A 225054-nucleotide genomic window follows, 5' to 3' on the forward strand; every position below is an offset into this window, starting at 1 on the left:
TTGCTGCAGCAAACCCGGGACGGCGCCACCACCACCTACACCCTGATGGCGGACGGCACCCTGGCCAGCAGCGCGCAGAGCAGCAGCGGCACCACCACCACCAGCTACTACGGCTACGAATGGTGGGACGAGGCCAAGCAGAGCACCATCACCGCCCAGCCGTACAACAAGGACGCGCCGGGCTGGGAAAAGGGCTACTCCCATCTCAGTTACAACGTCAACGGCCACCTGGCCGAAGCACGCGATGAAGTGGGCCAGCGCAGCCTCCGCTACGTCAACAACGCCCAGGGCCTGGTGCTCAAGCGCGAGGAAATCGCCAAGGGCAGCACCTACAAACGGCAGGACTACTACTTCCTGGACGGCAAACAGATTGGCTCGGTGGGCAACGACGGCGCCAGTCGGGTCGACTACGCGCAAGCCTTGGCGCAAAGCCAGATCGGCAACCGCAAAGACCAGTACCGCGAAGGCCAGCCGGTGAACAGCGCCGACTTCGACCAGAACTACGAACCGATCGGCCCGAGTTACCCGGGGCAAACGCCGGGTTTCGTCACGGTGAAGGCGGGGGACACCTTGCAAAGCCTGGCGGCGGCGCTGTGGGGCGACCAGGCGATGTGGTATTTGCTGGCGGACGCCAACAGCCTGAGCGGCAGCGAGCCCTTGACGGCGGGCCAAGTGCTGAAAGTGCCGAACAAAGTTGCGAATGTGCACAACAACAGCAGCACCTACCGGGTATACAACCCGGGCGAGGCGATAGGGGATGTGACGCCGACGCTGCCGGATCCGCCGCCGCCGCCCATGCCCAGCTTTGATGATGGAGGCGGAGGTTGCGGCGGCTTCGGTACCATTTTTGTAGCCATTATCGCCGTGGTGGCGGTGATGACGCTGGGCCCGATCTTCAGCCAGGCGCTGATCCCGCTGCTGGGCGCGGCGCCAGCGGCAGCGGGAGTAGCCGCGACAGCGAGCGCCGCAGCCACCTTCGCCGGTTATGCGGCGGCGGGTGCGGTGGCCTCTATGGCCAGCCAGGGCGTGGCGATGGCGATGGGGATGCAGGATCAGTTCTCGTGGAGTCAGGTGGGTTTGAGTGCCATCGGTGCGGGGGTGAGCGCCGGCATGGGTGCCGGGATGCTGGGCGATCCGCTGAAAAACGCGCCAATCGCGCTGCGGGCGGCGGCGGGCAACGCCGTTACCCAGGGCGTGGCGGTGGCCACCGGCTTGCAGAAGCGATTCAGCTGGACCACGGTGGCGGCCAGCGGCGCGGCGGCCGGGATCAGCGGCTGGCTGAGCGACAGTCTGGGCTGGAAGAGTTCGGAGCCAGTGGCAAGCGTTGGCTACGGCGCGTTGCGCGGCCTGGTGTCGGGCGGCATCCAGTCGCAACTGACCGGCCAACGTCCTAACTGGAGCGCGATCGCGGCGGAATCGTTTGGCAATGCGCTGGGCGATCAGGTGGTGAACGGCATCCAAAGCCGGGATAAGGAGCCGCCCAAGCCCAAGTCAGAAGCAGAGCGCATGGCTCAAGCAATGGAGGAGATGCTGACCGAGGCCAAGCAGACCCGCTACGACAGGCGCGGGGTGATGATGGCGGATGGGGGCAAGACCCGGTTGGTGTGGCAGGAGGTGATAAGCGATGCCGGGCCGGGCTACTCGGTGGATGGCACCGCCTTGCGGCCGGTGAGTCAGCCATTGCAGCCGCTGGAGGTGGAAGATGTAGATATTATGGGGCAGCCCCTGGATGGCCGTTCCAACTACACTATCGGCCAAGGTTGGAGCAAGGTCATGTCGGGAGATGCCTCTCTGTGGGACTTCCTGACCTACCAAACCCCGGATGCGGCGCAGCGCCGGGCGGAACTCAATGCCCAGTGGGCACCGAGTAAGTTGGAGCAGCAACTGGATATGCTGAGCAGCAGTCCAGTAGCCACAGCAACCTATTTGAGCGCAATCTGGAGCGGGGCAGGCCAAGCCGGACAAGATACCGCCTTGACATTGGGCTACGCTGGCGGCAACGTGCTGGGAGCTTTGAGTGGCACCCGTGTAGATGCAACGCGGCTGGGGTTTGTAGGGGCGTCGAATCCGGCGGGCAGCTATGGTCTGGAGGGTATTGGCGCGACGGTGACGTCGATTTGGGGGAGGCCGGCTACGCTTGGGCGGGGGGCATTGTCGCGGTATGGTGAGATAGTTCCAAACAGAATAAATCCTGATCTGGCTACTCGTCTTGATGCATATAAAGCATGGAAAGCTGAAAATGAAATTGTAGGTCTACCATCACTTAAAGAGTTTCGGTTGTTTGACGATGCAAGCCGGGTAAGCACACCTGGGTTCAAGGCATACTCAAACAGTGAATGGCCTCCTAACTATGGTGCATTGGGCGAGAGTTCACTATTTACCCTACTCCCTGGTACGAAGATTGACCGTTTTGGATCTGATTTTGGTAGCTTCTTGTCACCAACAGGTACGTCATATGGGGAAAGAGCACTGAGGCCGGGAACATTGCGAGCACCATATTCAGTATTTGAAGTTACATCGCCGCTTGAAGTTGAAGTCGGTACTATCGCACCATGGTTTGGTGAGGTGGGGATGGGAATGCAGTACAAGCTCCTTGGTGACTCTCGGGTAAAGGACTTGCTGTTTAGCGAACAACTTACGGAAGTTTATAGGGGGCCTTTTAATGGATATAAGCACTAGAATAAAACTTGTTCGTGCCTTGCAAGCGGCGGGAGTTCGACCCAGTTCCTATAGTGTATCTGGCCCTGAAGATATGGCGCTCTGCTTAGAAGTATCCGGAAAAGATTGGGAGGTTTTCTACTTTGAACGCGGAGGAAGAACCTTTGTTAAAAAATTTCAGACTGAAACTGATGCGTGTACTTACATGTACCACGAGCTAATGGGTGATAAAACAGCTTTTATGTAGGTGATAGGTAAGAATTGGCCAGCTTTTCAAGCTGGCCAATTTACTTGTTCCAAACAGTGGGGGCAATACAGGAGTAGCGGGCGTAGCCGCGACAGCGAGCGCCGCAGCCACCTTCGCCGGTTATGCGGCGGCGGGCGCGGGTAGCCTCTATGGCCGGCCAGGGCGTGGCGATGGGGATACAGAATCAGTTCTCGTGGAGCCAGGTGGGTTTGAGCGCCCTTGGCGCGGGGGTGAGCGCCGGCATGGGGGCCGGGATGTTGGGTGACTCGCTGAAAAACGCGCCAATCGCGCTGCGGGCGGCGGCGGGCAATGCCTTGACCCAGAGCGTGGCGGTGGCCACCGGCTTGCAGAAGCGATTCAGTTGGACCGCGGTGGCGGCCAGCGGCGCGGCGGCCGGGATCAGTGCCTGGATGGGCGACAGCCTGGGCTGGAGCAGTAAAGATCCGGTTGCCAGTGTGGGCTACGGCACGCTGCGCGGCCTGGTGTCGGGCGGCATCCAGTCGCAAGTGAACGGCCAACGTCCAAACTGGAGCGCGATCGCGGCGGAATCGTTTGGCAATGCGCTGGGCGACCAAGTGGTGAGCGGGATTCAGAATAGGGATCTGGGGCGACAACAGCAGCAAGCGCGTCTGGCTGAAGCAATGGCGGAACAACTGACGTCTGCGCAACAGACGGGCTATGGCGGCCGTGGTGTACTGGTGGCGGATGCGGGCAAGTGGCCGCGTGGGCAAGAGGTGATGAGCGATGCTGGACTGGGTTTCTTTGTGGATGAGGGGGGGCAACGGGCGACGGCAGCCAAGGCCGGCGCGAAAGAAGGGTTTAATTGGGAAAACACCATAGAGCTTGAGCCTGTCACGGTGACTGCCTCTCGTCCAGGCGTTTGGCAGCGATTGCTGAATACAGTGAGCCGTAGCCTGGAGTGGGCAAAATCTGGCGTGGAGTGGATGCTGGGGGCGCAAGAAGTTGGTTTGACCATGGCCACTGGTCTGGTAGCCGCCCCCGCTTCAGGATATGGGATGATGCTTACAGGAGGGGATGTTGAAGCAGGGAGAGACATTGCTGCGACTCTGACATATCAACCCCGGCTGGGAACCTCTCAAGCGATGCTGGAAGGTTTGAATAATACGGTAGGAGCGGGCTTCCGGTGGTTGGAGCAAAAAGCCGGAGATGGGGGATACTGGCTGGGTGGTTTGACTGGTTACTCTCAATTGGCGGTGTGGGGTGGTACGGCGGGTGTAACTCTGCCGACTGCAGCTTCGATCCTATTAGGACCGGGCTCTTCTTCGGTGCGCGGTGCGTTTGGTAGTGTGGGACGGTTGGGGTGGAGTGGTGGTGAGCGTGGAGTGGCGGCTGGGGTTGTTCCAAGCAGGGCGGTTGATCTGTCTCAAGCTACTATTCGGGCGCAGGTTGAGTCTAATTTGGCCGAGAGTGCTGCTGCACGATCTTCCTCAAGCTTCAAAACTCCCAAGGTTGGTTTGCCTGATAAAGAGTGGCCACCATTCCCTGGGTCAGTCAATCAAGTAGAGCATGATTTCGTGCTGCTTCCTGGAGCAGTAATTGATAGATTTGGCCCTCCACAGGGCTCATTCTTGTCACCGGTTAGAACATCTTACTCAGCCCGAGCGTTAAAGCCAGGCACTATGGCTGATGACTATTATGTGTATGAGGTTCTTCGACCCTTGCCTGTTAAGGCTGGAGAGGTTCGGCCCTGGTTTAGTGAGTCTGGCGGTGGTATGCAGTACCGACTTGATGCTATTGATGGTGCTCGTAGATCTCCGTTTACGTTAACTAAAGGTAATAACCCCTATTTGAAGGAAATCTTCAAAGGAAAGTACTGGAATTATGAGTGATCCACGATTGCTAGCTTTAGCTAGTGAGTTAAAAGCATTGGGTATTCCTGCTTCTTGTTATTCACTTGGCCATCAGCGTGATGAGAGAACTTGTCTTGTGTTTTTTGAAGGAAAGTGGCTTGTCTATTATTCAGAACGTGGTGCTTTTTCAGAGTTGAGTACGTTTGATAGTTTTGAAGACGCTAAAGCTAATTTCATTGGACGGTTGCAGTAGTTTTTAACTGAAAAATTCGATGATAATAGCAAGTAGGGTGGGCAAGCCAAGAGGCTTGCCCACGCGCTACCTTGGCAACATTATCTTGGGACGCGCCGTAACTTATAAGCTCAAGCCTCACCCAACACCCCTCGCGGGGCTTTGGTCGTTTATAAGGCTCAAACCAGTTCCTGCATCTGTATCGTAGTCTGTTGCAAACGATGGGCGAAGGGCTCCAGCAAGTAGGGTGGGCAAGCCACAAGGCTTGCCCACGCGGCACCTTGGCAACACTGCCTTTGGACACGCTGTAGCTTAAAGCCCAAGCCCCCAAAACCCCTCGCAGGGCTTTGGTTGTTCAAAGGCTTACGCCAATTCCTGCATCTGTATCGTGGTCTGTTGCAGCCGGCGGGCGAAGGGTTCCAGTAAGCAATACACCTGCTCGCACTCCAGCGTGTCGAGATTGGATTGGTCCAGCATCGCCGCCAGCGCGCTCAGGGCGCTGCTGACCTGGCCGAGTTCCAGGCTAAGCAGGTGGGCGGTGTGATGGAAGTGCTCGCAGTATGCGTCTAGTTGCTGCAATAGCGGTTCGATCGGTTGTAGCGAGACATTTTGCTGGCGCAAGCTTTTCAGCTGGAACAGCAAGGTGGAGAGCGACGGGGTGTGGTGGGGGCGAGGAGAGTTAGGCATTGGAGCCTCCTGAGTGCAGTGTGTTTGCCGCAGCCAACGTTCTATAGGCCGCGTGTCCGCCATAGTGCTACCCAGGTTCCTACGCCCGGTGCTGATTGACAGCACGGCCGGATTATCACGTGCTTGCAGCGGGGAGGCAAGCAGCTTGCACCGCGTAGCGGCCAAGCTTGGCCGCGCGTCAGCCGACCCCGCTGCCGCATTTGAACTCGATGGCCGTGGGGTTTCGGTGGGGCCATCGGAAAATTCTTGGATTGGCGCCGTGAGAACCCGGCATCCCTTCCCATCCAAGACTGCTGAAAACGCTGAATGGATTCGCTGGCTGCCGGCGGACCGCTTGTTCCCGAATTTTCTTATCTCTCGTCGGTTCAAACCTGCCTCACGATCCGGTCTCCTTCAGGCGTTGCGACGGACGCCGTGAGGCGAACCTCCCCTTCCCCTTTCCCATCCCTCTGCACTACCGGCAGTGAGGCGGAGCAATGGTTGTCAAGTGCGTGCTAGCCGCCGAGAGCGGCTGGTTTGCTTCATGCATTGGGCGGCATTTTTAAGCCGCGACGTGTGTTTGAGCGAAGGCTGAAGTTCCGCAGATTTGATGTTGGTGGCGGGCTTGAACGGCGGAATGGCTTGATTGCGACGACTGATGGAGAGACGGATACAGGATTTTCATCCTCTAAAAACCGCTGATTTTTTGAGGTTCCATTTAAAAATCATGTAGTTAAATTGGATTTTTTTAGTTTGTAAATATGGTCATGGTATGTTGTAAAAAAGTATGAATCTCATTAATATCCTTAACATTTGTGCGGCTTGCTTGTTTTCATGGTGATTGAGCATCGAAAACCGGGCCGCTGCATGAGGGCGGGTGGAATGACGGGCGATCAATCACTGCAGTTGATGTCGCAAATGATGTGGATGGCCTTGGCCATTGCCGGGCCCGTGCTGTTGTTCAGCCTGGTGGTGGGCATCTTGGTCAGCGTGATCCAGGTAGTGACCCAGATCCAGGATGCCTCTTTGGCCTTCGTGCCCAAGTTGCTGGCGGTATTTGCGGCCCTGTTGTTGTTTGGCCCGTGGATGTTGAAGTCGCTGGTGAACTATGCCGCGGGTGTGATTGGCAGCATCCCGTCCTTGTTCTGAAACGCTTCTCAATGTCTTTTCCCCTGGATTTGACCTGGCTATACGCCTCTTTTTTGCTGTCGCTGCGTTTGGCTCCGGTCTTGTTGCTGACGCCGGTGATAGGCGCGGCCAATGTGCCCGGGGTGGTGCGCGGCTTGTTGGGGCTGAGCCTGGCGGCGCTGATGACGTATGGCCTGGAGTTGCGGCTGGTTTTGCCCGCCAATGGCTGGGTGCTGGCCGGGCAGGCTTTGACCGAGCTGTTCATCGGCGCCTTGCTTGGTTTCGGCGTGCAGTGCGCGTTTGGCGCGCTGGCGTTTGCGGGGCGTTTGCTGGATACCCAGATCGGCTTTGGTTTGTCCGGCGTGATCAATCCGCTGACGCGGCGCTCCGGCGCGGCCATGGGCCTGGCGTTCGAGTTGCTGGCGGTGGCTTACGTTTATGCGGTGAATGGCCATCACATGCTGTTGCAGGCGGTGGTCTTTTTGCTGGAGACCCTGCCGGTGGGCGAGCCGGTCAGCCTAGTGCTGGCGGAGCGGGCGGTGGGGCAGTTTGGCGTGTTGTTTGCGCTGGCGCTTTCGTTGGCGGCGCCCTTGCTGATCGCCTTGTTCGCCATTGATGTGGGCGTGGCGCTGATTTCTCGCTCCATGCCGCAGTTCAATGCTTTTGTGATGGCCATGCCGGTGAAGGTGGGCGTGGGCCTGGCGGTGCTGGCGGTGATTTTGCCGCGTTTGGGCGGTTTTTTTGAACGCTGGTTTGCCTCGATCCTGGATTATCTGGCGAGCTTTCAGGGGGGCTAGGTGGCGGAGCAAGAGCAGGATAGGTCGGAAGAGGCGACGCCGCACAAGCGCGAGGAGGCCCGCAAGAAAGGCTCGGTGGCGCGCAGCCAGGATGTGCTGGGCGTAGTGTCGGCCCTGACCCTGTTGCTGGCGCTGATGGCGCTGGGGCCCGGCATGGCGCGGCACTGTCTTGGTCTGTTCGCCATGCTGTTGTCGCATGCGGGGGAGTGGTCGTTTGCGCAGCAGGCCTTGTCGGTGTGGATGCGAGAGCTGGGGCTGGAGTTGTTTCAAACCCTGCTTCCCTTGTGGCTGTTGTTGGCGCTGACGGCGGGGGTGGCCGGAGCCGCTCAGGTGGGCCTGGTGTTCTCCACGGAACCGTTGAAGCCGGATTGGCAGAAGCTCAATCCGATGGAGGGCCTCAAACGCTTGTTCACGTTGAGGTCGGTGTTTGAGGCGGCGAAGTCCAGCATCAAGTTTCTGGCTTTTTCGCTGGTTCTGTACTGGATCATCCGGGAAATGCTGCCGGATTGGTTGTTGCTGACCGGCGCCGGGCCGGGCCGGGTGGCCGCCGCCACCGGCAACGCCCTGTTGCAAGTGCTGCGCTATATGGCGCTGGTCATGTTGTTGGCGGCGGTGGTGGATTGGCTGTTTGTGAGGCGCACGCTCAGCAAGAAGTTGCGGATGTCCAAGCGCGAGGTGAAGGAAGAGTACAAGCGGCGCGAAGGCGACCCTCGGATCAAGTCCAAATTGAAGGAAATCCGCCAGCAGTTGCTGCAAAAGACGCGCGCCGCGTCGCGGGTGCCGGAAGCGGATGTGCTGGTGGTGAATCCGCGCCATCTGGCGCTGGCGATCCAGTACCAGCGCGGAAAGATGGCGGCGCCGCTGTTGTTGGCCAAGGGGGCCGGCGAGATGGCTTTGAAGATGAAAGAGACAGCCAGGCGGCATGGCGTGCCGATTCTGGAGAACCGGCCGCTGGCGCGCGGCTTGTTTCGCGATGTGGATGTGGATGAATGGATTCCCGATGCTTATTTCGGCGATGTGGCCAAGGCGCTGGTTTGGGCATTTCGGGTCAAGAAGGGCTGAACTGCCGGAGACAGGCGGTGTTGCGATGGCGTTTTAGATGAGTAGCTTGCTCAAGTTGTTCAAAGAAGGGGCGAATGTGTCGATCATCCTGCTGATGGTCGGCATTTTGTTCGTCTTGTTCACTCCGGTTTCGGCCCGCGTGCTGGATGCGCTGTTGCTGGGCAATTTCAGTTTGGCGCTGTTCGTGCTGTTGCTGACCTTCTACGTGCGCAAGCCGGTGGATTTTTCCACCTTTCCGTCGGTGCTGCTGATCGCCACCTTGCTGCGCCTGGCGCTGAACGTGTCCGCCACCCGGCTGATCTTGTCCGACGGCGACGCCGGCCGGGTGATCGGGGCCATCGGTTCCTACGTGGTGGGCGGCAACTATGTGATCGGGGTGATCGTGTTCCTGATCCTGGTGGTGGTGCAGTACGTGGTGGTGACCAGCGGCGCGCAGCGGGTGGCGGAGGTGGCGGCGCGGTTTACGCTGGACAGCATGCCCGGACAGCAGATGAGCATAGACGCCGATCTGAACATGGGCTTCATCGATCAGGCCGAGGCCCAGCGCCGACGCAAGGAGCTGGAGAAAGAGGCGGGCTTTTACGGCGCGATGGACGGCGCCAGCAAGTTCGTCAAGGGCGACGCCATCGCCGGCATCATCATCATGCTGATCAATATCGTGGGCGGTTTCGCGGTGGGGGTGGCTCAGCACGGGATGCCGTGGCAGGAGGCCCTGCAGACGTATACCTTGCTGACCATTGGCGACGGCATTGTGACCCAGGTGCCGGCGCTGGTGATTTCGGTGGGCACCGGCATCATCATCACGCGCTCGGCGTCGGACGACAGGCTGAGCAGCGAGGTGCTGGGGCAGTTCACCGCCTATCCCAATATTTTGCTGATGGTGGCCGGCGCCTTGGCGCTGGCCGCCTTGCTGCCCGGCTTGCCGGCCTTGCCGGCTTTGATGCTGGCCGCGCTGTTCGCCGGCGGCGGCCTGGCGCTGCGCCGTTTGCGGGGCGGCGCCGAAGACGGTTCGACGGACGATTCCGCCGCGGAGACGGAGGCGGCCGACGCGTCGCTGTACGAGGAGTTGCGGGTGGACTTGCTGTCCATCGAGCTGGCGCCGGACCTGATGCCGCTGATGGGGCAGGACGGCAGCCTGCTGTTGGAACGCATAGGCCTGTTCCGCAAGCAATACATGCTGGATTCCGGCCTGGTGCTGCCCAAGGTGAAGGTGAGGGAAAGCAAGAGCCTGCGCGACGGCGCTTACCAAATCCGCCTGCAAGGCGACAAGGCGGGCGAGGGAAGCCTGGAGCCCGGCGCCTGGCTGGCGATTCACCCCGGCGGCGAGCGCGCCAAGCTGGAGGGCACGCCCACCACCGATCCCGCCTACAACCTTCCCGCCATCTGGATTCAGGACGCCCAGCGGCCGCGCGCGCGCGAGCTGGGCTACACCGTGGTGGACGCGGCCACGGTGTTCATGACGCATTTTTCCGAAGTTGTGAAGCGGCATTCCGCCGATTTGCTGACCCGCGAGGAAGTGGAGCGTCTGGCGCAGCATTTGCGGCAGACCCAGGCCAGCCTGCTGGACGAGCTGTTGCCCAATGTGATGACGCTCAGCGAAATCCAGAAGGTGTTGCAGGCCTTGCTGCTGGAGAAGGTGTCGATCCGGCGCATGGACACGATTCTGGAGGTGCTGGTGGACGCGGCGCGGGCCAGCAAGGATGTGGACGAGTTGACCACGCGCGTGCGTCAGCGTCTGGGCAGCGTGATTTGCGCGCCGTTGCTGGACGGCGACGGCGCTTTGCATGTGATTACCTTGGATGGCGGCATCGAGCAAACCTTGTACGACGGCTTGCGCCGCAGCGAGGGCGGCGCCGCGTCTCTGGCGCTGGACCCGCGCTTTGCCGAGCAATTGTTGAAAAAGATGCTGGCCGAATCCGAGCGGATGGCCGGAGCCAATCACATGCCGGTGCTGCTGTGCGCGCCGGAGGTGCGCGCCAATTTGCGCAAGTTGACCGCGCGGATGATGCCGCACCTGCATGTGCTGGCCTTGAACGAAGTGCCGCCGGGCGTGGGTTTGAAGGCCTTCGCCGCAGTGACGTTTTGACGGAGGAATCGGATGAGCGAGCTATTGAACGTGATGGCGGCTTCGATGCAGGCCGATATGAACCGGGTCAATACCGTGGCCCACAACATCGCCAACAGCAATACGGCGGGTTACAAGCGCTTGTTCACCTTGGGCGGCGAGGTCCTGGCCGGCGCGTTGGCGGATGCGCGGCAAGGCGCAATGCACCGGACCGGCTCCGATTTGGACCTGGCGATCGAGGGCCCCGGTTATTTCTCCGCGCTGGATAACGGCGGCGCCTACGTCAGCCGCGGCGGCGGGTTGCGGCTGGATAGCCGCGGCAGGCTGGTGCTGGCCCAGTCCGGCATGCCGCTTGAGGGGGAGCAGGGGGAAATCTTTCTGCAACCGGGCGCTTTTCGCGTGGCGGACGATGGCCAGGTGTTCCAGAAGGAGTTGGCGGTGGCCCGCATCAAGCTGGTTTACCCGGCCAAGGACGCGCGGCTGGAGGCCGCCGGCAATGGTTTGTATCGGGTCAGCGGCGCGATGGCCGAGCCCAGGGACTTGGGCGGCCCCGGCCGATTGCGGCAGGGCTTTCTGGAAATGTCCAATGTGAACTCCACGCGGGAAATGGTGGAGTTGATGGAGGCGACTCGCCATTTCGAGTCGGTGCAGAAGGCGGTGCAGGGCATGGACGCGGTATGGGACAAGGCCCTGCGCAGCTTGGGCGAGTTCTGAGGACAATGAGGCGAGGACGAAATCGTGATTGATGCATTGTATGTGGGCGCCACCGGGATGGCGGCGCAGCAAGGCGGCTTGGAGGCGGTGGCCAACAATCTGGCCAATATGAACACGCCGGCTTACAAGCGTTCGCAAGCGGTGTTCGAAGATCTGGTCTACCGCGAATCCGCGCGGCAGACGCCGGCCCAGGGCGAAACCGCCGGAGCGGCTTATGTGGGCCTGGGCACGCGGCTGAGCGCGGTGGAGAAGGTGTTCAGCCAAGGGGATTTGAGACCGTCGGAGTCGGAGTTCGACGTCGCGCTCAATGGCGAGGGTTTTGTCGCCGTCAGCAATCCGGACGGCAGCCAACTGTATAGCCGATTGGGCTCGTTGCGAGTGGGCGAGGATGGTTTGTTGCAGTTGCGCAGCGGCCAGCCCTTGGAGCCGGCCATTACCTTGCCGCGAGACGCCCGCGGCCTGCGGGTGGCTGAGGACGGCCAGGTTTCCGTATTGACGGAGGACGGCAAGACGCTGGATGTCGGCCGGATCGAATTGGCCATGTTCAATAATCCGGCCGGGCTCAAACCGGTGGGAGAGGGCCTGTATCAGGCGACTGAGCAGTCAGGGACCGCGCAGATCGGGCCGGCAGGGGAAGAGGGGCGCGGCAAGTTGGCGCACAAATACCTGGAAGGCTCCAATGTGAAGATGGCGGACGAACTGGTCAGCATGATGCTGGCCCAGCGCGCGTTTGAAGCCAACTCGCGCATTATCCAGGCCGCGGACGAGATGCAGTCCATCGTCAACAACTTGCGGCGCGGCTGATGAAGCGAGCCGCGCTGTTGGCGGTTTGGGCGGCGTCTATCCCGGCTCAGCCGCTGGCGGCGCGGAGCGTGGTGGAAGTGGAGAGCCGCAGCGTCAGCTGGTCGCAGGTGCTGGAAGGGAGCTTTCCCGCTGTATTGCGACGCTCCCTGGAGGCGAGGCCATTGGCCACTGGTTTGAAGGCAGGGGAAGCCCGCTCGCTGGGGCGCCTGCAACTGCTTAGCGCGTGGCGGGCGGCGCTGGGCGTGGAGGCGGAGCATTGGCCGGTCCGGCTGCCCGATCAGATTACGGTCACTCGGGCGGGCGGGGCGCCGGCGGCGCCTGCGCTGCTCAAGGAAGGGGAGCAGGCCTTGCGCGCCCGCTTGAGCGGCGAGTGCGAGCGTCTGGAGCTTCAGCCCGAGCGGAACGAGATGACGGCGCTGCTGCCGCCGCAAGGCGTCAGTTTGGCGGCGCGCTTGCCCGCCGCGCCCGCTCTGGCGAGACGGATGGCGGTGTGGCTGGATGTTTTTGAAGGATCTGAGTTGTACGGCAGTTGGCCGGCCTGGTTTCAGGTGAGCTGTTTGCGGCCGGTGTATCGCGTCAGCCGGGCGGTGGCGAAAGGCGAAGCCTTGTCCGCGGCCAATGCCGAGCAAACGCTGGCGGATTTGACGGACGCGAAGCCGCTGTCCTCGCTGCAGGGCATGAGCGCCGCCAGGGATCTGGCCGCGGGAACGGTGCTGCGGCTGGCGGACGTCAAGCCGGCGGCGCTGGTGCGCAAGGGGGAGCGGGTGCTGGTCCGCTTGAACAGCGGGGCGATTCGTTTGGAAGTGGGGGCGGAAGCCTTGGGAGACGGCGCCATGGGGCAGCTGGTTTACGTCAGGCGAGAACGGGACCAAGCCGTGTTCAAGGCCATCGTCGTGGCCAACGGCGTGGTGGATGTGTTGTGACAACAGGCGGCCCGACAGGGGCCGAGCGGAAATGAACAAGAAAACATGGTGCTTGCGGATTTTGCAAGGCGGAGCGTTGCTGGCGCTGACCGTTGCGCTGGCCCAGGCCGGCGAACGCATCAAGGACCTGGGCCGTTTCAACGGCTGGCGCGACAACCAGCTGATCGGCTATGGCCTGGTAACGGGCCTGGCGGGGAGCGGAGACAGCGCGCGCAGCCAGATGACCCAGCAATCAATGGCCAACCTGCTCAAGCAGTTCGAGGTCAATCTGGGGCCGGACCAAGTCAACAGCCGCAACGCGGCGGCGGTGATGGTCACCGCCAATATGCCGCCCTTGCTGGAGCCCGGCGCGCGGGTGGACGTCACCGTGACGTCGGTTGGCGATGCCCGCAGCTTGCTGGGCGGCAGCTTGCTGCAGACGCCGCTGAAGGGCGGCGACGGTCAGGTCTACGTGCTGGCGCAAGGCGCGCTGTCGGTTGGCGGCTACCGTTACGACAGCAATGGCAACCGGGTGCAGAAAAACCATCCCACCGTCGGGCTGATTCCAGCGGGCGGCATTGTGGAGCAGGCGGTGGCCACCAGTTTCATCCGCAACGGCAGGGTGGAGTTTCTGCTGACGGCGCCGGATTTCACCACGGCCGAGCGCATTGCGCGGGCAATTAATCAGAAGCTGGGCCGCAGTCTCGCCAGCCCGCTGGGCGCGGGCAAGGTGGGCATTAAGGTGGACTCGGCTTCAGCGGCGGACGCCACCCATCTTTTGAGCCGGATCGAGGCGATAGAAGTGACGCCGGACGATCGCGCGCGGGTGGTGGTGAATGAACGCACCGGCACTGTGGTGGCGGGCGGCAATGTGATGCTTTCCGCCGTCACCGTGGTACACGGCGACTTGAAAATATCGGTGGAAACCGATTATCTGGTGTCGCAACCGCCTTCGCTGTTTGGCTCCGCGCGCGATGTGCGGACAACCGTGGTGCCGCAGACCCGAGTCGCGGTTCAGGAGAAGCCTTTGCCGGGCATCAGTCTGAAAGGCAATTCCACCATCGCCGATCTGGTCGCGGCGCTCAATCGCATCCAGGCCAGCCCGCGCGATGTGATCGCGGTGTTGCAGGCGGTCAGGACCGCCGGCGCGCTGCGCGCGGAACTGGTCATTCAATAAGAGAGGAACGGGCTATGCAAATCGCGTCGCTTGGCGAAACCGTCTCGCGTTCGCTCGACGGCCTGGTGCTGCGGCAGCAGGTCATCGCGCAGAACATCGCGAATCTCAACACCCCCGGCTACACGCCGTTGCGAGTGGACTTCGAGTCCGTCTTGCAAGGCGCGGAGGGCGCGGGGCCGCGCATTCTGCCGGATCGGCGTCCCGCGCTGGTTCCGGGCGCGGCGGGTTCCGCCGCGGAATTGAGCCATCAGGTGTCGCAACTGGCGGATACGACCTTGCGTTACCAGACCCTGATCAAGGGCATCAATAAACAACTGGCCATCATGCAATTGGCGATTTCGGACGGGAGACGCTAAGTGGCCGGACTTTGGGAATCGCTGGCGATCAGTCAGAGCGGCATGGATGTGGAACAGCTGCGGGCGGAAGTGGCCGCGCGCAATATCGCCAACGCCAATGTGGCGGCGGCGCCGGGCGCGCTGTTGGCCAAACCCTTGCGGGTGATGGCGCAGCCGGTGAGCGCCGGGTTTGGCCAGGCACTGGCGCGGGCGGAGGCGGGCTTGCCGCCGCCGGGGGGCATCCGCGCCGTGGTGGTGGAGTCCGACGCGCCGGCCCGCAAGGTGCTGGAGCCGTCCAGCCCCTTGGCCGACGCTCAGGGCTATGTGCAATACGCCGGCGTGAACACGCTGGAAGAGATGTTTGCGCTAACCATGGCGGTTCGGTCTTATGAAGCGAATGTGACCGCGTTCAACGCGGGGCGCTCGATGATGCAGAAGGCGCTGGAAATTGGAGGCAAACAATGATTGAGGCGATTGCCGGCAGCGCGCTGGCGGACTCCCTGTCCGGCGCGGCGGCCAAGCCCCTGGCGCCGACCGGGTTTGAGGCAGTGTTGACGCAACTGGAGAAATCCGAAAACAGCCTGGGCGGGCTGCTCAACGGGGTGGCGACCGGCCAGGCGGGCAGCTTGCACCAGGTGATGTTGCGGATGGAGGAAACCCGCATGCAGTTCGAGCTGTTCATGCAGGCGCGCAACAAGGTGTTGGAGGCTTATCAGGAAGTGATGCGGATGCAGGTGTGACGGGCGGCTTAGGACCGATACGATCTGCTGCGCGTCGTCGCAAGGTCGCGCGGTGAGTATGCCTTCGGAGTGTTTGTTGACGGGATGTTAATTCCGCTTCCTCCGCTGTTTTCGCCTGGTCTCGCTCTGGCTTGCGAGATCGTAAACAGCGACTTGGATATTTGATTGGATAGGCGAGAGATGGTCGATTTTTTCAAGGCGCTGTGGCAGCGCTCTTCGGGCGCGGGGCGCGCCTTCCTGGTGGCGGGCGCGCTGGCGGCAGTGGTGCTGCCGGCCGGCGCGTTCTGGTGGTCCGGCCGCGCCGATTACCAGGTGTTGTTTGCCGATCTGGACGCGCGCGACGCCGCCAGCGTGGTGGCGGCGCTGGAAAAGCAGAAAACGCCCTACCAACTGACGGATGAAGGCAAGACCGTCCAGGTGGAAAAAGACTTGTTGTACAAGACCCGGATGAAGCTGCTGGGCGGCGGTCTGGATCTGAAGAGTTCGGTGGGCTTCGAACTGTTCAACAACGCGGAGTTCGGCGTGACCGAATTCGCGCAGAAGATCAACTATCTGCGCGCGCTGCAGGGCGAGTTGGCCCGCACCATCATGGGCTTCGACGAGGTGCAGAACGCGCGCGTTCACCTGGTGTTGCCGGAGGGGGGCATGTTGCGCAAACGCGGAGCCAAGGCCAAGTCTTCGGTCTGGGTGACGCTGAAGGGCGGCAAGAGCTTGCAGCAGGAGCAGGTAAGCGGCATCCAGCGGCTGGTGGCCGCTTCGGTGCCGGAGATGGACGTCACCGCGGTCACGGTGCTGGACCAGCGCGGCGTGGCCTTGTCGGCGCGCGCGCACGACGAAGAAGGCGTGGCGGGCATGGACGCCGGTTTGCAGTTGAAAAAGGAAACCGAAGCGTATCTGGCCGACAAAGTGAGCCGCATACTCGATACGGCGCTTGGGCCGAGCCAGGCCGCGGTCAGCGTGGATGTGGCCTTGGACCTGTCCTCGCACAAGCTGACGCGGGAGTCGGTGATCGGCGATGGTTCGGACAAGGGCATTCTGGTGCGCCGGAAAGAGCAATGGCAAGGGGACGGCGACGCCACGCGCTTGTCGCCGTCGTCGACGGGCGGCTCCGGCAACAAGTCTTTGGACGCCGAATACCAGGTTGGACGCGAACTGCGGCAGACCAGCAGCGGCGGCGGCGCGGTCAAACACATCAGCGTCGGCATCGTGACCAATACCAGCTTGTCCGATGCCACGGTGGAGCGGCTGCGCGAGGTGATTTCCATGGCGGTGGGCCTGGATAGCGGACGCGGCGACGGCATCGCTTTTTCAGTGCTGGACAATATCTCCCCGGTGGCGGCGCAGCCGACGGCGGAGGCCTTGCCGGCGACGCCCGCCCGTCAAAAAGAAAGCAATGTCGGCGAATGGGTCTTGTGGGGAGGCGCGGCTGTCGTGTTGGCGCTGGGCGTTGTCGTCGTCGGCGTGCAGCGCCGCAGGGCGTCGACGCGCTCGTTGACGGAGTCCGAGCGCGAACGCTTGCTGCGGCAAGTGCAACGCTGGTTGGCGGCGGAGCAAGCCGGAGGCGGCAAGTGATGGCGCAGGAGAGCTTGCGTGCAGCCTTGGCGGTGTCCGCGCTGAAACCCGAAGAGCGGGCTTGGCTCGAGTCTCGTTTGAGCGAAGAGGAGCGCGTCTTGCTCGGGCAGGCGCTGGAACGCTTGGATGACAGGCCGCTGACCGAACAGGCGGATGAATTGGAGCCGCCCGCGGCTTCTCCGGCCGGCGTCGATCTGTTGAGCCGCGGCGTGGAGCCTTTGCTGGAGGCCTTGCAAGCGGAACCGGTGTGGATGCAGGCGGCTTTGGGGCACGCGCTGGGCGCTGAGTTGCGCGGCGAGGTTCTGAGCGCGACCCAGGATGCGGAAGCCTGGCGCGGGCGAGTAGACAGCTTGCGCCGCGACTGGTCCGGGGGAGTGTCGCAGACGGCCCCGGCTTTGCGCGCGGCCATGCTGAGCCGTTTGCAAGCGGTGACGGCGGCGGTGCCGGAACGGCCGTCGGTACGCCCGTCCGGCACGGAGCGGGCTCCATCCAGCCTGGGTGTGAGGCTGCGGACCTGGTGGGGAAGCCTGCGTCATGAGTGACATCATCCGCAATCCAAGCATTCGCGAAGGCGTGGTTGCACGCGCAGCCGCAGCGCGGCCGCTAGCGGACTCTCCGCCTTCCCCGCCCGCGCGGCAGCCGGAGCTGGAAGAGATCCAGGCCATGCGCGCGCGCGCGCTGGCGGAGATAGAGGCCGCTCGCGCCACGTGCCGGACCGAGTGCGAAGGACTGCGCGCCGCGGCGCGCCAGAACGGCTACCGGGAGGGGATGGCGCAGGCCGAGGCCGAGTCGTTGCGCTTGCGCGAGGCGCTGAGCGCTCAGGGCAAGGCCTTGCTGGCCGCCTTGGGCGGCGTCCGCGAGGCGGTGCACGATGAAGTGGAGCGCATGTTGACGCCCTTATTGCTGGAGGCGTTGGCGCGGATGATAGGCGAGATGCCGCCGTCCGCCGAGCTGGCCCGTTCCTGCGTGCGCAGCGCCTTGCGCGAAGCGGCGGGACGCGAGCCGGTGAGGGTACGGCTTCATCCGGCCGATGCGGCCTTGCTGGCGGGCGACGACGCGGTATTGAGCGAAGCGGGCCGCGAAGTGAGCGTGGTGGCGGATGCCGGCCTGGACGGCGGCGGTTGCATCGTCGAAACCATGCATGGCGATATTGACGCGCGCATGACCACGCAGATGGAGCGTTTGCGCCGGAGTCTGCAAGAGGCGCGCGCGCGATGATGTCGGGACTGGCGCAATTGCGCGAGGCGATCCACGCGTCCGATCTGGTGGAGCGCGTAGGCTACGTCAGCCGCAAGGTGGGTCTGTTGGTGGAGTCTTGCGGACCAGCCGGCATTGGTTTGGGCGATCTGTGCCACATCGAGCTGGCCGGCGATAGGCCGGCGGTGTTGGCCGAGGTGGCCGGCTTGGATCGGGATCGCCTGCAATTGCTGCCCTATGGTCCGGTGGACGGTCTGCTGCTGGGCGCTCGGGTGGTTTCGGCCGGGCACGCGTTTTCGGTGCCGGTGGGCGACGCTTTGCTGGGAAGGGTGGTGGATGCGTTTTGCCGGCCGCTGGACGACAAGGGCGAGATCGGGTTTTCCGGTCGGCGGCCGGTGCGCAGCGCGCCGATTCCGGCGTTGAGCCGCAGCCGGATCGACCGCGTGATGGAAACCGGCGTCCGGGCGATAGACAGCATGCTGACCATAGGCTACGGGCAGAGGCTTTCCATCATGGCGGGCAGCGGAGTGGGCAAAAGCACGCTATTGGGCATGCTGGTGCGCAACTGCGCGGCCGACGTGGTGGTGGTGGGCTTGATTGGCGAGCGCGGCCGCGAAGTGCTGGAGTTTATCGAAGAGAGCCTGGGGGAAGCCGGGCTGGCGCGCGCGGTGCTGGTGGTTGCCACCGCCGATGAGCCTGCGCTGGTGCGCGAGGCGGCGGCCTTGAGCGCGGTGACGGTGGCCGAGCATTTTCGCGATCAGGGCCGCTCCGTGCTGTTGATCGTGGATTCGCTTACCCGTTACGCGATGGCCCGTCGGGAAGTGGGGTTGGCCATAGGCGAACCGGCGACCTCGCGCGGCTACACCCCGTCGGTGTTCTCCGAGCTGGCCGGCATGCTGGAACGCTGCGGCACGCGCAAGGAGGGCGGCTCGATCACCGGCTTGTTCACCGTTCTGGTGGAAGGCGACGACATCCACGACCCGGTGGCCGACAGCGTCCGCGGCATTGTGGACGGTCACATCGTGCTGTCGCGCGAGTTGGCCAACGCCGGGCATTTCCCCGCGATAGATGTGCTGGGCAGCGTCAGCCGCTTGTCGTCGGCGCTGGCCTCTGAGAACGAGCGTGGCCTCATGAAGGCCTGCCGCAAAACCCTGAGCGTGTTGGCGGCGAGCAAGGACTTGCTGGAGTTGGGCGCTTATCGCCCCGGCGGCAATCCGGAACTGGATCGGGCCTTGGAGCGCAAAAGCGGTCTGGAGGCCTTTTTGCAACAAGATACTCGGCAGCGCGACGAAAGAGCCGCGGCGTTGGCGAGTTTGGCCGCTTTGCTGCAAGGGGGCTAAATGGCGGGCTTTACTTACCGGCTGGAGCCCTTGCTGGGGTTTCGCCAGTCCTCTTTGCAACTGACGCGGCAGGCCTTGTCGGCGGCGGAGGAGCGCCTGGAATCCGCTCGTCAGGCCCTGCTCCAGGCGGAGGAGGAAGTGTCCATTTGCGAACAGGCCTTGAGCGTGCTGGCGGGCAACCCCCCCATGTATTTGTCCGCTCTGAGTTTCTTGAGGGAGCAAAGGCTGCGCTGCCAGGCGCTGTCGCAGGCGGTGACCGCGGCGGAACAGGACTGGGCGCAGGCGCGGGCCGTTCTGCAGAACGCGCGCGCCGAGTTGAAGCAGGTGGAAAAACATAAAGAGCGTCATCGATTGGCCGCCCGCGAACGAGAGCAGCGCAAAGTGTTTCGCGAGCAGGATGAGGCTTGGCTGCAGCGCCGCAGGCAAGGAGGCGCATGAGCGTCATTACATGGGATGGGGAGCCTAGCGGCGCTCCGGCGCGTTCGAGGCGCGAGGCGCCGGAACCGCAGGCGGGCCGGCAATGGCAACGACAGTTGGAGGCCGAGCTGGCCAAGCGCAGCGTGTGCAAGGCGATTCGTCTGGGCGATGCGGCGGAGACGGAGGCTGGATTGGCCGCCGCGGGCCGGCATGACTCGCCGCCGGGCGAGGGCGAGGTTTCGCCTAGGAACTCGTTGCGCAGCGTCGAGCCGGTTGCGCAGGCGCCGCGCGCGCTGGGCGAGGGGGCGACGACAGCGACGGCGGGCTTGGTTTGGAACACGGCGTTCAAGGCGAACGCCGAGGGCTGGCAGGCGGCGCCGCTGACGCCGCTTGCGGAGGGCGCGGACGCGCCGGCCGTCAGCAGCAGAGAAGCGGCCTTGGAGGCCGAGACGGCGGCGACCCTGAGGGCTTGGCTGAAGCCCTGCAAGATTACGGTGTTCGCCGATCAGGGCGCGTTGCGGGTTTGGGTGAGGGATGCCCGGCTCGACGCCGGAGAGGCGGAAGCCCTAGGGCAGCGGCTGGCCCGTCAGCTTAGGGACAAGGGAGGGCGGCTGGCGATGCTGGCCGTCAATGGCGCAGTGGTCTTTCAGGAAAACGCCGCGGGCGGCTTGCCTATTTTGAAACGGGAGTGAACATGGCGACTACAGGTTTGGGCATTTCTAGCGGCGGCAGCGTTGCGCAGACGAGAGGGATCACCCAGCAGGATTTTCTGCGGATTCTTTCCACGCAGCTGACTTTTCAGGATCCGTTGAAGCCTATCGACAATCAGCAGTTCATGGCGCAGATGGCGCAGTTCTCATCGTTGGAGCAGACGAGGATGTCCAATGAAAAGCTGGATACCTTGTTGGCCCAGCAGGCGGCCAATCAATCTCTGGGCTTGATTGGAAAGACGGTGGAGGTGGCGACGGCCAGCGGCAATGTGCCGGGTCAGGTCACCACCATTTCATTTTCCGGCGGCCAGCCGATGCTGACGGTGAAGTCAGCCAACGGCGAACTGATGACGGATGTGTCGCTGGCCCAGGTGGTGCTGGTGAGGGGGAGCGCGACATGATCGATACCATGTTCGTAGGTTTGAGCGGCCTGCGCACCTTTCAGAAAGGCCTGTCCAATATCGGCAACAACGTTGCCAATCTGAACACGCCTGGCTTCAAGCGCACCTCCCTGCAGTTCACCGACATGATGTACCAGTACGACATGCAAGGCGGCAATGGCGGTCAGCACGGCGTGGGCGTGAAGATAGGTTCCACGGTGACGGATTTTTCCTCCGGGGAATTGCAATCGTCGGCCAATCCTTTGGACGTGTCGGTGGACGGCGCCGGTTTCCTGGTGTCCAAGAACGGGAATCAGATCCATTACAGCCGGGTGGGGCAGTTCGAGCTGGACCTGGACGGCGCGCTGATCTCTCGGCAAGACAAGTCTCGGATCCAGATGTTGGGGCCCAACAAGACGTTGCAGGATTTCTCCCTTGGCGCGCTGCGTAGCCAGGCCGCCAAGACCACGACCACGATCAAGTTCGCCGACAACCTGTCCACGGGCGCGACCAACAGCAGCGTTGAAACCACCGTGTTCGACAAGGACGGCGTGGCGAGGCAGTTGAAGATCAGCTTCACCAGCACCGGCTCCGCCACGCCTCGCAGCTGGAAGGTGGAGGTTCAGGACAAAGTGTCCTTGAGCACGCTGGGCAGCGGAGAGATTCGCTTTGATCCGGACGGCTCGCCGTCCTTTGGCTACAACCAGATGTCGATCCGCCTGAGCACGCCCAGCAGCGGGGGCAGCGTTGTGAAGCTGTTCTTCGGCGAGCCGGGCTCCATCTCGGACACCACCAGCCTGTCCGGCGGCACGTCCTCCACCATACGCGTGGCCAGCCAGGACGGCTATGCGTCGGGCGCGCTGACGAGATTGACGTTTGATCAGGACGGCAAGGCGCAGATCAGTTACTCCAACGGACAGACCACGACCGCCGGCAGGCTGGCGCTGGCCTGGTTCGCCCAGCCGGATCAGCAGCTGGAACGCATCGGTTCCGGCTACTACCGCGCGCATCCCGGTCAGGCGGCTGAGTACGGCGCGGCGGGCAGCGGCGTTTTCGGCAAGGTAGCGGCTGGCAAGGTGGAGCTTTCCAATGTGGAGCTGTCCTCCGAATTCAGCGACATGATGATTACTCAGCGCGGCTATCAGGCGGCGTCGCAATTGATTTCCGCCGCCAATGAGATGATGCAGCAGGCCTTGCAGATGAAGGGGGGGCGATGAGCGTTGCTCTGCCGTATCGCTTGTACGCCGGCGCGGAGTTGGCGCAAATCGAGTCGCGGATGCGCGAACGGTGCGCGCATTGGCTGCGGGACTGGTCGATCGCGGAAGGCGAGGTCGAGGTGGAACTACGTCCCGCGGCTTTGTCGGATCTGGCCGGGTTGGAGTGGCTGGACGGCGGCGAAGCGCTGCCGGCGATGGCGAACGACGCGGACGCGGATGGTTTTTTCTCGGCGTTATGTCTCGGCGTGAAAAAAAGCCGCGCGGCGCTGGAAGCCTCGGACGTAGCCGGCCCGGTGCTGGACGCCGCCCGTCTGGCCCTGGGGCGTCAGTTGCTCGCCGTCGGCGGCGATTGCCGCTACCAAGCCAAGCCGGCGCGCGGGGCGGATCTGTCGCCCTTGTATTCCGTGGTTGGCGCGTTGTGTCTGCAATGTCGAGTGGCGGGCCAGACGCTGTCGGTGCTGTTGTCGCCGCAGCAGGCCGCGAGCGTGTTGCCGGCCAAGGCCGCGCCGGAGGCGTTGGAACCGCTGAAGCTAAGGGACCTGCCGTTGGAGCAGCAGGTGGAGTTGGAAGTGCGCGCCGCGCCGGCTCGCCTTTCCCTGGCGGATCTGGATTCGTTGCGGCCGGGGGACGTGCTCCGGCTGGATCAGAAAGCGGACGGGGTGTTTGAGTTGTGCCTGCCTGACGGCATGGCCTTGGGACGGGCGAAATACGGGCTGGGTCAGGGGCGTTTGGCGGTGAAGGTTGCCCGGATGGCGCGACCAATCAATTAAAGAGTGAGACATGAGCAAGGAAGTTGAAATTTTCAATCCCGCCCCTTTGGACGCCAAGGTGGATGCGGCGGCGGCGGGTTTGCTGGGCGGTCGTCTTGAGTTGCTGAAAGACGTGGAGGTCAGGTTGGACACCCGGATTGGGCGCTGTCGGCTGAGCATCGCCGCATTGGACGCCTTGAAAGAGGGGGAGGTGCTGGCCTTGGACAAAGCGCCGGGAGATCCGGTGGAGATACTGTTGGGCGGTCAGGTAGTCGCGCGCGGCGCCTTGGTGGTGGCGGGCGACCATCTGGGCGTCCGCATCGAGCAGGTGGCGAGCTTTTCCGCGTGAACGCCATGACGGGAATGAAATACGCGTTTGCGCTGATGTTGTGCATCCACAGCATCAGCGTTGCGGCCAGCGATTGCGTCGCCGGGGCCTCGGCTCCGGGCTGCGCGATTTCGGCATCCGAGCCGGCTCGGGCGCGGTTGCAGTTCCGCCGCGACCCTCCCGCGACGAGCGCCGGCCTGCTTGGCCCTTATGAAATGTTGGGCGGCTTGGCCCTGATCGGCGCTGCGGCGTGCTGGTGGCGATTGCGTCATCCGCGTTTTGGCCAGGCCGGGCTCGGGACGGGCGATCTGCGCCTTGTGAGCAAATGCCGTTTGTCCGCCAAGTCAACGGTGTACGTGGTTCAGCACCGCGATCGTGAAATCATGTTGGCGGAAAGCGAGCATGGCATCACCGTGGTCAGGGATGAGTCCAAAGCATGAGAAAAATGCAGCAGTTGGTTTGGGCGCTCGCCTGGCTGCCTCTGATGGCCGACGCGAAAACGCAAATGGCGGATGTGGCGCTGAGCGGCGCAGGCGTCAGTCAGGCGGTCAACATCGTGCTGGCGCTGACCCTGGTGGCCTTGCTGCCCGGCATGATGGTGGCGATGACTTCGTTTACCCGCATTGTGATCGTGCTGTCCATGTTGCGGCACGCGATGGGCATGCAGGAAACCCCGCCCAATGTGGTGCTGATCATGTTGGCGGCCTTCCTGACCTTGCTGTCCATGGGGCCCACTGTCGAGAAGCTGGATCAGCAGGTGGTGACGCCCTTGTACCAGCAACGTTTGCCGGCTTCGGCCGCGCTCCGGCAAGGTGGCGTCATCATGAAGGAATACATGATAGGCCGGACGCGCGAGCAGGACATGAGCTTTGTGTTGAGCAGCGCCGGCAAGGACATGCCGGACAATGCCGAGTCCATCAGCCTGGTGCATGTGGCGCCGGCTTTTCTGCTGAGCGAACTCAGGCTGGCGTTTCAGATTGGCTTCGTGATTTTTCTGCCTTTCCTCCTAGTGGACATCATTGTTTCCAGCGTCTTGATGGCGATGGGGATGATGATGGTGCCTCCGGTTTCCATCGCTTTGCCGATCAAGGTGCTGATGTTTGTGCTGATCGATGGTTGGACGCTGGTGGCCAGGGCGGTGTTGTCCGGCGGGACGTGATCCGCAATGCCTGCCCTGGGTTCCCCGCTGGATGCTGAGGCGCGTGACTTGCCTGAAGCCGCCGATGCCGCCTCATCCGAAGCGCGAGCCGCTTTGGTGGAGGCCCATCAGCCTTTGGTGCGCATTCTTTCCGCTCGGATCTACGCGCGGAGAGTGGGCGACAGTTTCGAATTTCACGACGTCTACCATTGGGGAATGATAGGGCTGCTGGAGGCGATTGACCGCTATCGCCCCGAATGCGGCGTGGCGTTCAAGACCTATGCCGAATACCGGATTCGGGGAGCGATCTTGGATCAGCTGGCGCGGACCTCGGAGGTGGCGAGCCAGGCGTCCGCCCGACGCAGAGCCTTGCAGGAGCGAGTGGAGGCGATAGAGCCGGATGCGGCGGAGCCGTTCGACATCCTGCGGGAATTGTCGGTGGGGCTGGCCATTGGCTTCATGCTGGAGGACAGCGGGATGTTCTTGGCCGAGCCGGAGCCGGCGTCCGAGGATGTCGCCTACCGTTCGCTGGAACTGAAGGAAACGAAGCGGGACTTGTTGGCCGGCCTGGCCGGGGTGCCTGACAAAGCGCAAAAAGTGCTGCGGCTGCACTATCTGAACGGGGTGCCGTTTTCCGAAGTCGCCCAGTTGCTGGGGTTGAGCAAGGGGCGGGTTTCGCAATTGCACAAGGAGGGCTTGGCCTTCTTGCGCGCTGGTTTGTCCTCATCGAAAGAGAGGGAGGGCTGAGCAAAGATGCGCTACGCGCCTAAACTTTTTCATCGCGGCCAAGATAAGACTGTTACAGGCGGGCGATATCGAACCGTTCGTGACGGGTTGATGATTTCGCTTGCTGCGGATGGGCTTGCCGTCCAATTGAAAGACCGATTATGCCTTGTTGTGCAAGAATAGCGCTGTTGTTTGCGGCCTTGTCCGCGCTGGGGGGCTGCGTATCTCCCAAACCGTTGATTTCCGGGCCGACCAGCGCGGACCCCGCGCCTGTTCCCATGATTCAGACCACCCCCGGCAGTCTGTATCAGCCCGGTCGTTACCGTTCCTATTTTCGCGACGATGTGCCGTCCCGCGTTGGCGACAGCCTGACCGTGGTGATTCAGGAGCGTGCCAGTTCCAGCCTGTCGGAAGAGGCCAGAGGCAGCAGGGATACCAGAATCGGCAACGAGGCGGGGGTGGAAATGGACGCGCCTGTCATCAACCGGATGTTTGGCTGGTCTCCAGGGAAGAAATCCTTGTCCGGCCAACTGAGCGCTTCCGGAAACGAGAAGATGGATGGCCGAGGCAGCCGCAACAACAGCAGCAGCTTTACCAGTTCCATTTCCGTGACCGTGGTGGGGGTCTTGGCGAATGGCTATTTGCGGGTGAGCGGAGAAAAACAGGTCCAGATCAATGAGGACAGTGAACAGATCCGTCTGTCCGGGACGGTGAATCCCCGCGATATCCAGCCTGGCAATTTGGTGTCTTCCACCAAGGTCACGGATGTTCGATTGGAGCAGCAGACCGCCGGCAATCAGAGCTTGTTTGCCAAGCCCGGCTGGCTGACTCGTTTTTTCATGAGCGTGCTGCCGTTCTGATGCGGCGATTTGTTGAAATGGAGTGGTAATGGATTACGCGGTATTGGATCAGGAAGAACTTTTCCAGTTGGCTTTGCAGGCGATGGAAAGTCAGCAGCATGCGGAAGCGGTGGCGCTGTTGAAGCAAGGCGTGCGCAACGATGGCGAAGATGCCCGCCTGCGTTACTTGCTGGGCGCGGAATACGCTCAGATCGGCTTGTTTGACCGCGCAGCGGCTGAAATGGAGCAAGCCGTGGTCCTGCAGCCTGGCTTGGTGATGGCGGTGTTCCAACTGGGCCTGTTGCATCTGACCCAGGGGCTGCCGGAGCGGGCAGAACAGGCGTGGCAGGGACTGGACGCGTTGGCGGCGGATCATCCGCTGCAGCTGTTCCGTCAGGGCTTGTCGCACCTGATTCGGGATGAGTTTGCCGACTGCCGGGAGCGCTTGATGCTCGGCATCGCCGCCAACCAGGCCGCGCCGATGCTGAATGAGGACATGAAGCGGATTCTGGAGCAGATCGACGCTCAGCAGAGCGCCGTTCCGGAGACGGAGCCGGCCGCGGGGGGCTCCGCGGGTACGCTGCTGCTTCGAGGCTATGCCTCCAGCGGAGACGACAAGCTGCATTGACGCGAAGGTTTTGCTGGAATTAAACGGATGGAGCCGATAGACAAAGCCGGTATTTTGCAGCGCTTGTTGGCCAGAAACCGATTGGTAGAAGGCAGCAGGCCGGCTGCTCAGAAGTCCGCGCCGACAGCCAAGGCCGCCGGCAACGCCGATGTGCGTCGACAGATTGCCAAACAGTTGCGCGCCATCGATCCGACCTGGCCCGATGCGGAGTCGCGCGTGCTGGAGGTGCATGTGCGCGCTTTGCTGGCGGAAGAGTTTGGCGCGGGCGCGGCAACGGATCCGGCCTTTGGCGGATTGGTGGCGGATGTGGCTGCGGCGATTCGCCAGCATCCTCAATACGAAAAGCTGGCCGCGTATTTGCGGCAGCAATTGCAACAATCCCATAAGCAAGCATGATGACCGAACTCAATCAGCGATTAAGCCAACTACAGGCTTATCTAGCGGCCGATCCGGCCAACCCTCATTTGCTGCTCGAACTGGCCGACCTCCATATGCAGGCCGGCAGCCAGCATGAGCATGAAGCTGCTTTGCAGCGCTTGTTCGCCGTGGCGCCTGGCCATATGGGCGGCCGCATCTTGCAGGGCGTCGGCTTGATGCGTCAGGGGCGCCTGGACGAGGCGGTGGCCGTGTTTCAAGCTTTGCGCGGCGATGGCGGGGACGATCCCGCCTTATGCTACAACCTGGCCTACGCGCTGATGCTGCAAGGACGTTACGAAGAGGCGGAGCCCCAAGCCGCGATGGCCGCCAAAAGCTTGGCGCTGCTGCCGCAGGCCGGACCGTTGCATGTCCGCGCCCTCCACTTTTTAGGACGGCTGGAAGATGCGGTTTTAGTGGCGGAATCGGCTTTGCAACGGCATCCGGAGCATCTGAGCCTGTATGGCTTGTTGGCGACGCTGTATCTGGATCAAGAGAATCTGGCTGCGGCGGAAAGGGTGGCTCGCCAAGTGTTGGAGCTTGCGCCTGCCGATCCGGATGCGGCGACAGTGTTGGGCATGCTGGCCCTGAGCAAGCAGGACCTGACCGTCGCGGGGCCCCTGCTGCGGCAGGCCTGCGCCAGTAAACCGAATTCAGGTCGGGCCCAGATGGGACTGGGGCTGGTGTCCATGCTGGAGGGCCAACTGGATGAGGCAGAGTCCAAGGTGGTTCAAGCGCTGCGCGCAATGCCGGGACATGTGGGCAGCTGGCATGTGCTGGCTTGGTGCCGAATCTTGAGCAATCGTCCCTTGGAGGCCAAGGAGGCGTTGCAAGAGGCGCTGCGGCTGGATCGTAATTTTGCCGATACTCATGGCGGCCTCGCCATCGTCGAGATCATGGAAGGGCGCCTGCAAGAAGCGCAGCAGTCCGTCAGGCGGGCGCTGGGACTCAATGCCGGCAGTTTTCCCGCCCAATACGCCCAGAGTTTGTTGCTGCAGTCCGCGGGCCAGGCGGAACAGGCCAGGGCCATTCATGAGCGTTTGTTGAATAGCGAGGTGTTGCCGGATGGCACCAAATTGAATGAGGCGGTGGCCAAGGCCATGGCCTTGTCTTCGTTTTGAGCGCAATGTCGGCTCATTGAACCGACGTCTTCGTCTTTGGCTTGCCCTATTGGCTGACGAGTAAACACGGAGTCGTGATATGGAATGGCCTCTGGTCCCCTGGTGGATCGGGGGCTTTTTTTATTTCATGCAGTTTTTTTGTACCGGATTGAAGTGGCGCTTGTTTTTTCTGCCGCTCCGGACTGTGCCGGGCTTGATTGCGATGTGGATAGGGTCGGTGAGGTGCGAAGGGTAGTATGCAGGCATAACACTGCTAATGATCTCAACCGCGATGCTCTTGACAAGGCGAGAGCTTGAAGTCGCTGAGACGCAGAATTCAATCGTCGCGGAGAAGCGGGTGTGGCGCTTGTACTTGATGGAGGCTGGCCGAATGAGGAGGGGGGCGGAACACCCGGGCTGACTGCGGAGGCGCTGGGTGTTGAGCTGGGATGCTTGGAGGATATGGTTATTTTGTGGTAAGTCCGCTATGTAATTTTTCTTGATATCCGTCACATGATGAATATGTTAATTTTTTTTATCCTATGATTTTTCGACTAGGAATTTTGTTTGCATCTTTTTGTGTTTTCTTGGTTTTTTAGGAGGAATCCTATTCTTGCGGCTGAAGGCGATTAAGTAACATCGGCCTGTCTTTTTTCTGCTCGAAAGAAATTTATCTCAGCAGACCGGAAAGATATTTTTAATGTCAATGGAGAGTGGTTTCATGAAGAAAATCGTCGTTTTGGCCAGTTTATGCCTGCCGGCTTTAGCTTTGGCGGATAACACCATTAATTTCCAGGGCGAAGTGACTTCGCAAACCTGCACGGTGGATATCAATGGCAACGCCACCAGCCCGCTGGTGCTGTTGCCGACGGTGCCGACGACCAGTCTCGCCAAGACCGGTGACGTGGCCGGGGAAACCGACTTCACCATCCGCCTGACCGGCTGCGAAGCGGCGCCCGCTGGCGGCACCAAGATCAATACCGTGTTCGTCGCCAACAGCCTGACCACGGGCGGCAATATCGGCAACGTCGGCTCCGCCGGCAAGGTGGCGCTGCAGTTGCTGGACCCGGCCGCGCCGGCTACCCCGTTCAACCTGACCGGCGGTTACAAGGCGCCGGGCCTGGAGTTGAAGGCAGGCGAGACCACTGCCGAGCATAAGTTCGCCGTCCGCTACTATGCCGAAGACACCGTTACCGCCGGTTCGGTGTTGGGCAGCGTGCAGTATGCGGTTTCCTACTTGTAAACGCAGCAGCCTGCCGGAGCGCGGCGCGTCTAACGCCGCCGCGCTCCGGCGCGCGCTGCTGCCGGCGCTGATCCTGCTGGCCGCGTGGCCGGCGGCCTGGGCCAGCGTGGTGCTGAACAATACCCGCATCGTCTACCCAGGGCAGGCCCGCGAGAGCAGCATCCAGCTGCGCAACGAGGACGAGATACCCAATGTGGTGCAAGTGTGGCTGGACGCCGGCGACGTGGATTCCACGCCGGAACGCGCCACGGCGCCGTTCGCGGCGATGCCGTCGGTGTTCCGCATGGAGCCCAAGGCCGGCCAGACCGTGAGGCTGGTGTTCGACGGCAGCGAGCTGCCGCAGGACCGGGAGTCGGTCTACTACTTCAATATGCTGCAAATTCCATCGGTCAACCGCGAGTTCTCCGAGCAAAACCAGATGCTGGTGATGCTGCGCAGCCGGCTCAAGCTGTTTTACCGTCCAGCAGGCATCCAGGGACGAGTTGAGCAGGCGTCCAGCCAGTTGAGCTTCTCCTTGCAACGCCAGGGGCGCGGCTGGCAACTGCATGCCGACAACCGCAGCGGCTATTACCTGTCGCTGATAGGCGGCGAGGTAATGAGCGGCGGCAAGGCGCATGCCTTCAGAGCCGACATGCTGGCGCCGTTTGCTCGCGCCAGCTGGCCGGTGCCGGGGCTGACGCAGGCCGGCGCGCGGCTCTCCGTGCGTTTCAAGCATGTCAATGATTACGGTGGCGTGAACGAGGTAGAGTCTGCCGCCGTGGCAGTGGAATGATTTCCCGGATATGACTCCAAATAGCTATCGCAGTCAGTGGTTTCCTGGCCTTCCCCCGGTGTTGGCCGCCAGCGTGGCCTGCTTGACGCCTGGCCTGGCCTGGGCCGAGCCGGGCAGTGCCGCCGAGAAGACCGCGCCGGCGCTGCTGGCGTATCGCTTCGACAGCCGTTTGTTGCTGGGCTCCTCGCTGGCGAACGGTCTTGAGCGTTTCAACACGCCCAATCAAATGGACCCCGGCGACTATCTGGTGGACGTCTTCGTCAACGGCGCTTTTCTTTCCCGCCAGACGGTGAGCTTCCGGCGTGAAGGCGAACACCCCACTTCCGCCTGTCTGGACCAGGCCTTCCTGCTCAAGGCTGGGGTGCTGGCGGAAAGCCTGCCGCCGGACGAGGACGCGGCGGCGGCATGCTGGCCGCTGGCCCTGCGCATTCCCGGCGCCGGCAGCGTGTTCGACCTGCCGCGCTTGCGTTTGGAGCTGTCGGTGCCGCAGGCGGCGATGAAAAGACGGGCGCGCGGTTATGTGGCGGAAGAGGATCTGGACGCCGGCGCGGCGATAGGCTTCGTCAACTACGACGCCAACAGCTATCGCTCCAGCAGCGGCGACGTCAGCAACACCTATCATTACGTCTCCGCCGACGCCGGGGTGAACCTGGGGCTGTGGCGCTTGCGCCAGCAATCCAACTACAGTGGCGGCATGGCCGGCGGCGGGGGCTGGAATCATATCCGCAGCTATGCGCAGCGCGCCTTGCCCGTCTGGCAGAGCGAGCTGACGCTGGGGGAGAGCTCCACTGGCGGCAGTCTGCTGAGCGGGCTCAGTTTCCGCGGCGTGCAACTGAGCAGCGACGACCGGATGCTGCCGGAGTCCTTGCGCGGTTACGCGCCAGTGGTGCGCGGCGTGGCGGACAGCAATGCCCGGGTGGTGGTGCGCCAGGGCAAGCAGGAGATTTATCAGACCGTGGTGGCGCCGGGTCCCTTTGTGATCGACGACCTGTTCCCCACCAGCTACCAGGGCGACCTGGACGTGGAGATCACCGAGGCGGACGGGCAGGTGAAGCGGTTTACCGTGCCCTTCGCCGCGGTGCCGGGATCGATGCGGCCGGGCCAGACCCGTTACAGCCTGACGCTGGGTCAACTGCGCAACGCCTTGGACGACAAGCCAGTGTTCGCCGATTTCACCTATCAGCGCGGCGTCAACAATGCGTTGACCGCCAATATGGGCGCGCGGGCGGCTTCCCATTACACCGCCTTGCTGGGCGGCATGGTGTGGGGGTCCAGCTATGGCGCACTGGGCGCGGACGCCACCTATTCACGCTCCCGCGACGGCGACGGCAGCCTGAACCATGGCTGGCGCGCGGCCCTGTCGTATAGCCACACCATCCAGCCCACCGCCACCTCCATCACCTTGGCCGGCTATCGCTACTCCACTCGCGGCTACCGCGATCTGGTCGACGCCCTGGGCGCGCGGCAGGCTTTTCAACGCGGCGAGACCTGGAATTCCAGCACCTTCCAGCAGCGCAACCAGTTCACCGTCAGCGTCAACCAGCGGCTGGGCGGTTACGGCAGCCTGGGGCTGTCCGCCGCGATCAGCGATTACTACAACGGCAAGGAGCGGGATACCCAGTTGCAGCTCAGCTACCAGAACCAGTTCCGTTCCATCAGCTACGGGGTGTCGGTATCGCGTCAGCGCATGGGGCAGTGGCAAACCGGCGGTTCGGCGTTTCAGCCGCTGGACAGCGGGCGAGTTCGCAATACGGTGATGTTCAATCTGTCGATGCCGCTTGGCAAGGTCCGGCGCGCGCCGATGCTGGCGGCGTCAATGAGCCGCAGCGAGGGCGAGCGCAATCTGCAATTGTCGCTCAGCGGCACCGCGGACGAGGCGCAGACGGTCAGCTACGGCGTCAACGCTTCGCACAACTCGCAGAGCAGTGCAGGCGCGTTCGGCGCCAATGTGCAAAAGCGTTTCCCGCTGGCCACGGTGGGCGGCAGCTATTCACGCGGCCGCAATTTCACCCAAACCGGCGCCAGCGCGCGCGGCGCGCTGGCGGTGCACCGCGGCGGCGTGACTTTCGGTCCTTATCTGAGCGAAACCTTCGGCCTGGTGGAAGCGCCCGGCGCCAGCGGCGCGGCGGTGCGCAACGGCATGGGCGCCACCGTGGACCGCGCCGGCTACGCGCTGATCCCGTCGCTGACGCCGTATCGCTACAACGACGTGGCGCTGGACAGCAAGGGCCTGGCCGATGGGGTGGAACTGCAGGGCGACCAGTTGCGCACCGCGCCGTACGCCGGCGCGGCTGTCAGGCTGAAGTTCGCCACCCGCCGCGGCCAGGCGCTGCTGATCAAGGGCCGGCTGGCCGACGGCTCGGTCTTGCCGATGGGCGCGATGGTGTACGCGGAAGACGGCGCCAATATCGGCATGGTGGGCCAGGGCGGGCAGGCCTATGCGCGAGTGGCCGCGCGCAAGGCCACGCTGCGGGTGAAATGGGGCGAAACGGCGGACAGCCAATGCGCGTTGCCGTACGCGCTGCAAGACGATGCCGCCAGCCGGCCCATCATCCGCCTGGAGGCGGAGTGCGCGCCGCTGGCCAAACAATGAGGGCAGAGATGACAGTTCAATCCGATGCAATGGTGCGTCGCCGCGTCGCCGCCGTGTTGCTGGCTTTGCTGGGAGGCGTGTTGTGGTGCGCGCAGGCGGAGGCCGCCTGTTATCGCGTGTCGCGCTCTACGCCGACGACTGACACCGGTGCTGTCGACTATGTCGAGCCCGGCAAGGGCTTGGTACGGGTTTGGGAAGGCGCGCACGATACCTCGGGAAAGGGCGCGATGGCGATGACCATCAATATCAATAACGAGGTGTTTCAGCCAGACGGCACCTTGCTGGCCAGCAAGGTACTGAGCATTTTCGACTTGGGGTCCGGCCATGTCGGCGGCTATGCGCCGGAGCAAGTGCTGTTTCGCTGTCGGCCGACAGAAAATCCGAGTACTTTTTACGAATATTACTCGACCAATGGCGACAACAGTTGGGCCGGCAAGGACGAGGAGGGCAGCGCCATCGGCTTGCCGGAGTCCTATCGCACCGTACAGCGCGGGCTGATGGCGCGGGTGACCAATCTGAACACCGGCGAGTACGCGTCGCGTTATTGGAAACGGCGGCCGCTGGAGCTCGATATGGCGCGCGACAAGGATTCGAAAGGCTGGTATCTGATCAAGGCCAGGCACTTCAGCAATTACAAGGTGGAGTTCTTCAAATACAGCCAGTCCAAGGGCTCGGGAGACAGCGGCTGGCAAGATGGCCAGGATGGTCAGAATTGGAATTATTCGCAGCCCATCGCCTATAGCGCGTTTCAAGGCGGCGGCATGTCGCCGGATTTGAAGCCGGGGGCAGACCACGCATCGCAGTACTCAGGCTTCTATAGCGCCTGGCCAGGGGCCATCAATCCATATCAAACCGTCAAGGTGCGCCGTAGCGCCAGCTGCCGCGTAGTAACGGCGACGCCGGTGGTGGCTTTCCCGCCCATCAGCGCGGCGGAACTGGAGAAGGGTGGGCAGCGCATGCTGCCTATCGAGATCAAGCTGCAATGCCAGACCGGCGCGCCGGCAAATACCGGCCTGACTGGTTTCCAAAGCGGCACCGGAGCTAGACAGACGGCGATGGGGGTGCTGGTGCAAGCGGCCAATTACCTGGCGGCGCAGAGCGAGGGCCTGGGCGTTCCCGGCGGCAGCGGGGTTACCCACCTGCTATCCGACGGCTATGGCGACAATCCGGCGGTGGCCACCGGCGTGGGCGTGGCGTTGAGTCGGCCGAGCGGTCAAAAGCTGAACTGGTTGAGCAGCGAGTGGATCACCGGCGGCGGCGGCGCCGCCGGCTGGTATCCGGTGTTGCAGGATGCCGACGCATCGGGTAGCCAGGATGGACTGACCAGCTATCACGCGCGGATGCGTGCGACGCTGATCCGTTTGCCGGGCAAGAAGGTCAAGGCCGGCTCTTTGAACGCGACTGCGCAGGTGGTGATCCGTGTCCAGTAGGGCGTGGCCGTGCTGGAAAGTGGGCGGTCTGCTATGTCTATTGTGCGGCAGCAGCTGGGCCGGCCTGATGGCGGAGTCCACGCGGGTGGTGTTCGCTGCCGGCAGCGCCGAGCAATCGTTGCAACTGGTCAATACCAACCCTTATCCGGTGGTGGTGCAGGCCTGGGTGGACGACGGCGGGCTGGAGTCCGGCCCGGACGCGGCCAGCGCGGCGGTGATGCCGATTCCCCCCATTTTCCGCCTGAACCCGCAGGCGCAGATCAGCCTGCGCCTGATCGCCACCGGGGTGCCCTTGCCCGCGGACCGAGAGTCCTTGTTCTGGCTGAATCTGTATGAGATTCCGCCGCGGCCCGGCGATCTACCGGCAGATGCGCAAACCCTGACCGTCACCTTGCGCACCCAGATGAAGCTGTTTATGCGGCCGGCCAAGCTGCCCTCCTCGGCGGAGCAGCTGCCGGAGCAGCTGCGCTTCGCTCTGGAGCAGGATGCCGACGGGCCGCGATTGCGCATAGCCAACCCCAGCCCCTATTACGCCACTTTCCGCTCCTTGGAGGTGGTTTGTGCCGGCGGGGCGGCGCAGCCGCTGACGGTGGACATGTTGGCGCCCCTGGCGCGGGAAACGTTGGCAATGGCCTCGCCCTTGCCTTGCGCCGCCGAAGCAGCCGAGGCCCGCTTTCTTCTGGTGGACGACGATGGCAATCCGGTGGCGGGGAGGGCGGCGCTGGGAACCGATGTCGAATGAAGTGAGTAGGGTGAGTAGCGTCGCTTGGGCATTGACAGGCGGGGCCGGCAGACGGGCAAGCCTGGCGGCTCGAGTTCGAACAGGCCGTATCCTCGTGCTGTCTCACGCCCACACAATATCCGGCGTATCCGTTTGCCTCGCTCTGTCGTTCAAAACCTTGGTGAATCCGTTTAAAAAAGAGACGCGGGAGCCCCGCGTCTCTTGGCGTTGCTTAGGACTGCATCGTGATGCCGGGCTTATTTTTCAAGCCAGGCATCCTTCCATGCCAGCCCCGTGCCGGGTGCGTAATGTTGCGGCGATTGGCTGCACCAGCCGCTGAAAGGCGGCAGCTTGCATTCAAAGGTGCGGCCGGCATTCGTCACTTTATCGCCGGCCCGATAACTGCCGCCTGGAACATAGGCGGGAATGCCGCCGTTTCCTTTCTTGACCTGGAGGCTGTGAGCGACGCTGGCGGTTTGGCCGGCTCTATCCTTCACCGTTAGCAGCACTTGATGCAAGCCCTCCTTGACTCGGTCGGACGCGGAAACCGCAAGCTGATCGCCATTGGGCTGCAGCGTGAGTTGCGTGCTATTCGTCCATTGATAAGTCAAGCTTTCCCCGCTGGAGCCTTTGGCGCTCAGGGTGATGCCCGGCTGGTTTTGCGTGAGGGCGTTCGGACCGCTGATCAGGGCCTTGGGCGGCGGTGGCAGAGGATCCGGTTTCGCGGTGACCGTGATCGAATGCGAGGTTTTGTCGGTCTTGCCGAAGCGATCCTTCACTTCCAAGTCAATCTGGTACTTTCCAGGCAGAACGCCCGGCGCCATATTGACGATGGCTTTGTCGCGATTGGGCAGCAAGAGCAGCTTGCTTTGCGTCGACCAGGCGTATTCCAGCGTATCGCCGGCGGATTGTTCGGCGGACAGGATGATGCCTGTGAGGTGATCTACCGGAAGCTCGCCGGGCCCGCTGATATGGGCCTTGGGCGGCGGGCCGCCTGCATCGTCGCCGCGTTTGACCTGCATCTCATGCACGGCGCTATCGGTGCGGCCTTTGGCATCGGAGACTTCCAGCGTTACCTTGTGCTTTCCCTCCGCCGCCGTAATGGGGGCAGTCACTAGCGCCAAGCCTTCATTCACTCTTAATATGAGCCCGCTATTGTTATGCCAGTTATAGGTGAGCCTGCTGCCGGTTGAAGATGTGCCATCCAGCCGCACACCAATGGCGTCTCCCTGCACCAACTCGGTTTCCCCGGTGATATGGGCATTAGGGGGCAGGTCGCCATCGGGCTTGCCCAGCAACAGCTTGCCGCCAAAAGACATGCTGCCTTGCTGGTCGCGAGCCGTGACCGTCAGCGGCGCATAGGTATTGGCGGCGATATTGGCCGGCGCGCGCAAGGTGATCTCCTGACTGTCCTTGCCGGACACCACGCTAAAGCCTGGCGGCAGTTGCCATTGGAACTTGAGCTTGGACGCGTCGCGGTTTTTCAGCGCCAGCTTAGCGGTAAAGGTCTGGTTGGCATCCACGCTTTGCGGCGCCAACATCTGGCCGGCAATGGCTTGCTGTGCCAAGGGATAGCTGTAGCGTTTGTCTTTGTCCGTATTTTCCCAGATGGGCTTGTCCAGTGTTTTGAGAGACAGTTTATCCAGGGTTTTCTTGGTTTCAACCGTGGGCGGCAATCCCCATTTGGTGAAATACGGGCTGAGATCGTAGCCTGTCACCCGGCTGCCTTCCACAATAAAGGCCTGTTGTTGAGCCGCGGTGGTCTTGGGCAGCTCCGCGCTGGGCATGCTGCGGTAGCGCTGATTCAGACGCGCGTAAAAGTCCTTGCCAAAGGCCAAATCCAGTTGCCAATAAAGAGCTACCCGGACAAAAAGGTCTTTCTCATCGTGATAAGCCTTGCCGGAAGCCAGGTGCCTTGCAATTTTGTTCGCGAATGCATCCAGGCGAGAAGGCTGGCCTAACTCGCGCTGCACATAAAGCGAGGTCAGATTGACGCTGACTTCACCCTGGCCATCCCAGGTCAGCGGCTCCAACTGATAATGATGTCCCAGTTCATGCCAAGGGCCCCAGCTTGTTCCCAGCTTCTTGCTGTTGGCGACATCCGCGGCGCCGGAAACATTGGTACCCAGCCAGAAATCGCTGGCCGACATATAGCCTGCCGTCGCGTCCGCCTTGGTGACAAACTGGTACTGGAGCGGCGTGGCGATATGCGGCGCCGGCTGGCCGCCTCCCAGACCGTGCTGCTCTTCCGCCCAAGTGACGATCTGGTCCCAGCGCGTCATCAGCGCCGTTGGGCTGTCCACATGGCTTTTCAACACCGCCAGAGGCATGGTGATGATCATGCGCTTGCCCACCAAGTCGGCAAAGGGGGCGTCGGGATAACGCGCCAGCATTTTCTGCCAGTCCGCGTCCTGATGCTGGCCCAGCATGAAGCGCGGGACCACGTGTCCGCCGTCCTGCAGTTTGATGGTAATCGGTCCGGTCTTGATTTGATTTCGCGCCGTGAAATAAATCATGCCGTCATAGGTGGCGGTGATCTTGTTGGTGCCGGGCTTGAGGCTGACCACTTGCCGAGAGGCGTGATTCAAGTGGCTGTCCGCTTTGTTGGCGATGGGAACCACCCATAACTCGGGTGCTTTGTCCGGCGCGTCTTGCGTATATTGGTAATCGATAGTCAGCACCTCGCCTTTTTTGACGCTATAGCCAGTCGATTGAATCGGCGAGGTTCTTCTTTTACGAAGCTGAAGCTGACGGATTTCTGCCGGCTCCCCTCGTTGCTCCAGAATCAGCGTCCGGGACGGGATCAACTGATCCGCCGCGGGTTGGGCGAATTGGGACGGTGCGGCAAGCGTGGCGGCATGGCTGTTTGCGATGCCGCTGCTTGTCGCGCCGTCGGAGGCCATCGAGAATAAGGCGCTGGCAATATGCGACAGCACGAAAACGGAAGCCGCTGATGCGTATAACTTCATGTATTCATTAACTCCAAGCTTAAGTTTGGAAAACAAGGCGCTCGATTGAGCACGCGCATTGTTCCAAGCCCGGAGTCTGTTGCTAAGAATTATGAACAAATCTTAAGAGAGTGTTTACGATTCGCTGTTCCAGCCAAAGATTTAGACGACAAGAGCCATCCCCGAGCGCTTACGCGGCAGTTGTAAGGCAGCTTCTGCCATCGCAGGGGCTGACTGTGCGGGTTCTACGGGCCGAATGCCTGGAGGACGGTAGGGAAAAGAATGAAACACCAACGGCGTGTCCGGCAGGATGCGCCGTTGGTGTTGGATGACGGTCTTACTCGGCGGCGCTGGCCGGTGCGGTATGAGGAGCCTGCCTGCGCGCCAGGCAGAAATACAGAGCGCCGGACGCGGCCAGGCCGATCAGCCAGGAAATGTCCACCTGGTTCAGATAGGGCAGCAGCGGCCCGCTGTAAAAGCCCGTGGCGATGAAGGGCAGTTGGGCCAGCAGGCCGAACGCGTAGCAGCCGACGCCGATCTTGTTCCAGCGGCCGTAAGCGCCGTCGGGGTCGCTGAGCGCGGGCAAATCGTATCGCTCCTTGCTGATCCAGTAGTAATCCACCAGATTGATGGCGCTCCACGGAGTAAAGAAGGTCAGCAGAAACAGGATGAAGGATTTGAAGTGCCGCAGAAAGTCGGCCTGCGCCGCCAGCGCTATCCAGGTGGACAAGCCGACGATGGCCAGCACGAAGATCAGGCGCTGAGCCTGGCCCATCCTTGCCTCGCGCTTGAAGCCGCTGACGATGGTGGCCAGACACATGAAGCTGCCGTAGGCGTTCAGCGTGGACACGGTGATCTTGCCGAAGGCGATGCTGAAGAACAGCCAGCCCGCCATCGCGCCGCCGCCGCTCAGGCCCACGATGTAAGCCACTTCCCGGCCGGCGAACGGCTTGCCGACCAGCGCGGCGGCGAGCACGCCCAAGCTCATGGCGATCTGCGCGCCGAGCACCGAGCCGCCGCCCACGCAGAGAAAGGTGCGCAGCGGGGAGGTGGCGCTGGGCAGGTAGCGCGAATAATCGGCGACATAGGGGCCGAAGGCGATCTGCCAGGACGCGGACAGCGATACCGCCAGCAGGAAGCTGTCCCAGGCAAAGCGATGATTGCGCAGCAGCGGCGCGATGTCGTTGACGCTGAGCAGGCGCGCGAACAGATAGGCGAAGGCGACCAGGCCGAACACGCTGGCCACCCGCCCCAGCAGATGGATCATCCGGTAGCCGCAGACCGCGAAAACGGCGATGACGGCGGAGAAGATCAGGATGCCGCTCTCGCGGCTAAGCCCGGCCAACTGGGCGATGGCCTGTCCGGACAGAATGGTGCCGGTGGCGTTGAAGCCGACGTAGAGCACGCAGACCAGCGCCAAAGGAATGGTGGCGCCCTGCACGCCGAACTGCACGCGGCTGGAAATCATTTGCGGCAACCCCAGCCGCGGACCTTGCGCCGTGCAAGGCCATCACCGCGCCGCCCAGCAGCTGGCCGATCAACAGGCCGATCAAGGACCAGAACACATCGCCGCCCAACACCACCGCCAGCGCGCCGGTGATGACGGCGGTGATTTGCAGATTGGCGCTGAACCACAAGGTGAACTGGCTGAGCAAGCGGCCGTGGCGTTCGTTTTCCGGAATGAAATCGATCGCCCTTGTCTCTATCAGGCGGGTTGGCGGTTTTGCCAGCATGACGCTTCTCCTCAGGAAACATGGGGCCGGGGCAAGGCGCGCCGGCGGGGTGGGCGGATTGCCGTTCCGTTCATGACGTTTGACTCTAAGTGCGGGCGCAGGACAAGGTCAATCGAAAACTGAATGTGTTAACTTGAACGGCTTTTGGCCGCCCGCGGCGAGCCGGCTTGCCGCGGATCAACTGGCGGCGGGGGCGCTCCGGGCATACTGGAAACGATTGATGGCCGCCGCTGGGCGGCTTTTTGGTTTTGGAAGCTGTTCACGATTCGCGACGCATTGGCGACACGGCGTTGAAATGCGCATGAACCGCGAGTTCATCGCGTTTTTCCGCCGCAAGGCCTGGCTGCGGCTTGGCTTGGGCGACGTCGAACAGGCGCTATGGAGGGAGCGGTAAATGATTGCGGTGATCGGCGCGGGAATGTCCGGCCTGGCCTGCGCCTGGCAGTTGCGCCGGCGCGGCCTGGACGCGGTGGTGTACGAGGCGTCCGGCAGGGTGGGCGGCAAGGTGCTGAGCCTGGACCTGGCGCCGGGCTTGATGGAGGCGGGGCCCAATACCTTGCTGGTGGACGAGGGCTTGCGGCAATGGCTGCTGGAGCTTGGGCTGACGCCCTTGTCGCCGGCGCCGGGGCCGCAGCGGCGTTTCGTGCTGCGGCACGGCCGTTATTGCGCCTTGCCCGACGGGCCGGCCGCGCTGCTGGCCGCTTCCTACTTCAGCTGGGACGCCAAATGGCGTCTATTGAGCGAGCCCTGGCGTCGCTCCGCGCCGGCGCAGGCGGAAACGGTGGCGGCCTTCTTCCGGCGCAGGCTGGGCGACGAAGTGCTGGCCACCGTGGTGGACCCCTTCATCGGCGGCGTGTTCGCCGGCGATCCGGAAGAATTGCTGATGAGGGAGTGCCTGCCCGCGCTGGCCGCCGCGGAGCGGGAGGCCGGCTCGCTGGTCTTGGGCATGTGGCGGCGTTGGCGGCGCGGCGAGTTGCGGCGCAAGCGGATGTGCACGCTGGCGGGCGGCTTGTCCAGCCTGGCCGAGCGGCTGGCGCGCGATCTGGACGTGAGGCTGGGCTGTCCGGCGCTGGGGCTGGAGCGAGCGGGCGAGAGCTGGCGGGTGCTGACGGCGGAGGGGGCGCAGCCGGCCAGCGCGGTGGTGCTGGCCTTGCCGGCGCCGCAGGCGGCGCAACTGCTGCGGGCCTGCGAACCGGAATGGGCGCGCGCCTGCGCGGCGTTGCCCTACGCGCCGCTGACCGTGGTGGCCACCGTCGTGGCGGAACAGGCGCTGCGCCGGCCGTTGCAGGGCTTCGGCGGACTGCATCCCGTCAGCGAACAGGCCTTGGCCTTGGGACATTTGATGTCCAGCCGGATTTACCCGCACACGGCGGCGCCGGGCTCGCGGCTGGTGACCAGCTTCATCGGCGGCAGCCGCCAGGCGGCCTTGGCCGCTTTGCCGGATCAGGCGCTGCTGCAGCGTTTGAACCTGGAACTGGCGCGTCTGTTCGGCCTGGAAGGCGAGCCCTTGAGCCAGCGCATCGTGCGTTGGCCGCAGGCGCTGCCGCAGGGTACGGCGGCGATGGCGGCCTTGCGGCCGCTGGCGGCGGCGGCGAGCGGGCGCGGCCTGCACGCCTGCTCCAACTGGCTGGACGGGGTGTCGCTGCCGGACTGCCTGGCCAAGGGCCGAGCGCTGGCCGACCGGCTGGCGGAGCAGGCTTTGCATTGCCGCCGATCCGACATATAACAAATCGTCGCGGACTGCCGGGCGAAAGGAGCGGGCGATGCGGACGAGTCTATGGGCGGCGGCTGTCGGAGCCTGTCTGCTGACGGCGGGCGCGGCGGCGCAGGCGCCGGTCAAACTGTGCGGGGTGGAGTGGCAGCCGTTCACCTATGTGAAGAACGGCAAGGTGGATTCCGGCATCAGCCACGACGTGTTGCAAGAGGCTTTCCGCCGGATGAACGTGCCGGTGACGATGGAGGCCGCGCCGTGGGAGCGTTGCCTGCGCGGGATCAAGACCGGCGATTACGACGCGGTGATAGACAACGAGGTGGCGGCGCAGACGCCGCGCTTCAAGAACGTTTATTCCAGCTATCCGGTGGCGCTCTGCGTCAAGCGCGGCTCGCCGGTCAAGTCCTTCGACTGGAAGCTGGTGCAAGGCCAGGCGGTGGGCATGGTGCGCGGCTACACCTATACGCCGAAAATCCTCAGCTACCCCAACTGGAAGCTGGAGCCCAGCAACGACGAGGATCAGCTCTATGCGATGCTGACCGGCGGCCATCGTCAGTTCGTGTTGTGCGATGTGTGGGGCGCGTCCCTGCGGCCGAATGTGGAGATTTTGCAGCCGGTGATAGACCGCACCGATTTGTCGCCCAATTTCAGCGCCCGGCAGGCGGCGCTGGCGGCGCGGCTGGACGCGACGATAGGCGATTTGATCCGCGACGGCAGCGTGGAGCGCATCTACGCCAAATACACCAAGCGCAAGTTCCGGGACATGGTGCCGGCGGCGGGCAAATGACGGCGGCGCGGCGCGGGGCGGGCCGGCGGGAGGGCATTTCGCCGGCCTTTTTGATTTGCCGCCAACGGCTTGGCTTTGCGCGGGGGGCGCTAGGCGGTAGAATTGGCCTTTGACTTTTCACTTTGCTCACCACGTCTATGCTTACCTTCCAGGAAATCATCCTCACGCTCCAGCACTATTGGAACCGCCAGGGCTGCGCCTTGCTGCAGCCCTACGACACCGAAGTGGGCGCGGGGACTTCCCACACCGCCACCTTTCTGCGGGCGCTGGGGCCGGAGCCGTGGAACGCGGCCTATGTGCAGCCGTCGCGTCGCCCCAAGGACGGCCGTTACGGCGAAAACCCCAACCGCCTGTTCCAGCATCATCAATTCCAGGTGGTGTTGAAGCCGTCGCCGTCCAATATCCAGGAACTGTACCTGGGCTCTCTGAAGGAGCTGGGCCTGGACCCGACGGTGCAGGATATCCGCTTCGTCGAGGACGACTGGGAAAACCCGACGCTGGGCGCCTGGGGCCTGGGTTGGGAAGTGTGGCTGAACGGCATGGAAGTGACCCAGTTCACCTACTTCCAGCAAGTGGGCGGCCTGGACTGCAAGCCGGTGCTGGGCGAAATCACTTACGGCCTGGAACGCCTGGCCATGTATCTGCAGGGCGTGGAAAACGTCTACGACCTGATCTGGACCCATCTGCCTGACGGCCAGCCGGTCACTTACGGCAATGTGTTCTTCCAGAACGAAGTGGAGCAATCCAAGTACGCGTTCGAGCACAGCAATGTCGAGCTGCTGTTCCGCCAGTTCAACGACTACGAGGCCGAGGCCAAGTCGCTGCTGGAGGCCAGCCTGCCCTTGCCCGCCTACGAGATGATTCTCAAGGCCGGTCACACCTTCAACCTGCTGGACGCGCGCGGCGCGATCTCGGTGACCGAACGCGCCACCTATATCGGCCGCATCCGCACCCTGTCCCGCGGCGTGGCGCAGGCCTATTACGACGCCCGCGAAGCGCTGGGCTTCCCGATGTGCCGGCAGGCCTGAGCTTGGCTTGCCGCCCCGGCCGTTTCTTGACAGAGGGAATGCGCATGAAGGCCTTTTTCGCATGCATGTGCGCCGCGCTGGCGCTGCCGGCGCTGGCCGAGCCCGCCGCCGACTGGGTGGCGTATCAGGACGGCAAGGCGCTGCAACTGGCGATTGACGGCAACTCGCTGTGGCTGGGGCAGGACGGACTGCTGCACTTCGTCAACCAGGAACGGTTCGACAAGGTCCAGTACGAGAAAAGCTACAAGCTGAAATTCAATATCCGCCGCAGCGTCGGTTACGCCGACTGCGGCAAGTACCAGTACGTGTTTGTCAGTTCCGATTATTTCGATCGCAACAACAGGCACCTGTTCTCAACCATGTTTCCAGTGCCGCGTCACGCCTGGAAATGGCAGCCCGTGTATCAGGGATCGGTCGCCGACGCCATGATGAAGGTGATCTGCGAAGCCGCCGGGTCCGCCAAGCGTTAAGTTTTAGAGTGAATATGAACCAGACATTGCTGATTGAGCTGCTCACCGAGGAGCTGCCGCCCAAAGCGCTGGAAAAGCTGGCCGCCAGCTTTGCCCAGACCATTGGCGACGAATTGAAGAAAATGCAGTTCGCGCCGGCCGACGCCGAGGCGACGGTCTACGCCTCGCCGCGCCGCCTGGCGGTGCAGCTGGCCGATGTGGCCGCCTTGCAGCCGGACCAGAAAATCACCCGCAAGGGCCCGGCCGTGGCCGCCGGCCTGAAGGACGGCCAGCCCACGCCGGCGCTGGCCGGTTTCGCCCGCTCCTGCGGCGTGGAAGTGTCCGCGCTGTCCACGATGAGCGACGGCAAGCAGGACGTGTACGCCTACGAGAGCGTCAAGCAGGGCCAGCCGCTGGCCGCGGTGCTGGCCGAGGTGGTGGCGCTGGCGCTGAAAAAGCTGCCGGCGCCCAAGCTGATGCGCTGGGGCAGCCTGGACGTGCAGTTCGTCCGCCCGGTGCACGGCCTGATCATGCTGCACGGCGACGCGGTGGTGCCGGGCGAGGTGCTGGGCCTGCAAAGCGGCCGGCATACCCGCGGCCATCGCTTCCTGTCCGAGGGGGAGGTGACGGTGGCCAAGGCCGACGCTTACGCCCGCACCCTGCATGAGTCCGGCAAGGTGGTGGCCAGCTTCGACGCGCGCCGCGAACTGATCCGCCACAAGCTGGCCGAGGCCGCCGCCCGCCTGAACGCCACCATCGCCGCGCCGGAGGCCTTGTTCGACGAGGTGACCGGCCTGGTGGAATGGCCGGTGGTGCTGGAAGCCGGCTTCGAAGCCGAATTCCTGCGCGTGCCGCAGGAATGCCTGATCCTGACCATGCAGCAGAACCAGAAGTATTTCCCGCTGCTGGACGCGTCCGGCAAGCTGATGAACCGCTTCCTGCTGGTGTCCAACCTGGAAACCGCCGATCCGTCCTTCATCGTCGGCGGCAACGAGCGCGTGCTGCGCGCGCGTCTGTCCGACGCCAAGTTCTTCTTCGAGCAGGACCAGAAGGCGCGGCTGGACAGCCGTTTGCCGCGGCTGGCCAATGTGGTCTACCACAACAAGATAGGCTCGCAGCTGGAGCGCGTGGAGCGCCTGCAGAGCATCGCCGGCGCCATCGCCCATGAGCTGGGCGCCGACGCCGCGCTGGCTGCCCGCGCCGCCTATCTGGCCAAGGCCGATCTGGTGTCCGACATGGTGGGCGAATTCCCCGAGCTGCAGGGCGTGATGGGCATGTACTACGCCCAGCACGACGGCGAGCACGCCGAAGTGGCCGCCGCCATCGAAGGCCATTACCACCCGCGCTTCGCCGGCGACACGCTGCCGGAAGGCAAGATCGCCACCGCGGTGGCGCTGGCGGACAAGCTGGAGACCATAGTCGGCATCTGGGGCATAGGCCTGATCCCCACCGGCGACAAGGACCCGTTCGCCTTGCGCCGCGCCGCGCTGGGCGTGGTGCGCATGGCGCTGGAAGCGGACCTGGACCTGAGGGCGTTGTTGAACATCGTCGCCGCCGCCTTCCCGGCCGGCAAGCTGTCCGCCGCCGTGGCCGACGAGGTGTTCGGCTTCATGATGGACCGCCTGAAGAACTTCCTCGCCGCCGATTACAAGGGCGACGAGATCGACGCGGTGCTGGCGCAGGCGCCGAGCCGGCTGGCGGAAGTGCGCGCGGTGCTGTCCGCCGTGGCCGCCTTCAAGGCGCTGCCGGAAGCGGCCGCGCTGGCCGCCGCCAACAAGCGGGTGAAGAACATCCTGAAGAAGGCCGAAGGCGAAGTGGGCGCGGTGAATCCGGCGCTGCTGAGCGAGGCGGCCGAGCAGGCGCTGTTCGCCGCCGTCGAGCAATTGGCGCCGCAGGTGGACGGCAAGTTCGCCGCCCGCGACTTCGCCGCCGCGCTGACCCAATTGGCCTCGCTGCGCGCGCCGGTGGACGCCTTCTTCGACGGCGTGATGGTGATGGCGGACGACGCCGCGGTGCGCAACAACCGCATCGCCTTGCTGGCGCGTCTGGCCGGCTTGTTCAACCGCGTGGCGGATATCTCGCTGCTGGCGGAGTGATCCGATGGGGCGGCCGCGGCCGCCCCGGCGCTCTAGACGGGGAAAACCGTGAAACTAGTCATTCTCGACCGCGACGGCGTGATCAACGAGGACCGCGACGATTTCGTCAAATCGCCGGCGGAGTGGGTGCCGATCGAACACAGCCTGGAGGCGATCGCCAATCTGACCCAGTCCGGCTGGCGCGTGGTGGTGGCCACCAATCAGTCCGGCATCGGCCGCGGCCTGTTCGACATGCAGGCGCTCAACGCCATGCATGAGAAAATGCACCGGCTGGTGGGCCAGGCCGGCGGCCGCATCGACGCGGTGCTGTTCTGTCCGCACGGCCCCAGCGCCGGCTGCGATTGCCGCAAGCCGCTGCCGGGCATGGTGCTGGAGATAGCCGAGCGCTTCAATGTGAAGCTGGACGGCTTGCCGCTGATCGGCGACAGCCGGCGCGACCTGGAGTCGGTGGCGGCGGTGGGCGGCCTGCCCATTCTGGTCAAGACCGGCAAGGGCGCCAAGACGCTGGCCGACGGCGAATTGCCGGCCGGCACCCTGGTGTTCGACGATTTGTACGACGCCGCGGAATATCTGATTGATTCCCGCGAACGTTGAGTTCAGAAAAGGATAGTGTTCCAAGCATGCTGAGTTTATGGCTTCGTAACCTGCTGTACTGGCTGGTGCTGATCGTCATCACGCCGCTGTTCTTCTTCCTGCTGCTGCTGTCCGCGCCGCTGCCGCGCCGCGCGCGCCACGTGTTCGGCGTCAGCTGGGCCCTGAGCCTGCTGTGGATGCTGGAGCACGTGATCGGCCTGAAATACAAGGTGCTGGGCGCGGAGAACCTGCCCGCGCAGCCGTCGGTGATCTGTTCCAAGCACCAGTCCGGCTGGGAAACGCTGGCCTTGCAGAAGATCTTCCCGTGGCAGGTGTACGTGGCCAAGCGCGAGCTGACCTGGATTCCGGTCTTCGGCTGGGGCCTGGTGCTGATGAACCCCATCATCATCAACCGCTCCGACCGTGCCAACGCCAACCAGCGTCTGCTGGAACAGGGCCTGGAGCGCAAGCGCCACCGCTTCTGGATTACGGTGTTCCCGGAAGGCACTCGCACCAAGCCGGGCGCGGTGGGCAAATACAAGCTGGGCGCGGCGCGCATGGCCAAGCAGTTCGACATGCCGCTGGTGCCGGTGGCTCACAACGCCGGCGAGTTCTGGCCGCGCAACGCCTTCCTGAAGTATCCCGGCGAAATCACCGTGGTGGTGGGCAAGCCCATCGTGCCGGGCGAAGAGCTGGGGCCGGAGGCGATGATGAAGGAAGCCGAGCAGTGGATCGAGGCGCGTCAGCGCGAGATCGGCGGCGTCGGCCCGTTCGCGGACGCGGATGAAAAGCGCAAGCGTCTGGCTGCGTCTGCCGCTGCCTGACGGCGAGGTGGACGTGGTGCTGACCCGGCGGCCGCGTAAGAGCGTGGGCATCCGGGTCAGCGCGGGCAGGGTGGAGCTGGTGGCCCATCCGGCGGTCAGCGCCGCCCGCCTGCGCGAAGTGTTGCTGGAGCGTCGCGACTGGATCGCCGGCCATGTGGCGCGGCAAAGACAGGCGCGGCGGCAAGCCGACGATCTGAGCCAGCTGCGCTGGCGGGGAGAGGCCCTGCCCATCGTGCTGGCGGCCGGCGCGCGGCGCACGGCCAGGCTGAGCGCGGACGGTTTGATTGTTACCGGCATCGGCGACGGCGACGCGGCCGCCTTGAAGCAGGCGGTGCGCCGTTTCTTCAAGCGAGAGGCGGCCTTGCGTTTTCCGGCGCGGATGGCGGAACTGGCGCGCGGCTGCCGGCGCCAGCCCAGCGGCCTGCAGTTGTCGTCGGCGCGCACGCGCTGGGGCAGTTGCACCGCGGCCGGGATGATCCGCTTGAACTGGCGCTTGCTGCAAGCGCCGCCGGCGGTGCTGGACTATGTGATCGCCCATGAGCTGGCCCATCTGGAACACATGAACCACTCGCCCGCCTTCTGGGCGGAGACCGCGCGCCTGTACCCGGACTGGCAGGCGGCGCGGCGCTGGCTGAAGCTGCACGGCGCCGGGCTGTTCCATTTTGATTAATGAATAAAGAACCGGTTCATGATCTTGCGAGCTAGAGCGAGACAAGGCGTTGTGGCTGAAAAAGCGGAGTGTACATACGGTACATGAGCATTTTGAAGCCGGTTTCAACGCCGTATCGCCGACGCGCAGCAGATCGTGAACAGGTTCTAAGGAGAAGAATGATGCGTTTACTACACACCATGCTGCGCGTGGGCAATCTTGAGCGCTCGCTGGCGTTTTACCAGGAAGTGCTCGATATGAAGTTGCTGCGCCGGCAAGACTACCCGGACGGCCGCTTCACCCTGGCCTTCGTCGGCTACGGCGCGGAAGAAGAGCAGACGGTGCTGGAGCTGACCCACAACTGGGACACCGAGTCCTACGAACTGGGCAGCGGCTACGGCCACATCGCCGTCGAAGTGCCGGACGCCTACGCCGCCTGTGACATGGTGCGGGCCAAGGGCGGCAAGGTGAGCCGCGAAGCCGGCCCGATGAAGCACGGCACCACGGTGATCGCCTTCGTCGAGGACCCGGACGGCTACAAGATCGAGTTCATTCAGCGCTGAGCGGCGTTGTCCGCGGGACTTTGAACCGGTTCTAACCCAGGGCCGGCGGCACGGAGCCGCCGGCCTTGTTTCATCAAATGCTTAATTAGCGTGGCAATCGCGCAAAACGCTTGGTTCCGATGCCGGTTTTCCTTGTCCGGACTGCCAGAGTTATGGGACGATGTAACGCTTTGTAACCATTTTGGCCCCAAGCGGACGCGCCGCTCCCGCGGAGACGAGATTCGCTGAGGTCTGATATTAGAAAGCGTCAGCGCAACGGCATCCGGCTGCCGCGTCGCTTCAACAATATCGCCGGAATCCACACTTTGCATAGCCTGCCCAAGCCAGACTTGACGCAGGCGATGGCGCTTTTATCAATGGGCGTCATGCCCCTCGGGAAGATAGATGACCAAAACACTCTTTAGCGCCGCCGCGCTGGCCCTGCTGCCGGCGCTGGCGCAAGCCGCCGAACTGGACGGCGCCACGCTGAGCCTGGCCTGGGGACTGCCGTTTGCCGGCATTTTGCTGTCCATCGCGCTGTTCCCCATATTCGCGCCGGGCATCTGGCACCATCACTTCGGCAAGATCACCGCGGTCTGGACCGTGTTGTTCCTGGCGCCCTTCGCCGTGGCCTACGGCCTGGGCACCTCGATGGCGCTGATCGTCCACGCGCTGTTCGCCGAATACATTCCCTTCATCGTGCTGCTGTTCTCGCTATACACCGTGTCCGGCGGCATTCTGGTCTGGGGCTCGCTGCACGGCTCGCCCAAGCTCAACACCGCCATACTGGCGATAGGCACCGCGCTGGCATCCATCATGGGCACCACCGGCGCGGCGATGCTGCTGATCCGCCCCTTGCTGCGCGCCAATGAAAAGCGCAAGCACAATGTGCACGTGGTGGTGTTCTTCATCTTCCTGGTGGCCAATATCGGCGGCGGCCTGACCCCGCTGGGCGACCCGCCGCTGTTCCTCGGCTTCCTCAAGGGCGTCAGCTTCGGCTGGACGGTGCAGCACATGGCGCTGCCGGTGCTGGTGTTGTCGCTGGCGCTGCTGGCCATTTTCTACGCGCTGGACAGCTATCTCTTCAAGAAGGAAGCGCAGGCGGGCACGCTGCCGGAAATCGACCGCTCCAAGGACAAGCCGATCAAGCTGCACGGCAAGCGCAATCTGTTCCTGCTGGCCGGCATCGTCGCCGCGGTATTGATGTCCGGCATCTGGAAGCCGGGCGTGAGCTTCGACATCATGGGCACGCAGGTGGAGCTGCAGAACATCATCCGAGATCTGGCTCTGATCGGCCTGGCCTTCGCCTCGCTGTGGATCACCCCCAAGCAAGTGCGCGCCGGCAACGAATTCAACTGGGATCCCATCCTGGAAGTGGGCAAGTTGTTCGCCGGCATCTTCATCACCATCGGCCCGGTGATCGCCATCCTGCGCGCCGGCGCCGACGGCCATCTGGCCGGCCTGGTGCACATGGTGTCCGACGCCAACGGCCAGCCGGTCAACACGATGTATTTCTGGATGACCGGCATCCTGTCCAGCTTCCTGGACAACGCGCCCACCTACCTGGTGTTCTTCAATCTGGCCCACGGCGACGCTCAGGTACTGATGGGCCCGATGGCGGACACCTTGCTGGCGATCTCCATGGGCGCGGTGTTCATGGGCGCCAACACCTATATCGGCAACGCGCCCAACTTCATGGTCAAGGCCATCGCCGAACACCGCCATGTGAAGATGCCGAGCTTCTTCGGCTATCTGGGCTGGTCCTGCGCCATCCTGCTGCCGCTGTTCGTGCTGATGACGCTGATTTTCTTCTGAGTCAGCCGCCTCTCGTGAAAAAGCCCGCTGTCGCGGGCTTTTTTCATGACGGGCCGCTCAATGATGGCCAAAGGCGGTGCCGCCCTTGCCGTCCGGCAGCGCGATGCGGATGTTCTGCATCATGCCCTGGTCCTCGTGGTCCAGGATGTGGCAATGCAGCACGAAGTCGCCGATATAGCGCTGATAGCGGGTGCGGATGGTGATGGTGTAACGGCCGGCCGCGGCGACCTTCGGGTCATTGCTGGCCTTGAGGTTTTTCACCCATAAAGTGTCTTTCCAGACGTTTTTCAGACCGCTGTACTGGGTATCGCCCGGGTCCATCGAATCCGGCGCGCCTTCCGCGCTGACGTCGTTGCCCTTGGGATCTACTATCTTGACGATCTGGAACGGGTTGACGTGGATATGGTAGGGGTGACTGACGAAGTCGGAGCGCAGCGTCCACTCGTCCACGCCGCCCAGTTTCAGGGTGCGGTCTATGCGCTCGCCGGCATAGGGTTTGCCGTCCACCTGGAAGAAGGCGGCGCCGGGTTGGGATACGTCGATGTTGAACGTCAGCGTCTGGGCGCCGGTCACTTCCTTGGGGTCTATGTCGGGATGCGGCACAAAGCTGCTCAGCCTCATCCCATTGCGCAGTTCCGCGCTGACCTTGTTGGCGACGGCGGGCGGGAAGTGGGCGCGGGCGGCGCCGGTCAGTACCTCCTGCAAAGGTCGCGAGGGCTGGCCGGGAGCAACGTCCACCACGCCCAGCAAGCGGGCCGACGGCGCCGAGCGGTCTATGGTGCTGCTGACCTTGACGTCGTTGATCAGGCAGTACTTGCCGGCGCTGGGGAAGGAAACCAACGCGTCCCAGCGGTAGCCGGGCTGGAACACCACGCTGTTGCGGGTTTGCGCCTTGCCCATGGTCAGGCCGTCGGCGGCGATCAAGGGCAGGTTCAGTTCCGCGCCGCTGCAATAGTCGTTGACGTAACCGTCCATCTGTTTGGCTAACAGGCCGGCCAGCGGCGGCGCGCCGGCGCTGAGCCGGCGCAGTTTCAAATTGATGGTGTCGCGCACGCCGGCGTGAACCATTCTCCAGCGCTCCACGTCGCCGGCCCGCGCCTGCATCATCTGGCCCAATACCACGCCGTTGATGCTGGTGTAGCGGCCGGATTCTTGCCAGGTCTTGGGGCCGAATTGATCGTAGCCCTCGATGCCGCCGGTATCGCCGTCGTCGCAGCGGTAGCGTTGGTCCTCCTCGTTGGGCGGCGTGGAAGTGTTGCCGTAGGTCTTGATCATGCCCTTGTTTTGTCCGGCCTTGAAGCGGCAGGCGTACTGGATTTGCTGGAACACCAGCACCCGCTCGCGGAAACTTGCTCCGGCATAGGGCTGCAACAGGGTGTCGATGTCGCCGTTCTGTTGCGGAGTGGGCTGCCGAGTGCCGCGCACGATCAGCGCGCCGGCCATGCCGCTGGACACCTGCAGCGCGGTGGAACCATGGCGATGGGTGTGATACCAGAAGGTGCCGGCCGGGTGGTCGGGCGGAATGTTGTACTCGTACTGGAAGCTGACGCCGGGATTGATGGAGATCAGCACATTGTCGCTATTGCCGGCCGGATTGATCCAGAGCCCGTGGGTATGCAGATTGGTGCCGTTGAAACAGTGCGGCTGATTGGCGCTGCCGCCCTGATCGGTGCAGCTGGGATCGCGGATGGGCTTGCCGTCGGCGTCGTGGTCCAGCTTGTTGTTCAGGCTGATGCGCACGGTCTGTCCGGGGTAGACCTCGATCAGCGGCGCGATGAAGGGCGTGGCGCTGGGCTGGGAGGATGTCGGCGTCGGGGCTGGGCTGAGCGCGCCGGGCAGGTAGCTGCGCAGCGCCACCTTGTCGTAATGGATCTGCCCGGGGCGTTCCAGCGAAGGGTTGCGAATCCAGCCGTAGCGATAGCGGATGTCCAGATCGTAAGCGACTTCACGCGGGGCGGCCTGCGGCTGGTCAAGCTCCAGCGGCGCGCGAAGCAGGGCGGCGGGGATGGCCAGCAGCCGCGGCGGGTTGTCTATCTGCGGGAGGTCTTCGCCGTGGCCGGTCGCCGCGAGCAGCAGCGCGGCGAGGCCTAGCGGAACGGGAGCGAGGCGAGCGGTGAGCATATTCATCTTGGTCTCCGAGTTGGCGTGTTTGCCCACGGACAATTGCGGGGCAGCCAATTCAGCCTAGTTCCAGATCGACGCCGTTTAAGCCTAATGTCATGTTTTGTCGGAGTGGGCTGATCCGAAGGACAGGCGCGGCCGGCCGCGCCGCGGCTTGCGAGCCTGGATGTCGGCGGCGGCCGCTTTCCGGTATGCTTGCCGTTTTGCCGTTTTCAATACGCTGAACCGAACTATGCACATCCATATCCTGGGCATCTGCGGCACCTTCATGGGGGGCATCGCCGCTATCGCCAAACAGGCCGGCCACAAGGTGACCGGCTGCGACGCCAATGTCTATCCGCCGATGAGCACCCAGCTGGAGGCCATGGGCGTCGAACTGATTCAGGGCTTCGGCGCGGAACAGGCCGACATCGGCGCGGACATCTTCGTGGTGGGCAATGTGGTGACGCGCGGCAAGCCGTTGATGGAAGAGATCCTCAACCGCGGCCTGCCTTATATTTCCGGTCCGCAGTGGCTGGCGGAAAACGTGCTCAAGGATTTGTGGGTGCTGGCGGTGGCCGGCACTCACGGCAAGACCACCACCAGCTCGATGCTGGCCTGGATACTGGAGGACGCCGGCCTGGCGCCGGGCTTCCTGATCGGCGGCATTCCGCAGAACTTCGGCGTGTCGGCGCGCCTGCCCGGCGCGCCGCGCCAGGACGCGGCCAGCGTCAGTCCCTTCTTTGTGATTGAGGCCGACGAGTACGACACCGCCTTCTTCGACAAGCGCTCCAAATTCGTTCACTACCGGCCGCGCACCGCGGTGTTGAACAATCTGGAGTTCGACCACGCCGACATTTTCGCCGATCTGGCGGCGATAGAAACCCAGTTTCACCACCTGGTGCGCACGGTGCCGGGCCAGGGCCTGATCGTCAGCAACGGCCGCGAGGCCAGCCTGGACCGGGTGCTGGAGCGCGGTTGCTGGACGCCGGTGGAGCGCTTCGGCGCGGACGCCGGCTGGCAAGCGGGCGAGGCGGAGGCCAACGGCCATTTCGACGTGCTGTTCAACGGCCAGATCCAGGGCCGGGTGCGCTGGGAGCTGATGGGCGAGCACAACCGTCTGAACGCGCTGGCGGCGATCGCCGCCGCCCGCCATGTCGGCGTGGCGGTGAGCGTCGCCATCGACGCGTTGTCGCGTTTCCAGAACGTCAAGCGGCGGATGGAAGTGCGCGGCGTGGCGGCCGGGGTCACGGTGTACGACGACTTCGCCCACCACCCCACCGCCATCGCCACCACCGTGGCCGGCCTGCGTCACAAGGTGGGCGGCGCGCGCATCCTGGCGGTGCTGGAGCCGCGCTCCAACACCATGAAGCTGGGCACGATGAAGGCGGCGCTGCCGGCGTCGCTGGCCGACGCCGACCTAGTGTTCTGCTCCGCCGCCAATCTGGGCTGGAACCCCGGCGAGGCGCTGGCCGAACTGGGCGAGCGGGCGCAGACCTTCGACGACTTCGACGCGCTGCTGCAGGCGGTGGTTGACGCGGCGCGCCCGGGCGATCAGGTGCTGGTGATGAGCAACGGCGGCTTCGGCGGCATTCACCAGAAGCTGCTGGACCGGCTGGCCGCGCGCGGCTGAGCGACGAGCATCGATGCAAGAAAGGGGGCCGTTGGCCCCCTTTGTCTTTTTACGGCGCGCAGCAGGTCGTAAACCGGTGCTTAGCCGCGCAGCTTGGCGGCAATGCCGGCCACGCGCTGGCCGTAGGCCTTGGCGGTGTCCAGGTCGCCTTGCGGGATTTCGTCGACGCTGGCGTCTGACGGCGACTGCACTAGCAGGCCCACCGAGCCGCCCAGATTGTTGATGTCCTCGCGGCTGGCGTTCTTGGCGTTGCTGGGCAGCAGGCCCAGGCTGACCCACAGGCCGCCGTGCTGGGAGGCCAGGGTTTGCAGATAGATCAGCGATACCTGCTTGTCGCCGTTCAGGCTGGCGCTATTGGTGAAGCCGCCGAACACCTTGTCCTGCCAGCCGCGGGTAAACCAGACTTTGGAACTGGCGTCGGCGAATTTCTTGAACTGCCAGCTTGGGCTGCCCATATAAGTGGGCGAGCCGAAGATGATGGCGTCGGCGCTGTTCAGCAGGTCCCAGGCGCCGGCGGGCAGATTGCCCTCGGCGTCGATGGCCAGCAGCTGCGCGCCGGCGCCGGCGGCGACATGCTGGGCCACTTGCTGGGTGTGACCGTAACCGGAGTGGTAAACAACGACGACTTTTGCCATGGCGGGCCTTTCATATTGCCGTGAATTGAGAAAGGCCTGCCGCGCGGCAGGCCTTTGCCAAGTATTGGCGATGAGGATGAATTGAAAAAGCGTCGCCGGATGAATTAATTATTTAGCTGAATTAAACAATCCCGGCGGTTCGCCGCGCTCCCGGAGTCGCGAGTCGCACATTCGAATGGCGGGGTTTTTGCCGCGTCTGCCAAATAAAAACGCCCACGGCTTCGTGGGCGTTTTCTCGGCTTGAGCCGCGGCTTAGTGGAACTGCTCTTCCTCGGTGGAGCCGGTCAGCGCGGTGACGCTGGACTGGCCGCCCTGGATCACGGTGGTGACGTCGTCGAAGTAGCCGGTGCCCACTTCCTGCTGGTGGGACACGAAGGTGTAGCCGCGCTCGCGAGCGGCGAACTCTGGCTCCTGCACTTTCTCGACATAGGCGGACATGCCGCGGGCAACATAATCCTGCGCCAGATCGTACATGTTGTACCACATGTTGTGGATGCCGGCCAAAGTGATGAACTGGTACTTATAGCCCATCGCGCCCAGCTCGCGTTGGAATTTGGCGATGGTGGCGTCGTCCAGGTTCTTCTTCCAGTTGAAGGACGGCGAGCAGTTGTAGGCCAGCAGCTTGCCCGGATGCTTGGCGTGCACCGCTTCTGCGAACTTGCGCGCAAACTCCAGGTCCGGGGTACCGGTTTCGCACCAGACCAGGTCGGCGTAGTCGGCGTAGGCGATGGCGCGGCTGATCGCCTGCTCCAGGCCCTTCTTGGTCTTGTAGAAGCCTTCCGCGGTGCGTTCGCCGGTCAGGAAGGGACGGTCGCGCTCGTCGCAGTCGCTGGTCAACAGATCGGCGGCTTCGGCGTCGGTACGGGCGATCACCAGGGTGGGCACGCCGTAGACGTCGGCGGCCAGGCGCGCGGCGATCAGCTTCTGCACCGCTTCCTGGGTCGGCACCAGCACCTTGCCGCCCATGTGGCCGCATTTCTTCACCGAGGCCAGTTGGTCCTCGAAGTGCACGCCGCCGGCGCCGGCGCGTATCATCGCCTTCATCAGTTCATAGGCGTTCAGCACGCCGCCGAAGCCGGCTTCGGCGTCGGCCACGATGGGGGCGAAGTAGTCGATGAAGCCGGCGTCGCCTTGAGCCACGCCCTTGGAATGCTGGATTTCATCGGCGCGGGTGAAGGCGTTGTTGATGCGCTCCACCACCTTGGGCACCGAGTCCACCGGGTACAGCGACTGGTCCGGATACATCGCCGAGTATTCGTTGTTGTCGGCGGCAACTTGCCAGCCGGACAGATAGATGGCCTTGACGCCGGCCTTGACCTGCTGCATGGCCTGACCGCCGGTCAGCGCGCCCAGACAGTTGATGTACGGCTCGCTGTGGAGCAGGCCCCACAGCTTGTCCGCGCCGTTGCGCGCCAACGAGTACTCAATCTGCAGCGAGCCGCGCAGCCGTTCCACATCGGCGGCGCTGTAGCCGCGCTTGATGCCTTTCCAGCGGGGGTTCTCGTTCCAGTCTTTCTGGATGGCTGCAATGCGTTGTTCGCGAGTCGTCATGCTAAAACCCTTCTCGATACGTTTCTGTGCGCGCCGACAGACGCCGGCGTCCTCATTAAGCGATCAGTTCCATCCGGTTTTTCCGGATTTTCTTGCGGTCGGCCCTCATGGCGCCGGCTCGGCATGCCCGCCGCGCCAAGCCCGTGGATAGGGGCCGCCCGGCGGTGCACTTGCGGGTGTGGCTCAATTATTAGCACAAAAAAAATGGCTTGTGTGCAGTGCAGCACAAAGAAAATTGTTGATTTTCAAAAGCTAACAGCAACTTTCCTAAAACGAATATTGCAGCTCGCTCAAGCGTTTGCTTTTTGAAAATAAAAGTCCGCAAACGCACATCGGCGCGCTGGAGCCCAAATACGGCGGTCTGACGCCGTTCAGTCGTTCTCGGGACTTGAATTCCGCGACGAAGCCCCTACCTTGAGTCGGGACTATTCGTACCGCTGAATCCAAATCCGAGGAATCGCCATGCAGGACAAGCAAAACATCGCGGCAGACGCCGTGGACAATGACAATATCGACGCGACGGTGGCGGAGCAGGCCGTAGAGCAAGAGCTGAGCGCGGAGCAGCAGATCGCCGCTCTGGACGCGGAAGTGGCCGAACTGAAGGACGCGCTGCTGCGCGCCCGCGCCGATCTGGAAAACCAGCGCCGCCGCGCGCAGGAAGACGTGGCCGCCGCGCACAAGTACGCGATCAGCAAGTTCGCCGGCGAGCTGGTGTCGGTGAAGGACTATCTGGAAATGGCCTTGCTGGACCAGAGCGGCCAGATCGACACGCTGAAGATGGGCGTGGACATGACGCTGAAGCAATTGGTCTCCGCCTTCGACAAGGCGCAGATCAAGGACATCGCTCCCCAGGCCGGCGACAAGCTGGATCCGCATCAGCACCAGGCGATGAGCGCGGAAGAGGCCGACGCCGAACCCAACACCATCGTGCGCGTGATGCAAAAAGGCTACCAGATCTCCGACCGCGTGCTGCGTCCGGCGATGGTGGTGGTGGCCAAGGCAAAAGCATAAAAAAGGGCGGCGTGCTCCTCTTGAAATAATGGGCATAGCCAATACCTATTGAGACAACAGGCGGTCGCTATCGAGCAAATGGCCGCTGAAACGAATTGAGATAAAGGAACTTCGACATGGGTAAAATCATTGGCATCGACTTGGGCACCACCAACTCCTGCGTATCGGTAGTGGAAGGCGGCAACCCGAAAGTGATCGAGAACGCCGAAGGCGCTCGCACCACGCCGTCCATCATCGCTTACATGGACGACGGCGAAATCCTGGTCGGCGCGCCGGCCAAACGCCAGGCGGTGACCAATCCGCGCAACACCATCTACGCCGCCAAGCGCCTGATCGGCCGCCGCTTCGAAGACAAGGAAGTGCAGAAGGACATCGATCTGATGCCTTTCGAAATCCTGAAGGCCAAGAACGGCGACGCCTGGGTCAAAGTGCGCGACCAGGAACTGGCTCCGCCGCAAATCTCCGCCGAAGTGCTGCGCAAGATGAAGAAGGCCGCGGAAGACTATCTGGGCGAGGAAGTGACCGAGGCGGTGATCACCGTGCCGGCCTACTTCAACGACAGCCAGCGTCAGGCCACCAAGGACGCCGGCCGCATCGCCGGCCTGGAAGTGAAGCGCATCATCAACGAACCGACCGCCGCGGCGCTGGCCTTCGGCCTGTCCAAGCAGGAAGGCGACCGCAAGATCGCGGTGTACGACCTGGGCGGCGGCACCTTCGACGTGTCCATCATTGAAATCGCCGACGTGGACGGCGAACACCAGTTTGAAGTGCTGGCCACCAACGGCGACACCTTCCTGGGCGGCGAAGACTTCGACCAGCGCGTGATCGACTACATCGTGACCGAATTCAAGCGCGAACAGGGCGTGGACCTGAAGAACGACGTGATGGCGCTGCAGCGTCTGAAGGAAGCCGCTGAAAAAGCCAAGATCGAACTGTCCAGCGCGACTCAGACCGAGGTCAACCTGCCCTACATCACCATGGACGCCACCGGTCCGAAGCACTTGGCGATGAAAATTACCCGCGCCAAGTTCGAAAGCCTGGTGGAAGAGCTGGTCGAGCGTTCGATCGAACCGTGCCGCGTGGCGCTGAAGGACGCCGGCCTGTCGGTCAACGACATCTCCGACGTGATCCTGGTCGGCGGTCAGACCCGCATGCCCAAGGTGCAAGAAAAGGTTAAGGAGTTCTTCGGCAAGGAGCCGCGCAAGGACGTGAACCCGGACGAAGCCGTGGCCGTGGGCGCCGCGATTCAGGGTTCGGTGCTGTCCGGCGACCGCAAGGACGTGCTGCTCTTGGACGTGACCCCGCTGTCGCTGGGCATTGAAACCCTGGGCGGCGTGATGACCAAGCTGATCCAGAAGAACACCACCATCCCGACCAAGGCGTCGCAGGTGTTCTCCACCGCCGACGACAACCAGACCGCGGTGACCATCCACGTGTTGCAGGGCGAACGCGAGAAGGCCTCCGCCAACAAGAGCCTGGGTCAGTTCAATCTGGGCGACATTCCGCCGGCGCCGCGCGGCATTCCGCAGATCGAAGTGGAATTCAACATCGACGCCAACGGCATTCTGCACGTGTCGGCCAAGGACAAGGCTTCCGGCAAGCAGGCCAACATCACCATCCAGGCTTCCTCCGGCTTGTCCGAAGCCGAGATCCAGCAAATGGTGAAGGACGCCGAGGCCAATGCCGAGGAAGACAAGAAGCTGCACGAGCTGGTGACCGCGCGCAACCAGGCCGAAGGCCTGATCCACAGCGTGAAGAAATCGCTGGCCGAGCACGGCGACAAGATCGACGCCGCCGAAAAGGCCAAGATCGAAGACGCGGTGAAGGCGGCCGAGGAAGTGGCCAAGAGCGAAGACAAGGCCGAGATCGAAGCCAAGACCGAAGAACTGGCCAAAGCCAGCCAGAAGCTGGGCGAGATCATGTACGCCCAGGCTCAGCAGGCTGAAGCTGGTGCCCAGCAGGGCGGCGCGGAAGCGCAGGCGGGCAAGCAGGAAGACGGCAACGTCGTCGACGCCGAGTTCGAAGAAGTGAAGAAAGACAAGGCTTAATCGCCAGCCGATGTCTTGACGCCTGATGACCGGGCCGGGCCCGCCGGAGAGTTCCGCGGCTCGGACCGGTCATTGGCGTATGGTGGCCGGCCGCGTTCGGTAGCTTGCTCCCGAGCGGGCTGAATTTTGAGAGAGACAGGAACATGTCCAAGAAAGATTACTACGATGTGTTGGGCGTCAACCGCGACGCCTCCGACGACGACATCAAAAAGGCTTACCGCAAGCTGGCGATGAAGTATCACCCGGACCGCAATCCGGACAGCAAGGAAGCGGAAGAGAAGTTCAAAGAGGTCAAGGAAGCCTACGAGATTCTGTCCGACAGCCAGAAGCGCGGCGCTTACGACCAGTTCGGCCACGCCGGCGTGGATCCGCAGGCGGGCGCCGGCGGCGGCGCGGGCTTCGGCGGTTTCGGCGATTTCGCCGACATCTTCAGCGATATCTTCGGCGGCGGCCGTTCCGGCGGCGGCGGCGGCGGGCGTTCCAACGTTTATCGCGGCGCGGACCTGCGCTACAACATGGAAATCTCGCTGGAAGAGGCCGCCCGCGGCTGCGAGAAGCAGATCCGCATCCCTTCACACGAAGAGTGCGAAGTCTGCCACGGCAGCGGCGCCAAGCCGGGCACCCAGCCCAAGACCTGCTCCACCTGCGGCGGCCACGGCCAGGTGCGGATGAGCCAGGGCTTCTTCTCCATCCAGCAAACCTGCCCGACCTGCCACGGCACCGGCAAGCAGATTACCGATCCTTGCACCAGCTGCCACGGCGCGGGCCAGAAAAAGACCAACAAGACGCTGAACGTGAAGATCCCGCCCGGCGTGGACGAGGGCGACCGCATCCGCCTGTCCGGCGAAGGCGAGCCCGGTCAGAACGGCGGCCCGTCCGGCGATCTCTACGTGGTCACCCACATCAAGCCGCACGCGGTGTTCCAGCGCGACGGCATGGATCTGCATTGCGAGATGCCGATCTCCTTCTCCACCGCGGCCTTGGGCGGCGAAGTGGAAATACCCACGCTGGACGGCATGGCCAAGGTCAAGATCTCGTCGGAGACCCAGAGCGGCCGCGTCTATCGTTTGCGCGGCAAGGGCGTGAAGGCGGTGCGCGGCACCGATTACGGCGATCTGCACTGCCACGTGGTGGTGGAAACTCCGGTCAAGCTGACCGAGCGTCAGAAAGAGCTGCTGCGCGAATTCGACGCCATCAGCCAGGGCGATGTGGCGACTCACAACCCGCGCTCCAAGTCCTTTATGGACAAGCTGAAGGACTTCTTCGGCTAAGAACGTGTTTACGATCTCGCGAGCAAGAGCGAGACAAGGCGAAAACGGCTGAGAAAGCGGAATGTACGAGTGGTACATGAGCATTTCGAAGCGGTACTCACCGTGTAACGCTCCACGCAGCGCAGCAGATCGTAAACAGGTTCTAAGCGGGTCCCGGCGGCCATCGCGGTCGTCATGGCAACAACGGCAAGCGCGAGCTTGCCGTTTTTTTATGCGCGCACGATTGTTTTTTCGGGTCAAATGTTTTTGGGTAACTTGTTGTAATGAGCGTTTTTTTAAAATGAATTATCTGGAGGGTTCCGGTTTTCGGCCTTATCTTGGAGAGGCCCCGGAACCCCGCTCCGGGGCGAAAACATAAAAATATCCGGACGTCCGCCGTCAGGCGCGGCGCATCCGGCTTCGCTCAAAGGAGAGTTTCATGGATGAACTGGTCAACGCCGTCAACGGCGTCATCTGGAGCCCGGCGCTGATTTACCTGTGTCTGGGCGTGGGTCTTTACCTGTCCGTGCGCACGCGCTTCCTGCAGTTGCGCCACTTCAAGGAAATGCTGCGCTTGATGTTCAACACCGAGAGCACCGCCAGCGGCGTGTCCTCGTTTCAGGCGCTGGCGATGACGCTGGCCGGCCGCGTCGGTACCGGCAATATCGCCGGCGTCGCCACCGCGATCACGTTCGGCGGGCCGGGCGCCGTCTTCTGGATGTGGATGGTGGCCTTCCTCGGCGCCAGCTCGGCCTTCGTCGAATCGACGCTGGGCCAGGTCTACAAGGAGAAGATAGACGGCCAGTACCGCGGCGGCCCGGCCTTCTATATCGAGAAGGGGCTGGGCATGAAATGGTATGCCTGGCTGTTCGCCATCACCACCATCGTCGCCACCGGCGTGCTGTTGCCGGGCGTGCAGGCCAACTCCATCGCCGCCTCGCTGAACACCGCTTTCGGCATCGCGCCCACCGTCACCGCGGCGGTGCTGGCCATCATCCTGGGCTTCATCATCTTCGGCGGGGTCAAGCGCATCGCCTTGTTCGCCGGCGCGGTGGTGCCCTTCATGGCCTTGGGCTACATCATCGTCGCCTGCGTGATCATCGCGCTGAACATCGAGCAATTGCCCGGCGTGATGGCGCTGGTATTGAAGAGCGCGTTTGGCCTGGAGGCCGGTTTCGGCGCCATCCTCGGCCTAGCCATCCAGTGGGGGGTGAAGCGCGGCGTGTATTCCAACGAAGCCGGCCAGGGCACCGGCCCGCACGCCTCCAGCGCAGCCGCGGTGTCGCACCCGGCCAAGCAGGGACTGGTGCAAGCGTTCTCGGTGTACATCGACACCCTGTTCGTCTGCTCCGCCACCGCCTTCATGCTGCTGATCACCGGCCAATACAATGTGCAGGGTCCGGAAGGGCAGGCCATGTTCACCGGCATCGCCGGCGTGGCGGCGGGTCCGGGTTATGTGCAGATCGCGATGGAAAGCATGATGCCTGGCTTCGGTTCCATCTTCGTCGCGCTGGCGCTGTTCTTCTTCGCCTTCACCACCATCGTCGCCTACTACTACATCGCCGAAACCAATATCGCCTTTATCAACCGCAAGATTCAGCTGCCCTGGCTGAGCTTTTTGCTGAAGATCGCGCTGATGGCGGCGACGGTGTACGGCACGGTCAAGACCGCGGATCTGGCCTGGGGCTTGGGCGACATCGGCGTGGGTCTGATGGCCTGGCTTAACATCATCGCCATCATCCTGCTGCAAAAGCCGGCGCTGGCCTGCCTGCGCGACTACGAGGCGCAGAAGGCGAAGGGGCTGGACCCGGTGTTCCATCCGGAAAAGCTGGGCATCGTCAATGCCGCTTACTGGGAAGGACGGCGCGCGGAGGACAATCTGGCTGCGGAGTTGGCGGCGCAGGCCGGCAAGCCCGCGGATGAAGACAAGCTGGCGCCGCGCAAGGGCTGAGCGGATGCGGACGGCGCCGGCATCCGGCGTCGTCGGCAAGCCGGGCGTGCAAAATTCAGAACACTCTGTTTTGCCGGCCGGCATCCGCTGCGGGGCGGCGGCAACAGGCGTACAATGGCCGGGCTGATCCTTCTAATGGAATTGTCATGATTTTCGCCAATCGCTATTTTCCCGCCACTCGCATGCGCCGCATGCGCAAAGATGAATTCTCCCGCCGCCTGATGCGTGAAAACGTGCTGACCGCCAACGACCTGATCTATCCGGTATTCGTGATGGAAGGGCAGAACCGGGTGGTGGAAGTGCCGTCGATGCCGGGCGCGCCGCGCCAGACGCTGGACAAGCTGTTGCACACCGCCGAACAGGCGCTGGAACTGGGCATCCCGATGCTGTCGCTGTTTCCGGTGATCGAGTCGGGCAAGGACAATAGCGCGCAAGAGGCTTACAACCCGGAAGGCCTGGTGCCGACCGTGGTGCGCGAGTTGAAGAAGCGCTTTCCCGAGCTGGGGGTGATGACCGACGGCGCGTTGGACCCGTACACCATCCACGGCCAGGACGGGGTGATGGACGACAGCGGCTACGTGCTCAACGACGAAACCACCGAGATCCTGATCAAGCAAGGCCTCTGTCACGCCGAGGCCGGCGTGGACATGTTCGGCCCGTCCGACATGATGGACGGCCGCATCGGCGCGATCCGCGAGGCCTTCGAGGAGGAAGGCTTCATCCACACCAAGATCCTGGCGTATTCGGCCAAGTACGCGTCCGGCTTCTACGGCCCCTTCCGTGACGCCTTGGGCTCGTCCGGCAATCTGGGCAAGGCTGACAAGAACAACTATCAGATGGACCCGGCCAATCTGGACGAAGCGATCCAGGAAGTGGCGCAGGATCTGGAGGAGGGCGCCGACGCGGTGATGATCAAGCCGGGCATGCCCTATCTGGACGTGATCCGTCGGGTGAAAGACACGTTCCGGGTGCCGACCTTCGCCTATCAGGTGTCCGGCGAATACGCGATGCTGAAGGCCGCGTTCCAGAACGGTTGGCTGAACGAGGAAAAGTGCATGCTGGAAAGCCTGATCGCGTTCAAGCGCGCCGGCGCGGACGGCATTCTGACCTATTTCGCGCTGGACGCGGCGCGCTTGCTGCGTCAACGCTGAGCGTCGCCAAGCAATCCATTGCGCCCCGGCTCAGGCCGGGGCGTTTTGCATGGGAACGGATATGGACTTGATGCATTCCACGCTGTTCTGGATCGTCATCGCCGCCGCGCCGGCGGTGACGGCGCTGGGCATCCTGATCCGGCTGGCCAGGCGCGAGCCGCCGCCGGATCTGCCGGCCGGGGTCAAGCCCTTGGGCTGGGACGACGAGGAGCGGGACGAGGACGCCGAGCCGCCGACAAAGGGCGACTAGTCGAAGCGCCAGCAGGCCATGGACAGATTGCCCATGCGCCAGTCGTCGTGCAGCTTGACGGCCGTCGCGTCGCGGCCGCCGGCGCCCAGCGCAATCCACAAAGGCGCGATGTGCTCGTCGCTGGGGTGGTTGCGGCGCGCGTCGGGCGCAAGCCGCAGCCAGTCAGCCAGGGCTTCATGCGCGCCGGTCTCCAACTGCCGGTCCAGCCAGTCGCGGAAGGCCAGCGCCCACGGCGCCGGCTCCGAACCTTCCGGCGCCAGCGCGCGCAAATTGTGGGTGTAGCTGCCGGAGGCGACGATCAGCACGCCCTCGTCGCGCAGCGGGCGCAGCGCTTCGCCTATGCGCATCAACTCGGCGGCGGAGGCCTGGTGCGGCAACGACAGATTGACGATGGGAATGTCCGCCTGCGGATACATCAGCATCAGCGGCGTCCAGGCGCCGTGATCCAGGCCGCGCTGCTCGGTGCTCTGCGCCGGAAGTCCGGCGGCGGCGAACAATTCATGCAGGCGCGCGCACAGCGGCGCATCGGTGTGCGCCGGGTAGTTTAGGCGGTACAAGGCCTCGGGAAAGCCGTAGAAGTCGTGAATGGTTTCCGGGGTCGGGTTGTGGTTGACTACCAGGCCGCGGGTTTCCCAGTGCGCGGAAACGATGACGATGGCGCGCGGGCGCGGCAACTCCGTTCCCAGCCGGGCGATGAAGTGGCGGCTTGGGCTGTCTTCCAGCACCAGGGTGGGGGCGCCGTGCGAGATGAACAGCGCGGGTAGGCGAGCGGTCATGGCTGAAGCTTTCATTCAAGAGATGGCTTCAGCTTAAGCCACGGCGATTCACTGATAAACCGCAGTTTATTGGCTTTATTGTTTACTGGTTGGAAATAATTTGGCGAGAAGACGGCCAGCCTGCGAGGGGACGGCTGGTTCAGGGGGCTTAGCTTAATCCGCCAAGCAGGATGGCACAGCCGGCGATGAAGATGAGGAAGCCCGCGACGCGACGCCAATTGCGCTTGCCTTGCCTGCTGGCCAATGGCTGCCGTTTCAACCTTCTCAGCTGTTGTCGGTACATGGTCATTTGACGCTCCTATGTTTGAATGATAATCATTTCTATTTGAATGTCAAAATAAACGCTCTCGCTTGGAGCGTTGGAGGGAAGGACGGTTGCGCGCCGTCGGCGTCGCGCATTGCGGGACGGACTGCGGCAGTTGGGCGGATTCGCCAAGGCGTCGCGGTTTATTGCAGCCAAGCGAAATTGGCGCACAACTCCAGCCAGAACGCTGGCCAGTCTGCGGCTTTCATCGGGGTCTCCGTTGTGGGGATGTTCCGAGTATCGCCTGGCGATCTATATTTGTGAAATTGATTGTTTTTTGTTTTTAATTAGCTGCTTGCTATGGGGTGGGTTTGTCGCCCGAGAAAGGGATGAGAGAGGGCGGAGAAGGGAGGGTGCCGCCCCGCAAGCGCTCCGCTCGCGGGGCGGGACGGCGTTAATCCCAGGGCACTTCCGCGGCGTTTTCATCGACGACGGCGGGACGGCTGTCCGTCGCCGGAGCGGCGGCGGCCGGGCTGGGCGCATCTTCCAAGCCACCCAACGCGGCAACCAGCGCGTCCACCAGTTCGCCCAGTTCTTCGCTCATCAAGGTGAAGGTGGCTTCGAACAGGCTTTCTCTATCGTCGCCGGCCTGGCTGGCTTCGTCCTGCAGCAGGTCCAGGAACTGCAGCCGTTTCAACTGCAGCATATCGGTCAGCTGGAAGCGGATCTTTTCCTGCCAGATCAGGCCCACCCGGGTCACTTGCTTGCCGGTGGCGATGTGCTGGCGGATTTCGTCCGCGGTCAGGTCGATGCGCGCGCAGCGCACCACCGCGCCGTTCTCGCCGCTGTCCTTCAGCTCGCAATCGGAATCCAGCTCGAAGCCGGCCGGCGCTTCGCCGGCCGCCAGCCAGTCCGTCATCGCGGTGTGCGGGGCGATCTTGGTGCGCGGCAGCGCGGCGGGGAAGGGAGGCAGCGCCTCGCGCAGCTTGGAGACCAGCGCCTCCGCCTTGCTGGCGGCCGCCGAATCCACCATCAACCAGCCGCGGCGGGTATCCAGATAGGCGCTCATCCGGCTGCTGCGCACGAAGGCGCGCGGCAACAAGTCGTCGGTGATCTGTTCTTTCAGCGCCAGCTTTTCCTTGCGGCCCACCTTACGCAACTCCTTGTCTTCGATCTCGGCGACTTTCAATTCGACGAAATCGCGGATCACCGACGAGGGCAGTACTTTGTCCTCGCGGCGCAGCGACACCATCTGGCAGCCGCGCACGGCGTAAACCGGCGCATCCAGATGGCCGGAGGCGGGCACCCAGCCCTCGCTGAACCAGTCCAGCCCCATGCAGTGCTGGAATGGACGCTTTTCCAGAGCGGCGGAAAGCTGTTCGTTGTCGGGGGCGTCGTCTTGATTCAAACGGTAAAAAGATAGTTGCCTAAACCACATATTTGTTCCATAATGCGCGTCCTCTGATGCCACAGATTGTACCGCAGCCAGCACGGCAGCGGGGCGGTTTTCAGACAAGCTTGAGATGGTCGTCGGAGTGTAGCTTAGCCTGGTAGAGCGCTACGTTCGGGACGTAGAGGCCGGAGGTTCGAATCCTCTCACTCCGACCAGTCAGATAGAAAAAGCTTGTCAGAAAGCATCAGATGTAGTAAATTTCTGCTCCTCGGCGCTGAGCGCCGAAAGCAGTAAAACGGAGTGTAGCTTAGCCTGGTAGAGCGCTACGTTCGGGACGTAGAGGCCGGAGGTTCGAATCCTCTCACTCCGACCAGATTCAAAACCCTGAATTCAAATCATTGAATTCAGGGTTTTTGCATTGGCGCGCGGATAAATTAAACCGGCGATTTAGAAATGGTCGCCGCCCCTTTTCAAATCGACGGAAACTGTTTATTATTACGCGCTCTGCTTCAGGGCGGAGTGATGTGCCGGTATAGCTCAGTTGGTAGAGCAGCGCATTCGTAATGCGAAGGTCGGGGGTTCGACTCCTCTTACCGGCACCACAATCCCGCTTTGAACTGCAATCAGCCCGCTATCGCGGGCTTTTTGCATTTCCGGCCGCCGTGCGCGCTGGCTTCTCTATCTCCCGCCTGTTTCATTTCCGTTGGTTCGCTTTGAAAATCCGGCGACGGACGCCGTCGCGACGACTGGTGATTGACTGTCGATTATGATATAAGCATTTTATCGGCGGGCGTGCTTAAATGGCGGCCTGTTGCGCCGCGAGCGGCTTGAGAATGCGCTTGGGCTGAAATATATTGTGAACGTCTGTTATGACGAATGGACATGACGGTCTAGGCTGTCATCTAATGGAAAGCTACAGCCATTGTAGAGAGCGAACATGCTATCCAATTCCGTTGCTACTTTCAGCCTGTATTCGGATTTATACGCCCGGTTTCGCCCGGCGTATCCGGAGGCCTTGTATCAGTGGCTATTGCCGCAGTGTTCCGAATATGAGCGAGCCTGGGATTGCGCAACCGGCAACGGCCAGACCGCGGTAAGGCTGGGAGACAGCTTCGCGCGGGTGGACGCCACCGACATCAGCTCCGCGCAGCTGGGCCAGGCCGAGGCGCATAATCAGGTGTATTACCGCGAGTGCCCGGCCGAGGTCACGCCCTTCGACGACGCCAGTTTCGATCTGATCACGGTGTCGCAGGCGCTGCATTGGTTTCATTTCCCGTCGTTCTGGCCGGAAGTGGGGAGGGTGCTCAAACCGGGCGGGGTGTTCGCCGCCTGGGGTTATCATTTATGCCGGGTCTCCCCTGAAGTGGACCGCGCCGCGGCGATTTTGACTTCCATCATCGAGCCGTTCTGGTCCAGCCGCTGCCAGATCCTGTGGGACGGCTACAGCACGGCGGGCTGCCCGCTGCCGGCGCTGGAAACGCCGGAACTGGCGATCGAGTGCGATTGGACGCTGGAGCAGTATCTGGGCTTTCTCAACACTTTGTCCGCCAGCAAGCTGTGCAAACAGACTCTGGGCGAGCATGTGCTGGACGACGCCTCCGGCCGCATCGCCCGCGCCTGGGGCGATGGCGGGCAGGCGCGCCGTGTCGGCATGCCCTTGAGCCTGCTGGTGGCGCGGCGCCCGCTGTCTTAGAACCTGTTTACGATCTGCTGCGCTGCGGCGATACGGCGTTAAAAACCGCTTCGAAATGCTCATGTACCGCTCGTACATTCCGCTTTCTCAGCCGTTTTTGCCTTGTCTCGCTCTTGCTCGCGAGATCGTAAACAGGCTCTTAGAACCTGTTCAAAGTCTGCTGCGCTTGGTGAAGCGTTGCACGGTGAGTGCCCGCTCGAAATGCTCATGTACCCCTCGTACATTCCGCTTTTTCGCTGGTTTTCGGTTTGTCTCGCCTTTGCTCGCGAGACTTTGAATAGGCTCTTGGCCCCTCAATGTCCGCCGCGCCTGACGACGCGCGGTGGATCGTTGACGGCTTCTCAGCGCCGCTTGTCGTATTCCGCCTGCAGATCGGACAGCAGGATATTGAGCGCGTCGGACGAGCGCAGCAGCTCGATCAGCGACACCGCCAGCGAGCAGATCATGCACAGCAGGCTGATGCCGAAAGTCAGCTCCCCCCAGGCCTGCCAGCCGGTGTAGACCTGAAACATCGCCACCGTGCACAGGAACAGGCTGGCGATGCCCAGGCATTGCATCCATTTGATCAAGGTGATGCGGGTGCGCAGATTGCCGATCTGGCGCAGGATCTTGGGGTCCTGGCTGTCGCGGTACTCCTCGTACAGATTGCGAATGATGCCGGCCAGGCCTAGAAAGCGGTTGGTGTAAGCCAGCAGCAGCAGGGAAATGGCGGGAAACAGCAGGGCGGGGGTGGTCAGGGTCAGCGCGGAGTGCATCAGGCGTTCTCATCAATCAGGACATCAATGCCGTTGTCGGTGGCGTCGAATAGTTCGATTACGTCCGGGTTCTTCATGCGGACGCAGCCGAGGGAGCTGGGGGTGCCCCAGGGCACGTGGTCTCCGGCTCCATGGATGTAAATGGCTCGATTATAACTGTCTACCTCGCCGCCTTGGTTCTTTCCGGGCTCTTCGCCGCACAGCCACAGGATGCGAGTGAGGATCCAGTCCTTGTTCGGATACTGGGCGTGCAGCTCCGGCGTGTACTTCCAAGGCGTCACTTTGCGGCGGAAGATAATGGTGTTGGCCTCCACGCCGGCGCCGATGCGCTCGCAGACCCGATGCCAGCCGCGCGGCGTCTGGTAGCTGCCGCTGACTTCTCCCACGCCCTTGCGCGCGGTGGACACCTGGTATTCGCGCTGCAGCAGCCCCCAGCCGTCGTAGCGGAGCAAGGTCTGGCTGCGCACGCCGACCAGAATCCAGGGCGCGCCGTAATGGCGCGGATTGGGATGGGTGTCCAGCAAGGGGGCGGCGGACTGCTGCTGGACGGCGAACGCCGCCGCCGCCAAGGGGTCCATCGCCAGCGCGGCGTCTTCGTCCGCGTCCGCGGCGAAGGCGGACGCGCTCAAGGACAGGACGAGCATCAGTCGCAGCATGGCATCAGCCTTTCCGACGGGTTTGGAAAAACGCCGTCAACGGTTGCGCGCAGGCGTCCGCCTGCTGCTTGCCGAACACCGCGGCGTGATGATTGAGGCGGCTGTCGGCGAACACGTCCAGCACGCTGCCGGCGGCTCCGGTCTTGGCGTCCGGGGCGCCGTAAATCACGCGAGCGATGCGGGCGTGCATGATGGCGCCGCTGCACATCAGGCAGGGTTCCAGCGTCACGTACAGATCGCAGCCGTCCAGGCGGTAATTGCCCAGCAGGCCGGCGGCGTCGCGCATGGCCATGATTTCGGCGTGAGCGCTGGGGTCGCGTCGGCCTATAGGTTGATTGTAGCCGCGTCCTATCACTTCGCCTTGCCGGACGACGACGGCGCCCACCGGAATCTCTCCTTCCAAGCCGGCCTGGGCGGCCAGCTCCAGGGCCAGGGCCAGATGACGAGAGATCTCGGCGTCGGGCGGCGGCGCGGCCACGGGAGGGTGCGCGGCGAGCTGCCGCAGCAAGGCGTCTTTGGCCTCGTCGCCGAGCTGGTTCCAGTGAACGCCGCGACAGGCGGCTTCCAGCGCGAACAATAGTTTGCGGGTGGCGGTGCGTCCGCGGCTTTTCAATTGCAGAAAAGCCAGGACCGGGCCGCGTCGCCGCAGATCGTCGGCGTTGATGATGCCGATCTCGGCCAGCCAGGCGATGGCGGCGGGAGGCAGAGGGGGCGAGGCCAGCGGCGCGGGGCTTGCGATGGTTTCAGCGGGCGGGACGGGTTTGTCTTGCATGATGTCGATTTTAGCGTAAAGAAATCCTTTGCACGGCCGATAGAACGTCATAACCATAGGTTTTTTCTTATATGTCCGTGATAAAGCCCTACACCGCTTCTTATGCGCTCTCCCAGGCCAAGCGGCCTGGCGGCGCGCCGCAAGCTTCTTCCGCCGAGCCCGCGTCGGCCCGGACGAGCGTCGAAAACCCCTCTCCCTGGCCGGCCGGCCCCGCGCAACAGGCGCGTCAGCAGCTGCAATCCTCCCTGCAGCAAGGCCTGGGCAAGTTCATGCAGCAATTGAGAGTCGCTTTGCGGCCCTTGCCCAAGCGTTCGCCCGAAGTGGACGATACGCAAAAGGCGATGCTGAAAAAGAAAGTGGACATGTTGCTGCAGATGGCGCAGATGGCGGGCCGCGACAAGGCCAGCCTGAAAGCGTTGGCGGCGGAGCTGGCGCGCGCGGTCAAGGAGTTGAAGCAACTGGTGGCCAGCATGACGCAGAACGCCGCCGATTCGACGATGTCGGTGAGCGTGGGCGGCGAAGCGGCGGCGGCGAGCGCGGCCGCGTCGGCCGAGTCCGCGCCCGCGGACGGCGGCGGGGACGTTTCCGGCGCCGCGGCCCAGGTCCAGGCTCAAGCCGCCGCCGCCGAGGATGAAACGCGGCAGGCCAAGGACGAGGCGGGAGACGCCGCCGGCGCGCGCGGCGACGCTGCGGCCGCGAATGGCGACAAGAACGCCGGGACGGCCGCCCGCGACGAGGGCCGCGTATCCAGCGCGAGCGAGGGCAAGCCGCAGGCCGGCGGCAATCCGGTGGCCGGCGACCGGGTGATCCAGGACATCATGATGAAGCTGAAGCAGCTGCAAAACTGGCTCAAGCAGCAGACGCGTCAGCTGCAGGCCGACCAGGAACTCCGGAAGATGATGAAGGAGATGGACAAGGACATGGCCGGCATCGAGAAGATGCTGGCGACCGGAGAGGTGGCGGAGAATGGAGAGATGGACGTCCAGGTCCACGTCGAGGCGGAGGCCGGCGCGGGCGTGAACGTCCAGGCTTGATCAGCGATTGCGCCAGAGCCGGCGGCCCAGCTGCCACAAGGCCCATAGCCGCGCGCCGGTGCCAAGCCAGGATTGCAGTCTTCCGCCGGGGGGCAGTAGGCTGCCGAGCGCGGCCAGCATCTTGCCGAGGCCGCGCTGCCGGCCCCAGGCCTTCAAACCTTCGCCGGCGGCGCCGAAAGGGTGGCGGCGCAGGGTGTCCAGTTCCAGGCGCAGCTTCACTCTGAGCGCTTCCCCCTTCATCACCAGCAGCTGTTTCTTGATGGCGCGGTCCCTTGGGTTCACGGCGCGTCTCCTCCGCCCAGGGCCGCCCAGTCCTTGCGTACCTCTTCCAAGGTGGTGGCGAAGGCCGGCCCTTGCTCGCGCAGGCGTCGGCGCAGGCGTAAGCCCAGCCAGACGCCTGCGCCGCAGAACAACAGCGCGCAGGCGGCGAGCGCCCAGGCGCGCAGCGTCGGCGGAGTCAGCGTCCAGACCAGCAGCAGCCCCGCCATCAAGCCGACGGCGATCAGAATCAGCGCCAGCATGCCGGTGAACAGGCTGCCGATGATGTCGTCTTTCAGTTCCTGGGCTTCAAGCGACAGCAGCTCGGCCCGGGTCAGCAGCAGGGAAGCCACCCCGCCGGCGAAGGAACGCAGGCTGCCGGGACGGGGCGGGGATTGGCGTTGCGGCATGCCTTAGCGGCGGGAAACCAGCATGCCCAGCAGGAAGGCGACGCCGGCGGCGATGCCTATCGATTTCCACGGGTTTTCATGCACGTATTGATCGGTCGCCTTGGCGGCGACCTTGGCCTTGCCGACCACCACTTGCTCGGCGTCCAGCAACTTGGCCTTGGCAAGCTTCAGCTTCTCGTTGACGCGTTGGCGGATTTCCTTGCTTTTCTGGCTGCCGTCGTCCAGCGAGGCGTCGATCAGCTCTTCGGTGCTGACCAGAACCTGGCGCACGTCATCCAGTAATTGCTCTTTTTCCTTGGCGATTGCAGCGGCATTGGACATAAAGATCTCCTGGTGAAAATGAATGGGAAATACCGCGAAGGCACGACTCTCGCGGTGCAGCAATCAAGCTGGCTACCATGAACCTATCAGGCTGGGCCAATGACGTCAAACACTGGATTTGGCCGGTTTCGCCTGAGTCAAATCCGGCCGTAGGCGGCGTTTTCCCAATGCGCAACGCGAGGCGCGCGGAAACGGCTGGCCGCGAGCAGACCCACGCCGCCCATGGCCAGGCTGAACCAGGCCGAGATCCACGGACTCCAGGGCGTGGCGGCGATCAGCAGCAGCGGTGCGGCGCTGGCCCACAGCGAATAGGCGATATTGTAGGTGACGGCGATGCCGGAGACGCGGATGTCGGCGGGAAACAGGCTGATCATCGCCGAGGGCACCACGCCTACGATGCCGCAGCACAGGCCGGCGGCGGCGTAGGCGAGTCCGGGCCAGCGCCAGCCGCCGATCAGGCTGGCGTAGAGCAGGCCCACGCCGACGGGCAGCAACAGGCTGTAGAGGATCAGGCCGCGCAGCGGGCCGACGCGGTCGGTGACGCGGCCGGCGATCACGCAGCCTATGTTGAGGAAGACGATGCCGAGGCTGCCCAGCGCGAAGGCGTCCTTGGCCGGCCAGGCGAAGTGCTGTTGCAGCAAGGTGGGGGTGACCACGACCGGAATCACCACGGCCGAGGTCAGCACGCAGGTCAGCAGCGCGGCCGGCAGCAGCGTGCTCCGGTGCGCGCGCAGCACTTCCAGCAGCGGGTAGGCGCGCTGCTGCCGCTGAGCGCGCAGGGACAGGAACACCGGCGTTTCATTCAGCCAGCGGCGCAGCCAGACGCCGAACAGGCCCAGCGGACCGCCGAGCAAGAACGGGATGCGCCAGGCGTAGTCCTGCATTTGCTGCGGACTGAAGACTTCGGCCAGCAGGGTGGCGGTCAGCGCGCCCAACAGGTAGCCCATGGTCAGGCCGGCTTGCAGCAGACCCAGCGCGTAGCCGCGGTGACGCGCCGGCGCGTGTTCGGCGACAAAGGTCCAGGCGCTGGGCACTTCGCCGCCCACCGCCGCGCCTTGCAGCAGCCGCAGGCATAACAGCAGCAGCGGCGCCAGATAGCCGATCTGCGCATAGGTGGGCAGCAGGCCGATCAGCAGACAGGGGCCGGCCATCATCAGCATGCTGAGGCTGAACATGCGCTTGCGGCCCAGGCGGTCGGCGAAATGGGCCATCAGCATGCCGCCCAGCGGACGAGCCAGATAGCCGGTGGCGAAAATGCCGAAGGTTTGCAGCAGGCGCAGCCATTCCGGCATCTGCGGCGGGAAGAACAATTGGCTGAGCGTGGCGGCGAAGAAGGCGAAGACGATGAAGTCGTAGATTTCGAGCGCCCCGCCCAGCGCGGCCAGTCCCAGGGTGCGGTAGTCGGAGCGTGAAAGTGCGGCGGCAGGCGTGGCGATGGCGTTCATGACGGTTCGGGAATGGCGACGGAGGAGGTCTGAAGTCGGATTCAACGCGCGCCGACGGCGGCTGGCCGCGGGGCTCGGATCTGCTTAAGGCAATGCGAATATGGCGGTATGGCAAACATGCCGCCAGTTTAGCGCGTGTCGGGAAATGTGGCGATAGTCAATTGCATTTTAACGGCATAAATTGCGCCGGATGCGGGCAAGAAAAAACCCCGGCTTCGGGCCGGGGTTGAGAGGGGGGGGGGGCTTATTCCCACTCGATTATTTACTGTGTCATATAAGTTGCTGTAAATAAAAGGATGTGTGGTTATTGTTTTGTTTTGATACCGTCATTTTTACCGACACTATTGATATGCTGCTTATCTACAGCTAGTATTGAGGCTCCTAAAGCCTCAGCAGTGCCCCGCGTCTGTCACGCGGATTTTTTGCGCCTTCTTTCGGCCAACGTGCGCCTGAGCACGCGGGCAAGTCGATCAAGGGGGGTGTCGGGTAGCAGCAATGCCCCGGCGGTCTGAGGCCGTAGGAGCGCCCCCACCCCGCTTCGGGTGGACTTCCTAAATCCTCAGGAGGCCATCATGCCGACTATCGTTTCCAACCTGCTGCTACGCCAACTTGCAGCCTTCCCGAACCAAGCAGAAGCCATTACCTACGCCCGCCAGAAGCTGGCCGAGGGCATGCGCGGCGTGAACATTGTTCTGCGTGCAGGCCTGTACCAGGTTAATGCGCCTGTCCGTCCTTTCTTTTGATATCACGTGATATCATATCGTATCGTATGATTTCATATCATAGCGGAGAATATCCTATGATCTTATTGGTAGGCGGTGAAAAGGGCGGTGCGGGCAAGAGCACCATCGGCAGCAACCTCGCGGTGGTGATGGCCAAGCGCGGCATCGACGTGATGCTGCTGGACGCTGACCCGCAAGGGACAGCCAGCAAGTGGATGGCCAGGCGCAACGACGCCAGCCTGCAGGCCATCCATTGCGCACAGAAGACCGGCGAGGTGTACGCCACGGCCAAGGATCTGGCCAAGCGCTACGAGCTGGTGATCGTGGACGCCGGCGGCCGCGACAGCAAAGAGCTGCGCTCGGCCATGGTGGCGGCCGACATGCTGCTGATGCCGATCCAGGCGAGCATTGCAGATCTGGAAACGCTGGACCACATGAGCGAGGTGATCAGCATGGCCAAGGCGATGAACACGGCTCTTGCAGTGAAGGCGGTAATCACCAGGGCACCGACCAACCCGATCATCACCGAGGTGGCCGACGCTCGTGAGCTGCTGGCCGACTACCAAGAGATCGAGCTGGCCAGCAGCATCGTGCGCGATCGCAAGGTATATCGTGACGCGCTTCTGGAGGGACGCGGCGTAGTGGAGATGGACAACGGCAAGGCCCGCGCTGAAATCCAGCTGCTGGCCAATGAGATTTTCGGGGAGGTTGAATGACAGGCAATCGCTTTAAACGAGGGCTGGCGGCCGCAGGTGGCCAGCCTGTGGATCCGGAAGCGCTGGCACGCTTTACCGCCGGCGCCGACGCGCACGAAACAGCGCCGGCCGCAGATGCGCCAGCAGCTGATGTGCCACTGAAGATCATCTCAGCGCCGGAGTACGACCAGGGCGGGAAGCTGTCCGAGGGCGTGCTGTTCCGCTGCACGCCGGCCGTGTTCCAGGAGCTGGACTTCGTGTTCAAGCACAGCACCGCCAAGAGCAAGCAGAAGCTGCTGGAGTCGATCCTGCTGCCAAGGCTGAAGGAGATGGCCAGGGAGATAAAAGGCAGCGAATGACAGTGGTGACATACCCATGCAAGCCCCGAGCGATCGGGGCTTTTTCATGCGCGAGAGGTTTTCATGCACGTTATACGCGTGCGCTTGCGCATCACGAGGGTCAAGAATTTTTCGCCAAGTCGGTTGGGGCTAAAAAAAAGGTAACCAAGGTAACATGCAAGGCCGAACAGCCAGCAAAGCCAATACAGACAAGGCGTTAAGACAAATGGGAAAAGGTAATTTATAGGTAATAGTAAGGTAATCAGATTACCTTTTAGATTAGTCATTTATACAAATTGGATGTTCGTTAAATATCAATGACTTATGGCGTGATTACCTTTTGTGTTACCTCTAATTACCTACTAGGGGTAATCTTTATTGTCTTTTTAAATCATGAAGTTATATCGAAGATGGACAGGACATTACCCACGTTACCTTTTCTCAACTGCCCCATCCTTTTTCAGGGGAATGACGACATGACTGCAAGTGCATGGGTGCATGATTCCGCAAGGTTTTTTGATGGAAGTACGACCCGGAAAAGACACGGCTGGCGGGCTTTCCGGCTGGATCATGCAGCTGCACGTTTTCCCACACATGAAGCGCGGGGGCGTGGCGGGGTCATGACGGCGCGCGCTGGGTGCAGGCAGGGGTGGTCGTGGGCTGGCAGGGGGTGGATCGCCGCCGCAGTGGTGGGGACGGCCGCAAGGATGGCCGCAGCGGGCAGCAGAAAGGCCACCCGTGGGCGGCCTGTGGTGGCTGGTGGTCCGGGGTGACTGGCTAGGCAGCGGCGTCAGCGAGCGCGTATGGTCCGAAGGTGACCACCTCCTCGTCGATCCAGTCGTTGAGCTCCTGGAAGCGCGCCTGCAGCGGCAGGATCTCGTTCTCGTAAAACACCCGCGCCGCCTTGCCCGCATCCCCGAACCCGCCGGTGTTGCTTGGGATGATCCCCATCAGCTGCGGTGGCACCCGGTGCGCGGCCAGCACATCGTCGCGCGTCACGTTTTTGATGTTGAAGAACTCGTCCTTGGCGGCAACCTCGCTGATCGGGATGATCTGGATGCCGTCCTTCTTGCCGTTGGGCGCGTACATGAACAGATTGCGGAAGTTGCCCGGCCCCTTGCTGTCCTTGAGCGCCTTGCGCATCGCGTCGACGTCGTCGGGGTTCTGCGCCGCATCAGTCATGTACAGGATGAAGCCGGCGTGCGATCCGTTGAGATAATACTTGCGCCGGAACAGCGTCGCCGACTCGTTCAGCCAGGCGCTATTCAGCGCGGCCAGATATTCGGGCAGGCCGTACACCTCCTGGTTGATATCGTGCTCGAGCAGGTGGAACACCTCGCCGAGCTCGCGCTCCTGATTCCAGCTCGGCACCCACCAGTAGCGGGACAGATCCGTGCCGCGGCGCACGAACTTGGCCGGCGCCGGATCCAACGCCAGGACCCCGCCCAGCCGGTTCACGGCCTTTTCACAATACAGGTTGCCGAACACCAGATAATCCTGCGCCAGCTGCTGGAACGCCGACCGGCTCAGCAGCTTGTGCGGCCTGAACGTGCTGGTGAGCACGTTGCGCTTCACCGCGATGGCGCTGTTGTGATGCACCGACGCGCGCCAGCTGCGCGCCAGGCCTTCCCAGCTAATCGGCGGCTCGTACCAGCGGCCGGCGTTCAAACACTCGGCATAGTCCAGAATCTCGCGCCGATCGAGCACCGGCGTCGGATCGCCGAAGGTGAACGCCTGGACGTTATCCGCGCGGGAGACCAGCGCTTCCGGATGGCCTCCCTGGTTCGAATTAAAACGGCGACGCTTGGCCATCAGTAAATCTCCATGAAACCGGAGTTGGCCGTAGTCGCCCCCTCCAGCGGTTCGTTGAAAAGGGCGTGCATGGTTGCCCATGCGATGTCGGAATGGCTGGTCTCTTCCGACCGGCCCGCTTGGTAGGTGACCTGACGGCCAGATGGCGTCAGGGTCTTCTTGATCGCCATGAAGCTGGCCGCGATATCGGTGCTGCCGGCGTCGAACTCCAGGCGCCCGTTGCTGATCACGTCCAGCGCCTTCAGCACCATCCGCGTTTTCAGCTCGACGTTGTAGGTGAAGGCCACCGCATCCGGCCGGAACTGCTTGACCAGCTGATACACGCCAACGCCGAGCCCAGAGGTATCGATCCCGATATAGGTCACGTTGTAGCGGCTGCAGGTCTGGCGGATGAACTCAGCCTGGCCGGCGAAGTCCGCCCCCTTGAACTGGTGGCGCTCCAGGATGCGGAACTTGCCGCCCGGCACCGCCGGCGGCGCCAGCACCACCAGCGCCGCGCTGTCGCCGGTATTGCTCGGGTCGTAGCCCACCCACACCGGCTTGTTGCCGAACGGCCGTTGTGCGAACGGCTTCCAGTCCTCCCACACCTCCCAGCTGTCAACCATGCAACGCTGCATCTGGCTGAAGCCGAAGACCGAAGCGCCATCGTCAATGAACATGCACATGAACAGCTGCGCGAACTCTTCCGGGCTGTTCTCCAGCTTCAACCGCTCCAGGTCGAACAGGTTGCACCCGCCCGCCAGCGCGTCGAGGATCGTCACGATCTGGCGCCACTGGCCATCCGGGCACCTCAGTCCGGCCATCAGCGCATCGTGGCTGATGTCCAGTCGGATATGTTCAGCTTTCGGCCGGCCCTTGTTGAAGGCCTCGCCGGTCCACACCGGGTACGCTTCGTGGCTCATCGCCGACGGCGTCGAGAAGTACGTCATCCGGTACTGCTTCTGTGACGCCATGCCGCTGGCCAGCTTCTTCAGCTCGCGATAGCGCGGAATCCAGAAATACTCGTCCACGTACAGGTTGCCGTGGCGGCCCTGGGCGGTGCGGCTGTTGGTGCCGAGGAACATCAGCTCGGCGGCGTTGGGCAGCTTGATCACCTCGCCCTTGAGCTCCACATCCGCCACTTCCTTGGCGAAGTCGACGATGTAGCTGCGGAACTGGAACGCCTGAGCCTTCGAGGCCGACAGGAAGATTTGATTGCGCCCGGTCTTCAGCGCATCGATGAGCGCCTCATGGGCGAAATAGTAGGTCGCGCCGATCTGGCGGCTCTTCAGGATATTGCGGATCCGCTCGACCATGCCGGCCCGATACCAGTGCTTCTGGTAGTCGAACATCCGGTCGAGGAAGGCCTCCTCGAGCAGCTTCTGCTGCTCCTCGCTGATCGCGTTCTTTTCAGGCTGTCGCTTCGGCGCCGCATTGCGGTTGGCGATCTTTGGATTGAGGTCGACCTCGCGCCCGGTCTCCTGGTACTTGCCGACTCGCGCCATGCGCTCGACCTGTCGCCCTAGCAGGTCGATTTCCTTGAAGTCCTTGCCTTCCTTGTTGTCCTTCAGGATCAGCTGCTGCAGCCGCGCCTCGATCGTCGACGCGATGCGCTCGGTCGGGTCCGACTCGTCCCAGGCGTCGCGCCGCTTCCAACTGTGAATTGTGGCCGGTTTCTCGCCCAGATGCTCGGCAATGCGCGCGATGCGCCAGCCCTGCCAGTACAGGGCACGGGCAGCGCGGCGCGGATCCAGATCGACTGCTTGCGGTGGGGTGATATCGCTCATGCCCGCCAGTCTGCCGCGCGCGCAGAGCCCCGCGGTCTAGCCATTGTTGTGCGCGCCAGCGCCACAACCGGCACCTGTTGAGCGGCGGTCTTTAGGGTTTCAGCATGGGCGCATCTCTCCCGAACAGCCCACGGAAAACCCGCAAAAGGAACCGCACATGGCAGGCAAGTCCAAAAAATTCTGCATCGCCACCGAAGGCGCCACCACCGATGGCCGTGTCATCGAACGCGCGCATCTGGAGCAAATGGCCAAGAACTACAGCCCGAAGCTCTACGGCGCCCGCGTCAACCTGGAACACATCAAGGGCGTCACCCCGGATAGCCCGTTCAAGCGTTACGGCGATGTGCTTTCCCTGAGCACTGAAGAAGGTGACGACGGCAAGCTGCGCCTGTATGCCGTCATCGACCCGACCGAAGACTTGGTCAAGATCACGACCAAAGACCGCCAAAAGGTCTACACCTCCTGCGAGATCAACCCGAAATTCGCCGATACCGGTGAGGCCTACCTGGTCGGCTTGGCTGTCACCGACGACCCGGCCAGCCTCGGCACCGAAATGCTGCAGTTCAGCGCCACTGCCAAGAAAAGCCCGCTGGCCAAGCGCAAGGCTGAACCGGACAACCTGTTTTCCGAAGCGGTTGAATTCACCCTCGAGATGGAAGACGAGCAGACCAGCAAGGCGCTGCTGGAAGGCTTCAGCTCCAAGATCAAGACCCTGCTCGGTGGCGCCAAGAAAACCACCGATGCCAACTTCAGCGAGATCCAGCAAGCGGTCGAAGTGATCGCCGACAGCCAAAAGGGCCTGCTGGAGCAGTTCGCCGCGCTGTCCGCAGGCCTGGCCGAAAGCAAGGCGCTGAAAGAGCAGTTGGAGAAGCTCTCCGCAGATCACACCGATCTGGTGCAGACCCTCAGCCAGCAGCCGAACACCCCGCCGCGCGACCGCACGCCGGGCGGCTCGGGCGCCATCACCACCGACTGCTAACCGTCCAACGAACATCACCCGGAGCCACACATGCGCAATACAACCCGCCTGCAGTACAACGCCTACCTGGCCGCGATCGCCAAGCTGAACGGCGTCGATGTTGATGCCGTCATCAGCAAGTTCTCGGTGACGCCGAGCGTGCAGCAGACGCTCGAAACCAAGGTGCAGGAATCCAGTGCCTTCCTGCAGTCCATCAACATGATGGGTGTCAGCGAACAGGAAGGCGAGGCGCTTGGGCTCGGCATCTCCGGCCCGATCGCCGGCACTCAGGACACTGATGCCGCCGAACGTTCTACCCGTGACGTACTGTCGCTTACTGGCTCGACTTACCGCTGCGAGCAGACCAACTACGACACCCATCTCAAGTACGCCACCCTGGACGCCTGGGCCAAGTTCCCGGACTTCCAGACCCGCCTGCGCGACGCCATCATCCAACGCATCGCCCTCGATCGCATGATGATCGGCTTCAACGGCACCAGTCGCGCCGCGACCAGCAACCGTGTCGCCAACCCGCTGCTGCAGGACGTCAACAAGGGCTGGCTGCAGAAGATCCGCGACAACGCGCCGCAGCGCTGGCTGAAGGAAGTCGTCGCCGCCTCCGGCAAGGTCAAGGTCGGTGCAACCGGCGACTACAAGACGCTGGACGCCGTGGTGTTCGACGCCGTCAACGACCTGATCGAACCGTGGTTCCGCGAGGATACCCAGCTGGTAGCCATCACCGGACGCCAACTGATGGCTGACAAATACTTCCCGCTGGTCAACACCATCCAGGCGCCGACCGAACAGAAGGCCGCCCAGGATCTGATCACCAGCCAGAAGCGTATCGGCAACCTGCAGGCGGTACAGGTTCCGTACTTCCCGGCCAACGCCATCCTCATTACTCGCCTCGACAACCTGTCGGTTTACTACCAGGAAGGTAGCCAGCGCCGCAGCGTGCTGGACAACCCGAAGCGCGACCGCATCGAAACCTTCCAGTCCAGCAACGATGCCTTCGTGCTCGAGGACTACGGCTGCGCTGCGCTGATCGAAAACATCGAACTGGTGTAATCCATGACGACGCCCGCACGCAGACACTACTTGCGGGTCACCGCTGCCCAGGCTTCGGCCTCGGCAGCGGATGACAACCAACCGCTCGAAAACGCCAGCGCCTACGAGCTGATGTTGCTCAAGCTCGCTGAAGACCGCCGACGCCTCAAGGACGTCCAGTCCATGGAAGCCAAGGCGGAACTCAAGCGCAAGCTGCTGCCCGACTACGCCCCGTGGGTGGAAGGTGCCATCGCCGCCGGCAAAGGCGCCCAGGACGATGTGCTGATGACGGTAATGCTGTGGCGCATCGACGCCGGCGACTACAACGGCGCGCTTGATATCGCCGAGTACGCTCTGCCGTACCAGCTCGTCATGCCCGATCGCTACCAGCGCACTACGGCCACCACGCTGGTGGAAGAGGTGGCCGACGCCGCCAAACGCGCCCGCGACGGCAAGCAGCCCTTCGACATCTCCATCCTGCAGCGCTGCCAGGCACTCACCGAAGCAGAAGACATGCACGACCAGGTGCGCGCCAAGCTGCACAAGGAGCTGGGCCTGCTGCAGGAGCCATCCGACCCGGCCGCCGCACTCGCCAACCTCACCCGCGCCAAGGCTTTGCACGACAAGGTCGGCGTGGTGAAAGACATCGAGCGCATCGAAAAGGCCATCAAGAACAACACCGCCACCGGCGGTTAACCGAGCGTACCCCGCGCACCAGGGCGGCAGGGGGCGGCGACAGCACCGTCTGATCAAAGCCCCCTCCACCGCCCCCACATGGAGCCGACATGCTGATCCAACCCGCAACCCCGCCCGCCAGCGGCAGCCAGATCGACGGCGAGCCGATCCGTTCCGGCAGCTTCTGGCCCGAGCTCGACCCGGTCGCCACCCGCGCCGCCATGCGGCTGGACGGCACCGTGACCGCCGAGCGCCTGCGCGGTGCGCTGATCGAGGCGATCGCCAGCGTCAACAGCCAGCTGGCCGAATGGCGCCGCAGCCAGCTGACCGCCGGCTACGCCAGCCTGGCCGACGTGCTGGCTGACGAGATCGACGGCCAATCGATCCAGGTGCAGCGCTGGCAGCGCGCCGTGCAGTGTCTGGCCGCCGCCAACCTGACCGAGCGTTACCGCAGCTTTGACAGCACGGCCGCCGGCCACAAGCAGGCGGACGAGCTCGACACCACCGTCGACGACCTGCGCCGCGACGGCCGCTGGGCCATCTGCGACATCGTCGGCCGCGGCCGCAGCACCATCGAGCTGATCTGATGCGCATCACCGCCATGCAAAGCGACACCGTCGACCTGATCTGCCACCGCCACTACGGCCGCACCGCCGGCATTACCGAGGCGGTCTATGCGGCCAACCCCGGCCTCGCCGACATCGGCCCGGTGCTGCCGATCGGCACGCCGGTCACCTTGCCCGATTTAACAACCGAACCAGCTGAAACCACCCAGCAGCTGGTCAACCTTTGGGACTGAAAATGGCAGAACCCGCTTCCACCTCCGCCGCCACCGTTGCTGTAACCGGCGCCAGCCTGCTGGCCCTGTTTCCTGGACTGGACGCCGGCGCTGTCCTCGGCGCCTTCGCCGGCGCGGCCGTGTTCGTCATGTCCAGCAACGAGCTGGGCACCCTCAAGAAGCTGGCCTTCTTGGCGCTGGCCTTCGTCGCCGGTCTGATCGCCGCGCCGATGGCCTCGGCGCTGCTGGCCACCCTCCTGCCCCAGCGCGTGCAGGTGTCCGCCGGCGTCGGCGCGCTGCTCGCCTCGGCCCTGGTGATCAAGGTGCTGATCCGCCTGATCAACAAGGCCGACACGGCTGACCTGCTGTCCGGCCTGAAAGGAGGCGGCAAATGACGCTGCACCTCGACATCGTCAACGCGCTGCTGTGCATTGCGTGCTGCCTGCGCCTGATCCTGTTCACGCGCGGCGACGCCAGCCACCGGCCGTGGGCCAGCGCCCTGGCGTACCTGCTGATCGTGGCCTTCGCCGCGCTGGCCATCACCACGCTGCTCAAGAAGCCCGACGCCATCGGCTGGGCGCAGCTGCTGATCAACCTGGTGCTGGCCGCCGCGCTGTTCTCGGTTAGCGGCAACGTGGTCGAGTTGTTCCGCCCGACCAGCAGCAACCGCCAGTCCCTGATCCTTCGCCTGCTTCGGAGAGAAAAATGGCTGTAACCATCAAGAAAGGCGACCACGGCAGCGCCGTCGCAGAGCTGCAGCGTACCCTCAACAGCCACGGCGCCAAGCTGGACGTCGACGGCTGGTTCGGCGACGCCACCGAGGCCGCCGTCGCCACCGTGCAGCGCCGCGCCGGCCTGGTGGTCGACGGGATCGTCGGCGTCAAGACCCAAGAAGCCCTGCGCGGGCAGCAGGACACCCGGCGCATGTGCGAGGCCGACCTGGTCGCGGCCGCCGATCGGCTTGGCGTGCCGCTGGCCTGCGTCAAGGCCGTCAACGCCGTGGAGTCGCGCGGCTCCGGCTTCCTGGACGATGGCCGCCCGGCCATCCTGCTCGAACGCCATATTGCCTACCGCCAGGGCAAGGAAGCCGGCATGCCGGTCGACGTGATGGCATCGCGCTACAGCAACCTGATCAACCCGAAGCGCGGCGGCTACGCCGGCGGCTCGGCCGAGTGGGCGCGCTTCGACAACCTGCGCAGCATCACCAGCCAGCAGATCGCGGTCGAGGCCTGCAGCTGGGGGATGTTCCAGGTGATGGGCTACCACTGGGCCGCTCTGGGCTACGCCGACGCGGAAGACTTCCAGCGGGCGATGATGGCGAGCGAGGCCAACCAGCTCGATGCCTTCGTGCGCTACGTGCTGCTGGACCCCGCCTTGTCCAAGGCGCTGAAGGCCAAGAAGTGGGCCGAGTTCGCCCGCCTCTACAACGGCCCCGCGTACAAGGAGAACCTCTACGACGCCAAGCTGGCCGCCGCCTACGCAGCGGCAGAAAGGCTGGCCGCATGAAGCTCGACCAGCTCCAGTACCTGCCGTTGGCCGACGGCGACCTCCTCAAGATGCCGGCCGACACCGACCCGGACACCCTGCGCCAGCTCGCCGAAGCCATCGCCCGACTACATCCGGGCAAGCAGATCCTGATCATTGCGCGCGACATCCGCAAGCTGACCGACGAAGAACTCGCCCTGGCTGGCTTGGAAAGGAAAAAGGCATGAACTGGATCCGCGACAACCTGCGCTGGCTGGCTATCCTGTTGTTCTCGCTGCTGGCTACCGGCGCCGCCCTCACCATCTGGCAGCAGCGCAGCGCCAACACCCAGCTGCAGCTGCAGCTCAACGCCTCCAACACCCAGCGCGACGCCCTCAGCGTCCAGCTGGACACGGCGCAGCTGACCATCGGAACCAAGGATGGGCAGATCGGCGAGCTGACCACCATCAACCGCCAACAGGCCGAAGACGTCAAAGCCCAGCTGCAGCGCCTGGACACCATCACCCGCAACGCGACGGCCCGCGCCGCCAAACTGGAAGCCATCCTCAATGAAGACCAAGACGCTAAACGCTGGGGCGATACTCGCCTGCCTGCTGCTATTGCCCGCCTGCTCGACACCACCCAAGCCGCAGGCGATCCAGCCGGCCCGCCCGATCGTGCTGCAACCCTGCCCGCCGGTGGTGGCCTGCCAACAGCCGGCCGGCAGCCCGAAGACCAACCGCCAGCTGGCGCAAAGCCTGCTGGAAACCCGCCAAGCCCTTGAAACCTGCGCTGCTCAGGTGGACACCGTCGCCGCCTGCCAGCAACGCACCGCGAGCCAACGCCCATGACCGACATCTTTGACCGCGCACAGGAACTGGAGCAGCGCCAGCGCGAAGAAGCGCTGGCCCGCCAAGCCACCGCCAGCCGCGCCCAAGGCAACAGCCTTAGCCACTGCGAAGATTGCGGCGATGAAATCCCGCCGCTGCGCCGTGAAAAGGTGGCCGGCTGCACTCGCTGCACGCCGTGCCAGTCCGACTATGAGAAGGCCTGCCGCCGATGAACAAGCCCGCCAGCTTGCGCGCCGCCATCGAGGCGGCGTTGCCTTACCTTGCCAAGGATCCCGACCGCCTGGTCATGTTCATTGAAGCTGGCCAGATCGCCGCCAGCCTGGGCAAGCCGTCGTTCGAATACCGCTACACGCTGACCATCGGCCTACTCGACTTCGCCAACCACCCGGACACGGTGATGATCCCGCTGCTGCAATGGATCCGCGCCAACGAGCCGGCACTGCTGCAGAACCCGGACAAGGCCAAGGAGGCGATCACCTTCGAAGCCGAGATTCTCAACCACCAGGCCTACGACCTGCGCCTGCAGCTCAAGCTGACCGAGCGCGTCCAGGTGACCGGCGACGGCGCGACCATGACCGCCACCCACCTGGGCGAGCCGCAGCTTGGCGATTACCCACTGGTCGAGCGCGTGCAGATCTTCCAGAACGGCGAGCTGATCGATGACAGTGCAACGGTATGAAGACCAGTTGGCCGGCCTGCTGGCCAACATGGATGGCAAGGCCCGCCGCAAGTTGGCGCGCGAAGTCGCCAAGCAGCTGCGCCAGAGCCAGCAGCGCCGCATTGCCGACCAGCTCAACCCGGACGGCAGCGCCTTTGCCCAGCGCAAGCCCCAGGTGCGCGACCAGAAGGGCAAGATCCGGCGCACCATGTTCGCCAAGCTGCGCACCACCAAGTACCTCAAGACCGAGGCCTCGCCCAACGCCGCCGTGGTCGGCTTCGTTGGCGAGGTGGAGCGCATCGCGCGCGTCCACCAGTACGGCCTGCGCGATCGCGCCCAGAAGGGCGGCCCTGAAGTGCAGTACCCGGCGCGCCAGCTGCTCGGCTTCACCGAGGCCGACATCGAGGCCGTCAGCGACGCCGCCATCAAGCATTTGGCTGGCTGACATCCGTTTCCCGTTGTGCCGGCAACCGGCACGACGAGCCGCCCACCACAGCGCCCCACGCGCGCGGCACACTCGCCGCATGGAAGATTTCGCCGACATTTCCCGCCGCCTGGAAAGCCTGATCCGCTATGGCACCATCGCCGACGTGCAGATGGCGCCGCCACGTGTGCGCGTGCAATCCGGCGGTTTGACCTCGGCCTGGCGGCCGTGGGTGACGCTGCGCGCCGGCGACACCCGCGATTGGGATCCGCCGACCAAGGGCGAACAATGCGTGTTTTTCAGCCCGAGTGGCGACCCGGCCACCGGCTTTGCCCTGGTCGGCCTGTTTTCCGACGCCCACCCGGCCCCGTCCAGCAGCCCGGACGAACATGTCCGCGTTTACCCGGACGGTGCCCGCATCACCTACAACCACGCCACCGGCGCGTTGGCGGCCACCGGCATCAAGACCGCGCTGGTCGAGGCGTCCGAGAAGTGCACGGTGGACTGCCCGGAAAGCGAGTTCACCGGCAACGTTCACATCATGGGCAAGCTCACCGTCGACGGCGAGACCCTGCTCAAGTCGCTGCTCACCTACATGGCCGGCATGTCTGGCCAGGGGGGTGCGGGTGGCGGCACTGTGATCCGCGGCTCGATCGAGCACCAGGGCGACTTCAGCCACAGCGGCGGCTCGTTCACCTCGGCCGAGATCCTGCAGGACGGCCACCACCATACCGACAGCATCGGCGGCACCACCGGAGGACCGCAATGACCGCACGCTACATCGGCCTGAACGCCAGCACCGGGCAACAACTATCCGACCTGGACCACATCCGCCAGAGCATCCGCAAGATCCTGACCACACCGCTGCGCAGCCGCGTGATGCGCCGCGAGGTCGGCAGCCTGATCCCGGATCTGCTCGACAAGCCGCTCAACGGCAAAACCCGCATGCAGGTGATGGCCGCCACCGTGATGGCGATCAGCGCCTGGGAACCGCGTGTCGAGCTGGCGCGCGTGCAGCTGCAAACAGGCGAGGAGGCCTCCGAGCTGTTCGTCGACCTCGAGCTCACCCGGCGCGACGGCCCCGCTGCCGGCCAATCCGCCAACTTGCTTGTACCGCTGAAGGGCTGACGCCATGACCATCGATATCACCCTGCTGCCAGCCCCGGCGGTAGTCGAGGAAATCGACTACGAGGCGCTGCTGTTGACGCGCAAGCAACGCCTGATCGCCGTCGTGCCGGCCGACATCCGCGACGCCATCGCCGCCACCCTGGAGTTGGAAACCGAGCCGCTGACCATCCTGCTGCAGGAGAACGCCTACACCGAGCTGATCCTGCGCCAGCGCATCAACGAGGCGGCCAAGGCCACCATGCTGGCCTACGCCGAAAAAACCGACCTCGACAACAAGGCGGCCGACTACAACGTCACCCGCTTGCTGGTCACCCCGGCCGACCCAGATGCCAACCCGCCGGTCGAGGCCGTATGGGAGAGCGACGACCGCCTGCGCCTGCGCACCCAGATGGCGATGGAGGGCACCACCGTCGCCGGCAGCCGTGGCGCCTATTTGTTCCACACCCTGTCGGCCTCGGCCAACGTCGCCGATGCCTATATCGACTCACGTGCCTTCGGCCCGCAACGTGAAGATTCGCCCGCCCCTGGCGAGGTGCGCGTCTGGCTGCTCGACGCGCGCGGCGACGGCGTGCCCGACCAAGCGCTGCTCGACACCGTCACCGCCGCACTATCGGCCGAGACCGTGCGGCCGCTGAACGATACCGTCACCGCCGCCGCCGGCACGCCGGCGCCGTTCGCCGTGTCGGCGCTGCTCGAGTTCGAAGAGGGAGGCGAAGCCCTGTCGGGCGGCCTCGATGCGGCCCGCACCCGCCTGGATGCCCTGCTCGCCAAAGCCAAGAAGCTCGGCACCGGGCAGAAACCGTCCGGCCTGCCGACCTCGGCGCTGATCGCCGCGCTGAAGGTGGCCGGCGTGCACGACGTGACGCTGCTGTCCCCGCTCACGACCATCGCGCAGGGCGTCGGCGAGTTCCCGCTGTGCACCGCCATCACGCTGGATAAAGCATGAGCCGCGCCCTACTGCCGCCCAACCGCACCCCGCTCGAGGCCGCGCTGGCCGACGCCACCACGCTGGCGCTCAACCCGACGGCGCTGCGCTGGACGTCCGACTCGTCCCGCTGCCCGGTCGCGCTGCTGCCCTGGTTGGCATGGGAACGCTCAGTCGAGGGCTTCGACGCGGCCATCAACGAAGAACAGCAACGCGAGCTGATCCGCCAGTCGATCAGCGTGCACCGCCGCAAGGGCACCGTCTCGGCCGTGCGCGACGTGTTCCGCGCGCTCGGCCTCGGTGAGGTAGTGATCCAGGAAGGGAACAACCACTACATCGCGGACGGCACGCTGACGGCCGACGGCTTCGGCACCGCCGGTGACCCGGACGGCTGGGTCGAGTACAGGGTGCAGATCGACAAGCTGCTGTCGGTCGAGCAGGCCAACACAGCGCGCGCCGTACTGGCAGACGTCGCGCCGGCGCGCAGCGTGCTGTGGGGCATCGACTTTACCGGCGCTTCCCTGATTGCAAACGGTTTTGCCATCGCCGATGGCGCCTATACCGCTGGAGTAGTGAACCCATGACCAAACTGAACTCGCCGGCCAATCCAGGCTGGCCCGACGTGACCCGCTTCGAGGTGGTCGAGCGCTTGCTCGGTGGCGACGGCGGCCCGCTGAACCGAGCGCCGCTCGAGCTGCTTGAGCGAACTGAGTTTTTGAAAAAGCAACTGGCGGAAGCTGTACAGCCGATCAGCCCTAGCCTAACGGCCATAGCGAATATAAATACTGTCGGGCTGTACGCTAGCACCGGTACCGGCACCGTAGCCGCGCGTAAGCTGACTGGTGGCACTGGCATCAGCGTCTCTAATGGGGATGGCGTCAGTGGTAATCCGACTATTTCCCTCGGCGCCGGCGTGGTCATCCCAGGTGTGTATGCAAAGGTAACGGTAGATACTTATGGACGGACGGTTGGTGGTGGCGCGCTGGTAGCTGACGACATCCCCTCCCTAGATTGGGGCAAGATCGTCAGCGGTAAGCCGACAACCCGTGCTGGCTATGGCATTACCGATTCGGCGGCGGTTGGTGGTGATGCCGCTCAACAGTTCAACGTGGCTGATGCAACACAGGGCAAGCACGCCGTAAACGCTGGTCAGATCCAGGCGCAGGGCGTTACAGCGTTTGCTACCGCCGGCACAGCGACGGCGTACACGCTCACGCCGTCGCCCGCAATTCAGGCATATGCTCCAAATCTGCGCTTCCGTGCCAAATTCCATGTGGCGAGCGGCTCCAACCCGACCATCAACATCTCCGGGCAGGGCGCGGTCAACCTGAAGCAATACGACGCGCAGGGCAACAAGATTGCTGCCATTCTGGCCGCTGGCCAACTGGCGGACATCGAGTATGACGGCGCGGATGCGGTTGTGCTGGATCCGTTGCCTACTCCGAAAATGTCTGTCGTTGGCACTATGCGTAATGCGCTGATGTCGGTCACGGCAGCAAGCGCTTCGGCAATGTTTTCTGCTGACGAAATCGTTGTGGAGTCTGCGCTGGGTGGTACGGCCTATCAGCTAGCCAATTTCAGCAAGACTATTAACCTGGCGACGGCCGGCGTCGGCGGTATGGACACTGGTAGCGCGCCGGTCTCTGGCTTTGTTGCACTCTATGCGATCTACAACACGACGACTGGCACCGCCAACATCCTGGCTACGAATGCTACGTCAAGCGTGGTCGGAAATATTTATGGCGGCGCGAACATGCCGGCCGGTTATACCGCCAGCGCGCTTATTGGTGTATGGCCGACTAACAGCAGCGGTCAGTTCGTCGTTGGTTATCAAATAGATCGGCTGATTTCGCCCGCTGTGCTCCAAGTGATTTCCGCTGGTGCGGCGACCAGCTACACCTCTTTATCAATTGCGAGCGCGGTTCCGAAGAATGCAAGAAGCTGCGAGGGTTATGCCTCCCTGAATGGTACTGGCTCTGGGATGGCCTATATAGCAGCCAGTGGTACGGGGCTAGCAGAAAAAATATTTGCAGGTAATACGTCTAGTTCGTACGGGCCTGCTGCTTCGTTTTCCAATCTGCCGATGATTACTGCGCAGACTCTCTACTACAAGCAAGCCAACGGCAGCGTAAACATCTTCATTTCTGGGTACTCATTCTGATCATGACTAAAGCCTACGTTCAATTCTCGGATGCGGCCGAGACGACCATCATCTGCGCATTCTCCTGCCCGCAAGACCCTACTGACTACCCAAATCAAGGAGAAATAGACGATACCGATCCGCGCTATCTAACGTTTAAAAACCCGCCATCGCGGCAAAACGCCGAAATCAAGGCTCAGTTGGCGGAGTTGGACAGCAAGTCTATGCGAACGATGCTCGAGGCCATCCTCGCGCTGGCGGCGGCCGGCGAGAAGTTGCCGGCCGATACCCTCCAGCGCCTGCAGGCGATCGAGGACGAGAAGACAGCGCTGCGCGCCAAGTTGTGTGTAAACCCCTAATGATCCATCAGGCAAACTAAGAAATAGCCGGCCAGGTGTTCCACCACCCGGCCGGCCCCTTCAACCCACTGACTAGACCAGTGAGCCAAAGCCATTACACCCGAGGCTCACCCATGCAAGACATTCGCTGCGGCCACTGCCAGCGCAAGCTGGCCGAAGGCCGATACATCGAGATCACCATCAAGTGCCCACGCTGTAGGGCATATAACACCCTGAAGGCCGCAGAGCCTCCCACTGCGAACGCCGCGAGCGTCAAGCAAGGGAAACAACATGCAACAGCTGTACAACGTCGACTGCCTCAAACTCCTGCCGACTCTCGCGCCTGACAGCGTGGACTTGGTGCTGACCGACCCGCCTTATTCGTCGGGCGGCCTCCACGCCACCACCCGCAAACAGCCCCCATCCACCAAGTACCTGGAGAACGGCCGCCAGAACAGCCACGACTTTGCCCACGACAACAAGGACCAGCGCAGCTGGTGCCGTTGGTGCGTGGAGTGGCTGACCGAGTGTCACCGTGTCATGAAGCCCGGTGCAGTCATCGCCATTTTCATCGACTGGCGCCAACTGCCGACCCTGTCCGATGCCATCCAGATGGCTGGCTTCCTGTGGCAGGGCGTGGCCGTATGGGACAAAGGCAACGCTCACAGCCGGCCGCGCAAGGGAGGCATGAAGCAGCAAGCGGAATTCATCGTATGGGCCAGCAAGGACAAGCTCAGCCAGGAACGCGACGTGTACGTCCGCGGCGTGTTCAATCAGCCCAAGCCCCGGGGCGCTTTCCATATCACGGCCAAGCCGGTGGAGCTACTGGAAGAACTGGTCGCCCTTGCTGGCCCTGGTGGCTTGGTGCTGGATCCGTTCGCCGGCGGCGGCTCCACGCTGCTGGCGGCAAGAAACACGGCGCGGCCGGCAATAGGAAGCGAAATCGATCCGACCATTCACCAGAAGGCATTACATGTGCTCGAACGACAGACGGCCTAGCCTGATGATCACGAACCGGACGCCAGACGCACTGGGGGGATTGTTCTAACAGAGGCCGGCTTGCCCTGATTTTTGAGCTGACCCGCTTCGAACTTCAGGGCAGCCGCCACGCTGCTACAGAAAAAGAAGATAGAGTTGTCACCGTGCTGACTGGACATCGAGACACCCAGCTTGTCCAGGCACTGGCAGAGGTTTTCAATCGTGTCGACGGTGGATTTTCCCACCAGGGGATTGAGGATTTGAGCCTCGCTCCGGGCTTTCTGACTTTCCAACATCGTTAAGGATTTCTTAAGGAAACGCGATTGGTATATTGTTAACGAATATTTCCGCCTCCGATATTGGCGGAAAAGCCAATATTTAGCCCTCTGACCACCGAAAGCAGGGCGGTGCGATTGGCCGCGCCGGTCTTGCGTTGCATGTTCTCCAGGTGCGCCCGCACCGTCCGCTCGGTACACCCGAGCTCAAGTGCCATGTTTGCATTGCTCATGCCAACGACCAGCAGGCCGGCCACTTCCCGCTCCCGCCGCGTCAGCTTCAGCGCCACGCGCTCCGCCTGGACATTGGCATCAGCAGCCTGCTTCAGCAGCGCCAGCAGTGCCTGCGCCATTGCCTGGGCGTCCACGCCGACCAGAACATCGGACTTTTCACCAACACGCTGCAACACCAGGTGCATATCGCTTGCGTCTACCGCCTCCACCAGAGCGTGAATGGCGGCAGCAGACGGGTGATGCATTCGGTGGTCCTGTGTTTTTTATCAAACTAGCCGGTTAAGGTTGTATCCGCCACCGACACAACAAGCCCTCGCTGACCCTCACGCACCCGCGCGGCACACTCGGCATGCAACCTCACTCCGGAGAAAAGCATGCCTACCGATTACCACCACGGTGTCCGCGTCCTCGAAATCAACGAGGGCACGCGCACCATCCGCACCGTCTCCACCGCCGTGATCGGCCTGGTGGCGGTCGCGGACGATGCCGACGCCACCACCTTCCCCGAAGACACCCCGGTCCTGATCACCGACGTCAACGCCGCCATCGGCAAGGCCGGCACCCAGGGCACGCTGGCCGCCGCGCTGGACGCGATCGCCGACCAGGCCAAGCCGCTGGTTGTGGTGGTGCGCGCCAAGAAAGGCGCCGACGACGCGACGCAAACCAGCAACCTGATCGGCACCACCACCACCGAAGGCAAGCTGACCGGCATGAAGGCGCTGCTGGCGGCCCAGACAAAGCTGAACGTCAAGCCGCGCATCCTGGGCGTGCCCGGCTTCGACAACCTGGCCGTGGCCACCGAGCTGGCCAGCATCGCCAAAAAGCTGCGCGCGTTCGCCTACGTGGCAGCCTGGAACTGCAAGACCAAGGAAGAGGCCACCACCTACAAGGAAAACTTCGGCCAGCGCGAAGTCATGGTGATCTGGCCGGACTTCGTCAACTGGGACACCACCACCAACGCCGAAACCATCGCCTACGCCACCGCCCGCGCGCTCGGCCTGCGCGCTTACATCGACGAAAGCGAGGGCTGGCACAAGACCTTGTCCAACGTGCCGGTGGAAGGCGTGCAGGGCATCAGCCGCGACGTGTATTGGGATCTGCAGGAACCGGCCACCGACGCCGGCTACCTCAACGCCGCCAACGTCACGACGCTGATCCGCCGCGACGGCTTCCGCTTCTGGGGCTCTCGCACCTGCTCGGCCGATCCGCTGTTCGCGTTCGAGAACTACACCCGCACCGCCCAGGTACTGGCGGACACGATGGCCGAGGCGCATTTCTGGGCAGTGGATAAGCCGATGCACCCGACCCTGATCCGCGACATCGTCGAAGGGCTGAATGCCAAGGGCCGCCAACTGGTGACCGACGGCTACTTGCTCGGCTTCAACGCCTGGTTCGACGCCGACGCGAACGACAAGGACACCCTCAAGTCGGGCAAGGCGTACATCGACTACGACTACACGCCGGTGCCGCCGCTGGAAAACCTCATGCTGCGCCAGCGCATCACCGACCGTTACCTGGTGGACTTCGCCGCCAAGGTCAACGCCGCCTAATTCCCCTCTGATCCGCCGCCCAGGTCACGCACCAGGGCGGCCCACGAAAGGACCACACCATGGCACTACCCCGCACCCTGCGGCTGTTCAACGTGTTCATCGACGGCGTCAGCTTCGTCGACCAGGCGCTTGAGCTCAAGTTGCCCAAGATCGCCATGAAGACCGAGGACTACACCGGCGCCGGCATGCTCGGCCCGGTCAAGCTGCTGAAGGCGATCGAGTCGATCGAGATCGAGCACACCTACAACGGCCCGATCGAGGAGATCGTCGCCACCTTCGGCGCCGAGAAGCACGACGCCGCCATGCTGCGCTTCGCCGGCTCCTACAGCGAGGAAGGCAGCGGCACCGACCAAGCAGTCGAGATCATCGTGCGCGGCCGCCATAACGAGTTCGACCAGGGCGACGCCAAGGCCGGTGATAACGGCAACTGGAAGGTCAAGACCGACTGCACCTATTACAAGCAGACCGTCAACGGCAAGGTCTGGCTCGAGATCGACGTCGTGCACAAGATCTTCAACGTGATGGGCGTCGATCGCCTCGCCGCCCACCGCAAGAACGTCGGCCTGTGACCTCAAGCCAACTTGATACTTTCATCAAGTTGGCGCCCCACAAACCCTGATTCCACCGTCCACGCACTCAAGCGAACTTGATAAACGGAGCCCCAACATGAGCACCAACAAAACCATCACCCTCGACACCCCGATCAAGCGCGGCGATGAAACCATCACCATCCTCACCCTGCGCAAGCCGGCCGCCGGCGAGCTGCGCGGCTGCAACCTGACCGACCTGCTGCAGATGGACGTCGCCGCGCTGCAGCGCGTACTGCCGCGCATCACCACCCCCACGCTGACCGAACAGGAAGTCGGCCGCATGGATCCGGCCGACCTGCTGCAGCTCGGCACCGAGGTGTCCGGTTTTTTGCTGCCGAAGGGCATGAAGCCGGAGGCATTCCAGGCCGAGTAGAGGACGCCCAGGCAGACATCGCCGCGATCTTTCACTGGACGCCGGCGGCATTGGACGTCCTCACCCTGGTTGAACTGATGGAATGGCGCGAGCGCGCCAGGCAACGAAGCGGAGCAAACGAAGAATGAGCAGCGTGCGGAACCTGAAGCTGGAAGTGATCCTGTCGGCGATCGACAAGGCCACGCGCCCGATCAAGACGGTGATGGGCAGCTCGCAAGGGCTGTCCAAGCAGCTGAAAGAGACCAAGGACCGACTCAAGGAGCTCAACCAGGCGCAGGCCGGCGTCACCGCCTTCCGCCAGCTCACCAAGGACGCCAAGGAGACCGGCGAAAAGCTGGCCGGCGCGCGCCAGAAGCTCAAGCAGATGCAAGAGCAGATGGCAGCGCTCGGCCCGCCCACCGAGGCGATGACGCGCAAGCTCAAGGGCGCCGAGATCGCCGTCGAAAAGCTCACCCTGGCCAACCGCAAGAAGATCGACGCCGCCAAGGCGGCCAAGTCCGCGCTCGAGGCCAACGGCGTCAGCGTGGCCAAACTCGGCCAGCACGAGCGCGACCTGGCCGGCAAGATCGACGCCGCCACCGCCGCGATGCGCCGCCAGGAGACCGAGCTCAAGAAAATCAGCGAACGCCAGAACCGGCAACGCGCAGCGCGCAGCAGCTACGAGCAGTCGCTGGAGAATCGTGACCGCGTCGCCGGCGCCGGCGCGGCCACCACCGCGGCCGGCACCGCCGTCGGGTTGCCGATCGTCAAGATGATCCGTGACTACAGCAGCTTTGAGGACGCGATGCTCGGCGTGGCTCGCCAGGTGGACGGCGCGCGTGACGCCAACGGCAAGCTGACCCGCACCTATTACGAGATGGGCGACGCCATCAAGGCGATGGCCACGCAAATCCCGATGGCCACCACCGAGCTGGCCGCCCTGGTCGAGGGCGGTGCGCGCATGGGCGTGCAGGGCAAGGAAAACCTGCTGGCGTTCGCCAAAACCGCCGCCATCGCCGCCATCGCGTTTGACTTGCCGGCCGAGCAGATCGGCGAGAGCATGGGCAAGATCGCCAACCTGTACAAGGTGCCGATCAAGGACATCAGCCAGCTCGGCGACGTGATCAACTACCTGGACGACAACGCGCAGTCCAAGGGCTCGGACATCATCAACGTGATGCAGCGCATCGCCGGCGTCACCACCCAGGTGGGCATGAGCTACCGCGACGCGGCCGCGCTCGGCTCCACCTTCCTGTCGCTTGGATCCTCGGCCGAGATCGCCGCCACCGCCACCAACGCCATGATCCGCGAACTGGCGATCGCCACCCAGCAGCCCAAGCGCTTCCAGAAAGGCCTCAAGGCGATCGGGCTGGACGCGAAGTCCGTGCAGAAGGGCATGGCGACCGATGCCACCGCCACCATCCAGAAGGTACTCGAGGCCGTCAACAAACTGCCCAAGGACAAGCAGATCGGCGTGACCACCGAGCTGTTCGGCAAGGAGTACGGCGACGACGCGGCCAAGCTGGCCAACAATCTGCAGGAATACCGGCGCGAGCTGCAGCTCACGCGCGACGCCAAGGCCAAGGGCTCGATGGACCGCGAGGGCGCAGCGCGCAAAGACACGCTGTCGGCGCAATGGCAGATGAGCCAGAACAAGCTGTTCAACCAGTCGGCCGCGCTGGGCCAGACGCTGCGGCCGGCGCTGATGCAGACCATGGGGCTAATCGGCCAGGTAGTCGACAAGGTCACCACCTGGACCAAGGCCAACCCGGAGCTGACCGCCACGCTGGTGAAGATCGGCGCGGCCACCGCCATCGTGCTGGCTACTGTTGGTAGCCTCATGCTTGCAGTCGCCGGGCTTGCCGGGCCTTTCATCGCTTGGCGCTTTGCCATGGTCTCCGCTCAGATCGCAATGACCAGCGGCATCGGCATCATCGGCAAGATTGGCAGCGCGCTCGGCATGATCGGCAGAGTCATGATGTGGCTCGGTCGCGTGTTCCTGATGAACCCGATCGGCCTGGTGATCACCGCCATCGCCGTGGGCGCCTACCTGATCTGGCGCAACTGGGACACGCTCGGCCCGAAGTTCGCCGCGCTGTGGGCAGCCATCAAGCAGGCCTTCGCTACCGGCTGGGAGTGGATCAAGACCAACGCCACGGCCGCCTTCAACTGGTTCCTCAGCCTGCCCGGCAAGTTCATGACCCTTGGCAGCCAGATCATGCAAGGCCTGGTCAACGGCATCACCAGCGGCCTGTCCAGCGTGAAGAACGCCATCACCTCGGCCGGCGATTCGACGATCAGCTGGTTCAAGGAAAAGCTCGGCATCCATAGCCCGAGCCGCGTATTTGCCGAGCTGGGCGGCTTCACCATGGCCGGGCTGCACCAGGGCATCACCAACAACCAGGCCGGCCCGCTCGGTGCCGTGACCAGCATGGCCAAGAAGCTCACCGCCGCCGGCGCCGGCCTCGCCCTGTCGGCCGGTGGCGCCATGGCTGGCTCGGTGCCGATCGACAACCGCGCCCCGATCAGCGCCCAGCGCGCCGCACCGGCCGCCAGCGCGGCGGTGCCGATTAGCATCACTATCCACGCGGCACCAGGCATGAACGAGCAGCAGCTCGCGCAGCTGGTGGCGCGCGAAGTGGAGCGCATCCAGCGCCAGAACACCGCACGCGGCCGCAGCCGCCTCACCGATAAGGATTGACCATGCTCGGCTTACCCATGATGGCCCTCGGCCTGTTCGTGTTCATGCTCGAAACCGTGCCCTACCAGCAGCTGCAGCAGCAGTTCAAGTGGCGGCTGCCCAGCAACAGCCGCGTCGGGCTGCGGCCCACCTATCAATTCCTCGGCCCGGACGAAGAGACCATTACGCTGTCCGGCGTGCTGCTGCCCGAACTGACCGGCGGCGACACCGCGCTCTCGCTGCTCAAGCTAATGGCCGACCAGGGCAAGTCCTGGCCGTTGCTCGAGGGCACCGGCAATATTTACGGCTTCTATGCCGTCGAGAGCATCGACACCACGCGCACCGACTTTTTCAGCGACGGCAAGGCACGCCGCATTGACTTCACCATCACGCTCAAGCGTACCGACAGCAGCCTGCTTGATGCGCTCGGCGCCATCACCCGTGGCGTACTGGAACTGATCAAATGAGCGGTTTCCTTGATGACGTCGTGAGCACTGGCACGTCCGCGTACAACGCCGCCGCCGGTGGCGTAAGCCAACTGGCCGACGGCTTAGCCGGGGCGCTCGGCCTGAGCGCGCTACAGGCGCCAGCCTACCAGATCAGCGTCAACGGCAAGAACATCACCTCCAGGCTGCAGGGGCGGCTGATCTGTCTCACGCTGACCGACAACAAGGGCTTCGAAGCTGACCAGCTCGACCTCGAGCTTGACGACGCCGACGGCAAGCTCGAAATCCCGCCGCGTGGTGCCAAGCTGCAGCTCGCTATCGGCTGGAAGGGCAAGCCGCTGGTCGACAAGGGCACCTACATCGTCGACGAGATCGAGCACCGCGGCGCCCCCGATCGGCTCACCCTGCGCGCGCGCGCCACCGACCTGCGCGCCGGCCTCACTACCAAGAAGGAGCGCAGCTGGCACAAGACCACCATCGGCAAGGTGGTCGAGGCCATCGCCAAGGCCAACGGCCTTAAGCCGGCGATTCCGGCATGGCTGGCCAAGAAGCCGGTCGACCACATCGACCAAACCAACGAGAGCGACGCCAACCTGCTCACGCGCCTGGCGCATCAGTACGATGCCGTTGCCACGGTCAAGAACGGTCGGCTGATCTTCTGCAAGGCCGGCGAGGCCGAGTCAGTGACAGGCAAGCCCTTCCCCACTGCGCTGGTCAAGCGCAGTAGCGGCGACCAGCACCACTTCAGCGCCGCCGACCGGGACGCCTATACCGCCGTCAAAGCGTGCTGGCACAACCTCGACCGTGGCACGCAAGGGGAGGTCATCGTCGACGCCAACACCAAGTTCGAGCGCCGCTCGCGCGTCGGTAAGCGCGGCCGGCCGACCAAGCGCAAGCACCTGACCGCTGTGCAACAGAAGGCGATCGAGCCGAGCGCGGCCAACATCAAGGTGCTGCGCCACATCTACGCGAGCGAAGCCACCGCCCTGCAGGGCGCCAAGGCGGCATGGGAGAAGCTGCAGCGCGGCGTCGCCGAGTTCAGCATCGTGCTGGCCACCGGCCGGCCCGAGCTGTTCCCCGAGCTGCCGGCCAAGGTGCAGGGCTTCAAGCCGATCATCGACGCCTGTGGCTGGATCATCAGCAAGGTGACGCACACGCTCAACGACAGCGGCTACACCACGGCGCTGGAGTTCGAGATGAAGCTGGAGGATTTGAAGGATTAGAATCTGACATTTACACCGCCACAGCAATGAAAAAGCGCCCTGAAAACGGGCGCTAACCTTTTCACTTCTGGATACCTATGAAACTTTAGTTAACCAAATTCATAATAATCTTCATCATCAGAATTAAATGGTGAAATCTCTCCAAGATAAAAAGTCAAATACCTAGAAATTAGCTCCACCCCAGCGATATCTACATCACCATCATCTAGTGAGAACTTGATCAACAGCTCAAAATCAGTTTCAAGAGTTGACTCATACTCATCGCTCCCAACTGACAAGTACTCTCGGTCAATGCCATCCCACGCATCAAATGAAACAGAAAAATTTGCTCTTACACCACAAGTCACATTAGCAGCCACCACAAGTTGACCGCCACTAAGTTCTACCGCTTCAAATCTTTCTAGGATAGCATCAACATCCTGCTTGATATTTTCAAAAGTTATCTCATCCAGCTCTTCTTCGAAGTGCAAATATGAACTTGCATCAACATGGGCCGTTATCTTATAGGTCTCACTGTTCATTTCGCCGCACAGATATTCTGTAAAATCCCCAAAAGCACCTTCAGAGATAAGGCGCTTAACAAGAGCAACAGCGTCATTCGCATTTACGTTAAGAATTGACAACGCCTGAGACAGGTCATCCAAGTAGATCAGGTTTGGCGAATTTTCACAGTAGTGTTTCCAATCGCCATCCTTGGCTATAGCGATAACTTTCCCGCCATTTGATTCTGACCACCCATCAAGCGCCTTCAGTGTGAAGGCGTCTGGGAACTCCTCCTTTTTTCTTTCGGAAAAAGGAGGAGTTTTGTTGAAATACAATTCAACTATATCTTTACTTTCGACATGGTCAGCAACACATACAAATTCAGAGCCAGTACCCTCTTCAAAAGTCGAAACTCGGCTTTCAGTTCTTGCCATCTCTGTATCTTCGCCAAAAACAAGGCTTTTAATTTGATTCCTTAAATCGTTACTTGTGCCCCATGCATTCAACAAAGGCTTCATGGCATTCTGAAATTGAGACTTAACAAGCTTCGCCTCTTCTTTCAAATGCTCTGTAACCTCGTAGCGAACCATATCAACCATCAAGAATCTGATATCAGAATCCTTGAATTGGCCTAAAGTTGCCAACAAACCGGCCTCAAATCCAAAGTTCTGCGCCTTATAAATTGAAGTATCAATCGTAAAGGCAATAACATCGCCTGTTAATATGGCTTCTTTAAGCTGCTCGGGAGACATTATCGGCATGATTATGTTCTTCTCATTTGTTCTTCTGGCAAATAGAAATAGCCAGCTCAATAAAGTCGGCCACGCTCACATTGTCAGGATCCTTGCGGATCTCGTCGGTGCGCGGTAGCCCCTGCCGCAGGCCGCCGCCGTTCAAGGCATACCACTTGCCGCCCACGTCGACATACGCCACATCCGGCTGATCACAATGCAAGACCGCCTTGTCCGTCTTCAGCGGCCAGCGCTCGCCATACTCGGCTTTTGTCACCGTCACCTGGTCGGCAGGTTCCCCGCAGCCCGCCAGCAGGCCTACCAGAGCGGCGACCGCACATTTCTTCCAGTGCATCACTCCCCCCTCAACGCGCTGGCATACGACCGGTAAAACCCGAGGATCGCCGAGCGGACCTCGTTCGGGCTATCGCGCCAGTGCCCGAGCAGCATCATTTCGTCCGGCGTCAGTGTGCCCGCCGTGGCCTGCCCGGTGATCACAAACAGCACGTCCACGCCGTAGCCCGCCAACTGTTGCAAAGCCTCAGCATTCGGCACGCTGCGCCCTTGTTCGTAGGCGCAATAGGTGCTGAAACCGACGCCGGCACGCTCTGCAGCCTCGGTCTGTGACCAGCTGAATCTGGCGCGTTCCTGCGACAGTCGCTCACCAATTATCTTTTTTTGAGTATCTGACATTGACCTCTACTCGAATTCGGATAATAATCCGTTTGTGCAATCACTAATTACACAATCATACCAGCGCCATGACTACGCCAAAACGCCGAGCCCCCACGGGCATGCAATCCGACAAGCCGGTTGCCGTTCGCTTCACACCGGAAGAAAAGGCCGAGCTGCAGGAACTGAGCCAGCGTGAAGACCGAACGATGAGCAGCATGGTCCGCATCATCTACCTGATCGGCCTGGCTCATTTCAAAGCATCGCGCGGCCTCAAGTAACGATAGACCGCGACGGAAATGGATAACACCACAAACAACGGGGAACAGATTGTGGACAACATCAAGGGCAGCTACCAGATGATGTGCCGCGCCATCAACGGCGGATGGGCGGCCATGGCGCAGGCGCTGAGCACGTCGGTCACCAGCCTGCAGAACAGTGTCTACTGTCGCAAAGGCCAGCAGATGAGCGTGGCGCGCGCCATGGCCATGCAGACGGCCAGCGGCACCACCTATTTTGCCGAGGCGCTGGCACGCGACAGCGGTGGCGTGTTCATCGCCCTGCCGCCGGCCAACGAATTCGGCAACGTGGATATCCAGGAGAAGTACGTCGAGCTGCTTGACCGCGTCGGCGCCCTGGCACGCGAATATCGGGAAGCGACTGCCGACCACAAGGTGGACCGTACAGAACGCCGGACGCTGGAAAAGCTCGGCAACAATATCTGTCAGCTGGTGACCCAAATCAACCAGATGACCTTCCGCATCTACTGCAAGCAGGAATCCTAAGCATGGCAACCAAATGCGCTCATTGCGGAGCTGTCGCCCACACCCGATCCAGCCGCATGCTGTCCCCTGTCAGCCAGGAAGAATACTTCCAGTGCACGAACATCGCCTGCGGCCACACCTTCACCGCTATCCGCGAACACCGCGAAACCCTGTCGCCATCGGCAACGCCGAACCCGCAAGTGCGCCTGCCCCAAGCCAGCCGGGCAAAGTTGGCCGCCATCCGGATGGCTGAACGGCTTGGCGAGGATAGAGACCAGATCCCGCTGGAGCTGGACAGCTAACCCGCTGCCCTAACCACACCCCTACAACGTAACACCGCCTTCACAGCCTGTTTTTGGCCGTGAGGGGGTCGCTTTGCCTACGGAAACGAGAAATGGACGCACAACTCCATCAAGCCATTACCGACAGACTGGACCGAGACTTCCAGTTCAAGCGCCATGGCGAATGGCTGCAGCAAGGCCGCTGCCCATCCTGCGGCAAAAAGGAGCTGTACACCCACGCCGAACATCCGTGGGTGCTGCGCTGCAACCGCATCAACCACTGCGGCTTCGAAGACCATGTCAAAGAGCTGTACAACGACCTGTTCGAAAGCTGGAGCGATCGCTTCCCCACGCAGCCGGAAAACCCCAGCGCCACCGCCGACGCCTACATGAAAGAGGCGCGCGGTTTCTCCCTGGACATGGTGCGCGGCTGGTACACCCAAGACAGCTACTTCGACCACGACAAGAACATCGGCAGCGCCACGGTGCGCTTTGCCCTGCCGGGCATCGGCTACTGGGAGCGCATCATCGACCGCCCGCACCGCTTTGGTAAGCGCAAGGCCACCTTCCGTGGCAGCTACGGCGGCACCTGGTGGCAGCCGCCGACGTTGGCTTTCGGTGACATCGAAGAATTGTGGATCGTGGAAGGCATCTTCGACGCCATCGCGCTGCTGCACAGAGGCATGGCGGCGGTGTCCACGCTGACGACCAACAACTACCCCTCCACCGCGCTGGACGCGCTGCTGCTGCAACTGAACGGCCGTCCCCGGCCGCGCCTGGTCTTCGGCTTCGACGGCGACAAGGCCGGCCGCAGCTTTACCAAGAAGTACGTAAAGCGCGCCCGCGAGGAGGGCTGGGACGCCGTAGCGGCGCAGATCCCGCAGAAGGGTAAGAAGAAACAGGACTGGAACGACCTGCACCTGGTCGATCGCCTGCAAGAGAAGCACGTCAAGGAATACCGCTACCACGGCGACCTGCTCACCGCTGCCAGCGCCAGCGAAAGAGCCGGGCTGATGTACATGTGGAATGGCTGGAATACCTTCCCGTTCGACTTCGACAACCGCATGTACTGGTTCAAGCTGGATCTGGAAAAGTTCGGCAAGACCAAGGACGAAGTCAAAGAGAAGAACCCAGACCTGACCGACGAGGAAGTCCGCGAACGCGCGCTGCTGGAATCGGGCAACGTGAGCGAGATCGCCAACTGCCTGCCGACGCCGCTGTATTTCCAGTCGAACACCATCACCGACGAGTCCTGGTACTACTTCCGTGTGGACTTCCCGCACGACGGCCCGGCGGTAAAAAACACCCTCACCGGCGGCCAGCTGTCCAGCGCCAGCGAGTTCAAGAAGCGCCTGCTCTCCATGGCGCCGGGTGCGGTGTGGACCGGCAACGCGCAGCAGCTCGACCGCTTGCTGTCCCGCTGGACCTACAACATCAAGTCGGTGCAGACCATCGACTATATCGGCTACAGCAAAGAGCACAGCTGCTACGTGTGGGGCGACATCGCCATCCAGGCCGGCAAGGTGGTGCCGCTCAACGAAGAAGACTTCTTCGACCTGGGCAAGCTGTCCATCAAGACGCTGTCGCAATCGGTGGCGCTGCGCCTCAATACCGACGACAAAGACTTCCACACCGAATGGCTGGCCTATCTGTGGCGCTGCTTTGGCGCCAGAGGCATCGTGGCCCTGGCCTACTGGTTTGGCAGCCTGTTTGCCGAGCAGATCCGCGACCGCCAGAAGTCCTACCCCTTCCTTGAGATCGTGGGCGAAGCCGGCGCCGGTAAATCCACCCTGATCGAATTCCTGTGGAAGCTCTGCGGCCGCAGCGACTACGAAGGCTTCGACCCGGCCAAGGCTACCACCGCCGCCCGGGCCCGCAACTTCGCCCAGGTGGCCAACCTGCCGGTGGTGCTGATCGAGTCCGACCGCGACAGCGCCGACAGCGCCCAGGGCCGCCCGGCCAAGAACTTTGACTGGGACGAACTCAAGACCGCGTACAACGGCCGCAGCGTGCGCTCACGCGGCATGAAGAACGGCGGCAACGAAACCTACGAACCGCCGTTCCGTGGTGCCATCGTCATCAGCCAGAACGCCACCGTGGCCGCCAGCGACGCCGTCATGCAGCGTATCTGCCACCTCTACTTCGAGCGCGCCGGCCACACCGAGGCCAGCAAGCAGGCGGCAGGCAAGCTGGAAACCGCCAGCATGGACAGCCTGTCCGGCTTCCTGGTGAACGCCTGCAAAGCCGAAGAGCAAGTCATGCATGCGCTGGACACCTACACCCCACAGCACGAACAGCACCTGTTGAGCCTTCCTGCGGTGCGGCACTTCCGTATCGCCAAGAACCACGCCCAGCTGATGTCCCTGGTGGACGCCTTGAGCCTGGTGGTGCCGCTGTCGGAAGAGCAGCACAACGCCGCCTACAAGCAAATCGAGGACATGGCCGCCGAACGCCAGCAAACCATCAACGCCGACCACCCGCTGGTGGCCGAGTTCTGGGAAATCTTCGAGTTCCTGGACGGCAGCGGCGACGACGAAGATGGCCAGCCGGTGCTCAACCACAGCCGCGATTCGAACGTGATCGCCATCAACCTCAACCACTTCCTGGAAGTGGCCACCGATCGCAAGCAGAAGGTGCCGCCGCTGGCCGACCTCAAGCGAGTGCTCAAGACCAGCCGCAGCCGCAAGTTCGTGGACATCAAGGCGGTCAACAGCAGCATCAACGCCCACTACAACGCCAACACCCACGGCGCCAAGAAGCCCAGCACGCTCAAGTGCTGGGTGTTCCAGGCGTGAATTCCTGAAACCTCAGAAAGGAGCAAGACCATGCACCAGCTTTCACATAACGCAACCGTCCAGGAGGTGCCGCACCATGGCTAAACCTCGCAACCTCTGGCCCACCTCCATGCAGGTCTGGGTCATCACCGGCGAAATGGCGAGCGGCAAAACCACCCTGGGCAGTGCTGTACTGGAGATCGCCCGAGAGCACGGCCTCACCGCCGAAATGGTGGACGGTATTGATGACGCACATCAGGCCGAGCGCCTGCTCAAGGTCCGCACCTGCAGCCCCGACCTTCTGATCATGGTCGGCGACGAATGGCCGGTGGCGAATCTGCCGAGCAATGCAAAGCACCTGTTCAACCTCAGCCGTGGCGACGCCGGGCGCGTGCATGAGCTGGCCCGCGAACTGTTCAAGGGGAATCGACCATGAACGCATCCCAACTCGACCACCTGGACGAGATCGCCGCCGAGGCGCGCAACCAGATCGACGACCGCGTCGGCGTGCTGTCCAGCGGCGAACGCCTGTACGTGGCGCTGGCGGCCGACCGCCTCGACCTGATGCCCGGCTACACCATCGCGCAAGCGCTCAACCGCCTGGACGAAGAAGACGTCCAGGAGCTGATCAACCGCTGGCGCTACGCATAGCGAGGAGAAAAACATGTCCATGCAAATCTTCGACATGAACACCCAGGAAGGCCGCGACGCCGTTGCCGCCTACGAAAAGCAGCGTGAAGCCATGGTGACGAAAGGCCAGCAGCTCTACGCAAAGATCAAGCGCAGCAGCAAGTACTTCGGCCAGACCAAGCCGCATGAAGTGTTTTGCGTCTACATCGTGGCCGAGCAGGGCTATGGCGAATACGTCGTCCAGGGCGGCCCCGGCGGGCAGTACCGGCTGCGCGACGTGAATCTGTTCGTCATCCAAGAAGGCCATCACCTGCGCATCGCCTGACCAACCACACAGCGTGCGGCCAGTGATGGCCGCACAGGGGATACCAATGAACCTCTACACCCGCGCCGCGCTGGCCATCAACCAGAACTGCCAGTACCGCATCGAACGCCTGAATAGCTCGCTGCCGGCCATCCTGCAAGCCGAGAAGCTGGCCGAGAGCTTGACCGCCGCCGGCGTCATGACCGAGGCCCGCTACGACGTGAAGGCTGGCGTAAACCTGCAGGCCGCTGTGTCGATCGACCAGCTGCCGAACGCCATCAACACCCTGCACGCCGAGGCGGCCAAGGTTGGCCGCACCGTCGTCAACGAACGCAATACCCGCTTTGTCCTGGTGCCGACCGACCACGCGGACACCGAAACCAAAATCATCGACCTGACCATCGAGGAGATCTAACCATGCTTGCCACCACCATCCAAAACCCGCGAGACATCCGCCGCAAGCTCGGCCTCAACCAGCAGGAGTTCTGGAGCCGCATCGGCGTCACCCAATCCGGCGGCAGCCGCTACGAAAGCGGCCGCAACATGCCCAAGCCCACCCGCGAGCTGTTCCGCCTGGTGCACGTCGAACAGATCGACCTGGCCAAGGTCACCCGCGCGGACTTCGAAATCGTGGCCTACCTGAAGGAAACCCACCCGGATCTGTACAAGACCCTGCAGAAGGCCGTGGCCACCAAGGAAGGCGCAGCATGACATGGCTAATTCCCAAATCACTACGCTCGGCCTTTGCGCCGGCGTCGGCATGCTCGACCTCGGCGTCCAGCTCGCCCTCGAACATCTCGGAAGACCTGCCCGCGCTTTGGGTTACGTTGAGCGGGACGCCTTCGCTGCGTCCAGCCTCCTGGCACGGATGGAAGACGCGGCCTTGGAGCCGGCGCCTGTTTGGGCCGGAAACCTGCAGGATGTCCGATGGGAACGCTGGGCTGGATGCGTGGACGGCATCCTTGCGGGCTTCCCGTGCCAACCGCACAGCATGGCCGGAAACCGCGCCGGCACCGAAGACGACCGCTGGACGTGGCCTCACATCGTCGACTGCCTTCGCCTGGTTCGACCCGGCTTCGCGTTCCTGGAAAACGTCTCCGGGCTGCGATCTTCTGGGGGACTGGATGCAGTTCTCTCGGACTTGGCCGCGCTCGGGTTCACTGTCGAATGGGACAGTATCCGAGCGGCAGACGTGGACGCCGGCCACCAGCGCGAGCGCGTCTTCATTCTGGCCTACCGCCCGATCGAACGATCAAAAGGGCTCGGCGTACATGAAACAGGTGAATGGCTCGACCGCGCCGACACTCACTGGGGCAGCTCAATTATGGCAGACGCCAGCCACTCCCAAGGGGGGCTTGAAGTCGCGCGGGGGTGGGCGCAAGAACGAGCTGCTATTGGCTGGACAGGCGGAAGCCACGACGACTATGTGGCAAACACCAACGGCGACGGACGGCCACAAGGGCGGCCCGAACAACCGTCACAGCGACGGTATTCCGAAACTATCGGGACAGGCGGCCCAATTCTGGGCAACCCCGAATGCGCACGATGGCCGACGCCCCGGGGCGGATATGCACTCAACCCAAAGCGGCAACCTGAGCCGGGATGCAGCGCAGTGGCCAACCCCGACCAGCCGCGACTATCGCACGCCGAACAGCGCGGAGAGCCAAGTGCGCCGGAACCCCAACGGCGGCGAGAAGCTGCCAAACTTCATCGCTCACAACTGGCCGACGCCGACAGCCATGGACTCGGAACAATCCGGCAGCGCCAATGCCAACCACAAGACTTTGCATCGGGCGACCTCCACCTGGCCGACGCCGGCAGCTTCCGACTCCACCAGGGGGGGGCAACAAACCTCTCGCATGACCGGCCAGACGCTGGTGCAAACAGTGAACTCCCTTTGTTCGCGCCCGGTCCTGTCGATCCACGATGGGGCGGAATTGTCGCCGACCACCCGCACCTTGCGCCAGCGATTGAACCCGGCGTTCGCGTGCTGGCTGATGGGCTGGCCTACCTGGTGGACGAATCCCGGTCGGATCAGCTTCGCTGCGTCGGAAATGGCGTTGTGGCGCTCCAAGCTGCTGTTGGATTTATCACGCTTGCTCGGCGAGCGGGCATTGCATGAGGAGAAAGAACATGAGCAAGCCGCGTAAGAAATACAACCCGCGTAAGGTGCGCCGGGGCTGGGCCGGTGAGTCGGATGCCTTCGTTAAGGCCTTTACGCTCGCCAGCACCGAGCGCCTGGCCGCGCACGAGATCAACAGCATCAGCCTATCAATGCTCGCGCCGCTCGACGTCATGCGCACCAGCTGGTGCCCGGTGTCCTTCAACATGGTGGCGCACGTCTACCGCGTGGCCCGCATTGTCGCCACCGAGATGGACATCCAGCTGCTGGCCCAGGCTTGCGACGACACCTGGCGCATCCTGAACGAGCTGTACGCCACCGAGGGCAAGCCGGTGCCGACCGCCGAGCAGTGGGACGCGCTGCGCTTCATGGCAGACGCGCTGCTGGTGCTGCTGCCAGAGATCCCGCGCCCGTTTTGGGTGCAGGCCGATGAATCCAGCCGCGAGACCGTAAAGACCCGCATGCTTGAGCAGTACCTGCTGTTGCCCGAGTGGGCGCGCCGCGCCGCGATCGACGTGCTGGCCGGCAAGACGGTGAAGGATCTGGCGGCCAACCTCAAGCGGCCCGAAAAGGACGTCAGCGAGCACGTCCGCAGCGCCGGCGCCATCCTTTACACGCTCCACGGCGACGGCACGCTGCAATTCCCGGATAACGTGACCAAGTTGCGCAAGCTGGGCGCGCAGCTGCTGCCGGTGGCAGCGCTGCACGAGAAGGCGATCCTGGAGATGAAGATCAGAACGAACAAGGAGGCCGGCATTCCGGCGAAGAAAGCAGCATGAGCAAGAAACTGAAATGCACTATCCGCCGCGACGACCTGCGCAAAATGGTTCCGCTGGCTGACTCGACCATCTACGAGATGGAGAAGCGCGGCGAATTCCCCAAGCGCTTCAATCTGACCTCACGTTGCGTGGTGTGGGATCAGGAAGAGGTTGAGGCATGGATCGAGGCGCGTAAGACTGCTGAGAACGTCGATAAAACACCGGGCCCAGACGTCCGCAAACGTAAGACCCGACCGGTTAGACAGCTGGCTGCAGCGTAACGGCAGGGGAGGGCGGCAGGAGAACGGGCACGATGTTTTGTCCCGCGATCCAGCCGCCCACCATGTCCGCCCACTGCTGCAGCATGTGGCGCCGCTGTTCGGCGTATTCGGCCTTGTTGTAAACGGCGCGAACTCCGCGCTGTTCGTGCGCCAGACACTTCTCGATCCAGTCGCTGCTGAAGCCCGCCTCATGCAGGAGTGTCGATGCCGTACGCCTCAGGTCGTGCACGGTAAAATCATCCAGTGGTAAACCTTCCTTCTTCGCCCGCTCTACCGTCACGTCGATCACGCGATTAAGCGTAGCGTTCGACATTCCCTTGTCCGACTCGTAGCGCGAGGGCAGCAGATAGTTTGAGCCGCCGGCGCAGGTCTTGAGCGCCACCATGATGTCGAAGGCCTGCTGCGACAGGTAGACGTTGTGCGGCCGGCGCGCCTTCATCCGTTCTGCAGGAATCGTCCACACCGAATCGGTGAAGTTCACTTCGTCCCAGGTGGCAAGCAGGAGTTCGCCCTTGCGTACCATCGTCAGCAGCACCAGGCGCATCGCCAGCTTGATGGTCGGCAGCGTTCCGACGTGTTCCAGCTGGTTAAAGAAGATGCGGATCTCGTCGGGCGACAGCGCGCGGTCCTTGGCCTTGAAAGTGGCGATCGACGAAGCGCTGACGTCATCAGCCGGGTTTGCCACCTTCTGGCCGCGCTCGATGGCGAAACGGTAAATCTGCGCGATGATTTCGCGGGCATGCACGGCCGTGGCCGGCGCGCCGCGATCCTTGATCTTGTCGCACAAGGCGCGCAGATCTTCGGTCTGGATCTCTGATAGCAGGCGATTCTTGAAGGTGGGGAGGATGTCCCGGTTGAGGATGCTTTCGCGCATGGCCTTGGTGCTTTCCGCCATGCGGTATTCTTTCAGCCAGGTGACGGTAAATTGGCCGAAGGTTTTGGCGGCGCGCTGCTGTCGTTTCCCGCGCTGCTTTTCCCGCGCTGGCGACATGCCCTGGGAGATGGCTTTCTTCGCCTCCATGCACCGCTCACGCGCCTCGGCCAGCGTCAGGCCGGAAGGGCCATATCGGCCAATGGTAAGGGTTTCGCGGCGGCCGCTGAGGCGGTAGTCGAGTCGAAACGTAACGGTGCCAGCTGGCGATACTGCCACATACAGCCCGTCTCGATCCGCGACCTTGTATAGCTTCTCTTGCGGCTTGAGGTTCTTCAGTTTTGTATCCGTCAGCACGTTTACCGTCTCCCGAAAGCGTGTTTTTACCGTCATCGCCCGGGCTGGTTAAAATGCGGCTGAAAGCTGCGCCAGTATTGGGTTTTCGTTGTCTTTTTACCGTCATGCCACAATGTGTGCGTTGACGGTAAGGCATCGGGCATCGACGAGTCAGATTAAAAATGCCGGCAAGAATACCGGCAAAAATATCCGTCTTCAACCGATAGTAGTCGAAAGTAGAAAAAGAGAAACCCCAGCATTGGCCGGGGTTTCGTCTGACTTCACGATAGTGTCCGAACGTCAAAAACTAACGTGAGATCATTCCCACTCGATGGTGGCCGGCGGCTTGCCGGACACGTCGTACACCACGCGGTTGATGCCCTTGACCTCGTTGATGATGCGGTTGGAGGCGCGGCCCAGCAGGCTGTAAGGCAGCTCGGCCCAATGCGCGGTCATGAAGTCGCTGGTGACTACGGCGCGCAGCGCGACGACGTAATCGTAAGTGCGGCCGTCGCCCATCACGCCTACCGACTTCACCGGCAGAAACACGGCGAAGGCCTGGCTGGTCAGCTCGTACCAGTTCTTGCCGGTCTTCTCGTCCACGGTGTTGCGCAGTTCGTCGATGAAGATGGCGTCGGCCTGGCGCAGCAGGTCGGCGTATTCCTTCTTCACTTCGCCGAGGATGCGCACGCCCAGGCCCGGGCCCGGGAAGGGGTGGCGGTAGACCATGTCGTGCGGCAGGCCGAGCGCCACGCCCAGTTGGCGAACTTCGTCCTTGAACAGCTCGCGCAGCGGTTCCAGCAGCTTGAGGTTCATGTCTTCCGGCAGGCCGCCGACATTGTGGTGGCTCTTGATGGTGTGGGCTTTCTTGGTCTTGGCGCCGGCGGATTCGATCACATCCGGGTAGATGGTGCCCTGGGCCAGCCATTTGGCGTTGCTGAGCTTGCCGGATTCGCGGTCGAACACCTCGATGAATTCCGCGCCGATGATCTTGCGCTTCTTCTCCGGATCGCTTTCGCCGGCCAGCTTGCTCATGAAGTCGGCTTCCGCCTGCACGTGCACCACTTTCACGCCCAGGTTCTGCGCGAACATTTCCATCACCATCTTGCCTTCGTTCAGGCGCAGCAGGCCGTGGTCGACGAAGACGCAGGTCAGTTGCGGGCCGATGGCGCGGTGGATCAGGGCGGCGGCCACCGAGGAGTCCACGCCGCCGGACAGGCCGAGGATGACTTCTTCGTCGCCCACTTGCTCGCGGATCTTCTTCACCGCTTCGTCGATGTAGTTGGGCATGGTCCAGCTGGGTTTGCAGCCGGCCACGTGCAGCACGAAGCGATGGATCATTTCGGTGCCGCGCTTGGTGTGGGTCACTTCCGGATGGAACTGCACGCCGTAGAAGCCGCGGCTCTCGTCGGCCATGGCCGCGATCGGGCAGGACGGAGTTTCGGCGATGAGGTTGAAGCCCGGGGGCAGGCCGGTGACTTTGTCGCCGTGGCTCATCCACACGTCGAGGAAGCCGTTGCCGGCGTCGTCCACCTGGTCCTGCAGGCCTTCCAGCAGTTTGGAGTGATGGCGGGCCTTGATCTGGGCGTAGCCGAACTCGCGCTTGTCGCCGGCCTCCACTTTGCCGCCGAAGGTCTGAGCCATGAACTGCATGCCGTAGCAGATGCCCAGCACCGGAACGCCGAGTTCGAACAATGCCGGATCGGCCTGGTAGTCGGATTCGTACACCGAGTTCGGGCCGCCGGAGAGGATGATGGCCTTGGGCGCGAAGGCGCGGATGTCTTCCAGCGGCATGTCAAACGAATGAAGCTCACAGTAAACGTGAGCTTCGCGTACGCGGCGGGCAATCAGTTGGGTGACCTGAGAGCCGAAATCGAGAATGAGGACTTTGTCCATGCCTATCCTTCAGGAAATGTTGTGGGCCGTGCGGCCATGATGATTGAGATTGTGTCGCAGGCGGCTGGGCGCGCGGCGGCGCCGGCCTGCTTTCATTGTTCGCCGTCCCTCGACGGCAGCCGGAATCTGCGGCTGCGTTCCGGCACCTGCTCGCTGCGGGCCAGCAGCATCAGCAGGCCGGCGACGATCATGCCGAAGGACAGCAGGTGGCTGGGACGCAGGCCCAGGTTGTCGTAGAGATAGATCGCGCCGCCGGCGTAGAGCAGCAGCGGGCTGGTGACCAGGGTGGATTTGTTGAAACCGTCCACGACGAGCAGCAAGACGCCGGCGGCGGCCAGCAGCAAGGCGAGCAGGGTGGAAGTGTTGGGCAGCAGCGAGGTGCTTTTCAGGAACCAGACCGATCCCAGGCAAATCAGCACGATGGGCAGGGCCGCGCTGCGGTTCATCAGGCGGCTCCGCGCTGGTTTTTCATGAAGCGCTGCTTTTCGCGCTGCCATTCGCGGTCTTTTTCGGTATCGCGCTTGTCGTGCAGCTTCTTGCCCTTGGCCAGTCCCACTTCAGCCTTGATGTTGCCGCGGGTGTAGTGCAGGTCCAGCGCCATCATGGTGTAGCCGGCGCGTTCCACCTTGCCGATGAAGCGGTTGATCTGCTCTTGCGACAGCAGCAGCTTGCGCGGACGCACCGGGTCGGCCTTGACGTGGGTGGACGCGGATTGCAGCGGCGTGATGTGGCAGCCGATCAGCCAGAACGCGCCGTTTTTCCAATCCACGTAGCTTTCCTTCAGCTGGACGCGGCCGGCGCGGATGGCCTTGACCTCCCAGCCTTCCAGCACGAGCCCGGCTTCGAGCTTTTCCTCGATGAAGTAGTCGTGGAAGGCCTTGCGGTTCTGGATGATGCTCATGTCGCCTACGGGATGTTTTTTAAATGAATCCTCTATTGTATCAGAAGCGGGCGGCTTGCCAAAGCCATGAAAATACAGCGCTTTGACGGGCCGCCGGGACGCGGGCGGGTAGGGCGCTCCGTATTTTGTTAAACTTGCGGTTTTTACCGATGCTGACGATTTCCCGGCCAGAGACGGGACAGCGGAGACGATAAGCGAGCAATGGATGCAGGTGGTTGAAAAAAGCGTGTTGGTGGCGCACACGCCGGCGCAGATGTTTGCGCTGGTGGACGATATCGAGCATTACAGCCGGTTCCTGCCCTGGTGCGGCAAGACTGAGGTGTTGTCGCGCGAGGGCGATCAGGTGGTGGCCAGCCTGCACATCGATTACCTGAAGGTGAAGCAGCATTTCACCACCCGCAATACCAATCAGGCGGGCGAATCCATTCTGATGGAACTGGTGGACGGCCCGTTCGAGCACCTGGAAGGACGCTGGCATTTCAAACCTCTGGGCGAGATCGGCTGCAAGGTGGAGTTCCGCCTCAGCTACCAGTTTTCCAGCAAGATACTGGAAATGATCATCGGTCCGGTGTTCGGGCATATTTCCGGCACGCTGGTGGACGCCTTCATCAAGGAAGCGGACAAGGTGTACGGCGATGACTGAGACTTTGCAGGTGGAAGTGGCGCTGGCCCTGCCCGAACGCCAAGAGCTGGTGGTGTTGCAGGTGGCGCCGGGCACGACGGCGCGTCAGGCGGTGGAGCTGTCCGGTTTGCTGGCGCGCCTCCCGCAAGCGGGGCGGGAGAGCCTGAAGTTGGGCGTTTTCGGCAAGGCGGTCAAGGACGATGCGCCGCTGCGGGAGCACGACAGGGTGGAGATTTACCGTCCGCTGATCGCGGACCCCAAGACGGTGCGGCGCCAGCGCGCCGAGGCTGGCAAGCAGATGAAAAAAGGCGGCGCTGACTAGCCGCCGCCGAGAGGATGCTTAAGCGCCGCTCAGGCTTTATAGCTGAGGCGCCATCAGGGAAGGCGGCTGTTCCTCCGCCGAGTGCACGCGGTTCTTGCCGTTGAGCTTGGCTTGATACATCGCCTGGTCGGCGCGCTCCAGCACGTCGGCCTCTTGTTCGCCCAGATGCCATTTGGCGACGCCGGCGCTGAAGGTGATCAGCAGGCGGTCGTTGTTGGCCAGGAAGAAGGTCTTGGTCAGCTCGCGCTGAAGTCGCTGCACGGTGGCGACGGCTTCCTCTTCCGGCGTGTCCGGCATCAGGATCACGAACTCCTCGCCGCCGAAGCGGGCGACGATGTCGGCCGGGCGCAGGCTGTGCTTGATGGTGTCCACCAGATATTTCAGGGCGTCGTCGCCGGCCAGGTGGCCGTATTTGTCGTTCAGCTGCTTGAAGTTGTCCACGTCGAGCAGGGCGACCGACAGCGGCGCGCCGGTGCGCTCGGCGCGGCTGATCTCGCGCTGGAAATGTTCGGCCAGGCCGCGGCGGTTGAAGGCGCCGGTCAGCTGGTCCTCGCGCACCTTGGCGCTGGCAGCCTCCAGCGCGGTTTCCAGTTCGGCGATTCTTTGTTCGGCGGCCTCCACCTGTTCCTTGGCGGACAACAGTTCGTCGCGGGAACGGGTCAGATCCAGCTGCATCAGCGAGGTGTCTTCCATCAGGGAGCCGATGATATTGCCCAGCTCTTCGACGTTCTGCGACTGCTTGATGCGGGTGCTGTGGTCCTTGATCTTGTTCTGGAAATCGTCGGTGCTGTCCGTCATCATCGCCAGCCGCGAGATGAAGCGGTCCAGCAAGGAGCGCAGCGAACTGGCCGCCTCGTCCAGCGAGGTTTTCAGCTGGCCTTGCTTGCGGATCACGTCCTTGAGGCTGGACTCCATCTGGTAGACCTGCTGCATGGACAGCGGCTCGTGGCTGAGGATGTCCTGCAGCGAATGGACCTGGCCCACCAGATAGGTGTCCGAGTGGTTGAGCTCGGCGATATTTTCCAGCAGCAGGCGCAGCAGATTGGTCATCGCCGACACCAGGCGGTCGTCTTGCTGCGATTGCAGTTCCAGCTTGATCATGAAGGCCCGCAGCTTGGGCATGTAGGCGTTGAGCGCGGGGTCGTCGGCCACCTGATTCAATTCGCCCAGCAGCGCTTCAAGCGCGTCCACCAATTCCGGGTAGTTGATTAGCCGCGGCTCCAGGCCGTGTTTGAGCGCGAAGCTCAGCGTGCGCTGCCAGGCCAGCCAGCTGTCGTTGGGGGCGTCGGCGCCGTCTTCGTCGGAGGCGGCTGTCGGAGCGGGGGCTTCTGCGGCGGTGCCGTTGCCGTTGGACGGCGGCGCGGATTGGGTCCAGTTCTGGATCAGGGTGGCCAGTTTCTGGTTCAGCTCGTCCGGCTGGTTGCCGTAATTGATCAGCACCCGCTCCAGCGTGGACTGCTTGTGGTGCTGCGGCATATTGGGCAGCCGCAGGTCCCAGTTGCGAATCAGGTTCTGGATCAGCGTGCCCCAGCTGTGCTGCTGCTGGCTGGCGCTGAGCGAGGCGCGCAGGAAGTCGATGATCAGTTGCGGGGCTTGTTCCCAGCGGTTTTCGTCGCAGACTTGCTTGAGGCGGGTGAGGGTGACTTTGGCCTGCACGCTTTCCTGAGGCAGGGTTTCCAATGCGCGCAGCAGCAGCACCGCAAGCTTGTTGTCGCGATCGACCGGCGTTTGCGTCAGCTCGTGATAGACCCGCTCAAAGTTTTCCGGCGTCGGCAACAGCTTGCGCACCGTCAGCTGTTTGAGCGTTTCTCGTGCGACTTCGATGGGGTTTTGTGTTGTCATTGCCCAAACCTTGGACTTTTTTAGACCGGACGTCATTCTTGTTGTCTGTTCAGCTCTACAGTGCGGTCCGGGCGGATATTTAGCGAGGCGTTGGCTTCACCGGATCCAGCAATTGGAAAAATACTTCACCATTCCGAATCATGCCAAGTTCATTGCGGGCTCTCTCCTCAATGGCGTCCGTCCCCTGTTTCAAATCACGCACTTCCGCGTCCAGCGCGGCGTTGCGGGCCACCAGCTTTTGGGTGGTCGCCCGCTGTTCCTGTAGTTGCTTGTCCAGCTGCCAGACTCTGAGCCAGCTACCTTTGCCAAACCACAACGGCCATTGCAGGGCCAGTATTACTGTCACCAGAGTCAGGGTCAGCCAGCGCATACGATTACTTCAGGTGGTAAAAGGCAGCTTTGCCCGGGTAGTAAGCGGCGTCGCCCAATTCTTCTTCGATGCGCAGCAACTGATTGTATTTGGCCATGCGGTCGGAGCGAGACAGCGAGCCGGTCTTGATCTGCATGCAGTTGGTGGCAACGGCCAGATCCGCGATGGTGCTGTCTTCGGTTTCGCCGGAACGATGGCTCATAACGCTGGTATAGCGGGAACGCTTGGCGAGATCAACCGCTTTCAGCGTTTCCGACAGCGTGCCGATCTGGTTGACCTTGACCAGCAACGAGTTGGCGAGGCCGCCTTCGATGCCCTTGGCCAGAATCTTGGGGTTGGTGACGAACAGGTCGTCGCCGACGATCTGCACGCGGGAGCCCAGGCGATCGGTCAGCAGTTTCCAGCCGTCCCAGTCGTGTTCGCTCATGCCGTCTTCGATCGACAGGATGGGGTAGTTGTTGACCAGGGTTTCCAGGTAGTCGGCGAACTGCTCGGAAGTGAGCTGCAGGCCTTCGGCGGTCAGCTGGTATTTGCCGTCCTTGTAGAACTCGGAGGAGGCGCAGTCCAGCGCCAGCATCACGTCCTGGCCGGCCACGTAGCCGGCGGCGTCGATGGCTTCCAGAATCAGCTTGATCGCGTCTTCGTGGCTCTTCAGGTTGGGCGCGAAGCCGCCTTCGTCGCCCACGGTGGTGGCGTAGCCTTTCTGATCGCAAATCTTCTTCAGGCTGTGGAAGATTTCGGCGCCGCAGCGCAGCGCTTCGCGGAAGGTTTGCGCGCCCACCGGCATGATCATGAATTCCTGGATGTCCAGGGTGTTGTTGGCGTGCGCGCCGCCGTTGATCACATTCATCATCGGCACCGGCAGGGCCATCGGACCGGCGCCGCCCAGGTAGCGGTACAGCGGCAGGCCGGCGTCTTCGGCGGCGGCGCGGGCCACGGCCATGGACACGGCCAGCAGCGCGTTGGCGCCGAGGCGGGACTTGGTTTCGGTGCCGTCCAGCTCGATCAGGGTCTTGTCGATGAAGGCCTGGTCGCTGGCGTCGAGGCCGATGATGGCTTCGCAGATTTCGGTGTTGATGTTTTCCACCGCCTTCAACACGCCCTTGCCCAGGTAGCGGCTTTTATCGCCGTCGCGCAGTTCCAGCGCTTCTTTTTCGCCGGTGGAGGCGCCGCTGGGCACCGCCGCGCGGCCCATGACGCCGGACTCCAGCAATACGTCTGCTTCCACGGTCGGATTGCCGCGCGAATCCAGAATCTCACGAGCTACCACATCGATGATCGAACTCATTTACATTTCCTTCAAAGGCTGGGTTGTGTTCGGGCGGAGGGCGCGCAACCGGCCGAAGCCGGTTGCGATCTGCGCCTGCCGGTTTACAGGGTGTGTTCCGGCCAGGGATTGTGCTTGATCAACTCGTCCAGCGCCTTGAGCGTGGTCAGCAGTTCCTTCATGCGCGGCAAGGGCCAGGCATTGGGGCCGTCGGACATCGCGCAGGCCGGGTCCGGATGGGTTTCCATGAAAATGCCGGCGATGCCGGAGGCCACTGCGGCGCGCGCCAGCACCGGCACGAATTCGCGCTGGCCGCCGGACGATGTGCCTTGGCCGCCGGGCAGCTGCACCGAGTGAGTGGCGTCGTAGACCACCGGGCACTGGGTGTCGCGCATGATCATCAGCGAACGCATGTCGGACACGAGGTTGTTGTAGCCGAAGGACACGCCGCGTTCGCAGGCCATGAAGCTGTCCGGTTCGAGGTTGGCCTCTTGCGCGGCGGCGCGGGCCTTGTCGATGACGTTCTTCATGTCGCCCGGAGCCAGGAACTGGCCCTTCTTGATGTTCACCGGCTTGCCGCATTGGGCGACGGCGCGGATGAAGTCGGTCTGGCGGCACAGGAAAGCCGGGGTCTGCAACACGTCGACCACGCTGGCGACTTGCACGATTTCGTTTTCGCTGTGCACGTCGGTCAGCACCGGCACGCCGATCTGGCGCTTCACTTCCGAGAGGATGCGCAGGCCTTCATCGATGCCGAAGCCGCGGAAGGAGGAACCGGAAGAGCGGTTGGCCTTGTCGTAGCTCGATTTGTAGATGAAGTTGATGCCCAGCTCGGCGGTGATCTCCTTGAGCTGGCCGGCGGTGTCCATCGCCATCTGTTCGCTCTCGATCACGCAGGGGCCGGCGATCAGGAACAGCGGCTGGTTGAGGCCGACTTCGAATCCGCACAGTTTCATGCCTTGGGTCCTTGCTTGTCCGCTTGGTATTGCAGCGCCGCTTTCACGTAGGAGATGAACAGCGGGTGGCCGTCGCGCGGCGTCGAGGTGAATTCCGGGTGGAACTGGCAGGCGAAGAACCAGCGGTGATTGGCCAGTTCGATGGTTTCGACCAGCTTCTCATGACCGGCGGAGCGGCCGCTGATGGTCAGGCCGGCCTGTTCCAGGCGCGGAATGTAGTAGTTGTTCACTTCATAGCGGTGGCGATGGCGTTCGACGATCTCGCTGTCGCCGTAGATGTTCGCCGCCAGGGAGTTCGGAACCAGGTCGCACTGCTGGCCGCCCAGGCGCATGGTGCCGCCCAGGTTGGAGTTTTCGTCGCGCTTTTCCACCTTGCCGTCGTGGTTGACCCATTCGTCGATCAGCGCCACCACCGGGAAGTTGGTGTCGAGGTCGAATTCGGTGGAGTTGGCGCCAGCCATGCCGGCCACGTCGCGAGCGTATTCGATCAGCGCGATCTGCATGCCCAGGCAGATGCCCATATAGGGGATGTCGTTCTCGCGGGCGAACTTGACCGCCTTGATCTTGCCTTCCACGCCGCGCTTGCCGAAGCCGCCCGGCACCAGGATGGCGTCCATGTCCTTCAGCGAGTCGGCGCCGTCGCGCTCGATTTCCTCGGAGTCCACGTAGATGATGTTGACGCTGGTGCGGGTATGGATGCCGGCGTGCTTCAGCGCCTCGGTCAGCGACTTGTAGGACTCGGTCAGGTCCACGTATTTGCCGACCATGGCGATGTTGATGCTGTGGTCCGGGTGCTCGATCGCGTCGATGATGCGGCCCCACACCGACAGATCCGCCTTGGGCAGGTCCAGCTGCAGCTGTTCGGCGATGATGTCGTCGATGCCCTGGCCGTGGAGCATGGCCGGCACCTTGTAGATGGAGTCGGAGTCGTAACAGCCGATGACCGCGTTTTCCTCCACGTTGCAGAACAGCGCGATCTTGCGTTTTTCGTCTTCCGGCAGTTCGCGGTCCATCCGGCACAGCAGCACGTCCGGCTGAATGCCGATCTCGCGCAGCTCTTTCACCGAGTGCTGGGTCGGCTTGGTCTTGATCTCGCCGGCGGTGGCGATGTAGGGCACGTAGGACAGGTGCACGTACAGGGTGTTCTTGCGGCCCAGGTTGGAGCGCATCTGGCGGATGGCTTCCAGGAAAGGCAGCGATTCGATGTCGCCCACGGTGCCGCCGATCTCGACGATGGCGACGTCGGCGTCGGCCGCGCCTTCATGCATCTTCAGCTTGATTTCGTCGGTGATGTGCGGAATCACTTGCACGGTGCCGCCCAGGTAGTCGCCGCGGCGCTCCTTGGTGATCACGGACTCGTACACCTGGCCGGTGGTGAAGTTGTTGCTTTTCTTCATCTTCGCGTGGATGAAGCGCTCGTAGTGGCCCAGGTCGAGGTCGGTTTCCGCGCCGTCTTCGGTGACGAACACCTCGCCATGCTGGAAGGGGCTCATGGTGCCCGGATCGACGTTGATGTAGGGATCGAGCTTCAGCATGGTGACTTTCAGCCCGCGAGACTCGAGGATGGCAGCGATGGACGCAGCGGCAATGCCCTTACCCAGGGAGGACACCACACCGCCGGTTACGAAGATGTACTTGGTCATGAGATTACGGCTCTATGGGAATCCGGGATTCTACCCTGAAATCGTTGCGATTTGAATCGCTTCGAACCATGTTGTTGCAAGTGGCGCCGCCGTCCCCGAGCGCCGGCCGCCGGACGCGTCGCGCCGCTTGGCAAAGAAGTGCTCGCATCTCTGTGGCGAATACGGTACAATTGCCGCCGACTGTTTTATACACGATCGCGCCCATGCTGCAAAAGGGTGCGTTTTCTGCTTGAGTGTCTGGCTTTGTCTATGATATAAAGCCAGCTTTTACCGGTTTTGGGAGTGTTTAACATGGCGCGTGTTTGCAAAGTCACCGGCAAGCGTCCGATGACCGGGAACAATGTTTCCCACGCCAACAATAAGACTAAACGTCGTTTCCTGCCCAACCTGCAATATCGCAAGTTCTGGGTTGAGAGCGAAAACCGCTGGGTGCGTCTGCGCGTATCCAACGCGGCACTGCGTACCATCGACAAGGTTGGCATCGATGTAGTGCTGGCTGATCTGCGCGCTCGCGGCGAGATCTGATTGCGGTCAACCAGAAAGCTACTGAGGTAATAACATGCGCGATAAAATCAAGCTTGAGTCCACTGCTGGCACCGGCCATTTCTATACGACTACGAAGAACAAGCGTACGATGCCGGAAAAAATGGAGATCAAAAAATTTGATCCCGTTGCTCGCAAACACGTTCTGTACAAAGAAACCAAGCTGAAATAAGCCGGTTTCCGCGGGAACGCGTAAAGCCAAAGAGCCCTTCTCTGGTGCACGGAGAAGGGTTTTTTATTTGCGGCGCGTCCTTGAACAAAAAACCCCGCCAGCTTCGCTTGGCGGGGTTTTTCGCGTTCAATCGCCGCTTAGGCGGCCGAAGGTGTTTTTGGCGAACACCAGATCTTGCCAGGCCTTGTGCTTGTCCGGCTGGTTGCGCAGCAGGTAGGCCGGGTGGTAGCTGACGATCAGCGGAATCTCCTGATAGCTGTGCAGCTTGCCGCGCAATTGGCCGATGCCTTTTTCCGTCTGCAGCAGGGTTTGGGCGGCGAAGCGGCCGAGCGCCAGGATCAGCGTGGGCTGGATGTGGCGAATCTGTTGGATCAGATAGTTCTGGCAGGCGGCGATCTCGTCGCCGCTGGGGTTGCGGTTGCCGGGCGGACGGCATTTGAGCACGTTGGCGATGTAGACGTCGCGGTCGCGGTCCAGCCCGGTGGCTGCCAGCATATTGTCCAGCAGCTGGCCGGCGCGGCCGACGAAGGGCTGGCCTTGCCTGTCCTCCTGCTCGCCCGGCGCTTCACCGATCAACAGCCAGCGCGCCTGCTTGTTGCCGCGGCCGAAAACGGTCTGAGTGCGGGTTTGGCACAGCCGGCAGTCGCTGCAGTCGCGCACCGCGCGTTCCAGCGCGTCCCATTCCAGCAGCGGCGAGGCCGGGATGCTGGGCGGGGGAGGGGCGACGGGCGGGGCGATGTCGGCGGCGGGCGGGGGAAGGAAGGGCGCGGCCGGCTGGAGCGGCGCGGCGACTTCCGGGCGCGGCGGGGCAAGCGCCTCCGCCGGCTCTAGATCGGTTTCCGTCGGCGCGGCCAGCTGGCGGCTCAAGGCCGCCGGGTGCTGGTCGAACCAACCGGGGCGGGCTTCCCAGCCGGGGCCCAGTCCGATCACGCTTTGAATCAGCGCGGCGCGGCTCATAGCTCGGTCTCCATCAGGATGGCGTCTTCGCGGCCGTCGGGACAGGGGTAGTAATTCTTGCGGCGGCCGTTTTCGACGAAGCCTTGGCCGGCGTACAGGCCGCGGGCGACGGCGTTGCCGGCCCGCACCTCCAGAAACAGGCGTCGCGCGCCGGCGGCGGCCAGGGTGGCGCGGAGCTCCCGCAGCAGTCGCTTGCCCAGGCCTTGGCCTTGCCATTGCGGGTCTATCACGATGTTGAGCAGTTCCGCCTCGTCCAGCACGCTCTGGGTAACGGCGAAACCCTGCAGCCGTTCCGCGGCGAACAGACCGTGGAACTGGTGGCCGCAGCGCACGGAGTCCCGGTATTGGGTGGCGGACCAGCCGTGAGCGCAGGCACGGCTCTCCAGCTCGGCCAGCAGCGCGGTGTCGTCGGGCAGGAAGGTGCGGTAGTCCGGGCTCATTTCTGGCGCGCCTGCTGTTGTTCCTGCGCGGTCAGGGCGACTTTATTGCGCACGTACAGCAGCTCCGCTTCGCGCGGATGGGTTTGCGGATAGCGGCCGCTGCGCGCGAGCGGGAAGTAGGCGGCGGCATGGGGCAGCAAGTCGGCGCGGACGATGGCGTCGCCAGCGTGGTCCCGCAGGGCGGGGTAGCGTTCGAAACCGTCGCCGGCGGCGATGTCCGCCCGCTCCGGCCAAAGCACGGCTTCCGGCGCGCCGACGCTTATCGGTCCCAGGCGCTCCGGCGCGCCGCCGTCGGCGACGCGATAGCCGGCGCTGTAAACCTGTTGCATCCTGGCGTCGAGACAGACCAGCACCGTGCCGGCGCCGGCTTGTTGGGCGACGTTGTCCAGCGTGGGAATGCTTATCACCGGAACGCCGGCGGAGAAAGCCAGGCCCTGGGCCAGTCCGCAAGCGATGCGCAAGCCGGTGAAGGAGCCGGGGCCTTGGCCGAAGGCGATGGCGTCGAGTTGCTCCAGGCGCAGTTCCGCCTGTTCCAGCAGGCGAGCCAATTCCGGCAACGCGCGCTCGGCGTGCTTTTGCTCGACTTTCTCGTGGAAGGAGAAAATGCGCGAACCGTTGTCAACGGCTAGGGATAGAAACGAGGTGGAGCAATCAATGGCAAGCAATTTCATCGGGGAATTCGGTCTCAAGCTTTAGCGCGTGCTGCAAGACTGCGAATTATAAGCCGAGTTCTTCCACCCAGGCGAGCGCGGAGACATGGGCCTGGTTGAACTGCTCGCTGCTGAGGTTCAGTTGGGCGCAAAGTTCCGGCACGCCGGTCAGCTGGCCGTCCTCGCAGGCTTTGACCAGCTTGAGGAAGCGGCTCATCGTGCCTTTTTCGTGCAGCAGGGCTTCGGTGATGGCTTCCGGCAGCTGCAGGTGTTCGATGATGTTGGCCATCGGCATGTCGAACAGCACGTCCAGCAAGCTGAACATGCCGATGATGAACAGATTGTCGCAGGTGTCGTGGCGCTCGCCGTGAGCCTTGCCCAGCAGCTCCATGAAGCGGCCGCGGGTGACCGCGGTTTTTTGCAGCGCCGGCGGCGCGTGGCCCTCGTCCGAGGCGGTGACCAGCAGCAGGGTCAGCCAGCGGTAGAGCTTTTGATAGCCCAGCACGGTGACGGCGTGGGAGAAGGAACTGATGCTGGTGTTCAGGCCGGCCGCGGCGGAGTTGACGTAGCGCAGCAGCTTGTAGGACAAAGCCAGGTCGCGTTTGAGCACTTGTTCGACGTCGCGGATGTCGGCGTCCAGGCGCAGCAGGTTGAGCAGCTCCAGGGTGTTGCGGAAGGACGGGTGGATGACCTTGGCGGACAAGGTTTCCGGCTGGGCGAAGTAAAAGCCCTGAAAGCCGTCCATGCCCAGTTCCTTGCACAGATGGAACTGGGCGTGGGTTTCCACGCGTTCGGCGATGCGGATCACCGGGTAGCTGCGCAAGCGCGACGCCAGCATCTGGAAGCGGTTGGTGTCCTGGTGCTGGATGTCCAGCTTGACGTAGTTGGCCAGTTCCAGAAACGCCGCTGCCGGCGATTCGAAGCTGAAGTCGTCCAAAGAAATGCCGAAGCCCAGCGAGCGCAGATGGCGCGCGCGCGACAGCAGTTCGTTGGAGGGCACGATGCGCGGCGAGATGTCGAGAATGACCCGGCGCGGCGGCAGCAGCTCGAGGAACTCGCTGCTGAGCATGGCTTCGCCGATATTGATGAAGGCCAGCTTGCTGCCGATCAGCCAGCTGGTGCCCATATTGTTGAGGGTGTTGACCAGCACCTGGGTGTCGGCTTGCAGCTCAGTGTGCTTGCCGACGCCAGAGGCCTCGCCGCTGGGACGAAAAAGCAGCTCATAGCCAATGAGCTGCTGGTTGCGGTTGAGAACGGCCTGCCTGCCTATGAAGGCGCTCGTCGAGGTCATTGTCCCGGTATGCCTTTGCTCAGGTGGCGATCAGGTCCGCGGATCGGGTGACGGCGTTGCTGGCCTCGCTGGAGGAGAGCAGGTCTTCCATGTCGAGCACCAGCACCACGGAGCCGTCGCCGGACAGGGTGGCGCCGGCCACGCCTTTCGGGCGAATATTTTGCAGCGGCTTGATCACCACGTCGTCGCGGCCGACGAAGGAGTCGATCGCCAGGATGAAGGACTTTTCCGCGGACTGCATCAAGACGCCGAAGTAAGGCTTTTGCGTCGGCTCCCAGCCCAGCAGGCCGGCCAGGGTCTTCAGCGGCAGGATTTCGTCGCGCACCACGATGGTGGGCTTGCCGGACACTTCCTGGATCGCGTTCGGGTCGATGGTGATGATTTCGCGCACCATCGCCAGCGGCACCGCGAACGGCTGGTTGCAGGCGCGAACCACCAGCACCGGCAGGATGGCCAGGGTCAGCGGCAGCGAGATGCTGATGCGGGTGCCTTCGCCCGGCACCGAGTTGATGTCGATGCGGCCGTTCAGTTTCTGGATGTTTGTGCGCACCACGTCCATGCCCACGCCGCGGCCGGACACGCTGGAAATTTGATCCTTGGTAGAGAAGCCGGGCAGGAAGATCAGCTGCAGGCACTGCTTCTCATCCAGGGAGTTGGCGCTTTCCTGGTCGATCAGGCCTTTTTCGATCGCCTTGCGGCGCAGCGCGTCGGCGTTCATGCCTTTGCCGTCGTCGGTGATCTCGATCAGGATGTGATCGCCCACCTGTTCCGCGGTCAGCTGCACCAGCGCCTGCGGCTTCTTGCCGGCGGCGATGCGGTCTTCGGGCTGTTCGATGCCGTGGTCCACGGCGTTGCGCACCAAGTGGACCAGCGGATCGTTCAAGTCCTCGATCATGGTCTTGTCCAGCTCGGTCTCTTCGCCGGACAGCACCAGTTCGACTTCCTTGCCCAGCTGGCGGGCAAGGTCGCGCGCCAAGCGCGGGTATTTCTGGAACAGGCGGCCAATCGGCTGCATGCGGGTTTTCATCACCGCGTTCTGCAGATCGCCGACCAGCAGGTCCAGCTGGCTGATCGCCTCGTCCAGAGAGCGCAGGGTATTGGTGTCGCGGTTGCCTTGCAGGATTTCGGTGCGCAGCGTGGTCAGACGGTTTTTGGTCAGGCCGATTTCGCCGGACAGGTTGAGCACCATGTCGAGGCGCACGGTGTCGATGCGGATGGTGTTTTCCTGCGGGCCGCTGCTGCTGGGCGCACTGGCGGCCGGTTTACTCGGCGCGGGTTTGGCCGCGGGCTTGGCCGCCGGGGCCGCCGCAAGCGGAGCGGGAGCTGGCGCCGCCGCCGGAGCGGCTTGGGGCGCGGGCGCCGCGGCGGCCGGCGCAGCAGCGGGAGCCGCCGGCGCGCCGCCGGGGGCGACGGCCTGATACAACTGATTCCAGTCCGGGCCTTGACCGTTGCCGGCGGCGGGCGGGGTCGCGGCGGCGGGGGCCGGCGCAGGCGCTGCCTCCGGGGCGGGGGCAGCTGCCGGCGCGCTTGCCGCGGCATTCTCGGACAGTTCCTCGCCAGCCAGCGCGGCGTCCAAGGCCGCCAGGATGCGCGGGTCGGCTTCGCTGGGCATCAGGCCCTGGCCCATGGTGCCGAACATGTCGCGCACAATGCCGGTGGCGTCAAGAATCACATCCATGATGCCGGCGGTGATGTGCAACTGGCCGTTGCGCAGCTTGTCGAACAGGTTTTCGGTGCGATGGCATAGATTGATCATCGGACCGACGTTGAGAAAGCCCGCGCCGCCCTTGATGGTGTGGAAACCTCTGAAAATGTCGTTCAGCAGTGCTTTGTCTTCCGGACGTTTTTCCAGTTCGACCAATTTATTGTCTACATCGGAAAGGAGGTCCGTAGACTCCATCAAGAAGTCTTGCAGCAGCTCTTCCATGCCGGCAAATTCGCTCATTTTCCACTCCCGCCACGCCTTGCTCGCGTGCTTTGTTCTGCGTGTTGTTCGTTAGAAGCCCAGGCTTTCCAGCAGGTCATCGACCTGTTGCTGGCTGCTGACCACATCGGTGCGGCCTTCCGGATTGATCACGGGGCCGTTCAACAGATTGGTGCCCATGCCCAATTCTTCTTTTTTCGCCTCGGGCGAAAACTCGATCAGGAAGTTGACCAACTCGCTTTCCAGCAGTTTGACCATGCCCATCATCTTCTTGATGACCTGGCCGGTCAGATCCTGGAAGTCCTGAGCCATGACGATTTCCAACAATTGGGTGCTGGTGGCCTGGGTCTGGGCCGGCACTTCATTTAAGTAGCCGCGCGTGTCGGCCGCAAGTTGCTGGAACTCTTCCACGGTCAACAGATTGGCGTACAGCCGTTCCCAGCGCGAGGACAACTCCAGCGCCTTGCTTTCCAGCTGGTCCTGATACGGTTTGGCCAGATCGGTGGCGTTGAGCACGCGTTCGGCCGAGTTTTCCGTCAGGGTGGCGATATAGGTCAGCCTGTCCTTGGCGTCCGGAATGGCGTCCGCCATTTTTTCCAGAGATTTGTCGTAGCCTAGATCGCGTAGCGCATCATGCATTTTGCGGGTTAACTGACCAATTTGTTCGTACATCGAGGTAGGACTGCCGGCAGTCCCGGTCGGCTGCGGAGCGGCCGCCGCGGCTTCGGGCGCGGCGGCGGCGGGCTCCGACGCCGGAGGGGCTTCGCTCTGCTGCATCGAAATGCTGTCGAACAGAGCCTCAAGCTCCGGGTTATCCCCGCTTTCCAGGATGTGATTGGACACGGTAAATCCTCCTCAATACTGACGCAGACCGTTTTTTTCGGCACTCAGGCTGGTTTATTCATGTTCTGGAAGATCTTGCTCATTTTCTCTTCCATGGTGGCGGCAGTGAAAGGCTTCACGATGTAACCGCTGGCTCCGGCCATGGCCGCTTCGATGATGTTTTCGCGCTTGGCTTCCGCGGTGATCATCATGAAGGGCAAGTGCTTGAGCTGGGCGTCGGCGCGGACTGCCTTGAGCAGCTCGATGCCGGTCATATTGGGCATGTTCCAGTCGGAAACGATGAAGTCGAAGTGCTGGGTCTTCAGCTTATGCAGCGCAACCATGCCGTCTTCGGCTTCGTCGACATTGGTGAATCCTAGTTCTTTCAAAAGGTTGCGCACGATTCTCCGCATGGTGGAGAAGTCGTCTACGACTAGGAAGCGAATATTCTTGTCTGCCATTGAGGTGTGTCCTGATTTATCTGAAATTCATCGAGCCGCATATTGTAGCGACTACCTCTGCAGGAATGGAATCAAAGTTTCGGCCAGCACGCCGGGGTCGAACTTGGCGACGTAGGCGTCCACGCCCACGCTGGAGCCCATCGCGCGGTTGGCGTTGGACGACAGCGAGGAGTGCATCACGACCGGAATGCCGCGGAAACGCTGATCGGACTTGATCAGCTTGGTCAGCACGTAGCCGTCCATTTCCGGCATCTCGGCGTCCACGAGGATGATCTTCAGGTGGTCGTGCAGGCACTCGTCCTCGCCGAAATTGCGGTTGGCCAGCGTTTGCAGTCGGTCCCAGGCTTCGCGGCCGTTGGTGGCCTGCTGGAATTTGATGCCCATTTTTTCCAGCACGCCGGTGATTTCCTTGCGGGCGACGACCGAGTCGTCGACGAAGAAGATGTACTGGTCGTTTTCCAGCTGGGCGGTGGGCACGTCGGGCAGGCGCGGTTCGCCGACCACGCTGGCCAGGATCTGCTCCACGTCCAGAATGGACACCAGCTTGCCGTTTTCCAGTTCGGTAATCGCGGTGATCAGGTTCTGATTGGTGCCGCTCGCCGCCATCATGTTTTCCGGCGCGCGCACCTTGTCCCAGTCCACGCGGATGATGCGGTCCACCGAGTCGACCAGGAAGGCCTGGGTGCTCTTGTTGAACTCGGTGACGATCATGGTTTCGTAGCTGCGGGTTTGATCGGCGCCGATGAACTTGCCAAGCGAGATGACCGGGATGATATTGCCGCGCAGCGACAGCACGCCCTCCACGCCAAACGGCATGTTCGGCGTTTTGGTGATGGCGGGGGTCTGCGACACCTCGCGCACTTTGAAAACGTTGATGCCGAAGGTTTCCCGCGTTCCAAGCGAAAACAGCAGAATCTCCATTTTGTTGGAACCCGCCAGCTTGGTTCTGGCGTCAACGGTTGCAAGCAAGGAGGCGTCTGTGGCTGCCATATCTGTCCCTCTCCCTTAATGCTTTTGCTTACTTGATCTTTAGTCTTTGGGTTCCAGATTCAGCATCTGGCGCAGTTTCATCGACAGCTTCTGCGGTTCGAATTTGGCGACGTAGGAATCCACGCCGACCGATTCGCCCAGCTTCTGATTCGAGGAACCGGAAAGGGAGGAGTGCATCAACACCGGAATGCCGTTGAAACGCGGATCGCTCTTGATCATCTTGGTCAGCATATAGCCGTCCATTTCCGGCATTTCCACGTCGGTCAGCACCAGGTGCAGCGAGTCCGACAGCTTCTTGCCGGCCAAATCGGCCTGATTGGCCATCTTCTGCAGCTCTTCCCAGCCGCGCATGCCGTTGATGGCGGAGGTGTACTGGATGTTCATCGCTTCCAGCGTGCGTTCGATCTGCTTGCGCGCTACGGCGGAGTCGTCGGCGAAGAAGATTCGGCGCGGTTCCTTGACCGGCTCGATGCCGAGGAAGGTGTGGCCGTCGTCGATGATGGTGGTTTCCGCCAGCACTTTTTCCACGTCCATCATCATCACCAGCGTGCCGTTGTCCAGCTCGGTCACCGCCGTCACCAGACCTGCCATGCGGTTGGTGATCATTTCCGGCGGCACGCGCATCGCGGACCAGTCCAGACGCAGGATGGTGTCCACCGCCTCCACCAGGAAGCCCTGGGTGTGGGCGTTGTACTCGGTGACGATCATGATTTCCGGCTTGTTGCTGGTGACGACGCCAGTGTATTTGGCCAGGTCGATGACCGGAACCAGCGCGCCGCGCAGGCTGACCATGCCTTCCACCGAGGAGGGCATTTCAGGCGCGGAAGTGATTTCCGGCGTGCGCATGACTTCGCGCACCTTGAACACGTTGATCCCGAAGATTTCCTTGCGCCCCGTGCGCTGATCCTGGCCCAACGAGAACAGCAGGATTTCCAGCTTGTTGGTGCCGGCCAGTTTCGTCCTGGCGTCGATTTTTTTGAGAAGCTCTGACACAGAAACCTCCGCTGCATTCTTTTGAAGTGGCGTACTACTACCCTTTATACGCCAGATATCGGTTTTGCCCGGTTTTTTTTGCTGAGCTGCATGCCAGATAACAGCTTGGCTCAGCGATACCCATTCATTATCATACTGTTTAAGTGGTTTTTACAAATAACTCGCAAGCGATTCGGCATATGGTTTCAAGCCTCAAAGATCAGCAGCAGCTGGAAGCCGCGTTCGAGCAATTCAATGCGGTGTCCGGCCAACTTATTGATGCATATAGACAACTTGAGAGCCAAGTGACAGTTCTCAACGCGCAGCTGGACGAAGCCAATAATCAGCTGCGCAAACAGCGCGATGAGAACGCGATGCTGGCCGAGCGGCTGGGCTTGCTGCTGGAGGCGCTGCCCGCGGGCGTGGTGCAAGTCTCGGCCGAAGGCGCGGTCACAGCGGTGAATCCGGCCGCCAGCCGGATGCTAAATGGTTGTTCTGTAGGCGCTTTATGGCGGGACATGCTGGAGGGGCTGGCGCGCTCGGAGCTGGACGGCACCTATTGCCATCGGCATGGCGAGCCGGGTCTGGTGTTGACGATGCAATGCCAGGATCTACCGTCCGTAGGCGAACAGATTGTGCTTATTCACGATGTATCGCGTTTGCATCAATTGACCGGAGAATTGGCCCGCCAGCAGAAGTTGGCGTCCATGGGCGGCATGGCGGCGGCATTGGCGCATCAGCTGCGCACGCCGCTGGCCACGGCGATGCTGTACACGGCGAATCTGAAGCAGGACATCCCACGGGCGGAGGACCGCGCGCGCTTCGTCGACAAGAGCCTGGCCAGGATGCGGGCGCTGGAGAGCCTGATCCAGAACATGCTGGGTTTCGTCCGCGGCCAGGTGACGACGCTGGAGCCTTTGGAACTGGACGGTTTGCTGGAGGATTTGCGTGCGGTCATGCAACCACAATGTCATGAAAAAGGTGTGCTTTTTGATTGCAATGTGGTGGTGTCATCTGCCATAAAGGTTTTGGTGGACCGCAAAGCGCTGCAGGGGGCCCTGGTGAATCTGCTGGAGAACGCCTGGCATTTTTCAGCGGCCGGCGATGTGGTGCGTCTATCGGTGGAGGAAGGCGAGACGGCCTTGCTGTTTCGGGTGGAGGACTCGGGTCCCGGATTCAACCCGGAGGAGCTGGAGAAGATGTTCGAGCCTTTCTTCACGACCCGCCCGGGCGGCACCGGCCTGGGTTTGGCCATCGTCAAGAAGGTGGTGGACGAGCTGGGCGGGCAAGTGCGTTGTTTCAACAAGGGGGAGGGCGGGGCCTGTTTCGAGCTCAGCCTTCCGATGATGCAATCGTGATGGATGTGCCGTTTATTCAGAAGAAAGCCGAGGACGCCGCATGAGACCCATTGTCAAAGTAGAGGGCAGAGTTGGGAAGATGATCCTGATCGGACAGTTCGACTTCAACCTGCATCGGGAATTCCGTCAGGCCAGCCAGGAGCTGCTGGACAATCCGGAAGTGCAGGAGATCGAGATCGATTTCGACCAGGTGCCGTTTCTGGACAGTTCCGCGCTGGGCATGTTGCTGTTGCTGAAGGAGCGCGCGGCCGGGCAGAAGAAGAGCATGACCTTGATCAATTGTCGCGAAGCGGTGATGCAGGTGTTCGAAATCGCCTGCTTCAACAAGATGTTCACCATTAAGTAAGTTCAAGCATTGGAGCGTCTGTGCGCATCCGGGCCTGGTTGTCCGCTGATGCCGAGGCACGGGTTCGTGGGGATCCTTGGTTGTCGGCGCTGGATTGGTGGTTTTGCGGTGGCGCCGACTTCGCGGTGGGCGGCAAGCAGGATCTTTGGCTGACGAATCTGGCGGACGCTCCCGCCGCGCTGTTCGAGCAGTGGGAGGGCGACAAGCCCTTGTGGGTGTTTTCGTCGGGACGCCCGGCGCCCTGGCTGGCCACGCCCAATATTCATTTCCTGCGCGGCGATTTCGACGCGGACTTGCTGCGCAGCCGCCTGCTGGCCTGGCATTGGCAGCAACACGCGCTCTGCCCGTGTTTGTTCGGCGCGGCGGCCTTCGACGTCGTCAACGGCGCCATGTCCCTGTACCGTCCGTCGAAACAGGCGCCGGTCCGCGTGTTTCCCTTGGAGGTCTCGGTCAAGCCGGTGGAGGCGGTGGGCGGCGACGTGGTGCTGCGCGCGGACTTGCCGGAACGGACTTTGCTGATACTGGGCGACGCCTCCGGCCACGGCCAGGGTTCGGCGCTGGATGCCGCGCTGCTGGCGCTGGGCGCGTCGCGGGTGTTGCTGGGGCAGCCGCTGTCCTTGTCGGCGCTGCGGGAGCTCAACGCCTTCATGCATCGCCACGTGGCCGACGGGCGCTACGTCGGCAGCGCCTTGCTGGAGATAGACTGGCGCGTCCGCGAGGTGAGGCTGGTCAACGCCGGCATGCCGGACGTCTTGCTGTTCTTGTCCACCCGGCTTGAGCAGCGTTTTTCCTCCATGTGCAGTCCGCTGGGGCTGCGCGCCGACATCGAGTTGCGGCGGCCGCTGGCGCTGCCCTGGGCCGAGGGCCAGCATTTCCTGGCGCACAGCGACGGCATGGAGGAGTCCGATCTGCCCTATCTGTTGTCGCGTTTGCTGCGCTGGTCCAGCGTTTCGCCGGCCGGCGCGTTGGGCTATGGCCCCTTGCCGTCGATTCCGCTAGGCTTCAGCAGCCCATACAATGACGACATGTCGTCGCTGGCTTTCGCCGTGCCGTCGCCGGCGTCGCCGGTTTGAGGAAGCTTGGCCGCGGGCGTCGGCCCCGCGCGGATTCCGGCTTGAATCGGCGAGCTTTTTAGTTGATCAATCATTAATATCTGCGCAAATTTCAGCGCTTGGGCGAGTTGGCCGTTTCTCCGTGGCGGAACGAGGCGGCGAGTGAGCAAGGTAAAGAATGGGAAGCGCGCGCCGCGTCGGGCGGCTTCCTGATACGGGGATGTTATGCACAAAAAAATACTGACGGTTGACGATTCCGCTTCGATTCGACAGATGGTGTCGTTCACCTTGAAAAGCGCCGGCTACGAGGTGGTGGAGGCCGGGGACGGCAACGCCGGCCTGGCCAAGGCGCAGGGCGGGCAGTTCAATCTGGTGCTGACCGACCAGAACATGCCCGGCATGGACGGCCTGACCTTGATCCGCTCCCTGCGCAAGTTGCCGTCGTATACGACGACGCCCATCCTGATGCTGACCACGGAGTCCAGCGATCAGATGAAGGCGCTCGGCCGCGCGGCCGGCGCCACCGGCTGGCTGGTCAAGCCTTTTGATCCGCAGAAGCTGCTGGATGTGGTCAAGCGCGTGATCGGCTGATTCAGAGCACGGCGAGGAGCGAGTTTTTGGCAATCGACATGTCGCAGTTTCATCAAGTGTTCTTTGATGAGGCGGATGAGCATTTGTCCAGCATGGAGAGCCTGCTGCTGGGCATGGATCAATCCTGTCCGCAGCAGGAGGATTTGCACGCGGTGTTTCGCGCCGCGCATTCGATCAAGGGCGGCGCCGCCACCTTCGGCTTCGCCGACATGGCGGATTTGACCCATGTGCTGGAAGGATTGCTGGACGAGGTGAGGCGCGGCGCGCGCGCCTTGAGTTCGGATCTGGTGGACCTGGTGTTGCGGGCCAAGGACGTGCTGTACGGAATGCTGGCCGCGCACAAGGGCAAGGGCGAGGCCGACGCGGCGCAGGCCGGCGAGCTGAAAGCGCAACTGGAGGCGCTGGCCGCGGCGCCGGCGGAGGCGGCGGCGCGACGGGCGGCGCCGGAGGAAGCGCGACACTGGACGCTGTATCTGGAAATCGACGTGGTGGACGGCGTCGACATCGACGCCTTGCTGGAGTCGCTGGCCGAGCACGGCGATTTGAGCGTGGTGCAGCGCGGCGAGGAGGCCGACAAGCTGCCCTGGGTGGCGGTGTTCACCTCGCAGCTGGACGCCGCCGAGGTGGCGGAGTCGCTGGCGTTCGCGCTGCCGCAGGAGCGCTTCCGCATCAACGTCGATCACGGCGTGGAGGAGGAGGGCAGCTTCGGCCTGTTTCTCGAGGCGGAGCCGGAACCGGACGCCTCGGTCTGGCTGGAAGGCGACGGATTCGGCCTGTTCGAGCCGCCGCCTGCCGAGGCGGCGAAGCGGGACGAGGCGCTGTCGCCGGCGCAGGAGTCCGACGCCGCCAAACCGGCCGCGCGCGGCGGCGCGCTGAGCGAGAGCTCGATCCGGGTCAATATCGACAAAGTGGACCTGCTGCTCAACCTGGTGGGGGAGTTGGTGATCACCCAGTCCATGCTGACGCAGTCCGGCGCGGGGCTGGACCCGGTGGAGCACGAGCGTCTGCTCGGCGGCATCGGCGCCTTGCAGCGCAACGCGCGGGAATTGCAGGAGGCGGTGATGTCGATCCGGATGACGCCGATCGCCTTCGTGTTCAATCGCTTTCCGCGCGTGGTGCGCGATCTGGCCGGCCGGCTGGGCAAGCGGGTGGAACTGACGATGATGGGCGAGAGCACCGAGCTGGACAAAGGCTTCATCGAGAAGCTGTCCGATCCGCTGACCCATCTGGTGCGCAACAGCCTGGATCACGGCATCGAATCCCCGGAAGCGCGGCAGGCGGGCGGCAAGGACCCGGTGGGGCGTCTGACGCTGCGGGCCTTTCATCAGGGCAGCAATATCGTCATCGAAGTCAGCGATGATGGCGCCGGCCTGAACCGGGAGCGCATCCTGGCCAAGGCGCGGCAAGGCGGCTTGGCGGCGCCGGATTCGCTCAGCGACGCCGAGGTGTGGAACCTGATTTTCGAGGCCGGCTTCTCCACCGCCGCCGAGGTGACCGAAGTGTCCGGCCGTGGCGTGGGCATGGACGTGGTCAAGCGCAATATCCAGAGCATGGGCGGCCGCGTGGAAATCGACTCCATGGCCGACATCGGCACCACCATCAGCATCCATTTGCCGCTGACGCTGGCGATCATGGACGGCATGTCGGTGCGCATCGGCGCGGAAACCTATGTGATGCCCTTGGGCGCGGTATTGGAGTCGCTGCAGCCGGCGCCGGACGACATCAAGACGGTGGCCGCCCGCGGCATGGTGGTGGGCATTCGCGGCGAATACCTGCCGATTGTGCCGCTGGGCCGTTTTTTCTCCATTCCGGAAGCGAAGCAGGCGCCGAGCGAGGCGATCCTGGTGATCGTGGAGGCCGGCAACAGCCGGCTGGCGCTGCTGGTGGACGATCTGATCGGCCAGCAGCAGTTCGTGGTGAAAAACCTGGAAACGAATTACCGCAAGGTGGACGGCATTTCCGGCGCCACGATTCTGGGCGACGGCCAGGTGGCCCTGATCCTGGACATCGCCGCGATTGCGCGGCACAACCAGCGGATGGCGCTGGACGCATGAAACAACAAGGAAAAGAAATGGTGGCGGAACGGGACGGCCCGGGGCTGGCGCAAAGACGCTCGGGCAATGAGCTGCTGGTGTTCACGCTGGGAGCGGAAGAATACGGCATCGATATTCTGAAGGTGCAGGAAATCCGCGGCTACGACGCGGTGACCCGCATCGCCAACGCACCGGACTTCATCAAGGGCGTGGTCAATCTGCGCGGCCACATCGTGCCCATCGTGGATTTGCGCCTGAAGTTCGGCATAGGCGAACCGGTGTACAACGCGTTCACCGTGGTGATCGTGCTGAATGTGTGCGGGAGGGTCATCGGCGCGGTGGTGGACGGCGTGTCGGACGTGATTCAGCTGGAGAGCGATGCGCTTCGCGCCGCGCCGGAGTTTGGCGCGGCGGTGGACACCGCCTATATCGAAGGACTGGGCACGCTGGACGAGCGCATGATCATCGTGGTCGATATCGAGAAGCTGATGGGCAGCGAGGAAATGGCGTTGACTGACGCTGCGGCTCGAGTGCAAGCGAATTAGGGGGCGAAGCATGAACAATATGAAAGTGATCCATAGACTGATCCTGGGCTTCGGTCTGCTGATCCTGTTGCTGGCGGTGGCGATGACGCTGGCGGTCAGACAGCTGCAGGGCCTGGCCGATGATCTGGTCGGCATCTCCAGCGTGCATATCCCGCAGGTCAGCGCCGCGCACAAGCTGGCGTCCAACGTCAACCTCACGTCGCGCGATGTGCGCAACCTGCTGCTGAGCAAGGATGCGCACCTGATCAAAGAGTTCAATCAGGAGATAGATGGCAATTTGGCCAAGCTGGCGCAAAGGATGAGCACGCTGGAGCCGAACGTCAGCAGCGCCGGGCGGCCGCTTTTCGAGGCGATGCGCGCGAACGAGGCCAATTTCCGTTCCGAGCTGGCGGTGTTCAGACGCATGCAAGCGCAGGGGCGCGATGTGCAGGCCCGCGATTATCTGTTCGTCACCCTGCGCGACACCCAGCTCAAATACATGGATTCGATCGATCGCTACATCGCGTTTGAAGAGAATCTGATGCGCAAGGCGGGACAGGACGCCAGCGACAACTCCCGGCAAGCCTACAAGCTGTTGTTCGCGTTCACCCTGCTGGCCCTGTTCATCGGCGTCGGCTTCGGCGTCTTCATCATCCGCTCGCTGATGCGCCAATTGGGCGGGGAGCCGGCGGAACTGGTCAAGGTGATGCGCGAGCTGACCGAGGGCCAGGTGCGCTCCGAGATCAAGGTCAAGCCGGGCGACCAGCACAGCCTGTTCGCGTCGATGAGCTTGCTGGCGGAGAAGGCGATCGAGAACATCCGGGTGCGCAACGCGCTGGACAACGCCTCCACCAATGTGATGATCGCCGACAACGATCGCAACATCATCTACACCAATCACAGCGTGCTGGAGATGATGCGTCGCGCCGAGGCCGATCTGCGCAAGGCCTTGCCCAATTTCGACGCGCGCGCCTTGCTGGGCGGCAATATGGACGTGTTCCACAGCAATCCGGCGCATCAGCGCGACTTGTTGGCCAATCTGCGGTCCACCTATCGCGCGCAGATCAATATAGGCACGCGTATTTTCGGTCTGGTGGCCAATCCGGTGTTCGGCACCGACGGTTCCCGTTTGGGCACGGTGGTGGAATGGAAGGACCGTACCGGGGAGGTGGAGATAGAGAAAGAGGTGGCCAGCATCATCTCCGCCGCCGCGGCCGGCGATTTCGACCGGCGCATCAATCTGGAAGGCAAGGACGGCTTTTTCCGCCAGCTGGGCGAAAGCGTCAATCAGTTGCTGGCGGTGACCAGCCAGGGCCTGGGCGATATCGCCACCGTGCTGGCGGCTCTGGCCAAGGGCGACCTCACCCATGCGATCAAGGGCGATTACCAGGGCTTGTTCAGCCAGCTGCAGAACGACACCAACACCACGGTGGAGCGCCTGAAGGAGATCGTGTCCAACATCAAGGAATCCACCGACGCGATCAACACCGCCGCGCGCGAGATCGCCTCCGGCAACGCCAATCTGTCCAGCCGCACCGAGCAGCAAGCGGCCAGCCTGGAGGAAACCGCCTCCAGCATGGAGGAAATCACCAGCACGGTGCGGCAGAACGCCGAGAACGCCAAGAAGGCGAACACCCTGGCCACCGGCGCCTCCGACATCGCCGCGCGCGGCGGCAAGGTGGTGGGCGACGTGGTGGCCACCATGAACGAGATCAACGACAGCGCGCGCAAGATCGTCGACATCATCAGCGTGATCGACGGCATCGCCTTCCAGACCAATATCCTGGCGCTCAACGCCGCGGTGGAGGCGGCGCGGGCCGGCGAGCAGGGACGGGGCTTCGCCGTGGTGGCCAGCGAGGTGCGCAATCTGGCGCAGCGCTCCGCCGCCGCCGCCAAGGAGATCAAGGGGTTGATCGGCAACTCGGTGGCCAAGGTCGAGTCCGGCTCCAAGCTGGTGGACGAGGCCGGCAGCACCATGGACGAGATCGTGATTTCCATCCGCCGCGTCGCCGACATCATGAGCGACATTTCCGCCGCGTCGATCGAGCAAAGCTCGGGCATCGAGCAGGTCAACCTGGCGGTGACGCAGATGGACGAGAACACCCAGAAGAACGCCGCGCTGGTGGAACAGGCTGCCGCGGCGGCGGAGTCGCTGGAAGAGCAGGCGCGCTATCTGGACGACGCGGTGCAGGTGTTCAAGCTGGGCGAGCACGGCCAGCGCCCGCGGCCGGCGCCGGCGCGCGCCGCGCCCGCGGCGGAGCACGTCGCGCACGCCGTCGGCGTCAAGACCGCGCCGCCCAAGCCGGCCGGCAAGATCGTGGTGCCGGAACGGCTGCGGCCGCAGGTGGACCTGAGCGACGGCGAGTGGGAGGAGTTTTGACGCGGCCTGGGCCGGACGCGGCGCCTAGGGGGCCGCGTTGACGGGGCTGGAGTTGGACCTCAAGTTCACGCCCGAGGATTTCCGCCGCATCCGCGACATGGTGTATCGGCGAGTCGGCATCGCCCTCAACGACAGCAAGACCCATATGGCGTACGCGCGGCTGGCCAAGCGGGTGCGCTCGCTGGGCTTGAAAAGCTTCGCCGAGTACCTGGACCGGCTGGATCGCGACGAACTGTCGGACGAGTGGCAGAACTTCGTCAACGCGCTGACCACCAATCTGACCTCGTTTTTTCGGGAGCCGCATCATTTCGGCATGTTGCGCGCGCATGCCGAGCGCTGGAAAAAACGCGGCCGGCCGTATCGGGTGTGGAGCGCGGCGTCTTCGACGGGGGAGGAGCCTTACTCCATCGCCATGACCATGGCGGAACTGGCCGAGTCCTTGCGGCCCTTCCCCTGCGAGTTGCTGGCGTCCGACATCGACACCCATGTGCTGCAGCAGGCGATGCGCGGCGTGTATCTGCGCGAGCGCGTCAGCCAGTTGCCGGAGCCGCAGCTGCGCCGCTTCTTCGACAAGGGCGTGGGCGCCAATGACGGCAAGGTGAGGCTGAAGAAGCGCTTGCGCGAGGCGGTGACGTTTTTCCAGATGAATCTGGTGGCGGAGGAATGGCCGCCGCTAGGGGAGTTCGACGTCATTTTCTGCCGCAATGTGCTGATCTATTTTGATAAGCCGACGCAGGCGGCCATACTCAATCATATGGCGCGGCACCTGGCTCCCGACGGCTTGCTGTTGCTCGGGCATTCGGAAAACATCCTGCACCTGAGCGACGCCTTCGTCCCCTGCGGCAAGACCAGTTACCGGCTGGCCTAGTTCACGCCTGCTTTGCGTGAGGCCGCCGCGGCGCGTGTTTGTGAGCCTTGTTTATCGATCCGGGAGCGTGGATGGCGCTTGAAAAGAAAATTCGGGTGATCGTGGTGGACGATTCGGCCCTGATCCGCAATCTGCTGACCTCCATCATCGACGAAGCGCCGGACATGGAAGTGGTGGCCACCGCTTCCGATCCGCTGATCGCGCGCGAGCGCATCCGCGCGCTGGACCCGGACGTGATCACGCTGGACGTTGAAATGCCGCGCATGGACGGCCTGGAGTTTCTGCGCCGGCTGATGCGGCTGCGTCCGACGCCGGTGTTGATGATCTCCTCGCTGACCCAGCAAGGCTCGGAGGCGACGCTGACGGCGCTGGAGCTGGGCGCCATCGACTTCCTGTCCAAGCCGGCGCACGATATCGCCAGGCGCATGGGCGATTACGCCGACGAGATCCGCGACAAGATCCGCGCCGCCGCCGCGGCCAAGGTGCGGGCGCCGCATCGTTTTCATCGCGCCGCCGAGGCGAGTCCGCCGCCGCCGCTGCCGGGGGGCGCTCAGCAGGCGATGCTGTTCGTCGGCGCCTCCACCGGCGGCACCGAGGCGATCCGGGCCCTGCTCAGCGGTTTGCCGGCGACATGCCCGCCCATCCTGGTGGTGCAGCACATGCCCGAGCATTTCACCGCCAGCTTCGCCGCGCGCTTGAACGCGAGCTGTCCGATGCGGGTGAAGGAGGCCGAGGCGGGCGAGCCGGTGCGGCAGGGCGTGGCCTACATCGCGCCGGGCGATTGGCATATGCGGGTGCAGGCCGCCGCGGACGGCTTCCGCATCGAGCTGGAGCAGTGCGACAAGGTGAACCGGCACCGGCCGTCGGTGGACGTGCTGTTCGACTCCGCCGCGCGCTGCCTGGGCAAGCGCGCCGTCGGCGTGATCCTGACCGGAATGGGGCGGGACGGGGCGGACGGCCTGCGCAAGATGCGCGACGCCGGCGCGGTCACTTTCGGCCAGAACGAAGCCAGTTGCGTGGTGTACGGCATGCCGCGCGAGGCGATGAAGGCCGGCGGGGTGCAACAGGAGTGGCCGCTGGAAGCGCTGCCCTCCAAAATCATGGCCTGCCTGTACGGCAAGGTGGAAAAGGCGATGTTATGAAGAACGGCGCGGTGCATTTCAGCAGCCATTCCTATTTCGACAAGCATTTTCAAAGCCAGGCGGTGAAAGTGTTTCCCGGCGGCTTCTACGTCACCAGCCAGCCTCAGCTCTTGGTGACGCTGCTGGGTTCCTGCGTGGCGGTGTGCATGCTGGACCGGGCGGCCAATGTGGCCGGGATGAACCATTTCCTGCTGCCCGAGGGCAGCATTGAGGTGGGCGAGGGCGCGTCCGCCGCGCGCTTCGGCGTGCATGCGATGGAGTTGATGATCACCGAGATGCAAAAGCTGGGCGCGATGCGCCACCGGATGGAGGCCAAGGTGTTCGGCGGCGGCAATGTGCTGGAGGGCATGTCGGTGATGAACGTCGGCGAGCGCAATCGCCGCTTCATCCACGGCTATCTGGACGCGGAGAGGATCCCCATCCTGGCCGAAGACCTGCTGGGCGACTGCGCGCGCAAAGTGTATTTCTTTACCGACAGCGGCAAGGTGCTGGTCAAGAAGCTCAAGCGCAGCCGCAGCCTGATCAGCGAGGAAAACCGCTATCGCGAGCAGGTGATGCGGCCGGAGGGGGCCGGCAAGTCCGGGGATATCGAGCTGTTTATCTGACGGCTCACGACGCGCGGCAGATTCTCAACGCTCCAGGTGTTGCAGCTTGCCTTCGACCTCCGCCCAGTCCGCGTGATCCGGCAGCGGATCCTTCTTCTCGGTGATGGTGGGCCAGAGCCGAGACAGCTCGGCGTTGAGCGCGACGAAGTCTTCTTGTCCGGACGGCACGTCGTCTTCCGCGTAGATCGCGTTCACCGGGCATTCCGCCACGCACAGCGTGCAGTCTATGCACTCCTCGGGGTCGATCGCCAGGAAATTGGGGCCTTCGTGAAAGCAGTCCACCGGGCAGACATCGACGCAATCGGTGTATTTGCATTTGATGCAGGCATCGGTTACAACGTAGGCCATGTTCGGCTCCTTGGTCGTCGAAAGCCGGCGGCGCCGTTTGGCGCGGCGGCGGGGCGAGGATTTGAGCGTATCAGTCAATATTATTAGCCAGAAATTCCCTTCACAACGCATCGCCGCCGTAAATTTCCTATCCCTCATGAACGCTTCTCCCTATCGCGGGCGCTTCGCCCCCAGCCCCACCGGCCTGTTGCACGCCGGCTCCCTATGCACCGCCGTCGGCAGTTATCTGGAGGCGCGCGCGCGCGGCGGCGAGTGGCTGCTGCGGATGGAGGACCTGGACCCGCCGCGCGAGGTGGCCGGCGCCGCCGACGCCATCCTGCGCACGCTGGAAGCCTATGGCTTCGAATGGGACGGTGAAGTGGCGTACCAAAGCCGCCGCCACGACTTGTACCGGCACGCGCTGGAGCGGCTGATCGCCGCCGGCCACGCTTATCCGTGCAATTGCACGCGCAAGGAGATCGCCGAAACCTCGCTGCGCGGCCTGGACGGCTACGTGTATTCCGGCCATTGCCGGCAGCGGCGTCCGGAAGAGGGCGGCCGCGCCTGGCGGCTGCGGGTGGCGCCCGGCGACACCGTGGTGGAGGACCGCCTGCAGGGACCGTACCGGCAGAATCTGGCGACGGACATCGGCGACTTCGTCTTGCTGCGCGCTGACGGTTATTGGGCGTATCAATTGGCGGTGGTGGTGGACGACGCCGAGCAAGGGGTGAACGATGTGGTGCGCGGCGCCGACCTGCTGGTGTCCACGCCGCGCCAGTTGGCGGTGCAGCGGGCGCTGGGCGTGGCCGCGCCCGCTTATTGCCATCTGCCGGTGCTGGTCAACGCCGCGGGGGAGAAGCTGTCCAAGCAGACGCTGGCGCCGGCGGTGGCGGCGGAGGACGCCTCCGCGGCGCTGCGCCTGGCCTTGAGCCGCTTGGGACACGCGCCGCCGGAGGAGTGCGGCGGCCTGGCCGAGTTGTGGCAGTGGGCGCGCGCGCACTGGTCGCTGGCGCGGGTGCCGGCCGGACCGGTGGTCGTCGGCTGAATTGCGCTGTTTTATGCCAAAATTATGCGTTTGACGTCTTTTTTTCCATCCCGGCTGGCCTATATTGGCATCTGCGCACGCGCTTGTTGCGCATCATCGGCCGCGGCAAACGGGCCGCCATCGCCTTCCCGTTGACATGCGGAAAATGCGACATGTTTTTATGTCGAAATTGTGTTCTAATGCCGCCTTTTTTTCATGCGCGCGCACTGGCGCAAAGTCCCGCTTCAGTTGACTCCGGTCAAGCGGTTTGAAGAAAGCATGCCCGGCTTGCGGGCGCGGCCCTCTATCATGGGCGCTTTTTCAGCCGCATCAGTCTGAATGCGAACGGAATCGGCCAAGCCCGTTCCGCCGGCGCCATCGCATGATCGTAGAAACACGCGCGCGCGGCGCGCTCGTCAATCGGCAGGGCCGATGGAGACCAAGCCTTGAGCAATACCAATTTAGACAGCAAGCCCAAGACCCGGGCGCTGGGCGTATGGATGTGCACCGCCCTGGTGGTGGGCAATATGATCGGTTCCGGCGTGTTCCTGCTGCCGGCGTCGCTGGCGCCGTTCGGCGGAGTGTCGATGATAGGCTGGCTGCTCACCGCCGCCGGCGCGATCTGCCTGGCCTTGGTGTTCGCGCGGCTGGCGTCCATCCTGCCCAAGGAGGGCGGCCCGTACGCTTACATCCATGAGGCTTTCGGCGGTTTTGCCGGTTTCTGGATCGCCTGGGGCTACTGGATCGCGCTGTGGGCAGGCAACGCGGCGCTAGCGGTGGCCGCCACCAGTTATATGCAGGTCTTCGTTCCGGCGCTGGGGCACAATAATCTGCTGGCCGGCGTGTTCGCCATCAGCCTGATCTGGATCGTCACCTGGATCAACAGCCGCGGCGCGCGCAGCTCCGGCCTGGTGGCGGTGACGACCACCTTGCTGAAGCTGCTGCCGCTGGCCGCCGTCACTTTCTTCGGCTTTTTCCACCTGCAGCCGGACAATATCGTGTTCAACCCCCACGACAAGCCCCTGCTCAGCTCGGTGTCCGCCACCATGGCGCTGACCTTGTGGGCCTTCCTGGGGCTGGAGTCGGCGTCGGTGCCGGCCGGCGACGTGATCGCGCCGGAAAAAACCATTCCGCGCGCCACGGTGCTGGGCACCCTGATCGCCACCGTGCTCTACATTCTGTCCACGGTGGCCTTGATGGGCCTGATGCCGCCGGCGCTGCTGGCCGCCTCACAGGCGCCGTTCGCCGACGCCGCCAGGCTGATGTGGGGCGATTGGGGCTATTACCTGGTGGGCTTCGGCGCCATCGTTTCCTGCTTCGGCGCGCTCAACGGCTGGAGCCTGATGCAGGCGCACGTGCCGGCCGCCGCCGCGCACGACGGCTTGTTCCCGCGTCGCTTCGCCCAGATGAACCGCGAAGGCGTGCCCATTTTCGGCCTGCTGCTGTCCAGCGGGCTGGTGACGGTGCTGATGGCGATGAAGTACGCCGGCGGCGACGGCGGCGTCAAGATTTTCGAGTTCATCATTCTGCTGGCCACCGCCACCACCTTGCTGCCTTACGCCTTTTGCTCGATGGCGCTGCTGGCCATCATGTTGATGCGGCCCCAGCAGTTCCAGCGCAAGGACTACCTGGCGCCCTTGTGCTTCGCCGGCGTGGGTTTCGCCTATTCGGTGTGGGCCTTGTACGGGTCCGGCGCCGACATCGTGATGTGGGGCATGATTTTGCTGCTGCTGGGTCTGCCGGTCTATGTCTGGCAGGTGAAGGAGCGTTACGCCGATCCCTCGTGAGCCTGCGGCGATCCGGAATCCAACACGCGGCTCAGGCCGCGTTTTCTTTGGGCGCAAGGCTGTCGTCATGGCGAAATGGGCTTGCCTATGCCGCCGGCTGGTGGCCTACTAGGGCGCTTTGGTTTCAGACTGGGAGTTGTCATGAGGATTGCCGCCGCCGATAGCCTGCTTGTCGCCATCGATTTCGCTTATCCGACGCCGGACGCGCGGACGCTGGAGCGGATGCGGGCGGAAAGCCAGCCTTGCGCGCTGGAGCGCGCGGACGGTTTGTTTCCGGAAAACAGCTATTACCGCGCCGGCCGCAAAGGTTGCGCCGCAGGGATGTCGGCGCGGGCCTTCGTCGCGCGCCGCTTGCGCGAGGCGGCGGCGCGGCTGGCGCCGGAGTACGGCCTGTCGCTGTTCGACGCCTACCGCAGCCGCGAGACCCAGGCCGATCTGTTTCAGATGGTGTTGGATGATGTGCGCGCCGCGCACCCGGACTGGGACGCGGCGGCGGTGGAGCGGCAGGCGCGCTTGTTCGCCGCCCACCCGGACGACACCGCCCGCTTCGCGGTGTTGCCGCACAACTCCGGCGGCGCGATCGATCTGGCCATCTGCCGGCGGGACAGCGGTGAGATCTGCGATTTCGGCACCGGCTTCGACGCGGCGGAGCCGGCGTCGCGCACCGACTTCTTCGAGGCGCCGCACGATCCGGCGCAGGGCTTTTCGTCCGAACGCTGGCTGACGGCGCGTCACAATCGCCGCGTCTTGTTCAATCTGATGAAGCAGGCCGGTTTCAGCAATTACGCCGAGGAATGGTGGCACTACGATCTGGGCGACTGCCTGTGGGGCCAGGCGCTGGGCGTGGACTGGATCTATCCGTCGATGGAGGCCGAGCCGGCCTGATCGAGATGGCCGCCGCGCCGGCGCGGCGGCCCATCGTCAAGTCTTAGAGCCTGTTTACGATCTCGCGAGCTAAGGCGAGACAAGGCGAAAACGGCTGAGAAAGCGGAATGTACAGATGGTACATGAGCATTTCGAAACCGTTTTCAACGCCCTTTTCTATCCATCCTGCCGACGCGCAGCAGATCGTAAACAGGTTCTTAGCCGGCCAGCGCCTTCAGCCAGACCAGTGCGGCGCTGGCGCCCGCGTCGGGCACGCCCAGCGCCCGCTCGCCCAGATAGCTGGCCCGGCCCAGGCGCGGGCGCATGGCGGCGGTGGCGGCGCAACCGCGCTCGGCCGCCTCCAGCGCCGAGCGCCAGGCCGAGGCGGGGTCCTGGCCGGCGTCCAGCGCAGAGGCGAAGGCGTCGGCGGCCGGGGACAAGGCGTCCAGCATGGTGCGGTCGCCCAGCTGAGCGCCGCCCAGTTCCGCGATGGCGGCGACGCCGTCCTGGAAGGCGGCGGCCCAGTCGCGCGGGCCGGGAGCGCTCGCCGCGTCCAAGCGCCGAGCCGCGCGCAGCAAGGCGGTGGAGTAGAACGGGCCGGAGCTGCCGGCAATGGCCTGGCGCAAGGCCTGGCCGACCGCGCGCAGCGCCGTGGCGGGCTCGCTCCAGGCGCTGTCCGGCAAGGCCCGGATCGCCGCCGCGCCGCGCTGCATGCTGACGCCCAGATCGCCGTCGCCGGCGGCGCCGTCGAGCTCGGTCAGCAGGGCTTCGGCGGCGTCCAGCGCGTCGGCCGCGGCCCAAGCCGCGGCGCGCAGCCTGGGGTCGGCCTTGGCGGAGGAGGGGGCCGTTTCGGCGCGCGGCGGCGCCGGACGCAGCTGGCGTTGCGCCGGCAGGCGGCCGGAGCCGGGCCAGGCCGGAGCCTGGGTGGCTTGATCCAGCCAGCTGAGGCACTGCTCGTCCAGCGCCAGCAGAGACAGCGAGCAGCCGGGCATTTCCAGCGCGGTCATGAAATTGCCGCTCCACAGCCGTTCCACCCGCAAGCCGCGCTGCCGCGCCGAGGCCAGCGCGCTGCGCGCCACGATGGCCAGCTCCATCGGCGGGGTGCCGCCCAGGCCGTTGACTAGCATCGCCACCCGCTGGCCGGGCCGCCAATCCCTATCCTGGACAATGGCGTCTAGCAGCGTCGCGCACAAGGCGTCGGCGGATTGGCGCGGCGCGCGGCGCACGCCGGCTTCGCCGTGGATGCCCAGGCCCAGCTCGATTTCGTCCTCGTCCAGTTGAAAGCCGGGGCGGCCGGTGGCCGGCACCGTGCAGGCGCCCAGCGCCACGCCCATGGTGGCCACCTGTTCCGCCGCCAGCCGCGCGGCGGCGGCGACTTCGGCGAGGCCGGCGCCGGCGGCGGCCGCCGCGCCGGCGATCTTGTGCACCAGCACCGTGCCGGCGATGCCGCGGCGGCGCGCCGGCTCCACGGTGTCGCGCAGCGCCACGTCGTCGGCCACCACCACGCTGTCGACGGCGATACCCTCGGCGCGGGCCAGCTCCGCCGCCAGGCCGAAATTCAGCCGGTCGCCGGTGTAATTCTTGATGATCAGCAACACGCCCCGGGGGCCGGCGACGGCGCGGATCGCCGCCAGCACGGTGTCTACGCTGGGCGAGGTGAACACATCGCCCACCGCGGCGGCGTCCAGCATGCCGTGGCCGATATAGCCGGCGTGGGCCGGCTCGTGGCCGCTGCCGCCACCGGAGATCAGCGCCACCTTGTCGCGCAGGCCGCCGGCCGGCAGGTCCGCCCGCAGCAAGACGTTTTCCTCTTCCAGCAGCGTCAGGCCGGGCAGGGTGTCGGCCAGACCTTCCAGCATCTCCCGCGCGACATGGCGCGGATCGTTGATCAGTTTTCGCATCGCGGCTTCCTTTCCATATCGGATAGAGATCGTGCTTGGTCAAGACGGATGTCATCTTACGATCAGCGCCGGCCGGACGGGGAGTTTGTCGATGGGATGATCGATAAAGAAGCGAAATATGTTCGTAATCGCTCTTAAACGAAGCAATGTCAGTTCAATGTTTTGCGGTTTCGAATATTTCAAGTCTTTGTTTAAGTTGAAGATAAACACGGCTTGCCAAGCCCCGGCCCAGCAACCATAATCTGGCTCGTCATGCAGGAGAGAGTGGCCGCCCGCGCCACCGCCGAAGGCGCAAGCGCACCCGCAATCGCTCAGGCAAAAGGACTGCATCATCGGACTGGCCGCAGCCAGTTCGCCGAATCTGGAGAGCGGCATCCGCGGATGCCCACCGAAGGGGCTAACGGCCGCAAGGCCGGAAAATCTCAGGTGCAGGGACAGAGGGGTGTAGGGAATAGAGCAACACTACACGCTTTTGCTAAGGACGCACCGATGACGGCCCCGAAACGCACCCCCCTGTTTGACTCCCACATCGCCGCCGGCGCCAAGATGGTCGATTTCGCCGGCTGGGAAATGCCCATTCACTACGGCTCCCAGCTCAAGGAACATGAAATCGTGCGCAGCGACGCCGGCATGTTCGACGTTTCCCACATGACGGTGCTGGACATCAGCGGCCCGGACGCCAAGGTCTGGCTGCAGCGCCTGATCGCCAACGACGTGGCCAAGCTAGGCTTCGAAGGCAAGGCGCTGTATTCCGGCATGCTCACCCCCGACGGCACCGTGGTGGACGATCTGATCGTCTACCTGACTTCCTACGGCTACCGCATGGTGGTCAACGCCGGCACCACCGACAAAGACCTGGCCTGGATGGAAGGGCACAAGGCGGACTTCGACGTGGACATCAAAGTGCGCCGCGACCTGTCCATCCTGGCGGTGCAAGGCCCGCAAGCCATCGCCAAGGTCTGTGCGGTCAAGCCCGAGCTCGCCTCCGTCATCCAGGCCTTGAAGCCGTTCCAGGGCCAGCCCGTCGGCGACTGGTTCTACGCCCGCACCGGCTACACCGGCGAGGACGGCCTGGAAGTGATGCTGCCCGGCCTTGAGGCCGCGGCCTTCTTCCAGCAATTGCAGGCCGCCGGCGTCGCCCCCATCGGTCTGGGCGCGCGCGACACCCTGCGCCTGGAGGCCGGCATGAATCTTTACGGCCACGACATGGACGAAACCGTGTCCCCGCTGGAGGCCGGCATGGGCTGGACCATAGCCTGGGAGCCGGCCGAGCGCGACTTCATCGGCCGCAAGGCGCTGGAGGCGCAGAAAGCCGCCGGCGTGAAGACCAAGCAGGTGGGCTTGGTGCTGGAAGGGCGCGGCGTGCTGCGCGAAGGCCTGAAGGTGGTGGTGGACGGCGTAGGCGAAGGCGTGATCACCAGCGGCACCTTCTCGCCCACCCTCAAGCACTCCATCGCGATCGCGCGAGTGCCGGCCGGCACCGGCGACAAGGCGCTGGTGGACCTGCGCGGCACCCTGACCGAGGTGCGCGTGGTCAAGATGCCCTTTGTGCGCAACGGCAAGAAAGTTTTCGCCTGAGCCGATTGGCCTGGCAGGCCGCGCGACGCGGCCGGGAATATCGTTAAGACCTGGATTTGACTGGAGACACTCATGAGCAACATCCCCGCCGAACTCAAATACGTTGAAAGCCACGAATGGCTGCGCCTGGAAGCCGACGGCTCCGTGACCGTGGGCATTACCGAGCACGCGCAAGAACTGCTGGGCGACATCGTGTTCGTCGAACTGCCGAAAGTGGGCGCCAAGCTGGCCAAGGAAGAGCAGGCCGGCGTGGTGGAATCGGTGAAGGCCGCTTCCGACATCTACTGTCCGATCGCCGGCGAAGTGCTGGCCGTCAACGAGGAGCTGGAGGCCGCGCCGGACCTGGCCAATAGCGAGCCTTACGGCGCCGGCTGGTTCTTCAAGATCAAGCCGGTCGATCCGGCGGACCTGGACGCCCTGATGGACGCCGCCGCCTACGCCAAGGAAATTGGCGCCTGATGGTGAAAACCGCCTCGCAGCCCTAATCGGCGGCGAGGCGTTTTTTTCGCCCGGATATCCAGCAACACCCGATTGGCCGCGCAAGCCGCGGCGCGGACGGCAAGCATAGAAGGTCCCGTACTCATGTCTCTCTCCGAACTGTTCAACCGCAAAGAATTCCTCTCCCGCCACATCGGCCCGTCCGACGCCGAGCGCGAGCAAATGCTGGCCGCCGTCGGCGTGGCCTCCATCGACGAACTGGTGGCGCAGACGCTGCCGGCCGACATCCGTCTGAACCGCGAGCTGGAGCTGCCGGACCCGATGCCGGAAGCCGAGGCGCTGGCCGCGCTGAAGGCCGTCGCCGCCAAGAACGTGGTCAACAAATCCTTCATCGGCCAGGGCTACTACCCGGTGCTGACCCCGACGGTGATTCTGCGCAATCTGCTGGAAAACCCGGGCTGGTACACCGCTTACACCCCGTATCAGGCCGAGATCGCCCAGGGCCGTCTCGAAGCCTTGCTGAACTTCCAGCAGATGGTGATCGATCTGACCGGCCTGGAGCTGGCCAACGCCTCCCTGCTGGACGAGGCCACCGCCGCCGCCGAGGCGATGGCGATGGCGCGCCGGGTGTCCAAGGCCAAGTCCGGCCAGTTCTTCGTCGACAGCCGCGTGCTGCCGCAAACCCTGGACGTGATGCGCACCCGCGCCAAGTACTTCGGCTTCGAGCTGGTGCTGGGCCACCCGGAAGAAGCGGGCAAGGGCGAATACTTCGGCGCCTTGTTCCAGTATCCGGGCGAAGCCGGCGATCTGATCGACCTGACCCCGCACATCGCCGCGGTCAAGGCCAAGGGCGCGGTGGCGGTGGTGGCCGCCGACATCATGGCGCTGGTGGCTTTGAAGTCGCCGGGCGAGATGGGCGCGGACGTGGCCATCGGCAACACCCAGCGTTTCGGCGTGCCTATGGGCTTCGGCGGCCCGCACGCCGCCTACTTCGCGTTCAAGGACGAGATGAAGCGTTCGGCGCCGGGCCGCATCATCGGCGTGTCGGTCGACGCCAAGGGCAAGACCGCGCTGCGCATGGCGCTGCAGACCCGCGAGCAGCACATCCGCCGCGAAAAGGCCAACTCCAATATCTGCACCAGCCAGGTGCTGCTGGCCAATATCGCCGGCATGTACGCGGTCTACCACGGCCCGGAAGGCGTCAAGCGCATCGCCGCCCGCATCCACCGGCTGGCCGCCATTTTCGCGTACGCGGTCAAGGCCGCCGGCGGCAAGCTGGTGTTCGACCGCTTCTTCGACACGGTGCAAGTTGACGCGCCCAAGGCCGACGCGGTGTATCAGGCGGCGCTGGCCGCCGGCTACAATCTGCGCCGCGCCGGCGGCAATGTGCTGGGCGTGGCCTTCCACGAGGCGGCCAGCGAGGCCGATCTGGAGCGCCTGATCGAAATCTTCACCGGCAAGAGCGCCGACATCGCCGCGCTGGACGCCGCGGCCGCCGACGCGATCCCGGCCGGCTTGAAGCGCGAATCCGCCTTCATGAGCCACCCGGTGTTCAACACCCACCATAGCGAGCACGAGATGCTGCGCTATATGAAAAAGCTGGAAAGCCGCGACCTGGCGATGAATCATTCGATGATCTCGCTGGGCAGCTGCACGATGAAGTTGAACGCCACCAGCGAAATGATCCCGATCACCTGGCCGGAATTCGCCAATATGCATCCGTTCGCGCCGCGCGAACAGACGGTGGGCTATCTGGAAATGATCGCCGGCCTGGAAACCCAGCTGCGCGCGATCACCGGCTTCGACATCATTTCGATGCAGCCCAACTCCGGCGCCCAGGGCGAATACGCCGGCCTGCTGGCGATCAGCCGCTACCACGAGTCGCGCGGCGACGGTCAGCGCAATATCTGCCTGATTCCGCGCTCCGCCCACGGCACCAACCCGGCCACCGCGCAGATGATGAATATGCAGGTGGTGGTGGTGGACTGCGACGAGGCAGGCAACGTCGACGTCGCCGATCTGAAGGCCAAGGCCGAGCAGCATTCGGCGCAGCTGGCGGCGCTGATGATCACCTATCCGTCCACCCACGGCGTGTTCGAGCAGCCTATCCGCGAAATCTGCGCGATCATCCATCAGCACGGCGGTCAGGTGTATATGGACGGCGCCAACCTCAACGCCCAGGTGGGCTTGTGCCGTCCGGCCGACATCGGCGCCGACGTGTCGCACATGAACCTGCACAAGACCTTCTGCATCCCGCACGGCGGCGGCGGCCCGGGCATGGGGCCGATCGGCCTGAAAGCGCATCTGGCGCCGTTCATCGCCAACCACGTGGTGGCTTCGGTGCCCACCGCCCAGCCGGGGCAGACCGCGGTGTCGGCGGCGCCGTTCGGCTCCGCCTCCATCCTGCCCATTTCCTATATGTACATCGCGATGATGGGCGCGGAAGGCATGAAGCAGGCCACCGAGAACGCGCTGCTGTCCGCCAACTACGTGGCGACGCGGCTGGCCGAGCACTTCCCGGTGTTGTACACCGGCGCCAACGGCCGGGTGGCCCACGAATGCATCATCGACCTGCGCCCGCTCAAGGCCGCCAGCGGCGTGACCGAGGTGGACGTGGCCAAGCGCTTGATGGATTACGGCTTCCACGCGCCGACCATGAGCTTCCCGGTGCCGGGCACGCTGATGATCGAGCCGACCGAATCCGAGCCCAAGGCCGAGCTGGACCGCTTCATCGCGGCGATGGCGGCCATCCGCCAGGAGATCGACCAAGTGCAGAGCGGCGTGTGGCCGGTGGACAACAATCCCTTGTGCAACGCGCCGCACAGCAAGGCGGACATCGCCGGCGATTGGCAGCGCCCGTACAGCCGCGAAACCGGCCTGTTCCCCTTGCCCTATGTGCTGGAGAACAAGTTCTGGCCCAGCGTCAACCGCATCGACGACGTCTACGGCGACCGCAATCTGGTGTGCAGCTGCCCGTCCACCGACAGCTACGCCTGAGCGCGCGGACCCGCGCCAAGCAACCCCGGCCAAGGCCGGGGTTTTTTTACGCCCATGGCTGACGATCGGGCACTGGAGTTGAGCGGATATACGGCTATCATATTTAATGAAGAATATGACGGCAGTCTGGCTGCCGTTGGTCCGCGAACCCTATTCATAGGAGGCTGCGTTGGCGTTGAACGCGCAGGCTGCGATGGCCGCACCGGATTTTCAGCTGCTGTTCGAACGGGCGCCCGGCCTGTATCTGGTGCTGGACGCCGATTTCAACGTCATCGCCGCCAGCGACGTCTATCTGCAGACCACGCTGACCCGGCGCGAATCGATCCTGGGCCGTAATCTGTTCGATATCTTTCCGGTCAATCCCGACGAGCCGGAAGGCGAGGGCTCGCGCAATCTGCGCATCTCTTTGCAGCGCGTGCTGGCCACTGGGGTCGAGGACAGCATGGCGATGCAGAAATACGACATCCCCAGGCCGGACGGCAGTTTCGAAGAGCGCTATTGGAGTCCGACCAACTGGCCGGTGAAGCGCGCGGACGGCAGCGTGGGCTGCATCATCCACAGCGTGCAGGACGTCAGCGAGTTCGTGCGTCTGCGGGGCAAGAGCGCGCAGCAGGCCGTGTCCGAGGAGGGCGCGCGGAACAGTGCGGCGGCGCTGGAGGCCGAGATTGTGAACCAGCACGCGCAGATCGCTCGCGCCAACACCGATCTGAAGGAGTCCAACAGCGAGCTGGCGCGTCTGAATCAGCAGATGCGCGAGCTGGACCAGATGAAAACCCGTTTCTTCGCCAATGTCAGCCATGAGTTGCGCACGCCGCTGACCCTGATCCTGGGGCAGGTCGAACGCTTTCTGTCCGGGCAGGTCGAGCCGGGGGAGAGCCCCAATCTATTGCTGATCCAGCGACAGGCGCGGATGTTGCTGCAGCAGGTCAACGATTTGCTGGACGTGGCCAAGCTGGACGCCGGGGAGCTGAAGCTGCGTTATGTGCAGCTGGACCTGGCCGAACTGGTGCGCCACGTAGCTTCTTACTTCGGCTCTCTGGCCAGCGACCGGCGCATCGATTACCAAGTGGCGGCGCCGAAAACGGCGTCGGCGCAGGTGGACGCGATCAAGTTGCAGCGGGTCTTGCTGAATCTGCTGTCCAACGCCTTCAAGTTTACCCCGGACGGCGGCCACATCCAGATCGCGCTGGAGCTGCGGGGGGCGCAAGCCGGCATCCGGGTGCAGGACAACGGGCCGGGCGTGCCGGCCGAGATGCGCGACAAGGTTTTCGAGCGCTTCGTGCAAGTGGAGGACGGCGATTACGGCCGACACGGCGGCACCGGGCTTGGCCTGGCCATCGTCAAGGAGTTCATCGAGCTGCACCATGGCGAGGTGCGCTTGTCCGCCGCCGAGGGCGGCGGCGCCTTGTTCCGTCTCAGCCTGCCCTTGCGGGCGCCGGCGGGAACGCCGATAGAGTCGGAAGACCTGCGCCTGGACGATTTGCTGGCCGGCGGCGCCGTGCCCGCGCCCGCGTCGCAGCAGGGCGAGGCCGGAGGCTTGCCGGACATGGGCGCGCAAGCGCTGGTTCTGCTGGTGGAGGACAACACGGATATGAGCGCCTTCATCGCCGGAGCCTTGGGCAGGCATTACCGGGTGATGACGGCGCCGGAAGGCGGCCGCGGCCTGCAGCTGGCGCAGAGCGAGCAGCCTGACCTGATCATCAGCGACCTGATGATGCCGGGGATGGGCGGAGAAGCGTTTGTGTCCGCGCTGCGCGGCAACCGCCAGACCGAGGACATTCCTGTAGTGATGCTGTCGGCGCGCGCCGACGATTCGCTGCGGCTGCGCATGCTGCAGAACAGCGTGCAGGAGTTCCTGTTCAAGCCGTTTTCGGTGGCGGAGCTGCTGGCGCGGGTGGGCCGCTTGATCGGAGAGCGCCGCCGCTCGGCGCTGCGCTTGACGCAGGCGCTGTACGCGGCGGAGCAAATCGCCTGGGAGCTGGACCTGAACGACGGGGTGTTGCACGAAGAGGGGCCGGTGGGGCGAATTTTCGGGCGGGCCGACGATTACCGCCACGACAGCCTGGACGCCTTGCTGGGGCAAATCCATCCCGAGGACCTGGACGAACTGCGCCGGCGCTGGCAGGGCCTGCCGGCCGTGGCCGGCGAAAGCCTGCACGAATGTCAGTTCCGGATCTCCATGCCTGGCGAGGATCCTGTGTGGATGCAGGTGAGCGCCAGCCTGTGGCGGGACGAGACGGGACGGCCGCGGCGGGCGATGGGTTTTGCCCGCGACGTGTCCACGCTGAAGCGTTCTCAGCTCAATATCGAGTTTCTCGCCAAGCACGACAGTCTGACCCAGCTGCCCAACCGGGTGCAGCTGAATGAGCGGCTGCAATGGAGCTTGGGGCAGCATCAGCGCTCGGGCCAGCGCCTGTATTTGCTGTTGGTGGATCTGGACGACTTTCGTTTCATCAACGACAACCTGGGGCATGAGGTGGGGGACCGCCTGCTGCGCATCGTGGCCGAACGGCTGCGCGCCTGCGCGAGCGGCCGCGATAGCCTGTTCCGCATCGGCGGCGACGAATTCGTCGCCTTGGCCGAGAACGCCGCCGACGGCGCGGCCGACAGCCTGGCCGAGCAAGTGCTGGCGGCGCTGGCGGCGCCGTATCAGGACGGGGAGCACCGTTATTTCCTGTCCGCCAGCATAGGCATCAGTTGCTATCCCGGCGACGCCGACACGCCGGAAGGGCTGATGCGCGACGCGGACATGGCGATGTACCGCGCCAAGTACGCGGGCAAGAACGGCTACTGCTTCTTCTCCGAGGACATGGCCGACGGCGTGCGCCAGCGCCTGCAAGTGGAGACCGGCTTGCGTCAGGCCTTGCAGCGACGGGAACTGCGGCTGGAGTACCAGCCGCAGATGACGCTGCGCAGCCAGGACATGCTGGGGATGGAGGCGCTGTTGCGCTGGGAGCTGGACGGGCGCAAGCAGTCGCCGGCGGAGTTTATCGCCATCGCCGAAAAAACCGGCCTGATCATCGATATCGACGAGTATGTGTTTCGCAATGTCTGCAGCCAGGTGATGGCCTGGAGAGGACAGGGCCTGCCGCCCTGGCGCGTCAGCGTCAATCTGTCGGCGCGCTTCTTCGGCCTGCCGGACGCCGTCGCGCGCTTGCGAGCGATCGCCGAGGAAAGCGGGGCGCCGCCGGATCAGCTGTGCCTGGAAATCACCGAGGGCACGCTGATGGACGCGGACAGCGCGATGAAGGCCTTGCCGACGCTCAAACGCATGGGCTTCCATATCAGCGTCGACGATTTCGGCACCGGCTTTTCCTCGCTGTCCTACCTCAAGCGGCTGCCCATCGATGAATTGAAGATAGACCGCAGCTTCATCATGCGGCTGGACAGCGACGAGCGCGACCTGGCGATGGTGGCGGCCATCGTGTCCATGGCGGAGAGCCTGGGCCTGCAAGTGCTGGCCGAGGGCGTGGAGACCGAATCCCAGCACGCCTTGCTGCTGGCGCGCGGCTGCCACAGCGCCCAGGGCTATCTGTATTCGCGCTCCTTGCCGCCCGAGGAGCTGGTGTCCTGGTGGCGCGGCCGTTTCGAATGACTCACGGCGAAGGCGGGTTGATGCCCGGCGGCACCTCGCCGGGCAGCCAGCGCCGGTACAGCGCGGCGAAACTGCCGTCGCGCTTCATCTCGTCCAGCGCCTGTTGCCAAGCCTTGATCACCGCGTCCGGCGTCTGACGGGAAAAGGTGATGTAGCCGTAAGTGTGGGAGAAGGTCAGCGCCTTGCGCACCTGGGACGGGTCGAAGCCCTGCTGCCGCAGCTGGTGGGGCAGGGTGGTGTTTTCGCTGACGATGACGTCGGCGCGCTTGCGCATCAACATGTTCAGCAACTGGTCCGGCGTGGCCACGGTGGCCAGGTTGGAGAAGTTCTGCGCGCTCAGCAGCTGCTGCAGATACCAGTCGCGCACCACCATGATCTGCGGCAGTTTGCGGGCGTCGTCCAGCGTCTGCAGCTTGATCGGGCTGTCGCGCCGCACGAACAGGCAGCCCAGGGTTTCGGTGACCGGGCCCACCCACTTGAACATGCGCTCCCGTTCCGGGGTGCGGTTGGTGTTGAACAGCACGGTGTTCGGCTGCTGTTGCGCCTGGCGGTAACCGCGCGCCCAGGGCACCACCGCAATGGGGTCGCGGTTGCCGACGCGGCGCTGAATGCCTTGCACCACTTCCACCACCAGGCCGGCGGCCTTGCCGTCTTGCTCGAAAGTCAGCGGCGGGTCATCCTCGGTCAGGATGTCCAGCGCGGGGCCCGGCGCGGCCCGCGCTTGCGCGACGGCGAGGCAGGTCAAAAACAGGGCAAGCAGGCAGTGGCGGCGTGTCATGTCGATGGCGCTTTGTATTCTGGCTGTCCGCTTTGACTGTAGCGGCAATTTGCGCCGGGCTCAAATTCCGTCCTTGCCCGCGGCGCGAATATGAATATGCATAATCGATGGTTTGTTTTTTCCGCTTATTCGCTTAACCTTCGTTTCTGATACCGAAGATGCCATGCAGTTTGATAAGGAAATGCCGATGAACAAGCAATTGACGTTGTTGGCCTTGGCCCTGGCGCCGACCCTGGCGTTGGCCGCTCGCCCTTTGACGGTGTGCACCGACGCCAATCCGGAAGGTTTTGACGTGGTACAGTACAACTCCCTGGTCACCACCAACGCGTCGGCGGACGTGCTGATGAACCGCCTGGTCGAATACGATCCGGCCGCCCGCAAAGTGGTGCCCGGCCTGGCCGCCAGCTGGCAGATCGGCGACGACGGCCTCAGTTACACCTTCAAGCTGCGCCCCAATGTGGCGTTTCACGCCACCGATTACTTCAAGCCTGGCCGCAAGCTGATGGCGGACGACGTGGTGTTCACCTTCGAGCGCATGCTCAATCCGGCGCATCCTTGGCACAAGAGCGCGCCCAACGGCTATCCGCACGCGCAATCGATGCAGTTTCCCAAGCTGATCAAGGCGGTGCAGAAGGTCGACGCCAATACCGTGCGCTTCGAGCTCAACTATCCGGAAGCCACCTTCCTGTCCAGCCTGACCATGGGTTTCGCCTCCATCTATTCGGCCGAGTACGCGGGGCAGTTGCTGGCGGCCGGCCGCCAGGCGGACTTGAACGCCAAGCCCATAGGCACCGGTCCCTTCGTTTTCCGCAGCTTCCAGAAGGACGCGGTGGTGCGCTATGCGCCCAACCCCGGCTATTGGGGCGCCAAACCCAAGATAGGCGCGCTGATCTACGCGATCACCCCGGATTCGGCGGTGCGCGCGCAAAAACTGAAGGCCGGGGAGTGTCAGCTGGCCTTGTCGCCCAAGCCGCAGGACGTGTTGGCGGCCAAGGCCGATCCCAAGCTGCGGGTTTTGCAGACGCCGGCCTTCATGACCGCCTTCGTCGCCTTCAACAGCCAGAAAAAGCCGCTGAACAATCCCCTTGTGCGGCAGGCGCTCAACCTGGCTTTCGACAAGAACAGCTATCTGAAGACGGTGTTCGACAATACCGCCATCGCGGCGGACCTGCCTTATCCGCCGAACACCTGGAGCTACAACAAGGGGGCGAAGCCCTATCCTTACGATCCGGCGCGCGCCAAGAAGCTGCTGGCTCAGGCCGGCTATCCGGACGGTTTCGAAACCACGGTGTGGGTGCGGCCCAGCGGCAGTACGCTGAACCCCAATCCCAAAGCCGGCGCGGAGCTGCTGCAGTCAGACCTGGCCAAGATAGGCGTCAAGGTGCAGATCAAGGTGATTGAGTGGGGCGAGCTGATCAAGCGCGCCAAGGCCGGCGAACATGAGCTATTGTTCATGGGCTGGGCCGGCGACAACGGCGACCCGGACAATTTCCTGACCCCGCAGTTTTCCTGCTCCGCGGTGCAGTCCGGCACCAATTTCGCGCGTTTTTGCGACGCGAAGCTGGACAAGCTGATCGGCGACGGCAAGAAGAGCAGCGATTTCGCGCAGCGCGCCAAGCTGTATCTGGCGGCGCAGAAGTTGATTCAGGAACAGGCGCTGTGGCTGCCCTTGGCGCACCCCACCGCTTACGCCTTGGCGAGCAAGGATTTGAGCGCTTACGCGGTCAGCCCGTTCGGGCGGGTGGACTTTGGACGCGCGCAGTTGAATTGAACCCGGCGGCCCGGCCGCTTGCGGCCGGGCCGTCAGTTTTTGTCAGCCTCGGACGAGAAATGCCGGGTAATGTTCGAATGCGAACTTGGCCGTGCATATTTTCCCGTCCGGAGTAATTCAACCGCGTATTTTTGTTGAAATGTTGTTTTAGCGTATTTATTTTTTCGATTAGAAACCGGCTGCTTCCTAAGGGCGAGATTGCTTGAGTGCTTGCTTGTTATCTTGAGACTGGCCGCCAAGCGCGGAAGAGCGGTGGATAGAATGCGGAAACATCAAGGAGCGCTGTCGGCCATCGTCGTCGCGCTGGCCGGATTCTGCCAACATCGGCGGTGATCTTGCCGCTATTTTCCGACGTTGCGCGGACGCCACGCCGGGCGCGCGAGCTGGATTCCGGCGGCTGAAAAGACAGTAGGCCGCGCAAAATGTTCCAAACCATCAGAACTACGCAATTTAATAATAATTATTTTAATTTTTGCGACCTCTTTTTAAGTATTAATGGGAAGTAATCTTAAAAAGAACAGCATTTTTCCGCATGTCCCTAGTTGAAACTACTCACTGGCCTATTTAGCGTGCGCTCACCCTCGCTTATGGCAAAAGTTTCGCGTATCATCAAACCTTGGTTGGGATAAACATGACATAAGAATATAATGCAAACTAGACGAACACAACAAAGTCGTAGGGAGTCCACCATTGGGAAACTGGTGGAAGCGGCCATCGAGTGTCTGCTGGAGTTTGGCTATCACGGCACCAGCGTGCAGTTGATCTGCAGCCGGGCCGGCGTCTCCCAGGGGGCCTTATTCCGCCATTTCGCCACCAAGAACGAACTGATGTTGCCGGTGGGCCGCAAGGTGGTCGACGATATTTTCGAAGCCGGCCTCAAGCTGGCGGCGGAAATGCCCAGCACGATGCCGGAAGAGGAGCGGATCGTCGCGCTGATGAAGGCCCTGGTGCTGTCGCCGCGCCACATCGTGCTGATGGAGTTGCTGATGGCGGCGCGCACCACCGCGGATCTGAGGGAGATCTTCCTGGCCAGTTCCAGCAACTATTTCCGCGACCGCTTCGTCGCGCTGATGGCGTCGCTGTTCCCGCGTTACGCGATCTCCACCGGCTTCTTCGCCACCTTGCTGACCATGATGACCACCTTCCACGGCATGGCCTTGTACCGGATGCTGAACGAGCATCCCGAAGGCGACAAAATGCGGGAACAGTGGTTGCAAACCGCCTTGCGCAGCGAGCTGGAGCGCATTCGCGCCGAAGGCGCCGACAGCCGCAACCCCTTGTACCAGCTGCCGTTCTAAAGCGCCCGTCAAAGCCCGCAGGCTAGGGCGGGACAAGGCGAGAGCGGCTGAAGATTGCGCCGCGCGCGCTGCGCGAGCATTTCGACGCCGCGCTCGCCATGCCGCGTTTCACGACGCGGGCCAGACCGTGAACAGGCTCCAAGAGCCGCTGACAAAACCTCGCAGCGAAGCTGAGCCAGGGCGCGCCGACGCAGGCAGTACCCGTAAGGATCAAGGGGCTTAGCGGGTCTAGGCCGTTCCGCCGCCGGCGGGGGGGAACTGCAGCTTGACGCTGAGGCCGCCCCCGGCGTTGCGGCTCAGCTCCACCGTCGCCCCGTGCCGGTGGGCGATTTCCCTGACGATGGCGAGCCCAAGGCCGCTGCCGCTGCTGGCGGCGCCGGCGACGCGGTAAAAACGCAGCCATACCTTGTCTTGTTCCGCCTCCGGGATGCCGGGGCCGTTGTCGTCGACGCGCAGCCACGGCGCCGGCAACGCGCCGGCCGCGATGGTGACGCGAGCGCCGTTCTCCTTTGGATGGTAGCGGATGGCGTTGTCCAGCAGATTGCCCAGCAATTCGCGCAGCAGGCCGGCGTTGCCGCGTATCCATACCGTTTCCTCTCCCTCGTAGCCCAGATCCGCGCCTTGGCCATGGGCCCAGGGCGCTTGCTCCAGCGCCCATTCCCTGACCCAGGCGGCCAGGTCCATGTCGTCCAGCTCGATGGCCTGGCCGTTGTCCGGCTCCACTCTAGCCAGTTGCAACAGCTGGTGCACGCCGTGGCTGGCGCTGTCCAGCGAGGCGAGCAGCTTGTCCAGTTGCTGGCGCAGCGAGGGCTCCGGCGCCTGGCGTCGCGCCAGTTCCGCCTGCGTCCGCATCACCGCCAGCGGCGTTTTCAATTGATGAGCGGCATCGTCGATGAAGCGGCGGCGCGCGGCCTGCAATTTATGCCAGCGCACGCCTTGTTGATTCAGCGCCTCCACCAAGGGGGTCAGCTCGGTGGGCAGCTCGCGGCTGGGCAGGGGGCTGAGATCGGTTTCCTTGCGCGCCACCACATTGCGCGACAGGCGGCGCAAGGGACGCAGGCTATGGCCGACCGCCAGCAGCACGATGGCGAGCATGATGACGCCGAGCAGCGCTTCCTGCGCCAGGGAGCCGACGAGCAGGGTGCGCGCCAGTTGCTCTCGCGACTCCGGCGTTTCCGCCACCTGTATCCACACGTCCTGGCTGCGCAGTGTGCTCATGTCGCGCACCGATAGCCGCAGGGTCAGCAAGCGCAGCGTTTCGCCGTGATAGGGGATGTCCATGTAATCGGGCTGGTAGCGGATGGCCTCGCGCCGGCGCGGCGGCGGCAGCGGCAAATCGTCGTAGCCGGTGAGCAGCGCGCCGTCCGCGCGGCTGACGCGATAGAACACCTTGCCGGAAGCGTTGGACTCGAACATCTGCAGGGCGAAATAGGGAATGTCCACGCTGACGGCGCCGTCATGGGCGGCGACGCCGTCGGCGATGGCGCGGCCAGAGCTGAGCAGCATGCGGTCGAAGGCGGTGTTGGCCGCCTGCAGGGCGCGGTCGTAAGTCATCCAGCCGTCCAGCGCCAGCATCAGCAGCAGCGGAACGGACAGGCCCAGCAGCAATTGCTTGCGCAAGCTGGCGGGTTTGAAACGGGAGAGGGCGGTTCGCATTTACGGAGAGGTCAGCAGATAGCCCAGCCCGCGCAAGGTGACGATGGAAACCGGTTGGCCGGCCAGCTTCTTGCGCAAGCGGTGCACATAGATTTCGATGGCTTCGGCGCTGCCGGTTTCGTCCAGGCCGAAAATTTTTTCCGACAACTGGTTCTTGCCGATGGCCTTGCCGCCTTGCAGCATCAGCACTTCCAGCACCGCGTGCTCGCGCGGGGTCAGGTGCAGCGCGTCGCCGTTCAGTTGAAACTGGCGTCCGACGCTGTCGTAGCTGAGCGGCCCGAGCTGCAGCAGCGGACTTTCGCGGCCGTGGCTGCGGCGGATCAGCGCGCGCACCCGCGCCTCCAGCTCGTTGAGGTCGAAGGGCTTGGCCAGATAGTCGTCGGCGCCCAGATCCAGGCCGCGCACCCGTTCTTCCACCGAGCCGTGCGCGGTCAGGATCAGCACCGGCAGCGTTTGCTTGCGGCCGCGCAGCCGGCGCAGCACCTCCCAGCCGTTGAGCTTGGGCAGGTCCAGATCCAGGATGGCCAGCGCGTAGTCCTGGGTGCGCAGCACATGGTCGGCGTCGCTGCCGTTGAGCATGCAGTCCACGGCGAAGCCGGCCTGGCGCAAGGCCTGGGCCAGCGATTCGGACAAGGCCGGATTGTCTTCCACCAAGAGCAGGCGCATGGTTGAGTCACTGAAAGCGGATTGAAAGCTTTACTCTAATATCATGGCTGGGCAAGCGAAGCCAATAGAGCCGCGCGATTCGAAAGATGTCGCCAACATCTTCATCTACCTAGGAGCAACACCATGAATAGAGTCAGAAGCCTGTCCGCGCTGTGCTGTGCGCTGGGTTCCGCCGCCGTCTGGGCCGCATTGCCCGCCGGCTATCCCGCCAGTTACCAGAACCTGGTGGACGCCGCCGTCAAGGAAGGCAAGGTGGTGGTTTATTCGGCCACCGACAGCGCCGCGGCGCGGCCCTTGATCAAGGACTTCCAGGCCTTGTATCCCGGCGTCAAAGTGGAATACCACGATATGAACAGCACCGAGATCTACAACCGCTTCATCAGCGAGAACGCGGCCAACAGCGCCAGCGCCGACGTGGTGTGGAGTTCGGCGATGGATCTGCAGGTGAAGTTCGTCAATGACGGCTACGCAGCCAGCTACGCTTCGCCGGAGGCGGCCAATCTGCCGTCCTGGGCGCATTATCAGCAGCAGGCCTACGGCACCACCTACGAGCCGGTGGCCATCGTCTACAACAAGCGCTTGCTGAAGCCGGAAGAAATCCCGCAGACCCGCGCCGACCTGGTGCGCATCCTCAAGGCGAACCCGGCCCGCTTCAAAGGCAAGGTCACCACCTACGATGTGGAGAAGTCCGGCGTCGGTTTCAACTTCCTGACCCAGGACGTGCGTCACAACGCCAACGGCGCCTGGGAACTGGCGCGTACGCTGGGCGCCAGCGGCGTCAAGCTGCAAACGTCCACCGGGGCGATGATGGAGCGGATCTCCTCGGGCGAGAACCTGATCGGCTACAACATCCTCGGCTCCTACGCTTACGCCAAGGCGAAGAAGGACCCGGCCATCGGCTACGTCTATCCCAAGGACTACACCCAGGTGGTCAGCCGGCTGGCCATTATCTCCAAGAAGGCGCGCAATCCCAGCGCGGCGCGACTGTGGCTGGACTATCTATTGTCCAAGCGCGGCCAGACCGTGCTGGCCAACCAGTCGGATCTGTTCTCGCTGCGCAGCGATGTGAGCGGCGCGACTTCCATTGCCGCCTTGAACCAGCAATTGGGCGGCAGCGCCAAGCCCATTCAGGTGGGCACCGGCCTGCTGGTCTATCTGGACCAGGCCAAGCGACTGGACTTCATGCGCAGCTGGCAGCAGGCGCTGAAGAAGTAGCGACTCCCTCCGGCCGCCGCGGCCGGCGTTTCCGATGACTCAATCAGCCGTCCGCCGCGCGCGGACGGCGCAGAGGCCTGCGCGCAGGCCTGGGAGCAAGCATGAATTCCTCCATTAATCCGACAGCCCCCGCCGCGGCCGCCGGCGCCGCCGCGCACGGCGGACGGCTGGGTTGGAGCGCCGCCGGCCGCTGGCTGGTCTTGGGCGCGCTGGCCCTGCTGGTGCTGGCCCCGCTATCGCTGGTGATCTACCAAAGCCTGCTGGATCAGCCTTTCTTCATGGCGGACAAGAGCATGGGGCTGGCCGCTTACCGCTTTGTGTTCGCCGACCCCGATTTCTGGTCCGCGCTCGGCAACTCGCTGGTGATCGCCGCCGGCATGGCCTTGATCGCCATCCCGCTGGGCGGCGTGCTGGCGTTTGTGATGGCGCGCACCGATTTGCCCGGCCGGCGCTGGCTGGAGCCCTTGCTGCTGACGCCGGTGTTCGTGTCGCCGATGGTGCTGGCTTTCGGCTATGTGGTGGCGGCCGGTCCGGTGGGCTTTTACTCCTTGTGGTTCAAGCAGTGGTTCGGCGTGGAAGAGGTGCCTTGGAATATTTATTCCCTGCTCAGCATCGCGGTGGTGGCGGGCCTGACCCATGTGCCGCATGTCTATCTGTACGCGTCGGCGGCGCTGCGCAATCTGGGTTCGGACGTTGAGGAGGCGGCGCGGGTGGCCGGCGCCAGCCCCTTCCGCGTGGCGCGCGACGTCAGCTTGCCCATGGTGATGCCATCGATGCTGTTCGCCGGCGTGCTGGTGGTGTTCCTCGGTTTCGAGGTGTTCGGTCTGCCGCTGGTGCTGGGCGATCCGGAAGGGCATCTGGTGTTGGCCACCTATCTGTACAAGCTGACCAATAAACTGGGGGTGCCGTCCTATCACCTGATGGCGGCGGTGGCGGTATGTCTGATCGCGATCACCTTTCCGCTGGTCTTGTTGCAGCGCCGGCTGTTGCGCAGCGCCCAGCGTTTCGTCGCGCTCAAGGGCAAGGCCGGCCGCCAGCACCCCTTGTCGCTGGGGCCGTGGCGCTATCTGGCCTTGGCCATCGTGCTGCTGTGGCTGTTCCTCACCGTGGTGGTGCCGATTTCCAGCATCGCGCTGCGTTCCGTGGTCAGCCACTGGGGCGAGGGCGTGTCCTTGCTGGAAACGCTGACGCTGGATCATTACGCGCTGGTGTTCGAGGAGGACAACATCGTCCGCGCCATCGTCAACACCCTGGGCGTCGGCATCATAGGCGGCGCGCTGGCGGTGGGCTTCTACACCCTGGTCGGTTTCGCCGGCCACCGCCGCCACGATTGGGGCGCGCGTCTGCTGGACTATCTGGTGCTGTTGCCGCGCGCCGTGCCGGGCATCCTGGCGGGTCTGGCCTTCCTGTGGGTGTTCCTGTTCGTGCCCGGCTTGCAGGGCGCCAAGAACAGCATGCTGTCGATCTGGCTGGCCTACACCGTGGTCTGGCTGGCCTACGGCATGCGCCTGGTGCAGAGCGCCTTGCTGCAGGTGGGGCCGGAGCTGGAGGAGGCCGCCCGCACCGCGGGGGCCAGCCAGCGGCGGACCAGCCTGGACGTGACGCTGCCCTTGATCCGTTTCGGCCTGCTGTCCAGCTGGCTGCTGATCTTCATGATTTTCGAGCGGGAGTATTCGACCGCGGTGTATTTGCTGTCGCCGGGCACCGAGGTGATCGGTTCCCTGCTGGTGTCCCTGTGGGCCACCGGCGCGGTGGACCAGGTGGCGGCGCTGTCTGTGATCAATATCTTGATGGTGGGCGCCGGCTTGGCGCTGGCCTTGCGTCTGGGAGTAAAACTTCATGACTAAGCTGAGCGTGCGCGATCTGCATCTGAATTACGAGCAGAATCCAATCTTGAAGGGCGTTTCCTTTGATCTGGCCGCCGGCCAGGTCGTATCTCTGCTCGGCGCATCCGGCAGCGGCAAGACCACCTTGCTGCGCGCCATCGCCGGGCTGGAGCAGCCGTCGGCGGGCCAAATCCTGCTGGACGGCCGCCCCTTGTACGACGCGTCCGCCGGCTGCAATCTGGCGGTGGAACAGCGCTCGCTGGGCCTGGTGTTCCAGTCTTACGCCTTGTGGCCGCATCGCACCGTGGCGCAGAACGTCGGCTACGGCTTGAAGCTGCGTCAGACTCCGTCGGCGGAAATCGCCGCGCGGGTGAGGCAGATTCTGGACAAGCTCGGGCTAGGGCATTTGGCCGAGCGCTATCCGCATCAACTGTCCGGCGGCCAGCAGCAGCGCGTGGCCATCGCCCGCGCGCTGGTCTACAACCCGCCGGTGATTCTGCTGGACGAGCCCTTGTCCAATCTGGACGCCAAGCTGCGCGAAGAGGCGCGCGCCTGGCTGCGCGAATTGATCGTGTCGATGAATTTGTCCGCCTTGTGCGTCACTCACGATCAGGGCGAGGCGATGGCGATGTCGGACCAGATTTTGTTGTTGAAGAACGGCCGCATCGAGCAGGCCGGCAGTCCCACCGAGCTGTATTCCGCGCCGGCTTCCCTTTATACCGCGCAATTCATGGGCGCCAACAACACGCTGCAAGCCAAGGTGGCGGCCCGGGACGGCGACAGCGTGACCCTGCAGGGCGAGGGCTGGCAGCTGCGCGCCACCGCGCGGCAGGCATTGCAGGTGGGGCAGCAGGCGGAGGCGGTGATCCGGCTGGAGCGGCTGCGGGTGCAGGACGAGCCCGGCGGCAACAGCCTGCCGGCGCGCCTGATCGCATCGATGTATCTGGGCGACCGCTGGGAATACCTGTTGCAGCACGGCGATCTGCGTTTGCGCGCCTTTGGCCAGCAAGCCAGGTCTAACGGCGAGTGCTGGGCGGAGTTCGGGCTGGAGGACACCTGGGCGTTCGAGGCCGCTTCGGCTTGAGGGTGTTGCGGTAGTCGTTAGGTCGGGGGCAAGCCAAGCTTGCCCTTTTTTTGCGCCCGCATGCAGGGGAAGGCCGGGAGGGCGCATCCTGCAACTTGGGGCGAAGAGCCTATTCTATGTCCGCTGCGCTGTGGCGGGATGGGGCTAGGGCGTTGAGCTCGTCGTCAAGAATGTCCGTGCGTTGTGTGTGCCTCTTCTTCCGCCGCAAAGTTTGGCGGCGCTTTTGCTTATGAGGCTTTGGGTGGGCTAAAGAGTGGGAGCAAGCATTGTTCCACATGGTGTAATGGATGCGAGGGTGCGCCGCTGCAGCTGTATTCGCGTTGATCTTCTTATGTTTTTCCCGAGGCTGTCTCCACTTTGCCGGATGCAGGTGTGTGGGCGGCTGGGGCGCTTTTGAAGCAATGAAAAAGGCCCGCTTGCGCGGGCCTTTTTCTCATTCTGTTCGTGGGTTCTTGCGTCGAACCGACAAATTAGAATGCGTGGATCATGTTCAGGCCGAAAGCCTTCAGATCCTTGTTGGCGTTGTTCACGCCGCCTTTAACGTCGATCTGGCCGTATTGCGCGCCGAAGGTGGTGCGCTTGGAGATCGCGTAGTCAACGCCCAGCACGTACTGGTTGTAGCCGCTGTCGTTCACTTTAGCGCCGCCGATTTCAACCTTGTCGCCGCGGGCGTAGGTGAATTTCGGGGTGAAAGCGCCGATGGTGTAAGCCGCGGTCAGAGCGTATTCGCGGGTCTTGACGTCTTTGGTCAGGTCAACGTTGGTCAGGTCCAGGCCTTTGCTAACCAGATCGTACCAAGTGGAGCCTTTAACTACGTCCAGGCCGCCTTTTTCTTGTTGGTAGCCGAAAGCAACCAGCAGGTTGTTGGCGTTGTAGCCAACTTCCAGGCGATGCTTGTCGTTACGACGGGAGTTAACGCTGTCGATGATGGCGGTGCCTTCGCGCTGGAAGCTGTACTTGCCGAAGAAGCCGCTGTTTTCGTAGCCCAGACCCAGGTTGTAAACTTCGCGGTCGGATTGAACTTTGCCAGTGATTGCGTCAGCAGTGCCAGCTTTGTTCTCTTTGGTGCCGTATTGCAGAGCGGCGCTGAAGCCAGCGATGCTCGGCAGGTCGTAGCGTACGGAGTTCTTCAGGCGGTTGCCGTCACGGGTGAAGATGCCCAGACCCAGTGCGTCGTTGCGGTATTCCCAGCTGTCGACGATGCCCATATCGCTGTCCATGAAGTTGGACACGTTGCCCAGGCGCAGAGTGCCCAGGTCGCTTTGCAGGCCGATGAAGGAGTTGCGGTTGGCGAAAGTGCCGCTGCCGGAACCGGTACGGGTTTGGCCGTCGATGCCAAAGCCGGTTTCAACTTGCCAGATAGCTTTCAGACCGTTGCCCAGGTCTTCCTTGCCTTTGAAGCCGATACGGGAACCCAGGTCGTCGATGTTGGTTTGCTTGGTGGAACCATTGTCAACGTATTCAACGCCGCCTTTGATTTTGCCGTAGATGGTCACGTCAGCGAAAGCTGCAGCCGGCAGAGTAGCTACCAGCAGGGCGATCAGACTCTTTTTCATGGTCAAGTCATCCTTTTATATGGGTTTAGGAATGTGAGCAAATGCTATTGGCTAAGTTGTTTAAATGCAACTTTTCGGTAAACGCTGTGTTGCAAATCAACAACCAATTGTTGCTTTGTATGTGTGGTTTTACATGCGAATGTCTGCATAAGCCAATGAAGCAAATGGGGAAATTATGAAATTCACTCATTGGCGATCACTGTTGTAAAAAAACACTATCAAGCGGAAAGCGTGATGACAGGAGGGTATGCCGGGGTTTGGACGAGAGGAGAGCAGTGTGTGGCGTGAAAAAAAATGAGCCCGCGGAAGGCGGGCTCAAAAATCAACGTGACTTGAAGAGAATTCACGATGCTGCAAGAAGCACATCAAAATGAATTCGTATCTGAATCATAATAGAAAGCATTGGCTATGTAAATAGCTTGAGGTCCGACGTTTTTACGCATCGCTGTGATTTCGTGTGTGAGTGGCAACTCCTTGTTTGTAAAAACATAATTTGATTTGTTTGGTCTGGTTGATGATCAATGTCTCGGCTATTGTCTGTGCTCGCTTCCGCATAGATTGTTTGGTTTGGCGGTTTTAGGTTTCGCTTCTTTTGTTGGTTTCGGTTCCCGGTTAAGGTAGGCGGGTGGCATAGGCGGACGCCGCGCGACTCACTCTATAGAAGGAAGGACTGACGAGATGAAACTGGAAACCCTGGCGGTGCATGCCGGCTATGCGCCGGATCCGACAACCAAGGCGGTGGCGGTGCCTTTGTACCAAACCACCAGCTACGCTTTCGACAGCACCCAGCACGGCGCGGATCTGTTCGATCTCAAGGTGCAGGGCAATATCTACACCCGCATCATGAACCCGACCACCGACGTGTTGGAAAAGCGGGTGGCGGCGCTGGAGGGCGGGATTGGCGCCTTGGCGGTGGCTTCCGGCATGGCGGCGATCGCCTATGCGATACAAACCATCGCCGAGGCCGGCGACAACATCATCGCGACCAGCACCTTGTACGGCGGCACTTATAATCTGTTCGCCCACACCTTGCCGCAACTGGGCATCGAGGTGCGCTTCGTCGACTATCGCCGGCCGGAGCAGATCGCGGAGTTGGTGGACGCGCGCACCAAGGCGGTGTTCTGCGAGTCCATCGGCAATCCGCTGGGCAATGTGGTCGATTTCGCCGCCTTCGCCGAGCAGGCGCATCGTCATGGTCTGCCCCTGATCGTCGACAACACGGTGCCGTCTCCTTATCTATGCCGGCCGTTCGAGCACGGCGCCGATATCGTGGTGCACAGCCTGACCAAGTATCTGGGCGGGCACGGCAACAGCATAGGCGGCGCCATCGTCGACAGCGGCCGCTTTCCCTGGGCGGAGCACGCCGAGCGCTTCGCGCGCTTGAACACGCCGGACGTCAGCTATCACGGCGTCAACTATGTGGAGGCGCTGGGCGCGGCGGCTTATATCGCGCGGGCGCGGGTGGTGCCCTTGCGCAATATGGGCGCGGCGCTGGCGCCGTTCAACGCCTTTCTGATCTTGCAGGGGATTGAAACGCTGGCGCTGCGCATGGACCGCATCTGCGCCAACGCGCTGCAAGTGGCCGCGCATCTGCGGGCTCATCCGGCGGTGGAGTGGGTCGAGTACGCCGGGCTGGAGGATCACCCGGACCACGGGCTGGTGCGGCGTTACTTCGGCGGCAAGGCTTCCGGCGTACTGTCCTTCGGTATCCGCGGCGGCGCGGCCGCCGGCGGGCGTTTCATCGACGCCTTGCAACTGGTGACCCGGCTGGTGAATATCGGCGACGCCAAGTCGCTGGCCTGCCACCCGGCCACCACCACCCATCGCCAGTTGTCGGCCGAAGAGCAATTGCGCGCCGGGGTGCGGCCGGAAATGGTGCGTTTGTCGATAGGCATCGAACACATCGACGACATCCTGGCCGATGTCGACCAGGCGCTGGCGGCTGCCGCGTCTTAAGCCTTTGTGGGAACTTGCTTACGATTGAGAAAGAGGAATGCGCTGAGGATGCATGAGCATTGCGACGCCGTGCTCGCCGTGCCGCGCCTCAGGAGGCGAAGCAGATCGTGAACAGGTTCTCAGCCGCGGCGCAGCACTTGCGGATTCATGCCGTTGGGCAGGTGGTGGTGCCATTTGCCGTCGAGAAAGCTTTGGATTACTTGCTGGACCTTGCCGTGCAGGGTCCAGCCGGCGTCTCGGGCGATGGCGGCCGCGGACAGCGGCTTGCCGTCGGCTTGAGGCGTAGGGGCCAGGTATTCCAGCGGGTGGTTCGCCAGCATAGGGTGGTCGATTTCCTCGCGCGACAACAAGGTCAGCTGATGGTGCAGCGGGTCGCGCGCGATGCGTTGATAGAGCGCGTCGATGATGTCTTCCGGGCCTTCCAGGATTTGCAGGAAGTCGTCGTTCAGCATCAGCAGCACGCTGACGACGCCCTGGCTGCGGTTGTGGTCGCGGAAACGACGGATGCGGTTTTGCATGGTCTCGGCGGAAACCGGGTGTTGGGCTGCGCTGCTGTAGATCAGGCGGATCATGTGCGCTCCTGCCGCGTGGCGAGTGCTCTTGTTTCAGTATAGCGGTTCAGAACCGCGTCAGCTTGAGCCAAGCCAAGGCGCAGGCGAGCGCCACGGCGGCGTGCAGCCAGGCGCGGCGGCGGAACAGTCGGGCGCTCTGCTGCGGCGACAGGGTGGTGATGATCAAGGGCCCGCCTTGGTCGTCGCCCTGCAGCAAGAGGGAGGCGGGCTGTCGCGCCAGCTCCTGCTGCAGGGCGAGGACTTCGCCTTGCGCCGCGGCGCGCGCCAGCGACCACTCTTGCTCGCTGAGCTGGCCGTCTCCGTCCAGGTCGAAGCGGCGCAGCAGGTCTTCCTTGTCGTGTTTCCATTCCGCCAGTTTGGCGCCGATGTCCAGGCGCAAGTCCAGAGCGCTGGCGCGGGGCTCCAGCCGGCGCAGCTGGCCGCGGACATAGATGGCCTCGCCTTCGTCTATCCATTCCTCTATCAGCAGCATGCCGTCCTCGTGCCAGCGGCGCCGGCGGCGGACGGCTACTTGCGCTGCCTCGGGAAGGATGGTGGCTTCCGCGTCGCCGTCCACCAGCAGGAAGCTGTCGTCGCTGCTGACTTCCGGCGGGTTGGTGCGGGTCGCCAGCCGGTTGGAGCGTTGCATGGCCCATGTCAGCCAGTCCTCCCAGTCCAGCTTGCCGCGCTCGTCTATGCGCCAGCAGCGGTACCAGGCGCAGCGCCGGCCGCTTAAGGGGCTGTGGTTGGGCGCGCCCGGATGGCAGCGGGCCTGGCCGCATAATTCGACCTGGCCCAGCGCCGCGCTGGCCAGCCTGGAGGTGGGCGTGTCCGCTATTTGGCGATAATGGCGGTAATTCAGTCGCCAGCCTATCAGTCCGACCGCGGCGGCGATCAGCAGGCCGTGGCGAGCTTCGCCGCCAAGGAGCGATGCGGCGACGGCCAACAAATATAGGGCCAGGCCCAGGCCCGGCAGCAGGGGGGACGGCGCCGGCATGTCAGTGGCGCGCGAACAGCGCTTTCATGTCTACGTCGCGGGTTTCCGCGGCGGCGAAGCGCAGCGGCCGGGCCGGCGGGAAGTGGAACAGGCGGGCCAGCAGCACATCGGGGAACTGTTCGATGCGGGCGTTGTGGAGTTTGACCGCCTCGTTGTACAGTTCGCGGCGATCGGCCAGCGCTTCTTCCAGCTGGCTGATGCGCGCGCTCAGTTGAGAGAATTGCTGATCGGCCTGCAGCGCCGGATAGGCCTCGGCCACCGCGTACAGCTGAGTGATCAGGCCGTGCAAGCGACCTTCCGCGGCGCCTAGGGCTTCCGGGTCGCGCGCGCGGGCGGAGTCGGCCACCGCGCCGCGGGCGGCCATCACTTGGCTCAGGGTTTCCTGTTCGAACTGGGCGTATTGCCGGCACACCTCGACCAGCTTGGGCAGTTCGTCGTGGCGCTGCTTGAGGATGACGTCGATATTGGCCCAGCTTTGCGTCAACTGGTGCTTCAAATTGACCAGCGCGTTGTAAAGCGTGATCAGGTAGAGAAAGACGACGGCGATGACGCCGAGAAAAACGGCGAGCTGCATGATGGGTCTCTCCGGAGGCAGGCGTCGCCGATGCGCGGCGTCCTTGCCGGCATTATCGTGCAAGGCCGTTTTTTTGTCTGCGCCCGGATTCGACCTCGCGCGGGCGGTTTGGAATTTGCAGGGGGAAGCGTGATTCGGATCAACATCATAGGCGCGGGGCGTCTGGGCAAGACCTTGGCGGCGCTGGCGCGGCGTTCCGGCCGCTACCGGGTGCAGGACGTGATGACGCGCGGCGCGGATTCCGCCGCCGCCGCCTGCGCCTTCATCGGCATGGGCCGAGCGGTGACCGAGTGGGCGGATGTGTCCGCCGCCGATCTTTATTTGCTGGCGGTGCCGGACGCGGCGATCGCCGATTGCGCGCAGCGGCTGGCGGCGGCGAGCGTGCCGGCCGGCGCCGTGGTGTTCCACGCCAGCGGCGTCAGCGGCTCCGAATTGTTGCGGCCGGCGGCGGCGCGCGGCGCGCACATCGGCAGCCTGCATCCGGCGTTTTCCTTCGCCGATCCCGCTGTCGCGCTGGAGGGGTTTTCCGACGTGCTGTGCGCGCTGGAGGGCGACGCCGAGGCGTGCGCCGCTTTGCGAGAGTTGGCGCAGGCCATAGGCGGGCGGCCGTTTGAACTGGCCGACGGCGGCAAGCCGGCCTATCACGCGGCCTTGTCGGTGGCGTCCAATTATCTGGTGACGCTGACCGCCATTGCGCGGCACTTGGCCAGGCAGGGCGGCGTGCCGGAAGAATTGATTACGCCCTTGCTGGGCGGCCTGATGCGGCAGACCTTGGAGAACGCGCTGGCCTTGGGGCCGCAAGCGGCCTTGACCGGGCCCATCGCGCGCGGCGACGCGTCGACGGTGGCGCTGCATCTGCAGGCGTTGGACGACGAGGGCTTGCGCGCCGTCTATCAAGCCTTGGGCCGGCAGACGGCGGCGCTGGCCGGCGAGCGCCTGTCCGAGCCGGCGCGCCGGCAAGTGCTGAGCGCGTTGGGGGTCGCGGAGGACTCAGGGCCTGTTCAAAGTCTCGCGGGCTAGGACGAGACAAGGCGAAAACGGCCGAGCAAGCGGAGTGCGCGAGTGCTGCATGAGCGTTTCGAAGCCGGCACTCAGCGCACCATTTCCCTTCCGACGCGCAGCAGGCTTTGAATGGGCTCTCAGGCCGGTAGACCCACCTTGAACACCTGGCGCAGGTAAGCGAGGAAGGTTTCGTCGCTGCACATGGTCTTGCCCGGGCTGTCGGACAGCTTGGCCACCGGTTGGCCGTTGCAGCTGACCAGTTTGAGCACGATTTGCAGCGGCTCCAGCCCCATGTCGTTGGTGAAATGAGTGCCGATGCCGAAGCTGACCTGGATGTGCGGGCTGAAATGGCGGTGCAGGTCCAGCGCGCTGTCCACGCTCAGGCCGTCGCTGAAGGTCAGCATCTTGGTGGCCGGATCGATGCGCAGCTTGCGGTAATGCGCGATCGCCTTTTCACCCCATTGATAGGGGTCGCCGCTGTCGTGACGCAGGCCGTCGAACAGCTTGGCGAAGTAGAGGTCGAAGTCGGCCAGGAAGGCGTCCATGCCCACCACGTCGGTCAGCGCGATGCCGAGGTCGCCGCGGTATTCCTGCACCCAGGATTCCAGCGCCGCCTTCTGGAAATCGCGCAGCCGCACCCCCAGCGCCTGGAAGGCCTGGAAGAACTCATGGGCCATGGTGCCTATCGGGGTGATGCCCAGCTTCCAGGCCAGGTAGACGTTGCTGGTGCCGCGGAAGATGTCCGGCAGCGCGTTGTTCAGGCGCTCCACCACGTGTTGCTGCCATTCCCGGCTGAAACGGCGGCGGGTGCCGAAGTCGGCGATCAGCAAGGGAAAGCGCTGCCGCTCGGCCTCGCCGTCGCGGAAGCGTTCCAGCACGGCGATCTTGGCTTCCAGCCGGCGCAGGCCCTCGGCGCGGACCTCGGCCGAATCCAGGCGGCGGAAATACAGCTCGTTGACGATGGCGAGCACGAAGATTTCAAAGAACATCGCCTGCACCAGCGGGCCCTTGATGCGGATCACCAGCTCCTCATCCTGGCAGGACACGGTGATGAAGCGCCGCTGCAGATGGAACAACTCCAGATAATCGACGAAATCGCTCTTGATGAAGCGCAGCGTGCGCAGGTGGGCCAGCTCTTCCTGAGTGAAGTGCAACTGGCACAGCCAGTCCAGCTGCGCTTCCAATTCCTTCTTCAACTGGGTCAGCGGCATGTCCGGGCGGTTGCGGCACTTGAACTCGTACTCGCCGTGGGAGGCGGGGAATTGGTGCAGCACCACTTGCAGCATGGTGAACTTGTAAAGGTCAGTGTCCAGCAGGGAGTGGATCAGCGGCGGAATCTTGGCCATGGTCGGGCTCAGGCGGCGTGAATGATGAAAATGGCCGGGCGCTTGTGCAGGTCCGGCGCGTCCTTGGGCCAGTCCTTGACCCGGCGGCTGACGATGGTCTGGCTCGGCAGGGTCAGGTCGCAGGCCACCGCCAGCCGGGTGGCCGGGGACAGGGTGTCGCGCAATTGTTGCAGCAGCGCGTTGTTGCGGTACGGCGTTTCAATGAAGACCTGGGTCTCGTTGCGCTGGCGCGAACGCTGCTCCAGCTCCTTGACGGTTTTGGCCTTGTCGGCGGCGTCCACCGGCAGATAGCCGTGAAAGGCGAAACACTGGCCGTTGGCGCCGCTGGCCATCAGCGCCAGCAGGATGGAGGAGGGGCCGATCAAGGGCTCCACCCGCAAGCCGCGCTCGTGCGCCAGCGCCACCAGTTGCGCGCCGGGGTCGGCCACCGCCGGGCAGCCCGCTTCGGAAATCAGGCCCAGGTCGTGGCCGTCCAGCAGCGGCTGCAGCAGGGCGGCGACGTCGGCGGCCGGGGTGTGCTCGTTCAGCGTGCTCATGGCCAGTTCGCGGATGGGCGCGCTGACGCCCAGCGCCTTCAGATGTCTGCGCGCGGTTTTTTCGGCTTCCACCACGAAGCGGGTCAGGTGCAACACCTTGGCGCGCTCGGCTTCGGGCAGCCAGGCGATGGATTCGTCGCCCAAGGGGGCGGGGATCAGAAACAGGGTGCCGCTCATCGCAAAATCTCCACGCCTTCGTTGGCCAGCATCGTAATCAGTTTGAACAGCGGCACGCCGATCAGCGCGTTGGGGTCGTCGGATTCCACGCGTTCCAGCAGCGCGCCGCCAAGGCCCTCGCTCTTGGCGCTGCCGGCGCAGTGCAGCGCGTCCGGCTCGCGTTCCAGATAGTTGCGGATCTGCGCTTCGTTCAGTTCGCGCAGCGTGACGCGGGTGATGCCCACCGCTTCCTGCAGCCGGTCCTCGGCGCTGTTGTACAAGGCCAGCGCCGAGTGGAAGACCACGGTGCGGCCGCTCATCCATTGCAGCATCTTGACGCCGTTTTCAAACGATCCTGGCTTGCCTATCTGTTGTCCGTCAAGCAAAGCCACCTGGTCGGAGCCTATGATCAGCGCTTGCGGGTGTTTGTCCGCCAGCGATTGCGCCTTGGTGCGCGCCAGCCTCACCGCGGTTTCCAGCGCGGTCTCGCCCGGCAGCGGGGTTTCGTCGCACACCGGCGGTTCGGCGTGGAAGGGCAGGCCCAGGCGGGCGATGATTTCTTGGCGGTAGCGGGAAGTGGAGGCCAGTACGATCTGCATGATGTGGACGTCGCTTGTTGCGGAGCCGGGGCGGCCTGACGGCGCGCGCGGAGGGCTCCTTGTTTCTTTTGACAAATCAGGGGAATGGATTGTACCATGCGAGGTTTATGTCTAAACCGATTTTGATCGATCCGCTCAAGTTCGCCCGGGAAGGGCGTTCGCAGGCCGGCAAACTGCCGGTTGGCGAGCTGGATGAGCGTGTGCACAGCGACCTGTCCGACACCTCCGGGGACGTGGAATACGCCCTGGACGGTTTTCGCGACCGGTTGAACCGTTTGTCGCTGCGTCTTCATTTGTCGGCGGAACTCAAAGTGACTTGCCAGCGCTGCATGGAAAGTATGCCTTACAGCCTGGACACCGATTCGGTGGTCACCTTGTTTACCGACCCGGACAAGCTGGAAGAAGCTTGCGAGCAAGACGAAGAGCTGGACGCGATCATCGCCGAACCGGAACTGAACCTGACGGCGCTGATCGAAGACGAAATCATTATGGGCTTGCCGCTATCGCCGAAACACGACGACTGCGGCAGGGAAACTCTCTCGCTCGCCAAGGCTGACAAGCCCAATCCGTTTGCGGTGCTGGCGGCGCTTAAGAGACCCAAGTCCGAGTAAAACCCGGATTCGAACCGAATCTACTTGAATTTCTTAGGAGTCGACCATGGCTGTTCAACAGAACAAAAAGTCCCCGTCCAAGCGCGGCATGCATCGTGCACACGATTTTCTGACCGCCCCGGCATTGGCTGTAGAAGCCACCACCGGCGAAGCGCATCTGCGCCACCACATCAGCCCGAACGGTTTCTACCGCGGCCGCAAAGTTGTGAAGACCAAGGGCGAGTAATCTCCCCGTTTTCCTACTTTCCCCACTGATTAGGCAGCACTATTACCGCACTCGTTGATGACTATCACCGTCGCGGTTGATGCAATGGGCGGTGACGTTGGCCTCAAGGTTACCGTCCCTGCATCGATCCAATTCCTGCAGAACCATCCCGACACCCGTTTGATTCTTGTTGGCGACCAGCCGGCCCTAGAGGCGGAACTGGACGCGCATCAAGGCGTCGCGCGTGAACGCATCCGCATCCAGCACGCCACCCAAGTGGTGGGCATGGATGAGGCGCCTCAGCTCGCCTTGAAGAACAAGAAAGATTCGTCGATGCGGGTGGCCATCAATCTGGTCAAAGAGGGCGAGGCTCAGGCCGCCGTGTCCGCCGGCAACACCGGCGCGCTGATGGCGACCGCGCGTTTCGTGCTCAAGACCATTCCCGGCATCGACCGTCCCGCCATCGCCAAAATGCTGCCCACCGTCAAGGGCTCGTCTTGCGTGCTGGATTTGGGCGCCAACGTCGATTGCACCCCGGAACAACTGTTGCAGTTCGGCATCATGGGGTCCGAACTGGTGGTGTGCCTCAGCGGCAACGCCAGTCCCAGCGTCGGCCTGCTGAACATCGGCTCGGAAGACATCAAGGGCAACGACAACATCAAGAAGACCGCAGAACTGCTGCGCCAGTCCGAACTCAATTTCCACGGCAACGTGGAGGGCGACGACATCTGTAAAGGCACGGTGGATGTGGTAGTCTGCGACGGTTTCACCGGCAACGTGGCTTTGAAGACAGCTGAGGGGCTGGCTCACATGTTCGCCGTGTTCCTGCGCGAAGAGTTTGGCCGCAGTTGGTGGACGCGTTTGTGCGCGTTGGCCGCGCTGCCGGTGCTAAAACTGTTCAAGAAGCGCATCGATCCCCGCCGCTACAACGGCGCCAGCTTGCTGGGGCTGCGCGGCATCGTGGTGAAAAGCCACGGCGGGACCGATGTCACAGGATTCCGTTACGCGCTGGAGCAGGCTTGCGAGGAAGCCGGCTCCGACGTGATTGGTCACATCGCCGACCGGATTGCGCACCAATTAAACAATCTCAAGCAGTCCGAGGCGGAAGCGAACTGACAACCATGGGCTATTCCCGCATTCTAGGCACCGGCAGCTTTCTGCCCGAGCAGGTGCTCACCAATGCGCAGTTGGCCGAACGCGTGGATACCAGCGACGAGTGGATAGTCTCGCGCACCGGCATCCACGCGCGCCATATTGCCGCAGAAGAACACAAAACCAGCGATCTCGCGCTCAAGGCGGCGGAAGCCGCTATCCAGAGCGCGGGCATCGACAAGCGCGAGATCGATCTGATCATCGTCGCCACCACCACGCCCGACATGGTCTTCCCCAGCACCGCCTGTCTGTTGCAGGAAAAGCTGGGCATTCCCGGCTGCGCGGCGTTCGACGTGCAGGCGGTGTGCGCCGGCTTCATGTTCGCGCTGGTGACCGCCAACAACTACATCAAGAGCGGCATGGCCCGCCGCGCCCTGGTGGTGGGCGCGGAAATCATGTCGCGGGTGCTGGACTGGGACGACCGCCGCACCTGCGTGCTGTTCGGCGACGGCGCCGGCGCGGTGATTCTCGGCGACTCCGAAGAGCCGGGCATCCTGCACGCCAAGCTGGCGGCGGACGGACGCTACAAGGACATTCTCAACACCCCGGCCCAGATTTCCGGCGGCAAGATCCAGGGCATGCCCTATCTGCACATGGACGGCCCGGCGGTGTTCAAATTCGCGGTCAAGGCCTTGTCCGACATCGCCGCCAAGACGCTGGCGGAAGCCGGCGTCGACAAGAGCGAAGTGGACTGGCTGGTGCCGCACCAGGCCAATCTGCGCATCATCGAATCCACCGCCAAGCATTTGGGCTTGCCGATGGAACGGGTGATCGTCACATTGCCGCAACAGGGCAATACTTCCGCCGCGTCGATTCCGCTGGCCTTGGACTGCGCGGTGCGCGACGGGCGCATTCGTCCAGGCCAGACCGTATTGCTGGAAGGCATAGGCGGCGGTTTCGCCTGGGGCGCTGTATTGTTGAAGATCTGATCCAAACATTGGCGCGCAAGCCGCCGACGGCTGACCGTGAGGTCACTAGCCTCAGCGATATTTGATCGTTAGGCTTGGCAGACGTCGCCGGTTTGCGTCATTCTTGCGTCGAATTCTCAGGAGTCGACTATGGCGTTTGCATTTCTGTTCCCGGGCCAAGGCTCGCAAAGCTTGAAAATGATGGACGGCTTTGCCGACCTGCCCGTGGTGAAACACACTTTTGACGAAGCATCGGACGCCTTGAGCGTCGACCTGTGGGCGATGCTGCAGGCGGACTCGGCCGACGAGATCAACGCCACCGTCAACACCCAGCCCATCATGCTGGCCGCCGGCTACGCCACTTATCTGGCCTGGCAGGAGTTGAACGGCCGACAGCCGACGCTGGTGGCCGGCCACAGCCTGGGCGAATACACCGCCCTGGTGGCGGCGGCGGCCTTGCCCTTCGCCGAAGCGGTGAAGCTGGTGCGCCTGCGCGCCGAGGCGATGCAGTCCGCGGTGCCGGTCGGCGTCGGCGCGATGGCCGCCATCCTGAACCTGTCCGACGAGGACATCCGCGCCGCCTGCGCGGAAGCGGCTCAGGGCGAAGTGGTGGAAGCGGTCAACTTCAATTCGCCTGGCCAGGTGGTGATCGCCGGCCATAAAGGGGCGGTGGAGCGGGCGATGGAGCAGTGCAAGGCCCGCGGCGCCAAGCGCGCGCTGCCCTTGCCGGTGTCGGTGCCTTCGCATTGCGCGCTGATGCGGCCGGCGGCGGAACAACTGGCCGCGGCGCTGGAGCAGGCGGACATCAGCGCGCCGGCCATCCCGGTGCTGCACAACGCCGACGTGGCCAGCTACAACGAGCCGGCGCAGATTCGCGACGCGCTGACCCGCCAGCTGTACATGCCGGTGCGCTGGACCGAAACCATCCAGAAGCTGGCCGCCGACGGCGTGACGCAGATGGCGGAATGCGGCCCGGGCAGAGTGTTGGCCGGCCTGGCCAAGCGCATCGACGGCAACGTCAAATGCCTGGCGCTGACCGATGTGGCGGCGCTGGAAGCCGCCCGCGGCGAACTGAACTGAATGCAATGCGGCCTCGCGAAGACGGGGCCGGGATAACGATAAGGAGACTGCAATGAGCCTGCAAGGCAAAGTGACATTGGTCACCGGCGCGTCGCGCGGCATCGGCGCGGCGATCGCCGCGGCGCTGGCCGCCGAAGGGGCCGTGGTGATCGGCACCGCGACCAGCGAGGCCGGCGCAGCGAGCATCCACGAGCGTCTGTCCGCACAGGGCGGCGCCGGCCGGGTGTTGAATGTGACCGAGGCCGGCGCGATCGACGCGCTGGTCGAAGCCATCGAGAAAGAATTCGGCGCGATCGCGATCCTGGTCAATAATGCCGGCATCACCCGCGACGGCTTGCTGATGCGGATGAAGGACGAGGACTGGGACGACATCATGGACACCAATCTGAAATCGGTGTTCAAGGCGTCCAAGGCGGTGCTGCGCGGCATGATGAAGGCGCGCTTCGGCCGCATCATCAATATCGCCTCGGTGGTGGGCGTGTCCGGCAATCCGGGTCAGACCAACTACTCGGCGGCCAAGGCCGGCATCATCGGCTTCACCAAGTCGATGGCGCGCGAAGTGGGCAGCCGCAACATCACCGTCAATTGCGTGGCTCCCGGCTTCATCGACACCGACATGACCCGCGCGCTGCCGGAGGCGCAACGCGCGGCGCTGGTCGAACAGATCGCCCTGGGTCGCCTGGGCGACGCCAAGGATATCGCCGACGCCGCCGCGTTTTTGGCGTCGGATCGCGCTGGCTACATCACCGGCCAGACGCTGCATGTCAACGGCGGCATGTTGATGCCGTGAACGAGCTTGCGGCCCGCCTGGAGATTTAGGTAGGCTGCTCTAATTTTTTTTTGTAGAATACCGGGGTTTTGTTATCCCGAATCAGAAAGGTCAAGGGTTTAAACAAATGGAAAACATCGAAGCGCGCGTTAAGAAGATCGTTGCCGAACAACTGGGCGTGAACGAAGCCGAAGTGAAAATCGAATCTTCGTTCGTGGACGATCTGGGCGCCGACTCCCTCGACACCGTTGAGCTGGTAATGGCTCTGGAAGAAGAGTTCGAGTGCGAAATTCCGGATGAAGAGGCCGAGAAGATCACCACCGTTCAGCAAGCCGTCGACTACGTCACTGCCCACCTGAACAAGTAATTCCTTCCCTTTCGAGGGGTATTAGGACCTCTGCCCGGAGCCTTCTGGTCTCTTCGCAGAGGTCTTTTGCCAAGAGGATGCCAAACGCGCGTTTGATCCCTGCCAAACCGCAGGGCATCGCAATGCGCGGACGGTCTCGTGGGGGAGACTGCCCTCCCATTTCTCACGGAGATTCTTCGTGTCAAAACGCAGAGTTGTAGTAACCGGCCTGGGCCATGTGTCCCCGGTCGGCAATGATGTCGCCACCGGTTGGGCCAATTTGCTGGCCGGCAACAGCGGCATCGCCAAGATTACCCGTTTCGACGCCAGCGACATGGCTTGCCAGATCGCCGGCGAAGTGAAGGGCTTTGAGATCAGCGACTATATCTCGCCGAAGGAAGCCCGCCGCAACGACCTGTTCATTCACTACGGCATCGCCGCGGCCTTGCAGGCGGTGGCGGACGCGGGCCTGGACGACATTCCGAGCCTGGACAAGACCCGGGTCGGCGTCAACATCGGTTCCGGCATCGGCGGCCTGCCGCTGATCGAGGAAACCGGCGTGGCCTTGCAAGAAGGCGGCCCGCGCAAGATCGGTCCGTTCTTCATCCCGGGCTCGCTGATCAATCTGATCGCCGGCCAGGTCTCCATCCTGAAAGGTTATCAGGGTCCGACCTACGGCATCGTGTCCGCCTGCACCACCGGCGCGCACTGCATCGGCGACGCGGCGCGAATGATCCAGTACGGCGACGCCGACGTGATGGTGGCCGGCGGCGCCGAAGGCGCGGTTTCGCGGCTGGGCATCGGCGGCTTCGCCGCGATGAAGGCCTTGTCCACGCGCAACGACGACCCGGCCACGGCCTCGCGTCCCTGGGACAAGGGCCGCGACGGTTTCGTGATGGGCGAGGGCGCCGGCGTGCTGGTGCTGGAAGACTACGAGCACGCGGTCAAGCGCGGCGCGAAGATCTACGCCGAGCTGATAGGCTTCGGCATGAGTTCGGACGCGCACCACATCACGGCGCCCAGCGCCGAGGGCCCGGCGCGCGGCGTGAGCAACGCGCTGCGCGACGCCGGCGTCAACGCCGACCAGGTGCAGTACGTGAACGCTCACGGCACGTCTACGCCCTTGGGCGACGCCAACGAGACCACCGCGCTCAAGATGGCTTTCGGCGACCACGCCAAGAAATTGGTGGTCAACTCCACCAAGTCGATGACCGGCCACTTGCTGGGCGGTGCCGGCGGCGTGGAGGCGATCTACACCATTCTGGCGGTGCATAACCAAATCTCGCCGCCCACCATCAACCTGCACGATCAGGATGTGGAGGCCGGCTGCGATCTGGATTACGTGGCCAATACCGCGCGCGAGATGAAGATCGACATCGGCATCTCCAACTCCTTCGGTTTTGGCGGCACCAACGGCACGCTGGTGTTCAAGCGCGTCTGATCGCCGTCTTGTCGATTGACAGTCCGAACCGCTGCGCTACACTCGCAGCGGTTTTTCTTTGTTTTCACGTCGTCCGCCCTGAAAGCGGGCGGCAAGCTGCGCCGGGCTGCCGGCCCGGGACTTCTCGATGTTCACTCAGAAACTGGATTTTGCGCCGGACCTGCTGGCGATGCATGCGGCGGATCCGCAAACCTTTCCGTACTTGATGATGTCCTCCGGCGACGCCGGCTGGGACCTGTTGCTGCTGGAAGAAGGGCGCGAGCTGTTTTACGCCGGCGAGGGCGGCGATTTTATGCGCCGCTTGGCGGAGTTCAAGCCGCAGCCGGTCGACAACCGCCATCAACTGCCCTTTGTCGGCGGGCATTTCCTTTACCTCGGCTACGACCTGCTGTCCGAGTTCGAGCCCAGCGTGGCCGAGGCGCTGCCGGACAGCTTTCCGCTGGCGGCGCTGGCGCGCACCCCGGCGGCGGTGCTGGTGGACCGCCGCGAGGGCTGCGGCTGGATCGTGGCGGAAAGCGCCGAACTGTGGCAGCGGGCCTTGAGCCTGGCCCAGGCTGCGCCGGCCTTCGCGCCGCGCCCGGTGGCGTTGCGGGATCTGGAGGAAGATCCGCCGCAGTGGTATACCGACGCGGTGGTTCGCCTCAAGCGCTACATCTACGAAGGCGATGTGTTCCAGGTGAATATTTCGCGCGGCTGGCGCGCCGAGCTGGAAACCGGCATCGCCGCGGCCGACCTGTTCTCCGCCCTGCGCCGCGCCAACCCGGCGCCGTTTTCCGCCTTGGCGGACTTCGGCGACGCGCAGATCGTCAGCTCGTCGCCGGAGCGGCTGGTGCGGGTGCGCGACGGCTGGGCGGAAACGCGGCCCATCGCCGGCACCCATCCGCGCTCGCCGGACCCGGCGGAAGACGCCGCCTTGAAGCAACGGCTGATTTCCAGCGTCAAGGAGCGGGCCGAGCACGTGATGTTGATCGATCTGGAGCGCAACGACCTGGGCCGCATCTGCCAGCCCGGCAGCGTCGAGGTCAATGAATTGATGGCGGTGGCCAGTTACGCCTATGTCCATCACATCGAATCCAACGTCCGCGGCCGCCTGCGCCCCGGCGTCGGCCCGGCGGAAACGCTGCGCGCCTTGTTTCCCGGCGGCACCATCACCGGCTGTCCCAAGGTGCGCACCATGCAAATCATCCGCGAGCTGGAAAACAGCGCGCGCCGCGCCTATACCGGCAGCCTGGGCTATCTCAACCGCGACGGCAGCATGGACCTGAACATCCTGATCCGCACCTTCATGCAAGAGGGCGGCGCGCTGCGTTTTCGCGCCGGCGGCGGCATCGTCGCCGATTCCGACCCCGAGCGCGAATTGCAGGAAACCCGCCACAAGGCGCGGGGCCTGCTGCGGGCGCTGGGCGTGGAGCAGGCCTGATGGCGATGCTGATCAACGGCCGGCCCGGCGATAGGATAGCCGCGGCGGATCGCGGCCTGGCCTACGGCGACGGCGTGTTCCGCACCCTGGAGCTGCTGAACGGCCGGCCGCGCTTGTGGACCTGGCAGTACGCGAGGCTGTGCGAGGACGCGCGCAGGCTGCGGCTGCCGCCGCCCGAGGAGGCTTTGCTGTTGGCCGAGCTGGCGGCGGCGGGCGAGGGCATGCCGCGCGCCGCGGCCAAGATCGTGCTGACCCGCGGCGCGGGCGCGCGCGGCTACGCGATGCCGGAGGCGCAATCGTGCACCCGCATCGTCAGCGCCGCGGCCTGGAACGGCTATCCGCCGGAGCGGGCGGAACAGGGCGTGACGGCGCGCTGGTGCGACACCCGCCTGGCCTTGCAGCCGGCGCTGGCCGGGGTCAAGCATTTGAACCGGCTGGAGAACGTGTTGGCGCGCTCGGAGTGGCAAGATCCCGCCATCGCCGAAGGCCTGATGCTGGACATGGAAGGCTGGGTGGCGGAAGGCACGATGAGCAATGTCTACCTGCTGGAAGGCGAGGCGATCGTTACGCCCAGGCTGGACCGTTGCGGCGTCAACGGCGCGGTGCGGGATTGGTTGACCGCGCATTGTTTGGATATCGGACGCCCTTTTACTGAAACGCGACTTTCCGCGCGGCGCTTGATTGACGCCGATGCGGTGTTTCTCTCCAATAGCCTGATGGGTATCTGGCAGATTACCCGCTTGGGCGACCGCGGTTGGACACCTCATCCGCTGCTGCGCGCCCTGCAACACAGCCTGTCGCTTCAAGCCTGAAGGCTGAAGCTTGGCGCCGGGAGGGCAGTTCCCGGCCCGCAGGCAGGCCTGCCCAGACCGCGTCTGTTCCCTTGTCCCATGCCGCCCTTGCCGGGCGGATCTCCATTCTTCCGACTGGCGCGCCGTGTCCGGACCGGGCATGGCGGCAAGCGCACGCGCGGATCGCGAACAACATTAGACCAAGCTCAGAGAGGTTGCCGTGAAATTGATCCTTAAACTACTGGCCGGCATGGCGGTTGGCCTGGCGCTGGGGCTATGGGCCCCCGACGGCCCGCTGGCCCTGCTGATGACTTTCAAAGCCCTGTTCGGGCAGTTCATCGGCTTCATGATTCCGCTGATCATCGTGTTCTACATCATGAGCGGCATCGCCGCGCTGGAGTCCAACTCCGGCAAGATGCTGGGCTGGACCGTGGGCCTGGCCTACTGCTCCACCATCCTGTCCGGACTGGCGGCTTTCGCCGTCGCTTCCGGCGCGCTGCCGTCGCTGATCGCCCAGGGCGTGCACGCCACCGACAAGCCGGCGGCGATCAAGGCCTTGTTCACCCTGGAGATCAAGCCGCTGTTCGACGTGATGACCGCCTTGATGCTGGCCTTCGTGTTCGGCCTCGGCATCGCCGTCACCCGCGCGCAGCGTCTCAAGGAAGTCGTGGACCAGGGCAAGGACATCGTGGAGCTGGTGCTGGCCAAGGTGCTGATTCCCTTGTTGCCGGCTTATATCGCCTGCGTCTTCGCCGAGATGGCGGCGGACGGCTCGGTGTTTTCCACGCTGAAAACCTTCGGCGTGGTGCTGGTGCTGGCCATCGCCATGCACTGGATCTGGCTGACCCTGTTGTACACGGTGACCGGTCTCGCCAGCGGCCGCAATCCCTGGTCCTTGATCCGCAATATGTTGCCGGCCTATCTGACCGCGCTGGGCACCATGTCGTCGGCGGCGACGATTCCGGTGGCGCTGCGTTCGGCCAAGCAGATGAAGGTGTCCGGCCCGGTGGCGGATTTCGTGATGCCGCTGTGCGCCACCATTCACCTGTGCGGTTCCACCATCACCCTGGTTACCTGCGCCACCGCGGTGATGCTGATGACGGCCGGCCTGGACGTGCCGAGTTGGGACGTGATGTTCCCCTTCATCCTGCTCCTGGGCGTGACCATGGTGGCGGCGCCGGGCGCGCCGGGCGGCGCGGTGATGTCGGCGCTGGGCATCCTGGCCAGCATGCTGCATTTCCCCGAAGCCAGCCTGGCTCTGATGATTGCGCTCTATCTGGCGCAGGACAGCTTCGGCACCGCCTGCAACGTCACCGGCGACGGCGTGATCGCGCTGTGGCTGGACCGCATCATGGGCCGGCCGGCGGAGGAGGCGGAAGCCAAGCCGGCTTCGCAGCAGGCCTGAATCCGATTCATAGATTTATGTGAACTATACAACGAGCATTTAATTATTTTTAGAGATAAAGAGAGCCATGTATATTGAGCGGGTCTTTCTGGCGCAGTAGAGCGCTGGCGGCTTCGGCGGCGCTGTCGCCGGGAAGCCGGCCTCTTTCTGTTTGCCGGTTCAACGGAACCGCATGCAGGTTTCTCTCGTATCCTGTTTGGGCCGAACGATGTTCGGCCCTTTTTCTTGTTTTGGTTTTCTTGGCGCATGCCGGGAGGCGCGATGTCGGCGATGGCGGAGTGTGAGGCGGCGGTTTGGGATCTGGGCGCGCAGCGCGTGCAGGCGGCCTTGCCGCAGCTGAATCAGATGCTGGCGCGGCACGGCTTCGAGGCGGAGCCCTTGTCCTGGCGCGAGGCGCGCGTGCGCGGCCGCCACGAGGACTGGCGTTTTCGCAGCGTGTTCCAGCCGGTGTACCGCTTGCAGGACGGCGAGCCTAAGCTGTGGTCGGTGGAGGCGCTCGCGCGGGTGTCGGACCGCTTTGGCGGCCAGCTGATCCCCACGGTGCTGTTCGCCGCGGAAACCACGCCGCGCCGCACCGTCTACGTGGACCGGCAGCTGCGCTGTCTGCATCTGCTCAATTTCCTGCTGCAGGCGCCGCCGCCGGGCCTGGTGCTGTCGCTCAACGTCAACGCCCAGCACCTGGTGAACGTCAGCGAGGCGCACGGACGGTTCTTCGCCGAGGCCTTGCAGCTGCTGGGCGTGGAGCCGCGCCATGTCTGCCTGGAAATCGTCGAGGACGCGGTCAGCGACCCGGTGCGGCTGCACGGCGCGGTGCAACGCTATCGCGACCTCGGCTTCCTGATCTCCCTGGACGATTTTGGCCAGGGCGCGTCCAATCTGGAACGGGTGTGGCTGCTGGAGCCGGACTACGTCAAGCTGGACAAGGTGCTGATGCGGCGCGCGCTGATGCGTCCCGCGCTGCGCGACAAGTTGGCCGAGCTGGTGGCCATCCTGAAGCTGCACGGCGCCAAGGTGGTGGGCGAGGGCATAGAAAGCGAGATGCAGCTGGACATCGCCCGCGCCGCCGGCTGCGACTTCGTCCAGGGCTTCCATCTGGCGCGGCCGGCGGACAGCCTGAGCTGGCCTAGTTCTTAGAGCCTGTTCAAAGTCTGCTGCGCTTCGGCGATACGGCGTTAAAAACAAGCTCAAAATGCTCATGTACCACATGTACATTCCGCTTTTTTGCTCGTTTTCGCCTTGTCTCGCCCTTGCTCGCGAGACTTTGAACAGGCTCTTAGAAGGTGTTTACGATCTCGCTAGTTAAGGCGGGACAAGGCGAAAACAGCTGTCTTACGGTAGATGCGCATTTCGAAGCGCTACTCGCCGTGCAAGGTCTCACGACGCGCAGCGGATCGCAACCAGGTTCTCAATCCAGCGGCTGAAACCACTCCTCATGACGACTCAGCGCCGCCAGCCCGCACTCGGCGCTGGCTTCCAGCCAGACGAGGCGGAAAACGTCGGCGTCGCTTATCCCCTCGTAGACTTCCATCCAGGTGCCGGCGTCGTCGCGGCGGCGCAGCAGGCGGCCGGCGACGCCGGTGCGCGTCAGCAGCGCGGACTGCAGCGTCCGCAGGCGGGCGAGCAGCGCCGCGTCGCCGGCGTCGGTTTTGAAATAGCAATACAAGCTGTGGCTCATTCCGGGCTCCTTGGGTGGGGCGGACGCCATCGCGCCGCAACAGCATGGTTGTCAGCCATCGTTAGGCAGGTATGATAGCTGTTCTGTGTTCCAAGGCCATGGATAGAGGAGAAGCGGTGCAGCAAGGGATGGATACCCTGGTGGTGGTGGGCGTCGGCCTGATCGGCGGCTCTTTCGCCTTGTCGCTGAAGCGCGCGGGTTTGGCGCGGCATGTGATCGGCGTTGGACGCACCCGGGAAAACCTGGAGCGGGCGCTGGAGCTGGGCGTGGTGGACGAGATCAGCCAGGATCTGGCTGAGGTGGCCGAACGCGCCGATCTGGTGCTGCTGGCTTCGCCGGTAGGCCAGATGGGCGCGCTGATGGCGGCGATGGCGCCGCGGCTGCGGCCGGAGGCGGTGGTTACCGACGCCGGCAGCACCAAGGGCGACGTGGTGGAGTTGTACCGTCGGCATTTGCCGAAGCAACTGGCGCATTGCGTGCCGGCCCACCCCATTGCCGGCTCCGACCTGTCCGGCGCCACCGCCGCGCAGTACGGTTTGTACGAAAACCGCAAAGTGGTGCTGACGCCCTTGCCGGAGACGCAGCCTGCCGTCGCCGAGCGAGTGGCGGCGCTGTGGCGCGCCTGCGGCGCGGAAATCCATCGGATGACGGCAGAGGAGCACGACGCGGTGTTCGCCACCGTCAGCCACCTGCCGCACTTGCTGGCCTTCGCCTATGTGGACATGGTGGCGGGCAAGGCCGACGCCGAGCGTTGCTTCGATTTCGCCGCCACCGGTTTTCGCGATTTCACCCGCATCGCCGGCAGCCATCCGGAAATGTGGACCGACATCAGTCTGGCCAACCGCGAGGCGCTGTTGGAGGAGCTGGACCGCTACCGCGCCGGGCTGGACCAATTGCGCCAGCTGCTGGCGGCCGGCGACGGCGAGCGGCTGGCGGAACGCTTCGGCGCGGCGCGCGGCGCGCGCACGCGCTGGCATCAGCAATTCATGCGCAAGGGCTGAACATGGACGGCAAGGTGGTGTTGATCACCGGCGCTTCGCGCGGCATAGGCGCGGCGACCGCGCGTCTGGCGGCGGCGGAGGGCTGGCGCGTCGCCGTCAATTACCGCAGCGACTGGGCCGGAGCGGAGGCGGTGGCGGCCGAGCTGCAGAGCGCGGGCGCCGATGCCGCCGTGTTTTGCGCCGATGTCGCGCTGGAGGCGGAAATCGTTAGCTTGTTCGACGCGGTGGCGGCGCATTACGGCCGCCTCGACGCCTTGGTCAACAATGCCGCCGTCACCGCGCCGATAGGGCGGCTGGAGGACTATTCGGCGGAACGGGTGGAGCGGGTGCTGCGCAGCAATGTGCTGGGCCCCATTCTCTGCTGCCGCGAGGCGGTGCGCCGGATGTCCACCCGTCGCGGCGGCGCAGGCGGAGCCATCGTCAACGTTTCTTCCGCCGCGTCGCGGCTGGGCTCGGCCGGCGAGTACGTCGACTACGCCGCCAGCAAGGGCGCGATCGATACCCTGACCTTGGGCCTGGCGCGCGAGGTGGCCGCCGAAGGCGTCCGCGTCAACGCGGTGCGCCCGGGCCTGATCCATACCGGCATTCATGCCGCCAGCGGCGAGCCCGGCCGGGTGGAGCGTCTGGCCGGCAGCGTGCCGATGGGGCGCGGCGGCGAGGCCGAGGAAGTGGCCGCCGCCATCGTCTGGCTGTTGTCCGACGCCAGCTCCTTTTGCACCGGCAGCCTGCTGGACGTCAGCGGCGGTCGCTGAGCCAGCGCTCGCGCATCAAGTTCAGAAACTGGGTCACCAGCGGCGCGTCTTCGTCCTGACGGGTGGCCAGCCCCATCGCCAGATACGCGCCTTCGTCCAGCAGCGGCACATAGCGCACGCCGGGCAGCCGCACGCATTCCAGCGGCGAAGGCAGGATGGCGATGCCGAGTCCGGCGGCGACCAGGCCGATCTGGGTGATCGCTTCGCCTGCCTCCTGCCGCGGCCGCCAGTCCATGTCTTGGCGGCGCGCCAGTTCGCGCAGCACCGTGTTCAAGCCGGTGCCGGCCTCCTGGGGGTAGCCGATCAGGCTTTCCCCGCGCAATTGCTCCAGCCGCAGAGCCGGCTGGCCGGCCAGGGCATGGTCGGCGCTGATCACCACCCGCAGCGCGTCTCGCTGCAATTCCACCACCGCGATGTCCGCCATGAGCTCCAGGCCGCTGAAGCGCACGAAGCCTATGTCCAGCCGCCGTTGCTGCAAAGCCTGGTACTGGTCGGCGGTGAACATCTCGCGCAGTTTGAGCCGCACTTCAGGAAAGCGCTGGCGGTAGTTGTGCAGGCCTGCGTGCAGGATGGGGGACAAGGGCAGCGAGGAAGTGAAGCCTATGCTCAGCTCGCCGATCTCGCCGCGCGCGGCGCGCCGGGCTTCCATCGCGGCCAATTCCGCGTCGGCGAGAATGCGCTGGGCGCGGCCCAGGAATTGGCGGCCGGCCTCGGTCAGCTCCACCTTGCGCTGGTGGCGGCGCAGCAGCCGCACGCCCAATTCCGCTTCCAGCGCCTGGATCTGCTGGCTGAGCGGGGGCTGGCCGATATGCAAGCGCTGGGCGGCGCGCGTGAAGTGCAGCTCTTCGGCCACGGCGACGAAGTAGCGCAGATGGCGTAGTTCCATAATTGATATTTTAAACGTATCAAATGATGGGTAAATATATATTGGACTGCGTCTCAAGCCAAGACTAAGCTCGAAGTCATATTTCGCATTGAAAGCTTTTCATGTCCGCCGATTCATCTTCTTCCTGCGTTTGCGCCGTCGCGCCGCCGTCGTCCGAACCTCGTCTTCCCCCGGTCAAGCTGCAGGCCGGCACCGCCGAATTCCGCGCCACGGCGCGGGCGATGTTCGTCGGCGGCTATTGCACCTTCGCCATGCTCTACGGCGCTCAGCCGCTGATGCCCATGTTCGCCCAGGATTTCGCCCTGTCGCCGGCCGCCTCCAGCGGCGTGGTGTCCCTGGCCACCGGCAGCCTGGCGCTGAGCCTGATTCCCGCCGGCCTGCTGGCGGACCGGCTGGGCCGACGGCCCTTGATGAACGCGGCGCTGGCGCTGGGCGCGTTGCTGATGCTGTTGTCGGCGCTGGCGGACAGCTTCCAGCATTTGCTGTGGCTGCGCGCGGCTTTCGGCGTGGCCCTGGCCGGCTTGCCGGCGGTGGCGATGACGTATTTGAGCGAAGAGGTGGACGCCAAATCGCTGGGCCACTCTATGGGCCTGTACATCGCCGGCAACGCGCTGGGCGGGATGAGCGGCCGTTTCATCGCCTCCTTGCTGGCCGATCACCTGGGCTGGCGCTGGGCGCTGCTGACGCTGGCCTTGCTCGGCGTGGCCGGCGCCTGGCTGTTCTGGCGCAACCTGCCGCCGTCGCGCCATTTCCAGCCGCGCCGGCACGATCTGGGCCGCATGTGGCGGGAAGCCAAGGCCTTGTTCCGCGACGCCGGTTTGCCCTGGCTGTTCGTCAGCGCCTTTCTGTTGTCCGGCTGCTTCGTCAGCTTGTACAACTACCTGGGCTTCCGTCTATTGGCCGCGCCGTTCAATATGAGCCAGAGCCTGCTGGGGCTGGTGTTCTCGCTGTACATCGTCGGCGTCTGGTCGTCGGCCTGGGTCGGCAAGTTGTCGGACCGTCTGGGCCGGCGCAATGTGCTGTGGCTGATGGTGCTGGCCATGTTGCTGGGGCTGGCGCTGACCTTGAGCGACCACATCGTTGCGCTGGTGGCCGGCATCGCCCTGTTCACCTTCGGTTTCTTCGCCGGCCATTCGGTGGCCAGCAGCTGGGTGGGGCTGCGGGCGCGGCAGGGGCGGGCCTTGGCCTCGGCCATTTATCTGAGCGCCTACTATCTGGGCTCCAGCCTGGTGGGGTCTTTGTCCGGCCTGATGTGGGGGCGGGGCGGCTGGCAGGGCGTGGCCGCGGTGCTGGCGGCCAGCCTGACGGCGATGCTGGCGATCAGCCTGGGGCTGCGGCGGCTGCAGCCCTTGCCGCAAGCTTGATGATGAAAACGGAAAAACCCCGCGGCGATGATTCGGCGCGGGGTTTTTTGACATGCGGGAGGCTTACTGGATGATGCCGCCGCCCAGGCAGACGTCGCCGTCGTAGAGCACGGCGGACTGGCCGGGGGTGACCGCCCATTGCTTGTCGCGGAAGGTCAGCGTGGCCTGGCCGTCGACGATGGCGGACAGATTGCAGCCGGCGTCGGCCATCCGGTAGCGGTTCTTGGCCGCGTATTCGCCGGCCGCCGGCGGCGCGGGCAGCGTCCAGCTCAGGTCCGCCATCGCCAGCGTCGGCTTCAGCAGCAGCGGGTGGTCATGGCCTTGCACCACGATCAGTCTGTTGCCGGGAATGTCCTTGCCGGCGACGAACCACGGCTCGCCGGTGCCGTCGCGCGCGCCGCCTATGTTCAGCCCCTTGCGCTGGCCCAGGGTGTAATACATCAGGCCGATGTGCTCGCCCACCACCTTGCCGTCCGGCAGGATCATCTCGCCGGGCTTGGTGGGCAGATAGCGTTGCAGGAACTCGCGGAACGGCCGCTCGCCGATGAAGCAGATGCCGGTGGAGTCCTTCTTGGCCGCGGTGGGCAGGCCGGCCTCTTCGGCCAGCTTGCGCACCTCGGTCTTGCGGATCTCGCCTAGCGGGAAAATGGCCTTGGCCAGCTGATGCTGCTGCAGCCGGTACAGGAAGTAGCTCTGATCCTTGGTGTGGTCCACCGCCTTCATCAGATAGTGGGTGCCGTCCTGTTCCAGCTTGCGCGCGTAGTGGCCGGTGGCGATGCAGTCGGCGCCCAGTTCCATCGCGTAGTCGAGGAAGGCCTTGAACTTGATTTCGGCGTTGCACAGCACGTCGGGATTGGGCGTGCGGCCGGCGGAGTATTCCTTCAAGAAGTAGGAGAACACGCGGTCCTTGTACTCCTTGGCGAAGTTGACGATTTCCATGTCGATGCCGACGATGTCGGCCACGCTCATCGCGTCCAGCGCGTCCTGCTTGATCGAGCAGTACTCGTCGTCGTTGTCGTCTTCCCAGTTCTGCATGAAGACGCCGATCACCTCGTGCCCCTGCTGCTTCAGCAGCGAGGCGGTCACCGAGGAGTCCACGCCGCCGGACATGCCGACGACAATTCTTTTCTTACCCGTCACGGGGAATATCCTTCCATCCAAATATCGAGGGCAAGCACCACCGGGGCTTGCCCAAAGTCCTTGAACCAGCTGTCCACCGCCCAGTCCTGGCCGGAGAGCATGTCGCGCAGCACCGCGGTGTAATGCAGGTCGAGCAGGCGCGGCGCGCGCCAGGCCGGTTTGCCCACCGTGTGGTATTGCAGCCAGCCGTGATCCTGCAGATAGGTGAGGAAGGTGGTGACGTTGCTGCTGTGGTCCACGCAGTCCATGCGGCCTTCGGCCGGTCCGTCGCGGAAATTGCCGCCCTTGTCCTGCCAGATCGGCAGCGTGCGCGCGGCGATGTGGTAAAGCGCGGTGACGGCGTCGCTGACGGCGGAACGTTCGGTTTCCGGGCTGTCGGCGGCGGACAGGCGGGCGGCGAGCCAGGCGTCGGCCTCGGCGGAGATGTCTACGTAGGCATGTCTGGAACAGCCGTAATGGTAGCAGATATTGATGGCGCTGGCTTGCGCGGCCCATGGGAAGGCGGCCAGCAGAGCCAATAGGAAAGACAATGATCTCAAGGACATGCCGGCTCCGGGCGGTGGGCTGAGGCGGCCGCTAACGGCCCAGATGGTGGATCAGCGACAAGGGGTGGCGCTTGCCGGCGCGGTAGTCGTCCAGGCATTGCTGCACCACCGGGCTGCGATGCTGGCCGCGCAGCGCGACGATGTCCTCGTGGCTCAGCCATTGCGCGGACAGGATGCCCTCGTCCAGCCGCGGGTAGTCCTCGCGGCGCAAGGGGTGGCCGTAGAAGGCGAAGCGCAGATAGGTGATGTCGCTGTTGGGACGATCCACCAGGTAAATGCCCACCAGGCCCAAGGGCCGGAAGTGCCAGCCGGTTTCCTCCAGCACTTCGCGCTTTACCGCGTCTTCCAGCGTTTCGCCGTATTCCAGGTGGCCGGCGGGCTGGTTGAAGCAGATGCCGTCGCTGGTCAGCTCCTCCACCATCAGGTAGCGCCCGTCCAGCTCAATGACTGCCGCAACTGTCGCATTTGGTTTCCACTGCGTCATGGTCTGCGCTTTCTTGTTGACAATGATTCTTGTTTGAATCTATATTCTTGATAACGATTCTCGATTACTTTAACTCAATCACGAGTTAATTCACCACCGGAACTGCCATGTACGTTTGCCTCTGCCACGCCGTAACTGACAAGCAAATCCGCGAAGCGGTGCACAACGGCGCGACCCGCATGTGCGATCTGAGCCGCGAGCTTGGGGTGGCGACTGATTGCGGCAAATGCGCCTGCATGGCTAACCAACTTCGCAAGGAGGCTGTCCACGCGCTTGGTCCGGCTTCGACCGCGCGCAGCGCCGCTTAATTCCTGACCCCCGCCTGTTGCTTAGTCTCGGCCAAGGCCGGGCGAACTGCAAATCCCCCACGCACCGCGTCAAGCGGGGCGAAGTCCCTTATTTTGGCTTTGACAACTTGAGACTGGCGCGCGCTATGTCATAATGGAAGAATCATTTCTTCCCGGAGAGCGCGATGCAAGGCGATAAAAAAGTTATCAAGTATCTGAACCAGATCCTCAAGAACGAACTGACCGCGATCAACCAGTACTTCCTGCATGCCCGCATGTACAAGAACTGGGGTTTGAAGAAGCTGAACGAGCACGAGTACCACGAGTCTATCGACGAGATGAAGCACGCCGACACCTTGATCGAGCGCGTGCTGTTTCTGGAGGGCTTGCCGAATCTGCAGGACCTGGGCAAGTTGCATATCGGCGAGAACCCGAAAGAAATGCTGGAGTGCGATCTGAAGTTGGAAATGGACGCGCTGCCCTTGTTGCGCGAAGCCATCGCCTACTGTGAAAGCGCCAAGGACTACGTGACCCGGGACATGTTGGAAGACATCCTGGAGAGCGAGGAAGAGCACGTGGACTGGCTGGAGACGCAGCTGGGCCTGATCGAAAGCGTGGGCCTGCAGAACTACCTGCAAAGCCAGATGCACGACGACGACTGAGAGCCGCTGGGTTTAGACCGGGTCGGAAAAGAAAAAGGGCTGTCGCAAGACAGCCCTTTTTGCGCGCGGCGTCCGCCGCCTTATTTCTTCTTGTCCGCGCTCTTGTCGGCGCTGGGCTGGGAGGCGTCGCGCGGCGCTTCCGCTTCGATTTCCTCCCAGGGCAAGGCCACTTTCTTCTTATTGATGGTCAGCACGCCGCCGCCGTAATTGAGTTCGGTGTTGAGCTGGCCTTTGTCCTCCACGAGGTACTGTTCGCTCTTCCACTGCGCCAACTGGCTGTCCAGCAGGTTCTTGGCCAGGTCTTCCACTTCCTTCATATTGGGCTGGTCTTCGGCGCTCTGGTCGACGGTGAACAGGGTGCGCGCCTGGGCGATCACCAGGTCTTCCAGCGTCTGGCGCGGCAGGCTGAGCTTGGCGTCCACTTCGAAGCGCCTGATGAACTGCGCGGCGTCGTTGAGATCGGCCGGCTGCAGGCCCTTGACGCCAAGGCTGCCTTCCAGCTTGGCTTCGCCGTTGGGCATTTTCAGGTAGAACTCGTTGATCACCAGCTTGGGGTCGTTCTGCAGCAGCGGAATCCCGTTCTTCTTGATGGTGTCGATGTATTGCTTGCGCAGCAGCGCCGGGTCCACGCCTTCGAAGGGGATCTGGCCGATGGCCTGGTCCAGCTTGACCAGCGTCGGGCCGTGCAGATGGTTGGCCGAAATGTCCAGGCGCATCGGACCGTAGCGGTGGTCGTTGAAGTTGAACTCGGCGAAGTTCAGCTTGCCGCGGGTGTTGACGTAGTCGTCCTGCTCGCTGGTGACGATCTGGTAGCGGAAATCCTTCAGCGTCACGGCCGACGGCTTGAATTCGCCGGAGGGGTTGATGAATTCGCCGACGCGCACGCGGGTCATCAGATAGACCAGCTCATTGAGCTTGATGCTGTAGGGCACGCTTTCGCGCGAGTTGAGCCGGACATTGCCCACGGTCAGCTCGCTGGTGCCCAGCTTGACGCCGGTGCTGCCCGGGCGGATGTCGGAAACGTAGCGCACGCCGTCGAAGGCGACGGTTCCCTTGCTGGCGGCTTCCAGCAGGAAGCCGGGCGACAGCGCCTCGGTCTTGTATTCCTTGTAGCCGTTGGCGTAGTCGAGCTTCAGGTCGAAGCCCTTCCATTTCATCTTCACGCCTGACAGCGCTTCCTCGTAGTCGAAGGCGGGGACCTTGACGTCCAGTTCGCCGCCGCCGCCGAAGCCCAAGCGGTTGAAGATGGTGATGGGTTCCTTGTCGCCGAAGAAGCTGGCCAGCGTCTTGCGGGTGGAGTCGCTCATCGCGAACTCGGTGCGCACCAGCGCGCGGCCGGGCCGGAAGTCGAAATCGCCGATGCCGGGGAGGGGGCCGTGCTTGACGTGGTTGGTGAACTTGATGGTGGCGTTCAACAAGGGCTTCACATTGTCGGGCAGCATGTTTTCATACGGGCCGGATAAGTGGCGGTTGAACACCAGTTCCGTGGTTTCCGTGGAGGAGAACCAACCGCGTTGGTAGCTGTGGGATTTGACTTTGAACAGCGGCAGGTCGGCCAGCATCTTGTGCTGTTCCTGCAAGGTCTGCTCCGCCTTGACGCCGGCCCACAGGGTCGCGCCTCCATACAGAACGAACAGGCCACCGAGGGTGGCGCCGGCAATGATCAGACGACGATTTGGCAACACTAGCGCTTTTTCTTAACTAGGATGGAATGAGGCCCTATGGTACACCATCGTCCGGCGCTTGCGTTACTGGCGGCGCGTGAACCGAGGGGCGTTTGCGCGGCCCAAATTCGCGTTTGCGGCGGCGAGCCGCCGGAACAACCGCAAAACGGTCTGACATCGGCGGACCGCTTGTATAGAATAGAGTCTTTCTTCTAGATTGATTTACGAGGCGCGATTAGTACATGAATTGGATAAACGGCGTGCTTGACCTCCCCTGGTGGGGCTATATCGTGGTCGCTTTGGCGCTGACCCACGTCACCATCGCATCGGTCACCATCTTTCTGCATCGTCACCAAGCGCACCGCGCGCTCGATCTGCATCCCATCCCCAGCCACTTCTTCCGCTTCTGGCTGTGGCTGACCACCGGCATGGTCACCAAGCAATGGGCGGCCATCCACCGCAAGCACCACGCCAAGTGCGAGACGGCGGACGATCCGCACAGCCCGCAGGTGCTGGGCATCAAGAAGGTGTTGTGGGAAGGCGCTGAGCTGTACCGCGGCGCTTGTAAGGATCAGGCCATCATGGACAAGTTCGGCCACGGCACGCCGGACGACTGGCTGGAGCGCAATGTCTACACCCGCCACAGCGCCAAGGGCATCGTGTTGATGCTGATCATCAACCTGGTGCTGTTCGGGCCGGCGGGGCTGACGATCTGGGCGGTGCAGATGATCTGGATTCCGTTCTGGGCGGCCGGGGTGATCAACGGCATCGGTCACTTCTGGGGCTACCGCAACTTCGAGAACGAGGACGCGTCCACCAATATCTTCCCCTGGGGCATCCTGGTGGGCGGCGAGGAGCTGCACAACAACCACCATACCTTCGGCACCTCGGCCAAGCTGTCGTATAAATGGTACGAGTTCGACATCGGCTGGATGTATATCCGCATTCTGGAAATCCTGGGTCTGGCCAAGGTGCGCAAGGTGGCGCCGCGGCTGGCCGAGGACGCTTCGCGTCCGCAGCTGGATCTGGAGCATCTGCAGGCCATCATCTCCAATCGCTACGCCATCGCTTCCCGTTACGCGCGGGAGTTGAAGGAGGTGTATCGCAGCGAGCTGGACAAGATCAATCTGCCGGATTGCAACAAGCTGAGCGGCAAGATGAAGGTGTGGCTGAAGCAGGACGCCAAGGACACGCCGGAGACCGAGCGCCTGCAGTTGGCCACCTTGCTGGAGCACAGCCAGGTGTTGGCCACGGTGTATTCGATGCGCCAGGAACTGACCCGTTTGTGGGAGCGCTCCACGCTGAGCCGCGAGCAACTGCTCAAGGAGCTGCAGGATTGGTGCACCCGCGCCGAGGCTTCCGGCATCGCCGCCTTGCAGCGCTTCTCGATGAGCTTGCGTCAGGCCGCGATCGTTTAAGCCGCTTAGGCTAGATGAAAACCCGCAGCGCGCTGCGGGTTTTTTTGCGTCCGCGCGGGCTGGAGGAAGCGGACGGATAGACTCGTTTTTTATATAAAAATAAGAAATAAAATTTATATTTGTAATAATAATTGGAAATATAATGTGGCCATGTTGATGCAACTCTGCGAGATGGACATGGCCACACTGCAATTGACCGAGGGGGCGAGCGATCTGCCCTATATTCATGGTTTTTCCGCCACCGAGCAGGCGCGGCTGGTGCGCCAGGCGCGCTTCTCCGAGTCCGTGGTGTACCGGGACATCGATTTCTCCGGCGTCGGCCAACTGCTGGAAGTGGGGTGCGGCGTCGGCGCGCAGACCGAGATCCTGTTGCGGCGTTACCCCGACCTGGAAGTCACCGGCGTCGACTTCAGTCAGCGCCAGCTGGCGGTGGCGCGTCAGCGCCTGCAAGGCAGCCCGTGGCAGGACCGCGCCCGGCTGCTGCATATGGACGCCGAGGACCTGGATTTCCAGCCGGCCAGCTTCGACGCAGCCTTTCTGTGCTGGGTGCTGGAACACGTGCTGTCGCCGGAGCGGGTGCTGGCCGAGGTGCGCCGCGTCTTGAAGCCGGGCGCGCGGCTGTACGCCACCGAGGCGATGAACGCCTCCTTCTTCCTGTCGCCGTATTCCTCTCATCTGCAGCAATACTGGCTGGCCTTCAACGACCATCAGCTGGCGGTGGGCGGCGATCCCTTCGTCGGCGCCAAGCTGGGCAATATGCTGCTGCGGCTGGGCTTCCGCCATGTCGAAACCCAGGTCAAGACCTGGCATCTGGACAGCCGCGATCCGCACCGCCGCCAGCAAGTGCTGGATTACTGGACCGAATTGCTGCTGTCGGCCGCGGATCAGCTGATCGAGGCGGGCCGGGTGGACGCCGCCTTGGTGGCGGCGATGACGCGGGAGCTGAGACAGTTGCGCAGCAATCCGGAGCTGGTGTTTTTCTATAGTTTTCTGCAAGCCACCGCCGTGGTGTGAGGCGGCATTTTTTTTATTTTCGATATAACTACAAGTTGTTAAAAACAATATTTATATGCTGTAGCTAGGAGATTTCAATATGCAAGACCAATCCGTTTTGTCCTTGATCGGCAACACGCCGCTGGTGAAGGTGGCGCATCTGGACACCGGCCTGTGCGAGCTGTATTTGAAACTGGAAAGCCACAATCCGGGCGGTTCGATCAAGGACCGGGTGGCGTTGTCCATGATTGCCGCGGCCGAGCGCGAGGGCAAGCTGAAGCCGGGCGGCACCATCGTCGAGGCCACCGCCGGCAACACCGGCCTGGGCCTGGCGCTGGTGGCCGCGCAAAAAGGCTACCGGCTGGTGCTGGTGGTGCCGGACAAGATGAGCCGGGAGAAAATTCTGCATCTGCAGGCCTTGGGCGCGGAAGTGGTGCTGACCCGTTCCGACGTGGGCAAGGGGCATCCGGAGTACTACCAGGACCTGGCCGCGCGCATCGCCAGGGAAACGCCGGACGCTTACTACATCGACCAATTCAACAACCCGGCCAATCCGCTGGCGCATGAAACCGGCACCGGGCCGGAGATCTGGGAGCAGACGCGCCATGAGCTGGACGCGGTGGTGGTGGGCGTCGGCTCCAGCGGCACGCTGACCGGGCTGACCCGTTTCTTCAACCGCGAGGCGCCGCAGGTGGAAATCGTGCTGGCGGACCCGGTGGGCTCGGTGCTGGCCGACCACGTCGAGACCGGACGCCACGGCGAGGCCGGCAGCTGGTTGATAGAAGGCATAGGCGAGGACTTCATCCCGCCGCAGACCGATTTCAGTCTGGTCAAGCGCGCCTACCGCATCAGCGATCAGGAAAGCTTCGACAGCGCCCGGCTGCTGCTGAGCCGGGAGGGCATTCTGGCCGGTTCCTCGTCCGGCGCGCTGCTGGCGGCGGCCTTGCGCTATTGCCGCGCCCAGACCGAGCCTAAGCGCGTGGTGACGCTGGTGTGCGACAGCGGCAACAAGTATCTGTCCAAGATGTACAACGACGACTGGCTGGTGGACAACGGCCTGGTGGAACTGCCGCGGCTGGGCGATCTGACCGATCTGATCGTGCGCCGCCACGCCGACGGCAGCACCGTCTCCTGCCACCCGGACGAGCCCTTGAACGTGGTGTACCAGCGCATGCGTCTGCACGATGTGTCGCAGTTGCCGGTGCTGGCCGACGACAAGGTGGTCGGCATCCTGGACGAGTGGGACCTGTTGTTGTCGGTTCACGGCGAGCCGGAAAACTTCCGTCAGAACGTGCGCAGCGCGATGACCAGCGAGGTGCGAACCCTGTCGCCGCGCGCTTCGCTGCAGGATCTGCTGCATATTTTCAACGACGGCCACGTCGCCCTGATGGTGGACGGCGAACGCTATCTGGGCCTGATCACCCAGGCGGATCTGCTGGCGTTCTGGCGCCGCCAGCCGCGCTCGCGCTCCATTTAAGCCCGCCCCAACCCAGACTGGCCCGAACCGGGCCGGCCATTCGCATTGAGAGAACACGCGATGACCGATTTCAACACTTTGTCCATCACCGCCGGCCTGCATCAGGATGCGTTCGGCGCGGTGATCCCGCCTATCTACGCCACCTCCACCTATCGGCAGCACGCGCCGGGCGAACACAGCGGCTACGAGTATTCCCGCTCGCAGAACCCGACGCGGGAGGCGCTGGAGCGCGCGCTGGCGGAGCTGGAGGACGGCGCGCGCGGCTACGCCTTCCCCTCCGGCCTGGCGGCCATCGCCACGGTGCTGGAGCTGTTGCCGGCCGGCAGTCATCTGATCGCGGTCAATGATCTGTACGGCGGCACTTACCGGCTGTTCGAACGGGTGCGCAAGCAAAGCGCGCAGCTGGAGATCAGCTATGTGGCCTCGGAAGACCTCGACGCCTTGCGGGCGGCGATCCGGCCGAATACCCGCATGATCTGGGTGGAAACGCCGTCCAACCCCTTGAACCAGCTGGTGGACCTGGCGGCGGTGGCCGAGCTGGGGCGGCGGCACGGCCTGATCACGGTGGCGGACAACACCTTCGCCTCGCCGGTGGTGCAACGGCCGCTGGCTTTCGGCTTCGACATCGTCGTGCATTCCGCCACCAAGTATCTGAACGGCCATTCCGACGTGATCGCCGGCGCGGCGGTGGTCAGCCGCCAGCGGCCTGAGCTGGCCGAGCAGCTGGCCTTCCTGCACAACGCGGTGGGCGCGGTGCTGGACCCCTTCGCCAGCTTTCTGGTGCTGCGCGGTCTGCGCACGCTGGCCTTGCGGGTGGAGCGCCACAACAGCAACGCGCTGGCGGTGGCGCGTTGGCTGGAGGCCCAGCCGCAGGTGGAGCGGGTGTTGTATCCGGGTCTGGCCAGCCATCCGCAGCATGAGTTGGCGCGCAGGCAGATGCAGGGTTTCGGCGGCGTGGTGTCCTTCTATTTGAAAGGCGACGCCGAGGAGACGCGGCGGGTGCTGGCGCGCCTGAAGCTGTTCACGCTGGCGGAAAGCCTGGGCGGAGTGGAGAGCCTGGTGTGCCTGCCGGCGGCGATGACGCATGCGTCGATTCCGCTCGAGCGCCGGCGCGAGTTGGGCATCGCCGATAATCTGATCCGCCTGTCGGTGGGCATAGAGGGCGAGGCGGCGCTGATCGAGGACTTGCGCCAGGCATGGCAATAGCCGGCACGGCCGGGTTAGAATCTTGGTCTTGATCCGACTCACCCAAGGGGAATCCGCATGAGCATTTATCGTCACAAGCAGGGCGCGCGTCTGGCCGAAGCCGTGGTCACCAGCGGCCTGGTCTTCCTGGCCGGCCAGGTGCCGGAAAACACCGACGCCGACGCCAAGGCGCAAACCGAGAACGTGCTGGGCCAGATCGACGCGCTGCTGGCGGAGCTGGGTTCGGACAAGAGCAAGATCGTCGACGTCACCATCTTCCTGGCCAGCCTCGCCGACTACGACGCGATGAACGCCGCCTGGGACGCCTGGGTGCCGGCCGGCCATGTGCCGGCGCGCGCCACGGTGGAGGCCAAGCTGGCCAATCCGGCCTGGAAGGTGGAGATCAAGCTGGTGGCCGAACGCTGAGAACGCGTCGCTCCGCCTGCCGCCCACGTCATTGGACGTGGGCTTTTTTTATCGATTTTAGCCGGCTGTCTGCTGGGCCAAAGGCCAGCAGGAAATAAGGATGGGCGTTTCTATAACCCTATTGGTCGCGGCGCAATGTCATTGTCATTGCGTCGCTTTGGTTTTTTCCAACCAGAAACGGAGCCCGAAATGAAACAAGCAGCCTTAGTGATGGCCGCGTTGGCGGCCTTGGCCGGCGGCGCGCAGGCGGAGTCGAAACCAGCGGAACCACTGCTGCGTCAGGCGGCGGTCAAGGCCTTGCAGCCCATCTTGCCGCTGGCCAAGGGGGAGGCGGCGCTGGACATGCTGGTGGAGGTCAACCGCGACAGCGCCGACGGCGCTTGGGTGTTGGGGTCGGTGACCCAGCCGCTGCCGGTGATGACGACGATAGCGGCGATGGACCATGTGCCGGTGTCCCGGCTGTTTCTGGCGCGCCGCGACGCGCAGGGCTGGACGCTGGAGCTGGAAGGCAACCCGGGCTTCGCCGCGATGCTGACCCTGGCGCCGGCGGACTGGCTCAGCGCGGACGAGCGCCGCGCCTGGCGCAGCCAGCTGGCTCAGCCCGGACAGCCGTTCGTCCCCAACAGCACTGGCCTGGGCCTGCCGTGGCGGCAGGGCGCGGCCTGGCGCATGACCGGCGGCCCGCACGGCTATAGCGGGGAAAGCCAGCCCTACGATTCCATCGACTTCGCCGGCGGCGACGGCAGGGTGTTGGCGCCGCAGGCCGGGGTGATCTACAAGAGCTGCGTGCGCGGCGGCAGCGGCCTGGTCAAGCTGGTGCACGACAACGGCTTCTCGTCCACCTACTACCACATGATCAATCTGAACACGCTGGCGGACGGGACCCGGGTCAATCCGGGCGCTTATCTCGGCACCATAGGCAACGGCCTGCCATGCGGCGGCAGCACCACCGGCCCGCACGTGCACTTCTCCCTGCTGTATCAGGGCCGGGCCGAACCGGTGAACGGCAAGCTGTTCGGCGGCTGGCAGTTCTTCGCCGGCAGCCGCGCCTACCAGGGCTACGCCTTGCGCAACGGGACGCGGGTCAATGTCGGCGGCCTGCTGAACAATTACGGCGGCGGCGCGCCAGCGGGCGCCAGCGGGGTAGCGACGCCGGCTCAGGGCGAGGGGAAGGTGAATCTGCGCAGCGCGCCCAGCCTGAGCGCCGGCGTCACCGGCACGGTCAATCGCGGCGAAAGCGTCGCTTTGCAATGCCATGTGCGCGCCGAGGCGGTGGACGGGGTGTGGGGCCGCACCGATGTGTGGAACCGCACCCGCGGCGGCGACTGGATCAGCGACGGCTTCCTCGACACCGGCAGCAACGGGCCGGTGGTGCCTTTGTGCGCGTCGGCCAGCCGGCCGTGGTGAGCCATTAATAGGCGCCGTCGAAACGCAGGCCGGCGGGCACAGGCTCGCCGGCCTGGAAGGCGGCGACGGCGGCGCCCAGCTGTTCGGTCAGACCGGGCTGCTGGGCGTTGACCGGCACCAGGTCCAGGCTGCGCATCCAGGTCAGCTGGCGCTTGGCCAACTGGCGAGTGGCGGCGACGCCCTTGTCGATGAAGCTTTGCTCGTCGCCGGCGCCGTCCAGATACTCCCAGGCCTGGCGGTAGCCGACGCAGCGCATCGACGGCAGATCCAGCGTCAGCGCCGGATAATCGGCGCGCAAGCGCCGCACTTCGGCCAGGAAGTCCTGTTCCAGCATCAGTTCGAAACGCTGGGCGATGCGCTGGTGCAGCCAGCCGCGCTCCGCCGGCACCAGGCCCAGCGACAGTAGACGGAAGTCCGCCGCGGCCTCCTTGCCGCGCGCCAGCAGCCGCGACATCGGTTCGCCGCTGAGCAGGCAGACCTCCAGCGCGCGGTGGATGCGTTGCGAATCATTGGGGTTGAGGCGGGCGGCGGTGTCCGGGTCCAGCTGCGCCAGCCGCGCGTGCATCGCCGGCCAGCCGGCCTGGGCGGCCTCGGCGTCCAACTGAGCGCGCAGCGCGGCGTCGGCGCGCGGCAGGTCGGATAAACCCTCCAGCAAGGCCTTGTAATAGAGCATGGTGCCGCCCACCAGCAAGGGCAGCCGGCCGCGGCCGTTGATTTCGCGGATCAGCCGGTTGGCGTCGGCGTGGAACTGGGCGGCGGAATAGCTGTGCAGCGGGCTGATGATGTCGATCAGGTGATGCGGGCATTGCGCCATTTCGGCCGCGCTGGGCTTGGCGGTGCCGATGTCCATGTCGCGATAGACCAGCGCGGAGTCCACGCTGATGATTTCCACCGGAAAATGGCGGGCCAGTTCCAGCGCCAGGCCGGTTTTGCCGGAGGCGGTGGGGCCCATCAACAGGATGGCGTGCGGGAGGTCGTTCATGAGCGGGTCTTGCGGTTCAATCGATGGATTGTCGCATAAGCGGCCTATGCCCGGACAGCCCGCCCCGCGCTCAGGAGCCGGACTCGGGCGCCGGCAGCGCCCGCCGCCGGCTGGCGCGCCACCAGCCGCCCACGGTGATCAGGAACCACATGCACTGGTTGACGAAGGAGGCCAGGTTGAAGTGATTGGACAGCGATATCAGGATGCAGACCGGACCGAGCAGGTTCAGGACGAAATAGCGCGGCTCCGAGGTGCGCAGGCCCAATAGCTGGCTGCCCAGATAAGCGCCCAGATAGCTGATGACGCCGATCAGGCCGATGAGGTCGTACATGGCGAAGCTCCCGGGGCGGTATTTACAAGGGCAGCGCTTGCGCGTCGGCGGCGGCGGGTTCGCGGCCGGCCTGGTAGAAGGGCGCGTCCGAGCGCGGCAAGGGCGGCCGTTGGCGGATCTGGTCGGCGATCTTTTCCGCCATCATGATGGTGGGCGCGTTCAGGTTGCCGGTGACGATGCGCGGCATGATGGACGCGTCCACCACGCGCAGGCCGGACAGGCCGTGCACGCGGCCCTGATGATCGACCACCGCCGTCGGGTCGTCGGCGCCGCCCATCTTGCAGCTGCCGGACGGGTGCAGCGCGGTTTCGGCATGGGTTTGGACGAAGCGGTCGATCTCGCTGTCGCTGCTCACCTTGTCGCCCGGCTGGATTTCCCGGCCGCGGAAGGCGGAGAGCGCGTTCTGGCCGATGATCTCGCGCGTCAGCCGCACCGCGGCGCGGAACTCCCGCCAGTCGGTGTCGTGGGCCATGTAATTGAATTGCAGCCGCGGCGGGTCGCGCGGGTCGCGGCTGGCCAGTTTGACGTGGCCGACGCTGGGCGAGCGCATCGAGCCGACATGGCACTGGAAACCGTGCATCTTGACGGCGTGGCTGCCGTCGTAATTCACCGCCAGCGGCAGGAAATGGTATTGCAGATTGGGGAAGGCGAAGCGCTCGTCGCTGCGGATGAAGCCGCCGGCCTCGAAGTGATTGCTGGCGCCCAGACCGCTGCCGTCCAGATACCACTGGGCGCCGATGCGGGCCTTGTTCCACCAGCGCAGCGACGGATACAAGGACACCGGCCGCCGGCATTCGTACTGCAGATACATTTCCAGGTGATCCTGCAGATTGGCGCCGACGCCGGGCAGGTGGGCGGCGACGGCGATGTCGTGGCGGCCGAGCTCGGCGGCGTCGCCGACGCCGGAGCGCAGCAGCAATTGCGGCGAGGCGATCGCGCCGTTGCAGACGATGACTTCGCGCAAGGCGCGGGCGCGCTGGCTGCGGCCGCCCTGCAGGTATTGCACGCCGACGGCGCGCGCGCCGTCGAACAGGACGCGGTCCGCCAGCGCGCGGGTTTTTACTGAAAGGTTGGCGCGCTCGCGGGCGGCGTCCAGGTAGGCCAGCGACACGCTGCAGCGCCGTCCCCGGGCGGTGGTGGTGCGGTCCATCGGGCCGAAGCCTTCCTGACGGTAGCCGTTCAGGTCGTCGGTGCGCGCGTAGCCGGCTTGTTCGCCGGCTTGAATGAAGGCTTCGAACAGGGGGCTGACGTCGGCCTTGGGCGTGGTGACGTGCAGCGGCCCGTCGCCGCCGTGATAGTCGTCGGCGCCCTTGTCATAGGTTTCCGCCTTGCGGAAATAGGGCAGGCAGTCGGCGTAGCTCCAGTCGCTGAGTCCGGGCAGCTCGGCCCAGCCCTGATAGTCCAGCGCGTTGCCGCGGATATAGACCATGCCGTTGATCAACGAGGAGCCGCCCAGGCCCTTGCCGCGCGCCTGGGCCATGCGGCGTCCGCCCATATGCGGCTCCGGCTCGGTCTGGTAGGCCCAGTTATAGGTGCTGCCTTGCAGGGGGTAGGCCAACGCCGCCGGCATCTGGGTGCGCCAGTCCAGCCGCCAGTCCGGGCCGCCGGCCTCCAGCAGCAGCACGCTGACGTCGCTGTCCTCGCTCAGCCGCGCCGCTAGCACGCCGCCGGCGGAGCCGGCGCCGACGATGATGTAGTCGTATTCCTGAGTGGTGTTCATCTTGTTTCTCCTCGGACGTGAACGATGGCGGGGCTGGACGAATGGAGCTTCAGGCGCCGAACCATCCCATGGGCTTGGGCGCCAGATTGATGTAGCTGTGCTTGAGCTCGGTGTACTCGTCCAGGCCGATGCGCGACAGCTCGCGGCCGATGCCGCTGGCTTTGAAGCCGCCCCACGGCGCTTCCGGGAAGTAGGGGTGGTAGTCGTTGACCCAGACGGTGCCGAAGCGCAGCGCGCGGCTCATGCGGTTGGCGCGCGCCAGGTCCCGCGTCCACACCGCCGCCGCTAGGCCGTAAGGGGTGTCGTTGGCCAGGCGCAAGGCCTCGGCCTCGTCGCGGAAGCGCTCCACGGTGATGACCGGGCCGAAGATCTCTTCCTTGGCGATGAGCATGTCGGCGCGGACGTCGGCCAGCAAGGTGGGCTGCAGCCAGTAGCCGCGGCGGTAGCGCTCGCCGTCCGGGCGGCCGCCGCCGTAGACCAGGCGGGCGCCTTCCTCCACCCCGGCGGCGATCAGGCTCAGGATCTTGTCGTGCTGCTGGGCCGACTGCACCGGCCCCATCTGGGTGTCCGGCTGCTGACCGGGGCCGACGACGATGCGCGGCAGCCGTGCCGCCAGCCGCTGCACGAAGTCGTCGTGGATCTCGTCTTGCAGCAACAGCCGCGAGCCGGCCGAGCAGACCTGGCCGGCGTGGAAGAAGGCGGCGTTCAGTGCGTAGTCGACGGCGGCGTCGAGGTCGGAGTCGGCGCAGACGATGTTGGGGTTCTTGCCGCCCAGCTCCAGGGCGATGCGTTTGAAGTTGCCGCTGGCGGCGCGCATGATGCTGGCCCCGGCCTGGGCGCCGCCGGTGAAGGACAGCAGATCGACATCGACGTGTTCCGCCAGTTCGGCGCCCGCCTCGGCGCCGCCGCTGACCAGATTGAAGACGCCGGTGGGCAAGTCCAGCTCGGCCAGCAGCTGGGTGAAGCGCCAGCTGCTGAGCGGGGTCAGGCTGCTGGGCTTGAGCACCACGCAATTGCCGGCGCCCAGCGCCGGCGCGATCTTCCAGGCCGCTTGCAGCAAGGGGTAGTTCCAGGGGGTGATCAGGCCGCAGACGCCCACCGGCTCGTGCAAGGTGCGGCTGATCACATGCTCGGGCGCGGCGTTGGCCTGGCCGCTCTCGGTGGCGACCAGGCCGGCGAAGTAGCGGAAGGTGGCGGCGACGTCGCCCATATCGGTGCGGCTCTCGCTCAGAGTCTTGCCGGTGTTCAGCGTCTCCAGCGCGGCGAGGCCCTCGCTGTCGCGCTCCACCAATTGGGCGATGTCCAGCAGCAGGCGGCTGCGTTGACGGTTGGTGCTGGCGCGCCAGGGACCATGGTCGAAAGCGGCGCGCGCGGCGGCGATGGCGGCCTGGGCGTCGGCGCGGTCGCCGTCCGCGGCGGCGGCGATCGCGCTTTCGTCGCAGGGGTTGAGAATCGGGCGGGTTTGCCGATTGGCGGCGTCGCGCCATTGGCCATCGATGAAGAGCTGGGTGGAGATCATGGCAGCCTCGTGCAAGAGATGAAATTAACTATTGGTAAATTAATTTACCTTTGGTTTAATTGTAGTGTCGATTCGCGATGGGCTGCAATCCGGAATCGGCTATGGCGGCGCGCGCTTGATTTGGTTTTGCTATATCGCCTGCGCTCAAACCTGGCCGGAGACCGGCCGCGGCGCGGCGGCGCGGGCGTTTTTGGTTCGCTTCGGGATTTTTCCGGCCTGGGTTAACATGGCGGGTCGACAGCCGCAGGCTGTGGCGCGCGCGCATCGCGCGTCTTGTTCGCATTCAATTACCCAGGAGGCGCGGCCCGTCGCCGCGACCAGTTCCGTGTCGCCAAATCAAGTCAGTCAAGCCCTTGCTCCCGCCGGGGAGGAAACCTTCGCCGTCCGTCTGAAGGATGTGCTGGGGCGCAAGCGCGTCATGCTCAAACAGGTGGCGGAAGCCCTGGGCGTGTCGTCCGCCGCCGTGCACAAATGGACGCGCGGCGGAGAGATCGAATACCGCAAGCTGCGGGTGCTGGCGGATTTTCTGGGCGTGAACTGGATCTGGCTGCGCTACGGCGAACAGGCGGTGCTGGACCTGGCCACGGCGACGACGACGGACGCGCAGTTGACGGAGATCCGCCGCAAGCATCTGGCCGAGATCATGGAAAGCGAGGCGCGGATGAAGTTCGCGCAGAATGTGTCCGGCATCGTCACCTGGGAATGGAACATCCTGAGCGACGCGGTGGCGTATTCGGCCAACGCCGAACAGTTGTTCGGCCGGCCCGTCCGCGTGTTGACGGATTTCTGGCAGGCGCTGGATCCGGCCGACGCGTCGGGGCTGCGCGCCCGGCTGGAGGACTGTCTGAACGCCGGCACCGCTTACGAGGCGGAGTTCCGCGTGCGCTGGCCGACGGGCGAAACGCGCTGGATCGCCTCGCGCGCCACCTGCGTGCCGGACGCGGACCGCAGGCCGGTGAAGATGATAGGCGTCAGCTTCGACATCACTCAGCGCTGCCTGGCGGAGCAGGCGCTGCGCCAGAGCCAGGCCATTCTGGACAAGGCGCAGTCCATCGCCCATCTGGGGAGCTGGTTTTGGGACGTGCGCAACGACGACTGCATCTGGTCGGACGAGGCCTACCGGATTTTCGGCTGGCAGCCGCAGGCGTTCAAAGTGACGATGGAGCGCTACTTCGCCGCGATGGCGCCGGAGGACAGGGAGCGCATCGATCAGGCCATCCGGCGGGCGATAGACGAGCGCCAGCCCTATTGCGTGGAGTACAGCATCCTGTTGCCGGACGGCCGCCGCCGCCAGATTCACGAGGAGGGCGAGGTCCTGTACGGGGAAGGGCGGGCGGAGGCGATGATAGGCGCGACCCAGGACGTCACCGACAGCCGCCAGGCCGCGGTGGCCTATAGCGAAAGCGAGGAGCGTTTTCGCGAGATCTTCGAACAGGCGGCGCTGGGATTGGCGCATCTGGGCCTGGACGGGCGTTGGCTCAAGGTGAACCGCCGTCTGGCCGAGATGACGGGCTACGCGCCGGGGGAAATGGAGGGCATGAGCTTTCAGCAACTGACCCATCCCGACGACCTGGAAGACAATCTGTTGCGGCTGGATAGGCTGCTGAGCGGGGAGGTGGCCAGTTTTTCGCTGGAGAAGCGGCTGCTGCGCAAGCAGGGCGGTCATGTCTGGGTGAATGTCAGCGTCTCGCTGAGCCGCCATCCCGTGAGCGGGGAGCCCTGGCATTTGATCGCGGTGGCGGAGGAGGTGGCGGAGCGGCGCGCGGCGCGCCGTTCGCTGGAGGAGGCCCGGCGACGCAGCGAGCTGGCGCTGCAGTCCATAGGCATGGCGAGCTGGGAGTGGGACCTCGCCGCCGGGCGGCTGCGTTTGTCGCCGCAGGCCGCGCGGCTGTTGTTCGGCGAGCCGCTGGAGGAGGCGGCCGAGCAGCGCCTGCTGGACGGTCTGCGCATCGCGTCGCGGCAGGGCTGGCTGGCCAGCCTGGAGGCGATATTCAATATTTCCAGCCGCGCGCAGCTGGATGTGCTGTGGCATGGCGACGGCGGCAAGACTTTGCCGCTGGTGTTGTCGCTGGTGGCGCAGCGGGGAAGCGACGGCGCGGTGGAGCGCTTGATCGGGGCGCTGGGGCCGCGCTGATTCCGGCTGTGCGCCAAGCTTGAACAGAGCCCGTCGCTTATCGGCGGGCTTTTTTGCGCGCTCGCGCGAGCGATGAAAATTTACTATTGGTAAAAAAATTAACTTATGGTAATTTTTACTCCTCGTCTGGCAAGGCGGATGGATCGAGTCTTGTTGCGTTTGAACCTAGAGCAGGGCGCCGCGCGAAGTGCGGGCGGCGTCCGATAAGAGGAGCCGACGCGCTATGAACAGCATGCACAGACAGCAGTATCTTCGCCGCCGGGCCCGCTGGGGTTATGGCTGGGCGCTTTGCGCGGCGGTGCTATGGGGCGCGTGGTACGTGCCGGGCGCCGCGGTGTGGCACGAGGCGCCGCTGGCCGGGCTGGCGGGCGGGCGGCCGGAGCGGTTTCTGATGGCGACCGCGGTGTTGACTGCATTTCACGCCTGCCTGGTGGCGGCGTTTCAATTATTGTGGCTGGCGGCCCTGGGCAAGCTGGCCGACTTCTTCCGCACGCTCTGGCGTTTCGGCGGCATTTCCAAATGGTATTTCCTGGCCGCGGTATTGGGCGGCCTGATGGCCAATTTCGGCTCTTATCTGGCGATGGGTTATGTCGGCGCGGTGTTTGCCGCGGTGGCGGGCCTGTTGTATCCGGTGGTGGGCGCGGCGCTGGCGCGTTTGTGGTATCGCGAGCGGATAGGCCCCCGCGCGGCGCTGGGCATCGCGGTCATCGTGCTGGGCGGGGCGGCGATTTACGCGCCGGGCCTGTCCGGCGATCTGAGCGGAGCAGGCGACGCGCGCTGGCTGGGTTATCTGGGCGGCGCGCTGGCGGCGCTGGGCTGGGGCCTGGAGGGCGCCATCGTCGGACGGGCGATGGATGTGACCGATCCCGATTGCGGGGTGGCGATCCGCTATCTGGCCGAGGCGCTGTATTGGGTGTTGCTGATTCTGCCGGCGCTGGCCTGGCTGACCCCCTTGCCGGTGTATGCGCTGGCCGGCGAACTGTGGTCGTGGCGGCCCATGCTTTATCTGGCGGTGGGCGGACTCAGCTTCGCTTTCTGCGCGGTGGCCTGGTACAAGTCCTTCCCCTTGATCGGCGTGGGCCGCGGCCAGGCGATAGGCGCTTTCTACGCGCTGTTCGCGACCTTGTTCACCGCGGCGTTCACCTTGAACTTTCCCGAGTGGCATTTTCTGATTGGCCTGGCCCTGGTGATTCTGGGCGGTTTCGTCATGGTGTCGGACAGCGAGCGCGATCTGGGCGCGGTGCGCAATGTGGAGGGCGGAGCATGAAGGTGCACATCAAGGGCTTCATTCTGCAGGCGTTGGCCCGTCAGCCTGGCTTGTGGGACGTGGAGCTGGCCCGGCGCATCTGCCGGGAGTACCGCAAGCCGGAAGACGCCTATTGGCTGGGCATGGTGCGGGCCTGCCTGGCGGATCTGAGCGCCAGCGGCCTGGTGGTGGCGCTGTGCGAGCGCTGGCAGGAGGAGGGCGCGCGCCTGTTGTTCAACTATCGCGTCAGCGATTTCGGGCTGGAGCGCATGCGTCAGACCGGTTTGGCCTGAGAAGCGGTTGGCGGCCTCGCCGACAAGAGCGAGGCGAAAACGGTTGAGAAAGCGGAATGTACAGGGGGTACATCAGCGTTTCGAAGCCGGCGCCCATCGCACAATCGCTCTACCGACGCGCAGCAGATCGTAAACAGGTTCTAAGGAGAAGGACATGTCCGGGTATTGGGGTTATGAAGGCGCATCCACGCTGGCGATGGTTGTGATCGTGAGTTTGAGCCTGGCGGCATTGTTCATCGCCAGGCGTTATGTGAGGACGCTATAGGTCTGAAGGCAAAAGCCCGCAGCGCGCGTTCCGTTTTCTCAGCCGCAAGGGCTGGTCTCGCCCTTGCGCCTCCCTGGCTTGGAACCCGCTTTACAGCTGCGCGGCGTAGGCCTCCAGTTGGGCCAGCACTCCTTGTGCCTGTTCGCTCAGTTCGCCGGCGCGGGCTTCCGCCATTTCGTGGCGGAATTGCTGGACATCCCGGCCGGGGCCGCCGTTGAGCTTGGCCTGGCGCCAGGTTTGCCAGCGCTGCTGTTCCTCGCCGGACAGGGAGCGCGGGAAGTTGCGCGCGCGGTAGCGGAACAAGAGTTCGGCCAGTTGCGGGTCTTCGAAGAAAGCCATCTCGCCGGCCAGTTGGTCGGCCGACATGCGGCGCAGCTTGGTCAGCACTTTGCGGTCGTTGTTGGAAACGAAGCCGCCGTAGAGATTCTCGTCGACGTCGCGCGGCTCGCCGGCCTCGCGTTTGTAGACCTTGCGCCAGACCGGGGTCAGGTCCGGCAGCGCGCCGGCGTAGTCGGCGTGGCGATGGACTTGTTCCATGTCCAGCCCCCAGTGCGCGGCGCGTTCGGCGCTCAGCACCTTGAGATTGGCGACCACGAACGGCGATTTATTGACGTGCACGGTCTTGAGCGGCAAGCGCTGCACGCCTTCCGGCAGGTCTTCGCTGCGGGTGTACAAGCGTTCGCGAATGTCGTCCGGGCCCAGACCCTGCAATTCGCGGGGGTCGTGGGACAAATCCCAGACGATGACCTCGTTGGCGTTGTACGGGTGGGCCGCCAGCGGCCAGACCACGGCCATATTGCCGCGTTCGGCGCCGTACATGCCGGAAACGTGCAGCACGGGCTTGGGGTCGTGAAGGCTGAGCTGGACCTTGACCGCGTCTTTCTTGCGCAGCGACAGATAGAAGTCGAACAGCTTGGGCTGATGCCGCTTGATCAGACGCGCCAGCGCGATGGTGGCGCGCACGTCGGACAGCGCGTCGTGGGCGGCTTCGTGCGCCAGGCCGTTGGCGGCGCTCAGGTGCTCCAGCTTGAAGCTGGGGCGTCCGTCTTCGTGTTGCGGCCACTGGATGCCCTCCGGGCGCAGCGCGAAGGTGGCGCGCACCAGGTCCAGCAAATCCCAGCGGCCGCATTGGTTCTGCCATTCGCGCGCATACGGGTCCATCAGATTGCGCCAGAACAGGAAGCGGGTGACTTCGTCGTCGAAGCGGATGGAGTTGTAGCCGACGCCGACGGTGCCCGGCGTCGCCAGCTCGCGTTCGATCACGGCGGCGAATTCGTGTTCGGCCACGCCGTGTTGCAAGCACCATTGCGGGGTGATGCCGGTCAGCAGGCAGGCCACCGGGGACGGCAGGTAGTCGGGCGCCGGCCGAGCGTAGAGCATGACCGGCTCGCCGATTTCATTGAGCTCGGCGTCGGTGCGGATGCCGGCGAACTGCGAGGGACGATCCTGGCGCGGCACGGCGCCGAAGGTTTCGTAGTCGTGCCAGAAGAAGCTGTGATTGGACATGGCGGCAACAATGCGGTGAAGTTGGCCGCATTGTCGCATCCATGGCGCGGCGGGGCCAGCCGCGCCGTTCTCGTCCGTCCGCCGTGCCCTAATCCATCCACGCGGGCTTGCGCGTCTCCAGCATGGCCTGGACGCCTTCGCGGCCTTCCTCGCTCAGGCGGATGGCGACGATGCGCTGGATGCAGAGTTCCATGCTCTCTTCCCCGACGCCCAGGCCGGCGATGTCGGCCAGCAGGCGCTTGGCCTCCAGCATCGCCGCCGGGCCGTTGATCAGCAGATGGTTGATCAGAAAGTCCACCGCCATGTCCAGCTCATCGCTTTCCACCACCTGGTGCACCAGCCCCAGGCGCTTGGCCTTGCCGGCGTTGAAGCGTTCCGCGGTCATGAAGTAGCGGCGCGTCGAGCGTTCGCCGATGGCGCGGACCATATAGGGCGCCACCAGCGCGGGAATCACGCCCAGCTTGACGTCGGAAAAGCTGAACAGCGCTTCCGAGCTGGCGATGGACACGTCGCAGCAGGCGACCAGCCCCGCGCCCAGACCGAAGGCGGATCCCTGTATTTTGGCGATGGTGGGTTTGGGCAAGGTGTCCAGCGTGCGCAGCAGCTTGGCCAGCAGGCGGGCGTGGCGCTCCAGCTCTTCGCGTCCGAAGCCGGCCATCCGCCGCATCCAGTCGATGTCGTGGCCGGCGGAAAAGCTGATGCCGCTGCCGGTCAGCACCACGGCGCGCACGCTCGCGTCTTCGGCCAGGGTTTCCAGCATCGCGGTCAGCAGGCCGACGCTGCTGTCGTCCAGCGCGTTCAGCAGCTCGGCGCGGTTGAGGGTGACGGTGGCGATTCCCTTTGGATCAACGGCAAGCAAAACGGACTCGGCGGTCATTCGGTTCTCCTTGTTCTAGACGATGGGCGTTTCAGCTGTGGCCAAAACGGATAATGCTGCGGACAAAGGCGTCCGCTGCCTCGATGTGCAATACATGGCCGGCGCCCGGCAGGATTTCCAGCTGCGCGCCGGGCAGCCGTTCGCGCAGCAGCTCGGCTTGATACAAGGGCGTCAGGCGGTCTTCGTCGCCAACCAGTATATGGCAGGGCATGGTCAGCTCGTGCAGCCAGGTGCGCGCGTCGTGTTCGGTGACGCCGGCGATCAGACGGATCACCGCGTCCCAATCCACCATGCCGGCGATCAGCTTCATATCGTCCAGCATGGCGACGTTGCTGGCCAGAAAACGGCTGGAAAACAGCCAGGGCACGCTGACCGCGTAGCGCAAATCCAGCCCGCCGCTGTGGTTGGCCGCAATCCAGCTGTCGCTGATATGGTTGTTGACGCTGTCGGCCCAGGCCAGCGTGGCGGCCAGCAGCAGCCGCGACACGCGCTCGGGATGACGGTGGGCGAAATGCTGAGCCACCATGCCGCCGTAAGACAAGCCGGTGAGATAGACCTCGGCAATGCCCAAATGATTCAACAGCCCGGCGGCGAGGTCGGCTTGTTCGCTGAGCGGGTATTTGTCGCCGCCGGGGCGGTCGCTTTGGCCCTGGCCGAGAAAATCGAAGCGCAACAGCTGGAAATGCGGCTCCAGCTGCGGCTGCAGCAGGGCCCAGGCCGCGGTGGACATGGTGATGCCGTTGAACAGCGCCAGCACTTGGGCGCCCTGTCCGCTGAGTTCGTAATAGACCTTGTGTCCGGCGATTTCGGCATAGGGCATGGCGTTGTTCCTTTGGTCAGGCGTTGCGCGGCGTCAACATGCATGCTTCATTCTAGAGCGAGCCGGCGCTTGCGGGGCAATTTGCTGGCGACGCGGGCGCAAGAGGAAGGGGCCGCGCCTACGCGCGACCGGCGCGGTCGGCCGGCAAGCTCTGAATAAGGGTCAAGTGTTTGACGAATTAAACAATGAAGATTGGACGCCGGTGGCAGACGCTCTTGCGCGCACCGGCCGGATTGACAGGTCTGGACGGTCCGCCGGGGTGAGGCGCGCGCGCCACAGCGGCGATAATTTTTCGAGAGCGCTTGCACTAGATGTTGTCAAATTTATTAAACGTGGCATAGGCTTCTGTTCAAGACTAAAACGACAAAGGCGCCCGCCGTCGTCGCGGCCGCCCGGCCGTGGCCGCCGTCGGCGCCGCACAGAGGAGACATCATGTTGGCAACGGACAAGGCGGTGGCGGCATGGCCGCGCGCGCTCGCGGCGGGACCTCCGGCCGGCGCGGGAAGCCGGACGGACTCTTGAATCCATGCGCGCGGGTCCCGGCCGGCGCGACCATCAAGCAAGACATTCGATTGCTGCCGCGCCGCCTCGAGACGAGAGCCGCGCGGCGGACGCAGCCGGCCCGCGCCGCTGCGGGACTGCAATAGAGGGAACGACTCAATGACGCAAGCTGTTGCCGCCAAACCGGCCCAAGCCGCTTTTTCCGCCCACAACGTCCAGGCCGCCGAGGCGCAGACCGACGCAGACAAGGCTTATCTGCGCATTGCCGGCGTGCTGAAAAAGTTCGGCGACCATGTCGCGGTGGATCATGTCGATCTGGATATCCGCAGAAATGAAATCTTCGCCCTGCTCGGCAGTTCCGGCTGCGGCAAGTCAACCCTGTTGCGCATGCTGGCGGGGATGGAGGCGCCGACTTCGGGCCGCATCATTCTGGACGGCGAGGACATGCAGGGCCTGCAGCCGTACGAGCGGCCGGTGAACATGATGTTCCAGAGCTACGCGCTGTTTCCGCACATGACGGTGGAGCAGAACGTGGCGTTTGGCCTGAAGCAGGACAAGGTGTCCCGGGAGGAGATCGCGGAGCGGGTGGGCAAGATGCTGGACCTGGTGCAGATGCGCAAGTACGCCAACCGCAAGCCTCATCAGCTGTCCGGCGGCCAGCAGCAACGCGTGGCGCTGGCGCGCAGCCTGGTCAAGCGGCCCAAGCTGTTGTTGCTGGACGAGCCCTTGGGCGCTCTGGACAAGAAGCTGCGCCAGCAGACCCAGCTGGAGCTGGTCAACACCATCGAGCAGGTGGGTGTGACCTGCATCATGGTGACCCATGATCAGGAGGAGGCGATGACCATGGCCAGCCGCATCGGCATCATGAGCGAAGGCTCCTTGCTGCAGGTGGGCACTCCGTCTGAAATTTACGATTACCCCAACTGTCGCTTCACCGCCGAGTTCATCGGCGAGAGCAATATCTTCGAGGGCGCGGTGGTGGTGGACGAGCCGGATCTGGTCGAAGTCCGTTCGCCGGAGCTGGGCGGGGACATCCGCATCGACCACGGGATTACCGGCCCCAAGGGCATGCATGTCTGGGCCAGCATCCGGCCGGAGGATGTGCGGCTGGACGTCAAGCCGCTGCCGGCCGGCCCCAACGTCGCCGCCGGCGTGGTGGAGGACATCGCCTATCTGGGCAGTTATTCCATCTATCACGTGAAACTGGCCAGCGGCAAAGTCGTCAAATCGGTGGTGCCGTCTTCGCGTTGGTATGATGCGGGCGAAACCGCGCCGACCTGGGGCGACGCGGTGTTCGTCAGCTGGCGGCAGGATGTTCCGGTGGTGTTGACCCGCTAAGGCGCGCCCGCAAGCGGATGCCCGCCGCCGGGCATCCGTTTTTTCATCTTCCATCGCGAAAGGAAAGGTTTGACGCGTTTGTCCATCCCTTGATCCAGCCGCCGCATCATTCGTTTTCATGAGAGGTTTCCATGCTTCGTTTTGCCCATCAAGCCCATGCGCCATCCTATTACGCCGCCACCGCTCTGCCCTGGGAGCCCGGGGCGGCGCTGCAAGGCGCCGTCGACTGCGATGTCTGCGTGGTGGGCGGCGGGCTGGCGGGCTTGTCGGCGGCGCTGAACCTGCGGGAGCGCGGATTTTCCGTCGTGCTGCTGGAGGGCGCGCAGATAGGCTTCGGCGCTTCCGGGCGCAACGGCGGGCAGGTGATCGCCGGCTTCGCCTGCGGCGTCGACACGCTGCGCGCGCAATTGGGCGACGGCCTGGCCAAACAGATGTGGGACATGTCGGTGGAGGCCGTGGACATCATCGAGCAGCGGGTGAACCGGCACCGCATCGACTGCGATTGGCGGCGCGGCTATGTCAGCGTGGCGGTCAAGCCGCGGCACATGCAGGAGCTGGAGGACTGGCAGCGCGAGGCGGCTCAGGTCTATGACTACGGCGGCATGCAGTTGTGGGACAAGGCCGAACTGCGCGCGCGCCTGGACAGCGACCGCTACCAGGGCGGCTTGTACGATCCGCGCTCGGGTCATCTTCATCCCTTGAACTACGCCTTGGGTCTGGCCCGCGCCGCGCGCGAGGCGGGCGTCGCCATTTACGAGCAAAGTCCGGCGCTGCGCCTGACGCGGGGCGCGCGGCCGCAGCTGGCGACCGAGCGGGGCGTGGTCAATTGCGCCCAGGTGGTGCTGGCCTGCAATTCCTACATCGGCGCGTTGGTGCCGGAACTGGAGCGGCGCATCATGCCGGCCGGCACCTATGTGATCGCCACCGAACCCTTGGGCAAGGAGCGGGCCGAGGCGCTGATCGCCAACGATATGGCGGTGTGCGACACCAATTTCGTGCTGGATTACTATCGCCTGTCCGCCGACCACCGCTTGCTGTTCGGCGGCAAGGTCAGCTATTCCGGCCGCGAGCCGGCCAATCTGGCGGCCGGCATGCGCAGCGACATGCTGCGGGTGTTCCCGCAACTGGCCGACGTCAAGATCGACTACGCCTGGGGCGGCTTCTGCGACATCACGGTGAACCGCGCGCCCGATTTTGGTCGGCTGGACGGCAATGTCTATTATCTGCAGGGCTTTTCCGGCCATGGGGTCAACATCACCGGCCTGGCCGGCAAGGTGGCGGCGGAGGCGGTGGCCGGCGACGCTTCGCGCTTCGACCTGTTCGCCAAGATTCGCCATAATCACTTCCCCGGCGGCAAATGGCTGCGCACGCCGGCCTTGGTGCTGGGCATGGCTTACTTCCGGATGCGGGATTATTTATAAGCGCCGCCGCGTCGCGGGCCACGGGCAGCCTTCGCGCTGCCCTTTTGTTTTTCAGGAGGCGTCCAGATAATCGTAGCCGCCCCAATCCAGCGCGTAGGCGGTATGGTTGTCCGCGGTGCGGACGGGTTTGAGCAAGCCGTTTTGCTGCATGTAGACTAGGTGTTCGTGGACGTCGGCCGCGCTGTATTCGCCGCCGGATTCGCGCGAGAGCGCCAGAAACAGTTTGCGCTCGTCCAGATATTGGATGTGCATGGTCTGCAGCAGGCGCAGCGTGCGGAAAATCAAGGTTTCGTTGCGGGTCATGACAGCGGATATTTTATTTTTATGACTATTCATTTATCTGACACTTTAGTTTGGTGCGTCAAGAAATATGACATTATTGTTTCAGGGGCCAGGGCATGACGAAGGAACGGCCTGATTCGCCTTGCATCGCCGTGTGTTCCACCGCGGTGGGCGACGATATCTGCCGCGGCTGCGCGCGCAGTTTCGATGAGATCTCGAATTGGTGCTTCATGGACGCGGAGGAGCGGGAGCGGGTGTGGCTGCAACTGCCGTCGCGTCAGCGCGGATTGAAGATCGCGGCGGTATTCGCCTGCCTGCCTGAGCTTCATCAAGGCCAGGACGGCGAGTGGATGAGCGTGCCCTGCCTGCCTTTGTGGTTCCGCATGGAGGGGGACTGCCTGCGTTGGCGGGCGGAAGCGGGGACGGTTTGCCAGCGCGATTGCGCCGGCTGGAGCCCGGCTCAGGTCGCCGCCTTCCTGCGCGAGCAGGCGGGGATCGAGCATAACTAGGGGGGAGAGATGGCGCAGGACAGTTCTTTGACCGAGTTTTGGGATGTGCGTTATCGCGATGGCGTGACGCCGTGGGAGGGCGCGCGAATGAGTCCCGAGGTCCTGGCATTTTTTCAGCGCCAGCCGGCTGGCCGGATCTTGCTTCCCGGCTGCGGCAGCGCCGGAGATTTGCCCTTGCTGCTGGACTGCGGCCATCAGGTGCTGGCCATCGATTTCAGCGCGCAGGCGGTGGCGATCGCGCGCGGGCAATGGCCGCAGGCGGCCGCCCATATCCGGCAGGCGGATTTTTTCGCCGTCGAAGAGACGCCCCCGTTCGACGCCGTGTTCGAGCGGGCCTTTCTCTGCGCGCTGCCGCCTCGTCTGCATGCTCGCTACGCGCAGCAGATGGCGCGCTTGCTGCGCCCCGGCGGCGCGCTGGCGGGCGTGTTCTTCATCGCGGATACGCCGCGCGGCCCGCCGTTCGGCCTGAGCATGTCGGCCTTGAGCGCCCTGCTGGAGCCGGCTTTCGTGTTGGAGAGCTGCGATCCGCAGCAAGACGGCGTGGCGGTGTTCGGCGGCCAGGAATACTGGATGGTGTGGAGAAGGCAACACGAAAACGAGGATTTGTAATACATTGGCATTGGTCGTTTGACGATAATCAATAGTCCGCCAACTATTCCAAAAACAAGGCCGCCATCGCTTAGGATGGCTGATTGAAGTCAATAAACAACAATAATTCTAGATAACAGCGACGGGCGGGCCCAAGCGCAGTATGGCGCGGGAGCCGCATCAGCCGCTGAACGGGATTGCGGAGCAAGAGGAGAAGTCATGCAGTGGTTCTGGCGCGTGTATACCCTGGTGGAAAAGACGTTCTGGGATACGTTGACCAAGAAATTGTGCAGTTTCTTTTTCATCAGCGTGTTTCAACTGGGCATGGTGGCCTATGTCTATTATGTGTTGGAAGACATACGGAACTCCTTGAAAGGGCAGGTGGCTTCGCCCCAGGTGTTGGCCAATATCGAATCCAGCATAGACGGCGCGTTGTTTTGGACGATGGCGCTGTGGGTGGTCAGCGTCGCCTTCATCGCCTTCATGGTCTGGTATTTGCGTTTTCTCATCGTCAGGCCGCTGAAAATGATTATCCGGATTTTCAATGAAATCGGCGCCGGCGAGGGGGATCTGTCCCGAGACATTCCCACCATCACCCATGATGAGATCCGCGAATTGTCGCTGTCGTATAACCGCTTTCTGCTGAAAATGCGCGAGATCATCAGCAATGTGCGGCTGATGACGGTGCGGATCGCGATGGATTCGGCGCGCACCCGCAAGAACGTGGTCGAATCGCTGGACGGCGCGCGGAAACAGGATCAGCTGGCGACCCAGGTCCGCGCGGCCAGCGATCAGAGCACCGAAGGCGTGGGTCAGGTCACCGAGCAGACCCAGGCCATTTCGGCCACTACGCTGGCCAATCTGGATGTGGCGCGGGAGTCCTACGCCGAACTCAAGTCCGTGGCGGAGAGCATCTACGACATCAATCAGAAGGTGGGCCATTTCAACCATACGGTGGATGACCTGAGCCAGCGCTCTTCCAGCATCAAGACCATTGTCGACCTGATCAAGGATGTGTCCGAGCAAACCAATCTGCTGGCCCTGAACGCGGCGATCGAAGCGGCGCGCGCCGGCGAAACCGGCCGCGGTTTCGCGGTGGTGGCCGATGAGGTGCGCAAGCTGGCCGAGCGGGTCAAAAAAGCCACCGACGAGATTTCGCACAATATAGACGGCATGCTGGGGCTGGTGTCGGAAACCCAGGTGGAAACTGCGCAGATCACCGAGGACACCAAGTCGGCGCGCGAAATCGTTTCCAAGGCGTCCGAGCACTTCAGCAAGATGATGGGGGACTTCGAAACCACGGCGAACAGCCTCAGCCAGATCGCCGCCACCATGTCGGAGTTCGTCGCCTCCAACGGCCAGGTCAATCTGCACGTGGCGGAGATTCACGAACTGGGCCACCGGGTGACGGACCGTCTGAATCATACCGAAGACTCTGCCACCAAGCTGTCCGGCGCGGCGGAGCAGGTGCAGCAGCTGGTGGCGCGCTTCATCCTGGGCGAAGGCGAGTTCGACCAGATCATGCAAACGGCCCGCGAGGCGCGCGATGAGCTGCAAACCGTCATGGCCGCGCAACTGGCCGCGGGCGTGGCGCTGTTCGATCAGAACTACCAGCCCATCGCCGGCGCCAAGCCGGCCAAATTCCGCACTCAGTACGACGCCAAACTGGAAAAACTGATGCAGCCGGTGTACGACCGCGCCGCCAAGTCCGTGCCCGGCGGGGTGTTCTGTCTTGCGGTGGACACCAATGGCTACGCGCCGACGCACAACAGCTGGTATAGCCAGCCCTTGAGCGGGGATCCAGCCAGGGATCTGGTCAACAGCCGCGACAAGCGCAAGTTCGCCGATGGCGCCGGACTGCGCGCGGCGCGCAGCACCCAGTCCTTCCTGTTGCAGACCTATACCCGCGATACCGGGGAAGTGCTGTCGGAAGTGGTGTTGCCCATCATGCTGTCCGGCAAGCATTGGGGCGGTTTCCGCCTGGGCTTCAACCCGGAGCAGCTGCTGGAGTCGCTTGGGCGCGGAGCCGGCAGGAACTGAGGTGTTGCCGGACGGAAGGAAAACAAAACGGAGGCCGCGGCCTCCGTTTTGTTTTGCGCGATGTGTCAGATCTGCAGCGGAGTCAGCAGGGTGACGACGCCCAGGCCGGCGAACAGCAAGGCCGCAATGGTGTGCACCAGTTTTTGCGGCAGCTTCTTTGCCGCCACCTCGCCCAAGAGCACCGCGGGCACATTGGCCAGCATCATGCCCAGCGTGGTGCCGGCCACCACCTGCAGCAAGGCGTCGGGAAAGCGCGCGGACAGGGCGACGGTGGCCAGCTGCGTCTTGTCGCCCATTTCCGCGATGAAGAAAGCGATACAGGTGGTGCCGAATACGCCGAAACGCTCCATCAGCCGGCTGTCTTCATCCAGCTTGTCCGGAATCAGCATCCAGCCCGCCATGGCAAGAAAGGAAAGGCCCAGTCCCCAGCGCATCAGGTCCGGCCCTATCTTGCTCATCAGCCAGTGACCCACCGCGGCGGCGGCGAAATGATTGAGCAGGGTGGCGACGAAGATGCCGAGAACGATGGGAACCGGCTTGCGGTAACGACCGGCCAGCATCAGCGCGAGCAATTGAGTCTTGTCGCCGATTTCAGCCAGGGCGACGATGCCGGTGGAAATGAGGAAGGCTTCCATGAAAACTCCGGGGGCTGCGCATACGCCATGACAAGCCCGCGCCGCAGCCCCGCGTTGCGCAGACATGTCATGGGTCTTGCCAAACGGAAGTTATCGTCGCATGCGCCATGGCCGTGACGGCCAAGCCTGTTGACGCATGCCGGCGCTGAATATCGCGCCGAGGCTACTCCCCCAGAACCAGCCGATTCTAAATCAGTTGGCGTAGCGGGGCAATCCGGTGGTTAGAGTTGCGAGGTGCATTGCGGGCAGCGAGACGCCTTTTCCGGAATGCTGGATACGCAGAACGGGCACTCTTTGGTGGCGGGGGCCGGCGCGGCGGCCGGCGCTTCGCGTTTCAGCCGGTTGATGGCCTTGACCAGCATGAAGATGGCGAAAGCCACGATGGTGAAGCTGACCATGGCGTTGATGAACAGCCCGATGTTCAGCGTGACGGCGCCGGCCTGCTTGGCCGCGGCCACCGACACATAAGGTCCAAGTTGTTTGCTGCCTTCTTTCAGCACGAAGAACAGATTGGAGAAATCGACGTTGCCGATCAGCAGGCCGATGGGGGGCATGATCACATCGTCCACCAGCGATTTGACGATGGCGCCGAAGGCGCCGCCGATGACCACGCCGACGGCCAGGTCGATGACATTGCCTTTCATGGCAAATTCTTTGAATTCTTTGATAATGGACATGGTTAACCTCTGTTTAAATAGCGTTAAGCATTATAAGACATTCAGTCGCCGCAGCTCCATCGCTGGCCTGTTTTCAGGCCATTGAACGCGGGCGGACGGGCAGGCTGCCAAGCAGGGCGCCGCCAAGAATCAGCACGATGGCGGCCATGGCGACGGCGTTCAGCTGTCCCTGTCCGGTGCCTATCAGCAGCAGGGTGGACAGCAGCGGCGTGGCGTAGGACAAAGAGCCTATCTGTCTTGGGTCGCCTTCTTTCAGCGCGCGGTCCCATAGAAAGAAGGCGCCGCCCATCGGTCCGATGCCGAGCAGGAACAAGGCCAGCCATTGGCCGGCGCTGGGCGCGACGCTGGGTTCGAACAGCGCGTGGCACAGCAGGGAGAGCAGGCCGGACAGCAGGCAGAAACCGCCGACCGCGCTATTGGGGAAGCTGGGCAGCCTGCGCGTCAGCAGACTGAAGGTGGACCACACCACGGCGGCGCCGATGGCAAGCAGATAACCGACAAGATGTCCGCTGGACAGGGCGAGCTTGCCCCCGCTGACAATCAGCGCCGCTCCGCAGAAGCCCAGGATGCCGGCCAGAATATGGCGGCCGTGCAGCGAGGTGCCGGGCAGCAAAATCGGCGAAAGCATGACGATCAGCAGCGGCCATAGATAATTCAGCAGATTGGCCTCCATGGCCGGCGCGTGTCTGAAGGCGAAGAACAGCAAGAAATGGTAGCCGAACAAGCCGTAAATCCCGACTAGCAAAGTGGACGGGGGCACTTTCCAGTCGCGGCAACGGCGAACGCTGAGCAGGCTGCCGATCAACAGACAGATGCCGACCACGAAAAAAGGGGGAAGAGAGCGGGTTTGGGCGCCAAGCGTGGCCAGCGAGGCCCACAGCAAGATGGCGCCGCCGGCAAAGGCAATCGGTCTGGAAATCATTATTATTCCAATGGGGAGGGTGGGCCGATTGTAAAACGGAAGCGGAAATGGAAAAAGCCACAATCCTGAGATTGTGGCTTTTGGAAATCTGGCTCCCCGAGCAGGGCTCGAACCTGCGACCTGCGGATTAACAGTCCGTCGCTCTACCAACTGAGCTATCAGGGATCATAATGCGGTAACGCGGGCTTGTTTTGGCTCCCCGAGCAGGGCTCGAACCTGCGACCTGCGGATTAACAGTCCGTCGCTCTACCAACTGAGCTATCAGGGAATGTAAAACAAGCGATTCTCAAACGGGGCCGTAGTGGCTCCCCGAGCAGGGCTCGAACCTGCGACCTGCGGATTAACAGTCCGTCGCTCTACCAACTGAGCTATCAGGGATTTGAGTGAGGGCGAACTATAGCTTCAGCCTGTCGGGCTGTCAACACTTGCGCGGCTGAAAATCGCTCGCTCCCGCCGTGCGGCGCGAAGGCGACGCGCGCGCCGGCAATTCACCGCTGGCGAAGGGGGGCGGCGACGCGTTAAAATTTCGTTTGTTGACAATGCGGGAATAGCCGCGTTTTTGAGGTGGGTTAAATGAATCTGGACGGAAAGCTCACGCTGGATGCGCGCGCGCAGCGGGCAAATAAAGATGCGGCGGAAATAAATGTTCATTTGCGGCAGTTGGAGGCGTTGCGCGCCGGCGCCGCAATATCGGTTCTGGATAATCGGAAAATCATCCAGGTGGCGGGCGAGGACGCGGAGGCCTTTTTGCAAGGCCAGCTCTCCAGCGATGTGCGGGAGTTGGCGGACGAAAACCGCGCCCAGTACAGCAGTTACTCCACGGCCAAAGGACGCATGCTGGCCAGCTTTCTGGTTTGGCGTAGCGGCGGAGTTTATTCCCTGGCGGTATCCGCGGATTTGGCCGATTACGTGGCCAAGCGCCTGAGCATGTTTGTCCTGCGCTCCAAGGTGAAGGTGTCGATTGCGGATAATCTGACCTTGATTGGCCTTGCGGGCGCGGCGGCGCTGGATGCGCTGGCGATTGAATCCGCATTGGCGGCAAGCGCGGGGCCGCGTGAAATGGTTGGCGTCGAGTTGGGTCTGCTGATCGGCCTGCCAGGCTCCGGCTGGGCGCTGGCGGTGGACGAGGTGGGCGCGGAGCGAGTCGGCGAAAGGCTGACGGATGGCGCGAGCCTGATTTCCTCCGGCGTTTGGGATTGGAGGGATATCGACGCGGGCATTCCCTGGGTCGGTTTGGCGACTCAAGAGCAGTTTGTGCCGCAAATGGCGAATATGGAACTGATTGGCGGGGTGAGCTTTAAGAAAGGCTGCTACCCGGGTCAGGAAATCGTCGCCAGGTCGCAGTACCTGGGGAAATTGAAGCGGCGTTTGTTCAAAGTGGCATTTAAACAGCCGCTAGCGATCGGCGCCAAACTCTATAGCCCGTCCGTGGCTGGGCAGTCGATTGGCATGGTGGCGGCGGTTTGCCAAGTGGCGTCGGAGCAATATGAAGGCTTGGCCGTGGTTCAATTTCAAGCTTGGGAAGAAGGTATTTATGCAGACGAGGCGCATACAATAAGGCTTGAACAACGGAACCTGCCCTATTCCTTGAATGAGGGGCTGGAGAATTAATTGATAATTTCTGTTTTGTTTCCTTGACTTGAGTGGAAAGGCTTGGCTACATTATCATCTGTAATGCACCACTACTCTTACAATATATTTGGGAACATGCTAATGGAACTGTCGAAATTGGATTTTACTCAGCTGGTGGCTCTGCGCGCCGATGTCGAAGCTGAAATCAAGCGCCGCGAAAGCGAAGAAAAGTCCAAAGCCAAGAAACAAATCATTGAACTTGCTCGCGCTTACGGCTTGAGCGTGGAAGAAGTGCTGGGCAAAACCGGCGGCGTGCGCAAGCCGGTGGAAGCCAAGTACCGCCACCCGGCCAACCCGGAGCTGACTTGGACCGGCCGCGGCCGCAAGCCGGTGTGGGTGCAAGAGTGGATCTCCAGCGGCAAGGCCCTGGAAGCTCTGGCTATCTAAGCAAACTGCGGGTTTGCAATGAATTTCGAAAGCGCCTGTCATGGGCGCTTTTTCTTTGTCCGACGGCAAGCGGTCCGGCTTGAGGCTTGCTATAAATGGATGTAACGTTCAAGCTGTTTCGCGTAGTGATTGAAATGTGCTGACATTGTCTTGAGAGTGGGCGGCTATGCTGGATTTTTTTTCAAGAGGGGCTAAAGGTCGCTCCGACCCATTGGCCAGTGCGGAAGCAGCCAGGGAGTTTGTGGCGGCTTTGAAGAAGGAACATGGCGCGGCCGCGCATGAGCGCGTGGTGGCGCTGCTGTCGCCATTGGAGCTGGATTGGCACAATATTTCAGTAGACCGCGTCGAAGCGCTATTGGCGCTGAACCAAGAAACGGCGTCGCTGCATGAAAACCTCTGCGCGCAGTACTTGCTGAATACGCGCATGCCCAAAGCGCTGGAAGCGCAACTGAGAAGCCAGATACTGGCGTACGGCAAATGTTTTATCGACAGCTATCAGCATGTGCTGACGGTCGACGCCGACTCGGTCGAAGGCGCCAAGGTGCTGACCCTGTTGCCCATCGTGTTGTCGCGGATGATGTTCTATCTGGGCGAGCATGCCCGCTGGCACTGGGTTCGGAGCTTTAATCCGGAAGAGGCTTTTTGGTTGGGGGTCAACCAGCTGTATTGGTTCGCCGAGCATCATGGCTGCGATTCCGTCCCGGTATTCTTGTTCGGCGACGGCCAACCGGCGACCACGGTCCAAGATCAATTCCTCATCTTGCACATGCTGGCCGTGCTGACTGGGGGCAATCTCAGCGCCAGGCAGTTGCACTTCGCCTATCAATTGTTGCAGGTATTGAGCAACCGCATGTCTTTGACTCGCGCTTGCGCGGAACACTCGAGCTTTGTGGTCTCCTTAAAGGGGCCGCATCCCGCGGCAAGGGCGTCGGGCGGCTTGGTGGATGAGGCCGCGCGCTACTGGGGGACGACGGACCTGGTCGAGATACTGCACGGCTGGAGCATCGTGCTGGATGCGGGCAGAGTGCCGCCTGAAATCAAAAGAATGATGGAGCCGGGTATCGACGCCAACACCTTGCGCGCGTTGATGCGGGAGTGGTCGCCCCAGCAAATGCGTTTCGAGAGGGCCGAACGGGTGCCGGTCTCAGGGCAGAGCATAGAGGTGGCGTATCGTCTGCCGGTGTTGCATCGTTTGATTAGGGTGGTGGACGAGGCCAAGCAAACGGGCGCGCTGGAAGACGGCAATTTCGATGATGCGGCCAATATCCGTATTTACGGCTTCGTCACCACGCGGAAGCGGGACAAGGGCGCGCCGATGCCGGGGCTGGCCTCGGGTGGGGAGGCCGTCGCTCAACCGGCAAAAGAAGAGTTTTCGCGCTGGGAAGTCGACAATGTCAGCCAAACCGGGCTTGGCGTGACTTTGGGCGCGATGGGAAACGAATGGGTTGGCCTGGGCGCGTTGATTGGCTTTCGCGAGAAATCGATGGATGGTTGGAGCCTGGGGGTGGTGCGCCGGGTG

230 protein-coding genes, 6 tRNA genes, 2 pseudogenes and 3 riboswitches (1 of these 241 only partly in view) are annotated in these 225054 nt (G+C 63.5%); of the genes and pseudogenes, 165 read left to right on the plus strand and 73 right to left on the minus strand.

Annotated elements, in window-relative coordinates:
* From JW897_RS17285 to JW897_RS17295, 3 genes are all read left to right on the plus strand, one after another.
* Positions 1-2679: glycohydrolase toxin TNT-related protein (locus JW897_RS17285; RefSeq protein WP_205467050.1), on the plus strand; the 2679-nt coding region annotated here is incomplete at its 5' end.
* Positions 2680-3159: 480 nt separating this feature from the next.
* Positions 3160-4755, plus strand: a complete 1596-nt coding sequence (locus tag JW897_RS17290) for a TNT domain-containing protein (RefSeq protein WP_205467051.1) — start codon at positions 3160-3162, stop codon at positions 4753-4755.
* A complete protein-coding gene (locus JW897_RS17295; protein WP_205467052.1) occupies positions 4748-4969 on the plus strand; it encodes a hypothetical protein in 222 nt (73 codons plus the stop codon). Before JW897_RS17290 ends, JW897_RS17295 begins: the two co-directional genes overlap by 8 nt.
* Positions 4970-5311: 342 nt before the next feature.
* Here the strand turns inward: JW897_RS17295 and JW897_RS17300 are convergent, their stop codons facing one another.
* Positions 5312-5635 (minus strand): hypothetical protein, encoded by a 324-nt coding sequence (locus JW897_RS17300; RefSeq protein ID WP_205467053.1) that lies wholly within the window; start codon positions 5633-5635, stop codon positions 5312-5314.
* 861 nt (positions 5636-6496) lie between these two features.
* On the opposite strand from JW897_RS17300, the gene fliQ reads away from it, so the two are divergent.
* The 33 genes from fliQ to JW897_RS17465 all read left to right on the plus strand — a co-directional run bounded on the left by fliQ (position 6497) and on the right by JW897_RS17465 (position 34873).
* Entirely contained in the window at positions 6497-6763 is a 267-nt protein-coding gene (gene fliQ / locus JW897_RS17305) for a flagellar biosynthesis protein FliQ (RefSeq protein WP_107731646.1), read from the plus strand.
* An 11-nt stretch (positions 6764-6774) separates the two neighbouring features.
* Complete coding sequence (locus JW897_RS17310; RefSeq protein WP_205467054.1) at positions 6775-7539, plus strand: flagellar biosynthetic protein FliR; 765 nt, start codon at positions 6775-6777, stop codon at positions 7537-7539.
* A complete protein-coding gene (locus tag JW897_RS17315) occupies positions 7540-8601 on the plus strand; it encodes an EscU/YscU/HrcU family type III secretion system export apparatus switch protein (RefSeq protein ID WP_205467055.1) in 1062 nt (353 codons plus the stop codon). It begins immediately after the preceding gene.
* 37 nt (positions 8602-8638) lie between these two features.
* Complete coding sequence (flhA, locus tag JW897_RS17320; protein ID WP_205467056.1) at positions 8639-10687, plus strand: flagellar biosynthesis protein FlhA; 2049 nt, start codon at positions 8639-8641, stop codon at positions 10685-10687.
* Between the two features lie 12 nt (positions 10688-10699).
* The gene (locus tag JW897_RS17325; protein WP_205467057.1) at positions 10700-11380 is read left to right on the plus strand and encodes a flagellar hook-basal body protein; all 681 of its coding nucleotides are present in this window, start codon (positions 10700-10702) and stop codon (positions 11378-11380) included.
* Between the two features lie 24 nt (positions 11381-11404).
* Positions 11405-12184 (plus strand): flagellar basal-body rod protein FlgG, encoded by a 780-nt coding sequence (gene flgG, locus JW897_RS17330; protein ID WP_205467058.1) that lies wholly within the window; start codon positions 11405-11407, stop codon positions 12182-12184.
* Complete coding sequence (flgA, locus tag JW897_RS17335; protein WP_205467059.1) at positions 12184-13107, plus strand: flagellar basal body P-ring formation chaperone FlgA; 924 nt, start codon at positions 12184-12186, stop codon at positions 13105-13107. Before flgG ends, flgA begins: the two co-directional genes overlap by 1 nt.
* Before the next feature lie 31 nt (positions 13108-13138).
* The gene (locus JW897_RS17340; protein WP_205467060.1) at positions 13139-14263 is read left to right on the plus strand and encodes a flagellar basal body P-ring protein FlgI; all 1125 of its coding nucleotides are present in this window, start codon (positions 13139-13141) and stop codon (positions 14261-14263) included.
* Positions 14264-14277: 14 nt separating this feature from the next.
* Positions 14278-14619 (plus strand): flagellar basal body rod protein FlgB, encoded by a 342-nt coding sequence (locus JW897_RS17345; RefSeq protein ID WP_205467061.1) that lies wholly within the window; start codon positions 14278-14280, stop codon positions 14617-14619.
* Entirely contained in the window at positions 14620-15063 is a 444-nt protein-coding gene (locus JW897_RS24545; protein WP_205467062.1) for a flagellar basal body rod C-terminal domain-containing protein, read from the plus strand.
* The gene (fliE, locus tag JW897_RS17355; protein ID WP_205467063.1) at positions 15060-15338 is read left to right on the plus strand and encodes a flagellar hook-basal body complex protein FliE; all 279 of its coding nucleotides are present in this window, start codon (positions 15060-15062) and stop codon (positions 15336-15338) included. Before JW897_RS24545 ends, fliE begins: the two co-directional genes overlap by 4 nt.
* 180 nt (positions 15339-15518) lie before the next feature.
* Complete coding sequence (gene fliF / locus JW897_RS17360; RefSeq protein WP_205467064.1) at positions 15519-16910, plus strand: flagellar basal-body MS-ring/collar protein FliF; 1392 nt, start codon at positions 15519-15521, stop codon at positions 16908-16910.
* The gene (locus JW897_RS17365; RefSeq protein WP_205467065.1) at positions 16910-17452 is read left to right on the plus strand and encodes a hypothetical protein; all 543 of its coding nucleotides are present in this window, start codon (positions 16910-16912) and stop codon (positions 17450-17452) included. Before fliF ends, JW897_RS17365 begins: the two co-directional genes overlap by 1 nt.
* Complete coding sequence (locus JW897_RS17370) at positions 17445-18128, plus strand: FliH/SctL family protein (RefSeq protein WP_205467066.1); 684 nt, start codon at positions 17445-17447, stop codon at positions 18126-18128. The genes JW897_RS17365 and JW897_RS17370 overlap by 8 nt, the downstream gene beginning before the upstream one ends.
* The gene (locus tag JW897_RS17375; protein WP_205467067.1) at positions 18125-19447 is read left to right on the plus strand and encodes a FliI/YscN family ATPase; all 1323 of its coding nucleotides are present in this window, start codon (positions 18125-18127) and stop codon (positions 19445-19447) included. The genes JW897_RS17370 and JW897_RS17375 overlap by 4 nt, the downstream gene beginning before the upstream one ends.
* Entirely contained in the window at positions 19448-19885 is a 438-nt protein-coding gene (locus tag JW897_RS17380; RefSeq protein WP_205467068.1) for a flagellar export protein FliJ, read from the plus strand.
* Positions 19882-20556 (plus strand): hypothetical protein, encoded by a 675-nt coding sequence (locus JW897_RS17385; RefSeq protein ID WP_205467069.1) that lies wholly within the window; start codon positions 19882-19884, stop codon positions 20554-20556. The genes JW897_RS17380 and JW897_RS17385 overlap by 4 nt, the downstream gene beginning before the upstream one ends.
* A gap of 2 nt (positions 20557-20558) precedes the next feature.
* Complete coding sequence (locus tag JW897_RS17390) at positions 20559-20975, plus strand: flagellar hook assembly protein FlgD (protein WP_205467070.1); 417 nt, start codon at positions 20559-20561, stop codon at positions 20973-20975.
* Positions 20972-22171: a flagellar hook-basal body complex protein gene (locus tag JW897_RS17395; RefSeq protein WP_205467071.1), complete on the plus strand. Its 1200-nt coding sequence runs from the start codon at positions 20972-20974 to the stop codon at positions 22169-22171. Before JW897_RS17390 ends, JW897_RS17395 begins: the two co-directional genes overlap by 4 nt.
* Complete coding sequence (locus JW897_RS17400) at positions 22168-22941, plus strand: FliM/FliN family flagellar motor switch protein (RefSeq protein WP_205467072.1); 774 nt, start codon at positions 22168-22170, stop codon at positions 22939-22941. The genes JW897_RS17395 and JW897_RS17400 overlap by 4 nt, the downstream gene beginning before the upstream one ends.
* Positions 22942-22951: 10 nt before the next feature.
* The gene (locus tag JW897_RS17405) at positions 22952-23269 is read left to right on the plus strand and encodes a FliM/FliN family flagellar motor switch protein (RefSeq protein ID WP_205467073.1); all 318 of its coding nucleotides are present in this window, start codon (positions 22952-22954) and stop codon (positions 23267-23269) included.
* Positions 23266-23688: a hypothetical protein gene (locus tag JW897_RS17410; protein WP_205467074.1), complete on the plus strand. Its 423-nt coding sequence runs from the start codon at positions 23266-23268 to the stop codon at positions 23686-23688. Before JW897_RS17405 ends, JW897_RS17410 begins: the two co-directional genes overlap by 4 nt.
* 5 nt (positions 23689-23693) lie before the next feature.
* Positions 23694-24407, plus strand: coding sequence for a flagellar type III secretion system pore protein FliP (locus tag JW897_RS17415; RefSeq protein ID WP_205467075.1), 714 nt, complete (start codon positions 23694-23696; stop codon positions 24405-24407).
* A 6-nt stretch (positions 24408-24413) separates the two neighbouring features.
* On the plus strand, positions 24414-25133 hold the full coding sequence (locus JW897_RS17420) for a sigma-70 family RNA polymerase sigma factor (RefSeq protein WP_240352268.1): 720 nt from the start codon (positions 24414-24416) through the stop codon (positions 25131-25133).
* A gap of 257 nt (positions 25134-25390) precedes the next feature.
* The gene (locus JW897_RS17425; RefSeq protein WP_240352269.1) at positions 25391-25972 is read left to right on the plus strand and encodes a flagellar basal body L-ring protein FlgH; all 582 of its coding nucleotides are present in this window, start codon (positions 25391-25393) and stop codon (positions 25970-25972) included.
* 28 nt (positions 25973-26000) lie between these two features.
* Positions 26001-26579: a hypothetical protein gene (locus JW897_RS17430; RefSeq protein WP_205467078.1), complete on the plus strand. Its 579-nt coding sequence runs from the start codon at positions 26001-26003 to the stop codon at positions 26577-26579.
* 27 nt (positions 26580-26606) lie between these two features.
* Complete coding sequence (locus tag JW897_RS17435) at positions 26607-26975, plus strand: hypothetical protein (RefSeq protein ID WP_205467079.1); 369 nt, start codon at positions 26607-26609, stop codon at positions 26973-26975.
* The gene (locus JW897_RS17440; RefSeq protein ID WP_205467080.1) at positions 26972-28114 is read left to right on the plus strand and encodes a tetratricopeptide repeat protein; all 1143 of its coding nucleotides are present in this window, start codon (positions 26972-26974) and stop codon (positions 28112-28114) included. The genes JW897_RS17435 and JW897_RS17440 overlap by 4 nt, the downstream gene beginning before the upstream one ends.
* Before the next feature lie 700 nt (positions 28115-28814).
* Positions 28815-29336 (plus strand): fimbrial protein, encoded by a 522-nt coding sequence (locus JW897_RS17445; protein WP_048415049.1) that lies wholly within the window; start codon positions 28815-28817, stop codon positions 29334-29336.
* A complete protein-coding gene (locus JW897_RS17450) occupies positions 29317-30108 on the plus strand; it encodes a fimbrial biogenesis chaperone (protein WP_205467081.1) in 792 nt (263 codons plus the stop codon). The genes JW897_RS17445 and JW897_RS17450 overlap by 20 nt, the downstream gene beginning before the upstream one ends.
* Positions 30109-30118: 10 nt before the next feature.
* Positions 30119-32701: a fimbria/pilus outer membrane usher protein gene (locus tag JW897_RS17455; RefSeq protein ID WP_205467082.1), complete on the plus strand. Its 2583-nt coding sequence runs from the start codon at positions 30119-30121 to the stop codon at positions 32699-32701.
* 8 nt (positions 32702-32709) lie between these two features.
* Entirely contained in the window at positions 32710-34131 is a 1422-nt protein-coding gene (locus JW897_RS17460) for a fimbrial protein (RefSeq protein ID WP_205467083.1), read from the plus strand.
* Positions 34121-34873 (plus strand): fimbria/pilus periplasmic chaperone, encoded by a 753-nt coding sequence (locus tag JW897_RS17465; protein ID WP_205467084.1) that lies wholly within the window; start codon positions 34121-34123, stop codon positions 34871-34873. Before JW897_RS17460 ends, JW897_RS17465 begins: the two co-directional genes overlap by 11 nt.
* A gap of 236 nt (positions 34874-35109) precedes the next feature.
* Here JW897_RS17465 and JW897_RS17470 read toward each other — a convergent pair whose 3' ends face one another.
* The gene (locus JW897_RS17470) at positions 35110-37857 is read right to left on the minus strand and encodes a M60 family metallopeptidase (protein WP_205467085.1); all 2748 of its coding nucleotides are present in this window, start codon (positions 37855-37857) and stop codon (positions 35110-35112) included.
* A 280-nt stretch (positions 37858-38137) separates the two neighbouring features.
* Positions 38138-39533, minus strand: a pseudogene (locus tag JW897_RS17475) (purine-cytosine permease family protein).
* A 133-nt stretch (positions 39534-39666) separates the two neighbouring features.
* On the opposite strand from JW897_RS17475, the gene JW897_RS17480 reads away from it, so the two are divergent.
* From JW897_RS17480 to JW897_RS17530, 11 genes are all read left to right on the plus strand, one after another.
* Positions 39667-39927 carry a hypothetical protein gene (locus JW897_RS17480; RefSeq protein ID WP_156187907.1) on the plus strand — a complete coding sequence of 87 codons (261 nt, stop codon included), beginning with the start codon at positions 39667-39669 and terminating at the stop codon, positions 39925-39927.
* The gene (gene hemG, locus JW897_RS17485) at positions 39928-41259 is read left to right on the plus strand and encodes a protoporphyrinogen oxidase (protein WP_205467086.1); all 1332 of its coding nucleotides are present in this window, start codon (positions 39928-39930) and stop codon (positions 41257-41259) included.
* 37 nt (positions 41260-41296) lie between these two features.
* Positions 41297-42031 (plus strand): substrate-binding periplasmic protein, encoded by a 735-nt coding sequence (locus JW897_RS17490; RefSeq protein ID WP_048415044.1) that lies wholly within the window; start codon positions 41297-41299, stop codon positions 42029-42031.
* 137 nt (positions 42032-42168) lie between these two features.
* Complete coding sequence (gene glyQ, locus JW897_RS17495; protein WP_118266665.1) at positions 42169-43059, plus strand: glycine--tRNA ligase subunit alpha; 891 nt, start codon at positions 42169-42171, stop codon at positions 43057-43059.
* A 44-nt stretch (positions 43060-43103) separates the two neighbouring features.
* The gene (locus JW897_RS17500; protein WP_240352271.1) at positions 43104-43529 is read left to right on the plus strand and encodes a surface-adhesin E family protein; all 426 of its coding nucleotides are present in this window, start codon (positions 43104-43106) and stop codon (positions 43527-43529) included.
* Positions 43530-43543: 14 nt separating this feature from the next.
* Complete coding sequence (gene glyS, locus JW897_RS17505) at positions 43544-45604, plus strand: glycine--tRNA ligase subunit beta (RefSeq protein WP_205467088.1); 2061 nt, start codon at positions 43544-43546, stop codon at positions 45602-45604.
* A 48-nt stretch (positions 45605-45652) separates the two neighbouring features.
* Positions 45653-46198 carry a D-glycero-beta-D-manno-heptose 1,7-bisphosphate 7-phosphatase gene (gmhB, locus tag JW897_RS17510; protein WP_019103520.1) on the plus strand — a complete coding sequence of 182 codons (546 nt, stop codon included), beginning with the start codon at positions 45653-45655 and terminating at the stop codon, positions 46196-46198.
* 26 nt (positions 46199-46224) lie between these two features.
* Positions 46225-47001: a lysophospholipid acyltransferase family protein gene (locus tag JW897_RS17515; RefSeq protein ID WP_205467089.1), complete on the plus strand. Its 777-nt coding sequence runs from the start codon at positions 46225-46227 to the stop codon at positions 46999-47001.
* Positions 46961-47671, plus strand: coding sequence for a M48 family metallopeptidase (locus tag JW897_RS17520; RefSeq protein ID WP_240352272.1), 711 nt, complete (start codon positions 46961-46963; stop codon positions 47669-47671). The genes JW897_RS17515 and JW897_RS17520 overlap by 41 nt, the downstream gene beginning before the upstream one ends.
* Before the next feature lie 161 nt (positions 47672-47832).
* On the plus strand, positions 47833-48213 hold the full coding sequence (gene gloA, locus JW897_RS17525) for a lactoylglutathione lyase (RefSeq protein ID WP_048415040.1): 381 nt from the start codon (positions 47833-47835) through the stop codon (positions 48211-48213).
* 384 nt (positions 48214-48597) lie between these two features.
* Positions 48598-50007, plus strand: a complete 1410-nt coding sequence (locus JW897_RS17530) for a sodium:proton antiporter (RefSeq protein ID WP_205467090.1) — start codon at positions 48598-48600, stop codon at positions 50005-50007.
* Positions 50008-50064: 57 nt separating this feature from the next.
* Here JW897_RS17530 and JW897_RS17535 read toward each other — a convergent pair whose 3' ends face one another.
* Complete coding sequence (locus tag JW897_RS17535; protein ID WP_205467091.1) at positions 50065-52134, minus strand: multicopper oxidase family protein; 2070 nt, start codon at positions 52132-52134, stop codon at positions 50065-50067.
* 226 nt (positions 52135-52360) lie between these two features.
* On the opposite strand from JW897_RS17535, the gene mpl reads away from it, so the two are divergent.
* Complete coding sequence (gene mpl / locus JW897_RS17540; protein WP_205467092.1) at positions 52361-53740, plus strand: UDP-N-acetylmuramate:L-alanyl-gamma-D-glutamyl-meso-diaminopimelate ligase; 1380 nt, start codon at positions 52361-52363, stop codon at positions 53738-53740.
* Positions 53741-53820: 80 nt separating this feature from the next.
* On the opposite strand, the gene JW897_RS17545 is transcribed toward mpl, so the two are convergent.
* Both JW897_RS17545 and aceA read right to left on the minus strand, forming a co-directional pair.
* Positions 53821-54375 carry a flavodoxin family protein gene (locus tag JW897_RS17545; protein WP_048415037.1) on the minus strand — a complete coding sequence of 185 codons (555 nt, stop codon included), beginning with the start codon at positions 54373-54375 and terminating at the stop codon, positions 53821-53823.
* Positions 54376-54627: 252 nt separating this feature from the next.
* Positions 54628-55926: an isocitrate lyase gene (aceA, locus tag JW897_RS17550; protein WP_019101049.1), complete on the minus strand. Its 1299-nt coding sequence runs from the start codon at positions 55924-55926 to the stop codon at positions 54628-54630.
* A gap of 462 nt (positions 55927-56388) precedes the next feature.
* Here aceA and grpE point away from each other — a divergent pair, with 462 nt between their 5' ends.
* The 6 genes from grpE (at position 56389) to JW897_RS17580 (ending at position 63587) form a co-directional block, all read left to right on the plus strand.
* Positions 56389-56937, plus strand: a complete 549-nt coding sequence (gene grpE, locus JW897_RS17555) for a nucleotide exchange factor GrpE (protein ID WP_048415036.1) — start codon at positions 56389-56391, stop codon at positions 56935-56937.
* Between the two features lie 116 nt (positions 56938-57053).
* A complete protein-coding gene (gene dnaK / locus JW897_RS17560) occupies positions 57054-58985 on the plus strand; it encodes a molecular chaperone DnaK (RefSeq protein WP_048415035.1) in 1932 nt (643 codons plus the stop codon).
* Positions 58986-59128: 143 nt separating this feature from the next.
* The gene (gene dnaJ, locus JW897_RS17565) at positions 59129-60256 is read left to right on the plus strand and encodes a molecular chaperone DnaJ (RefSeq protein WP_048415034.1); all 1128 of its coding nucleotides are present in this window, start codon (positions 59129-59131) and stop codon (positions 60254-60256) included.
* Between the two features lie 418 nt (positions 60257-60674).
* Positions 60675-62186: an alanine/glycine:cation symporter family protein gene (locus JW897_RS17570; protein WP_205467093.1), complete on the plus strand. Its 1512-nt coding sequence runs from the start codon at positions 60675-60677 to the stop codon at positions 62184-62186.
* A gap of 146 nt (positions 62187-62332) precedes the next feature.
* Positions 62333-63337 carry a porphobilinogen synthase gene (hemB, locus tag JW897_RS17575; protein WP_043591896.1) on the plus strand — a complete coding sequence of 335 codons (1005 nt, stop codon included), beginning with the start codon at positions 62333-62335 and terminating at the stop codon, positions 63335-63337.
* A gap of 61 nt (positions 63338-63398) precedes the next feature.
* Positions 63399-63587, plus strand: a complete 189-nt coding sequence (locus JW897_RS17580) for a hypothetical protein (RefSeq protein WP_205467094.1) — start codon at positions 63399-63401, stop codon at positions 63585-63587.
* Here JW897_RS17580 and JW897_RS17585 read toward each other — a convergent pair.
* From JW897_RS17585 to JW897_RS17595, 3 genes are all read right to left on the minus strand, one after another.
* Entirely contained in the window at positions 63584-64363 is a 780-nt protein-coding gene (locus JW897_RS17585; RefSeq protein ID WP_205467095.1) for a DODA-type extradiol aromatic ring-opening family dioxygenase, read from the minus strand. The genes JW897_RS17580 and JW897_RS17585 overlap by 4 nt on opposite strands.
* 148 nt (positions 64364-64511) lie before the next feature.
* Positions 64512-64652: a hypothetical protein gene (locus tag JW897_RS17590; protein WP_156187906.1), complete on the minus strand. Its 141-nt coding sequence runs from the start codon at positions 64650-64652 to the stop codon at positions 64512-64514.
* A 409-nt stretch (positions 64653-65061) separates the two neighbouring features.
* Positions 65062-66045 (minus strand): recombination-associated protein RdgC, encoded by a 984-nt coding sequence (locus JW897_RS17595; protein ID WP_205467096.1) that lies wholly within the window; start codon positions 66043-66045, stop codon positions 65062-65064.
* A 93-nt stretch (positions 66046-66138) separates the two neighbouring features.
* Between JW897_RS17595 and JW897_RS17600 the strand changes: the two genes are divergently transcribed.
* From JW897_RS17600 to JW897_RS17615, 4 genes are all read left to right on the plus strand, one after another.
* A tRNA-Pro gene (locus JW897_RS17600) sits at positions 66139-66215 on the plus strand.
* 81 nt (positions 66216-66296) lie between these two features.
* Positions 66297-66373, plus strand: a tRNA-Pro gene (locus JW897_RS17605).
* A 153-nt stretch (positions 66374-66526) separates the two neighbouring features.
* Positions 66527-66602: transfer RNA gene (locus JW897_RS17610), tRNA-Thr, on the plus strand.
* A 335-nt stretch (positions 66603-66937) separates the two neighbouring features.
* Complete coding sequence (locus JW897_RS17615; RefSeq protein ID WP_205467097.1) at positions 66938-67693, plus strand: class I SAM-dependent methyltransferase; 756 nt, start codon at positions 66938-66940, stop codon at positions 67691-67693.
* A 341-nt stretch (positions 67694-68034) separates the two neighbouring features.
* Here JW897_RS17615 and JW897_RS17620 read toward each other — a convergent pair whose 3' ends face one another.
* Genes JW897_RS17620 through tadA form a run of 3 tightly spaced genes read right to left on the minus strand, consistent with a single transcriptional unit; the run spans position 68035 to position 69876 of the window.
* On the minus strand, positions 68035-68448 hold the full coding sequence (locus tag JW897_RS17620; RefSeq protein ID WP_019104308.1) for a DUF2721 domain-containing protein: 414 nt from the start codon (positions 68446-68448) through the stop codon (positions 68035-68037).
* Entirely contained in the window at positions 68448-69104 is a 657-nt protein-coding gene (locus JW897_RS17625; protein ID WP_048415028.1) for a L,D-transpeptidase, read from the minus strand. Before JW897_RS17625 ends, JW897_RS17620 begins: the two co-directional genes overlap by 1 nt.
* A gap of 4 nt (positions 69105-69108) precedes the next feature.
* Positions 69109-69876 carry a tRNA adenosine(34) deaminase TadA gene (tadA, locus tag JW897_RS17630; protein WP_205467098.1) on the minus strand — a complete coding sequence of 256 codons (768 nt, stop codon included), beginning with the start codon at positions 69874-69876 and terminating at the stop codon, positions 69109-69111.
* Between the two features lie 71 nt (positions 69877-69947).
* Here tadA and JW897_RS17635 point away from each other — a divergent pair, with 71 nt between their 5' ends.
* The gene (locus JW897_RS17635; protein ID WP_205467099.1) at positions 69948-70910 is read left to right on the plus strand and encodes a hypothetical protein; all 963 of its coding nucleotides are present in this window, start codon (positions 69948-69950) and stop codon (positions 70908-70910) included.
* Here JW897_RS17635 and JW897_RS17640 read toward each other — a convergent pair whose 3' ends face one another.
* The 4 genes from JW897_RS17640 to JW897_RS17655 all read right to left on the minus strand — a co-directional run bounded on the left by JW897_RS17640 (position 70911) and on the right by JW897_RS17655 (position 73344).
* Complete coding sequence (locus JW897_RS17640) at positions 70911-71192, minus strand: hypothetical protein (protein WP_048415025.1); 282 nt, start codon at positions 71190-71192, stop codon at positions 70911-70913.
* Positions 71189-71578, minus strand: coding sequence for a phage holin family protein (locus JW897_RS17645; RefSeq protein ID WP_205467100.1), 390 nt, complete (start codon positions 71576-71578; stop codon positions 71189-71191). The genes JW897_RS17640 and JW897_RS17645 overlap by 4 nt, the downstream gene beginning before the upstream one ends.
* Positions 71579-71581: 3 nt before the next feature.
* Complete coding sequence (locus JW897_RS17650; protein WP_048415023.1) at positions 71582-71899, minus strand: ElaB/YgaM/YqjD family protein; 318 nt, start codon at positions 71897-71899, stop codon at positions 71582-71584.
* A 137-nt stretch (positions 71900-72036) separates the two neighbouring features.
* Entirely contained in the window at positions 72037-73344 is a 1308-nt protein-coding gene (locus JW897_RS17655) for an MFS transporter (RefSeq protein ID WP_048415022.1), read from the minus strand.
* A gap of 572 nt (positions 73345-73916) precedes the next feature.
* Between JW897_RS17655 and JW897_RS17660 the strand changes: the two genes are divergently transcribed.
* The 3 genes from JW897_RS17660 to JW897_RS17670 are packed head-to-tail and all read left to right on the plus strand — an operon-like array spanning position 73917 to position 75120.
* The gene (locus JW897_RS17660; protein WP_205467101.1) at positions 73917-74087 is read left to right on the plus strand and encodes a hypothetical protein; all 171 of its coding nucleotides are present in this window, start codon (positions 73917-73919) and stop codon (positions 74085-74087) included.
* Between the two features lie 56 nt (positions 74088-74143).
* Positions 74144-74782: a division plane positioning ATPase MipZ gene (locus tag JW897_RS17665; protein WP_205467102.1), complete on the plus strand. Its 639-nt coding sequence runs from the start codon at positions 74144-74146 to the stop codon at positions 74780-74782.
* Positions 74779-75120: a hypothetical protein gene (locus JW897_RS17670; RefSeq protein WP_205467103.1), complete on the plus strand. Its 342-nt coding sequence runs from the start codon at positions 74779-74781 to the stop codon at positions 75118-75120. The genes JW897_RS17665 and JW897_RS17670 overlap by 4 nt, the downstream gene beginning before the upstream one ends.
* A 756-nt stretch (positions 75121-75876) precedes the next feature.
* Here the strand turns inward: JW897_RS17670 and JW897_RS17675 are convergent.
* Positions 75877-76911 carry a phage portal protein gene (locus JW897_RS17675; RefSeq protein WP_205467104.1) on the minus strand — a complete coding sequence of 345 codons (1035 nt, stop codon included), beginning with the start codon at positions 76909-76911 and terminating at the stop codon, positions 75877-75879.
* Positions 76911-78677, minus strand: coding sequence for a terminase ATPase subunit family protein (locus tag JW897_RS17680; protein ID WP_205467105.1), 1767 nt, complete (start codon positions 78675-78677; stop codon positions 76911-76913). The genes JW897_RS17675 and JW897_RS17680 overlap by 1 nt, the downstream gene beginning before the upstream one ends.
* Positions 78678-78834: 157 nt before the next feature.
* Here JW897_RS17680 and JW897_RS17685 point away from each other — a divergent pair, with 157 nt between their 5' ends.
* From JW897_RS17685 to JW897_RS17785, 21 genes are all read left to right on the plus strand, one after another.
* On the plus strand, positions 78835-79656 hold the full coding sequence (locus JW897_RS17685; protein ID WP_205467106.1) for a GPO family capsid scaffolding protein: 822 nt from the start codon (positions 78835-78837) through the stop codon (positions 79654-79656).
* 30 nt (positions 79657-79686) lie between these two features.
* Positions 79687-80703 (plus strand): phage major capsid protein, P2 family, encoded by a 1017-nt coding sequence (locus JW897_RS17690; protein WP_205467107.1) that lies wholly within the window; start codon positions 79687-79689, stop codon positions 80701-80703.
* Between the two features lie 3 nt (positions 80704-80706).
* Positions 80707-81378 carry a phage terminase small subunit gene (locus JW897_RS17695; RefSeq protein ID WP_205467108.1) on the plus strand — a complete coding sequence of 224 codons (672 nt, stop codon included), beginning with the start codon at positions 80707-80709 and terminating at the stop codon, positions 81376-81378.
* 89 nt (positions 81379-81467) lie between these two features.
* Positions 81468-81944: a head completion/stabilization protein gene (locus JW897_RS17700; RefSeq protein ID WP_205467109.1), complete on the plus strand. Its 477-nt coding sequence runs from the start codon at positions 81468-81470 to the stop codon at positions 81942-81944.
* On the plus strand, positions 81944-82156 hold the full coding sequence (locus JW897_RS17705) for a tail protein X (RefSeq protein WP_205467110.1): 213 nt from the start codon (positions 81944-81946) through the stop codon (positions 82154-82156). Before JW897_RS17700 ends, JW897_RS17705 begins: the two co-directional genes overlap by 1 nt.
* Positions 82157-82158: 2 nt before the next feature.
* Positions 82159-82530 carry a putative holin gene (locus JW897_RS17710; protein ID WP_205467111.1) on the plus strand — a complete coding sequence of 124 codons (372 nt, stop codon included), beginning with the start codon at positions 82159-82161 and terminating at the stop codon, positions 82528-82530.
* Positions 82527-82850 (plus strand): phage holin family protein, encoded by a 324-nt coding sequence (locus JW897_RS17715; protein WP_205467112.1) that lies wholly within the window; start codon positions 82527-82529, stop codon positions 82848-82850. The genes JW897_RS17710 and JW897_RS17715 overlap by 4 nt, the downstream gene beginning before the upstream one ends.
* Positions 82841-83641 (plus strand): N-acetylmuramidase domain-containing protein, encoded by an 801-nt coding sequence (locus JW897_RS17720; protein WP_205467113.1) that lies wholly within the window; start codon positions 82841-82843, stop codon positions 83639-83641. Before JW897_RS17715 ends, JW897_RS17720 begins: the two co-directional genes overlap by 10 nt.
* Positions 83638-83847 carry a hypothetical protein gene (locus JW897_RS17725; RefSeq protein ID WP_205467114.1) on the plus strand — a complete coding sequence of 70 codons (210 nt, stop codon included), beginning with the start codon at positions 83638-83640 and terminating at the stop codon, positions 83845-83847. Before JW897_RS17720 ends, JW897_RS17725 begins: the two co-directional genes overlap by 4 nt.
* Positions 83848-84168: 321 nt before the next feature.
* Positions 84169-84450 carry an Rz1-like lysis system protein LysC gene (gene lysC, locus JW897_RS24680; protein ID WP_420837270.1) on the plus strand — a complete coding sequence of 94 codons (282 nt, stop codon included), beginning with the start codon at positions 84169-84171 and terminating at the stop codon, positions 84448-84450.
* Positions 84447-84662, plus strand: a complete 216-nt coding sequence (locus tag JW897_RS17735) for a TraR/DksA C4-type zinc finger protein (protein WP_205467116.1) — start codon at positions 84447-84449, stop codon at positions 84660-84662. The genes lysC and JW897_RS17735 overlap by 4 nt, the downstream gene beginning before the upstream one ends.
* Positions 84659-85129 (plus strand): phage tail protein, encoded by a 471-nt coding sequence (locus JW897_RS17740; protein ID WP_205467117.1) that lies wholly within the window; start codon positions 84659-84661, stop codon positions 85127-85129. The genes JW897_RS17735 and JW897_RS17740 overlap by 4 nt, the downstream gene beginning before the upstream one ends.
* Entirely contained in the window at positions 85110-85553 is a 444-nt protein-coding gene (locus JW897_RS17745) for a phage virion morphogenesis protein (protein WP_205467118.1), read from the plus strand. The genes JW897_RS17740 and JW897_RS17745 overlap by 20 nt, the downstream gene beginning before the upstream one ends.
* 79 nt (positions 85554-85632) lie before the next feature.
* Positions 85633-86301: a phage baseplate assembly protein V gene (locus JW897_RS17750; protein ID WP_205467119.1), complete on the plus strand. Its 669-nt coding sequence runs from the start codon at positions 85633-85635 to the stop codon at positions 86299-86301.
* Entirely contained in the window at positions 86298-86660 is a 363-nt protein-coding gene (locus JW897_RS17755; RefSeq protein ID WP_205467120.1) for a GPW/gp25 family protein, read from the plus strand. The genes JW897_RS17750 and JW897_RS17755 overlap by 4 nt, the downstream gene beginning before the upstream one ends.
* A 4-nt stretch (positions 86661-86664) precedes the next feature.
* Positions 86665-87606, plus strand: coding sequence for a baseplate assembly protein (locus JW897_RS17760; protein ID WP_205467121.1), 942 nt, complete (start codon positions 86665-86667; stop codon positions 87604-87606).
* The gene (locus JW897_RS17765; protein WP_205467122.1) at positions 87603-88169 is read left to right on the plus strand and encodes a phage tail protein I; all 567 of its coding nucleotides are present in this window, start codon (positions 87603-87605) and stop codon (positions 88167-88169) included. Before JW897_RS17760 ends, JW897_RS17765 begins: the two co-directional genes overlap by 4 nt.
* Positions 88166-89746 carry a hypothetical protein gene (locus JW897_RS17770; protein ID WP_205467123.1) on the plus strand — a complete coding sequence of 527 codons (1581 nt, stop codon included), beginning with the start codon at positions 88166-88168 and terminating at the stop codon, positions 89744-89746. The genes JW897_RS17765 and JW897_RS17770 overlap by 4 nt, the downstream gene beginning before the upstream one ends.
* Before the next feature lie 2 nt (positions 89747-89748).
* Complete coding sequence (locus tag JW897_RS17775) at positions 89749-90084, plus strand: hypothetical protein (RefSeq protein ID WP_205467124.1); 336 nt, start codon at positions 89749-89751, stop codon at positions 90082-90084.
* 113 nt (positions 90085-90197) lie between these two features.
* The gene (locus JW897_RS17780; RefSeq protein ID WP_205467125.1) at positions 90198-90410 is read left to right on the plus strand and encodes a Com family DNA-binding transcriptional regulator; all 213 of its coding nucleotides are present in this window, start codon (positions 90198-90200) and stop codon (positions 90408-90410) included.
* On the plus strand, positions 90355-91062 hold the full coding sequence (locus JW897_RS17785; protein ID WP_205467126.1) for a DNA-methyltransferase: 708 nt from the start codon (positions 90355-90357) through the stop codon (positions 91060-91062). Before JW897_RS17780 ends, JW897_RS17785 begins: the two co-directional genes overlap by 56 nt.
* An 8-nt stretch (positions 91063-91070) precedes the next feature.
* Here the strand turns inward: JW897_RS17785 and JW897_RS17790 are convergent, their stop codons facing one another.
* Positions 91071-91337, minus strand: coding sequence for a hypothetical protein (locus tag JW897_RS17790; protein WP_205467127.1), 267 nt, complete (start codon positions 91335-91337; stop codon positions 91071-91073).
* 38 nt (positions 91338-91375) lie between these two features.
* The gene (locus JW897_RS17795; RefSeq protein WP_205467128.1) at positions 91376-91795 is read right to left on the minus strand and encodes a helix-turn-helix domain-containing protein; all 420 of its coding nucleotides are present in this window, start codon (positions 91793-91795) and stop codon (positions 91376-91378) included.
* Between the two features lie 129 nt (positions 91796-91924).
* Here JW897_RS17795 and JW897_RS17800 point away from each other — a divergent pair, with 129 nt between their 5' ends.
* The 7 genes from JW897_RS17800 (at position 91925) to JW897_RS17830 (ending at position 98391) form a co-directional block, all read left to right on the plus strand.
* A complete protein-coding gene (locus tag JW897_RS17800; RefSeq protein WP_205467129.1) occupies positions 91925-93100 on the plus strand; it encodes a phage tail sheath protein in 1176 nt (391 codons plus the stop codon).
* A gap of 59 nt (positions 93101-93159) precedes the next feature.
* The gene (locus tag JW897_RS17805) at positions 93160-93669 is read left to right on the plus strand and encodes a phage major tail tube protein (protein WP_205467130.1); all 510 of its coding nucleotides are present in this window, start codon (positions 93160-93162) and stop codon (positions 93667-93669) included.
* 97 nt (positions 93670-93766) lie between these two features.
* Positions 93767-94063, plus strand: coding sequence for a phage tail assembly protein (locus JW897_RS17810; RefSeq protein WP_205467131.1), 297 nt, complete (start codon positions 93767-93769; stop codon positions 94061-94063).
* Positions 94064-94080: 17 nt separating this feature from the next.
* Positions 94081-94191, plus strand: coding sequence for a GpE family phage tail protein (locus tag JW897_RS17815; RefSeq protein WP_420837271.1), 111 nt, complete (start codon positions 94081-94083; stop codon positions 94189-94191).
* Positions 94188-96743, plus strand: coding sequence for a phage tail tape measure protein (locus tag JW897_RS17820; RefSeq protein WP_205467132.1), 2556 nt, complete (start codon positions 94188-94190; stop codon positions 96741-96743). The genes JW897_RS17815 and JW897_RS17820 overlap by 4 nt, the downstream gene beginning before the upstream one ends.
* A gap of 2 nt (positions 96744-96745) precedes the next feature.
* The gene (locus tag JW897_RS17825) at positions 96746-97189 is read left to right on the plus strand and encodes a phage tail protein (protein WP_205467133.1); all 444 of its coding nucleotides are present in this window, start codon (positions 96746-96748) and stop codon (positions 97187-97189) included.
* The gene (locus JW897_RS17830; protein WP_205467134.1) at positions 97186-98391 is read left to right on the plus strand and encodes a phage late control D family protein; all 1206 of its coding nucleotides are present in this window, start codon (positions 97186-97188) and stop codon (positions 98389-98391) included. Before JW897_RS17825 ends, JW897_RS17830 begins: the two co-directional genes overlap by 4 nt.
* A gap of 89 nt (positions 98392-98480) precedes the next feature.
* On the opposite strand, the gene JW897_RS17835 is transcribed toward JW897_RS17830, so the two are convergent.
* From JW897_RS17835 to JW897_RS17845, 3 genes are read right to left on the minus strand one after another with little or no spacing between them, the layout of a single operon-like run.
* Complete coding sequence (locus JW897_RS17835) at positions 98481-99635, minus strand: PIN domain-containing protein (protein WP_205467135.1); 1155 nt, start codon at positions 99633-99635, stop codon at positions 98481-98483.
* A gap of 13 nt (positions 99636-99648) precedes the next feature.
* Positions 99649-99960, minus strand: coding sequence for a DUF2511 domain-containing protein (locus JW897_RS17840; RefSeq protein ID WP_205467136.1), 312 nt, complete (start codon positions 99958-99960; stop codon positions 99649-99651).
* Positions 99960-100298 carry a helix-turn-helix domain-containing protein gene (locus JW897_RS17845; protein WP_205467137.1) on the minus strand — a complete coding sequence of 113 codons (339 nt, stop codon included), beginning with the start codon at positions 100296-100298 and terminating at the stop codon, positions 99960-99962. Before JW897_RS17845 ends, JW897_RS17840 begins: the two co-directional genes overlap by 1 nt.
* Before the next feature lie 101 nt (positions 100299-100399).
* Here JW897_RS17845 and JW897_RS17850 point away from each other — a divergent pair, with 101 nt between their 5' ends.
* The 13 genes and pseudogenes from JW897_RS17850 (at position 100400) to JW897_RS17905 (ending at position 108191) form a co-directional block, all read left to right on the plus strand.
* Entirely contained in the window at positions 100400-100558 is a 159-nt protein-coding gene (locus tag JW897_RS17850; RefSeq protein WP_205467138.1) for a hypothetical protein, read from the plus strand.
* Positions 100559-100576: 18 nt separating this feature from the next.
* Positions 100577-101062: a YmfL family putative regulatory protein gene (locus tag JW897_RS17855; RefSeq protein ID WP_205467139.1), complete on the plus strand. Its 486-nt coding sequence runs from the start codon at positions 100577-100579 to the stop codon at positions 101060-101062.
* A 2-nt stretch (positions 101063-101064) separates the two neighbouring features.
* Positions 101065-101343 carry an Ogr/Delta-like zinc finger protein gene (locus tag JW897_RS17860; RefSeq protein ID WP_205467140.1) on the plus strand — a complete coding sequence of 93 codons (279 nt, stop codon included), beginning with the start codon at positions 101065-101067 and terminating at the stop codon, positions 101341-101343.
* A gap of 92 nt (positions 101344-101435) precedes the next feature.
* Positions 101436-104117, plus strand: a complete 2682-nt coding sequence (locus JW897_RS17865) for a toprim domain-containing protein (protein WP_205467141.1) — start codon at positions 101436-101438, stop codon at positions 104115-104117.
* 76 nt (positions 104118-104193) lie between these two features.
* Positions 104194-104532, plus strand: a complete 339-nt coding sequence (locus tag JW897_RS17870) for a nucleoside/nucleotide kinase family protein (RefSeq protein ID WP_205467142.1) — start codon at positions 104194-104196, stop codon at positions 104530-104532.
* On the plus strand, positions 104529-104747 hold the full coding sequence (locus JW897_RS17875; protein WP_205467143.1) for a hypothetical protein: 219 nt from the start codon (positions 104529-104531) through the stop codon (positions 104745-104747). The genes JW897_RS17870 and JW897_RS17875 overlap by 4 nt, the downstream gene beginning before the upstream one ends.
* 13 nt (positions 104748-104760) lie before the next feature.
* The gene (locus JW897_RS17880) at positions 104761-105051 is read left to right on the plus strand and encodes a hypothetical protein (protein ID WP_205467144.1); all 291 of its coding nucleotides are present in this window, start codon (positions 104761-104763) and stop codon (positions 105049-105051) included.
* A 46-nt stretch (positions 105052-105097) separates the two neighbouring features.
* Entirely contained in the window at positions 105098-105445 is a 348-nt protein-coding gene (locus JW897_RS17885; protein WP_205467145.1) for a hypothetical protein, read from the plus strand.
* A gap of 2 nt (positions 105446-105447) precedes the next feature.
* A complete protein-coding gene (locus tag JW897_RS17890; protein ID WP_205467146.1) occupies positions 105448-105741 on the plus strand; it encodes a helix-turn-helix domain-containing protein in 294 nt (97 codons plus the stop codon).
* A gap of 1 nt (position 105742) precedes the next feature.
* Positions 105743-106261, plus strand: a pseudogene (locus tag JW897_RS24685) (DNA cytosine methyltransferase); the annotation flags it as partial.
* Positions 106262-106301: 40 nt separating this feature from the next.
* Positions 106302-107180 carry a hypothetical protein gene (locus tag JW897_RS24425; RefSeq protein ID WP_240352273.1) on the plus strand — a complete coding sequence of 293 codons (879 nt, stop codon included), beginning with the start codon at positions 106302-106304 and terminating at the stop codon, positions 107178-107180.
* Positions 107164-107931, plus strand: coding sequence for a hypothetical protein (locus JW897_RS17900; protein WP_205467148.1), 768 nt, complete (start codon positions 107164-107166; stop codon positions 107929-107931). Before JW897_RS24425 ends, JW897_RS17900 begins: the two co-directional genes overlap by 17 nt.
* Positions 107928-108191: a helix-turn-helix transcriptional regulator gene (locus JW897_RS17905; protein ID WP_205467149.1), complete on the plus strand. Its 264-nt coding sequence runs from the start codon at positions 107928-107930 to the stop codon at positions 108189-108191. The genes JW897_RS17900 and JW897_RS17905 overlap by 4 nt, the downstream gene beginning before the upstream one ends.
* Here the strand turns inward: JW897_RS17905 and JW897_RS17910 are convergent.
* The 4 genes from JW897_RS17910 to smpB form a co-directional block, all read right to left on the minus strand.
* Complete coding sequence (locus tag JW897_RS17910; protein WP_240352274.1) at positions 108169-109455, minus strand: site-specific integrase; 1287 nt, start codon at positions 109453-109455, stop codon at positions 108169-108171. The two genes, JW897_RS17905 and JW897_RS17910, sit on opposite strands and share 23 nt — an antisense overlap.
* Before the next feature lie 261 nt (positions 109456-109716).
* The gene (gene guaA, locus JW897_RS17915) at positions 109717-111300 is read right to left on the minus strand and encodes a glutamine-hydrolyzing GMP synthase (RefSeq protein WP_156187905.1); all 1584 of its coding nucleotides are present in this window, start codon (positions 111298-111300) and stop codon (positions 109717-109719) included.
* A gap of 86 nt (positions 111301-111386) precedes the next feature.
* Positions 111387-111740 carry a hypothetical protein gene (locus JW897_RS17920; RefSeq protein ID WP_205467150.1) on the minus strand — a complete coding sequence of 118 codons (354 nt, stop codon included), beginning with the start codon at positions 111738-111740 and terminating at the stop codon, positions 111387-111389.
* Positions 111740-112195, minus strand: coding sequence for an SsrA-binding protein SmpB (gene smpB, locus JW897_RS17925; protein ID WP_019103542.1), 456 nt, complete (start codon positions 112193-112195; stop codon positions 111740-111742). Before smpB ends, JW897_RS17920 begins: the two co-directional genes overlap by 1 nt.
* Positions 112196-112400: 205 nt before the next feature.
* Here smpB and JW897_RS17930 point away from each other — a divergent pair, with 205 nt between their 5' ends.
* Together JW897_RS17930 and JW897_RS17935 are read left to right on the plus strand one after the other, a co-directional pair.
* Positions 112401-112838 (plus strand): type II toxin-antitoxin system RatA family toxin, encoded by a 438-nt coding sequence (locus JW897_RS17930; protein WP_048415019.1) that lies wholly within the window; start codon positions 112401-112403, stop codon positions 112836-112838.
* On the plus strand, positions 112831-113139 hold the full coding sequence (locus tag JW897_RS17935; protein ID WP_205467151.1) for an RnfH family protein: 309 nt from the start codon (positions 112831-112833) through the stop codon (positions 113137-113139). Before JW897_RS17930 ends, JW897_RS17935 begins: the two co-directional genes overlap by 8 nt.
* A 36-nt stretch (positions 113140-113175) precedes the next feature.
* Here JW897_RS17935 and JW897_RS17940 read toward each other — a convergent pair whose 3' ends face one another.
* The 5 genes from JW897_RS17940 to JW897_RS17960 form a co-directional block, all read right to left on the minus strand.
* Positions 113176-114981, minus strand: coding sequence for a GGDEF domain-containing protein (locus JW897_RS17940; protein WP_205467152.1), 1806 nt, complete (start codon positions 114979-114981; stop codon positions 113176-113178).
* A 79-nt stretch (positions 114982-115060) separates the two neighbouring features.
* The gene (gene ftsB / locus JW897_RS17945; RefSeq protein WP_019103546.1) at positions 115061-115351 is read right to left on the minus strand and encodes a cell division protein FtsB; all 291 of its coding nucleotides are present in this window, start codon (positions 115349-115351) and stop codon (positions 115061-115063) included.
* Between the two features lie 4 nt (positions 115352-115355).
* Positions 115356-116639 (minus strand): phosphopyruvate hydratase, encoded by a 1284-nt coding sequence (eno, locus tag JW897_RS17950; RefSeq protein ID WP_048415016.1) that lies wholly within the window; start codon positions 116637-116639, stop codon positions 115356-115358.
* Positions 116640-116722: 83 nt separating this feature from the next.
* Entirely contained in the window at positions 116723-117574 is an 852-nt protein-coding gene (gene kdsA, locus JW897_RS17955) for a 3-deoxy-8-phosphooctulonate synthase (RefSeq protein ID WP_205467153.1), read from the minus strand.
* Entirely contained in the window at positions 117571-119217 is a 1647-nt protein-coding gene (locus JW897_RS17960) for a CTP synthase (RefSeq protein WP_048415014.1), read from the minus strand. Before JW897_RS17960 ends, kdsA begins: the two co-directional genes overlap by 4 nt.
* A 291-nt stretch (positions 119218-119508) precedes the next feature.
* Here JW897_RS17960 and rpmB point away from each other — a divergent pair, with 291 nt between their 5' ends.
* Positions 119509-119742, plus strand: coding sequence for a 50S ribosomal protein L28 (gene rpmB / locus JW897_RS17965; RefSeq protein ID WP_011137003.1), 234 nt, complete (start codon positions 119509-119511; stop codon positions 119740-119742).
* 34 nt (positions 119743-119776) lie between these two features.
* Positions 119777-119932, plus strand: coding sequence for a 50S ribosomal protein L33 (rpmG, locus tag JW897_RS17970; protein WP_017506994.1), 156 nt, complete (start codon positions 119777-119779; stop codon positions 119930-119932).
* Between the two features lie 126 nt (positions 119933-120058).
* Here rpmG and JW897_RS17975 read toward each other — a convergent pair whose 3' ends face one another.
* From JW897_RS17975 to JW897_RS18015, 9 genes are read right to left on the minus strand one after another with little or no spacing between them, the layout of a single operon-like run.
* Positions 120059-120889 (minus strand): uracil-DNA glycosylase, encoded by an 831-nt coding sequence (locus tag JW897_RS17975; protein WP_205467154.1) that lies wholly within the window; start codon positions 120887-120889, stop codon positions 120059-120061.
* Positions 120886-121329 carry a ribosomal protein S18-alanine N-acetyltransferase gene (rimI, locus tag JW897_RS17980; RefSeq protein ID WP_205467155.1) on the minus strand — a complete coding sequence of 148 codons (444 nt, stop codon included), beginning with the start codon at positions 121327-121329 and terminating at the stop codon, positions 120886-120888. The genes JW897_RS17975 and rimI overlap by 4 nt, the downstream gene beginning before the upstream one ends.
* Entirely contained in the window at positions 121326-122000 is a 675-nt protein-coding gene (tsaB, locus tag JW897_RS17985; RefSeq protein WP_205467156.1) for a tRNA (adenosine(37)-N6)-threonylcarbamoyltransferase complex dimerization subunit type 1 TsaB, read from the minus strand. Before tsaB ends, rimI begins: the two co-directional genes overlap by 4 nt.
* A gap of 46 nt (positions 122001-122046) precedes the next feature.
* Positions 122047-123270 (minus strand): EAL and HDOD domain-containing protein, encoded by a 1224-nt coding sequence (locus tag JW897_RS17990; RefSeq protein WP_048415010.1) that lies wholly within the window; start codon positions 123268-123270, stop codon positions 122047-122049.
* A 19-nt stretch (positions 123271-123289) separates the two neighbouring features.
* A complete protein-coding gene (locus JW897_RS17995; protein ID WP_205467157.1) occupies positions 123290-125215 on the minus strand; it encodes a chemotaxis protein CheA in 1926 nt (641 codons plus the stop codon).
* A gap of 51 nt (positions 125216-125266) precedes the next feature.
* Positions 125267-126037, minus strand: coding sequence for a protein phosphatase CheZ (cheZ, locus tag JW897_RS18000; protein ID WP_205467158.1), 771 nt, complete (start codon positions 126035-126037; stop codon positions 125267-125269).
* A gap of 44 nt (positions 126038-126081) precedes the next feature.
* Positions 126082-126477 carry a chemotaxis response regulator CheY gene (gene cheY / locus JW897_RS18005; protein WP_019103157.1) on the minus strand — a complete coding sequence of 132 codons (396 nt, stop codon included), beginning with the start codon at positions 126475-126477 and terminating at the stop codon, positions 126082-126084.
* A gap of 51 nt (positions 126478-126528) precedes the next feature.
* Complete coding sequence (locus JW897_RS18010) at positions 126529-127467, minus strand: chemotaxis protein (RefSeq protein ID WP_019103158.1); 939 nt, start codon at positions 127465-127467, stop codon at positions 126529-126531.
* Between the two features lie 39 nt (positions 127468-127506).
* The gene (locus tag JW897_RS18015) at positions 127507-128460 is read right to left on the minus strand and encodes a chemotaxis protein (protein WP_019103159.1); all 954 of its coding nucleotides are present in this window, start codon (positions 128458-128460) and stop codon (positions 127507-127509) included.
* Between the two features lie 179 nt (positions 128461-128639).
* On the opposite strand from JW897_RS18015, the gene JW897_RS18020 reads away from it, so the two are divergent.
* From JW897_RS18020 to cheD, 10 genes are all read left to right on the plus strand, one after another.
* On the plus strand, positions 128640-129797 hold the full coding sequence (locus JW897_RS18020) for a sensor histidine kinase (protein WP_048415007.1): 1158 nt from the start codon (positions 128640-128642) through the stop codon (positions 129795-129797).
* 40 nt (positions 129798-129837) lie between these two features.
* Positions 129838-130143: an STAS domain-containing protein gene (locus JW897_RS18025; protein WP_039754785.1), complete on the plus strand. Its 306-nt coding sequence runs from the start codon at positions 129838-129840 to the stop codon at positions 130141-130143.
* A gap of 80 nt (positions 130144-130223) precedes the next feature.
* Positions 130224-131216, plus strand: a complete 993-nt coding sequence (locus tag JW897_RS18030; protein ID WP_205467159.1) for a SpoIIE family protein phosphatase — start codon at positions 130224-130226, stop codon at positions 131214-131216.
* Positions 131217-131420: 204 nt separating this feature from the next.
* Positions 131421-131786, plus strand: a complete 366-nt coding sequence (locus tag JW897_RS18035; protein ID WP_048415005.1) for a response regulator — start codon at positions 131421-131423, stop codon at positions 131784-131786.
* Between the two features lie 38 nt (positions 131787-131824).
* Positions 131825-133840 (plus strand): chemotaxis protein CheW, encoded by a 2016-nt coding sequence (locus JW897_RS18040; RefSeq protein ID WP_240352275.1) that lies wholly within the window; start codon positions 131825-131827, stop codon positions 133838-133840.
* Positions 133837-134364 (plus strand): chemotaxis protein CheW, encoded by a 528-nt coding sequence (locus tag JW897_RS18045; RefSeq protein WP_240352276.1) that lies wholly within the window; start codon positions 133837-133839, stop codon positions 134362-134364. The genes JW897_RS18040 and JW897_RS18045 overlap by 4 nt, the downstream gene beginning before the upstream one ends.
* 10 nt (positions 134365-134374) lie before the next feature.
* Positions 134375-136723 carry a methyl-accepting chemotaxis protein gene (locus JW897_RS24645; RefSeq protein ID WP_205467161.1) on the plus strand — a complete coding sequence of 783 codons (2349 nt, stop codon included), beginning with the start codon at positions 134375-134377 and terminating at the stop codon, positions 136721-136723.
* 37 nt (positions 136724-136760) lie between these two features.
* Positions 136761-137591, plus strand: coding sequence for a CheR family methyltransferase (locus tag JW897_RS18055; protein WP_048415002.1), 831 nt, complete (start codon positions 136761-136763; stop codon positions 137589-137591).
* Positions 137592-137662: 71 nt separating this feature from the next.
* Positions 137663-138733: a protein-glutamate methylesterase/protein-glutamine glutaminase gene (locus JW897_RS18060; protein WP_205467162.1), complete on the plus strand. Its 1071-nt coding sequence runs from the start codon at positions 137663-137665 to the stop codon at positions 138731-138733.
* Complete coding sequence (gene cheD / locus JW897_RS18065) at positions 138730-139338, plus strand: chemoreceptor glutamine deamidase CheD (RefSeq protein WP_205467163.1); 609 nt, start codon at positions 138730-138732, stop codon at positions 139336-139338. Before JW897_RS18060 ends, cheD begins: the two co-directional genes overlap by 4 nt.
* 24 nt (positions 139339-139362) lie before the next feature.
* Here the strand turns inward: cheD and fdxA are convergent, their stop codons facing one another.
* A complete protein-coding gene (fdxA, locus tag JW897_RS18070; RefSeq protein WP_205467164.1) occupies positions 139363-139686 on the minus strand; it encodes a ferredoxin FdxA in 324 nt (107 codons plus the stop codon).
* Positions 139687-139822: 136 nt separating this feature from the next.
* Between fdxA and gluQRS the strand changes: the two genes are divergently transcribed.
* The 3 genes from gluQRS (at position 139823) to JW897_RS18085 (ending at position 143361) form a co-directional block, all read left to right on the plus strand.
* Entirely contained in the window at positions 139823-140710 is an 888-nt protein-coding gene (gene gluQRS / locus JW897_RS18075) for a tRNA glutamyl-Q(34) synthetase GluQRS (protein ID WP_205467165.1), read from the plus strand.
* Positions 140711-141135: 425 nt separating this feature from the next.
* On the plus strand, positions 141136-142476 hold the full coding sequence (locus JW897_RS18080) for an amino acid permease (RefSeq protein ID WP_231589301.1): 1341 nt from the start codon (positions 141136-141138) through the stop codon (positions 142474-142476).
* A 141-nt stretch (positions 142477-142617) separates the two neighbouring features.
* Positions 142618-143361, plus strand: a complete 744-nt coding sequence (locus JW897_RS18085) for a M15 family metallopeptidase (RefSeq protein ID WP_205467166.1) — start codon at positions 142618-142620, stop codon at positions 143359-143361.
* 197 nt (positions 143362-143558) lie between these two features.
* Here the strand turns inward: JW897_RS18085 and JW897_RS18090 are convergent, their stop codons facing one another.
* The gene (locus JW897_RS18090; RefSeq protein ID WP_205467167.1) at positions 143559-145241 is read right to left on the minus strand and encodes a dihydroxyacetone kinase family protein; all 1683 of its coding nucleotides are present in this window, start codon (positions 145239-145241) and stop codon (positions 143559-143561) included.
* Positions 145242-145486: 245 nt separating this feature from the next.
* Positions 145487-145578: riboswitch (glycine riboswitch) on the plus strand.
* 14 nt (positions 145579-145592) lie between these two features.
* Positions 145593-145689: riboswitch (glycine riboswitch) on the plus strand.
* A gap of 41 nt (positions 145690-145730) precedes the next feature.
* On the opposite strand from JW897_RS18090, the gene gcvT reads away from it, so the two are divergent.
* The 4 genes from gcvT (at position 145731) to JW897_RS18110 (ending at position 153849) form a co-directional block, all read left to right on the plus strand.
* Positions 145731-146819: a glycine cleavage system aminomethyltransferase GcvT gene (gene gcvT, locus JW897_RS18095; protein ID WP_205467168.1), complete on the plus strand. Its 1089-nt coding sequence runs from the start codon at positions 145731-145733 to the stop codon at positions 146817-146819.
* A 72-nt stretch (positions 146820-146891) separates the two neighbouring features.
* Positions 146892-147278, plus strand: coding sequence for a glycine cleavage system protein GcvH (gcvH, locus tag JW897_RS18100; protein ID WP_048414994.1), 387 nt, complete (start codon positions 146892-146894; stop codon positions 147276-147278).
* 123 nt (positions 147279-147401) lie between these two features.
* The gene (gcvP, locus tag JW897_RS18105; protein WP_205467169.1) at positions 147402-150254 is read left to right on the plus strand and encodes an aminomethyl-transferring glycine dehydrogenase; all 2853 of its coding nucleotides are present in this window, start codon (positions 147402-147404) and stop codon (positions 150252-150254) included.
* Between the two features lie 169 nt (positions 150255-150423).
* Positions 150424-153849: an EAL domain-containing protein gene (locus JW897_RS18110; protein WP_205467170.1), complete on the plus strand. Its 3426-nt coding sequence runs from the start codon at positions 150424-150426 to the stop codon at positions 153847-153849.
* A gap of 1 nt (position 153850) precedes the next feature.
* Here JW897_RS18110 and JW897_RS18115 read toward each other — a convergent pair whose 3' ends face one another.
* Positions 153851-154627 (minus strand): substrate-binding periplasmic protein, encoded by a 777-nt coding sequence (locus JW897_RS18115; protein WP_205467171.1) that lies wholly within the window; start codon positions 154625-154627, stop codon positions 153851-153853.
* A gap of 187 nt (positions 154628-154814) precedes the next feature.
* Here JW897_RS18115 and JW897_RS18120 point away from each other — a divergent pair, with 187 nt between their 5' ends.
* Together JW897_RS18120 and JW897_RS18125 are read left to right on the plus strand one after the other, a co-directional pair.
* Entirely contained in the window at positions 154815-156398 is a 1584-nt protein-coding gene (locus JW897_RS18120) for an ABC transporter substrate-binding protein (protein WP_205467172.1), read from the plus strand.
* Positions 156399-157045: 647 nt separating this feature from the next.
* Positions 157046-157696: a TetR/AcrR family transcriptional regulator gene (locus JW897_RS18125; protein WP_082151092.1), complete on the plus strand. Its 651-nt coding sequence runs from the start codon at positions 157046-157048 to the stop codon at positions 157694-157696.
* A gap of 228 nt (positions 157697-157924) precedes the next feature.
* Here the strand turns inward: JW897_RS18125 and JW897_RS18130 are convergent, their stop codons facing one another.
* Together JW897_RS18130 and JW897_RS18135 are read right to left on the minus strand one after the other, a co-directional pair.
* Complete coding sequence (locus JW897_RS18130) at positions 157925-159352, minus strand: sensor histidine kinase (protein WP_205467173.1); 1428 nt, start codon at positions 159350-159352, stop codon at positions 157925-157927.
* The gene (locus JW897_RS18135) at positions 159353-160018 is read right to left on the minus strand and encodes a response regulator (protein WP_048414990.1); all 666 of its coding nucleotides are present in this window, start codon (positions 160016-160018) and stop codon (positions 159353-159355) included. It abuts the gene before it with no gap.
* Between the two features lie 123 nt (positions 160019-160141).
* Here JW897_RS18135 and JW897_RS18140 point away from each other — a divergent pair, with 123 nt between their 5' ends.
* The 3 genes from JW897_RS18140 (at position 160142) to JW897_RS18150 (ending at position 164143) form a co-directional block, all read left to right on the plus strand.
* Positions 160142-161233: an ABC transporter substrate-binding protein gene (locus JW897_RS18140; RefSeq protein WP_205467174.1), complete on the plus strand. Its 1092-nt coding sequence runs from the start codon at positions 160142-160144 to the stop codon at positions 161231-161233.
* 101 nt (positions 161234-161334) lie between these two features.
* Entirely contained in the window at positions 161335-163080 is a 1746-nt protein-coding gene (locus JW897_RS18145) for an ABC transporter permease (RefSeq protein WP_205467175.1), read from the plus strand.
* Positions 163073-164143 carry an ABC transporter ATP-binding protein gene (locus JW897_RS18150; RefSeq protein WP_043591838.1) on the plus strand — a complete coding sequence of 357 codons (1071 nt, stop codon included), beginning with the start codon at positions 163073-163075 and terminating at the stop codon, positions 164141-164143. Before JW897_RS18145 ends, JW897_RS18150 begins: the two co-directional genes overlap by 8 nt.
* A 470-nt stretch (positions 164144-164613) precedes the next feature.
* Here JW897_RS18150 and JW897_RS18155 read toward each other — a convergent pair whose 3' ends face one another.
* Positions 164614-165699 (minus strand): porin, encoded by a 1086-nt coding sequence (locus JW897_RS18155; RefSeq protein WP_107732680.1) that lies wholly within the window; start codon positions 165697-165699, stop codon positions 164614-164616.
* A 678-nt stretch (positions 165700-166377) separates the two neighbouring features.
* On the opposite strand from JW897_RS18155, the gene JW897_RS18160 reads away from it, so the two are divergent.
* The gene (locus JW897_RS18160) at positions 166378-167655 is read left to right on the plus strand and encodes an O-acetylhomoserine aminocarboxypropyltransferase/cysteine synthase family protein (protein WP_205467176.1); all 1278 of its coding nucleotides are present in this window, start codon (positions 166378-166380) and stop codon (positions 167653-167655) included.
* A 119-nt stretch (positions 167656-167774) separates the two neighbouring features.
* Here the strand turns inward: JW897_RS18160 and JW897_RS18165 are convergent, their stop codons facing one another.
* From JW897_RS18165 to JW897_RS18175, 3 genes are read right to left on the minus strand one after another with little or no spacing between them, the layout of a single operon-like run.
* On the minus strand, positions 167775-168227 hold the full coding sequence (locus tag JW897_RS18165; protein WP_053077426.1) for a BLUF domain-containing protein: 453 nt from the start codon (positions 168225-168227) through the stop codon (positions 167775-167777).
* A gap of 46 nt (positions 168228-168273) precedes the next feature.
* A complete protein-coding gene (locus JW897_RS18170; RefSeq protein WP_205467177.1) occupies positions 168274-169203 on the minus strand; it encodes an EF-hand domain-containing protein in 930 nt (309 codons plus the stop codon).
* A 1-nt stretch (position 169204) separates the two neighbouring features.
* Positions 169205-169777, minus strand: a complete 573-nt coding sequence (locus JW897_RS18175) for a LemA family protein (protein WP_205467178.1) — start codon at positions 169775-169777, stop codon at positions 169205-169207.
* Positions 169778-169906: 129 nt separating this feature from the next.
* Here JW897_RS18175 and JW897_RS18180 point away from each other — a divergent pair, with 129 nt between their 5' ends.
* Entirely contained in the window at positions 169907-170797 is an 891-nt protein-coding gene (locus tag JW897_RS18180; protein ID WP_205467179.1) for a DUF2520 domain-containing protein, read from the plus strand.
* Between the two features lie 119 nt (positions 170798-170916).
* On the opposite strand, the gene pncB is transcribed toward JW897_RS18180, so the two are convergent.
* Genes pncB through JW897_RS18195 form a run of 3 tightly spaced genes read right to left on the minus strand, consistent with a single transcriptional unit; the run spans position 170917 to position 173416 of the window.
* The gene (pncB, locus tag JW897_RS18185) at positions 170917-172116 is read right to left on the minus strand and encodes a nicotinate phosphoribosyltransferase (protein WP_048415106.1); all 1200 of its coding nucleotides are present in this window, start codon (positions 172114-172116) and stop codon (positions 170917-170919) included.
* Positions 172117-172133: 17 nt separating this feature from the next.
* Positions 172134-172838 carry an SAM-dependent methyltransferase gene (locus JW897_RS18190; protein ID WP_048414983.1) on the minus strand — a complete coding sequence of 235 codons (705 nt, stop codon included), beginning with the start codon at positions 172836-172838 and terminating at the stop codon, positions 172134-172136.
* Positions 172835-173416 carry a Maf family protein gene (locus tag JW897_RS18195; protein ID WP_205467180.1) on the minus strand — a complete coding sequence of 194 codons (582 nt, stop codon included), beginning with the start codon at positions 173414-173416 and terminating at the stop codon, positions 172835-172837. Before JW897_RS18195 ends, JW897_RS18190 begins: the two co-directional genes overlap by 4 nt.
* Before the next feature lie 107 nt (positions 173417-173523).
* On the opposite strand from JW897_RS18195, the gene JW897_RS18200 reads away from it, so the two are divergent.
* The 12 genes from JW897_RS18200 (at position 173524) to JW897_RS18255 (ending at position 184678) form a co-directional block, all read left to right on the plus strand.
* On the plus strand, positions 173524-174027 hold the full coding sequence (locus JW897_RS18200) for a YceD family protein (protein ID WP_048414981.1): 504 nt from the start codon (positions 173524-173526) through the stop codon (positions 174025-174027).
* Positions 174028-174073: 46 nt separating this feature from the next.
* Entirely contained in the window at positions 174074-174253 is a 180-nt protein-coding gene (gene rpmF, locus JW897_RS18205; protein ID WP_048414980.1) for a 50S ribosomal protein L32, read from the plus strand.
* A 57-nt stretch (positions 174254-174310) separates the two neighbouring features.
* Complete coding sequence (plsX, locus tag JW897_RS18210) at positions 174311-175348, plus strand: phosphate acyltransferase PlsX (RefSeq protein ID WP_048414979.1); 1038 nt, start codon at positions 174311-174313, stop codon at positions 175346-175348.
* Positions 175349-175353: 5 nt separating this feature from the next.
* Positions 175354-176313, plus strand: coding sequence for a beta-ketoacyl-ACP synthase III (locus JW897_RS18215; protein ID WP_048414978.1), 960 nt, complete (start codon positions 175354-175356; stop codon positions 176311-176313).
* A gap of 129 nt (positions 176314-176442) precedes the next feature.
* Positions 176443-177372 carry an ACP S-malonyltransferase gene (gene fabD / locus JW897_RS18220; protein ID WP_048414977.1) on the plus strand — a complete coding sequence of 310 codons (930 nt, stop codon included), beginning with the start codon at positions 176443-176445 and terminating at the stop codon, positions 177370-177372.
* Between the two features lie 52 nt (positions 177373-177424).
* Entirely contained in the window at positions 177425-178162 is a 738-nt protein-coding gene (gene fabG, locus JW897_RS18225) for a 3-oxoacyl-ACP reductase FabG (RefSeq protein WP_205467181.1), read from the plus strand.
* A 106-nt stretch (positions 178163-178268) separates the two neighbouring features.
* On the plus strand, positions 178269-178508 hold the full coding sequence (gene acpP / locus JW897_RS18230; protein ID WP_019103041.1) for an acyl carrier protein: 240 nt from the start codon (positions 178269-178271) through the stop codon (positions 178506-178508).
* 178 nt (positions 178509-178686) lie between these two features.
* Positions 178687-179928 (plus strand): beta-ketoacyl-ACP synthase II, encoded by a 1242-nt coding sequence (gene fabF / locus JW897_RS18235; protein ID WP_048414975.1) that lies wholly within the window; start codon positions 178687-178689, stop codon positions 179926-179928.
* Positions 179929-180055: 127 nt separating this feature from the next.
* Positions 180056-181348: an aminodeoxychorismate synthase component I gene (locus tag JW897_RS18240; RefSeq protein WP_205467182.1), complete on the plus strand. Its 1293-nt coding sequence runs from the start codon at positions 180056-180058 to the stop codon at positions 181346-181348.
* The gene (pabC, locus tag JW897_RS18245; protein WP_205467183.1) at positions 181348-182160 is read left to right on the plus strand and encodes an aminodeoxychorismate lyase; all 813 of its coding nucleotides are present in this window, start codon (positions 181348-181350) and stop codon (positions 182158-182160) included. Before JW897_RS18240 ends, pabC begins: the two co-directional genes overlap by 1 nt.
* A 199-nt stretch (positions 182161-182359) precedes the next feature.
* The gene (locus tag JW897_RS18250) at positions 182360-183544 is read left to right on the plus strand and encodes a dicarboxylate/amino acid:cation symporter (RefSeq protein ID WP_048414972.1); all 1185 of its coding nucleotides are present in this window, start codon (positions 182360-182362) and stop codon (positions 183542-183544) included.
* Between the two features lie 261 nt (positions 183545-183805).
* Positions 183806-184678, plus strand: a complete 873-nt coding sequence (locus JW897_RS18255) for an EAL domain-containing protein (protein ID WP_053077424.1) — start codon at positions 183806-183808, stop codon at positions 184676-184678.
* A gap of 271 nt (positions 184679-184949) precedes the next feature.
* Here the strand turns inward: JW897_RS18255 and JW897_RS18260 are convergent, their stop codons facing one another.
* Positions 184950-185219, minus strand: a complete 270-nt coding sequence (locus JW897_RS18260; RefSeq protein WP_205467184.1) for a DUF4936 family protein — start codon at positions 185217-185219, stop codon at positions 184950-184952.
* A 98-nt stretch (positions 185220-185317) separates the two neighbouring features.
* Here JW897_RS18260 and JW897_RS18265 point away from each other — a divergent pair, with 98 nt between their 5' ends.
* Positions 185318-186220 (plus strand): prephenate dehydrogenase, encoded by a 903-nt coding sequence (locus JW897_RS18265; protein ID WP_205467185.1) that lies wholly within the window; start codon positions 185318-185320, stop codon positions 186218-186220.
* A 2-nt stretch (positions 186221-186222) separates the two neighbouring features.
* The gene (locus JW897_RS18270; protein ID WP_205467186.1) at positions 186223-186972 is read left to right on the plus strand and encodes an SDR family oxidoreductase; all 750 of its coding nucleotides are present in this window, start codon (positions 186223-186225) and stop codon (positions 186970-186972) included.
* Here the strand turns inward: JW897_RS18270 and JW897_RS18275 are convergent.
* The gene (locus tag JW897_RS18275) at positions 186956-187858 is read right to left on the minus strand and encodes a LysR family transcriptional regulator (RefSeq protein WP_205467187.1); all 903 of its coding nucleotides are present in this window, start codon (positions 187856-187858) and stop codon (positions 186956-186958) included. The two genes, JW897_RS18270 and JW897_RS18275, sit on opposite strands and share 17 nt — an antisense overlap.
* Before the next feature lie 101 nt (positions 187859-187959).
* Between JW897_RS18275 and JW897_RS18280 the strand changes: the two genes are divergently transcribed.
* Complete coding sequence (locus JW897_RS18280; RefSeq protein ID WP_048414967.1) at positions 187960-189222, plus strand: MFS transporter; 1263 nt, start codon at positions 187960-187962, stop codon at positions 189220-189222.
* Between the two features lie 63 nt (positions 189223-189285).
* On the opposite strand, the gene mnmA is transcribed toward JW897_RS18280, so the two are convergent.
* The 3 genes from mnmA to JW897_RS18295 are packed head-to-tail and all read right to left on the minus strand — an operon-like array spanning position 189286 to position 191391.
* On the minus strand, positions 189286-190362 hold the full coding sequence (gene mnmA / locus JW897_RS18285; RefSeq protein WP_205467188.1) for a tRNA 2-thiouridine(34) synthase MnmA: 1077 nt from the start codon (positions 190360-190362) through the stop codon (positions 189286-189288).
* On the minus strand, positions 190359-190907 hold the full coding sequence (locus JW897_RS18290) for a hypothetical protein (protein WP_231589299.1): 549 nt from the start codon (positions 190905-190907) through the stop codon (positions 190359-190361). Before JW897_RS18290 ends, mnmA begins: the two co-directional genes overlap by 4 nt.
* A 31-nt stretch (positions 190908-190938) precedes the next feature.
* A complete protein-coding gene (locus JW897_RS18295; RefSeq protein WP_039756447.1) occupies positions 190939-191391 on the minus strand; it encodes an NUDIX hydrolase in 453 nt (150 codons plus the stop codon).
* A gap of 107 nt (positions 191392-191498) precedes the next feature.
* Here JW897_RS18295 and JW897_RS24690 point away from each other — a divergent pair, with 107 nt between their 5' ends.
* Together JW897_RS24690 and bfr are read left to right on the plus strand one after the other, a co-directional pair.
* On the plus strand, positions 191499-191699 hold the full coding sequence (locus tag JW897_RS24690) for a bacterioferritin-associated ferredoxin (RefSeq protein ID WP_019103980.1): 201 nt from the start codon (positions 191499-191501) through the stop codon (positions 191697-191699).
* A gap of 164 nt (positions 191700-191863) precedes the next feature.
* The gene (gene bfr, locus JW897_RS18305) at positions 191864-192340 is read left to right on the plus strand and encodes a bacterioferritin (RefSeq protein WP_205467189.1); all 477 of its coding nucleotides are present in this window, start codon (positions 191864-191866) and stop codon (positions 192338-192340) included.
* An 80-nt stretch (positions 192341-192420) separates the two neighbouring features.
* On the opposite strand, the gene JW897_RS18310 is transcribed toward bfr, so the two are convergent.
* Positions 192421-194025, minus strand: coding sequence for a DUF945 family protein (locus tag JW897_RS18310; protein ID WP_205467190.1), 1605 nt, complete (start codon positions 194023-194025; stop codon positions 192421-192423).
* 221 nt (positions 194026-194246) lie between these two features.
* Here JW897_RS18310 and JW897_RS18315 point away from each other — a divergent pair, with 221 nt between their 5' ends.
* The 6 genes from JW897_RS18315 (at position 194247) to JW897_RS18340 (ending at position 200910) form a co-directional block, all read left to right on the plus strand.
* Positions 194247-195422, plus strand: coding sequence for a DesA family fatty acid desaturase (locus JW897_RS18315; RefSeq protein WP_048414961.1), 1176 nt, complete (start codon positions 194247-194249; stop codon positions 195420-195422).
* Positions 195423-195572: 150 nt separating this feature from the next.
* Entirely contained in the window at positions 195573-196436 is an 864-nt protein-coding gene (locus JW897_RS18320) for a class I SAM-dependent methyltransferase (RefSeq protein ID WP_231589297.1), read from the plus strand.
* A 79-nt stretch (positions 196437-196515) separates the two neighbouring features.
* A complete protein-coding gene (locus tag JW897_RS18325) occupies positions 196516-197892 on the plus strand; it encodes a pyridoxal-phosphate dependent enzyme (RefSeq protein ID WP_205467191.1) in 1377 nt (458 codons plus the stop codon).
* Positions 197893-197952: 60 nt separating this feature from the next.
* Positions 197953-199098: a trans-sulfuration enzyme family protein gene (locus tag JW897_RS18330; protein ID WP_205467192.1), complete on the plus strand. Its 1146-nt coding sequence runs from the start codon at positions 197953-197955 to the stop codon at positions 199096-199098.
* A gap of 57 nt (positions 199099-199155) precedes the next feature.
* A complete protein-coding gene (locus JW897_RS18335) occupies positions 199156-199503 on the plus strand; it encodes a RidA family protein (protein WP_048414958.1) in 348 nt (115 codons plus the stop codon).
* A gap of 189 nt (positions 199504-199692) precedes the next feature.
* Positions 199693-200910, plus strand: coding sequence for a M23 family metallopeptidase (locus JW897_RS18340; protein ID WP_205467193.1), 1218 nt, complete (start codon positions 199693-199695; stop codon positions 200908-200910).
* 4 nt (positions 200911-200914) lie between these two features.
* On the opposite strand, the gene miaA is transcribed toward JW897_RS18340, so the two are convergent.
* The 4 genes from miaA to JW897_RS18360 all read right to left on the minus strand — a co-directional run bounded on the left by miaA (position 200915) and on the right by JW897_RS18360 (position 205462).
* Positions 200915-201892, minus strand: coding sequence for a tRNA (adenosine(37)-N6)-dimethylallyltransferase MiaA (gene miaA / locus JW897_RS18345; protein WP_205467194.1), 978 nt, complete (start codon positions 201890-201892; stop codon positions 200915-200917).
* Between the two features lie 70 nt (positions 201893-201962).
* Positions 201963-202223, minus strand: a complete 261-nt coding sequence (locus JW897_RS18350; protein WP_048414955.1) for a CBU_0592 family membrane protein — start codon at positions 202221-202223, stop codon at positions 201963-201965.
* A 22-nt stretch (positions 202224-202245) separates the two neighbouring features.
* Positions 202246-203943 (minus strand): choline dehydrogenase, encoded by a 1698-nt coding sequence (gene betA / locus JW897_RS18355; RefSeq protein WP_048414954.1) that lies wholly within the window; start codon positions 203941-203943, stop codon positions 202246-202248.
* Positions 203944-203992: 49 nt separating this feature from the next.
* On the minus strand, positions 203993-205462 hold the full coding sequence (locus JW897_RS18360) for an aldehyde dehydrogenase family protein (RefSeq protein WP_205467195.1): 1470 nt from the start codon (positions 205460-205462) through the stop codon (positions 203993-203995).
* 325 nt (positions 205463-205787) lie between these two features.
* Between JW897_RS18360 and JW897_RS18365 the strand changes: the two genes are divergently transcribed.
* The 3 genes from JW897_RS18365 (at position 205788) to JW897_RS18375 (ending at position 209135) form a co-directional block, all read left to right on the plus strand.
* Positions 205788-207596 carry a PAS domain-containing protein gene (locus JW897_RS18365; protein WP_205467196.1) on the plus strand — a complete coding sequence of 603 codons (1809 nt, stop codon included), beginning with the start codon at positions 205788-205790 and terminating at the stop codon, positions 207594-207596.
* 223 nt (positions 207597-207819) lie between these two features.
* Complete coding sequence (locus tag JW897_RS18370) at positions 207820-208863, plus strand: DMT family transporter (protein WP_205467197.1); 1044 nt, start codon at positions 207820-207822, stop codon at positions 208861-208863.
* Positions 208860-209135 carry a hypothetical protein gene (locus JW897_RS18375; RefSeq protein ID WP_048414951.1) on the plus strand — a complete coding sequence of 92 codons (276 nt, stop codon included), beginning with the start codon at positions 208860-208862 and terminating at the stop codon, positions 209133-209135. The genes JW897_RS18370 and JW897_RS18375 overlap by 4 nt, the downstream gene beginning before the upstream one ends.
* 355 nt (positions 209136-209490) lie before the next feature.
* Here JW897_RS18375 and sbcB read toward each other — a convergent pair whose 3' ends face one another.
* The 3 genes from sbcB to JW897_RS18390 form a co-directional block, all read right to left on the minus strand.
* Positions 209491-210906 (minus strand): exodeoxyribonuclease I, encoded by a 1416-nt coding sequence (gene sbcB / locus JW897_RS18380; protein WP_205467198.1) that lies wholly within the window; start codon positions 210904-210906, stop codon positions 209491-209493.
* Positions 210907-210994: 88 nt separating this feature from the next.
* Complete coding sequence (locus tag JW897_RS18385) at positions 210995-211783, minus strand: enoyl-CoA hydratase-related protein (RefSeq protein WP_118266735.1); 789 nt, start codon at positions 211781-211783, stop codon at positions 210995-210997.
* 31 nt (positions 211784-211814) lie between these two features.
* Entirely contained in the window at positions 211815-212603 is a 789-nt protein-coding gene (locus JW897_RS18390; RefSeq protein ID WP_205467199.1) for an alpha/beta fold hydrolase, read from the minus strand.
* A 660-nt stretch (positions 212604-213263) separates the two neighbouring features.
* On the opposite strand from JW897_RS18390, the gene JW897_RS18395 reads away from it, so the two are divergent.
* Entirely contained in the window at positions 213264-214442 is a 1179-nt protein-coding gene (locus tag JW897_RS18395) for an ABC transporter ATP-binding protein (RefSeq protein ID WP_205467200.1), read from the plus strand.
* Between the two features lie 131 nt (positions 214443-214573).
* A complete protein-coding gene (locus JW897_RS18400; RefSeq protein WP_205467201.1) occupies positions 214574-215863 on the plus strand; it encodes an NAD(P)/FAD-dependent oxidoreductase in 1290 nt (429 codons plus the stop codon).
* A 51-nt stretch (positions 215864-215914) separates the two neighbouring features.
* Here the strand turns inward: JW897_RS18400 and JW897_RS18405 are convergent, their stop codons facing one another.
* Complete coding sequence (locus JW897_RS18405) at positions 215915-216166, minus strand: hypothetical protein (RefSeq protein ID WP_048414946.1); 252 nt, start codon at positions 216164-216166, stop codon at positions 215915-215917.
* A gap of 95 nt (positions 216167-216261) precedes the next feature.
* On the opposite strand from JW897_RS18405, the gene JW897_RS18410 reads away from it, so the two are divergent.
* The 3 genes from JW897_RS18410 to JW897_RS18420 all read left to right on the plus strand — a co-directional run bounded on the left by JW897_RS18410 (position 216262) and on the right by JW897_RS18420 (position 219282).
* A complete protein-coding gene (locus tag JW897_RS18410; RefSeq protein ID WP_205467202.1) occupies positions 216262-216654 on the plus strand; it encodes a DUF1289 domain-containing protein in 393 nt (130 codons plus the stop codon).
* Positions 216655-216663: 9 nt separating this feature from the next.
* The gene (locus JW897_RS18415; protein ID WP_275899879.1) at positions 216664-217263 is read left to right on the plus strand and encodes a methyltransferase domain-containing protein; all 600 of its coding nucleotides are present in this window, start codon (positions 216664-216666) and stop codon (positions 217261-217263) included.
* Between the two features lie 198 nt (positions 217264-217461).
* A complete protein-coding gene (locus JW897_RS18420; protein ID WP_205467204.1) occupies positions 217462-219282 on the plus strand; it encodes a methyl-accepting chemotaxis protein in 1821 nt (606 codons plus the stop codon).
* A gap of 65 nt (positions 219283-219347) precedes the next feature.
* Here the strand turns inward: JW897_RS18420 and JW897_RS18425 are convergent, their stop codons facing one another.
* From JW897_RS18425 to JW897_RS18450, 6 genes are all read right to left on the minus strand, one after another.
* On the minus strand, positions 219348-219917 hold the full coding sequence (locus tag JW897_RS18425; protein WP_205467205.1) for a TMEM165/GDT1 family protein: 570 nt from the start codon (positions 219915-219917) through the stop codon (positions 219348-219350).
* A gap of 1 nt (position 219918) precedes the next feature.
* Positions 219919-220101, minus strand: a riboswitch (yybP-ykoY riboswitch).
* A gap of 37 nt (positions 220102-220138) precedes the next feature.
* Positions 220139-220594, minus strand: coding sequence for a large conductance mechanosensitive channel protein MscL (gene mscL / locus JW897_RS18430; RefSeq protein ID WP_048414941.1), 456 nt, complete (start codon positions 220592-220594; stop codon positions 220139-220141).
* 73 nt (positions 220595-220667) lie between these two features.
* Complete coding sequence (locus JW897_RS18435; RefSeq protein WP_205467206.1) at positions 220668-221516, minus strand: DMT family transporter; 849 nt, start codon at positions 221514-221516, stop codon at positions 220668-220670.
* An 89-nt stretch (positions 221517-221605) separates the two neighbouring features.
* A tRNA-Asn gene (locus JW897_RS18440) sits at positions 221606-221681 on the minus strand.
* 27 nt (positions 221682-221708) lie between these two features.
* Positions 221709-221784: transfer RNA gene (locus tag JW897_RS18445), tRNA-Asn, on the minus strand.
* 34 nt (positions 221785-221818) lie between these two features.
* Positions 221819-221894, minus strand: a tRNA-Asn gene (locus tag JW897_RS18450).
* A gap of 195 nt (positions 221895-222089) precedes the next feature.
* Between JW897_RS18450 and ygfZ the strand changes: the two genes are divergently transcribed.
* The 3 genes from ygfZ to JW897_RS18465 form a co-directional block, all read left to right on the plus strand.
* A complete protein-coding gene (gene ygfZ, locus JW897_RS18455; protein WP_205467207.1) occupies positions 222090-223127 on the plus strand; it encodes a CAF17-like 4Fe-4S cluster assembly/insertion protein YgfZ in 1038 nt (345 codons plus the stop codon).
* A 102-nt stretch (positions 223128-223229) separates the two neighbouring features.
* A complete protein-coding gene (locus tag JW897_RS18460; RefSeq protein WP_205467208.1) occupies positions 223230-223535 on the plus strand; it encodes an H-NS histone family protein in 306 nt (101 codons plus the stop codon).
* Positions 223536-223701: 166 nt separating this feature from the next.
* A protein-coding gene (locus JW897_RS18465; RefSeq protein ID WP_205467209.1) for a hypothetical protein crosses the window boundary here: on the plus strand, positions 223702-225054 show its 5' portion. 354 nt of this gene lie beyond the right edge of the window; 1353 of the gene's 1707 nt are visible here — the first part of the coding sequence; it begins with the start codon at positions 223702-223704; its stop codon lies off the right edge, out of view.

This window comes from Chromobacterium alkanivorans (assembly GCF_016937655.1).
Taxonomy (GTDB): domain Bacteria; phylum Pseudomonadota; class Gammaproteobacteria; order Burkholderiales; family Chromobacteriaceae; genus Chromobacterium; species Chromobacterium alkanivorans.

Coding starts and splice junctions, on each gene's coding strand:
- JW897_RS17425 (WP_240352269.1), top strand. CDS start 25,391: ATGATTCAGACCACCCCCGGCAGTCTGTATCAGCCCGGTCGTTACCGT.
- JW897_RS18025 (WP_039754785.1), top strand. CDS start 129,838: ATGAGACCCATTGTCAAAGTAGAGGGCAGAGTTGGGAAGATGATCCTG.
- JW897_RS18420 (WP_205467204.1), top strand. CDS start 217,462: ATGCAGTGGTTCTGGCGCGTGTATACCCTGGTGGAAAAGACGTTCTGG.
- JW897_RS17695 (WP_205467108.1), top strand. CDS start 80,707: ATGACGACGCCCGCACGCAGACACTACTTGCGGGTCACCGCTGCCCAG.
- JW897_RS17765 (WP_205467122.1), top strand. CDS start 87,603: ATGAGCCGCGCCCTACTGCCGCCCAACCGCACCCCGCTCGAGGCCGCG.
- fliF (WP_205467064.1), top strand. CDS start 15,519: ATGGTCGATTTTTTCAAGGCGCTGTGGCAGCGCTCTTCGGGCGCGGGG.
- JW897_RS17825 (WP_205467133.1), top strand. CDS start 96,746: ATGCTCGGCTTACCCATGATGGCCCTCGGCCTGTTCGTGTTCATGCTC.
- JW897_RS17720 (WP_205467113.1), top strand. CDS start 82,841: ATGGCTGTAACCATCAAGAAAGGCGACCACGGCAGCGCCGTCGCAGAG.
- JW897_RS18460 (WP_205467208.1), top strand. CDS start 223,230: ATGGAACTGTCGAAATTGGATTTTACTCAGCTGGTGGCTCTGCGCGCC.
- JW897_RS17710 (WP_205467111.1), top strand. CDS start 82,159: ATGGCAGAACCCGCTTCCACCTCCGCCGCCACCGTTGCTGTAACCGGC.
- JW897_RS17885 (WP_205467145.1), top strand. CDS start 105,098: ATGAACCTCTACACCCGCGCCGCGCTGGCCATCAACCAGAACTGCCAG.
- JW897_RS17400 (WP_205467072.1), top strand. CDS start 22,168: ATGAGCGTTGCTCTGCCGTATCGCTTGTACGCCGGCGCGGAGTTGGCG.
- JW897_RS18040 (WP_240352275.1), top strand. CDS start 131,825: ATGTCGCAGTTTCATCAAGTGTTCTTTGATGAGGCGGATGAGCATTTG.
- mscL (WP_048414941.1), bottom strand. CDS start 220,594: ATGTCCATTATCAAAGAATTCAAAGAATTTGCCATGAAAGGCAATGTC.
- JW897_RS17310 (WP_205467054.1), top strand. CDS start 6,775: ATGTCTTTTCCCCTGGATTTGACCTGGCTATACGCCTCTTTTTTGCTG.
- JW897_RS17910 (WP_240352274.1), bottom strand. CDS start 109,455: ATGACGGTAAAAACACGCTTTCGGGAGACGGTAAACGTGCTGACGGAT.
- JW897_RS17615 (WP_205467097.1), top strand. CDS start 66,938: ATGCTATCCAATTCCGTTGCTACTTTCAGCCTGTATTCGGATTTATAC.
- JW897_RS17415 (WP_205467075.1), top strand. CDS start 23,694: ATGCAGCAGTTGGTTTGGGCGCTCGCCTGGCTGCCTCTGATGGCCGAC.
- JW897_RS17905 (WP_205467149.1), top strand. CDS start 107,928: ATGAGCAAGAAACTGAAATGCACTATCCGCCGCGACGACCTGCGCAAA.
- JW897_RS18260 (WP_205467184.1), bottom strand. CDS start 185,219: ATGAGCCACAGCTTGTATTGCTATTTCAAAACCGACGCCGGCGACGCG.
- JW897_RS17850 (WP_205467138.1), top strand. CDS start 100,400: ATGCAATCCGACAAGCCGGTTGCCGTTCGCTTCACACCGGAAGAAAAG.
- JW897_RS18405 (WP_048414946.1), bottom strand. CDS start 216,166: ATGACCCGCAACGAAACCTTGATTTTCCGCACGCTGCGCCTGCTGCAG.
- JW897_RS17645 (WP_205467100.1), bottom strand. CDS start 71,578: ATGCCGCAACGCCAATCCCCGCCCCGTCCCGGCAGCCTGCGTTCCTTC.
- JW897_RS17880 (WP_205467144.1), top strand. CDS start 104,761: ATGTCCATGCAAATCTTCGACATGAACACCCAGGAAGGCCGCGACGCC.
- rpmB (WP_011137003.1), top strand. CDS start 119,509: ATGGCGCGTGTTTGCAAAGTCACCGGCAAGCGTCCGATGACCGGGAAC.
- JW897_RS17580 (WP_205467094.1), top strand. CDS start 63,399: ATGGACTTGATGCATTCCACGCTGTTCTGGATCGTCATCGCCGCCGCG.
- JW897_RS17735 (WP_205467116.1), top strand. CDS start 84,447: ATGACCGACATCTTTGACCGCGCACAGGAACTGGAGCAGCGCCAGCGC.
- JW897_RS18325 (WP_205467191.1), top strand. CDS start 196,516: ATGCAAGACCAATCCGTTTTGTCCTTGATCGGCAACACGCCGCTGGTG.
- JW897_RS18085 (WP_205467166.1), top strand. CDS start 142,618: ATGAGGATTGCCGCCGCCGATAGCCTGCTTGTCGCCATCGATTTCGCT.
- JW897_RS18270 (WP_205467186.1), top strand. CDS start 186,223: ATGGACGGCAAGGTGGTGTTGATCACCGGCGCTTCGCGCGGCATAGGC.
- rpmG (WP_017506994.1), top strand. CDS start 119,777: ATGCGCGATAAAATCAAGCTTGAGTCCACTGCTGGCACCGGCCATTTC.
- JW897_RS18150 (WP_043591838.1), top strand. CDS start 163,073: ATGACTAAGCTGAGCGTGCGCGATCTGCATCTGAATTACGAGCAGAAT.
- fdxA (WP_205467164.1), bottom strand. CDS start 139,686: ATGGCCTACGTTGTAACCGATGCCTGCATCAAATGCAAATACACCGAT.
- JW897_RS18130 (WP_205467173.1), bottom strand. CDS start 159,352: ATGCGAACCGCCCTCTCCCGTTTCAAACCCGCCAGCTTGCGCAAGCAA.
- JW897_RS18415 (WP_275899879.1), top strand. CDS start 216,664: ATGGCGCAGGACAGTTCTTTGACCGAGTTTTGGGATGTGCGTTATCGC.
- JW897_RS17500 (WP_240352271.1), top strand. CDS start 43,104: ATGAAGGCCTTTTTCGCATGCATGTGCGCCGCGCTGGCGCTGCCGGCG.
- gcvT (WP_205467168.1), top strand. CDS start 145,731: ATGACGGCCCCGAAACGCACCCCCCTGTTTGACTCCCACATCGCCGCC.
- JW897_RS17920 (WP_205467150.1), bottom strand. CDS start 111,740: ATGAACCGCAGCGCGGCCCTGCCCATCGTGCTGATTTGCCTGGGATCG.
- JW897_RS18115 (WP_205467171.1), bottom strand. CDS start 154,627: ATGACACGCCGCCACTGCCTGCTTGCCCTGTTTTTGACCTGCCTCGCC.
- JW897_RS18375 (WP_048414951.1), top strand. CDS start 208,860: ATGAAGGTGCACATCAAGGGCTTCATTCTGCAGGCGTTGGCCCGTCAG.
- JW897_RS17625 (WP_048415028.1), bottom strand. CDS start 69,104: ATGCTGCGACTGATGCTCGTCCTGTCCTTGAGCGCGTCCGCCTTCGCC.
- JW897_RS18195 (WP_205467180.1), bottom strand. CDS start 173,416: ATGCAGATCGTACTGGCCTCCACTTCCCGCTACCGCCAAGAAATCATC.
- JW897_RS17890 (WP_205467146.1), top strand. CDS start 105,448: ATGCTTGCCACCACCATCCAAAACCCGCGAGACATCCGCCGCAAGCTC.
- cheD (WP_205467163.1), top strand. CDS start 138,730: ATGAAGAACGGCGCGGTGCATTTCAGCAGCCATTCCTATTTCGACAAG.
- rimI (WP_205467155.1), bottom strand. CDS start 121,329: ATGAGCCCGGACTACCGCACCTTCCTGCCCGACGACACCGCGCTGCTG.
- tsaB (WP_205467156.1), bottom strand. CDS start 122,000: ATGAAATTGCTTGCCATTGATTGCTCCACCTCGTTTCTATCCCTAGCC.
- JW897_RS18145 (WP_205467175.1), top strand. CDS start 161,335: ATGAATTCCTCCATTAATCCGACAGCCCCCGCCGCGGCCGCCGGCGCC.
- JW897_RS17975 (WP_205467154.1), bottom strand. CDS start 120,889: ATGAGCCGCGCCGCGCTGATTCAAAGCGTGATCGGACTGGGCCCCGGC.
- JW897_RS17725 (WP_205467114.1), top strand. CDS start 83,638: ATGAAGCTCGACCAGCTCCAGTACCTGCCGTTGGCCGACGGCGACCTC.
- hemB (WP_043591896.1), top strand. CDS start 62,333: ATGATTTTCGCCAATCGCTATTTTCCCGCCACTCGCATGCGCCGCATG.
- tadA (WP_205467098.1), bottom strand. CDS start 69,876: ATGCAAGACAAACCCGTCCCGCCCGCTGAAACCATCGCAAGCCCCGCG.
- JW897_RS18265 (WP_205467185.1), top strand. CDS start 185,318: ATGGATAGAGGAGAAGCGGTGCAGCAAGGGATGGATACCCTGGTGGTG.
- fabG (WP_205467181.1), top strand. CDS start 177,425: ATGAGCCTGCAAGGCAAAGTGACATTGGTCACCGGCGCGTCGCGCGGC.
- fliE (WP_205467063.1), top strand. CDS start 15,060: ATGATTGAGGCGATTGCCGGCAGCGCGCTGGCGGACTCCCTGTCCGGC.
- kdsA (WP_205467153.1), bottom strand. CDS start 117,574: ATGAAACTGTGCGGATTCGAAGTCGGCCTCAACCAGCCGCTGTTCCTG.
- dnaK (WP_048415035.1), top strand. CDS start 57,054: ATGGGTAAAATCATTGGCATCGACTTGGGCACCACCAACTCCTGCGTA.
- JW897_RS18340 (WP_205467193.1), top strand. CDS start 199,693: ATGAAACAAGCAGCCTTAGTGATGGCCGCGTTGGCGGCCTTGGCCGGC.
- JW897_RS17375 (WP_205467067.1), top strand. CDS start 18,125: ATGATGTCGGGACTGGCGCAATTGCGCGAGGCGATCCACGCGTCCGAT.
- hemG (WP_205467086.1), top strand. CDS start 39,928: ATGATTGCGGTGATCGGCGCGGGAATGTCCGGCCTGGCCTGCGCCTGG.
- JW897_RS18290 (WP_231589299.1), bottom strand. CDS start 190,907: ATGTCCTTGAGATCATTGTCTTTCCTATTGGCTCTGCTGGCCGCCTTC.
- dnaJ (WP_048415034.1), top strand. CDS start 59,129: ATGTCCAAGAAAGATTACTACGATGTGTTGGGCGTCAACCGCGACGCC.
- gloA (WP_048415040.1), top strand. CDS start 47,833: ATGCGTTTACTACACACCATGCTGCGCGTGGGCAATCTTGAGCGCTCG.
- JW897_RS17535 (WP_205467091.1), bottom strand. CDS start 52,134: ATGAATATGCTCACCGCTCGCCTCGCTCCCGTTCCGCTAGGCCTCGCC.
- JW897_RS17935 (WP_205467151.1), top strand. CDS start 112,831: ATGACTGAGACTTTGCAGGTGGAAGTGGCGCTGGCCCTGCCCGAACGC.
- JW897_RS17530 (WP_205467090.1), top strand. CDS start 48,598: ATGACCAAAACACTCTTTAGCGCCGCCGCGCTGGCCCTGCTGCCGGCG.
- JW897_RS17715 (WP_205467112.1), top strand. CDS start 82,527: ATGACGCTGCACCTCGACATCGTCAACGCGCTGCTGTGCATTGCGTGC.
- JW897_RS17420 (WP_240352268.1), top strand. CDS start 24,414: ATGCCTGCCCTGGGTTCCCCGCTGGATGCTGAGGCGCGTGACTTGCCT.
- JW897_RS17345 (WP_205467061.1), top strand. CDS start 14,278: ATGCAAATCGCGTCGCTTGGCGAAACCGTCTCGCGTTCGCTCGACGGC.
- JW897_RS18090 (WP_205467167.1), bottom strand. CDS start 145,241: ATGCGAAAACTGATCAACGATCCGCGCCATGTCGCGCGGGAGATGCTG.
- glyS (WP_205467088.1), top strand. CDS start 43,544: ATGAACCAGACATTGCTGATTGAGCTGCTCACCGAGGAGCTGCCGCCC.
- JW897_RS17515 (WP_205467089.1), top strand. CDS start 46,225: ATGCTGAGTTTATGGCTTCGTAACCTGCTGTACTGGCTGGTGCTGATC.
- JW897_RS17675 (WP_205467104.1), bottom strand. CDS start 76,911: ATGGCCAAGCGTCGCCGTTTTAATTCGAACCAGGGAGGCCATCCGGAA.
- JW897_RS18045 (WP_240352276.1), top strand. CDS start 133,837: ATGAAACAACAAGGAAAAGAAATGGTGGCGGAACGGGACGGCCCGGGG.
- JW897_RS17370 (WP_205467066.1), top strand. CDS start 17,445: ATGAGTGACATCATCCGCAATCCAAGCATTCGCGAAGGCGTGGTTGCA.
- JW897_RS18395 (WP_205467200.1), top strand. CDS start 213,264: ATGACGCAAGCTGTTGCCGCCAAACCGGCCCAAGCCGCTTTTTCCGCC.
- JW897_RS17390 (WP_205467070.1), top strand. CDS start 20,559: ATGGCGACTACAGGTTTGGGCATTTCTAGCGGCGGCAGCGTTGCGCAG.
- JW897_RS17785 (WP_205467126.1), top strand. CDS start 90,355: ATGCAACAGCTGTACAACGTCGACTGCCTCAAACTCCTGCCGACTCTC.
- JW897_RS17760 (WP_205467121.1), top strand. CDS start 86,665: ATGACCATCGATATCACCCTGCTGCCAGCCCCGGCGGTAGTCGAGGAA.
- JW897_RS18400 (WP_205467201.1), top strand. CDS start 214,574: ATGCTTCGTTTTGCCCATCAAGCCCATGCGCCATCCTATTACGCCGCC.
- ftsB (WP_019103546.1), bottom strand. CDS start 115,351: ATGCGCTGGCTGACCCTGACTCTGGTGACAGTAATACTGGCCCTGCAA.
- JW897_RS17745 (WP_205467118.1), top strand. CDS start 85,110: ATGACAGTGCAACGGTATGAAGACCAGTTGGCCGGCCTGCTGGCCAAC.
- glyQ (WP_118266665.1), top strand. CDS start 42,169: ATGCTTACCTTCCAGGAAATCATCCTCACGCTCCAGCACTATTGGAAC.
- JW897_RS18425 (WP_205467205.1), bottom strand. CDS start 219,917: ATGGAAGCCTTCCTCATTTCCACCGGCATCGTCGCCCTGGCTGAAATC.
- JW897_RS17960 (WP_048415014.1), bottom strand. CDS start 119,217: ATGACCAAGTACATCTTCGTAACCGGCGGTGTGGTGTCCTCCCTGGGT.
- JW897_RS17845 (WP_205467137.1), bottom strand. CDS start 100,298: ATGTCAGATACTCAAAAAAAGATAATTGGTGAGCGACTGTCGCAGGAA.
- JW897_RS18125 (WP_082151092.1), top strand. CDS start 157,046: ATGCAAACTAGACGAACACAACAAAGTCGTAGGGAGTCCACCATTGGG.
- JW897_RS18295 (WP_039756447.1), bottom strand. CDS start 191,391: ATGACGCAGTGGAAACCAAATGCGACAGTTGCGGCAGTCATTGAGCTG.
- gcvP (WP_205467169.1), top strand. CDS start 147,402: ATGTCTCTCTCCGAACTGTTCAACCGCAAAGAATTCCTCTCCCGCCAC.
- JW897_RS17810 (WP_205467131.1), top strand. CDS start 93,767: ATGAGCACCAACAAAACCATCACCCTCGACACCCCGATCAAGCGCGGC.
- JW897_RS18020 (WP_048415007.1), top strand. CDS start 128,640: ATGGTTTCAAGCCTCAAAGATCAGCAGCAGCTGGAAGCCGCGTTCGAG.
- JW897_RS17835 (WP_205467135.1), bottom strand. CDS start 99,635: ATGCCGATAATGTCTCCCGAGCAGCTTAAAGAAGCCATATTAACAGGC.
- JW897_RS18215 (WP_048414978.1), top strand. CDS start 175,354: ATGGGCTATTCCCGCATTCTAGGCACCGGCAGCTTTCTGCCCGAGCAG.
- JW897_RS17365 (WP_205467065.1), top strand. CDS start 16,910: ATGGCGCAGGAGAGCTTGCGTGCAGCCTTGGCGGTGTCCGCGCTGAAA.
- JW897_RS17800 (WP_205467129.1), top strand. CDS start 91,925: ATGCCTACCGATTACCACCACGGTGTCCGCGTCCTCGAAATCAACGAG.
- JW897_RS17440 (WP_205467080.1), top strand. CDS start 26,972: ATGATGACCGAACTCAATCAGCGATTAAGCCAACTACAGGCTTATCTA.
- JW897_RS18330 (WP_205467192.1), top strand. CDS start 197,953: ATGACCGATTTCAACACTTTGTCCATCACCGCCGGCCTGCATCAGGAT.
- JW897_RS18370 (WP_205467197.1), top strand. CDS start 207,820: ATGAACAGCATGCACAGACAGCAGTATCTTCGCCGCCGGGCCCGCTGG.
- JW897_RS18350 (WP_048414955.1), bottom strand. CDS start 202,223: ATGTACGACCTCATCGGCCTGATCGGCGTCATCAGCTATCTGGGCGCT.
- JW897_RS17670 (WP_205467103.1), top strand. CDS start 74,779: ATGACAGGCAATCGCTTTAAACGAGGGCTGGCGGCCGCAGGTGGCCAG.
- JW897_RS17455 (WP_205467082.1), top strand. CDS start 30,119: ATGACTCCAAATAGCTATCGCAGTCAGTGGTTTCCTGGCCTTCCCCCG.
- JW897_RS17430 (WP_205467078.1), top strand. CDS start 26,001: ATGGATTACGCGGTATTGGATCAGGAAGAACTTTTCCAGTTGGCTTTG.
- cheY (WP_019103157.1), bottom strand. CDS start 126,477: ATGGCAGACAAGAATATTCGCTTCCTAGTCGTAGACGACTTCTCCACC.
- JW897_RS18160 (WP_205467176.1), top strand. CDS start 166,378: ATGAAACTGGAAACCCTGGCGGTGCATGCCGGCTATGCGCCGGATCCG.
- JW897_RS17435 (WP_205467079.1), top strand. CDS start 26,607: ATGGAGCCGATAGACAAAGCCGGTATTTTGCAGCGCTTGTTGGCCAGA.
- sbcB (WP_205467198.1), bottom strand. CDS start 210,906: ATGTCCAATCACAGCTTCTTCTGGCACGACTACGAAACCTTCGGCGCC.
- smpB (WP_019103542.1), bottom strand. CDS start 112,195: ATGAGCATCATCCAGAACCGCAAGGCCTTCCACGACTACTTCATCGAG.
- JW897_RS17780 (WP_205467125.1), top strand. CDS start 90,198: ATGCAAGACATTCGCTGCGGCCACTGCCAGCGCAAGCTGGCCGAAGGC.
- JW897_RS17665 (WP_205467102.1), top strand. CDS start 74,144: ATGATCTTATTGGTAGGCGGTGAAAAGGGCGGTGCGGGCAAGAGCACC.
- JW897_RS18320 (WP_231589297.1), top strand. CDS start 195,573: ATGTTGATGCAACTCTGCGAGATGGACATGGCCACACTGCAATTGACC.
- JW897_RS18010 (WP_019103158.1), bottom strand. CDS start 127,467: ATGGCAGCCACAGACGCCTCCTTGCTTGCAACCGTTGACGCCAGAACC.
- JW897_RS17795 (WP_205467128.1), bottom strand. CDS start 91,795: ATGCATCACCCGTCTGCTGCCGCCATTCACGCTCTGGTGGAGGCGGTA.
- JW897_RS18385 (WP_118266735.1), bottom strand. CDS start 211,783: ATGACCGCCGAGTCCGTTTTGCTTGCCGTTGATCCAAAGGGAATCGCC.
- JW897_RS18275 (WP_205467187.1), bottom strand. CDS start 187,858: ATGGAACTACGCCATCTGCGCTACTTCGTCGCCGTGGCCGAAGAGCTG.
- JW897_RS17680 (WP_205467105.1), bottom strand. CDS start 78,677: ATGAGCGATATCACCCCACCGCAAGCAGTCGATCTGGATCCGCGCCGC.
- JW897_RS17395 (WP_205467071.1), top strand. CDS start 20,972: ATGATCGATACCATGTTCGTAGGTTTGAGCGGCCTGCGCACCTTTCAG.
- JW897_RS17805 (WP_205467130.1), top strand. CDS start 93,160: ATGGCACTACCCCGCACCCTGCGGCTGTTCAACGTGTTCATCGACGGC.
- JW897_RS17840 (WP_205467136.1), bottom strand. CDS start 99,960: ATGCACTGGAAGAAATGTGCGGTCGCCGCTCTGGTAGGCCTGCTGGCG.
- eno (WP_048415016.1), bottom strand. CDS start 116,639: ATGAGTTCGATCATCGATGTGGTAGCTCGTGAGATTCTGGATTCGCGC.
- grpE (WP_048415036.1), top strand. CDS start 56,389: ATGCAGGACAAGCAAAACATCGCGGCAGACGCCGTGGACAATGACAAT.
- JW897_RS17990 (WP_048415010.1), bottom strand. CDS start 123,270: ATGACCTCGACGAGCGCCTTCATAGGCAGGCAGGCCGTTCTCAACCGC.
- JW897_RS17875 (WP_205467143.1), top strand. CDS start 104,529: ATGAACGCATCCCAACTCGACCACCTGGACGAGATCGCCGCCGAGGCG.
- JW897_RS18155 (WP_107732680.1), bottom strand. CDS start 165,699: ATGAAAAAGAGTCTGATCGCCCTGCTGGTAGCTACTCTGCCGGCTGCA.
- JW897_RS18035 (WP_048415005.1), top strand. CDS start 131,421: ATGCACAAAAAAATACTGACGGTTGACGATTCCGCTTCGATTCGACAG.
- JW897_RS17660 (WP_205467101.1), top strand. CDS start 73,917: ATGCCGACTATCGTTTCCAACCTGCTGCTACGCCAACTTGCAGCCTTC.
- JW897_RS17790 (WP_205467127.1), bottom strand. CDS start 91,337: ATGTTGGAAAGTCAGAAAGCCCGGAGCGAGGCTCAAATCCTCAATCCC.
- mpl (WP_205467092.1), top strand. CDS start 52,361: ATGCACATCCATATCCTGGGCATCTGCGGCACCTTCATGGGGGGCATC.
- JW897_RS18200 (WP_048414981.1), top strand. CDS start 173,524: ATGTCTAAACCGATTTTGATCGATCCGCTCAAGTTCGCCCGGGAAGGG.
- JW897_RS17855 (WP_205467139.1), top strand. CDS start 100,577: ATGGATAACACCACAAACAACGGGGAACAGATTGTGGACAACATCAAG.
- JW897_RS24425 (WP_240352273.1), top strand. CDS start 106,302: ATGAAACAGGTGAATGGCTCGACCGCGCCGACACTCACTGGGGCAGCT.
- pabC (WP_205467183.1), top strand. CDS start 181,348: ATGGCGATGCTGATCAACGGCCGGCCCGGCGATAGGATAGCCGCGGCG.
- JW897_RS17340 (WP_205467060.1), top strand. CDS start 13,139: ATGAACAAGAAAACATGGTGCTTGCGGATTTTGCAAGGCGGAGCGTTG.
- JW897_RS17705 (WP_205467110.1), top strand. CDS start 81,944: ATGCGCATCACCGCCATGCAAAGCGACACCGTCGACCTGATCTGCCAC.
- JW897_RS17685 (WP_205467106.1), top strand. CDS start 78,835: ATGGCAGGCAAGTCCAAAAAATTCTGCATCGCCACCGAAGGCGCCACC.
- JW897_RS17590 (WP_156187906.1), bottom strand. CDS start 64,652: ATGACCATGTACCGACAACAGCTGAGAAGGTTGAAACGGCAGCCATTG.
- JW897_RS17830 (WP_205467134.1), top strand. CDS start 97,186: ATGAGCGGTTTCCTTGATGACGTCGTGAGCACTGGCACGTCCGCGTAC.
- JW897_RS17900 (WP_205467148.1), top strand. CDS start 107,164: ATGAGCAAGCCGCGTAAGAAATACAACCCGCGTAAGGTGCGCCGGGGC.
- JW897_RS17655 (WP_048415022.1), bottom strand. CDS start 73,344: ATGAACGCCATCGCCACGCCTGCCGCCGCACTTTCACGCTCCGACTAC.
- JW897_RS17775 (WP_205467124.1), top strand. CDS start 89,749: ATGACTAAAGCCTACGTTCAATTCTCGGATGCGGCCGAGACGACCATC.
- JW897_RS17520 (WP_240352272.1), top strand. CDS start 46,961: ATGAAAAGCGCAAGCGTCTGGCTGCGTCTGCCGCTGCCTGACGGCGAG.
- JW897_RS17870 (WP_205467142.1), top strand. CDS start 104,194: ATGGCTAAACCTCGCAACCTCTGGCCCACCTCCATGCAGGTCTGGGTC.
- JW897_RS17930 (WP_048415019.1), top strand. CDS start 112,401: ATGCAGGTGGTTGAAAAAAGCGTGTTGGTGGCGCACACGCCGGCGCAG.
- JW897_RS18165 (WP_053077426.1), bottom strand. CDS start 168,227: ATGATCCGCCTGATCTACAGCAGCGCAGCCCAACACCCGGTTTCCGCC.
- miaA (WP_205467194.1), bottom strand. CDS start 201,892: ATGAACGACCTCCCGCACGCCATCCTGTTGATGGGCCCCACCGCCTCC.
- JW897_RS17650 (WP_048415023.1), bottom strand. CDS start 71,899: ATGTCCAATGCCGCTGCAATCGCCAAGGAAAAAGAGCAATTACTGGAT.
- JW897_RS17690 (WP_205467107.1), top strand. CDS start 79,687: ATGCGCAATACAACCCGCCTGCAGTACAACGCCTACCTGGCCGCGATC.
- JW897_RS17380 (WP_205467068.1), top strand. CDS start 19,448: ATGGCGGGCTTTACTTACCGGCTGGAGCCCTTGCTGGGGTTTCGCCAG.
- JW897_RS18240 (WP_205467182.1), top strand. CDS start 180,056: ATGTTCACTCAGAAACTGGATTTTGCGCCGGACCTGCTGGCGATGCAT.
- JW897_RS17570 (WP_205467093.1), top strand. CDS start 60,675: ATGGATGAACTGGTCAACGCCGTCAACGGCGTCATCTGGAGCCCGGCG.
- JW897_RS17385 (WP_205467069.1), top strand. CDS start 19,882: ATGAGCGTCATTACATGGGATGGGGAGCCTAGCGGCGCTCCGGCGCGT.
- JW897_RS17700 (WP_205467109.1), top strand. CDS start 81,468: ATGCTGATCCAACCCGCAACCCCGCCCGCCAGCGGCAGCCAGATCGAC.
- gcvH (WP_048414994.1), top strand. CDS start 146,892: ATGAGCAACATCCCCGCCGAACTCAAATACGTTGAAAGCCACGAATGG.
- JW897_RS17325 (WP_205467057.1), top strand. CDS start 10,700: ATGAGCGAGCTATTGAACGTGATGGCGGCTTCGATGCAGGCCGATATG.
- flgA (WP_205467059.1), top strand. CDS start 12,184: ATGAAGCGAGCCGCGCTGTTGGCGGTTTGGGCGGCGTCTATCCCGGCT.
- fliQ (WP_107731646.1), top strand. CDS start 6,497: ATGACGGGCGATCAATCACTGCAGTTGATGTCGCAAATGATGTGGATG.
- JW897_RS17755 (WP_205467120.1), top strand. CDS start 86,298: ATGACCGCACGCTACATCGGCCTGAACGCCAGCACCGGGCAACAACTA.
- JW897_RS18315 (WP_048414961.1), top strand. CDS start 194,247: ATGAATTGGATAAACGGCGTGCTTGACCTCCCCTGGTGGGGCTATATC.
- JW897_RS18410 (WP_205467202.1), top strand. CDS start 216,262: ATGACGAAGGAACGGCCTGATTCGCCTTGCATCGCCGTGTGTTCCACC.
- JW897_RS18135 (WP_048414990.1), bottom strand. CDS start 160,018: ATGCGCCTGCTCTTGGTGGAAGACAATCCGGCCTTGTCCGAATCGCTG.
- JW897_RS17635 (WP_205467099.1), top strand. CDS start 69,948: ATGTCCGTGATAAAGCCCTACACCGCTTCTTATGCGCTCTCCCAGGCC.
- JW897_RS18335 (WP_048414958.1), top strand. CDS start 199,156: ATGAGCATTTATCGTCACAAGCAGGGCGCGCGTCTGGCCGAAGCCGTG.
- JW897_RS18360 (WP_205467195.1), bottom strand. CDS start 205,462: ATGATCTCCACCCAGCTCTTCATCGATGGCCAATGGCGCGACGCCGCC.
- JW897_RS17460 (WP_205467083.1), top strand. CDS start 32,710: ATGACAGTTCAATCCGATGCAATGGTGCGTCGCCGCGTCGCCGCCGTG.
- JW897_RS17290 (WP_205467051.1), top strand. CDS start 3,160: ATGTTGGGTGACTCGCTGAAAAACGCGCCAATCGCGCTGCGGGCGGCG.
- gluQRS (WP_205467165.1), top strand. CDS start 139,823: ATGAACGCTTCTCCCTATCGCGGGCGCTTCGCCCCCAGCCCCACCGGC.
- JW897_RS17490 (WP_048415044.1), top strand. CDS start 41,297: ATGCGGACGAGTCTATGGGCGGCGGCTGTCGGAGCCTGTCTGCTGACG.
- JW897_RS17820 (WP_205467132.1), top strand. CDS start 94,188: ATGAGCAGCGTGCGGAACCTGAAGCTGGAAGTGATCCTGTCGGCGATC.
- JW897_RS17405 (WP_205467073.1), top strand. CDS start 22,952: ATGAGCAAGGAAGTTGAAATTTTCAATCCCGCCCCTTTGGACGCCAAG.
- JW897_RS17940 (WP_205467152.1), bottom strand. CDS start 114,981: ATGACAACACAAAACCCCATCGAAGTCGCACGAGAAACGCTCAAACAG.
- JW897_RS17445 (WP_048415049.1), top strand. CDS start 28,815: ATGAAGAAAATCGTCGTTTTGGCCAGTTTATGCCTGCCGGCTTTAGCT.
- JW897_RS17595 (WP_205467096.1), bottom strand. CDS start 66,045: ATGTGGTTTAGGCAACTATCTTTTTACCGTTTGAATCAAGACGACGCC.
- acpP (WP_019103041.1), top strand. CDS start 178,269: ATGGAAAACATCGAAGCGCGCGTTAAGAAGATCGTTGCCGAACAACTG.
- JW897_RS17770 (WP_205467123.1), top strand. CDS start 88,166: ATGACCAAACTGAACTCGCCGGCCAATCCAGGCTGGCCCGACGTGACC.
- JW897_RS17295 (WP_205467052.1), top strand. CDS start 4,748: ATGAGTGATCCACGATTGCTAGCTTTAGCTAGTGAGTTAAAAGCATTG.
- JW897_RS17750 (WP_205467119.1), top strand. CDS start 85,633: ATGGAAGATTTCGCCGACATTTCCCGCCGCCTGGAAAGCCTGATCCGC.
- ygfZ (WP_205467207.1), top strand. CDS start 222,090: ATGAATCTGGACGGAAAGCTCACGCTGGATGCGCGCGCGCAGCGGGCA.
- JW897_RS17740 (WP_205467117.1), top strand. CDS start 84,659: ATGAACAAGCCCGCCAGCTTGCGCGCCGCCATCGAGGCGGCGTTGCCT.
- JW897_RS18060 (WP_205467162.1), top strand. CDS start 137,663: ATGGCGCTTGAAAAGAAAATTCGGGTGATCGTGGTGGACGATTCGGCC.
- JW897_RS24690 (WP_019103980.1), top strand. CDS start 191,499: ATGTACGTTTGCCTCTGCCACGCCGTAACTGACAAGCAAATCCGCGAA.
- JW897_RS24645 (WP_205467161.1), top strand. CDS start 134,375: ATGAACAATATGAAAGTGATCCATAGACTGATCCTGGGCTTCGGTCTG.
- JW897_RS17620 (WP_019104308.1), bottom strand. CDS start 68,448: ATGCACTCCGCGCTGACCCTGACCACCCCCGCCCTGCTGTTTCCCGCC.
- JW897_RS17300 (WP_205467053.1), bottom strand. CDS start 5,635: ATGCCTAACTCTCCTCGCCCCCACCACACCCCGTCGCTCTCCACCTTG.
- JW897_RS18120 (WP_205467172.1), top strand. CDS start 154,815: ATGAACAAGCAATTGACGTTGTTGGCCTTGGCCCTGGCGCCGACCCTG.
- plsX (WP_048414979.1), top strand. CDS start 174,311: ATGACTATCACCGTCGCGGTTGATGCAATGGGCGGTGACGTTGGCCTC.
- betA (WP_048414954.1), bottom strand. CDS start 203,943: ATGAACACCACTCAGGAATACGACTACATCATCGTCGGCGCCGGCTCC.
- JW897_RS18255 (WP_053077424.1), top strand. CDS start 183,806: ATGTCGGCGATGGCGGAGTGTGAGGCGGCGGTTTGGGATCTGGGCGCG.
- JW897_RS18390 (WP_205467199.1), bottom strand. CDS start 212,603: ATGCCCTATGCCGAAATCGCCGGACACAAGGTCTATTACGAACTCAGC.
- JW897_RS18280 (WP_048414967.1), top strand. CDS start 187,960: ATGTCCGCCGATTCATCTTCTTCCTGCGTTTGCGCCGTCGCGCCGCCG.
- aceA (WP_019101049.1), bottom strand. CDS start 55,926: ATGACGACTCGCGAACAACGCATTGCAGCCATCCAGAAAGACTGGAAC.
- JW897_RS17865 (WP_205467141.1), top strand. CDS start 101,436: ATGGACGCACAACTCCATCAAGCCATTACCGACAGACTGGACCGAGAC.
- JW897_RS17860 (WP_205467140.1), top strand. CDS start 101,065: ATGGCAACCAAATGCGCTCATTGCGGAGCTGTCGCCCACACCCGATCC.
- JW897_RS18140 (WP_205467174.1), top strand. CDS start 160,142: ATGAATAGAGTCAGAAGCCTGTCCGCGCTGTGCTGTGCGCTGGGTTCC.
- rpmF (WP_048414980.1), top strand. CDS start 174,074: ATGGCTGTTCAACAGAACAAAAAGTCCCCGTCCAAGCGCGGCATGCAT.
- JW897_RS18190 (WP_048414983.1), bottom strand. CDS start 172,838: ATGAGCGGCACCCTGTTTCTGATCCCCGCCCCCTTGGGCGACGAATCC.
- flhA (WP_205467056.1), top strand. CDS start 8,639: ATGAGTAGCTTGCTCAAGTTGTTCAAAGAAGGGGCGAATGTGTCGATC.
- bfr (WP_205467189.1), top strand. CDS start 191,864: ATGCAAGGCGATAAAAAAGTTATCAAGTATCTGAACCAGATCCTCAAG.
- JW897_RS17545 (WP_048415037.1), bottom strand. CDS start 54,375: ATGGCAAAAGTCGTCGTTGTTTACCACTCCGGTTACGGTCACACCCAG.
- fabD (WP_048414977.1), top strand. CDS start 176,443: ATGGCGTTTGCATTTCTGTTCCCGGGCCAAGGCTCGCAAAGCTTGAAA.
- JW897_RS18175 (WP_205467178.1), bottom strand. CDS start 169,777: ATGCAGCTCGCCGTTTTTCTCGGCGTCATCGCCGTCGTCTTTCTCTAC.
- lysC (WP_420837270.1), top strand. CDS start 84,169: ATGAAGACCAAGACGCTAAACGCTGGGGCGATACTCGCCTGCCTGCTG.
- JW897_RS17585 (WP_205467095.1), bottom strand. CDS start 64,363: ATGACCGCTCGCCTACCCGCGCTGTTCATCTCGCACGGCGCCCCCACC.
- JW897_RS17450 (WP_205467081.1), top strand. CDS start 29,317: ATGCGGTTTCCTACTTGTAAACGCAGCAGCCTGCCGGAGCGCGGCGCG.
- JW897_RS18435 (WP_205467206.1), bottom strand. CDS start 221,516: ATGATTTCCAGACCGATTGCCTTTGCCGGCGGCGCCATCTTGCTGTGG.
- JW897_RS18170 (WP_205467177.1), bottom strand. CDS start 169,203: ATGCCGGCGCCGTCCCCCCTGCTGCCGGGCCTGGGCCTGGCCCTATAT.
- JW897_RS17995 (WP_205467157.1), bottom strand. CDS start 125,215: ATGAGCGAATTTGCCGGCATGGAAGAGCTGCTGCAAGACTTCTTGATG.